Consider the following 230,686-nt stretch of genomic DNA (forward strand, 5'->3'; position numbering starts at 1 on the left):
CAAAACTTGCTAACTTAATTGAATTACATTTTTTCATAAGGCTTTCTCTCCTCCATTAATATCGGATTGATTCAAGCTATACTTTCATCCTATATGATAAATCTCTCTTTTTTCTTATCCATTCCTTACGAAATACTTACGTTTAAATTTAAATACGGTAAACTGAGGAAGAGTTATGCATGCAAATAAAAAGAGAACATGTTTTCATTTTTTATGTAAACATGTTCTCTTAAACATTTAAAATTCTATATCAACTTTTCATCCTATTCTTTACACAACTAATTTATATTCCTTTTTACCAGCCCGCACTAGCATTCATACCATTTCCAATAATAGAAAGTAATAGCGGCCATAATACTGGTCCTAGTGTAAGAAATATATTTAGAAGTATGAGCATTCTATATCCAACGGTGAAATTGTGATTTTTACGATTAACAAATACTAAACTGATTAATGATATTATAGTTGTTAAAAATAATACTAACATTAGCAACCAATACCACACCATTAAACTAAGACTCCACGGTGTTAATAGCTCATGTATGATACAAAATGAGATTCCTAATACAGCAAAACTAAAACTAGTCACCGATGTTTTTATAAGCCATTTATTTATTTTTTTATCGTATGTATTTTTACAATATAAATCTATTAAAGTATATAAAGATAAATACGCCATTAATACACCTATCCAAGACAATAACCAGTCTCCGTCTCCTTTGAATAATACGTACAGTAACCAACACATACCTACTGCTGAAAAAACAAAGGAAATAAGTATGCTTTTTAATACCGATTTCATTACATTTTCACACCCTTAAAAAATCAAAAATTAATTATAATTTATAAAAATTAAGTATAGGTTAACATGTAATGAAGTATAAGTAAATAAAGTTAATTTTGTTTACCTATTTGAAGACGATTTCATATAAGAAAATAATTCATGTTAATCAAATTTCCGTATAAAAATAGAAAAGGTGGATATTTATGTATCCACCTTCCCGTCTCCCTCTACCCACTTCATTATTTCTTCCACATCTAAATCCGTATACGTCTTTTCACCATAACGAACAGACTCATATAACGAGATAATATCTCTTGTTCTACAAATTCTTTTTAACCATTGTTGTATCGTTTCATAGGACCTTCTCTGTTCATGAAATGGTAATGTTCTTTCCCATTCAACTAACGTTTTTCTTATCTTATCTGTCGGTAACGGCCGTTCTAACTGATGAATGACTTTTTCATTCTTTATGCTTCTTACCGCAGTTTGCTTTGTGATCGATTCTTTCTCCTGTACTATTTCTGTTCTCATCAATTTGTTCCTAATATACTTGTAGATGGCATATATAATTAATATTGCGATTATCACATAAAAAACTATAGTAATCCATACATTTGAAAGAACAGAAAGCACGTCACTCCATAGACTTTCTCTTTCGAAAGGTTGAAATTTTTTACCCGTTTTCGTTCTTATACCCGTATCTTTTACTTCTTCATATTCATCTTCATCTATTTTGGAATCATCAAAATTTTCACCTATACTAGTAAAGTCATAATTTCTTTCCGATATTGTCTTAGTCTTACTGAAAAAACGCTCTTTTACTATGTCTTGTACATACACAATACCTTGTGATAACGTTATCGCACTAATCGCAAAGAAAAGTATGATTAAAGTTCTCACACTCCATAACTTCACTTTCATATGTCGCTTTTTATTCACCATGACATAAGCCCCTTCTTATTCTTTCATTACAATCCATTTATTCGTTCTACTGTATTTCTTTGGTGAAGTACCAATAATTAAAGGAACCGCATCCAGTTCCTTTCGACGAAAGCCTGCTGTGTAAAAGTAAGAAGAAGATATAGGCGTATCTTGGTCTGATATCGAGGCAAGTACCCTTAATACATTTTGCAAATGTTTCCGATTATCCCCATTTTTTATATGTAGCAAACCGTTATCTTTTACACTATTGATCCATACTTCAAACGAACAGTTTTGCATAAGAAGTTGTTTGCATATACCTGCTGTTAATTCAATTAGTTCCTCTATATCATTTCGCAAAGAAACACCACTTTTATTTTGCAAGTTGAGATAAATCGCGTATTTATCACATTGTGTTCGCTCATACTTTTTCGCAATTATCGTCCCTGTTTTCGCTGTTGCACTCCAGTGGATGGAACGAAAATCTTCATTTTCATAAGACTTTACTCCCATTACTTTCGTTTCATCATATAAGGGTGAAGACATCGCTTTTCGAAATCCTCGTGACCATTCTTGTAATTCAGGAACTTGTATTTTCGGAACAGCTGGTAAGACTAAATAAGAGGGCGTATCAACTTGTTTATATGTTATATGGTTCGTTATAAATCCAAAGAGATCAGTAATAACAATTTCAACTTCTTCCCATTTCGCGATGCCTCTTTTTAACGCTACAGCTTGCAAATCAAATGAAACTGACTCCCTTCCTTTTAAATTAAAATTCATATAATAATTTGAACCTGTACTATGATTTTTGTTTATTTCATCATGATTCCAAGTTAGCTTATTTTCACATTTAAATCGAAATACGATATTAAGAATAGGAAATATCGACTTGTTTGAAATTTTCATTTTGCACATATTCGTTTCACCTATAAAAACATTCGAATTCCCTTGACTGTATTCCCATTCAACACGAGATACTTTACGTATATATACATGCATAGCACCTATTAAAATTACATATAAAAATACGAGAGATAAAAACAGTAGATTACTTGAAAATACACTTAAAATAACGGCTACAACTGACATAACCCCCATTACGAAAGGCTCCGCTAAAGGTGTATACACAAGCTGTTGATTCATCGTACATTCTCCACTGGCACACTAATCGTATGAAGAATTTCTTTCATAATTTGTTCTTTCGTCGTTTTCATCTCTCCCTCAATCGTTAACGTTAAACGATGAGCACAAACTGATGCAGTGAGCGTCTTAATATCATCTGGCGTACAGTAATCTCTTTCATTTAATATTGCCCGTGCTTGAATCGCTCTCATAAATGCCAACGTTCCCCGAGGGCTTACACCAATTTCAATTAACTCATGGTTACGAGTTGCTTCAATAATTTCAAGAAGATAATCTTGCACATCATTCCCTACTAACACTTCTCTTGCACGCTTTTGCATCGTAATAATTTCTTCACTTGAAATAATAGAGTGTAATGTTTCTAACGGATCATTCATTTGAAACCGATTCATCATTTCCTTTTCAGCTTCTCTCGTAGGATAACCTTGGCGAATCGTAAGTAAAAATCGGTCTAATTGAGCATCTGGTAAAGGAAATGTGCCCGCTGATTCGAGTGGATTTTGCGTTGCTATAACTAAAAAAGGTTCTGGTAATGAATGTGTCTGTTTCGCAATTGTAACCGTACGCTCTTCCATAACCTCAAGTAACGAAGATTGTGTTCTCGGTACAGCTCGATTAATTTCATCCACTAATACGATATTTGCAAAAATGGGTCCTAACCTTGTTTTAAAATCCGATTCCTTCACATCAAAGTATTCAAGGCCAATAACATCTCCAGGCAAAGTATCCGCTGTAAATTGTATTCTTTGAAATTTGGCGTCCACACTTTTAGCCAAACTTTTCGCTAATGTTGTTTTTCCTGTCCCAGGTACATCCTCTAATAAAATGTGTCCTCTTGCTATAAGAGCTATAGCTGCCAGTTCAATCGATTCGTCTTTTCCTATAATAACCTTCGAAATATTATTAGTAATTTTCTTTAATGTACTCATATATTATCTACCACCTTTTAATTATCTAAAAATTAAGAATATATTTTTTCCAAATTATAACATGTAATTCGAAGATGAAATAGAGTGAAAATGAATCTTTTATTTTTTCTTCATTGCACGCAAAAAAGCACCTATTGTCGTATATTGACAATGAGGTGCTTAACTCAATCCAACAGCCTTCTTTCCCTCTAATTTTTAGTAACAATACATCCTTTTTACTCCCACGCATACATTGTTTTCAATTAACTAGTAAAATGCATTCTAATATTACATATAATAAAAACCATTTCGATTTGTTCGTTATAGAACTTCCTGTACATCGACACTCTCAATCTTCACTTCATACATATTTGGGATGCTTGCTTCTTTTGGTACCCATGCATAATAATTTTGATCATTTTCTAATATAAATTGAACTAACTTTGTTTCTGAAACATTCCAGAAATTTTTAAGATTATCAATGTAGTCTTCTAAATCGTCTTTATAGTCCAGTTGTAATATATAATCTCTTACCGTCAGGGCAAACACAATTAAACTTCCTAATAGATTTTTTTGCTCATTTTCTTCTTCATACTCTTGTGGTAAGAACCACACTTGACCTATTCCTATCGTTTTTTTGTATTTTTCATAAAAACTACTATCATCCATATTCTCATAATCATGTATTAATTCATTGACCAATGAATGCCATTTTGGCGGAATAATATTTTCCAATGCAGGATTATGTTCAATTCCTTCTACTATATCCTCGATTTCTTCTGTCTCATCTTCATAGTGATATTCACTTAGGTCTATATGCTTGAATTTCATTTCATTTTTATAATGTGCCAAATCATATGGATAATGATTATTATCTTTTAAACTTGTATCATCAAGTCCGAGTATCTTTACTATTGCAGCTGTCTCAAAGCTCCAATACCCCACATATCCAGGTTCTTTATGTGCATTTTTCCATTCATAATCATAATGGCCTTTAAACCATTCTTTCTCCATGTACGTTTGCAATCTTTTAGACGCTTCTTTTTTATCTGTTTGTGCAAGTTCTATAATCTCTCTTGTTTTTGCATATGGATTTTCTTTATAATATCTGTTCGTCATGTTTGTGTATCCAATATCACTAGCGCATAAGAGGAAATCAATTACTGCGTCATTCATATTTTTTGTATCAACTATCTTTTTTAATCTTTCTATATTCTTTTTATCCGTTTCTAACAAAATTCCTAAGGAAATCATCCAAATCAGACTTAAATATCCAATTTCCCTACTTCCTGTATTCTCTAAATCATAAATTGCATTATGAAAATCTTTTTCTATTACACTAACATCTTCCCCTAAAGAATACTTTGCCCTAATATCCTCCATCTCATATCTAAAATTGGCTAGATATGTCCCTTCTATAATACTCTTATTATCTTTAGAATATCTTTGAATTCCATTTTTAGTATCTTCTTCTAAACTTTTAATATCTTCTCTATTTTCCTCTATAAACTCTTTATGATATTCAATTCCTTCTCTACACTTTTCTTCTATACATAAATAATCTCTCATACCATTCAATTCCTCCTCGCTTCTAAATTATGGCCATTCTCCAACAATGTTACCCTTTGCATCTATTCTAAATGTTTTCACATTTCCACTACTATCAACCTTTGATAACACTCTCTCAACTTCCTGATCTTGTAATGCTTTCGTAATCTTTGATGCTAATTTTGCATCTCCATCAACTGCCTTCAATATTCTACTTTTTCGGGTCTTCGCACCATTCAACCAATCATTTGACATTTGTCTTCCATCTTTAGTTTTACTTAGTTTAGCACCACCACATAATCAATTTGAACAGACGAAAGGTGAGCCCACATTTCTCGCAAGCCCACCCTGTCTATTTCTGATGCTTCTTCATTCATTTTTGCGCAATTAATTTCTTTATCTCTAAAAATATACATCGAGTACAATCCTTGTTCTTCACAGTATACTTTAATTTCATCTTTTTAATATCTGAAGCTACATCCACCATTAACTTGCCCTAGTGTTGAAACTGGTTTATCCCTAGAAATTTTTAACTTTCATCTTCCTATTACATAAATTGTAATTTTCGTAACGCTTTTTAACAAATATTCGGACATTTACCCTATGGAGTACACTCATAAAAGTTTTCTAAAGAGGGTCACTCTTTTTAATGAGACTACATTTTCGAACTGTACTCACTTCTTAACAACTACTAATCTACCTCTATTATTTGTATCCCTTCTTTGGTTTCTGGACAATCATTAATGCTTCTTTTTAATACTCATCTTCAAATAAACAATTATATATAGTAACACCTGTTTCCTTTAACTCTAACGAAACATCCTCCACTTCAATACTTAACGTTTCTTTATCAAGATTCTTTATTCCGTTACTATCTAATAATTTTAAAATACTACTTCCTATTTTCTTAGATTCATCATTGTATGGCGAGGACTCTTCAACTAGCTCGATTGTACCATTAGTGTATCTATATCTTAAATATTTAACCACTGCATATGGCGCGATTGCCGAAATCATTAGCATTACACAATTAATTTCTGATTGCTTCCGAACATACTCACTGAATTCTACACTACCAAAACGAAATTTCACATCTAGTGGTAGAAGAATGTAAGAAAAACATGATGAATAACTAAAATCAGTAATATTATCAACGTTTATATTTGATATTTTATTAATTTCTCCATCCCAGAAATGTTTATCAACAAATTTCCCCAAAACATATTGGAAATCACCTTGTTTATATAATTTATTAACAACTTTTAGTATCTCATCACTCATAATTATTCTCCTTTATTGTACAGGGTATCCATGTATATTTCCTTTACCATCCATATGAACCTTTACCCTCGTTTCTCCATTTGGACCTATTGGCTTTCCAAAATCATGCACTCTAACACTTCCGTCTGGCTTTACTGGTGTTCCTTTCACCCATGCTTCTTGTGTCTCTACTACTCCATTTTTCCCTGCTCCCCACTGCGATTTGGTTGAGACATTATTCCCATGACCAGGAACATGTTTACCCTGTTTTCCTGCATCAACTTTTGGAGCACCTGAAACGCCAGCATCAACATGCCCTTGACTTGCTAGTTTATCATTTTTTCCAATGTTCCCTGCTACACTGGCTCCCTGACCATCAACACCTGTACCCTTACCCCACCAGAAGACTGGATTTTTTGAAGAGTATCCTTAGCATTTTGAATCGATTTATTCCAAACAAATCCACCATGCGCAAAAAGACTAGCCCCAGCAGCTGTTGCTGCTATATCTAATGGAATAACAATTGGTGATGCTAACCCGCCAGTTCCTACTTCTGCCACGATAGTTAAGAAATTAGATCCGCCTATGAGCGAGATACCTTCAAACATTTCTAGAATGGACCCGGCTATTTAATAATTTTGCCCTGTTTTTTTTAATGTTTTTTGACATTGAAAAACATACTATATAGCATCAATTGAAGCCTATGTGCCTGTGAAATGCAAGGTACGAAAGTGCATTCGCTCAAATAATAATTTTCAATTTAAATCAACAAAAGAGACCTCAAATGTGAAGTCTCTCTTGTTGATTATTTTCCATAAGTAACTCGCCATTTATTTGTTTATTTTAAGACAGATAACATGGTTCATTCAAATATATATCCTAAAGAAAAAATTTTTCCTGCCGTCATAATCTAGTAGAATAGATTCAATTAATTCTTATTAATTGCGATAAACTCACTAGGAATCTCATCTGCTAACCAAACTTTTTCATTTCCTAAATAAAATTTAACGCCTTCTTCTCTAGCTTTTTTCAGTATTAACTTCTAAAATAATAGGATGCTTATCTTTTCTTTGTTCAAAGCCTTCAGAAGCAAAATCATGAATAAGTTGAACTTTACTTCCTTTGCCGATTTCAAAACATGCAGTATCATCATTATCAACTCTTTTAGCAAAAGGAATCAGCTTACGATTAGGATATCTTTTCTTCATACCAGAGTATATGTTAGTAGCCTGTTCTGATTCCTTTAAAAACCATATATCAAAATTAACTAGATCTAATTTGACTAATAAGGTAACAGTTTAAATGCCACCTATTATTTACACATTTTTCTTTCCCATACTCTTTTTCCGTCAGTTAAAAACACTGCACTTGGCGGATCATCATAGAGAGAAATTTCAACCAATGAACTTTTTTCTTGTTTTAACCAATTATATACAGTACCTTCGTTTGTATTAGGTCGAGATAAAATATTATTTACTCTAAATACAGCTGCATCATATTCTGTATAATTTATATCATCCTCATCTAGTCCATTGTCTGTTTCAAAAACTGTATCTAGTTCTCCAATAATCCTCAATCCACTTTTCCATTCTAGTATCATGTCACTATGTTCATAATTTATTAATGTTCCAATTAAAGAATCGTACCCCATTTGCATCCTCTTTTCTTATGATTTTTATGGTCTTGATGGTACTATATGAGCGCCATCTTTTCCATAATGGATCAACCCTTTAGTAGTCTCATAGTATTCACCAGTATTGCGGTCATAATATTTTCCTATTGGCTCACCAAAGTCTACTCTTTCTCTACCGTTTTTTAATAGTTCACCTTTCCCGGCGAACTTATCAAGCAATTCTTGCGCTATTTTATTATCGCCATAGAAAATGCTCTTATTTTTTCCATTTGCTAATTCTTGTTTATAGTTCGGTGTATCAGGAATATGCTTTTCTTGAGCTCCTGCTTTCACTTTTATTGGATAACCATTTACTTCACGGTATGGGCCTTTAGGTACAGAATCTTTTCCATAAGAAGGTATTCGATTACTCGCACCCTTACCTCCACCAGAAGACTGGATTTTTTGAAGAGTATCCTTAGTATTTTGAATCGATTTATTCCAAACAAATCCACCATGTACAAAAAGACTTGCCCCAGTAGCTGTTGCTGCTATATCTAATGGAATAACAATTGGTGATGCTACCCCACCAGTTCCTACTTCTGCCACGATAGTTAAGAAATTAGATTCGCCTATGAGCGAGATACCTTCAAACATTTCTACAATGGACCCGGCTATTTAATAATTTTGCCCTGTTTTTATTAATGTTTTTTGACATTGAAAAACAAACTATATACCTGCAATTGAAGCCTATGTGCATATTCTGTTAGCTTTAATTCATAAAAATAATTTCGATAAATTTATAGCTTACCTTTCAATTAAAAAAGCACTTATTGTCTCAAATAGACAACCAAGTGCTTTAAGTTCATATATTTTTAAGTAGCATAAATTTGTAAATTTTTCCCATTCCAAGTCTTTAATATTCGTCGTACAGTAAAATGTCATCTCGCCTAAGCTCGTACCTCGTTTTCTATTTTCTATCATTGCACATAACACTCTATGATGGTACAACCATCATGATCTATGAATTTCAAGAAAGTATCATTATATCCCATGGTTCTATACTTAAGCACACCAACTATTCCTTTAATTTAAGGATTTTCTATATAACTTTCTGCAATATCAATATCATTTGTCATTTCTAATTCTGGAAATTTTCCATCTAATTTTCTTAAGCAATTAATTAGTTCTTTACTTTGTATAATTTCTACTATATCTTCCAAAACTTCACTTATCCAATATAACTCTTCTTTACTACAGTTCTCTAAATATCTTATAGTATTTCCCTCATTTTCTGAGAGAACTTCTATTATTTCATTCCAACTTTTTTGTATCCCATAGTCATCATTCAAATTTAATTTTTTTCTTTCATTTAATATAACTTCCATTTTATTTGCTATATCCATATTAATCCTCCAAACTCTATCTACGGTTGTTTAGTCGCATCTGGAAAAATAGTCCCTATCTCTCCATTTGTTTTTATAACTCCAACCCTAACCCCATTATACTCTCCAAAAATAGCCACACCATTTTCTGTATTCGCAAATCCGGGCAATTCAGCAATCTTAGCACCTGCTGCTGTAATATCAGACTCTGTCCAGCTTTCTGGAAACCATGATTGATTGGAACCTGTTCTTTTTGCTTTCACCTTGTGTCCAGGCACATTACCTACCCTAACACCGTTTTCGTATACTTTATTTATATTATAATCTACATTATTTTTTTCCAAAAATTCAATATTACTTTGTCCATGTCCTCCACCCTTCATTTTTGAAATATCTCCTGTTTTAGGATGTGTTGTAAAGTCACCTACATTTGAATGTTTAATGCTACTTTCGGGTATATTAACCTTGTTAGCCCGACTAGTTCCATTACTGAATCCACCCGTACCCTTACCACCATCTTTAGACTTCGCAAACTTATAATAAGCTTCTATCAATTCACCTTGTGGTATTTTGGTTATGATAGTTCCACCAACACTAGAGAATGCATAGGAAGCCTCTCTCTTAAATGATTGTAACATTTCAAGCGTAGGCTTCAATTCTTTTGCTAGTTTTACTGCATTAGCAAATGTACTTACTCCACTTGATGCTTTTGCTCCTTTTGTGATATGGCCTACTTTATTTAGTGCCCTATCGCCTAATATTGTGGTAGCTATTTGTGTTAATCCATAGGTAGTCAATTCTGTACGACTCTCTGCATCTCCCTCTATCATATCTCGTTTTATTTTATTTGAAAATGCATGCCACATATTTTTTGCAGTTTCATCCAAATGGAAAAGTGCATAGGTTACATTAATAAAAGTTCCTATGTCCATATTACTTAAAGCTATTGCGGACTCGATTTCATCACCAATAGCTTTCCCCGAGCCTCTTTGAATAGCTTCCCACATCTTTTTCGCTGTTTCAAACGTGCCAACTATACCGTCTGCCACATCGTCCCAAGCATTTCTAACCGGAGATTTCTCCTCAATTATGTTATTTGTTTCTATATCTTTAATTGACTGATCATTTTTTCGAGCTGTTTCTTCTATAATCCCCTGAATCGAACTCACCCAATCCATATTCAATCCTTGTATACTAAACGTCCCACTCACAGGGCTAAATCCTTTCCCACTTTGCACTTCAGCGAGTCCGGCTGTGATGCTAGCTGCTAATTGGAGAGCGGTGCTGTAGTTGTTGCTGGATGAATGATTGAATTCATATAAATGCTCTAGTTTTTCTTCCAGTTTTTTTCTCATTGCACCTAATACCGTTACAATTGCACCTACTCCGGGCATTGGTGTAAGTACTTCTATTGCTTCTATACTTGTAATCGATTGATTAATTCCCCTTATTTGTTCTCTTATTTCTTGTTCAATCACATCTGTCGAAGCAACTTTCGCTTGGAACTCATTTGGAAATGCTTCGTTTTGGCGAATTAACTCTTCACATAAGCATATAATTCCTTGCGCTAATGGCCGAAATGTTTGGACAAGGTAGGATTTTGCACTACTGTATGTTTGTCCTTGTAATACTGTGTCTATCGCAAAGGCATCAATAGATTGAATGACTTGTTCCATACTTTGAATCGTAGCATTACATATAGCGTTCATACTTTGAGTTTGACTTTGTACTTCTCCCAAATACATGTTTAAACTCATGTATTGGCCTCCCTTTGTAGTTGCTGCTGTTCATAGGAAAGGTCGTTTTCTTTCTCACTGAGATGCCGTTTTTCTTTAAGCAACGTCTCTTTTTCATTTTCTAATTCGAATGTAAGTTTTCTTTCATACTGTCCGATTTCTTGCCGCATATTCGTAAAAAGGTGAAACACTTCTTTGTCGCCGTGCCAAGTTTCTAGTATTCGGTTAAATAAACGATTACTTCTATTTTTCCATTCATGAAAACTAGCCTCAGCTCGTTCTTGATTTTGCAGCGCGATTCGGTTTTCATTTTGTTCTTCAAATATAATTCGTAATTTTTGATTACATTGATTGATTCTCGTTTCAATTCCTTGACTCATCTTTTCCCCCTACCTTTTCCCCTTTACGTAGGTTGTTACATTATTGAAAAGTCTTTTGAAGTCCTGTATCCATTTTCTCAAATTCATTTGCTACGGAATGGATATTATCAATTGTTTGTTGAAAAGCAGTACAAAATTGTTTCGTGATCTGTAAATTTTGTTGATTTGCTTCTTGTGCCTTGAAGTTCGCAGATAGTGTAGTACGCGTTGCCTTATTTATAGAGCGACTAGTAGCACTTTGCATTCTATCTGAAGCATTTCTCATTTTCGTTGCAAGTTGCGTTGCCGTATGCAAATTACTTTGAAATTCTCCCATTACTTACTCCCCTCTACCTTTTATTTACAAGAAAATTATACCACGGAAAAATATCCCAATAAACCGAATGTTCGAATTTAACATACAATTCAGCACTGTTACTGAGGATGCGAGCAACGCTTATCTATCAACATAACTGAGTCCAAAATGGATTCTACTTATACAAAAAAGATGACTTCAGCCATATGCTAAAGTCATCTTTTTCTACCTTATTATTTTACTAATTCTCCATTATAAGCTTTTATATTAAGCGGAGCAGTTAAAAATTGTGCTGCTTTACTAACGAAAGATGTGAAGTGTTCACTCGTATTATGGCTCGCAACTGCTGCTTCATCTTTCCATACTTCTACCATCGTATAAACACTTTCTTTTTCTGTATCTTTATATAAGTCATAAGATACATTGCCACTTTCTTCTCTTGAACCATGAATGAGTGGCTGAATTTCTTCTAAAAATGCTTGTTGTTTTGCTGGGTCTACTTGAAATATTGCGTGAATAATAATCATGGTGCTTCCCCTCTCATCTTTCACTTATTGAAGTTCTTTTATAAAATTATTTCCACTCTGCAACTTTTTCAATTGGAAGACGTACTGATTGGTAACCACTGTCTGCAGCTTTCCCGATTGAAATTAACATAACTGGTACGTAGCTTTCTTTATCTAGTCCAAATGCTTCTGCGATTTGATCTTTCTCAAATCCACCAATTGGACAAGTGTCATAACCGTGCGCACGAGCTGCTAGCATAAATTGCATTGCTACAAGACCACCGTCAATTAATACCGTATCTTTCATTACTTCTGGTGTAACCATAGAGAAGTAAGCTGAAAGTTTTTTCATTTGATCTCCTTTTACTTCTGCTGGCATAAGTCCACGCTCTACTGCTGTACCGTAAATTTCTTCTGCGTTATCAAAGTTGTTTAAATCACCAAATAAAGCAATCATTGCTGAAGACGTTTCTACTTGAGATTGATTGAATTTCGCAAGTGGCGCAAGTGTTGCTTTCGCTTCGTCACTTTCAATCACTACGAATCTCCATGGTTGCATGTTTACTGAAGATGGTGCAAGTGTTGCTTCTGTAAGAATTTCTGTCATTTCTTCTTTGCTAATTTTCACTGAAGGGTCGTACTTACGAATTGAACGACGTCCTGTTAAAATTTCGTTAAAATCATTTGTTTTTACTGAGTTAGTCATAGTTGTATTCTCCCTTTTTTATAATTCTTTTATATTTTCTTGAATGTGATTTAACATATTTAAAAGATTATCGCGTTCTTCCTCACTTAATCCTTTAAATGCAGATGCGGCAAAACGTTCTTTTTCCTCTTGAAACGCCTGAATTTTATTTCGTCCCTCTTCAGTAAGAGAAACTAACGTAATTCTGTTATCATCTGGATTTTTACGTCTTACAATCATTTCATTGGCCTCAAGCTGCTTTAAATGCCTTGTTATCGCAGCATTATCAATATTCACTTCTTGCTGAAGTGCTTTTTGACTAATTTCACCTACTTCAAATAATTGAAGTATAAGCTCTAATCGAGACTGGCTCATACCCGTACACCCTTCAAATTTCGAACTTACTTCTTTATTTAGAAAGTGTAATTTATATAAAATAATCGCTTCTTTTGAGCATGAACTTGTCAAATTAACCCTCCTTTACAATCAAAATAAAAACATTTGATGTATCAATAGTTGATATGTCAATTAATATAATCTATATCGATTTAGAATGCAAGCATTTTGTTTTCATTTTATTTTTTCCAAATTAAGGCGCTTTGTAGCGTTACAAATAATGTTAATTGCACTATAATAATACTAATTTAAAGAACTGGAGAGTGATTGATAATGCGGCAATATACAAATAGAAATGAGGAATTGAAAATGGAAAATGAAATGAGGATATTCACAAATGACAACAATAAATATAGGGATTGTCGCGCACGTAGACGCTGGCAAGACGAGTTTGACTGAGCGTATTCTTTATGAAACGAATGTGATTAAAGAAATTGGCCGAGTTGATAGTGGTAATACACAAACTGACTCAATGGAATTAGAAAGACAACGCGGAATTACGATTAAAGCATCTGTCGTTTCTTTCTTTATTGATGATGTAAAAGTAAATGTCATTGATACACCTGGACACGCTGATTTTATCGCTGAAGTGGAGCGATCATTCCGCGTTCTAGACGGTGCGATTTTAGTTATCTCTGCCGTTGAAGGTGTGCAAGCACAAACAAAAATTTTAATGCGAACATTACAGAAACTAAACATACCGACTATTTTATTCGTTAATAAAATTGATCGTAGTGGAGCAAACACTGAAAAAGTTATGAAACAAATAAAAGAGGTTCTTTCAAATGAAGCATTCCCCTTCTATTCTGTTCTAAACGAAGGAACGAAAGAAGCCCGGATCATTGAATACAAATCATATGACGGTTGTATGGAACTGTTAGCATCATTTAATGAATCATTACTTGAATCATATGTAAATAACGAAATAATACCGGACGCACTATTAAGAGAAAAACTAGAACAGCAAATACAGCAAGCAAATGTGTATCCAATCTTTTTCGGTTCAGCAATGACAGGTATAGGAGTAACTGAAATACTTGAAAAACTTCCGGCCCTAATGCCAGCTCTTACATCGGCACAAGAGGAACCATTATCCGGTGTTGTTTTTAAAATTGAACGTGAACCTTCTGGAGAAAAGGTTGCGTATATAAGAGTTTTTTCAGGTAGCTTACATGTTAGAAAATATGTTGATATACAGCGCGATGAGTCTCTACCACATAAAGAAAAGATTAAAAAAATGTGTATGTTTCATAGAGGAAATGCTGTTCAATCTACTATCGTTCCTAGCGGAGAATTTTGCAAAGTGTGGGGACTGAATGATATAAAAATTGGTGATATTATCGGTGAACGTACGGATTATATAAAAGATATTCACTTTGCCGAACCACAAATGGAAGCAGCGATTGATGCGGTACCTAAAGAGCGAATTCATGATTTATACGCTGCACTTATGGAACTCTGTGAAGAAGATCCACTTATTAAAGTGTGGAAAGATGATGTTCATAATGAACTTTATATTCGCCTTTTCGGTGAAGTACAAAAAGAGGTTATCGAAACAACACTTTATGAGAAATATAACTTACAGGTTACTTTCTCAAATACGCGAGTTGTATGTATTGAAAAGCCAATTGGCATTGGGAATTCCGTTGAAGTCATGGGTGAAAAAGCGAATCCATTTTACGCAACAATTGGTTTTAAAATTGAACGTGGTGAACTTAACTCTGGCATAACGTATAAATTAGGTGTTGAGCTTGGTTCATTGCCTTTAGCATTTCATAAAGCAATTAAAGATACAGTATTTCAAACGTTAAAACAAGGTTTATATGGTTGGGAAGTTACAGATGTTATGGTCACGTTAACACATACTGGTTATGCTAGTCCTGTTACAACAGCGAGTGACTTTAGAAATTTGACACCGATCGTATTAATGGATGCTTTAAAGCAAGCTGAAACATATGTATATGAACCAGTAAATGAGTTTGAATTAACTGTACCGGAGCAGGCAATTAGTACCGCAATATATAAGCTCGCTGCCATTCCAGCAACTTTTAGAGAGCCTATATTAAGTAATAACTCTTACCAGTTAACAGGATCATTACCTGTTGCGAAAACAGAGAATTTTAAACGCATGCTTCATTCATTTACAGAAGGAGAAGGCATATTTACAACGAAGCCAGCTGGTTTCACAAAGCTTATGGCTCCCTTCCCTACTCGAAAACGTGTTGATTATAATCCGCTGAATCGTAAGGATTATTTACTTCATGTTTTGAAGGCTTATTAAAGTAAAAGAGGTGCAATTCGCACCTCTTTTGCATGTATTAATAGGTTAGTTTGTCCTAACAACTTCTTTAAGTTTTCCTATTATTTTCGCTATAGCCTCAATTGAATTTTCCGTTTCATATCCCCCAACATTTACAGAATGATTTACATTTTTGACAACTTCAATCTGTAAATTCGTTTTATATAACTGATCAATTTGACCTGCATTGTATTGGTGATCTTTATCCCCAATAACTAAAAACCCTTCGTGTCGACTATGTAAGATAGAATCAAAAATTGTATCAAACGTCAGTAAAGGTGTAAATAGTATCATTTTTGACTGCGCGAATTCTTCTCTCCTCATTAAATCATTTGCAATCGGAATTGTTCCGAGTGACTTCCCTAAAAACATAGTCTCGTTGTATTGCTCATCTTTTAATACTTCATTTATTACCGGATTAATATCATCCATCATTACTTTCGTTACTTCTTCCATTAGTTTATTCATTAATTGTCCATCATAAGAATAATGAATATGTACAACATCTATTTTATGTTCAAGCATTAACATCGTCGCGTAATAAAATAACGGCTTATCATAATTGTATCCTGAACCTGAAAACATAAAGCAAACGGTACTAGAACCTTTTTCGATATGTGTGTAATAAATTACTTTGTCATTTATATGTACCTCTTTTTTAGTTCCCTTCACCATTTTCCCCTCCGAATACATTTACTTTTGTAATACGATATGTTCTGTGTGAACTGATACATCCTTTACTTTCTCTTTTATAAATGCAGGCTGTAAGTTATATGTATGCAGTTCTTCTACTGGCACCCATCTAAACAAATACGTTCTACCCTCTTCTTCCAAAATATATTGATCCGCTCCACTCGCAGGTAACTCATGTAGCTCTACTTCATAATAAAAACTAATTTCATGAAACTTTCGCTCAGAAAGTGTAAAGAAATTTTCTACTGACCATATTAACCTTTTCCTTTTAATAGGAACACCTATCTCTTCCGCAAGCTCTCGTTTTAATGCATCTTCACTATTCTCTAGCATTTTTACTCTACCGCCGGGTACATACCAAAAATCTTCACCGTCACCTTGCAGAATGAGTATTTTATTATCATGTTTACAAATTGCTCCAACGCGGTAATTAAAACATGTTTCCTCAACTTTAAACGTAAGATCCATCCGTAACGCCCCCTTATATAAATATCGAATTATTACAAAACAATTATGTAATTACTGTACAAATAAGGTTACTAAATTCATCCACTCCATTCAATGGTTTTTGAATTTTCTAAACTATTATTTTTCATCATTACAAGTGTATATACATATGTTACAATCATATTGCACACTAGAAAACATTATGGGGGTACGGATGGAAACGTTATTAATCCAGCAAACTGAGAAATCAAATAAGTTTTGGAAAATCGTTGTGAAAGAAAAAGACTATGTTGTGTTTTACGGAAAAATTGGCACAGCTGGCAGTGTGAAAGCGAAAGAGTTTGAAACAGAAGAAGAATGTATGAAAGAAGCTAATAAACTAGTTGCTTCCAAACGTAAAAAAGGATATACAGACCCGTTGCCTGGGGAAGATTACATAAAAGAAAAAACGATAACCGAAGAAGAATTTTGGGAGCTACTTCATCGTGCAAAAACGAAAGGTGAGGACCAAGAAGAACAAATAGAATGGCTTACTTCTCACCTTGCTAAACGTACAGTACATGAAATTGTAGCTTTTGATACGCATATGCATCGCCTTTTGAAAGACTCCTATACCTCCCGTTTATGGGCAGCAGCCTATATTATTATGGGTGGCTGTTCAGATGATACTTTCGATTACTTCCGCGGATGGTTATTATATCAAGGAAAAGAGACATACGAAGCTTGTATTGAAGATCCAGAACGATTAATTCCTGTATTAGAAAATTTGAGTGAGTATGACGTCCCAGAGATTGAAGAACTTACTCTATATTTCGGGCAAGAAGTTTACATGGAGAAGACTGGGGATGAAGATGATACATACTTTACACTATACCATGTCTTAACAAATGAAGAGTTTGAGGAAGTTGATATCGAGTTAGATTGGGATGAAGACGATGAAGAAGGTTTAAAAAAGATGTTTCCTAAGCTATGGGAGATGTACGGGGAAGAACCGATTGAGTGGTAGATTAATTATTCGTGAAAAAATGCCTTGTTTCTTTAGTAACAAGGCACTTTTTTTGATACTATATTTAAATTATCATCTTTCCCTCTCCCACCACTCCATAAAAGTCTTTAAAGAAGGAGCAACCCACGTTCTACTATCATTTTCATGGTTCCATACATATATGTCATCTCTTTGTACTTTTCCATTCAAAATGGAATAGCCAAACAAATCACCATTTCCCCCATCAGCAAAAAATAATAAACAGTCAAAAGGCATGTATAAATCCTTAAAATCAACTATATTTCTCATACTCATATTTTCAGTTTTAATTTTTGAAGCAGACCATATAAAGTCACCTTTTCCCCCTTATGTGCAATCAAGCATATTCAAAGAACTCCGCTAAATTTATTGATACCATCTTTCTAACAATTCCTTCTCCCTCTCGCCTGAAATACCTGCTTTTAATTCCCATTCTTCCGTACTCTCCATCCACTCATACACATCTGTAACTGTCTCTTCTATTCTTCTAAAAGTAAGCCCTTCATTAACCGCACTTTCGATACAAATAGAAAACCCGCCTCTCCACGGCTTCGTCTCACCATCTAATGGGAAAGTTTCTGGAATCCACAAAGGCATTTCTGTCCAAGGCTGCACATTATGTTCACTCATAAACGCTTCGTCTACCCAAACAAATTCAGCATCGCTATTCGTAACCTTTTTACACGTATTTAATAGCTCTTCCATCGTCAATTCATCATTCGGACCTGTTATATTAAATGTTCCTGCTTTATGATGTTCTGCCATATTTAGCCCCCATCTCGCGACATCTTTTATATCAACTAATTGCACGGGACGAATTTTTCTTCCTGGTACTAATACTTTCCCACCCTTTGCTACACGCTGAATCCAGTATGGAAGTCGATCTGTATAATCAAACATTCCTGAAAGAAGACCTGCTCTTACATGTAACACACGCCCCGGCCAATACTTCTCTGTTTCTTTTTCACATAATACTTTCAGTGCACCATAATACTCATAAGGTGAAACTTCACCATTCTCTATAGCCTTTATTTGATCATCCGTCGGTTCGGGCTGTAATATATAATCTTCTTTTATGTCATGCGGAATCCAATCTTTATATACGGAAAGGCTTGAGATGAATACATAGTGTTCAATATTATCTTTGAGCACTTCTCCAACATTCCTAATATGATGTGGAGAAAATCCACACGTGTCTATGACAACATCCCACTTTCGATTTTTTAGACTTGATACATCGTTATTTCTATCACCGATTAACTGCTCCAATTCAGGAAAAACTTCTTTGTTTGTTCCGCGGTTAAATAACGTAACTTCATGCCCTCTCTGTAAAGCCTCATCTACAAATGCTCTTCCTAAAAATCGTGTACCGCCTAGAATTAATATCTTCATAGTTCTCCCCCATTCGTGATTAATAACCCTTCCTAATGTTTAACGATTTTTTATTGAGGAAAGTTACGGGGAGCGTTTAAATTTTTCTACAAGCTCACCATTACTCTGTTAAAAGTATATACTCTTTGATTAATCTCCATCTATCCTTTGCTTCTGGCACAACTTCAGAAGCCATCACCACCACCAATTCCTTCTCTGGAATACAACAAATCATATTCCCCCCATCACCCATTGCACAGTATGAAAAGATTCCATCTTCTTCTCGTAACCACCATAAGTAACCATATTGATTTGGGTTCATTTCTGTCGATTCTTTTATCCATGATTTTGATAGTATTTGTTTTCCATTATGAATACCTTCATTCAAATACATCTGTGCAAACTTCGCCATATCTCTAACCGTTAACGTTAGTCCCCAGCCACCCGTCGAAATACCATTTGGATCGTGAACCCATCCTTTCACATCTTTTCCGAATAAGTCATCAAATCCAAATGCTTTCATATTGTAGTTTGGAATTTCTCTCATGCCGAGTGGCTGAAATAAGTATTCATTCGCAAATTCACGCGCATTTTTTCCTGTTGCGTTCGTTATGATCGCTGATAGTATATGAGCTCCTGCAGATGAATATTTAAAAGCCCCAATTTCTCCGCCTTGTCCTATCCTATTTAACGTATACTGTACCCAATCTCGTTGCATACATAGTTCTTCTAACGGCTCCTGCCAGTCTACGAAAGGATGTGGAGCTGTCATTGTCAACAGATGTCGTACTGTTATTTCAGATGAATTAACGTTATATTCCGGGAAAAATTCTATTACTCTTTGATCAACGCTTTTTATATAGCCCTTATCTATACATATCCCAATTAGCGCAGAGATTATCGTTTTTGTGACTGACGCTATGTGAAATGCATCATCTGGACCGTAACCGTTATAATATTTTCCAAAAATAACATTACCTTTCTGCACTACTAACATACCATTCATATTTTCATATTCTTCTTTTATAATCTGATCTAACTTTTCAGCAGTTTTCATTAGTCCTTCCCCTTTAACCTATAATTAAAAAGGTTCGATAGGTACATATATATCAACTATATGTTTATGCTTTGGATGCTGCTTTGGGTCATTTCTATATACTTCAAAAGGATACGAATCTCTCGGTTTATATCCGCTATTTGGAAGCCACTCACCGTATATAAAGTCCCATGCTCCTTTATATTCATCTTGGCATATTTCAAAATGTCCTACTGCATACTTTCCAGAAGGTATTACCATTATTCCAACGTCGTTCGTTTCTACTGTGGATTCATCTGAAATTGTTACACATAAACTTGTTCTTAAATGATAGTCCTCAGTAAATTCATGATGATCGTGGTAAATGGTTAATACTTTCGTATCCTCAAATACATGATAGTTTTGCTTAGCTGCGTAATGAAATAATTTCTCTATCATTTTCGGAAAAGCTATAGTTAACTCTTCATATGTACCGATATGTCTTATGTATGCGACGTTTATATTGTCTGCTGTTACAATTTCAATATTTCCTCGAACCTTCTTACATTCATTGTATTGAGGAATTCCCCTTACGTCTTTGCAATTCTTGCTATTGTCGTTTCGATATTGAGATGGACTTACGCCGTAATAATTTTTAAATGTTCGGGAGAAAACTGCTGAATCTGTGAATCCGAAGTGATACGCAATATCTGTAATCGTCATATCTGTCCGATATGTAAGTAGATGTGTTGCCCTTTCTAACTTCAATCGGTTTACATACCGTGATAATGACTCGTTTACTATCCCCTTAAAAATCCGATGAAAATGAAACTTTGAAAATCCTGCTACATCCGCTAACTCTTCAATTGAAAGTGAATCACTTATGTTTGATTCTATATAATCTTGCACTTTATAAATGCGTCGTAAGTATTCATTTCTACTTTGTTTACTCTCCATACTTTTAGCTCCTCACAACAAAAAGAACCATCCTAGAATACTTTTAGGACGGCTTTCTATTCGTAATAGATTCTTCCATATTTTATTGTTAAATCGATATAATTTCACTATATTTTTTAAGCTGATGGTAATGTGGCGTTATCCTAATTTAATTTAAAGAAATAACTATTTTTTTATAGCCCTACGCAAGTTAATAATATTATTGGGATTTAGCTCCCATTGTCTCATAAGTTCTCTTTGTCTTGTTTTTAAGTCTTCAAATGGTTCTTCCACCATGTCGATTTTATTAAATTTCCCTTCGAAAACTAAAGCATTTTTTATCTTTTTATATCCACCAAAACCTAAGTCATCATTTAGTAACCAGACTACTCTCTGTATTTTTGCAAATAAAATACCACCTGTACACATTGGGCACGGTTCCAACGTGCTATAAATAGTAAACCTCTCATTTTTTATTTTTGCATCAAACATTGCTTCCCCTGCATTGCGAATAGCGTCTAACTCTGCGTGAGCTGTTATGTCTTTTTCTGGATGCACTCTATTCCTTCCTCTTGCAATGACATTATTATTTCCATCAACAATAACTGCTCCTACTGGATATGTGTTTTCTTTTAATGCCTTTTCTGCTTCTTCCAATGCCATCTGTAAAAAATATCTATCCCTCTCAAAATTCATATAGATCCCTCTTTTTTAGATGAAATTATGTTATGGAAATTCCTTTCGACTATCATACTAGCTTCTATCAAGCTAACAAAGTCAGCTATTCTTTATGCAACGGATAACATTTTCATATACATTTAACTCAGTGGGTTTTGGTAAAGCTTATTTTTCTACACATTTTTCAAAAATAAAACTCTACTACCGCCATTCCCATCATAATTTGTATGTACCGATACACCCTCTATCTCATCATCCCCAGCCTCAATTTGAAAGCCAATCTCCCTATGAAACTGTATCGATTTTTTATTAACTGGTGACGTAATTGCTTTTACAACTTTACAATTATTTGCACGTGCGACATCAAAGAAATACGAATACAATGTCGATGCAATTCCTCTTCTTCTATACTTCGGATTTACCCCGATAAAATGAACGTACGCTTCCTCTTTATGCGTTTGCGAAAAGAATCCGCATAAGAAACCTAACGTTTCGCCATCTTCTTCAATGATAAAACTCGTTTCTTGAAAGTGAACGAAAAACAATTTTGGCAACATGGCAGCCATGTCTCTCCCGCCCCACCAATCATTTAAAACAGAATGAATCTTTACATAATCTTCCCCTTGGATGTTTCTTACTCGCATATGTTTCTCCCTCTCACTCACTTCATTTTTTCATAAATTTTAATGACTGTTTCTACTAAAAGGATGAATACCCATATCCCGCAAAATACAAGAACAGACTGGAATAAAGAACCTAGCATAACAATACTTATTAAACCTAATTCTGGGCCTGAAATGGACATTTCATCAAATCCTATATTATGTATAAATGGACCGGTTGAAAAAGCCATTAAAATAGATGCTATTAAATAAATCACACTCATTATTTTTAATATTTTTATAGAAAGATACGAAGTTTGTTCTTGCTCCACTTGTGATAATTCGATTTCACCGCTCGCAATTCCTTTTTGTAAACAGTCCTCACATAGAAATTCTTCCTTAATTTTTTTACCACCGTGCAATGTACCTGTAATTTCTTTACAGCGCGAACACTTTCGATTTATCATTTTGTTATCACTCCAATCTCGTAAGATTATACTTATACAATTCTATTTTTACCTTATTATTCCTTTTGTGTATTTTATAGAGAGGTGACGTGTCTTATGATATCTAAACTTATTTTTGGTTATAAAAAGCCTACTGAGCAATATGTATTACGGCCTAGTTGTTATGCAATTATTTTTAACTCAACTTCTTCAAACATTGCTATTATCCAAAAAGGAGACCGTTATTTTTTACCTGGTGGCGGTATGGAAGGTACCGAAACAAAAGATGAATGCTTACATCGTGAACTACTAGAGGAATTAGGATGGGCAATTGAAATTAATCAATATATCGGTAATGCAATGCGATATTTTTATGCAGAAAAAGAAGATACATATTATTTAAACGATGGATTTTTTTATATTGCGAACATGGTGCAGACACAAACTGAAAACTGTGAGGAAGATCATGTTTTGCGGTGGATGTCTCCTTTACTTGCTGTAGAGCTTCTCATTCATGATCATCAAAAATGGGCTGTTGAACAAGCGCTTTTATTACAAAAACCAAAAGGATCTCCTTCTATATGAAAGAGATCCTTTTTATTGTTAACTTACTTTTTTCAAATTGAGAGCTGGCTTTTTGATTCCACCTTTTTTTACAACATATAGACCCACAAAGATAATAAGTCCGCCAACCAGTTGCATCATATTGATTTGCTCCCCTATTGTTACTGCCGCAAAAATAACTGCGAACAATGGTACAAGATACATATAAACCATTACTTTCGTTGAGCCTATTTGACTAATACCGACATACCACATTGCAAGTCCGAAGATTGTCGCGAAGACGATTGAATATGCTAGAGACCCCCAGCTTGGCATGTCTACTGGCCACGTTAATGTATTTACGTTGAATAAACAATATACAACGAGAGGTACAATTCCAATTAAAGTTGACCAAGATGTGACTCTCATTGCGGAATATTTTGTTATAAGAGGTTGCGCTAATATTGGATACCATCCCCACGCAATCGCTGCGACTAATCCAATTATGTTTCCGAGCCACGCATATTCGTAAGTAGTTCCTCCTGTATGTCCTGTTAATAAAACGAATGCTGCACCAATAAACGCTACTATTGAACCAATTTGTACTTTCATCGAAAAACGTTCTTGTTTGTGCAATACTGCTAATATCCCTGTAAAAATAGGTGACATCGCAATTAATAATGAGGCGTTCGTTGCTGAAGTATATTTCACAGATAGCATAAACATCGTTTGATACATTGCCGTACCAACGATACCGACTGCTACTAATCGTAACCAATCTTTTTTTTCAATACGTAATGAGCGTTCCATCATAAAAGTGATAAGTAATAATACCGGTGATGCTACTAAAAATCGTAAACTATTAAATTGAATGGATGACATATATGCCACTCCATACTTTCCTATTGTATAATTTGCTCCCCATACTAATGCAACTGATACTAGGAGCCATTCCATTTGCCATCGTTTCATCCGAATCTCCCCTTCCCTATTTAGCATAGTAAAATTGGCTGGATATAACACCGTCCAATTGGCTGTTTTTTTACCCAGCCAATTTGCTATACTTGATGTATATAAGAGATACGGAGGCGTTTTTTATGGAATGGAAACTAGATAGTGACAGTAAAATCCCTATTTATCAGCAAGTTGTTGACTTTATTGAAAAACGTATTACATATGGAGAACTTCCTCCCGGAAGCTTCCTCCCTTCAGAACGGAAATTAGCTACGCAGTTAAATGTAAACAGAAGTACAGTAACGACTGCTTATAATGAACTACGTGCTATGGGAATTGTAGAGAGTACGACTGGTAAAGGAACACGCGTGAGTACACATATGTGGGGTGTTTCTCCAACATTAACGCCGAACTGGAGAAATTTCGTAGAAGGTGGTACTTTTTTACCAAACTTACCACTACTTCGCCATATTCGGGCAGAAGTACAACAAAATGAAAATATTATTGATTTTGCAAACGGAGAGCTCGGTTGTAATCTTTATCCCCACAATCAACTACAAGCGATTTTACGTGAACAACCGTTAACGCATTCATTAAGTTACGATCATCCGCAAGGCTATCTCCCGCTAAGACAAGCGGTCGTAAAATATATGAAGGAATATTTAAAAGTTGAGGCGACTGAACAATCCATTATGATTACATCTGGCGCACAGCAAGCACTTCACCTTATCGTGCAATGTTTATTAAATCCAGGTGATGCTGTTGCTTTCGAAAGTCCTTCACACTGTTATTCCCTGCCTCTATTCCAATCAGCAGGTATTCGTATTTTCCCATTACCTGTTGATGAACACGGCATTAACCCAGATGATGTACAGGAGTTATATAGAAAGCACCGCATTAAAATGATTTTTTTAAATCCAAATTTCCAAAACCCTACGGGGACGATGCTTCATCCAAACCGTAGAAAAAAACTATTATCACTTTGTGCAGACTTACGAATTGCGATTGTGGAAGATGATCCGTCTAGTTTACTTACGCTAGAAAAGAAACAACCTTGCCCTACTTTGAAATCAATTGATGAAAATGGAACTGTCATTTATGTACATTCTTTATCAAAAATGATTGCACCAGGCTTACGAGTTGGTTGGCTCGTTGCCCCGCAGTCTGTAGTAGAAAGGTTATCCGACGCAAGGCACCAAATGGAATTAGGTATGAGCATTTTCCCACAGTGGCTTATGCAACAATTTTTTGAAACTGTACCATTTCAGTCGCATATCGTACCGTTACGAAAACAACTAGCAGAAAAAAGAGACGTTATCGTCCACGCTCTAAACGAGCAACTTCATGATAAAATCTCTTTTTCAAATCCGACCGGTGGAATATACATATGGGGAAAATTAAAAGAACCGATAAACGAAAAACAACTTATTATGCAAAGTTTAAAACAAGAAATTGCTTTTATGCCAGGTAGTATTTTCGGCGCAAAAGATGGTTATATACGTTTATCTTATGGAAAAGTGAATATTAGTCAAATTGAGGAAGGTATTTCTCGTTTGCGGGAGGCTATTTTGGTTTGTGGGAAATAAAATAACTTTTTAATACATTTAAAACTTCTTTATTCATTAACTCCAGATAATAAGTAAGCAAAAAATAATGAAAAGAAGCTTCATTCCAAAATTAAATTATAAGAAAGCTCCTGATGATTGATACAGGGGCTTTCTTTTCGAAATTTTTCGTTTTTCTTTATCTTTCTTCCCTACTTCTAAGAATGATTCTTATAAATTGTAACTCATTATGATTAATTCACCTTTCCGCCCCATCCTTCTAACCCCATTATCACAAAAACCACATTTTTCATATAAAGATTGTGCAGCTACATTTTTAACGTTTACTGCTAAAATAATTTCATTTATACCTAAGAAGTTATTTCGGACAAAGTCAGGTAATATCTTTAAAGCTTGTTTTGCATATCCTTTCCCTTGATGGTGAAAATCTGTTGAAAATGCTCTTATTAAAATAGATTTTTCATTATTTGTATATGGTTTAACCCCGTCATTTTTATGTAAAACAAAAAACGTTACAAGCTCATTATCTTTCATAGCTAAAATTGAATGCCGATCTGAATCCTCACTCGATAGTTTTACAAGCTTTTTGGGTAAACCTGTATAACAAAGCTGCTCTTCTGACAATGTATATTGATTTATTATATTTCTGAAGTTTTCATTATAAAAATATAACTGCATATAAATATCGCTCTCCTCAATAAATGGTCATTTCTATTTCGTTGTCTACAAGTTAAATAATAAAACTCATCCCCTATTTTCTGTAAAATATTCCTCTTTAATATTCTTAACTACATATCTATTATAAATACAGAAAAGCAACTCTCCATTCTCACAATCTAGCTGTATACTTAATAAATACTATGGGATTTGAAGTTTTTATCTCCACATTCTCACCCTCAAATATATACATTTGTTTATTTTCGATATCAATAAACACCATAAGTCCATTCTCATTATATGCTTCTGAATATTCACCATCTATTTTTATTCTTTCAAAAGAAGAAAAAGGGGAATGTACTACTTGATATTCGGAAAGCTTCATTATTCGCTTTTCTTCCGGTACGTGCACAATTTTTGAATCATCATCAGGTAAATATTCTAGCCCAATTTTATTCGGCGCAACGAAAATTAATAGATGCAAGGGTTCTGTTTCATTATTTTTATAGCCATGTATATGGTTCTTCCACCCAAACACAATCTCTCCTTTTGATGCACGAATCATTATTTTATTTGAAATATAATAATCCAAATGACCTGACAACACAACTGCACAATCTTCTCCAAATGGATGGCTATGAGGTGGTATGCCTTCATGCGATTGAAAAATCACTTCATACACCCAATACTTATTATCATTCGTTTTATAAATAAGATCATTTTTTGATATATTAATAGTTGTTTGTGATAAATCGAAACTCCTCATTCGGCCCTCCTGATTAATTTCAGACTTACTTATCTTTTGAAACCATTGCATAGAGCAGTAACATGAAATGATCCTCTAATTTAAAATACATTTTATTTATATATATTCTATTGCTATTTTATCCAAATAAACACTATTAAAAATCAATCCGCAGAATGAAATTCAAATAAAACTTCCTAATACTTTCGTATTAAGAAATTTTCACATCACTACATATAACCACTTATTAAAATCTATAGTACATTCGTTATTTAGTTCGAAATATCCGTTTATTTTATAAAAATACATACGTATTAAATTGAGGAAGATATTACTCATTTGACAAAACCTAAATCTACCATTATTATCAACACGAACCTATTTATAGGAGTGATAAAAATGAAAATTTACGTTGATGCAGATGCTTGTCCTGTAAAAGATGTAATTATTTTTGAAGCTACGAATGCGGAAATTCCTGTTACACTCGTTACTAGTTTTTCTCATTATTCTAATGCAGAGCAGCCGAAAGGTGTGGAAACAATATATGTTGATTCCGGAGCAGATGCTGCTGATTACCGAATTATGCAGTTAGCAAAAAAAGAAGATTTAATCGTAACACAAGATTACGGTCTTGCTTCGCTCGCTTTAGCAAAAGGCTGTATCGTACTACACCATAAAGGCTATAAGTATACGAATGATAACATTGAACAATTGTTACAAACACGATATTTAAGTGCAATGGTTCGAAAAAGTGGTAAGCGTACAAAAGGACCGAAACCATTTACAGCAGAAGATAAAGAGAAATTTAGAGCGCTCTTTAAAAGTATGATCGCACTTTAAAAATGAATCGTCTATTTGCTAGGAAAACTTCGCAAAACAAAGAAGAGAATATCGTAATGAACATTCTCTTCTTGAGGTTTACCCGTTTAAAATGAAGGTAAATTATCTAAGTTATTTTCTTTTATTCCATCCGGTTCACTACGTATAATATCTCTGCCATACTTATGAAATACGTCCACATGAGCTAACTTCCCTGATTTCGCTTCATTAAGAGCAGTCATATAATCTAACTCTCTCCCGCTACTTGTTTTAAACGCTATTAAATCTCCATCATCATTTTTACGAACAGCAACAATTTGTTCTGCTCCTGTATTGACTTCATGGCCTACTTCAAATTGAGCTTGCTCTTCTCCTTGATGTAAATAATCATTATACACCTTTTCAAAGTCTTTTTTGTCCATAAAACTCACCTCCAACACATTTTATTAGTATGGTTGGGAGGTAGTGGTTTTATGTACTTTTCTCTTAGAAAAACGTATTTTTAATACCTACGCAACCCTTTCAAAGTCTCCAATATATCATCTGTAAAGGCTGTGCTACCCTCTGTCTCTAAAACTCTGAAATATAAACTTCTTAAGAACGATCTAATATTTTGTACTAAAATAGCATGCTGCGGATGTCGGATGTCCTCAACAGTTGCTATACTATGTAACCAGTTGCTCCACTCTTCTTCAGTTAAAAGATTTTGGTTACGTAACGACATAATTGGTGCTACTAATCTCTCATCCTCAAAGTGAATGTAAACGTAGTCATGTAAGCGTACCTTCTGACGAACGGCAGCTAGTATTGCATATGAGAACTCACGATTTTGTATTGTACGTGCTAAAGCATCAAGTGCATCTGCTGCATGTGCAGTAGAGTGTGCCCAGCCTTTTCCTTCTACATAGCCCCTTACATCTTCTTCTAAATATACATATTCCAACACTTGTTCTGCCACACTGTACAATTGTTCTTCCGATAACAACGGTTCTCTTTCATGAACAGATAAAATAAGTGGTGGAATTAATACAGAGAATGCACGTTTAAAAACAGAGTCTGTTCCCTTTTCACCGATTTTATAAAATAAATAATCAGGGCTAATTGCTTGTAGCATTAACCCTCGTAATTCTTTTTGTCTAAACACATCATTTGTAATCCATGTATGAAGCGTACTATAAATTAAATCATCACGTAATTCAGCATCTGGTGATCCGATATAATCTAGCATCCACTGCGCATATGGATATGCATCTACGTCTTCTGGTACAGCATAATTATTATTTTTAATTTGTAGTAGTTCTTCTTTTAGTTCTAGTACTTCTGTCATTTTTTTATCCCCTTTAAATTTCTCTTTCTAAATTATTCCCTATTAGTATCATAAAATTAAACCCATTCTTAACGCAATATAAAATGGAATCATTAATTATCTTCACTATGTAACAGTTCTTCCAATGTTACTTTAACTTCTTCTTCTAATTCATTAATCGTTCCGCTATAAAGTGTTCCTATGCTACTACTTTTTCGATATCCTTGGTGATAGTACCAAAGCGAAATAGTACAGACTTCCCATGATTTTGAAGCATCATATTCAAAATTAATTTCTGATCTATATTCATAGTCTAAACAATTGTTAGATGTTAGTCCTTCTAATTCATCACCGTCTATATCTCTTTTAATTGACAGCTTCAAATTTAATTTACCATTTTGCGCAAAACGTTCTTCATATATTTTTTGATACTTACTGCAAATGTCTTCACTTATACTCTCTAGTTCCATTATTTTTTGTTTTAACTGTTCATTTATCTGTTCATTTTTGATTTCTAAATATTGTCCATCCTTCTCTTCATTCACTTTATTATTTTTTTGAAACCATCTAAACAAATGTTCATTCCTCCTATATAAACTGTATTAATGTCTTTTAAATAGAACTACTGGATCATCAAATTTACTATTTTCAAATAAAACATCTGCAAGTTCTTTCGGATTATGCTCATCTATATACAACTTACAGGCCGCATGATATCTGTTCAAAAACATCTTCTCTGCTTCTTCATAACTTCCAAAAGCTTCAGTTTCCCGCTTAGCACCACGTTTTCTCGCAATCTCAAAATTTGTATCTACAAAGATTTTGTAATCAAATAAATACGCAACGTCTTTTTTCAATAGAAACGTTCCATCTACTATTAATATCATATTTTGCGTGGCCAATAGCGGCTCATTATGTACAGACATATCCGTTATTAAGTTATGAGAAATCGTTTCATACTGTAAATTCCCGTTAGGTCCTAAAGGCATTAATAATCTTTCTTTGAAAGCTGTATAATCGTGTGCATCTTCATAATACCCTCTTGCAGATTCTTTTCCTTTTGCATAGCGAATCACTCTTGGATTATGAAAATCATCAATGCTGGCGCGTGTTACTGGTAATCCTCGTTTTTTTATTTCTTCCGCTAATTCGTTTGCAAATGTTGTTTTTCCTGATGCTGTAATACCACTTACTCCAACTCTTGTTGGATAGGTTAAGTTTAGCTTTACAATATGATCTGCAATTTCTTTGATTCGTTGTTTTCGGTTCATGATATCTCCCTTTATAATTAGTTTACATAATATAATTATAAGTAACAATTCATGTCACTATTTGTCGGTAAATCGATATCCTTTGTCGAATCGTTGATATATCGAAAAAATCGTTGATATATTTTAAGTTATGATAGATATATTTGAAAAATCGTTGATATATTATTAGCTTACTTCCCCTTAAACCCCCGATATAAGGCCGTCCGTAACTCTTGCTTATACTCTTCAATTTCTGGCATTTCGAGTTCTTCTGCTAATCTGATAGCTAATTCAATATCATACGGTACTCGTACAAGTTGAATAGAAAAGCTCGCCGCTTCTTTTTCATTATATGTTCCTTCAAATATTAAATAGGAAGCTTGCGTTATTTCAAGTGGGTTTCCTACGCTACCGGCATTACATAACGTTTTCCCTCTGAAATTTTGAACGAACGCTTGGTGAACATCGCCGTAACAAACGACATCTGGTTTTCTTTCTCCTTCTATATTTTCTGTCAGATCACTATTTTCGAACATACTAATACGTTCTTCTCTTGAAGCGTGTGGTTGAATTCTTTCATATAAACTTCTCGGTGAAGCGTGAAACATACGAATGAGTTTTCCACTCATAAAAAATTCGATTGAAAATGGTAAACTTCTTAAATAATCATTTTGTTCTTCCGATAATTGTTTTTGATGCCATTTTAATGCTTCAAATTCAGTCGGCTTTGTAATAAAATCATCCCAGTTTCCCATTACGACTACTTCACATTCTTTACGAATGATTTCAATTGCTTCACTGGAATGAGGTCCTTTTCCTACTAAATCTCCAAGGCAAATAATGCGCTCGATTCCTCTTAATTTAATATCATTCAACACGGATTCTAATGCTTGAATATTACCGTGAATATCTGAAATTACTGCTATTTTATCCATATAAATTACTCCTTTATTTATTAAATTCGCTTGATTGATACCATTTTGGAATATAGGATGAAAAATCATTATGATCTTCTAAAATTCCATTTAATCTTTCCTTCATATCATCTAATAAATATGGTGTGCTTCGGTTTGTCCATACGATATCAGCCGGGAATATCATTGCTGCATATAATGAGTACAGTTTCCAAAAATGTAGATCAGGTTCTCCTCCGCAATAACCGTGAACTTGTCCAACCGCAAATGGTTTGCTTATATTCGTTGTAAATAGTGCTACTTTATAAAAATCATGAATAGGATCACCAATATCGAATCTAGCAAAATCAATGACAGCCCGAAACTCATTTTGGTCAATCATTATATTAGCCGGATGAAAATCGTCATGTAAAAATACGATGGGACGATTTTTTAATAAATCTTTATGATTTCCTACAAAATCTATCACTGTATTTAAACGAAAAAAGTCTACTTCATATTCTTTCAACGCTTCTAAGTATCTCTCATATTTACTCCATATAGACATTTCCCATGAATTACTTTTATCTTCTTTTTCAACTAAATGAATCTTTTTTAGTACTTCTCCAGCCTTTTTTCCAGCCCTATACTGCTCTTCTGTAGACAACGTTCTTAATATATCTTCACCATCTAATCCATCAATCCATTCAAAAACTTGTACACATTTATTGAATTTAGTAAGACTAATAAAATGAATTAATTTTGGCATAGGAATATGTAAAGAATCTAGCTGCTGCATATATTCATATTCTTCCTGCTTCCGTTCAAAATATGATGAATCGCATACTTTAATAAAATACGAGGCCCCACTCTCTAATTCAATTTTATATTTCTCATCGAATGAAAAGCCTTTTGAAATAACAGTCGCTTTTAACATACGAGGCCATTCTAGTATTCTCTCTATCTCCCTAAGCATTTCTTTCACAACGTTCACCTCTATTAATATATGTACAAACTACCTAGCACTTCATGCTCTCGTTTATCTCCACCTTTAAACTCTACTGCAAATGGATATTCGCCATTCTTATTCAAATGTTCTAGTACTAGCCCTTCTCCAATCGGTTCACAAAACTGCACATGAATATTTCCAAACACTACACTTTGACTCTCAGCATTCCATTTTTCATTTTTCACAACTGAGCTTGTAGATAGTCCCATTACTTTTTTCCATTTCCTTACTGTTTCTCGAACGTTTTTTACTGCGTAATGAATCGTTTCAATTTGTTGCACTTTGTTTTTATGTTCAGTGATCATCCCACTGTTACGTAAATCGTTTCTTCTTTCTTCGTCCGTTTCATTCCACTGTATAAAGAAAGGTAATTTCGGTCCGTTCTCTTCTTGCTTAACAAATAATATTTTCCATTCTAAAAGCCGGCCATCTTTTCTCATGCGTTTCCCTTCAAATGGCCCTATCGTATGTAAGCCGTACTTATTAAAGTTAACTGCTAGCTCCTCAATTGCATCTGTTCGGATCGCGATTTGTAGCATTCCTTCTCCATTTTGTAGTTTCACCACTGTTTCTTGTACTAATGGATTTTCTGCTTCTTTCGCTTTTTCTTCATGCTGAACTGCTAAAAATTCTATGTATGATAAGTCAAAATAACTTAAACTATTCCAAGTACCCCAAGTAGTATGCTCTCCGCCTAATACAGTATGAAATCCAAGCTCCTGCATTTGTTTTGCCGCTTCCTCCGGTGTATATTGCACTGCGTGAACGAGATGATCAAATGCTAACATATTCTTTCTCCCCTTTCTCTCCATCCTTTTATTGTATATTTTATTTTTCTTTCATTCAATTCAAAAACTTTAAAACCTAGTTGATTTATACGATTAATATGTATTATAATGAAACAAATTTAATTATTGCTGATTGGAAAAACCAAAGGCACTTTTCTCATACGGGAAAAGTGTCTTTTTCATTTATTATTACAGGGGGATTATTTATGCAGAAATTAATTGTCTTTGCTATTATTGGATTTTTCGCTCAACTGATCGATGGAGCACTCGGAATGGCGTATGGGGTAACGTCTACTTCACTATTATTAATGTTTGGTATTGCACCGGCTGTAGCTTCCGCATCGGTTCATTTAGCTGAAGTCGTTACAACTGCAGCTTCTGGCGCATCTCATATCAAATTTGGAAACGTTGATAAATATACAGTTTCCAGGCTTACATTACCTGGGGCAATCGGCGCATTTGTTGGGGCATGTTTTTTAAGCAATTTACCTGGTGATGTAATTAAACCGTACATTTCCGTATTTTTATTTACTTTAGGGGTTTATATTTTATTACGATTCATCATTCAAAAACAAATTGTCACTTCAAATAAGCGTATGTCTGCAAAACAACTTGTGCCGCTTGGTTTATTCGCTGGATTCGTTGATTCAACTGGTGGCGGTGGTTGGGGGCCGATTACGACACCTGTTCTTCTAGCAAGAGGAAATGAAGCTAGAAAAGTTATTGGATCTGTAGATACGAGTGAATTTCCTGTTTCACTCGCTGCAACAATCGGCTTCTTCATCTCACTTGGCTGGGAACAAGTAAGCTGGATTTGGGTATTTTCTCTCATGCTCGGTGGTATCGTAGCGGCACCAATCGCGGCATGGCTAGTTCGCATCGTTCCTTCTCATTTACTTGGCGTATTAGTTGGTGGTCTTATTATCTTTACAAACATTCGTACACTGCTTACTACATTTAAAGTGGATCCAACTATTATTTCACTTTCTTACGTTGCAGTTGGTCTTGTCGTTATTATTTCTATTTTCATTGCTGTTCGTAATCATTCCAATCGTCCTAATACGTCAACGGCTGAGTATCCGAATGATCAGAAGCAAATGCTACCATAACTATAAAAAATACCGCTCAATTTAGAGCGGTATTTTTTATTTTTCTATTTTCCAATTAATCATCATTTCTGTAGCATTTACTCTCTTCATATGTAACTTTTCTAAAACACGCATCGAACTATAATTATCTAGAAGTGTCTCTGCAATTATTGTTTCTACCTCACCTGTTTTGAAAGCCCAATCGATTAGTTCTTTTACAGCTTCTGTTGCATAGCCCTGATTCCAATATTTCTCAATGAATCCATAGCCAATTTCTACTGTTTGATCCTCATTTGGTTTCCCTTTAAACCCAATATCACCTAAAACGCTATCATCTTCTTTTCGAAGAACATACCACGCCCCCCATGGTAATAAAGTTGCATCTTGTTTTACATTCTTTACATGCCCTACAATATGCGGGCCGCTATTGTATCCTTGCTCGTTAGCGACTTGAATCCTCTCTTCTGTACACGGCACTATATAGAGCCTTTCTGTTTCTAATTTCATTTTGATTTCCCCTTTTTGCTTAAACGTTACTCTAATTATAACAAATAATATGACTTTATTATGAATGTCGAATTATATTTTTCTGAATTTTCTTTTAATTTAGAGGGTTTTTCAATATTTTTTGCGAAACATTTGTATAACAATTTTTTCTTTGCTTATTGCTACATAATAGTAGGTTCGGGTGGAGTTTTGCAAGCGTTTCCTATACAATAACCGATATTTTTTGACTTTTCCTAACAAAATATCTTGCAATATATTCAGAAAGTCATTACAATTGCCATATATTAAAAATCTTAGCAATATATCAAATCCTCATCAATCCGATGAGGTAGAGGTTGCGACTTTTAAGAGTACGACGGACGAGACACAGAGAATGTCACCGACTCCGTTTGAAAGGAAAAGTTGCCGAAGTTTATATTTCTTCTCTGGAAATATGAGCTGGGGCTGTCTCCGAAAGGAACAGAACTGTCACGTTTACAAAATTACCGTGTAAACGTGGGGTGCTATCTTAACGGAAGGGTATGATGGGGTGGTTATTTGTGAAACGTTCCGCCAAATTCCTTTGGCGGTTTTTTGTATTTTTCTCCCCCGCTCCTTCCTAACCTACAAGAAAAGGAGTGTTGAACATGAATAGCGCAACAAATCAATCTACCTCTAAAACGCAAACTACACAAGGACAAGGTGAATTAAAACGCGGATTAAAATCTCGTCACCTTACGATGATTTCTCTCGGCGGTACAATTGGTACCGGACTATTTCTTGCCAGCGGTGGTGTCATCCATTCAGCTGGACCTGGTGGTGCATTAATTGCATACGCCGCAATTGGAATTATGGTTTACTTTTTAATGACAAGCTTAGCTGAACTCGCAGCTTACATGCCTGTTACTGGATCTTTTAGTACGTACGCAACAAAATTTGTTGATCCATCACTTGGCTTTGCACTTGGATGGAACTATTGGTATAACTGGGCAATTACGATTGCTGCTGAACTAGCTGCTGTAACATTAATTATGAAATTTTGGTTCCCAGATACCCCTTCTCTTATTTGGAGCGGATTATGTTTAGCTATTATTTTCCTTTTAAACTACTTATCTGTTAAAGGGTTTGGTGAATCTGAATATTGGTTCGCACTTATTAAAGTAGTTACGATTATTATCTTTTTAATTGTTGGTTTCATGATGATTTTTGGAATTATGGGCGGCGAAACGGTTGGCTTCAAAAACTTCACTGTTGCAGATGCACCATTTAACGGCGGTATCATGGCAATTATCGGTGTGTTTATGGCAGCTGGTTTCTCATTCCAAGGTACTGAACTATTAGGAGTAGCTGCTGGTGAAACATCTGATCCAGAACGTAATATCCCAAAAGCAATTCGTTCAATCTTTTGGCGTATTCTTTTATTCTATATCCTTGCGATTCTCGTTATCGGTTTATTAATTCCTTATACAACTGAAAGTCTTGCTGCAAGTGATGTAACAGTAAGTCCATTTACACTTATTTTCGAAAAAGCGGGCGTTGCCTTTGCTGCTTCTGTTATGAACGCTGTTATTTTAACGGCAGTACTATCTGCTGGTAACTCTGGTATGTATGCATCAACTCGTATGCTTTGGGATTTAGCTCGCCAAGGGAAGGCACCAAAGTTTCTTGGTAAATTAGATAGCCGCGGTGTACCTGTTAACGCATTAATCGTAACATCGATTGTCGGTAGTATTGCTTTCATTGCTTCTTTATTCGGTGACGGTGTTGTATACATTTGGTTATTAAATGCATCAGGAATGTCTGGCTTTATCGCTTGGGTCGGCATTGCAATTAGTCATTACCGTTTCCGTAAAGCGTATATCGCACAAGGAAAAGATTTAAATGACTTACCATATAGAGCAAAATGGTTCCCCTTCGGTCCAATCTTTGCATTTACACTTTGTATCATCGTAATTTTAGGACAAAACTACGGGGCATTTATGGGTGAGTCAATCGACTGGAACGGTGTACTCGTTTCTTACATCGGTTTACCACTCTTCTTAGTACTATGGTTAGGTTATAAATTTACGAAAAAAACAAAATTGATTCCACTTGATAAATGTGAACTAAAATAAAGTGAAACGAGCAAACAAATTTGTTTGCTCGTTTTTTGTTGCAAACCTCTTTACTTCCCTATTGCTCCTGTTTTTGCAATAATAAAGGAAATATAAATAAAGGTTGGGATACAATGAACATTCGCATTACTGATGAAGCAAAAGCAGCTATACATAGATTAGAACTTGAAGATAAAAAGATCGTTCGCATTAGAGGAACAATGACGAACTCTTGTAGTATTTTCGTTGATGTCGATTTAATTTGGGATACATATAACGCAGATGATGTTGTATATGAAGATGCAGAGCTTATCGTACAAATGGATTCATTCACGAAAGACTACACTGGTGATACGGTGAAACTTGATTATAAGACGACAGGTTTTAGTATTACGACTCCGAGTGAGACTTTGGTTTATGGATTGTCGATTAAAAAATAAAAATTGTTTTCATTTGACCACCGAGGTGAAAAAATGGGTAAATATGTTCCGTTAAAATTTTTATTTAATGAAGAATTAGCAGAAAAAATAGCTGATTCTATTTGTAAACACGATTCTTATTTCTCTAAAAACATCTTTGTAGATTCTGTAGCTTGTAAAGTTGAAAATTTAGAGTTAAAACAGCGTATTGAAGTAATTGCAGATGAATTACACAATGCTTTACAAAAAGATTTTAATGCCGCAATACATATATTACTGAAGACATTAGGACCAGAAAATACAACAGAAGTAGGCACATTTACAAATGGATATATGTATATGCCTCTTGCAAAATACGTTGAAAAATATGGGCTTAACGATTTTAAAATCTCGTTCAATGCAATGTATGAAATAACGAAAAGGAATACTGCTGAATATGCCATTCGGCCTTTTCTTGAAACATATCATGAAGATACACTAGACATATTGCAACAGTGGATTCATGACGAAAACAGCCACATTAGAAGATTAGTTTCTGAAGGTACAAGACCAAGGCTTCCTTGGGCTAAAAAAATAGGAGCTCTAAAAGGTGATTTTAAGTACAATTTACAACTTCTTGAACCATTAATGAATGACCCTTCTAAATATGTTCAAAAATCTGTAGCCAATCATATTAACGATATTACGAAAGAAGATAAAGAACTCGTTTTTCAATGGTTACAGCAATTACGTGATAAACAGCATCCTATTAATCCTTGGATTATAAAACATGGACTAAGAACAGTAATAAAAAGTGGTACTTTACCAAAAAATTTTTCTTTTTAAGTATTTTAAACAAAACCGCTTATGCTTCAAAAATGAAGCATAAGCGGTTTTCCTTTTGAATACAGAAATAACAAACATAAAAAGTACTTTAAATTTCTTCTTTATATCATTATTTTACTAACTCTTCTATGTTATTACTTTCCTTAATTTTTTCGGATGATAGCCAGAGTGAATAACTTGTTCCATCCTTGTTCCTTAAATATATGTTAAATTCCTTATTATATAGTTCTTCTTTAAGAATAGTGACTACCTTTCTCAAATCATCTATTACATATGGATCATTTCTATATTTTATCTCACTGTCATTGAAAACTAATGTCAATTCATACTCTAGACAATTGCCGTCTTTCGGGTGTGGACAAGTAATATCCTCAATTTCAAAACGATCATTTTGAATTTCATTTAACCTTACGCCTACTTTTGTTTCAGTTTGAACCAAATATGTCCAATAACCGCTTACTGTGTTTTTCATTGTTAAAAGCAGTTCTTCTTTCGTTATAGCTTTTTGCACATTTTGAAAAGGCAAGCCTATAGATTCACCATTATAATCCTCAATTTCAAGTGTTGTTATCTTTCTATTACTCTTCTGAATGAATTGGATTAGAGCATATAAACGATCTAATTCTTTTGATTCAAATTGACTGTAATCAATCTTGTCACTCGTTTTTAAAGTTAATAATAACGTATCCGTTGGTTTCTCCTCTATATCATCATCCACTATATATTGAAAAACATTTTTATTTTCAGGTTCCACGTAACCTAATTTTTTAATTTCTTCTAGCATTGGTTTAAATTTCTTATATTCCTCATATGTTTTTTTTCCGTATTGATATTCATCACCTTTTATTCTTGAATATAAGAAGCCATCTACCTCTACTCTAAATTGAATATTTTTGTTATTTTTTGCTTGAACAGTATGATATGTATGCCCCATATTCCCTTCGTTTATAGCACCCCAATGTGTTACAATCACATCAATTCCGTGCTTTTTTTCACATATTTTTTCACCTGATCGTCATCTTTATAATTACACCCACTTAAACATAAGAAATATAAGAAACATAACAATACTAACATTACATTTTTCATTCTTTTCATATAGCACCTTGCCCTCTTTTCGCATAAACAAAATATTCCATATATAAAGAATACTAAATCGCTGAATGTTTTCAAAGAATTAAAATATTTTTACACTCGGTTTATATATCTATTTCTTTTATTAATGGCTCTAATAAGTTTTAATATTGATAATCGAATATAATAAAAAGAAACCTAAATTTAAGGTTTCCCATTTTTACCAACAATTTAAATTTTAATAGATATTTTTTAGCCAAGTAATAATTCGTAGTACCTGAAACGACTCAAACCAAGTAATGAAAAACAGGAGAACAAAGAAAGAGATAAGTGATATGAATTTTAATCTTCCATCTTCACGTCTAGCAATCGCTATAATACTCAGAACCACTCCAATTAAAAAAGAAATATACCCTAATAGGATAATAGGCTCAGAATAGCTATCTATTATTCTATTTAATCCAAATAATAACATTCCAAAAGTCATCAATGTTATTGAAAATACACTGAATTTTTCCATAATTCAACCTCCAATATAATTTTACTATTTTATGGAGAGAATAATTTTTTTATGCGTATGGATGAACAATTACACTATAAAATTAGATAACTCAATTTATTTTTTCATTAAACAACTGCCTTCTTTTATACCCTCAAAGGATTCCCACTCGATTATCCCGAATATATAAATTACTATTCTCACAAGGAGCAAATTTATATGAATCTATTCGAACACGAAACGTAAAACCGCTTCTCTTTCATGAGAGGTCCTCCCGTTCTCCGTTCTCCTTTCTCATCATATCATTCATTGAAAAATAGGAGGACATAATTATGAAACGTGATCCATTATTTTTAACTTTATTAGAAAGTGCAAATACACATTTTAGCGGTTGGGATTTTTCTTTCATTTCAGAAACAGGCCGAATGAAGAGCGAGCCTTTATCATGGTCGTACGGCAGTACTGCTTTCCAGCTTATGCAACGCGCTAAATCAATGCTAGATATGGGAACTGGCGGCGGAGAGTTTTTATCTATGTTACAACCGTTCCCGTCAACTATTTATGCTACTGAGGGCTACGCTCCAAACGTGCCAATTGCTCGAAAGAAATTAGAGCCTTTAGGGGTTACTGTTGTAGAGGTGAACGATGATACTGCATTGCCATTTCAAGATGGTCAGTTTAATCTAATCCTAAACCAACATGAATCATATGCTGCTTCTGAAGTAAAAAGAATCCTTTCTCAAAATGGGATTTTCCTTACACAACAAGTTGGTGGTCTCGATTGTGTGGAACTTAATGAGCAATTTAACGCACCGCTAAATAACGAATTTGCAAGTTGGTCACTTGAAGCAGCATGTAGTGAGTTAGAGGAAACTGGATTTACTATTTTAGAAGCAAAGGAAGAATTCCCTTTCCAACGCTTTTATGATATTGGCGCTATCGTCTACTATTTAAAAGCGATTCCGTGGCAAATTCCTGATTTTACTGTCGAAAGGTATTATGAGGAGTTATATCGTATACATGAAATTATCTTACAAAAAGGATATTTTGATGTGAAGCAACATCGATTTATGATTAAGGCGATTCACAGCTAACAAAAAGGAGGCGGCAAAGCCACCTCTTTTTTGTTCCGTTTACGTATGTTCTCTACGCTTTCACCATAAGAAAAGTTATATCATACATATTACAATTCTGACCAATAAATTGTATTTCTGAAACATATAATCACTTCGTATATATAATGAGAACAAAACGTGATTTTTCACTATCCTCTTCTATTGAGAAATGAGTTGTTTTTCATATCGCTTGTTCGCATCATCTTCTGTCAAACATGCAGTTGTGTAATTAATAATATTCCGGTTATCGTACGTGAATATATGTTTTAACTTATTTTCTTCTGTTATTACTGTCGGTAAGTATTTTGGTAAGTTGCTAACTACACCTCTATTATCACCATCTAATATCCAATCAATTTCTTTCCATTCTAATAATCCTTCAGCCGTACGTAATGGTGTATTCATTTGCATTCCATCTGGAAAATCAGCAACGAACACATACATTCCTTCACTAGCCTGGGGCTCATCTTTACCTTTAAAAACAACAGTCCCTTTATACGTTACACTTGAAAGTTCTATACCCGTTTCCTCAAACGTTTCTCTAATTATTCCTTCGTATGGCGTTTCATTCTCTTCTATTTTTCCTCCAACACCATTCCACATCCCCATATTCGGCTTTTTATTTCTATTTAATAGCAGTATTTTATCGCTTTTTCTAATAAAACAAATTGTGTATTTGTACATACGATCATTTCCTTTCATTTTCCACATGAGTTATTTGGCTTATTTTCAAGTAAAAACACTCGCCTTACAATTCCTTACTACATAATATATAGTACAACTTTCATGCGTAAACACTTTACGTCAAACGAGAGAATCCTTTTTAGAAAGGAGAATTTAAAATCGATAATATAAGCAATGAATTTCTAAACCAATATTACAACAGCCTCGTGTGGTTAAACGATACACACTGGTTCGGGGTTCCAATCTGTAAACTTCCCTCTGATCTCTTTTTGTATCAAGAAATTATTTATGAATTAAAGCCCGATTTAATTATTGAATGCGGGACTTTTCACGGTGGTAGTGCACTGTATTTAGCTTCTATGTTAGATTTAATTGGAAAAGGTCACGTACTTACTATCGATATAACTCCGCAGCCAAATCGGCCATCACATAATCGGATTACGTATTTAACAGCATCTTCTGTTTCTGTGCAGGCCATCCAAACAATTGTAAGCATGCGCAAACCTGATGATGTGGTTTTAGTTATTTTAGATTCTGATCATAGTAAAGAACATGTCTCCAAAGAACTATTACTATATAAATCTATCGTCACTACTGGCAGTTATATGATTGTAGAAGATACCTCCATTAATGGAAATCCGCTTCTTCCCGATTGGGGTCCTGGCCCGATGGAAGCTGTAGATGAGTTTTTAACTAAAAATAATAACTTCATAATCGACGAGTCTAAACATAAATTTTTCATATCATTTAATCCAAAAGGTTTTTTAAAGAAAATAAAGTGAAACTTTAATAAGTGGGGTTTTGCTCATCCCCCACTTATTCTATCATTTTCATTTTTGAAAAAGGATAATATACAAATTCCACCTTGCCTATTATGTTATCTTCTTCAATATATCCTAAGCCATTTCGACTATCTCTACTTACTTCGCGGTTATCTCCCATTACAAATAACTTATTTGGCGGAATTTTTGTCTTTTGAAAATTATAAAATACTTGTGTGTTGTTAAATAAATCTTTGTTTGTATATGGTTCTTCTTGCTTTTTATCGTTCACATATACCTTTCCGTTCGTTATGTTAATTACATCACCAGGAAGCCCTATTACACGTTTCACATAATATTTCGATTCATCCTCTTCTTTTATAATGACAATTTCTCCGTGTTGTAAATTAGAAAGACGTACTACCGCTTTATTTACAAATACGTAGTCTTCTTCATATAAAGTCGGCTGCATCGATTCCCCTTCCACCTTACATAAAGTAAAAGAATGGTAGCCTATGACTATCACCAATATAAATAGTATGTACTTTCCCCAGCCTCTCTTAATCTCCTTTTTCATATCCATTCCCACCTTATAAAGCGCTTTTTAACTCAAAAAATATATCACTGCACAATATGTTTCCATGCAGTGATACTATTTTTACTGTGCCTTGTTCGGTTGTTCTACTGGAATTGAATTTGCATTTGATCTATTTGTTTTTAATTCAAAATACGCATCCAAAATCTCTTTACCAATCGCAGAATTAATTCCTGATTTATCATCATTCACCCATGGTACAACAACTGAAAAAGCTACTTCCGGATCCGCATCATATGGTGCATAACCGGCAAGAGTTAAATTATAACATTTTTTTCGGTTGTTGTTCTCATCTCTTCCAATATCACTTTCTCCACCATATACTGTCTCAGCTGTTCCTGTTTTTCCCGCTGGTTTATATGGTAGACCTTTAAACGTTCCGGTACCTGTTCCGTCAGCTTCTTGAAAAACTCTTCTAAATCCTTCTTTTACATGATTAATGTACGAAGTGTCCATATCCACTCTATTTAATACAACTGGTTCAATCGACCGAACGACTTTTCCTACATCCTCTGGTCTATTCGGTTGCTCTCTAACTTCTTGTACAATTTGTGGTTTCATTCGGTAACCGCCATTTGCAATGGTTGAAATATATTGTGCAAGCTGAAGCGGCGTATATGTATCATACTGTCCAATCGCGTAATCAAGTAAAAATCCGGGTATGTTATCAGTTCTACCTATTTGACCGATCGATTCATTTGGCAGGTCAATACCAGTCGACACACCTAGGCCAAATTGTCTAAAATAGTAGCGCATTTTATTAAATGTTTCTTGTTTAATATCTAATGGATTGTTTGGAACATAATTAATGCCTGCCATTTTTAAAGCTGTATTAAACATATAAACGTTCGATGACACTTGCAAAGCTCTTAAATCATCAATATCCCCAAATTCTTTCCACGATTTCTTCGGCTTAGAACTTCCTTTAAAATACATTGGCGCATCAAAGAAGTGTGTATACGGCTTAATCGCTTCTGTTTGATATCCAGTTAATAAAGTAGCCCCTTTTACAGTTGACCCTAACTCATAAGAACTTGTCATCGTTCCTAATGCATAATCTTCTATTTGCATACCGCCATCTTTATTTACAATTTTCTTTCCTGCCATTGATAAAATTTGACCGTTTTTAGGATTCATCATTACTACGAACGCACGATCCATCATCGGCTCTGCAGCATGAAAGGCTCGTAAATTCTTTTCAAGGCTGCCCTCTACTCTTTTCTGTAAATCCATATCGACTGTTAACATCAAGTTATTTCCACTTTTTCCTTCAGTCACTTTTTCTGTTCGAACAATCTTCCCTGCTTTATCCATAATATTTTTAGACTGTTCCTTCGTTCCATGTAGTGCATCTTCATATTGTTTTTCAATGTAACTTTTACCAATACGATCGTTTCGATTATAATCACGAACTAAATAATAATCTAATTGTTCTCTTGGCAATCCTTCATTTTCATTAGAAACGCTACCTAGTATAGAGCGCAGTATTTTATCATTTGGGTATTCACGTTCCCAATCTACTGTCGTATCTACCCCTGGTAAGCTTGCCAACCTTTCACTAACGACAGCATATTCATTTTGACTTACATCTTTTTTAACGATTTGCGGCGTCATTTTATATCCCGCATTCATTTTGCTTTTAATTACTAATACCTCTATATCTTCCTTTGAAAGCTCATTTAGTTCTTCTTGTGTAATTCTTTCCCGGCGCAGTTCTTCTACTTTTTTATCTAACTCTTTTCCTTCTATTTCTTGCTTTCTAAATTTACTCTCATCTTCTTTTGTTACTTTCGCCGCTGCCCGCTTTTCATTTAACTGCATCCAAAAATCTTTCTTATCTGTCTCTGTTAACTTATCCATGTCCTCTTGCGACATTTCAATTAGTTTGGCTAAATCTCTTGCTACTTGTAAAACTTCTTTCGAGTCTACTCCTCTCATTTTCGTATATGTAACGGTTCGCAATGGTTTATTATTTACAATAACGTGACCTTGCCGATCAAACATTTTCCCTCTAGGAACGGGAGTGCTTACCGTTACATCTTCCTTTTTATTTACTTCATTTCTATACGTTTCTCCATCAATGATTTGTACTTTACCTAATTGAATTATAATAGCTGAAAATAAAAGAAAGACAATAAAAAATAGTACATTTAACCGAAATGGAATATGAGTCTTTTTCTTTTTCGATTGTTTTTTCTGCTCCTTTTTCTGTCTCATTTCGCTCCCTCGCTTCATTCTATTAACATTTCTACGCAAAATCATTATGTATCAAATTTATTTATATGATATATATAGAATTTTATATTAATTATAAAAGAAATAAAAGATTTAATTTTCAGTTTTTTGTTTTTACATCCTATTTATTACCATTCCCTTAATGCACAATAACATGAATATTATTCTAAAAGAAAAATGGGCAAATTGATTTTTATAAATTATAGAGATGTTGTTACTACATTATCAAAATGTTTTCATATGGCTTAAAACAGTGATTACTCAAATAAAAAACTGAGGCAGATACCTCAGTTTTTTCGATAACTTATTTCATTGAAGATAACCCTTCAACAAACTCACCAATCTTATTTTGAAAAACAAAATCAAAGTTATATTCCTGTCCTGTTAACTCTTCATTTACTAAAATAGTTGTTGCTCCTACTTCCCTCTTTGCGATTTCCGGGAATGAAGCGACAGGTTGTACTTTTAATGACGTTCCCATAACGAGAAGTACACCTGTTTCATATAAACGTTTCATCGCATTTTGATATTGCGGCAGTGTATCTCCGTATAAAACAACATCTGGATTTAAAATAAAATTACATTTCTCACAACGCGGTACTTCATGATCAATCATATACTGTAAATCATAGCCTGATTTACATTTTGGACAATGTGCTGTTTGAAGTGTTCCATGTAAATCAATGACATGCTTACTGCCACCTAATTGATGTAAACCGTCAATATTTTGCGTTAAAATCGTAATATCTTTCCCTTGTTCTTCTAGCTCAGCTAAAAAGCGATGGCCACGATTTGGTTTATATTGATGGAACGTATTAATTTGAAAGATTTCTTTATAATGCTTCCAAAATTCTTTCGGACTTCGGTTATAGTACCCTCTTGATAAGTACATCTCCACATTCGCATCAGCATACAATCCATTTGCTGAACGAAAATCTGGAATACCACTTTCCGTACTTGCACCAGCGCCTGTTAATACTGTAATTTTCTTCGCTTTTTCTAAAATTGAACGTACTTCTTCAAATTGTTGCACAAAAATCACCTCTATGTATTTTCCTATTCTTATTATACCAGTTGTTTACAGGAGGTGTTGTACAATTCATTTTACTTAATGCGTTGCGCCCCCAACCTCTACAATATCTACTTTAACTGTCGTCGTTACTTCGATTGCCAATTCTATCCCCTTACGAATAGTAGAAAGTGACATACTCGGTTGCCCTGGATAATTACTCGCTTGTTCTGGTAAAAACGGAATATGAATGAATCCGCCTTTTATTTTCTTATCATGTTTCTCTAGTTCATGCATAAGTCCATAGAATAAGTGATTACAAACGAATGTGCCTGCCGTCTGTGAAACAGATGACGGTATACCCTCTTCGCGAAGTTTTTTTACGATTGCTTTCATCGGAAGTGTAGACCAATACGCAATGGCTCCTTCTTCTACAACCGGTACATCTACCGGCTGATTCCCTTCATTGTCAGCGATTCTTGCATCATCAATATTAATTGCGATACGTTCTATCGTAATATCTGGTCTGCCCCCAGCTTGTCCAATGCATATAATAATTTCCGGCGCTAGTTCTTCTATATACTCTTTTAATACGCTTATTGATTTATGAAATACAGTTGGTACTTGTTTGCTTATTATCTTGTATTCTCCAATTGTTTTTTCATGCAAACCTTTTGCTACTTCCCAAGCTGGATTGATATTTTCTCCGCCGAACGGATCAAACCCTGTTAATAATACTGTTTTCATAGTTTTATCCTGGTTTAAAATTCTTATAAAAATCTATAAATTGTTGGCGAACCAAGTCAAATGCCAACTACCGAAAAGGAATTTCACCTTTTTCCTGTCCGTAAGGGTTGTGACCTTTTCATCCACCTATTGTGAAAGAATGACGGCAGGTTCCTGTTAGGAACGATCTGTTCTTGCATACTACCATTCATCCAAGTCAGTAGTATGCAAGAGGTTATAAGAAATAAACCAGTACCCCCCCTTCTCATTTAAATTTTAAATATGAATTGTTGATTGCTCATATAAACAGTTTTGTGAAGAATGCTCCACAATTTCCAATTGTGATATTCTTTCCACGTTTGAATTGTTTGTAACCATTTTTTATATACTTTTTTCGTATTCTTTTTACTTTCTTCCATGGAAGCAACAAGAATACGCAGTTTTGTTGTAATTTGGTTTTTTAATAATAATATAATCTCTTGTGGTAATTGTTCTTGCAATTCCAATCCACGTCTTGCAATCGTGAATGCGGCTGCTTCATGAACACTAATACCGAAATTTTTACTGTATTTTAATTTTCCAATCACACTTGTATAAGCGGGGTTTACTGTTTTAACAGAAAATCCGTTACGAAGAGACATACGAATTAAACTGTTCAACATCTTTTTATACGTAAATTGATGGAAATTACGATTACTGTATTTATCAGTATCATGAGATTGTTGAAACTTTAAATCTTCTAAAACAATTCCACCTACATTGTTTTCCAATAACCATGTTTTAATTTGTTGTACGATTTGTCCAATTATCGTTGCGCGTTTATTTGTTAAAAACGCATTCAGATTGTGTAGATAAAAATTTTTTGAACCTTTAAAATTACCTTGTTTTGTACATAAACTAACTGCAATACGGTCCGGATTTACATCAATTCCTGCAATTACATCTGATTGTGGTGTTTCCTTCAAATCTAGTACACGACCTATTTGTGTTTCATCAAACGTAATATTTACATAAAATTCATTTTGTTTACGAATGATTTCTACACTATATTTTTGATGCTCTATAATCGGTTTTCCTTTTGGATTTACACCGATTCGCTTTCCCATAACGACATTTGTGATTTGATGATAAAAATGATATGGAATGATAATCGGAACTTTGATTCGTGGGCTTTTTGTTTTTCCATTTGTTCGTCCTAATGGATTTGCAATTTCTAACCATCCTTGCCCACAGTCATCAACTGTAATGCGCATGTTCAAATTCCCTTTTTTGCTTTTATCTCCACGAGAATATAATTGTCGTGTCCGCAAATCTTTCCATTCTTGATTGGATATCTTGTTTTTCATTCTTTCATAGAAATTTTTCCGCCCACCAAAAATAATAGGAGGTAATGTTTTATTTTTAATATGTTTTGCATACGTTTCAATTCTTTGTTCTAATTTTTGTTTTCGTTTTCTTAAGCCAATTAAACAAGTTTCTAATGCAACTTGTTTAGGTCTTTTTTTGCCGCGTTCATAATCATCTATTTTTTGTAACGTCTTTTCTAACTTTTTTTGATTGTTTTCTAGGTAAACAGGAAGAAGTTCTTTTTGAGAGAAAAGGATCGATTGCGCTTGTAAAATCGCATCTTCACAAAAACGTTTATTTAACAAATATTTAGGTTGTAGTTTTTTTATCAATTCTTTCTCGTTTTCGCCCTCAATCAAACGATTAAAACTATATCGTTTTGCACTTTCGAACGTACGGATTAAAGTAATTAAATCTTCCGTTTGTTCTTTTGTAATAGAATTGATTTTACAAGTACGTGTTGTTTTCATCCTTTCCCCCCTTTTCATCACCTGAAAATATTATAGGTTGAATTCTGTAAAATATAAAACCTGTAATTGTAAATTTTTATAGTTTTTTATAGATTCTCATTTACTGTTATTACCTCCTAATTAGAAACGATATACTAGGCCGTACATAATAAACATATTTATGATAAAAATTGAAAGAGCAATTGGTACTTGTGCTTTAATAACCGCATTTTTATCCTTTAGCTCTAAAAGCATCGCAGGTACGATATTAAAGTTTGCTGCCATTGGTGTAAGCAGCGTTCCGCAATATCCAGCAAACATACCGAGCGCTGCCATAATTGCTGGGTTTCCGCCGTGCATTTGAACTATTAAAGGTAAGCCAATTCCGCCAGTAATAACAGCAAACGCTGCGAATGCATTTCCCATTACGACTGTAAATAGCATCATGCCTAAACAGTACGCCATAACGGCAACGAACGGATACTCTGTCGGTAGCACTTGTCCGACTAAGTCTGAAACAACTTGTCCAACGCCAGACTTCGCGAATATACCGCCAAGTGCTGCTAACATTTGTGGTAAAATTACAGCCCAGCCAACAGCTTGTAATAGCCTGCTTCCTTCTTGTACAGGTGTTGTTATTTTTGATTTTGTAATACGCATCGCCGCAACAAATGCGAGTAATGCACCAAACGCTAGTGCAACTAATGTTACTTTATCTGGATCAACAAGAGAGACATTTCCCCATTTAATTTTCCCTAAGGTCAACGTACCGATAATTGTAAAAATAGGAATTAATAGTGCAGGCATAAAAATTTTATTTTTTAATTTCTCAGCATGTTTCACACGTTCTTGTACTAGAACTTCTTTTTCCTCTGATTTTGTTACTTTATTTAGTGAGGCTAAAACGACCATAGCGAGTACAATACAGCCAACGTAAAACGAAGGGATTACATTCCCGAATAAAAATGTAACGGCAAACAATGCCCAAAATAGACTAGAACCAAATCGATTTGGATGCTCACGATCAAACGCGATACGAACAGCGATAAAGGCAACAATTATACCTAATACGTAATAGATTGTATCCATTGTGATGATGTTCATTTTATATTGCCTCCTTCTCTTCTTTTCCTTCTGCCTTCATTGTTTTCTCTATATATTTATCAAACCTTCTAAATCTAATCCAGCTTACAATAAGTGCAGATATTGCTGTCGGAATGCCCCAAAGTGCCATATCCCATACTCCGACATGCATACCTACTGAATCGAAGAATCCTTTCATTAATAAAATAGCTCCAGTTGCGATGAAAATATCTTCTCCGAAAAACCAAGCTGTATTTTCAGCAGCTGCTGCGTTTGCTTTAATCTTTTCTCTTAATTTTTCAGGAAGTTTACCGTATTTACCTTGCGCGGCCCCTTCTGCCATCGGTGCAACGAGCGGCCTTACTGTTTGCGCATGCCCACCAATATTAAGCCCTAGTGCTGCTGATGATTCTCTTATCGTAAAATATGACATTAATACTCTTCCAGTTGTTGCTCCTTTTGATTTCGTTATAAGTGCTTCTGCTCTTTCTTTTAAACCGTAACGCTCTAAAATTCCGATTACCGGTAAAGTTAATATAATTGGCATAGACATATATCTATTTTCTATGAAAAATTTACCGAACATGCTGATCACATCATAAAAACTTAATCCTGAAACCATACCAGTAACAATACCTGCAACCATAACTACTAAAAGTGTATTTAATCTAAATAAAAAGCCCACTGCAACAAGTAGTATTCCGATTAATTTAATCATCCCAGCACTTCCCCCTATTTTTTATTTCGGTGCACAAATAGAAATTTCATTAAGTTTGAATGTTCTGTATATTCTTTTTGCAAATTGCACTGCTTTTTCCCCATCACCGTGTAAACAAATTGTTTGCGCCTGAACTGCTACTTTCTCTCCATTGACCGCATTTACATGGCCTTCTTTCACCATTTGAAGTACTTGCTTTATCGCTTCGTCTTCATCTTTTATAAGCGCATTTTCTTCTGTACGGCTCGTTAATGTACCATCTTGCTTATATGTACGATCCGCAAAAGCCTCTTGTACAAGAGTTACTTTGTATTTTTCTGCAGCCTGTATAAACGCCTCGCTATTTGCTAATCCATAAAGTAATAGACTTGGATTTATATGATAAATTGCCTTTGCAATTGCATCTGCAATTTCCGGATTAGACGCCGCCATATTATATAAGGCACCGTGCGGCTTTACATGCTGCATTTTCCCGCCTGCCGCTTTCACAAATGCGTCTAATGCGCCTGTTTGATATAGAACATAATCGTATACTTCACTTGCTGAAACATTCATGTTTCTTCTACCAAATCCAATTAAATCAGGAAATCCAGGATGCGCCCCTATTGCTACGTTATGCTCCAAAGCTTTTTCAACAGTTTGACGCATAATAGACGGATCACCCGCATGAAAACCGCAAGCAACGTTTATAGAGGAAACGAACGGAAGAATCTCATCATCATTCCCCATTTTATAAGCGCCAAAACTTTCTCCTAAATCACAGTTTAAATCGATTGTAGTCATAATGTATTCCTCCTAATTTCAGCTTCGTAAAGCGATGAATTTCTTTAATAAATTCATATTTACTTCTTGTTCTATGTACAATTGTTCCGCTTCTTCAAGCGTAATTTTCTCAAAAGAAACATAGTCCCCCGGCTTTAGCTGGGCAAGAAGAGGTAAATCTACTGAAATGATATTTCCCATTCTCGGATAGCCACCTGTCGTTTGCCTATCTGCCATTAATATAATCGGCTGTCCACCATTAGGAACTTGAATGGTTCCAAATGTAACAGGACTCGATAAAATCTCTTTTTCTTCATTCCTATTTAAAACCTCTCCCTCAACCCTATAGCCCATACGGTCAGCATAATTAGATACCTTATACTCTTTCGTAAAAAATGCCTTTCTACTTTCTTCTGTAAATTGATCGTATTCAAAGTCAGTTATGACACGAAGCTTTGGATGTTTCTTATACTTTGGTAGTACGCTGTTGCTAATTGCCCATTTCGTTTTTATTCTCGCATCTTTTTGTAAGTCTAGAATGAAACGACTCGCCATTTCTGGTTGTGCACCAATTTGGAAGTAGTCACCCTTTTTCAGCATTCTTCCTTCTATACCACCAATCGCAGCACGTATGTACGTACTTTTACTTCCCATTGTACGCTCAATATGTATTCCACCCGCAAAGGTCACATACGCTCTGCAACCACTTTTCACTTTTCCAAAACAAAGCATACTACCTTCTTCCGCTAAAATTGGACGCCATAAGGGGATACGTTCTCCATTCAATAACGGTTCCATATCTGCTCCGCCAATCGCAAGTAAAGTCGTTTTCTTTATTAACAATTTAGGTCCCATAATCGTCATTTCGAGTCCCGCTTCATTCTCTTCATTACCAACTAACATATTGATCATCCGAAGTGCACTTTGATCCATCCCCCCGCCAACTGGCACACCGTATTGTTGATAATGAGATCGCCCTAAATCTTGGACTGTTGTAAACATTCCCGCATGCAAAACCTCTACATCCATTTTTTAGCCCCCTCAAGCGATACGTACTCTTCCTTCGTTATTGGAATAAATCGTAAATACATACCACTTTGAATATATGTTGGTATTTCTTCTTCCGGATTAAATAATGAAATAGGAGTTCGGCCGATAATATTCCATCCTCCTGGTGTTTCAAGCGGATATATACCTGTTTGATTTCCGCCAATACCTACCGAACCAGGAGAGATTTGTAACCGTGGTGTTTCTTTTCTAGGTGTTTCTAATTCTTTTGAAAGTCCTCCTAAATACGGGAACCCTGGTGTAAAACCTAGCATATATACAAAATATGTAGTTTCACTATGTATTCGAATCACATCTTCTACTTGTAAACCGTGATAATGCGCGACTTCTTCTAAATCTGGTCCATATTCTCCCCCGTAACAAACGGGTATAGAGATATGTTTCACATCCTGTTTTACTTCTTCTTTATAAGAATCACACAGCTCCTTTATATACTGGCGAACGTAATCATGTGACCTTTCACTTCTCTCATTTCGCTTCCATACTTCGTATACATTGTAGTAAACAGCTAATGAAGTAAACGACGGAACGCACTCTATCATTCCTGCAAACGGATGTTGCTGCAGTGCTTGAAATAACCGCTGTACTTTCTCATATATATCCCTCTTAATTTCTTCACCAAATGTAACAATAATTGCTTGATCCCCTAACGCAGAAAATTTCATCCTACTCCCTCTTTCTATGCCAAAAAGCCGAGTTCTTTCGAAATGCGATGCGCTGTTTCTTTCACCTTCGCAATAAAATATGAAATGTTACTTTCGTTGTACTCAATTGCTAATCCCGAAATACTAATGCCTGCTACAACCGTTCCATCGCTCGCGAAAATGGGTGCTGCTATCGCGGCTGTATGATTTTCTAACTCAGAATAACTAATGGTGTAGCCTTCCTTTTTTGCCATTTGCAACACTTCTAACAATTGTTTCTTATCCACGATTGTTCCATCTGCAAACTGTTTTAAATCCACTTCCTCTATGTATCTCCGTTTCTCTTCCTCAGAGAAATACGATAGTAAAATTCTTGGACATGCGCCAGCATAAAGCGGTGCTCTTCTTCCAACCGCCGTATACACGCGTACCGGCTGAACACCTTCCATTTTTTCAACATAAATTGCGTCATCTCCATCCTGAATTATTAAATTAACTGCCTGTCCTAAACTATCACTAAGTTCTTTCATATAAGGAATTGCTATATTTCTTACTGATAATCGGTTTGAAACAAGTTGACCGAACCGTAAAAATACGACCCCTAAACGATATTTCCCCTTTTCGTTTTTTTGTAAAAACTCCATCTCTTCCAACGAACCAATTAAACGATAAACAGATGTTTTCGGCATATTTGTAAGCTGAACCATCTCAGTTAAACTTAGCTCTTCATGCTCATAAAACAACTCTAAAATATCCATTGTCTTAACTGCCGTTTTATTTATACTCATTCTATCTCCCTTTCGTTCCGAATTACGGAACTTAAATTCCGTTTTTCGAAACAAACATATAATTTAAAATTATAAAATATTCTTTCAATTCAATCAATAGATTTTAAGCAAATAAAAAAGTATGGAAGAATATCTCTCCCATACTTCACCACACTTTATAACGCTCTTACTTGTTCCAACGGCCAGAAAACAGCTTGTCCTTTTCCGACAATTTCATCTTCTGAAATAAAGCCAAACATGCGACCATCCTTAGAAACTTCACGATTATCCCCTAAAACAAATACTTGGCCTTCTGGCACTTTCGTTTTCCCAGTGATTTGTTCTAACGTAAAGTCTGGAGTTAATACACGGCCTACTGCTTTTTCTTTAAACTGTTTTAAATATGGTTCTTCCATCGCTTTTCCGTTTACATATAAAACATCATTTTTATACTCAACTGTATCGCCTGGCAAACCAATTACTCGTTTTACTAAATCGTATCCTTCTTTCCCGTGGAAGACGATAATATCAAAGCGATCTAATCCACTTATACTATAACCAATCTTATTCACGAGAACTCTTTCGTTATTTTTTAAAGTGGGCATCATTGATTCACCTTGTACTAAAGAAGGTGTAAATAAAACACCGCGAATAATAGCAATTAATACAAGGGTAAAACCTATCGTTTTAGCCCAAGAGAATAATTCTTTCTTCGTATTTTCCTTCATCGTTTCTCCTCTTTCTTAAGCACTTATTTTATTATTTCAACTAATTCTTGTACTAAATTAGGATCTATTTCAGAAAAACATGATTTTCCTTCTCTTACCGCTGTACCGACATGCGCCTGCGTGATTCCAGTTTCATCTAGCAATCGCTTTATATTTTCTTTCGTCACGCCAGCTCCAGCTACAAGCTGAATTTGACCATCACTTACCTTTTGCATTTCTGTAAGCACCGGAATATTCTCTACTATATTTCCTTGTCCACCTGAAGTTAAAACGTGAGTCACTTTATGAAACTTCTTTAAAGTGCTCATCGCTTCTACTGGATTTTTTATATCATCTATCGCACGGTGGTACGTTACATTTATTCCATCTACAACAGATAGTAAATCCGCTAATTTCTCTTCATCCACTTCATTTCGTTCGTTTAATACGCCTAATACTACCCCAGCTGCTCCTAACTTCTGTGCAACTATAATATCTTCTTTCATCATTTCAATTTCTTCTTCCGTATATGTAAAAGACTTCGCATGCGGACGAATCATAACATGAATTGGTATACTTACCACTTCTACCGCTTTTTTTATAAAAGCATAACTCGGTGTTAAACCACCTTCTGTATAAGATGAAATTAATTCAATCCGCTTCCCGCCAGCACTTTCAATTCGTTTTACATCTTCTAAACATGTTGCAATAACCTCTAGCATGAGATGACCTCTTTTCGTGCTTTTTTCTTATTATAACATTAGTAAAAATAAGAAGCCTAGCTTTCTCCTTTAAAACTTAAAAAAGAAGAATGAAAAGAAAGATTTTTTTATTGGCAATAATTATTTGGGACATCCTATTATTCATGTACACTCCTACCATAATGAAAAAAACCGTCATTTTGACGGACTTTTCTAATTTCAAACTTTTCTTTCCTCAGTTTTCATATCAATGCCTAATTGATCTTCCAATAACTTTACACCTTTCTTTGTAAGATGGACAGCTCGGTTCTTATCCGTTTTCGTAATCCATCCCTGTTCAAAAAACAGTTTTGCAATTGCAGACCCTAACCAACCAGAAATATGGTAACACCGTTCACTCCAATCAAGGCAAGGTTTTGCAAATACCCTCCTTTTTGTATCTGCCTCATCAACATTTATTCCAAAATTCAGAAACCATTTCTTACCTTGTTCCGTTACAATGTATTCTCCACCCTCTAAAATTATAAATTGCCTATCTAGTAATTTTTCAGTTATCTCTACACCGAGTTTGCCTGCAAGATGATCATAACAAGTTCGAGCATAACGAATTTGTTTTAGTTGGCTTGATTGTTTTAAAGAGCGAACTTGAACTGTTGGTGCAATTGTCCCTAACTTTTCAAGCACTTCTGCAACTTCTTGATTAGCAAGTCGATAGTAACGATGTCTACCATGTTGTTCAACTGTAAGTAAATTCCCTTCTACTAATTTAGAAAGATGCGAACTAATTGTTGGATGTGACACTTTTGCCATATAAGCCAATTCACTAGCAGGTAGTGCCTGATTATTCATTAGACAATCTAAGATGATTGCTCTTGTAGGTTCAGCAATTAGTTTAGCTATATATGAGATATTCGGATATACATTCATATTTCGATGATACCCTAACTATTAAATTGATACAATTATTTTAAGTTTAATAGTAAAGGAGAATGTATTATGAATGCAATTGATCTTAGTATATTAAATTTAAAAGAAACGAGAAGGCGCTCAGAAAAATTATGGAATTCTCTTCCCGATAATTTTCTTAATTGGAAGCCTGATCCTGAGGCTATGTCCTTTGGTGAAATGATTCGTCACGTATGGAGCTCAACTTTTTACTATCATATGATTATAAAAAACAACGGTTCAATAAACGACATACGTACCCCGTATGATGACGAGCCAATTACTTGTGTAAAAAAAGAAATTGAATTGGCACAATCACACTTTACTGACTTCATAGAATATGTTCAATCAATAAGCATAGCCGAGCTAGATTCAAGACTTATTGATCGAAGCGATGTTGGCTATCAACGATATTTAGGTGATATGCTATTACGAATTGCCTATCATGATGCGGTCCATGCGGGTCAATTTTTACAATATTTGCGAATGGTTAACTTGGAAAGACCTTTAATTTGGGATTAAATACGAAAAATGTTTATACAGCCTCCAAACTGGCATTACAATAAGAATTTTTCAACAAGAAACAATCACAACACCATGATAATCATTTATATTAAAAACCTACATCTCAACCAAGTGCTTCATACATATAAAAAGCATGGGTTTGATTAGTAATCAAACCCATGCTTTAAAAACTATGACCGAAACGCCGCATCCGCAAGCATAGATAGTGTTGCATCATCCATCGGCGGATTATGCAGTCCTGCTCTGACATTTAAATAGTAACGATGGAGCGGATTTTTTTCTGATAGACTTTTTGCTCCTACGATGCGCATTGATTTATCCACTATGGATATCGCCGCATTTGTTACGGCGTATTTCACTGCCGCTAATTCTGCTTGCAGTGACAGTTTATCTTCTGCCTCATCGTATTTTTTCGCAATTTGATATAAAAAGACGCGAGCTTGCATAAGCTCGAGTTCTAATTCTCCAACTAATCTTCTAACATTCGGTAATAAACTAATAGAATGGTTTAAACTATTTGGTTTGTATGATCCCGCAAACTGAACTGCATAATTTCTTGCTGATTGTGCAATTCCTAAATAACATGCTGGTATATGTAGCAACCAGCCAATACCCTTTTGTTTCACTTTCCCGCCTTTTACATCCGTAAAAAAGCGGTTGTCTATCTCTACATTTTGTAAGACAAGGTCGTGGCTAGCAGTCCCTCGCATTGCAACGCTATCCCACGTTTCTTCAATAGATACACCGAGTGTATTTCTCGGAATAACAAACTCACCAACTTCTTCACGGCCTTCCATACTTGCTGAAATAATAAAATAATCAAGTACTGGCGCCATCGTTGTAAAAGTTTTTCTTCCATTTATAACCCACTTCTCGCCTTGTTGAACCGCTATTGTTTCTGGTTTGCCGCCACGCGTCGGACTCCCTGTTTTCGGTTCTGTTGCTGCCCTGTTAAAGAGCGCACCATTACGTACTTCTTCGCAAAACCATTTGAACATCTCATCATTCCAAGAGCGATTTTCCGCTAGCTCCTTCACAATGCCAAGATGCCAGCCAATCGATAATGCAGTAGCTCCACAGCCTTCCGCGATTTTCTCTTGAAATAAAACGAAGTCATATAAAGAAATAGCACTACCACCAAATTCCTTCGGTAACGTTAATTTCGTATATCCGATATCTTTCAAATCATTTATATTTTCATACGGAAATGATCCTAATTCACTTAGCTGATGCTCCCTTTCCATGAACTTCGGAATCAATTTATTTATTTTCTCAATAATTAAAGACTGTTCTTCTGTTTCAACAAATGAGAGTGCCATACTATAATCTCCTTTATGCTCGATTCATAAACCGTTCATTTTATCATTATGATTATATGAAGCTACCTCTCTATTGTTTCACTATTCCGATAAAAATACAATGTTTTTGACTAATAAGAAAAGTTCCTATTTAAAGATAGGTTCTTTTCTTATTAGTCCCCCTTCAATGCTTTTAACGGCAAAGAGGTTACATATCCAATATACGAGAATAATTCTTTAAAGAAGAATGGTATTTCTGTATCTAACGTTTTATATGCTGATGTCGGCGTTGGTGAAGCATACGCTTCAATATTAATATGTTTTGCGATTCTCATTGCGCGTTTCATATGAAGTGGATCACTTACAATCGTGTATGTTTGTATGCCGTTCTCTATTCCAACTTGCTTCGCATTTTTTAAATTTTCTTCAGTGAAAAGGGATTTAGTTTCAATTAAAATATCTTCCTCTTTTACACCTTGTTTCATTGCATATACTCTTGCAGTACGTGCTTCCTCAAGTTCTGCCTCGAACTTTGTACCACCTGTAAAAATAATCTTTTTAATATTTCCGTTCTTATATAAAGAAATCGCATGATTAATTCTTTCTTTAAATACAGGAGATGGTTTTCCGTTCCATGAAGCTGCTCCTAGTACGATACCAGCATCCGTTTTCACGTCATCATTTGCTTTAAAACGATAACTCCAAATATCGTAAGCTGCATAACTTACATATAAAATAGCAGAACAAATCATTAGTAAAAATACTTGAAAGATTCGTCTTTTCTTACTCTTCTTATTTTCTTTCATTTGTAATTGCCTCCGTACATCATCCATACTTCTATAAAAAACATTTATATCAAATCGTTTTGTTTGAGTTTATTTAAAAGAAGGAACTTTACTTGTTATTTATGTATAAAAGGGTTTTCATTTAAAATTGAGGATTATCAATTCATTTTCATTTGCGGTTTTCATTACATTTTTTAAATTCATAAGTTTATTACCATACAACTACATTGTAACGAATTTTTTCTCAGAAGGGAACGATGAAACAAAAGGAATTAAAATAAAGTAGCATTTTGTAAGAAAAAAGGTATATTTTTCATATCTCACGAACAATATACCTTTCAAAACACGAATTATAACTTTTCTTTATACAACTCTAATTTTTCTAACAATTTTTCTTTTACGCTTGGCCATTCACTCGAGATAATACTGTACACCACCGCATCTCTCACATAACCATTCGGTAATTTTCTTTCATTTCGAAGCACACCCTCTTTTACTGCGCCTAACCTTTCAATTGCTCGTTGTGCTTTTTCATTTCTTGCATCCGTCTTAATTTGCACTCTCAGCATATGCAATTTTTCAAAAGCATACTGAAGAAGCATATACTTACACTCTGTATTTATACTCGTACGTTGCACACTCGGATGATACCACGTTTGCCCTAACTCAACTGTCTTATCTTCTACTGAAATATTATATAAACGTGTACTTCCTACAATCTTATTCGACTGTTGATCTACGACTATGAAAGGTATTTGAGTACCTCTTCCGTAACCCTTTATCGCTTTTTGAACGTATTGTTGCATATCTTGCACACTATCCATTTTAGAGATTAAATACGCCCAAATATCCCGATTTCCTTCTACAATCGAAAACAAAGTTTCGACATCAGTATTATCCATTAACCGCAACTTTGCTCTTTCGTGAATAATTTCCATTTTTAAGCCCCCTTTGTTGTTACTATATCATAAGAATCAAAAACGTATTATAAGAATAAAAAAATATAAAGAAAAGAATTCTTTTCAAATATATTCTTCTCGTATAAGGTAGGAAGACTCATCAGTAACCATTAAAAAAAGAATTTTTTGATAATTTCCAATAAATTCTATATAATGATAAACGGGAGGGGATAAACAATGCTAGATCAAATTACTTGGGGAACGCCAGGCAGCTTATTATGCTTAGGATTCTTTTTTGCGGGACTAGGAATCTTCTTAAGAAGCGTTACGTCATATACGAAAAATAAATAAGAATATCCCGCTTTTAAACAAAAGAAGCCCTCTTTTTACAGACGGCTTCTTTTGTTTAACTTTATCTTATTAAAACTTCAAAGCAACAAATAAGCAATCGGCGTAATAATAAGCAACGTTAAAATCGTTCTCTGCACATATAAAATAATGAGTTCAGATACTTTTAACGGAATATCTGTTGATAATATACAAGGAATGGAAGCGGAGAAAAACAAAATAGATGATACGGAAACAACTGCAATAACAAACTTTGTCACGAGTGGTGCACTTACTACTAATAATGACGGTAAAAACATTTCTGCAATGCCAACTGATGCGGCTTTAGCAGCTAAGTCTGCTTCTGGTAATTGTAATAGCCATGTAAACGGATAGAAAATATAACTGATCCAATCAAATATTGGCGTGAACTTCGCTAAGACGATACCAATTAATCCTACTGACATAATGGATGGTAAAATTCCCATTGTCATAATAAATCCGTCTTTTAAATTCATTGCAATATTTTTCATAATGCTCGGTGCAGACTTTGATACTTCTAACGCATCTTCCCAAGCACGTTCTAACATTTTCTCTTTATAAACAGGCTCTGGGAACCCTTCTTCTGTTACATATGTATCTGGTTTTCTACTGAGGGGTGGGATTCTTACGGTGATAGCAGTCACGATGAATGTTACAACAAGTGTAGTCCAAAAATAAACATTCCATAAATGCATAATATCTAATGTTTTTGCGATGATGATCATAAATGTAGCGGATACTGTAGAAAATCCTGTAGCGATAATCGCCGCTTCTTTTGTCGTATACTTTCCTTCTTTATACACGCGGTTCGTAATAAGAAGGGCAAGCGAATAACTTCCAACGAAGGACGCAACTGCATCAATCGCCGATCTCCCCGGCGTATTCCATAATGGCCTCATAATCGGACGACAAAATGTACCGATAAATTCAAGCAATCCATATCCGACTAATAACGCTAAAAACGCCGAGCCAATTGGAACGAGCAAACTTACTGATATGACTAGCTTCTCATACAAAAACGGCCCAATATCTGGCGCAAAGAACCAAGCTGGTCCTACTTTTAAACAATATAATATGCCAAAAACAACGCCAACTACTTTTAAAATAGAAAAACAAATGTCTACAATAGATGCATTCCATTTCTTCGTATAAAATGGATAAATCGCACCAATCGCCATAACAAATAATGCATAATAAGGTACTACGCCAGGAACCGAAGCCCTAATCCACGATACGATATGATCAATCATAATAGACGATGCACCGTTTATCGTAACAGGAACGAAAAACATAAACACTCCAACGAGACTAGCAAGTATAAACCGAAGAATACTCCCCTTCTCTCGCCCTGTCTTAATTACATTACTCTTTAATTCAATTTCACTCAAAATTCGACACCTCCCATTATCTAAATATTCCGTACAATTATATTATATTCCTTCTTTCCATTTCTACTATTTAATCATATGAAAAAGCCTATTTTAAAATAGGCTTTTCTATTACCTCTCATAATCATCCACAATCACTTGAATGAAACGATACGACTCTTCTGCTACTTTTTCATTACTCTCCCTATTCGCATCATATGTAATTAACGCCTTCCAAAGTGCCCATCCTCTCGCTCTATTCCACGTTTCTTCATCCATGCGTAATACTTCTTTAAATACATTTCTACTATTTTCATCAAAAAACGTCCACGCCATCGCTGCATCACAAGCAGGATCTCCTACACCTAAAATACCAAAATCAATTACAGCACAAAGCTTTCCATCTTTAACGAGTAAATTCCCTGGCGCTACATCTCCATGAACCCAAACTGGCTTACGATCCCATGTTGAACTAAGTGCTACATTCCAAAGGTGTTTTAATAATGCCTCGTCAAAAACATCCTTATTATTTTCAATAGCAACTCTCGCCTCTTCATCATATACAGATATAAGTCCGCCTCGGTAAAAATTATGTGTTCCAGCTAAAGGTCCGTTACTCGCATTAATAGATTGCAATTCTACTAAAAAAGATCCTAAGTCCGCCGCAAATTCATTTAAATCCCGAACGTTTTGTTTCGTAACTGTTTCTCCCTCTATCCACTTATTAATAGACCAAGGCAATGGATACGCTTCAGACGGATTTCCTTTCGCAAGTGGGGTAGAAATCGGTAAAGAAAGCCCCTTATTTAATATAGGAAGCCAACTATTTTCTTTCTCTACTTGCGGTGCATATGCCACATCACTTGGCAATCTTACACTCATCTCATCCCCTAAGTGAAACGTCCTATTATCATACCCACTAAACTTTACAGGTTTCACTTCTAAATGGGCCCATTCAGGAAACTGTTCCTGTATTAACTTTTCAACTAAACTTACGTTAATTGGATGCATTCACATTCTCCTTTTCTTTTGAAACTTACTAAGCCCATCCGTACTTCCAACATATTCAAAACTATTTTTCTTATAAAAATCATTCAACGTACGATTATGCCCCACGCAATCTAACTTCAAATACTCTTTATCACATTGCACATTCTCTTCTACCCACCGTAAAATCCATTCTCCTATTCCATTTCCCTTATACTTCCGTTTCACCGCAAATCTATGAATATATAATGAATTAGAAACTTCCTCTTTACCAAAAATATGTTCATCCCATTCATTTTGTTTAGGAGAAACTGTAACCGTACCAACTATTTCAGCTTCTTTCAGAACAACATATGTATATTTCTCTCTTATACATTCTAGTATTTCAGCCGTAGCTTCCTCTCCTAAAAGATACTGCCACTGATCCACTTCTTTATATTGTAGCCATTGTGCTACCTCTTTTAATAAAAGGATAATACTATCACTTTCATTTTCAGTAGCAATTCGAATTGCATATTCTTTACTTATATTTCTCTCCATATTGCCTTTCCCCTTTCAAATTGCTACCATACTGACAAACGAGTCCTTCCATCATTTTCATCTGTAATATATTCTACATAAAATCCTTGATTCACTGCGTTTTCATACATTAATTCAATCGATTTTTGATCTTTCGCATAAATTTGTATGTATTGAGCATCCACCGCTAATACAACTACCTCACACTTGCTTTCCTTAAACTCTTCGTATGTTTCAATATCTATCGCTATTTCTCCTTTAGGATATGCTTTTAAATCTGCAAAAATAAGATAATATATGTTGTCTTTAACTAACTTTTTCAACGCTAACCCTTCCACTACACTTGGTTCTTCTGGAAATAATGCCTCATCCAATTCACCACGTGCTATTAAGTAGGACTCCTCATCCCTCACTCGCCAATCAAATACAGTAATATCAATTGGCTTTAATACTTTCCAAAGTAAATTATCATATCCATCTAGAATATCTACTGTAATCCCTCTTTTCATATGCTTGCTCCTAACTTATTCATTTTCGTTTCATACATTATATATGAAATGTAATTACTATATTTTGTCGATACATAAGTACATCATAAAAAAACCGCTCCACGACTAGCGAAACGGTTTCCTTCTGCTTACATTTAAATATTTCATTTAATTGTTGCACTACGTTTTAAAATATTTTTTAATATATGCACCACATCAGTCGTTCATTCTTAATGCTCACTTCGACTTTACAAAGTAATATAAAAACCATACTGCATGATTTTGTTCATCCGCAGCTATTCTCCGTAACAACTCTTTCAAATGTACATCCGATGTCTCATCTGAAATTTCCAAATAAAAATCTACTGTTTTTTGTTCATCTTGTATAGCGAACTCTAATCCTTGTAAATACGTATTTGGGCAGTCTTCAGTAATTTGTGGTTTTGGCTGCCTACCAGTTAAGTTCATATAAATTTGTACAAAGTTGTGGAAATGCTTTATTTCATCATTACGAATTTCAAGAATTTGTTTTTGTTCTACTTGATTTGGAGCCATATTCGCTAATTTTGCATAGCAGCTTATAGCGCTATACTCTCCATTTATAGCTTTTTCAATATCACTAATTAACTTATCATTCTGCCTATACCAATCATAATAATTTGAATTATACATCATATCCCCCCATACTTTCGCTTAACATTTTATGCATTTAGAAATAGTAGGAGCCTGTGTATATAACGGGACGGCTTTAGATTGAAAGAAAAGTTTGAGAAAAGGGTCTATTTTGTAAAGGAATTGCTTATTCATAAAGTGAAACTATAATCAGTGGGGATTTTACTACACGGCAAATAGCGGATAAAATATCACTATTTTTTTGTACGCTGTTGCTATAAATTCGCGAATGAATCAGGTTTCCAACCAGATGTGGTGTTGAGATGCGAAGCTATTATGAATCCAGTCATATAACTAGGAGGTACCACTATGCCATCTTTATTTAAAACTATGGCCTTCCAGCTGAAAACCGAAAGACTTGAGCTTAGTATGTGGGAGGAATCCGATTCCGTTTGGCTGAGCAAATTAATTGGCGAACGTGGCGTGGACATTCCAGCCGTTGATTCCGTTCGTAACCGGCTTATTGAGATGCGCAAGAAGGCAGACGAAAATGGTATTTCCCTTCTCACTATTCGAAGGAGAGACGAAGGCGATTTCATTGGGTACTGTGGCTTAATTATCGGTCGTTCCACACTTGAAGAGCCGGAGATTGCATACGAGTTGTTCCGCAGCGCTCATGGTAAAGGTTATGCGACTGAGGCCGCATCTGTTGTACTGGACGCGGCGATTGCTACTGGGCGCCAAAGACTTTGGTCGACTGTAGGTGCTTGGAATATCGCTTCCCTCCGGGTACTAGAAAAGATAGGATTTAAGCGACATCACAGTACGTGGGATGATGAACGTGGTGAGATTGTTTGGAACGTACGCGATCTTTAAAGATTTCGCCTTAATTCTAAACACTACACTTTTCAACAATCAGGCATTTACATTGAGAAAAAATCACAAACAAGCCGTTTCACTAATTAGTGAAACGGCTTGTTTTTAAGCGTTCAATTCTGTTTTATGCCCTTTTACTACACTACGTTTGAGTGCAGTTGCTAATATAGTAACCATACTTACTATACCAATCCAAACGAGTACAGTAACAGGTGTATTCCAGCTTAACCCTTTTCCGAAGAAGAAGATTTCTCTTAGGCCTTCAATCATAAATTTCATTGGTAACCATGAGTAAACCCAGTCTTGATAAAACGGAGACAACATCTCAGGTGCTAATGATAATAACGGTGCCCCGAAGAATAGTAATAAAGCGAATAAACCGATTCCTTTTAGCCCAACTAATGATAGTACTGCAGATATCATTAAGAAGAAACTAAAAGAAGTAATGGATAAGAATAGAGCTGTATCCGTGAAGTTCGAAATATTTAACCCTACCATCCCATCTGCAATCCATGTAAGACCAAACCCAATTACAAGTGTCGCAATAGCTCCTGTTACGATTTGTTTTACTTTTAACAGAAAGTTTTCTTTTCTTGAGCTTACTGGCATTTTACTAATCGCAATAAAAATAATCGCTGCACTAGCTAAACTTGCAATCCATAACGGCTGGAATAATGATATTGGTGAGTTACCGTTCGCACTATTTTTGCCGACCTCATTCACATTTTTCACGTTCTTTACAATAGGTGTTACTAATTTCTCAGCTTGATTTGTTGTTACAGTAGCTCCTTTTGCTTTCAACCCTTCTAATATTTGTGTACGAACAGTATTGTTCATATTATCAACAATCGCCTGTAATATTTGCCCTGCCATAGTTGATGCAGCCGTATTCATTCCTTGATTAATATATATTTCTATCTCAGGTGAAGATGGCTGTGGTGTTCGTAACGACGCTTGTTTTGCGCTAAATTCTTTCGGGATGACTAATGCCGCGTAATACTCTTTATTGTTTAATCCCTTTTGAACGGCTTCTTTATTTTTTACTTCTACCCACTTCACTGTGGGTTCTTCCTCTGATTTCGCTGTTTTTTTCATGTTATCAACGATCGTTTGCCCCATATTCATTTTCGGTTGATTTGGAATTTCTACACCTTGATCCTCATTTACAATTGCAATTGGCAAGTTTTTCGGCTGCGGTTGAACAGTTGGAAATAGCGTTAATGAAAAAATAAAAACAACAAGTAGTGCAATAACTGGTGATAAAAATAAAAGTTTATTTTTAAACATTTTCTTTTCTCCTCCCTTAATTTGATCTATAATAACCAACAACGTGTTGTTTATTTATATTTTGAATTATATGTTCGAGTTGAACCTTATACAATAATCAAAAATCGTGAATGTGTTGGTTATAAGACACATTTTCCAAATGTGTTGAGTAAAATTAAGGAGGGATATGCTTTGCGCGATAATAATTTAGATTTGCGTGTTGTTCGTACGAAAACTGCCATACGAAATGCATTGGTGGAGCTAATTGAAGAAAAAGGTTTTGACGCCATTACAGTGAAAGATATTACAACGAAAGCAAACATTAATCGCGGTACTTTCTATGCGCACTATCAAGATAAATTTGATTTAATGACAAAATGCCAAGAAGACATTATGTACGAGTTTTCTAGCATTGCTAAACAGAAATTCCCGGAAGTTATTGCTGACCTTGGATCAAATCCTTCTCCAACAATGCCATTTATACTTATCACTTCTATTCTTGAATTTCTAAATGAAAATAGTGATTTTATGAGAGCTGTACTAAGTCCGAAAGGAGATTTATCTTTCCAAACAAAACTGAAAGACTTTATGTGGAAAACATTATTTGAAGATACGAATGGTCCTCTCATTAATAAGGAGAATTTACTTGTTCCAAGCGAATATTTAACTTCTTATATGGCATCTGCACATATAGGTGTCATCCAACAATGGTTAAATAATGGACAAAAAGAAACACCTGAGGAGATTGCTCGCTTTTTATCAACAATCGCAGTTCATGGACCTTTTTATGCTGCTGGCTTAAAGAAATAAGCCCGCTTGCTTAGTAATTTCTATTATTTTATTAATAACTTGAAATTTATGTTTCTGTAAAAAAAGCTGTTGAAAGGACTCCCCTTCAACAGCTTCTACATTATTAACGATATAAACGAACTGCACCTGCAGAATTATCATCTGCTTGTCCAACTACTTCAAATTTCAATCCAAATTTCGGTAATTTACGTCCTGCATCTGGGATTAAATCATTTATATACAATTTAGAGTCATCAAACTTCGTTACACCTGGTAATCCTTTGTAATCATATGTTCCGCGTGTTGGAGATACCACTTTCCATGCTGGCGTTTGGTTAAGGGAGAACGCAGCATCTGCGATTTGGAATCGTGTACTATTTTTAACAGTTGGTTTGCCGTTTAGTGTTCCAACAATTGCCTCTGGGTGAGAGTCAACAACTCCTAAGAAACCTTCACCTGGATGTAAACCAACCCAATTATCTGTAAAGCTAGAGTCTGCATACCATACTAGCAGACCTGTATTATATGGTACACCACTGCTATATTTTAACGCTTGATCAGCACCAGCATAGTTTCTCCACTCTAAATAGTAGTTATGCTTCTTCTTATCAAAACCGTCTGCTACAACAAAACCATTTAATTTAAATTTCGTTTCGCCTTCTGCATCATCAGAGAACACAACATTTCCATCTACAGTTAATGTAGCATTATCAAAAGTAAAACCGGTCGGCGCTAAACCACCATCTGTAATGTATTCGAATACTAATTTTACTTTTTGACCTTTGAATTTGCTTAAGTCATAAGACTTATCTACCCATTTACCATCTGTTGTGTCTAGACCATTTTTTACATTTTTTTCACCAATTCGATCCACTAACGTTTTCGTACCATCTTCTTTCACTGCATGTACTTCAAGGAAGTCATAATCCGTTTCAATTTCATACATTGATTTATAATCAAACCTCGCATTTGTTGCATTTGTTAAATCAAACACTGGCGTTTCTAATGTTGTATGAAGGTTATCACCTTTTGTACTATAGTAGTACTTCTTACCGAATGCAGGCTGAATACCTTTCACCTCTTTATCTGGTAAGTTAACACGAATCAGACCAGGACGATTTGATTTCGTTACACTTTGATCTAAATACGTCGCATAGCCAATACCACGATTTAATTTATTATAGTCAACCTCTACAATATTGGCCCAGTTTCCACCTATGTTCTTTTGAAAGAACTCTTTGTTTTGCGGAGAGAAACTCGGTGGCGTTGTTCCTGCAATTTTACCAGCCCAGCTACCGCCACTCATAACAGACCAGGAGTTAATTGGCTCACCTGCTCCTGTGTACTTCGTATCATACTCATCTGGAAGACCTAAATCATGACCAAATTCATGTGCGAATACACCAACCGCTCCGTCTTCTGGCTCAATTGTGTAGTCGTATGCTGCCATCTTACCGCCCCAGTTATCAACTTTTGCTTTTGTTCCTTCAATTGGATATGGTGTTCCAAGGTGCCAACGATGTGACCAAATTGCATCATCACCTAGTCTACCACCGCCCCCATCTTGCCCAACTCCAGCGTGAATGACCATTAAGTGATCAATCAGACCATCTGGTTCATTTTTATTGCCATCACCATTATTGTCATATTGATCGTATTCGTCAAATTCAGATAAATCAATACCACTTTCTACAGCCGCATTTAATGCCTCTTTTACAAAATCACGAGGTCCTTTTGGTCCCATATTATCATGACCGCCATCTCCTGCATCTGCGCCATAATCTGCCGCATTACCAGGAACTGTCAACCACTTTGTTACTGTGCCATCTACTGTATAACTACCGCCAGATTGCTCTTCATAATATTGTTTAAATGTTGGTACTTTTGAACCATCAAAGAGTGTAAATGGCTCATTACCAAATAACATTTTTTGATAATGTTCTGGATTAAAATCATTTGAATACATATAACCTGGTACTTGATCAATATTGTTATGCTTAAAGTCCGCAAACTCTACTAGCAATACGAGAACTTTATCTTTACGAACATCACCGTTATATTGTTTTTGCTTCGCTGAAGTAGTTGGTACTTGGCCGTTTAATCCCCCTTTAACCGGCTCTTGTCCCGCTACTGGACCACTAGCAGGTTGATCTGCTTTTTCTTTCTCATCTGCTTTTGCATCTTTAACTTTTTTCAAAAAGTCAGCCGCTTCTCTCGTAACACTATCCCCCGCTGCTGGTTCTTTTCCCGCATTTTCTCCTTTTTTCTTCTCTACGTATTTTTCAACAGCTTTTAATGTGTCTTCTTTCGACGTAGATTCATTAATTACACCGCGTTTCTTGAGCGCATCTGCTAAACGCTCCTCTTGAATTAAATTTTCATCAATGGGACTTAAAGTTCCTCCATTAGACGGCGTTGCCGCATAAACAGATTGACCCCCATACCCAAATGTGCAACTAAGCACAGCTGCCGCCGCAAGCGTAGACAGCACTTTAAAAGGTTTTTTCTTCATCCCTATTCCTCCCCAATATTAAATAAGATACAACGTTTATATATTACGGAAAATTCAGAAAATTATCAATGCATTGTCTGAATTTGTAATATTTTTGAAAAAATCCTTTGTTTTAGATGAACATACATTCTGATTCATCAATATTTCAGAAAATATTGATGAAAGTTGATAAAACTATTAAAATCATAAAGAAATCGTCCACTATATTTAGTGGACGATTTCTTTATTTATCTAAAATACAACTACAACACTTCAATATATCCTTCTGTTCCATGTACCCGAATTCGTTGCCCGCCTTTTATTAGTTTCGTAGCGTTCTCTACTCCAACAACTGCTGGCAGGCCATACTCACGTGCAATCACTGCTCCGTGCGTCATAAGCCCGCCGACTTCAGTGACTAACCCTTTTATAGAAACAAACAAAGGTGTCCACCCAGGATCGGTAAATGCCGTAACTAATATATCTCCATCTTCCAAATTCGCGTCTTCCATGTTTAAAATAACGCGTGCTCTCCCCTCAACCACTCCAGAAGAAACAGGCAAACCTACAATTGCTTCAGCCGGGAGATTTTCGCGTTTGTACTTACCTGTAATGATTTCTCCATCAGACGTGATAACACGCGGAGGTGTTAGTTTTTCATATAATTTGTACGCATTTTTTTGTTTATGAATAATCTTGTAATCTAGTTTATTTGTGCGGACGACTTCGTGAAGTTCTTCAAAAGTTAGATAGTATATATCTTCCATTTCATCCAGAACATTATTTTGCACAAGTTTCTCTGCTTCTTTCAGTAATGCCTGCTTATATATGAAATAACGATGAATCATGCCGTATTTCGGATATTCACGATAACCGATGAAATTGCGGAGGTTACAAATCATTCTCTTCGTCTCTTCTACTTTTTGTTCCCCATCCGGCAAGTGCTGCAATCGCTCTAACAGCTCTGCTTCTTTTTTCAAAGCTTCCTGCAGCCCTTCTTCAAACTTCCGCTTACTAGCACCATATTCAAAGTCTCTTATATGATTTAAAATCATCGGTATAATTGTAGCTGGCTGTTCACTCCAGCGCGTTTTCGTAATGTCAATTTCTCCGCTGCATCTCATTCCATATTTATTTAGAAAGGCATCGATTGCATCCCGAACTTTTTCCCCGCCTTTAAACTGAATTAATTCATCTAAAAATCTGTCATCTTCTACATGCTGTAAATACGCAATGACTTCCGGATACGGCCGGATCACATCTGCCACATCCAATAACGCTAGCCCCATTTCTGACGTAATATTATGTTGTACAGATTGTGAAAGTACATCTGCTGCATTCTTTTCCCCTAGCCATTGTTCTATTTTTTCATTGATCCATGATAAAGCATTCATACCTGCCATAATTACAGCCATACTTTGCGGATCAAATAATATTTTCTTTAATTGCTGGATATCTTCTAAAATAAAACTAAGTACATCTGATCCTGATTTCATTTGAATGTTTTGTTTTAACTCTTCGATCGATGCTTCACTATTCTTTATTAAATCCGTAACGATTGCTGGATCATTTTCGATTTGTGGTTGTGAGCCTGCAGGCGGCATTCTCTTACTATTTTCTTTTTCATCATCCGGTAACAATTTGATAAAATTATCTCGCTCTATTACAGTCATTAATGCATCTTTAATAAGCGGCTCCGACTCACCTATTGTATTTAATAAAAACTCCCTACTTGCAGGTGAAGCCAATCTTTGTGCAACATCAACAAACAACCTTCCCCCAGCTTGAAACCTTGGTCCGAAAGATGTTAACTGAAATAAAGACATTCCTAATGGCTTCAAAGGATCAGTCATCATTTGCTGGTGACCGACCGATACATATACGTGATTTTCCCCATCATTTACTTCTGGAATTGGATATAAAGTCGTAATCGGTCTGCTTTGGACTATATAAATTGTATCATCAACTAAGCACCATTCAATATCTTGCGGACAACCAAAATAAGCTTCGATTTGTCTTCCGATGCGTGCTAGTTGTAAAATCTGTTGTTCAGTAAGTGTTTGAAATTTTTGCTGATTAGGAGCAATTTTCTTTCTCTCTGTTCCGCCTTCTTTTCGTCCATAGATGGCTAATTTTTTCGTTGCGATGACCTTTTCGACGATTTCGTCTTCTTTTACCTTATAATTATCGGCAGAAACCAATCCAGATACTAGCGCCTCGCCAAGTCCAAAGCTGGCATCGATTGACAACACCTTCCTATTCGAAGTAATCGGATCCGCAGTAAATAAAATCCCTGAAGCCTCAGGGAAAACCATTTTTTGAATGACAACACATATAGAAACTTGATTATGATCAAAACCGTTTTGCATTCGGTATATAACCGCCCGATCTGTAAACAAAGAAGCCCAGCATTTTTTAATATGCTGCAAAATGTTTTCTTTTCCAATAACATTTAAATACGTATCTTGTTGACCAGCAAACGAGGCATACGGTAAATCTTCAGCAGTAGCACTCGAACGCACTGCATATGCATGTTCATCGCCAAAGTGCGAGAGATAATGAGCTACTGATTCCACTACATCAACTGGAATTTCCACCGCCATAATGACTTCTCTAATCTGCTTACTAATTTCACCAATTCGATCTCGTTCCTCAATTTTTAGCATTGCTAATTGATTCAATAAAGTTTGAAACGCTCCATTTTTTCCGATGGCCTGTTCATACCCTACCGTTGTAACACAAAACCCTTCTGGCACTTGTATCCCTTGAATATTGGATAACTCCCCTAAATTCAATCCTTTTCCACCAACGAGAAAAAGCTGCGTTTTTTCTATTTCCTGAAAATCGAGAACGAAAGAACTCATTTGGCACCTCTCCTTACTATTCATGTGTTCTTGATTGTAACAGTAGTAAATGAGAAGAAACAGTCTATTTCGAACGTAAATTACATGATATAATTAAGTTAGGAAGAGATCATCACTTCTATTTCCCCTCTAATTCACTTCAATTACATCACCAAACTTAAACATTCTTTTATTATGAAAAGCAATCATTAGACATAATGGATTTCTATCGAACTTTGTTATGTCTTTTTTATATAAATCCATATTGTAATATCTTTATAAATCTTTTATTAAGCCATAAATTCGCCTCAAGAATAGTAGAATCTGTGACTTTAAAAGCAATATTTTTTGTTTGCACTTTATATAAATTGATATGAATCCCTCTTAATTCTAGGACTAAATTATTGTTTTTTAATCCCGCATTAATTCTTTTCTCAAATTCGCCAAAATGAATTTTCAAGATTAGGGAACTATAATGTCGTATTAAAATATATTAAGGGGGAGAAAAATTGGACAATGAAATGAATTATGGAAGTGATTACAAGTTTATTCCAGCAACTTCAATTGAAAGTGGTCACGGCATCGAAGTATTGCCTGATTTATTTTGTTACACGATTCAAATCGTCAATATATGCTTTGTTGGAAATCCTAAGACCAATGATTTTGTTTTAGTTGATGCTGGAATGCCTAAATGTGCAAATGAAATTATCTCTATCGCTGAGGATCGATTTGGTACCAATAGTCGCCCAAAAGTAATTATTTTAACTCACGGCCATTTTGATCATGTTGGGGGAATAATTGAACTCATCAAGTATTGGGATGTTCCCGTCTATGCACATCAAATGGAGCTACCGTTCCTGACTGGACAACAAAGCTATCCAGAACCAGACCCTACAGTTGAAGGTGGTATGGTAGCGAAAATGTCTCCTCTGTTCCCAAACGAACCAATTGACTTAGGAAATAACATAAAAGCGCTACCTATTGATGGAACTGTTCCCCATATGCCAGAGTTTAGATGGATTCATACACCAGGACATACTCCAGGGCAGATTTCATTATTCCGAGAAAAAGACCGAACTTTAATTGCTGGGGACGCTTTTGTTACAGTGAAACAGGAGTATCTGTATAAAGTAATAACTCAAGAACAGGAAATAAGCGGTCCGCCTCGTTATTTAACAACAGACTGGAAAGCCGCTAAAGAGTCAGTTCTTAAGCTAGAAAAGTTAAAGCCTCTAACCGCTGTTACTGGACACGGGATACCTATGTCGGGTGAATTGCTATCAACAAGCCTCAAAACACTCGTTCAAGAATTTGATAAAATTGCTGTGCCTGATTACGGAAAATATATAGATAAAAAGATGCATTAAACGCGAAAATACTTTGTTTATTTTTATATTAACGAATCAGAATATGATACAAAATCAAAACACCAAAAATATTAAGTTTAATATGAAAAAAACTGTACTTAGGCAACCTCTCTATTATAAGAATGGAACTACCCTTTATGAATAAAGCTCGATATTCCGCAAATACTATCCATAGTATAAGCCTGCTTCTTACCCAGGTTGTACTTCTTACCATTAAAGGGTGATTAAAACGGGTTACGCTATATAAAAGCATAATCCGTTTTTAATGAAATATTTTATTCCATATACGTTTAAACAATGGAGGAAAATGATGAAACATATTGTTGCTTTATTAATTAAGTACACAGCGATAACTGCAGTATTGCTAATCATGCTCAGTATCTTTCAAGGCATTTCAATTCCTAGAGTATTACTAATTTCTCTTTTTCTTACGGGAACTGCCTATTTAATCGGAGATCTCTTCATTTTACCTAAATACGGAAATGCGATTGCTACAATGGCAGATTTCGGTTTAAGCTTCTTTGGAATTTGGTTATTAACATCCTTGTTTACTAATTTAGATGCTACTCGTAATATTGGATTTTCTTCATTTTTAGCTGCTTTAATTATTGGCGGAATAGAAGTTTTCTTCCACATTTATATGCAGAAGTTAGTACTGCGTAATGACAATGAATTAAGAGAACATAATCATATTCCCCATGATAAATACGCTATGGAGATATCAGATGAATATATGGATTCTTCCACAATAAATAAGTCCAAGCTTGAGGATACACCTAAAAAATAAAAAAGTGGCCAACGCCACTTTTTTATTTTTGTTTATTACGCTTGGTCAGAATTTCTTACATGTAATGGAGGTGGAACTACCCATCCCTTTTTCTTACTTAAACGTAGCAGAGTTACACCTGCCTGCGCTTTTTTCATATGAAATTGTCCGAATAGCATACCTACATCTTCTCGAAGGCATTTTCCCATTACTTGACTACATGTCACAAGTCCAGCTGCTAATCCTGTAGAAACAGCTGCAGCAATTTCAACATCATTAATACGTGCTCCAGGAGGAATGTCTTCGATAGATGCAACTGGTCGTTCTGGAGGAGCAGGCGGTAAAGCGACCCCATTAATCTTTAAAAGAGCTTTTAATTCTTCTATTTCCGAATTCATATCATTTTCAATTAAGCCTTCTAAAAACTTCTTCAAATCTTCATCACCTGTGTGATTCATAAACACTTGATGGCTTGCAATTGCACCCTGTGCAGCAAGAAGATAACTCCAAATGTCAAATACTTCTCCGTAATGTAAAGGTTCATTTTGAGGATTTCCACTTAATATACCCATTTTTAAATTCCTACCTTTCGAAAATATCATAATAAATATTGATTTCAATATTGAAATCAAATTTTTAAGTATGCTTTTTCCTGCAAAAGATTTTCTACTATGCATGGAAAACACCTTTCCAACACTGCGTGTTTATTGTTTAGGAAAGTAGTTTACAAATTAAATACTCAAAGATTATGAAAGAAGATTATCAATAATCTTTGAGTGAGAATCTGTTTAATATAAGGTTTTTTATTTTTATGAATACACAAAAGAAATTGATTTACATATTTGCTATATTTTAAGCCAATTTACTTAGCGGTTAGCTCTACCACCAAGTTGTTGTTCTGCCATTGCTACTAAACGTTTTGTAATTTCACCACCAACAGATCCGTTTGAACGAGCTGTTGTATCTGCACCAAGTTGTACACCAAACTCTTGTGCAATTTCATATTTCATTTGATCAAGAGCTTGTTCAGCGCCTCGAACTAATACTTCATTACGACTTCCACTATTATTTTTTCCCATATTGTTTCACCTCCGATGTTTTTAATATGCTACAAATTATGAAAAAATAATTATCCTTTTTATGGAAATTAGATTATGAATAAAAATTGATTTTTTTCTTAAAGTAGGGCAAAACATATAAGAAAGAATAACTGATATAACATACTTTCATAACAACACTATGTATACTTTCTAATTCCCTTCAGTAAACAAAAGAAAGATTTCTATTTCACCAAGAGATTAAATAAAATTATGTTTTGAGACATAATCCAAAAGGAGATATGAGATGAAGGCTGTAACCTATCAAGGACCAAACCAAGTACAGGTTAAACAAGTGGATGATGCAAAATTAGAGAAAAAAGATGATATTATTGTAAAAATTACTTCAACCGCTATTTGCGGTTCTGATTTACATTTATATCAAGGCAACATGCCCTTACCTCAAGGATACATTATCGGCCATGAACCAATGGGAATCGTTGAAGAAGTCGGGCCAGATGTCACTAAAGTGAAAAAAGGCGATCGTGTTGTCATCCCATTCAACGTTTCTTGTGGACATTGTTTCTATTGCCAACATGAAATGGAAAGTCAATGTGATAACTCAAACCCTCATTACGATTCTGGTGGATACTTTGGTTATACAGAGAAATTTGGTAATCATCCGGGCGGACAAGCAGAATATTTAAAAGTTCCTTTTGGAAATTTCACTCCATTTGTTATACCGGAATCATGCGAACTTGAAGATGAATCCCTACTATTTCTATCAGATGTTTTACCAACAGCCTATTGGAGTGTAATAAACGCAGGCGTTAAGCCAGGTGATACTGTTATCGTCCTTGGTTGTGGACCTGTTGGATTAATGACACAAAAATTCGCTTGGATGCAAGGTGCTAAACGTGTAATTGCAGTGGATTACTTAGATTATCGGATGAATTATGCAAAAAAGATTAACAATGTTGAGGTATTTGAGTTTACAAAATTCCCCGATATGGGAGAACATTTAAAGGAAATTACACGTGGCGGTGCTGATGTAGTTATTGATTGTGTGGGGATGGATGGAAAAAAATCGCCTCTAGAATTTCTGGAACAAAAATTAAAATTACAAGGTGGAACTCTCGGTCCTATTCAAATCGCTACGAAAGCCGTAAGAAAATATGGAACGGTTCAAATGACCGGCGTTTATGGTGGCAATTATAACGCCTTTCCACTCGGTGCATTTTGGGTTAGAAATATTAATCTTAAAATGGGACAAGCACCTGTCATTCATTTTATGCCAGAACTATTTGAAAAAATAACAAATAAAGAATTTGATCCAAAAGAGATTATTACACACAAAATTCCCCTTGAAGAAGCGAGTTATGGTTATCAGATTTTTAATAATCGTGAAGACGACTGTATAAAAGTCATTCTGAAGCCTTAAAGCTACAATTCATTATTCTTAATGAAAAGATAAGATTACATTTCGTAATCTTATCTTTTTTTATTAAATGCTAAGTATCTATCCCCTATTTTCATCTCACATCTAAAATAGTTATTTTCAAAAACTTTGCATTTTGAGGTAATAAATAATTGGTAAAAACATGAATTAAAGTATTAAGTAACCAAATAGCGGACACGATAACAATGTTAACTAACTTAAAAGTGATGTTGATTATATTGCTGCTCCTCTTAATTTTGTTTCTATGAACTATTAAATGCCACTGTTACTTACTTATAATCTCCCTACCTCTATTCACATATAAAATCCCTATATTGTAAACAAAGAGGAGGGACTTGTCCCCCCTCTTCTTTTAATTTTTCTTTAAAAGAGTTGCTCCTGCAATCCCTGGGTGTGTCATTTCGAATGGATCTAGAATTAACTCTAAGTCCTCTTGTGACAATACACCATTTTTCACACAAAGTTCTCGAACAGATTGCCCTGTCGCGATTGCTTCTTTCGCAACGCGAGCTGCTGCTTCATAACCGATATGAGGGTTCACGGCTGTAATAATTCCTACACTTTTCTCAACATACTCTTTTAAGCGATCTTCATTCGCTTCAATTCCTTTTAAGCAATTATCTGTAAAGGCACGGAAACCGTTATTCATAATGCTAATCGATTGCAGTAAATTGAAAACAAGTACTGGTTCCATCACGTTTAATTCTAATTGTCCTGCTTCTGAAGCAAGGCAAATTGTATGATCATTACCTATTACTTGGAACGCAATTTGATTAATAACTTCTGGCATAACAGGATTTACTTTCCCTGGCATAATAGATGAACCTGGTTGACGAGCTGGTAACATAATTTCTGCTAAACCAACACGTGGACCTGATGCCATTAAGCGAAGGTCATTTGCAATTTTAGACATATTCATCATACATACTTTCAGTGCTGCAGATACTTCAGTATACGCATCCGTATTTTGCGTCGCATCTACTAAATCTTCTGCACCAACTAGTGGTAGTTCACTAATTGCAGCTAAATGTTTTACAACTGCTTCAATGTATTCTGGATCTGCATTTAAGCCTGTACCAACTGCAGTTGCCCCCATGTTCACTTCATATAAATGTTGACGCGATTGTTGAATTCGTTTCATATCACGTTCAAGTACGCGAGAGTATGCTTTAAATTCTTGTCCAAGACGGATTGGCACAGCATCTTGTAAATGTGTACGACCCATTTTAATAACATGGTCAAACTGTTCTGCTTTTAATTCAAATACATCATGCATATAACCCATCGTTTGTAATAAGCCTTCTAATGCATTTAACGTTGCGATATGAATCGCCGTTGGGAATGCATCGTTTGTTGATTGCGCCATGTTTACATGACTATTTGGACTAATATAATGATAGTCTCCCTTTTCCATCCCTAATAATTCAAGCGCACGATTGGCAATGACTTCATTTGCATTCATGTTCATTGAAGTACCCGCTCCGCCTTGGATTGGATCTACGATGAAATGATCATGCCATTTTCCATCAAGAATTTCTTGAGCAGCTTCTGCGATCGCGCCGCCCTTGTTCAATTCCAATCTTCCTACATCTGTATTCGCAAGCGCTGCTGCTTTTTTTACAATTGCGAACGCTCTAATTAAACTTTCATGAATTTTATACCCTGTAATCGGGAAATTTTCAACAGCGCGTAAAGTCTGAATTCCGTAATATGCCTCAATAGGTAATTCCTTTCCTCCCAAAAAATCATTCTCCACTCGCACGTTCTTGTTTGTCATTGCCATTTTAATTTCTCCCCCATATTAAATGTAAAACCTAAATAAATCATATGAAGTCATTACCAATCCTTATCAGATTTTATTGTTAAATCGTAGGCTAAAGGCTCTTCAATAATTTTTTTAATCTCTTCTAATTTATTAGTTTTCCCAAGCGCCCACATCAATTTTGCTATGATGGCTTCCGTATTCATATCTCCAGACAATATTACTTGATGTTGCGCCACTTTCCGTCCTACTTCATAGAGAAGTATGTCTTCTCCTTCTTCCAGGCATTGAGTAGTAATCACTACAGCAATCCCCATTTCAGTCAACTCTTGAATTTTCGAAAGCAAGTTCCTTCCTTCAAAAGGTAATCCACCGTTTCCAAAACTTTCAATAATAATCCCTTTATACAAATCTTTTAAACAATCAAATACCTCAGGCTTTGTACCTGGATACAATTTCATAAGAAAAACATCCGTACATAAATTAGTATTTATTGAAAGTTCACTATGTGAGGAAGTCGGCTTCCAATGATATTTCACTTCATCTTCATTTACCTCAGCAACATATGGATAATTCACACTTTCAAATGCATCATAACTTTTTGTTCGCATTTTAACTGCTCTCGTCCCAATAATCACCCTACTATCAAAAACAATAAACACACCGCCAACATCCTCACAGGCAAACCTAAGAGCATCAGCTACATTTTTCTTTGCGTCTGTCTTTTTAAAACTAATAGGTACTTGTGAACCTGTTAAAACAACTGGTTTTCTTAAACCTTGCAGCATATAAGATAACGCAGAAGATGTATAAGCTAACGTATCCGTTCCATGTGTAATCACAAACCCGTCATAGTCATCATAGTGATTAAAAACAGCATTAGCTATTTCTTTCCAGTGCTCAGGTTGCATATTGGTACTATCAATATTCATTAAGATTTTGCAATCTATTTCTAAGTTTCGAGAAGACTTCGAAAAATAATTCAATAATTCCTCAGCGGACAATCCTGGAACAAGCCCCTCATTCCCCTCCACAGATGCAATTGTCCCACCAGTTGCAAGTAATAAAATTTTCTTCATACACAACCCCTCCATAAAATAAACAACGATATAGCGTTCGCGTAATGCGTATTTATATTTATCATTATAGAACTTAATTTGAATTAATCAAGATTTTGTATTCAATACGCGTACTTTTTTTCTATTCTTGATTCTTTTTCTATGTTATAATTAATTTAATAAAATTAGATGGGGTATGAGACGAATGCTGGAACGTTTATCTAAATTAAGAAAAAATCAAAAATGGTCCTTACAAGAGACAGCAGATCGACTTGGGATTGCGAAAAGCACCTATGCCGGGTATGAAAATGGTTATAGATTACCTTCATTACAATCTTTATCAAAAATAGCCGATTTATTTGATACATCTGTAGATTATATATTAGGCCGAATTGAACATTCACATCAAAACAAAGATGTAATTGATATTACAAGACTCCTAAACGATCCAGATCCAACACTTTTAATAGATGGAGAAGCACTGTCAACAGAAGAGATAATAGATTTTATTGCTTTTGTGAGAAGTAAACGAGAACTAAGTTCCAAGAGAATAGAAAATATTGAACCAACATGTAAAAGTTGATTCAATAAAAAACGAAGACACTGTACTCTTTAAACTTAGAAATACTTAGACAATTAATTTGCAAACGGTTTATATAATGAATTCTTAGCAGCTGGCCTCATTCGGGGACTTATACTTGGAAACAATCCCATTGGTTATATGATTCAATTATTTTTCATCATTTGTATAGTGGTAGCAGCTATTTTCGGAGGTTTCACATCCAATAAATCAATTATCATGAAACAAGGATTTCTCGCTATTTTAGCGTTGCTTGCCCTTTTATCTGTCATATAGAACTAAAACTTTTCAATAAAGGAACTCACTTTTGAAGAATACGCCATTCTTTCTGTAGATTTATAAGAAAGAATGGCGTTTTTGTATGTCTATTTCTGTATCGAAAGAATTTGAAAGTATAACAGAATTTAAACAAGAATTAGCAAAGTATATAAAGTACTATAATCATGAAAGAATCAAGGAAAAATAAAAGGAAATGAATCCAGTATTGTACTAGGCTCATTCCCTAGAGGCTATTTAATAAACTGATCTTTCTAACTTTCGGGGACACAGTCTAATTGAAGTGCTACAAGCAACGAATGTACTATTTTAAAGTTAAGTGTTTAACCTTTAAGTACTTAAATTCTTTTTTCCAGATAAAGCATACATTATATCTTGATGTTTTATTGTCCTCTTATAATTATGTGGTATCGGGAATTTATTTCGGTGTTCTTTTATTATAATTATGATTACTATAAGTGATAAAGCTACAGGTATAAAAACGATTAACAAAGCATCTTAATGTTTATGAAATTCTTTGTTAATCGTTTCTCTTCTCCCTAATCTCCTGCGAGACTATATTTTTTTATTAAAATTTTCCATATCTTATTTGATTTATTCTGTAACACCAGATTGGGTTACTTTTACATCAGCTGTTACACGAAAACGTAAATGTTTATAGGATTCTTCCCATTCTTGACTGTTCCATTTTCTTACGTGAGTTCTACCAAGCTTTCTAAGTCCTATAGGATCTGTGTCTTTTTTAATAAATCTTTTTATCAATGTAGTTGCTTTTTTTTCTATTTCTTTTTCCATAATTTTTTCTAATTTTTTTATTTCTTTAGGATTATCTAGATTTTTTGTTTTTGTAAATTCTTGAATTTCAGCTTTAACTTGAATATGAGCATTTACGAATGGATGCTTACTATTCCCCTCCATCTTATATTTTGTTCTAGCTTTTATATTCTCTATCGTGGCGTAAGTATTTGAGGAACCAGGTAGTTTGAATTGGTATGTACCTTGTTTAAAATTATCTGTCAACAATTTAAATACAAATAAATCTTTAGGGTTTACTTTATCAACCATTTTACATCTTTTAAAAAGTGCTATTCCATCTAACTCCAACACATTACCTTTTTTAGATATTATCGGTAAATATGAATCTCTCGCATCATCATTAAGTTGGTTTAAAAACATAAAAAAATTTGTTTTTGGCTGCGTTCCATTATCCATATTTTGCTCCAGTAAAGAGGATAGATAGGAAGCAATTTCTTTTTCTTCAGAATAATTCCCCTTTAATAGTGATTCCCCTTTTACATTTGTAATTGCTAAATAAATTGCATTTCCTACACTAGGATTTCGGTTCAAAGTCTCTAAAATTTCCTGCATTCCCTTATCAATTATTTTTTCATTAAATATAATAACACGCAATTGCCCCAACTCTAGAGGTCCAGAAGATTTTTCGGATGCTCTTGCAAGAACTTCTCTACCAGTCTGGCCTGATGCTGAATAGATTTTCGTTTCACCTTCCCCGCCTCCTTTATAAGCTGAAATCGCAAAGGTTCCTTTTAGCTTACCTTTTGCTTCGGTATCATATGCCGCAACTTGAACTAAGTCAATGTCATCCACAATTTTCGTTTTAGCACAACCTATTAAGAAGACACTTACTATAAGGAAAAGTATCCATCGCTTCATGTTTATCTCCTTAACTTTATTTTGGCGGTTTGAATTAGCCATAATATAGGTAGGTATACATATATATATACAAAGCCAATTTGACCTGTCCAAGTATTTAATAAGTTAATTTTATTACGGTTATTCAAGAAAAATGATAAAACAAAGATGAACAGGATGATAACTGGCAAAACATATTTTTGCTTTATTCCCAGTGCCTCTTTTATACCACGACTTACTCCCCATAATGTAAAGGAAACATTGGGTAATATAAAAAAAGCCCAAACAGAAACAATAATGTATTCAAACCGCTCTATAAAGGGAAATTGTATAATTTTAATCATGCTTAAATATGCCCATATCGCGCTCGCTAGTTGTTTTTCACTAAAAAACGCAAGAGTTAAAATCATAAGGTATGTGTAGACAATAGTCGTTACTAAATTTGCATAGTGCGCATATTTTTGAGACGTTCTTGCCTTTTTAATAAATGGGTAGTATAACAATAACATTTCAAATCCAAAAAAACTAAACATATTTCCTTTCATTCCTTTCATAATTTCTAGGAATGAATGCTGTGCAATTGGAAATAAATTTTGGAAATCTGCATACTGCAAAGGATAAAAAAATGTGAAGATTAGAATGCTTGGGATAACGATTCCAAAGAAGCCGATTCCAGCAACTACACGAAATCCTCCAGTCACAATGTAATAACATAGACCCAAAAAAGCCCCTGCTATAATCCAAGATGAAATGGAAGGAAACATCCAAACATGTACTACTTCGATATAGGTATGTAGTGTTGTTGCACCTAACAATACAATATAAGATAAAAAAATGAAGTTGAACAATCCACCAATCCATTTTCCAAGTACGTCTTGATTGATTGCAATGATATCTCCATTACCCTGATTTAAAATCTGATATATAATCCAAATCATAAGATTAACAGATATTCCAAAAAGCAGCGTGCTAATCCACGCATCATTTCCAACTAATTTTGCACTAATCCTTTCAAAACCAAGCATACCAACCCCCATCTGTATAGTAATAATTAAAAAAAACACCATATATGGAGAGACTTGATACTCAATTGGGATCTGTTTCATAATGCTCCTCCCTGTTAATTTCAATCATCAAAATCATTTCGTGATTTGATTTTATTTTTCTCTACCTCTTCTGGATTAAAACGAAAACGCTGTTTAGATCTTGAAAAAATAGGACGTCGAAACATCGCTGAGATCGGCAAACGGATAATGCTGTCTTTCCAATCTGTAGGGCGTGTAGGATAAAAAGGAAACAAATAAGGACGTCTTAATGATTCTGTACGTAATAAACGTGCTAAAAGCAAAGAGCTTGTTAAAACAATTCCTAATAAACCCAACAGGTGTGCAGATATTATAAAAGGAAAACGAATTACTCGAATTGTATTACCAATTCGATATATTGGTGCTGTAAATGAGCTAAGCGCTGAAAGTGCAACAATAATAATAAGTACATTACTTGTAAGACTTGCCTCTACAGATGCCTGTCCAATTACAATACCACCTACTATACCGACAGTTAGACCCACTTTAGTTGGTAAACGTGCCCCCGCTTCTCTCAGTAATTCAATCGTTATTTCTAAAAAAAGCGCTTCAATTAATGGAGGAAAAGGTACTTTACTTCTCGATATGATTAACGTTTCAAGAAGTTCTTTTGGAATAAGCTCGTAATGATATGTTAAGATTGCAACATATAATGGAGTCGTTAAGACAGAAAACATAAAAGCAAAAAGCCTTAATAGACGAAAAAAAGAGGCAATAATCCAAGGCATGGTGTAATCTTCTGTCGTAGAAAAAAAGTCAATTAATGTTGTTGGAAGAGTGATTGCATAAGGTGAGCCATCTACAAAAAGTGCAATTTTCCCTTCTGCCAATACAGCTGCTACACGGTCTGGTCGTTCTGTATTCAAAAATTGAGGAAATATAGAATTCGGGTTGTCTGCAATTAACTGCATCAAATACGTGCTATCCAAAACGTGGTCTGTTTTTATTAGACTCACCCTTTTTATAATTTCTTGTAGATTTTGATCATTTACAATTCCCTCAATATATACAATCGCAACGGTTGTGTTAGATAGAGAGCCTACTTTCAATTCCTTCATTTGTAAATAAGGTGTTGGAAGCTTTCTACGTACTAAATTTAAGTTTACATCTAAATCTTCAACAAACGCGATTTGTGGACCCACGATATTGTATTCAATTTCAGCTTTTGTAATATCTCTTTTTTCTTTCTTTGCCACATTGATTAACAAGCCATTTAATTTATCTGTATCGAACTGAATAAGTATATAGCCGTTTAAAATACTATCCTGAATATCTTCCATTTGATTTGTTATTTTTGAATTTTCAAAGGGTAAGACAGACCGAATATCTTGTAATGAATCGAAGCTCTTCTCTTTTATATAAGTTAAAACCTCTTCATGAAATATATTTACATCGATTAAGGTTCTAAAATATGAAATGACTATAGAGGATTTGTTTGAAGCGATCTCCAACGTTATAAAATCTTTAGATTTTTTTAGTAATTGCATTAATTCCTGCAAAGATTTTATAGAGTGAACAGGTACTTTTTCATGTGGTTTCAATTGATAATACCCTTCCTTTCAAAAAGAACCTATATATAGTTTTTAGAAATTTCTATTTTAAAAATGAGGGATATTTATATGTCAATATGCTCCTTAAAAATAATGCCTTTTTAACTAACTTAACCAAAATTAGTTAAAAAATGTATTACAAGTAAAAATTCGAAATGTATCCAAGAAAAATTACAATATTAAAAACATCCTTTCTTTTGGTTCTAAAGAAAGGATGTTTTTATAACAGGCTTTTTCAAGTGTCTATTCTATAGGGTACATTTACCGGTGTTCTTCTCTTTATTATTTCATTAAGTAACATTGGCATTACATTCTGTATGGTTTCTTAAAAAATTTCAGTAAGAGAATATCTTAATTTTGAAGTGTACAAATAGGGAGAGTGACTTCAACTGTAGTCCCCTTATTCATTTCACTCTTAATAAATATCTTTCCCTGATGTGTTTCAATGATTTTATAACAGATCATTAATCCTAAGCCAATCCCCTCTTCTTTAATACTATAAAAAGGTTCTCCGAGGTATGGTATACGTTCTTTTGGAATCCCACACCCTTGATCGATAAAACGAATGCTTACTTGATTATTATCAAGTATATTTATTTGAATCAGAATTTCCCCTCCCATCGGCATAGATTCAATTGCATTTTTTAATATATTAACAAATACTTGTTTTAATTGATTTCCTTCACATGAAATCAATGGAATACCAGGGTTAAGATCGATTCTAAATTTTATATTATGCATCATTGCTTGAGGTTGTAGTAGCATTAAAACTTGATCCATTAGCACACTAATGTTATTAGGTTGCATTTTTACTACCTGTGGTTTGGCTACCGCCATAAATTCAGTTGTTATGCTCTCTATACGCTCAATCTCTGATGATACTATATTAATATAACCCTGATTATTCTCATTTTCCGTTGATTTTAGTAATTGCATGAACCCTTTCATTGCAGTTAATGGATTATTAATCTCATGAGCCATTACAGTCGCTAATTGTCCTACAACAGCAAGTTTTTCAGATTTTCGTAATAATTCTTCTGTTTTTAGCCGTTCAGTGATATCACGAGAAATACTTAGAAAAACTTTTTTACCATTTAAGTTAAAAACACGAACACTAAACTCAGTTGTTATTACTTTTCCTGTTGGGAAAACATATTCATCTTGCAAAGTGAAGGAAGTTTGTCCTTTTTTAATTTTTTCTAATAACCTTACGATTATTTGAGAATCTTGTGGTACTATATTTGAAAATGATAATGAGAGCAACTCTTCTCTACTATATCCAAATCTTCTACACCCAACAGGGTTTACCTCAATAAATCGACTTGGAGCATTATCTTCATTCAGCTCTACTACATATACCGCATCAGTTGCTTGTTCGATTAGTGCACGGTACTTCATTTCACTATCTCTTAATTGCTGGTGTAATCGATGCCGTTCTCTTTCTGCTTGTTTTCTTTCAGAGATGTCTCTACATATTGCTGATAAAGCTATCACATTTCCTCTTACATCTAGTATAGGAGAAACTGTCAGACTGATATCAAGAAGACTCCCATCACTCCGTTGTCTAACAGTTTCTAATCTAGTAACCACCGATTTTCCTGTTAGAATTTTCTGAATATTTTCGAGCGATTCTTCCATTAAAAAATCCGGTACACAAGGTAATCTCTTACCTATGATTTCTTGTGATGACCACCCAAATATCTTTTCATAAGCTTTATTGGCTTGTAAAATATGCCCTTCTCGATCAGAAATGGTAATAGCATCTAGATTATGCTTTATAAATGATTCTAATAATTCTTTGGTAGCGCTTAATTCTGATTCTACCTTTTTCCTTTCGGTTATATCAACTGTAGAACCAACAACTTCAATAACTTGTCCATTTCGTTTAATTGGCCTAAGCGCAATAAGAATAATAGTTTTATCATTTGGCCAAGGTAATTCAAATATAATTTCTTTTCCTTCCCATGCCTGGAGATAGTACTTCATCAATTGTGGAACTAAATGTGGAGGAATAATAGAAGCATCAATAGTACGTAAGCTTTTTCCTACCACCTGTTCAGAATAAAATCCGTTTTGATAATAAAACTGTCCATCACATAAAGTGTGTATAAAGTGCTTATCCACTTTTTTAAATTTAAAAATTCCTCCTTGAAGCTCATGTACGGTATCTGTAAGTTCTTGCTTCGATTTTTTTAATTCTCGATTCATTTTAGATAAGTCCTGTGTTAAATAATACAATCTCTGGTAGGCTTCCATAAGAAATAGCCCAATTAAAAGTCCTAACGCTATATATAATAGGCCTCCTGTGTAAAGTAATGTAGTATTAAATAATACGCCAACTAACCACTTTATTCCAATAAAAACAGAAAAATATAACGATGCACTTTTAAAAGGATGTAGTTTTTTAAAATAAGTTTTAAAAGTAGAAAATAGAATCCCCATACATAAATAAGCAATCACAGGAGGTTCCCAATACTCTCCAATGTAAAAAATACGCATTAATATTATGCTAATTAGCGTAATCCAACCAGCAATACGACCAAAGTAAATAAAAGATAGAATAAGAGGAACAACTCGAAGATCGTAGGAAAATCCCATGTATGGAAAAGAAAAGAACATTAACGTAACTGCAATAATCCCTCCATAGAGCTTTTCGAAATATCGACTAGAATTAATTGTAAACACTTGAATAAATATTGCTGCGCTAACTAATAAAGAAAAAATAGAAAGGTTGATGAAATAATCTTTAATAATCATGTAATGTCCCTCCTTGCATTAAGTGTATTCGACAAAAAAGCTAAAAATCCTACAAATTGTACAAACAGTTCAAATGCATAAATTTTAAACTAGGATAAAATCTGGAAAAGTAAATAAGGAACACAGCAGATGGGATATTTTAATGAAAAATAGTTCAAAAAAGATAATAGTAACCGTTGACTACTATTATCTTTTTTCTTTAAGTTATCGTAATACGTATGAAACTCTAAGGGACGTGGTATGTCATTTCATCAAACAATGATTATATACTGAGTCATGAATATAGAAATTTCAGCAGTAATTTTTGAAAAATAACATAAAAAACAAAACTATCTTTGAAAATGGAAAAAATCTATATGAATGTCAACTAATCTATGTACAAAAACGTTCACTTAATTTTGCATAAAATCACTCCACTTAGGAAGCTAAGTAGTTCTTCAAGGTCGATAAGAACACCTGTAGATGCTTCAGGATAACTACATAATTGTATGGGTAATGTACTTGAAACCTTTCGGTAAAACCATACACATAATGCAAGTAACGCCTTGGTTCAATATTTACTTTTTCTTGAGCTAAGTATTCTAGGACATAAGGAGAAATATACCATTACAATTTTTCAATTAACTTGTTGTCTAGTTTATTGTCCAGCTCCAATTACTTCGTTACTTTCAGATTCAGTTCATTATATTTTGTACTTTGTCTTTATACACAACATATTCTTTACCATCCACTACTGCTACTACCGCAAATTCATCATTTGGATTGAATGAAAGCCAATCAGCCCACATGTTAGTATTAGCCCCTCCACTCCACATATTATGAACAGTGTTTTTAGTTAAATTCATAACTTTATAAGACGCATTTGGCGCATTTGTTCCAGTCTTTATTTCAAAAGTGTATGCGTTATGAATCTTTTTATAAAAGTAGAAAACGTTTGATGGACGAAGCTGATTCAAAAAATCCTGTTCTTTTTTCTCTGCAATTTTTATCCCTTCTTGCAAAGTGACAACATCTGTTTTTAATGTTTTCCAACTGTTTTTCGCTGCATTCAAGCTAGGGGTTAAGAATTTATATTTATTTTGATCAGCTTTTTGATCAGCTTTATCAATATGTCCCAGTACACCCGAATATTGAGAATCTAAATCCTCCCATTGCGTAGACATATAGGTAAGAGCAGTGATAGCACTATCAAGCATACTATGCATATCACTAATATTATGAAATGCAACTCCAACTACACGATTCAATGTTATTTTATAATCTACAGTCTGACGCAATTTTGCTAATTCAGGTTCTAGCCAACCTAACTTACCTCTTGCATCACCTATCATTATGCCACCAGCAATCAAGGTTGGAATAAAGGGGATTTTCACCATGTCTAACCCCTTAGATTCTATATCTTTCTGATATTTTACTTGTCCTAAAAGGTCCTCTAGACGCTTTTGGTCAGCCTCCACATCGGCACCTTGGTTTTTTAAAATCGATTGCAATGTCTCTTTATGACTTCCAAATGTTCTAACATCTTCTCCAATAGCATTTTTTAATTGCATTAATTCTTCTATTAATGCTTTTGCAGACTTTTGATTTTGTTGAATTCCTCCCTGTAAATCTGTAATCCCTTTTTTTAAAGTATCTCCATTTCCAGTATTGATCGCCTCTACTAATGTTTCATAATAATTTTCAAATTTTGTATCGTATTCTATAATGCCTGTCAATGTATCTAAAAGCTGTTTTTTTACTTGTGTATTCCATGTAACAGCATGTGCTCTTGCATTCTTTTGATCTTGTACAATTTTACTAGGTAAATCTGCATTTCCATTAATAGTTATTCCTTCAAAACTCACATCTGGATTATTAATTAGCAAATAAGAGTATTCATTCATAGCTTTTGCAAATAAACCAGCATCTTGCAAAGCTTTTTTCATCTGTTCTTCATTTGCTGAAAGAGATATATTTTCAATGTTCGTTTGTTCAATTTCAATTGCAAAAGTTTCTATTGGTATGACTGCATAAGTAGTTGTTATAGTTATAAACGCTGATACAGCGAGTAGTTTATTAGGGATTTTTTTCATCATTTCGTATTCCTCCTATATAAGGTATGGTTTCAAGTTCTAATCTTATTAAAAAGCGATGTCTTTCAAAATGAGTTCTACATCTTTTATCAGTATCGTTTGAACTTTCTTTAGCAGCCTTCAAATCATTAAGTATTAAAGAAAATGTATATAATCTACTTCAAATTAACCGATTCTGTTGCAAATTTTAAAAAAGCAATTAAACTACAAGGTTATTTTTTATTCGAATCATACTTATATATAATTGAAAGGCGAAGTCTTTAATGAGACTCCGCCTTTCTGTTATATAAGGATTTATCAATTATTACTTTTCTGTTTAACAGTGTAATCATAGACTTTCTATGTTTTAGTTCACTTTACAACAGAATTAATATTTCCCTATTTTTGTGGAGTAACAGTTTCCACTTTTAATTCCTTTATTCCTTCTTTTAATGTAACAGCATCTGTTCGTAATGTTTTCCAACTGTCTTTCGCTGCATTTAAATTAGGCTTTAAGAATTTAAATTTATTTTGATCGGCTTTTTGAGCTGCATTCTCAATATGCCCTAGAACGCCCGAATATTGAGAATCTAAATCATGCCACTGCGTGGACATATAAGTAAGAGCGTTAATAGCATCATCAAGCGCCTTGTGCATTTCATTAATATTACTGTAAGCAACTCCAACTACACGATTTAAGGTTACTTTATAATCCACGGTCTGACGTAATTCTGCTAATAAAGGCTCTAACTTACCTAAATTATCCCTTGCTACTCCGACTATAATACCGCCAATTATTGGTAGACCCAAAATAGCACCCTTCATTACATTAAACCCATCAGATTCTAATTGTTTATAATAGTTTACTGATCCTAATACTTCTTCTAGACGCTTTTGATCGGCATCAACATCTGCACCTTGATTTTTTAAAATTGACTGCAAGAGCTCTTTATTACTTCCAAAAGCTCTAACATCATGTCCAATAGAGTCTCTTAATTTAGTTAATTCTTCTATTAGTTGTTGTGCATACTTTTGATTTTGTTGAATTTCACCTCGCAAATCTGTAATCCCTTCTTTTAAAGTTTCTCCATCCCCTGTATTAATCGCTTCTACCATTGTTTCATAATAATTGTCAAATGTTGTATCGTATTCAACAATACCATTCAATGTATCTAAAAGCTGTTTTTTTACTTTCGTATCCCAAGTAACGGCATGTGCCCTTGCATTCTTTTGATCTTGTACGATTCTACCAGGTAAATCTACATATCCATTAATGGTAATTCCCTCAAAATTCACATCAGGATTCTTAATTAACATATAAGAATAGGCATTCATAGATTTTGCAAATAATCCAGCCTTTTGCAAGGTCTCTTTCATTCTCGCTTCATTTGCAGAAAGAGCCGTATCTCCATTGTTCGTTTGTTCAATTTCACTTGCAAAAGTTGTTACTGGTGAAACTACATTAGCAGTTGTAATAGTTAATAGCGTCGATACAGCGAGTAATTTATAAGGGATTTTTTTTATCATTTCATTTTCCTCCAATTTAGGTTTTATATTTCAGTTCTACTCCTGTTTAAAAGCAATATCTTTTGAAATGAATTCTGCATCTTTATGAATATCATTCCAACTTTCTTTAGCGGCTTTTAAATCATCTGGTATTAAAGAGAATTTGTGGTCTTGCATAGAATCGATATTATCCAGTAAATCTGTATAATTTGCGCCCATTGTATTCCATTGCTTTTGAATATTTGTTAGAGACAATATCGCTTGATCTACAGTCTGATATAAATATGCCAATGTTTCTTTCGCGTTAGTAAGCGAAAGAACTGCTTGATTAGCACGATCTGCTTTCATACTTAATTCTCCGATTTTGTTAGAAATTTCATTATAGGAGTCCATATGCTTAGATGCTGTGACACCAGCCGCAGTTCCTAGACCGATACCAGCTGCACCAAGAGCCGAGAGTCCACCAACAACAGCCGGTGTTGCTGTACCGCCAGTTACAACAATAACGACCGCTCCTCCAATAGCTGCAATAACTAAAATAGCTGCTCCCAATCCACCACCAATTGACCATGCTAATACATCATCAAAATGTTTTTTCTGAGTAGAACGAAGTTGCTCAATTTCAGCTTGAAGTTGTGGAATCGTTGCCTGTTGACCTGCTAATATTGCAGTTAATCCACCTTTCCCATCTGGACCACCAACATTATTTTTAAAATCTGTAGAATTTTGATATAGTTTCCCTTTGAAGTCTTGTAGCATCTTAATCACATCTGTAACTTCTTTTGAATTTGTATTGATTGTAGTAATTAAATCATTTATACCCTCTTTTAGACCTGCCTTATCTTTCTTTTGTACAGTTTCTACTAATGTGTCGTAATAATTTTGAAATTGTTCATCGTAATTTACAATATTACGAGCAGTTTTTTGAATCTGTGGCTTCGCTGTATCTAACCAGTAATTCGCATTGATTCGTGACAGCTCTTGATTAAGGTGAATATTTTTGAGCAACTCTCCCCCCTCTGAGCCTAAATCGATATTAGATAAATTTACATTTGGTTGCTTAATCATTGTTTTTGCGTATAAATCCATTACTAGAATATGAGACCCTGTTTCAGCTAATGCTTTCTTCAGTCCTTCGGGGCCTAATGCATAATTGCCTACTTTTTGTTCTTGAGCGGTCGTTTCTTGTGCAAATGCATGAATAGTGTTACCGGTAGTAGCAGTTATAACAGTTGCTAATGTAGCTAAAGTTAGTACTTTGAATGGAAATTTTTTCATGACTATTCTCCTTCTTTCGCTAAATGCTTATAATCTTTATGAATTCCTAAAAAACGCAATATTAAAATTTATATACTTGTTCTTCAAGGTAACTTATTACATTTTTTAATTGTCTTAATGTATCTTTTTGAGACTGCTCGCTAGTTGTATCAACATTAGTAGATAATTTTGTAATGCTATTTTTTATTAGATTTAAATCTTCTTTATAGCGCTTTAGTAGATCAAGTTCTACATCTATTTGATTTGCAAACGTATGCAAATCATTTTGTGTAAGAAGAAGCATTGATTTTTGTAAATCAGCTATTGATAATTTCGTTGTTAAATCATATATTTTTTGATTTTGTTTCTCTAAATCATCTAAATATGCTCGCTGTTCTGCTGTTAATTTATTTACTTCAGCAAAAACGCCAAATGTTTTCTTAATCTTTTCGGTATCAATGACCTTCATCAGGTCATACTCTTGTGTTTTTGCTGCGGCTGCGGCTGCTATTTCACCTTGTTTGCTTTTCTCAATTGCTTCACGAGCTGCTTTTTTTGCTGATTCAATCTCTAGAGCCGTTTTACCTTGCTCTGTTGCTTCTTGCACTGCTTTTTTCTCAGCTTCTAGAATAGAGTTGTTAATTTCTTTTCCTTTGTTATATGCTGCCACCCCTGCTTGCGCAGCTGGTTCAATAATTTCTTTTGAAAGACTATAAACTTCTTTGAATATAGCAAATCCCTGTTCATTTAAAGCCCCTGGTATTAATGCAATTTGCTGTAAATCATTTTGAATTGCTTTTTTTGTATTTAATATTTCATTTTTTAACTGATCTATTTTTCCTGTTCCATCTGTACTTAGTATGCCTTGCGCAGTTGCCACATTGGTATCAAAATCTTTTAATTTTTTATCAAGCTGTAATTTAAGATCTGTTAATTCATTGATTTGCCGTTGCGTATTTTCTTGATTCGTCATAGCCATTTCTTGAAGTACTTCAAGTCTATCCGAAAACCCTTCTCTATCTTCTTTATTGTCTACAAACGATTTTAATGTCGGGTAATAGCTATTAAATTTTGTTACAAATCCTTTGCTTTTTGAATTTAATAGAATTAACTGTGGATAGAGTTCCGATGACCATTCCTTCATATCTTGTTTGATTAGGAATTGATTTGTATTTAAAGCTGTGACTTCCTCTAACTGTACATTAGGACTCATTAAAGATTGATCAATATACGTTTGGATTAATTTAGATTGCGCACCTAATTTTCGTAATGAAGAGGAAATATCCATGCCTTCCTGTTGAGTTTCTGCTTGAACGATTGGTGTTGCGAGAGTATTGATAGGAATATTTCCTCCAGTTACAATGGATGTGACTAATAATCCTGTAATTATTTTAGTTTTCATTCCGTACACTCCTTTACCATTGTTTTTATAACTTAATTCATATAACTTGTATGACCTCTCTCTTTGTAAACTGATTAAGAAGGAGAAATCTTTCAGATAGGATAATATCGTTATTTTTTACTTCTAATAGAATGTAAGGATTTTACTTACCTCTCACTTCGATACTCTATTTTTTCAAATATAAATAACAAAAATTTATTAACTATATTTGAATCAAGCACCCTATGAATAGTAAATGTGTAATTCTTCCCTAGAATTGCGGTTTAACTTACAGAACCGCGAGAATCAATAAACCAATGCTTACAGTTAATCTTGCCATAACATTGTTTAATTTAAATTTAATAATATTACTCTTAGTTTTATCAGCAAACTCCTTACTAGACTAAAAAAGGTAAAATTATACTGTACATCGCTTATACTTTTATTGCGGAATAACTTCACTTTTGTTATGCAGAAACTTAGAACACGTTTATTACAAACTTGATTCTTGACCTCTTGTAAATAAATAGACTATTCGAAAAATATTTTCAACATAATGTTACTTACAACTTCACTATAATTCCTATTAGCGTAACCTTATCCTTTCTGTCTGGTCATACCAGTTATGTTGTTCATTAAAACATTAAATTTTTAATGCGTAAATAGAAAAATTTTGTCGATTACGATCGATAATTTACTGTTAAATAAAAATATGAACCGAAAAAATTATACAAATATAGTTATCCGTAAATTTCATTTCTGTAATTGTAATGATTACAAATTAATGTGTATACGGTTAAAAATAACTATTTTAGCTCAACCGAGAAATTTTATTTTAGAAAAAATACTTATAGAATAATATAATAGGTCTTTTTATACTTTTTTACCTTTATTTAGTTATGTATAATTGCATAAAATGTAGATATATTTAGTAATATATGTTATATTGTTGATTTTTTCACAAAACATCCTAATATCATTATTAACAAATATTCAGTATGAAGATATTAGTCTATAAACTTATCATCGTTATAAACATAGGTTTTAAATTACAAAAAAGCTGCAAAGCTTCCTTGGAACACTTTGCAGCCTTCTGTCTTTTTGTTTTCTTTAACAAAATAATGGTTAGTGTATTTTCATTTTTTGGGATACTTATACCCATGTTTAAGTCTTTACATTGAAGACAGCGGATAACAAGCTTATATTACTGTATATTTTTCACGGTACTGCCTAGGAGTCATACTAGTGATTTTTTTGAAAACTCTTATAAAATAACTTTGGTCATTAAAGTTAAGCCACGCACAGATATCTGATAACGAATAAGTAGTGAGTGTTAATAATTTTTTTGCTTCTTCCACTCTTTCCCTTTGAATATATTCGCTTAAAGTAATTCCCATTTCTTTTTTAAATAGTTTAGACAGATAAGTAGGCGTAATTTCTAAATGATTAGCAAGTTCATTCAGAGATATTCCATCGTAAACATTTTTATTAATATGTTTTATACATGTAGTAACCGCGTAAGAATACTTTTTTGCATTGTATTCTTTCACACGATCTGCAAAGGTACGTAAAGCGTCCCCTGATAATCGCTTTACAGATTCTACATTATCTAATTGTTCTAGGGTTTGTATATATAAAATACTATGGGCAAAAGCAATATCTGGTGGCAGGTTTCCTTCTATTGCATATCGAGTGGCTAAGGTAATCGCAATAATTCCAAGGTTTTTTTGATTCCTGAGCGGATCCTCTATTAGCATAAGTTCAACATCTTCTTGCGAAACCGCATACATATACTGTATTAACTTTTTTTTATTTCCTTCTTTAATAGTCGAAAAGAAATCATTTACTAATGCCATATTGTGCGTTTTAGGTTTGTTTTGTCGGCGTTTTAAAATATATAAATCCGGTTTCACAATTTTATTAGGAACTTCCTCTAGTACTTTATTTTTTTCCAAGACAATATCTACATCTAACTTTTCATTGAAAATCATGTAATGTAATAAAATTCCCATATCAATTAATGTAGTTTTTTTAATCTCAGATAAACACTGATAATAGGCAAGTCTTTCTTGAATGTTATCATTTGATTTAAATTCTTTCTGAAATTTTATGATCATATCATCTGAATCTTTTGAATGTATAGTAGGACCGATTATAATAGTCCCTTTAATATCATCATGATTTTCTATATGAATTAGAACAAAATTTTCAAGATAGTTGTTACTTCGGAAAAGTGGCAAGTTAAAGGGATCGTTTTCTTGATAAATATCAGTAAGATGTTCTTCTTTTGAAGAATAAAAAGGACTACAAACATTATCAGATGTAGAATGATATAAAATTTTTCTGTCTGCAGATAAAATATGTACAGGGGCATTAAATGCTTTATGTGCAAGATCACACAAGTGTTGTATATCGATAGAAGTATTCATTACATTCTCCTTTATAGATCCATAAAATATATTCTGTTATATATAATTCACGACAAATAATACTATAAAATATCAAATTAGTACAATTCACAACAAAATATTACTATATCTTTTTTATAAAAATCATATATTATTTAATTGTAGTTAGCATCTAAATATCAGAGTAGATAAGATAAGTAAAGGAAATAAGCTAAGTTCTTTTCTTAATTCTACAAAATATAATTATTGAACTTGAGAAAATAGTGAAGTACTACAAAATACAGTGGTAGTCAATGCGAGGACCACGCTGGAAAAAGATTTAAAATAAAGCGAAAGTAACAGGAGATACTGTACCACCGCAAGAAATAACAGTCAAAGTTCCAATTCAATCCTTTCTACAAATTGAATTCAAGAAATAAATACTGCTAATTTACATGTGAAACTGAAAAACTATTTTGCTCCAAATTTTAGAAAAAGATAATAAAGAAGTTGTGAAATTGGAAACAGATGAAAGCGATACGGCTATTTTTGAAGCACTATGCTTTGAAAAATACAAGGTAGAGGAAATTCAAGGATTCAATTAAACATTTAATTGAGAGAAAGGTCTTTTCATCAACTAAAAATAAAAAACGAATGGAATATTCAAAAAATGACACTATATTACTGGTCGTAACATTAGTTTTACTTTCCACAAAAGAGGAAAAAATATATAGACTTTACAAATACTAAAAATAGCAAACTAGCTAGTTTTATTACCGCATCACATAAAGTGAAACTTTAATCAGTGGGGGTTTTGTTCATCCCCCACTGATTATTAGCCCATACCAATCGGGCTTTTACGGGCAGCCCGCCCCCCACCTAACTTCTTTGCTTCCGCTGAATTTTGAGGTGGAGGTCTTACTGCCCGGCAAATAGCGGGATAAACTTATTATTAATTTCCAAATACAATAGTTTTTAATCAACAAAAAAACTTCACTAATTAAGGTGCACAGTAAATTGACCTCAAAACAGTAATTACTACAATATCAGTTTTTACTTATTCTATAAAAAAGAAATATCATTTAATAATTATTACTTTATATCAATTTAGACATAAAACATTTTATTATATCGGCTTAAGTATTATGAAATTAAAATTGCAAATAACACCAAAACTCTTTTAAAGGCTCATACATCGTTCGTATCGGGTTGATTATCTTTTGATACCTATGTCATTAACACAAATAAAAAAGTTTATTACAAAGGAATCTGAGAGGTTTTTTCAATTTCGAAATTTATTTTTTTGTAAATTAAAGGAAAAATAATCCATATATATACGGATTATTTTCTTAGTGTAGTCTGTATTGACCTGTTAACTGTTTTTCAGCCATTCAAACTAAGCGTTTTGTAATCTCTCCACCGATCCGAACCATTTGCAGATGATGTGATGTATCAGGTCCCAGTGTGACCCCTAGTTCAAAAGCACTTTCATACTTCATTTGCTCAATAGTACTTGTAGTAGCAGAAATAAGAATTTCATTTGTATTACTTTCGTATCTTTGAATATTTATAAATAACATGTACCTAATTATGCTATTTACGCATGAATAACCTAATTTATTCCAGTATTTTTATAGGAACCCTTTCCCTCCCCTTATTTCACCAATTAAATTTGAAACACAAATGTACATTGCATTTCAATATAACAATAAAAGCTACAAAAGCAACGAATTTACTATTTTAAAGTTAAGTGTTTAACCTTTAAGTACTTAAATTCTTTTTTCCAGATAAAGCATACATTATATCTTGATGTTTTATTGTCCTCTTATAATTATGTGGTATCGGGAATTTATTTCGGTGTTCTTTTATTATAATTAAAGTTTGAAGTTCTATGCTCAATACTTTTGCGAGGACATGATAGTTATATCCATTATTTAACAGAGAAATTATGTCATAAAACATAGTTTTTCCACCCACTAATTTTACTAATTTATTCTTTAACTCATCCCTTTTTTCTTTAGCTTCATCAATTTCTAACAACATAGATTTTTTATTTGTCTGCTTAATGTATTGAGTATACAACTCTGGGAATTCTTTTTGTACTTCTTTGTTTAATACTGGTTTATATTTAATCATGTAAGTAACTTGTAACAATGAGCGTTTTAACAAACTATCTTCAATGAGATACGCTACTTTATTAAATAAATGTACATATTCCTCAATATTGGAATAACTATTAAAATGAGCTAATACTCTACTTTTTATACTAAAAGCCTTGCCTACATAAATAATATTGTCATTATAATCTTTAATGAAATAAATACCACTGTCAGATTTTTTTAATTTATTATCCAATTCTTCTATACTCATAAAATGCAATTCACTCATACTTCTCTCTCCTTAGCAGTGTTAAATCGTAAAAAACAAGCAAGGTTTCTAAAAAAGTACTTAGCTGCCCTAGCATCTCTTATTTTATCTCTTGCTAAATGTCAAAAAACTGTTTCTATGTTACTCAACTATCAATATGATTATTAATAAAATTTTCGATCGTTATTATCTCGCAATTTTATCATGTAATTTCGAGATCGTTTCCTCATTTAAATTACTGTGTTTTATCGAATAAAGGAAATATACTACTACCCCAATAGTAATCCAAATACTAAAGTACACCCATGTCCTTAACGGTAAATTTAGCATTAAAAACACACAGCATACAATTGCAACGCATGGTAATACAGGTACAAAAGGTACCATAAATCCACGTTTTAAATTTGGGTGTGATTTACGAAGGATAATAACTGATAGACAAACTAACGCAAACGTCACCAAACTACCGATATTAACTAAATTAACTAATTCTTTCAAATCAATAAACCCAGCTATTATAGAGCTCCCTATTCCTGCCAATCCAGTTATAAAAGTCGGTGCTCCAGTTTTCTTATTAACTTTCGCAAATGATTTCGGTAACAATCCATCACGACTCATTGCAAAGAATACTCGTGTTGCCGCATACATATTGGAAAAAATAACAGCCATAAGGCCAATTACAGCACCTGCAGCAATTGCACCAGCGACTTTTCCTTGTCCTACAACTTCCATTACATAAGCCATCGCCTCAGGAACATTTAATTCTTTATAGGAAACCATTCCTGTCATAACAAGGCATACCATAACATAAATAATTGTACATATGATTAATGATGCAATAATACCGATCGGAAGATTACGTTTCGGATCTTTTACTTCTTCTGCTGAAGTTGCTAATATATCAAAACCCGTAAAAGCGAATAAAATAGCTGCTCCACCCGTAAAAACTCCACTTAAACCGTATGGTGCAATTGGTATCCAGTTCATTGGTTTTACATAGAATATACCAACCGTAATAAACAACAAAATCATTCCAATTTTAATCAATACCATTATATTATTGATTCGTTTACTTTCCCTCGTACCACGAGATAACATCCATGCCAATATCAATGTAATAATTACTGCTGGTAGATTCACAATACCACCATGCGAAGGAATCGTTACTAGAGCTTTAGGTATCTCTAATCCAAATCCCTTTATTAAATTGTGGAAATAGCCTGTCCATCCAGCAGCGACAGCTGCTGTTGCCACGATATATATTAACAGCAATGACCAACCTACTAGATGAGCAACAAACTCACCAATTGTTGCATATGAGTACGTATATACACTACCAGACGCCGGGAGTGTAGAAGCAATTTCCGCGTAACATAATGCTATAAATCCACATATAATTGCTGCAAGTATAAATGAAAAAACAACTGCTGGACCAGCATTTGTTGCTGCTACTAATCCAGTTAACACAAGAACACCCGTTCCAACTATCGAGCCTACCCCTAACATAATTAAATCAAATGCTCCTAATGTTTTCGTTAAAGTCTTGCTTTGATTATGCTCTAACAATTGTGTAACGGATTTCTTTTTTAGTAAATTACTCATATTTTCTGTATCCCCTTTAAAATAAGGTTTGTTCTTCTCGTTAGTGTTGTATATAAATTTACTTAGTTATTAACTAGCCTCATAATATTTCTTTTACATTAAATAGATTTGAAATATTATATAAATTCGCTTCTCACTTACTAGTTAAACTAGACATTTCCATAGATTTTTGCGTACAACGTTTCATAGCTGAAATGATAGCTGTTCTTAAACCTTTTTCTTCTAGCGTTACTACAGCTTCTATCGTCGTTCCACTTGGAGAACAAACCATATCCTTCAATTCACCTGGATGTATTCCTGTTTCCAATACCATTTTTGCAGAACCTAATACAGCCTGAGCCGCAAATTTATAAGCTTGTTTTCTCGGCATACCGCCAAGTACAGCAGCATCTGCCATGGCTTCTATAAACATATACACATATGCTGGAGAAGAACCACTAATAGATGTAACAACATCCATTAGTTTTTCATTTATGACCTCCGTCTGGCCGAAAATATTAAATATGTTCAGTACCTCTTTTATATCTTTTTCTGTAACCATTTCATTAAAACATAACGCAGACATTCCTTCTCCAACAAGTGCCGGTGTATTAGGCATTACTCTAACAACCTTTAACTTTCTACCAAATTCATTCTCAGTGCTCTTAATACTTTTTCCTGCAGCAATAGTTACAACGATTACATCATTTTTTATTTGATCTTTTATTTGGTTAATTACCGATGAGTATAAATCTGGTTTGATTGATAAAATTAAAATGTCAGCACTGTTAGCGACTTCATTGTTGTTAGTAGTTATAGTTATGCCATATTCATTACTAGCATTTTTTAAATTAATGACGTTTAAATCTGAACAAATTATTTGATCTGGAGAAACTATATTTTTTTTTATCATCCCACCTATCATAGCAATACCCATGTTTCCACATCCGATGAATCCTATTTGTTTATTCATAATAATTTGCTCTTGCTCCTTCTACTCTAAATTTTATTGATTTTGAAATTATTATTCTAAATAAGGGCTATTACAATTACTTGGTTTATCAATAGAATTTCAAAATTCTCCTTCCTATATAGAGCTTACATATACCTCTAATAACTTCTTTGCTTTCGCTGAATTTTGAGGTGGGGGTCTTGCTGCCCGGCAAATAGCGGGATAAAATCATTTCTTTAATCTATAATAAGAAGGACATAAAAAAACAAAAAGTTACAAAAATTTTTAAATTAAAATTTTTGTAACTTTTTGTTTTGATGCAAATATAATTTCAATTAAGGTATCTCACCGTTTTAAACTTGACGCTCCATAATCTTGTATAGTTACATTTATATGATATTTAATCGGTACCTTACTAAATGTTTGATCCCAATTTTTTTTGACTTTCTCCCATGTTCTCGGGTGTTTAATTCTTAATTGGTTGCCAAAACCCGCAATATCGACTTGGTATTCTTTTTGTATTTTTTTTGTAACATGATGTACTAAGTGCTTTACTTCTTTTTCAATAGCTTTTTCTTCCCTTTTTAAAAATTCATTTTCAAAATCTTTTCCTGATTGTATCCAATTTTCAGACAAACGCCCTTCTGATTCAATGTTTACATCAAAGGAAATATTATTTCCGTTAACATGTGGTATGATTTTGCTTTTTATTGACTTTATTTCGTATATAATGAGTTTCTTTGATTCTTTATCAAAAGTTTTTACCACACCACCATTCCTTTTTCCGTTTATCCATACTACTCCTTCCAATTCCTGTTCATTTAAAAAGCCCATCAACTTTTTTGTCTTTCCTTTAATTACAGCAGCTCCTGCAAATTTTGTTTCTCCTTTTATCGAGATTACATTTTGCAAAAGAAAACTGGACCCTGACCGCATCTTTCCTTCCAATTTAGCGAGCGATACAGGAGGTAAAATCCTTGTTGTTCTATTTCTATTATCTGCAATTCCAGACAAACGAAATGCTGGGATTTCTCCTTTTTTGTTTGATTCCAGTACCTCCTTCGCTAGACCCTTGCTAATTAAGAGCATACAGCTAAGCCGAACTTCATTGTCACGGAGATACTGTTCAAGTAATTGTTCTAAACTGTATGTACGTACAAGACTATCACTAATAACAATGTTTTTTAAATGTGGGCTGAACATTGTGCTCTCTCTTTTCAATGAAAACTCACGAACAATTTGATGAATGGAATCACCGGTCTCAGAAACATTTATATAACGTTTTTGTTGTCCATTTCCTTTACTTTGTGCTTGCGAACTAACAATTTGATAAGTAGCTGTTATAAGATTTCTTTTAGGATAACCTCCTTCCTCATCCTCTTTCTCAATTGTTGAATCCTTCCCTTTATCTAGTGCTATACCTGCAGTTAAACTCAACTCTTCTACTTCTTTACTGCTCCAACACCCTGTTAAAAATAGAAGCAAAAGCGTCCATAACAAAGCCAAATAGAACCGCATATAATTAAATTTATGTTTCACACTACTCCTCCTTTTAATCGCGTAATAATAAGAAGAAGCAGTGGTAGTAAACCAAATAAAAATAATGCAACATTACCGAGCATATCCCCCAATTTAAGCAAGTCATTTATATTTTTCGAAGTCATAGCAATGATGTAAATGATTGGAATCAAAGCAAAAATAAACGGATGAATACTCTTTTTAAAGAGTTGCGCTAATCCTAATGCAGCTGCATAATAACTAATCGTATAGGTAGCAAATATTTGCATAATCCATATTACAAGCAGTAAAGATTCAAAACGTTCAAATATCAAACCAGAAATTTCAAAACTGCGCATAAGGTCAATTGTCGGCCATGTTCTTGTTACAACCCCATCAACTGATAATGCACCAATGACCATTACAACAGTTATTACATAAAAGATTAACGGAATAGAAATTCCAACTAAAATAGCTTTTACTGCTTTCTTTCGTTGTTCCATAAATACCAAAAGAATTAACATAATTTCAGGACCTGTATATGCGAGAGACGTTGTTTTTATCCCATCTAACACTGGTTTAATTCCCAAACCTAATACGGGACGGAGATTATCTATCTCGAATATTCCGATACTCATAAAGGAAATGATTAAAAAAATAAAAACAGTAATAGGAAATATTATTTCAAACATCCGTGCAATTGAATTAATACCACCCATAATCAAATAGAGACCTATCCACATAAAAGGCATAACAATAGCCCATGTGGGGGTTCCTTCTAGTAAAAAAAAGCTTATTACTTCTGCCATTGAACGAATTTGAAATGCTGAAGTTGTAAGAAAATACCCTATAATAAGAAAACTAAGCAATCTCCCTATCCATTTCCCTACAATATCTTGACTGTATTGGTAAAATGTTTTTTCTGGAAACTGCTGACTTAATTTGACCATAATTACTCCTGAAACCATTGCCAGTATCCCACCTAATATCACACTTAACCATACATCTGGTGTTTTCACTTTTTCCACAGATGCTCTGGGCAAAGTAAGAATTCCTGTCCCAAGTATGTAATTTACAATAATAACAACTGCTTGTGAAGTTGTTATTCGGTCTTTAGGTATAGTAATCACTGAAGGCCACTTCCTTTCGTCATCAGCTACCTTTTGCGGATAGTTTTTTTGGTATGCATTATTTTCGGTCGACGTCTCATTATTTTTAATGGCATGCGAACCATAAAATCTTTCCAATCACTGAATCGATATGGAACAGCAGGGCTGGTATAAGGAACGCCAAAACTTTTCAGTTTCACTAAATGACTGCAAAGTAAAAGAAAGAAGAGAATAACTCCATACAAGCCAAATATCGCAGCACAAAACATAGCTATAAAACGAAGAATGCGTAACGTAATTCCCACACTATATTGCGGAATAGTAAAAGAAGAAATAGCTGTTACCGCAACAACGATAACCATTATTGGACTAACAATTCCTGCTTCTACGGCAGCCTGACCAATTATTAAACCGCCCACAATTCCCATTGCAGGTCCAATCGGTTTAGGCAGACGTAAACCTGCTTCTCGCAAAACTTCGATAGCTACTTCCATAATTAACGCTTCTATTAAAGCGGGAAAAGGAACTCCTTCTCGCGATCCGATAATAGAAATAGCGAGCTTAGTGGGAATTAATCCTGGATGAAATGAAATAAAAGAAATATACAGTGCTGGAGCAAATAATGAAACAAAAGCTGTCATGAAGCGTAATAAGCGGAGAAGCGTACCAGGAAGCCACCTTTCATAATAATCTTCTGGTGATTGCAGCAGCATACTAAATGTAACTGGAGCAATTAAAACAAATGGTGTTCCATCTAACAAAATAGCTACTCGACCTTCCATCAAAGCACTAATAACACGATCAGGTCGTTCTGTATTTTGAATCTGCGGAAAAGGACTGAGATAATTATCTTCAATAAGTTGCTCTATATAACCAGATTCGAGTACACTGTCTATGTCAATTTTCTGAATTCTGTTTTTTATTTCATCCACCAATTCTGTACTAGCAAGATCTTTAATAAATGCGACGACTAACTCTTTCTTTGCACGTTCTCCTACTGGTAGCTTTACTAATGATAAGCTCTCATCCGCACAGTGTCGTCGCAAAAGTGAGGTATTATCACTTAATACTTCAGTAAAACCGACCCGTGGCCCTCTGACTAATGCCTCCGATACTGGTTCTTCAATGTTTCGTTTATTTGCTTTTGTTGTACCAAGAATAAACACATCTGCTAAACCATCAATTAAAAGAGCTGTTGAACCTATCAATACTTTGGGTATTAAATCTTTTATGTAATGGACTTCTGCTACTTCACTAATTGTAAGAACTTTATTTTTAATATATTCTTTTGAAACAGTCCCCTCCACATAAGAAGATTCATTTTTATATTCATCAGAAAAATCATCCATTAGTAATTTCATAATATGTTTGTCAATTATCTCTTTATCTGATAGACCATCAACAAAAACGATCCCAGCCTGAATATCTGTGCGTCCAATATTAAACTTCCGAAATCGAACATCAGAATTATGTCCGATTTGTTGCTTTATAAGTTCTAAGTTAGAGGCAAAATCATTTGTGAAATGAACGTTTGTATTTTGAGATGGTTTATGCTCTTGTTTCGTTTTACTTTGAATATTATTTTTTTTCACTTGTTTGTCTCTTGACTTCCACCAACTCATTCTTCCCACTCTTTCTCTGACATACGAACCCAATGAAAAAATCTTGAGATAGTATACGGAATTAAAAACAAGATAAAAGCTTGTACAAAGACTTTCCAATCTGGAAGATAAGAAGTAATTATGTTCCACATTTTTATCACCCAATTTATATACTCTGCTAGGATTGAGATTTCTAAAAAACGATATGTACTTAATAAAAAATAACGATAAGATTAAAGAGCAGAAAAGCGAGACATTATGCTTATTTAGTACCAATAACCTAATTAGTATAAAAACATTTCTGACCTAAAATACCATTTCCAATTATAATTTGTTAAATATTATCTCCTTTTCCCTTATTTATATGCCCGCATTTGAATTTCAAATAATATAAGGATCAATGATATTTCCTCTTAAAGAAAAAAAGATGCCAGAAGATAGCATCTTTTTTTCAATTCAACTTACTATGTATTTATATTTTATTGTGAAAATACTCGTTTTTTTTAATGAATATTAATGTGTAAAAAATACATATTCTTTTGTTTTAAGTTCATACACTTCTACCGAATCGATACGGAATTTTCTGATTTTAAAGCCAATATGAAATAAAGGAAAATCCTCTCTTAGAAAAACTATATAAAACCAATAACATGAAAACAATTATCAATCTATCAATTGAAAATAATACTTAGCAAGAGTTTATTATCTTAACTCCAGGTGTATTCGTTTTGCTTCAAAATAAAGAACTTGAATAAATTTTTTCGTATCAATACGAGCAGGTAATGTTGGTTCATTATTCAATTCTGTCATCTTTCTCCTTACGGTAGTAAAATCAAAAAATCTAGAAGCATAATTTTCGAACTTCGGGTTTAAAAAATCAGTAAGTCCAAGGGATGCTAAATGGTTTAATGATTGATAAATTGCTCTCCGAATCCGTTGTTTGGAAGCTTCTATGAACCTTTTTAATTCGGCATCTTCAGCTGAATCCCCAAGTTTTTTTTGAGCCAAATTCATAAAAATCTCTTTTAGTGAGGGAAAGCCTTGTTCCAACGTGTTATCTTGTTCATATTTATATAAATAATCTAGCATATCCATTAAATCTTTACTTCCACTTTCACTGGCTATTCCTAATTCAGACAAAAGAAAATGAATGGAATTTTGAAAATGATTGAAAGTATTTAAATGTTTTTCACTACGGTATTTTTCTTGCGTACTTAAATTACTATCCAATTTTAGTACCATATTAAGCGATTCTTGAATGTTTTTTATTGATTTTTCCAAACGAATTCGTTCAATGACTTTCCGAACAACTGTTAATACTTCAATCCGGTTAATTGGCTTAATAATATAGTATTCAACACCAAGCGAATAAGCTTCAGCAATTAATTCTTTTGATTCTACTTGAGAGACCATGATGATTTTCCCTTTAAACGAAGGTTTTATTTGACGAATTGTTTTTATTCCATCTTGATTCGGCATTAACAAATCGATAAATAAAATGTCTATATTTTTAAGGATTACCATTTGTTGCTCTAAAGATAAACCATCCTCAGCTTCTCCTATAACCTCCCCAAGATCTTCATCCTCGATAATTTGAGCCAACATTGAGCGAACCGCTTTTTCATCATCTACTATATAAAAATACATAGAATCACCCTTTCGAAATTATATGATCAATCCCTAATCTAATTATAAAAATTGATCCTTTTCCTTCGGTTCTGTCCTCAAGCGTAACATCACCTTCAAGTTGTTCGACCATTTCTTTAACATACGATAATCCGATACCTGTCGATGGGTTGCCTAAATCATCATATTTAGAAGTAAACCCAGGCTCAAAAATTGAATCTTTATATTTTGAAGAAATACCAGGACCATTATCGCCTATTTGAAATTCAACAAAATGGTGGTCTTTATTAATGTCAATTGTGATGGTTCCCATACCTTGGATAGCTTCTACAGCGTTTGTAACGATATTATTTATAATAGATAAGATTGTGTAAATATGATAATGAGGATGCACACCATCAATTTTATACACAAATTGGATGTCTTTCTCTAGCAACCGTGCATATTTCGTATTTGCCCGTATAATGATATTTACTAGTTCATGCACAGACATATAATCTGTAAAACTTTCATCAGAAATTAATTTTGAAAGTCCCGCAAAAATACGTTGGTTATCCTTTTTAACATCATGGACCTCACCAGCAATTTGTAATGCCTGTTGCCTTAAATCCTCAAACTGAAAATCCATCTGTTTGTGCTCAAAAGAGTCTAAGGTTTTATATAAATCATAGGATTTTTTTGTTATATTCTCAGCATCTTGTAATGTTTTCTTTAAATGAACAGCATCTTCATATAAATTAGAGATGAGCATGAGCATGTGTTCATTTTGCTTCTTTATATGTCTCTCCCTTGATTGTGCTTCATACAATTTCATCATATTGAAAAAGCTTAGAACTATAAAACTATGGGAACATGCGATAACAATGATCTCATTTATTGCCTCGGATGTGATCGATGTTTTTAATACGAAATATTGAATCATTAATTCCACACAGTCTGACAGTATTTCAATCATGCAACCAATAAAACCAATCATTAGTGGTTGATGATAAAAACGTTTGATTTTTGCTAAATGAAAGAGATACGAATAAGTAAAATAAAAGAAAAAACTAGGATAGTGAGTATGAAAAGCGGCTAGCCAATCCATATTTCCCTTTATAATGACATCCATTGAGATACGAAATACTACCACGACTATCGCTGTTAAAAAACCCGGTAAAAATGCTGGAATTCGTCGAAATAATAACAAAAAAAAGAAAAATGTTGGTGCGCCAAAGCTCATTCTAAATGTTTCATTTAAAGGAAATGACTTTATTTCACCTACTAAGGGTACTGTAAGTATCATTAAAACGAGAATATAGATGTCTTTTTTTACTAAATTACTAAGATTCAAAATAATCACTTCTCACTTTCGCCTAACAGTCAGTATACAAACCTATTTGCATTAATACAATACTTACTCTATTTTTTTCAAAAACTGATAAATAAGATATAAACGAAAGCATTATAGATTGTGAGTATTCATTACACCCTTCTACTTTAGAAAGATACTTTATAACTCAAAAATGTTCAGACACAATATAAGGTCTGAACACTTTTGGACTCGCTCTAACACCAAAATATCTGTGCTCCTTTTTAAAATATACTTAAATCCCATTCTTTTGCAATATGTTCTAACAACATAATTCCTGGTAAACTATTCCCATACTCATCAATGGCTGGTCCGTAAATACCAATACCACATCCATCTTGAAACGATAAATCCTTCCTAGATTTTGAGGGAACAAGTGTCATAATTCCGCCCGATACCCCACTCTTAGCTGGTAATCCAATGAAAGCAGCAAATTTTCCGGAAGCATTGTACATTCCACAAGTAAGCATTAAAGCTTTTGTTAACCTAGCTACTTCTTTAGGGAGCACTTGTTCTTTGCGAATAGGATGATATCCATCATGTGCTAGTATAAGCCCTATTAAGGCAATATCTTCTGTATTTATTTCAATCGAACATTGTTTTAGGTAAACCTCTAGTGTCTCCTCCACATCTGATTCTAGAAAACCATTCTCCTTTAAATAGTATGCTAATGCTCTATTACGATGAGCCGTTTCCCATTCTGATTGAAATACTATTTCATTAATAGCGGGACGCTTCTCTATCATTTTTTCAATTAATACGTATAGAGATTCTAATTTTTCTTGCACCGATGTCCCTGGCAAAAGTGAAGCTATCGTAATTGCTCCAGCATTGATCATAGGATTAAAAGGTTTTCCTGGTTTATGTATCTCTAAACGAATAATTGAATTAAAGGCATCTCCAGTTGGCTCTACGTCAACTCGTTCTAATACATAAGAAATACCGCGACTTAAACAAGCGGCTATAAAACCGATTACTTTTGATATACTTTGTAATGTGAAAGGTATCTCCCAATCTCCTGATTTTATCATTGTTCCATCTGGCTTTACTATACAAATACCTAACTGCGATACATTTATTTCCCCCAGAGCGGGAATATAACTGGCGCTTCGTCCCTTAGCTGCATACGCTCGATAATGAGCTACCCATTGATCTAAGCAAACTTTTTCTTGACCCTCAACTTGAACGCTAGAATCCTTTATCATTTAATCATATTCCCCCGTACTATTAACTTTATATAGAATGATTTTTTCTTTACTATAATCAATAATATTTGCACTAGAACCAAGAAAAATATTCAGACATATTGCAGTCTGAATATCCTTCTTATTACACACTTTTCTTTTTTGAAGTTTTCTCATAACTATCCCAACATTCAATATTTTCAAGTCCTTTAATGTTTTCTTTATAAAAAATAGGATCTTTACCAGCTTTTTTCTGGTTTATATAATCTTGTAACGCCGCAAATGCTACTTTTGAAAGTAAGGTAATAGCAATTAAATTAATAATAACCATAAAGCCCATAAATAAGTCCGCTAAATCCCATACAATTTGAATCTTTGCAACAGAACCAAATACAATCATAGCCAACACACTTATTCTGTATATCATTAACCACACTTTACTTGTATGTAAGAAGCGAATATTTGTTTCACCATAATAATAGTTGCCAATTAACGCACCAAATCCAAATAAAAAAACAAAGATAGCAAGACAACCCGATGCCCAAGGACCTATGTGTTCACTTAATGCTGCTTGTGTAAGTGCAATACCATTTAATCCCGGTTGTTTATATGCATCAGACAGCAAAATAATAAAGGCAGTGCTAGTACAAATGATCAGTGTATCCGTTAATACACCAAATGCTTGAATCAGTCCTTGTTTCACCGGATGACTTGTTGTTGCTGTTGCGGCAACGTTTGGTGCACTTCCCATACCAGCTTCATTTGAAAATAAACCACGTTTAACTCCATTCATAAGTGCTGCACCAATTGAACCGCCTGCTATTTGTTTAAAACCAAATGCGTTTTGAACAATAAGAGAAAGAACTTCCGGCATTTTTGATATGTTGGTAACTACAACAAATAATGCAACTCCAATGTATAATACCGCTAAAAATACTACCTTGTATTCAGCCATTTTTGCAATACGTTGTACACCACCAAAAATAATCGCAGCGAAAGCAATGGCCATGATTATCCCAACTGTTAGACGATCTGTACCAAATGAGTTTTGAAAAGCAATTGTAACTGTATTTGATTGTACTGAATTGAATACAAGTCCAAAAGTAATTGTGATTAAAATAGAGAATAATACTCCCATCCAACGTTTATTCAACCCTTTTTCCATATAATAGGATGGACCACCGCGGAAACCAGTTTTATCTTTTACTTTATATATCTGTGCTAATGTGCTTTCGACAAAACTAGATGCCGAGCTGATAATAGAAATAATCCACATCCAAAATACAGCTCCAGGACCACCTAATGCAATTGCAATCGCAATTCCTGTAATATTCCCTGTTCCAACGCGGGCTGCCATACCAATACAAAACGCTTGAAAAGGAGAGACTTGATCTTTAGCACCGCTTTTTCCCTCCATTAATACACGGACCATCTCTTTTAACATTCGAAACTGTACAAAATTCAATTTAAATGTAAAATAAATTCCGCAAATAACAAGCATAATAATTAACAATTTAGACCATAAAAAATCATTTGTTGATCCGACTAAATCTACAAAAAACCTTTCCATATCATCACTCCATACCAAAATTTATCTATCATAATCTATATAAAATCACCTATATTTCCTGGTATAAATACCTCTTTCATATTCAAATACAACAAGGATAAAAATTTTCTATATGAATCGGATTGGCCTGCTTAAGCAAACATCACAACATGTAACCGTAAAACTGAAATTTTGAAGTACTTAACGATTATACAAACGGATGCTCTACCCCTTTCTGCAAAACTAATATTTTTATCCACTAACATTGTTGTACTACTATGTTTGTTTCGTTTACCGGTGATTTAAATCATAATAATCAATAGTGATTAAGTGGTTTTTTGTTAATCTTCTCAAGAACATGGAAATATCTCCTTTCTCACTACTAATCTCAAAAATAGGCTAGGTAAAAAATTCGCGAAAACTCTATAAAGCGCTTTCACTATTCAACTAAGAAAATCTTGTCTTTAATTTATAATTAAAAGTACAGAATGTTACGAAAAAGTACAGATTTTTATAAAAACAAAAAATATTTTAAGTTTTTTCCATCTAAAAAACACTGAGATTTTGTAAATTTTATACAGTATCCAAACGTCGCAGATTCTGTTCTACCTAACCTTTGACAAGCCTCTATTTTCTTCATAAAAAACATGCATACTTTTTCTCTTTTAGAACTTCTTATAAAGTATTTGAAATCAAGAATCAATAGAATATTATAAGAATATTAAAAAAATAAAGCATTTAATTTATTTATGGTATCATACAAAAAACATTTGTTTTCTCAATTAATCCCCCTAGCTGGATTCGTCTATATTGCACATATTTACCACATGAAAGACACTAAGCAAAAAAGGATTTTATTGAAGGGATGAAACATTACAAAACTTTTATTTAGGAACTTATGACATCCTCTTTTCTAGCAATATCGAGTTATCCCAAAAAACGTATATTTACTAACATAGATTACAGGTGGTGTATTGTGAAAGAAATAGTATTCGTTCAAAATAAAAAAAGACTCCTTATGAAATTCGGATTTTTAAAAAAAGATTTAGTACTTACCATTTCACTAATACTAGCAATTGTAAGCTGCTTAATACATTCGCCAAAGATCGAATATATTAACTTTGAAGTGTTAATTAGCTTATTTAATCTAATGGTGGCCATTAAGGCCTTGGAACAGCTAAAGATATTAGACAAACTTGCCGTTGCCATTTTAAATAAATGCAATAACAGCAGGTCAATATCTATTATTCTAATTTTGTTATGCTTTATTTGCTCCATGTTTGTAACAAATGATGTCGCTCTCCTCACTTTTGTACCAATAACACTTGTCATTAGTAAAAAAACACAAATGAACATGATGGATACAATCATCCTGCAAACAATTGCGGCAAACATCGGTAGTAGCTTGATGCCTATGGGAAACCCACAAAATTTATACTTATACTCTTACTATGGAATTAAGCTCATCCCATTTTTAGGTTCAATCCTGCTTTTAGCTGTACTTGGAATTAGTTTGTTATTTATATGTACTCAAAAACTTCAAAAAACAGATTTGAAAATAGAACTACCTGTTATTACCGTAAAAAATCGAAAAAAAGCTACCGTCTGGATTTTAATACTTCTCACTATCATTGCATCTATTTTTGGTGTCATTAATTATTACATTGCGCTAATAGTTACATTAGTGGCAGCATTTACATTAGATAGAAACTTACTATTTAAGATCGATTACTTTCTTCTAATAACCTTTGTCTGTTTTTTTATTTTCATCGGAAACATTTCACATTCGGATGCACTGGAGACATTTGCTCGCGCTAATTTAAGAGGAGATACTTCAGTCTTCTTTAGTTCCATATTTTTGAGTCAATTGATTAGCAATTTTCCTACTTCAATTCTTCTATCAAACTTTACTTCTGATTGGAAAGCTTTATTACTAGGAGTAAATATTGGAGGGCTTGGAACAATTATCGCATCTTTAGCCAGTGTAATCTCCTATAAACTATTCATTCAGGCCAATGTTAAAGAGAGTAAGGCGTATTTAATTAAATTTAGCATTTACAACTTTTCATTTTTAATCATACTTACATGTATACAATACTTTATGTTTAAATTTCTAAAAATTTTTTAAAAAATTAATTCCTTTAGAAAAACCCAAATTCTCAATTTAATGCTGAGATATTTGGGTTTTAATATAGGTATGTTTAAAGAGCTACAACAAAGTTACCATCAATTTAATATTTTGAGATGTTCTCACAGCGAAAATCTTTTAGCTTTTACGTTGTTTATTAGATTTCAGTTCATTTTTGAAGTCTTCTTCACAAAATCCTTAATGTCCCTCAATTTTTTCCTGCTAATATTATCTTTAATGGTTGAATCTATTTCAATTTTTAATTTTGCAAATGCTACTCCTACACAATTATAGATACTTAATCCAAAAGCAAGATGTCTTGCAGTACCACTAAATGCCTTTTTAATATCAATGTCAGGACGATAAACGTTGAATTTATCAGGCCTTTCAAATACGTTAGAGTCACAATTTGTTGCACCAATCATACAGTAGTATCCACATAACTAGTTACATTCTCCTTTTTTCTATTGTTAATAGCTTCGTAATAAAAGCTGTTAAACAGCAAAAGTGCGAAGTCTTAAATTAGACTTCGCACCTTATACAAATTTACAATCCGTGAAGATACCAATACAAATGCAATACTAGATACATACTAATCACTCATTATATCTGTTGCTCTTTTAATTGGCCAATGTATAAACAAATCCTTTTACTTAGCCATTCTTCATGATTGGCTTGATTGTTTCTAGATACTTAATCCCTCTATACTCTTTCAAGCGGTAATCCATTCCGATGGAAATTACAAATGACAAAATTTATCCGTTTTTCCTACTTTCTAAATTCAGCAAGTAAAATGTTCTTAAAAACTTCCGGGTTATTAAGGTTTAAACTGTTCGAATTGATAGCGAGTGTATGTTTACCTCCAAGTGTTCCACCAGCAAAAGTGGAAAACCCTGGAACGGCACCCCTGTGTCCCCATACCGAGACACCGTTCGGAAGCTTAATTTCAAGTATTCCAAGACCATATCCGGTTCCCTCTCTATTTGTAGGAACTGTAGTAAGCATTTGTTTTAACTGCTGTTCCTTCAGTAATTTGCCACCTAGTAAGCAAGAGAAGAATTTGTTTAAGTCGTCAGCAGTAGAAATCATATCTCCATCCGAGCTACCTGGGTTAATATAAGTAACATCTTTTAGCTCACTCGCTCCGTCTAGTTGCAAATAGCCACGGGCATGCTTGGTGCCTGGAATCACGCTTGAATTACCAGGTAGAAATGTATTTGACAAATCAAGCGGTTCAATAATCCGATTTTCAACCTCTTCCGCATAGCTGTTTCCTGTTACTTTTTCAATAAGGATTCCTAGTATTACATATCCTGTATTTGAATAAGACCAACCCTTTCCTGGGGCAAAGTCTGGGGGAAGTGAAATCCCCATCTTTACAAATTCTTCAGCCGTATACGATTTTTTTATATCCGTAATATCAAAGTCTTTTGAATTTATATAGTCAGCAATACCACTTGTATGATTCAATATTTGCCGGATCGTAATCTGGTTACCATCATATCCGTTTCCTTGAATAACACCAGGTAACCATTTTTCAATGGAGTCGTCTAGATTCAAACGGTTCTCTCCAGATAATTGAAGTAGAACTGTTGCAATGAACGTTTTCGTCACACTGCCAATGCGAAAGCGAAAATCTGCTTTCATTGGTTTCTTAGTTTTCAGATCCGCTACCCCAGCTGTATAACTCCAAGTTTTCCCCCCCTTAGAAATTTTAGCGAGTATTCCCGGGTATCCAAGTTGCAGTTCATCTCGCATTGCTTTCTTAACGGAAGTACGATCGCTTTGCGTACTTGTTTGTAACGAACTAGATACATTTTGCGTAGGTTCTGCTTTTACAACTGATGTTGGTGTTATGTATAACAGGGAACTTCCAGCTATTAAAAGTGCTAGACTTGCACATGTAATTTTACTGCGTGTTTTCATAAAGAATTCCTCTCTTCTATTTAAATTGTATTGATGGCTAATAGCTGTCTCATATACGAACCACACAGCTATCAACTCTCCCAATGATAAAAGTCAACACTGAATTTGCAATCAACGTACTAATCATTATTTTCACAAACACCATTGTGTTCTAACAATCTCTAAATCACTCTTTTTCCACATACATATTAACCATAGAAATTACTTCTTTTCCTTAAAACACTCTTGTTACTGATTATTTGTTTTATATGTAGGCCGTACTTGTTCCCCCCTTCATGCCTCCTTATATTTTTATCCTACACAATGAAAATCTCTTTTTTCTTACCTATTCCTTACAAATTCCTTACATACAAAATCACTTCTACAATAGGATTGAAGTAGCATCTGTGCCCGAAAGCGCAAAAAACACCGATGCTTTTCGCTTCAGTGTTTTTGCGCTTTACATATTGTAAGATTCGTTTTACTCTTAACAGGTTAAACTGCTGATTTTTTCTAATGCGATTATTCTTCTTGCTATATAAAACAAATTTCATTGTGTTATATGAAACACTATGAAATTTGTCATTAAGGCACATGATTCTAAATTTATTGATGTACTTGAGATGGACTCACTTTTTGAATTTGAACAAGTATATCAAACGCTTTACCTAATGATATATCAACAGTTTTTGGTATATCAGGCCCTTCGGTAGTTATTCCAGCGAAAATTGGATGTTGTTCGTTTAACCAAGTTTTTGTCACGCCGTTCGCCTTACGTAAATCAATAAAAAATTGATCTTTTTTAACTTGTCCAAAGATGTAGTTATAACTGTTTGGATCATCCGATTTTAATGTTCCATAGGGGCCAAATTCACCATTGCTATTCTTCACATTGTATTGTCCTTCATAAACTGACGTTCCAATAGATACGTACCGTTTTCCGTAATATTCTGCTAAATGCTGCCCTGCTACTTTAGGGTATATAAAAGAAAGCATATTTGTTTTCGAAACGTGTCCATTATGTCCCCATACAATGGTTTTTCCTAAATGTTCTTCAGTCCACTTCGCATTTTCATACATTGCAATATCATGTTTCAAATAAAAATCCGCTGGTTTATCAGGAGGTGTCGCTAACATTGTAGTAAACTGTTCAATAATACGAGCATTTTGCTTTATCCATACGAACTCTTTAGATTTCCCATTTAAATGACTTTTATTTTCCTCTAATAAAGCACTAATTTGTTTAGCATCTAAAACATACTTTTCTTTTTCTTCTTTCGTAAGGCTTTCAAAAGTATTCATATCCTTTGTTACAGGAATAAGCCCTTTTATCTTCTCTTCTACTCTAGGCAACAGTTTTGAATTATTCGCTTTAATATATTCTATTATATTATTATAAACATTTTCGTTTACTGATTGAACGTCCATCCCGATGACACGTACTTTCGATTTATGTTTTGGATTAGCATTATATTGCCGAATCCAATCAAGTAAATCTAGCATTTCTTTCGTCTTAAATACAGGTGTTAGATGTTGGCTTGGGTTTCCCTTACCAGTAAGAACATATCGATCAAGTTCCAAGGCCCTGTCCCATCCCTCTTCTAAAACTAGATTGGTAAAGCCCTTTTCAGATACTAAATACTTAACAATGCGGTGTTTCATCGTAAAAACTTCATGAGCCCCATGCGTAGCTTCACCTAAACCTACAATTGAAGCTGAACCTACCATATCCTTAAGTGGTTTCAAATCATTAAGAGATGCAGTTGGATTAGTTGTTTTTAAAGGCTTTGCATGTGCTTCTAACCATTTCGCTATTTGATTTGTATTATAGGGAGCTGTAACAGAAACCTCTGTTTTCGAATCTGCATAAGTATTTCCTACAAAATGAGTCATTGTTATAGCAGAAACAACAATTGCAATAATCATTTTCTTTTTCATAAAAAACCTCCTGAAATATTTACTTATAGCTTTTTGACATACTCTGCCAACTTCCGTTTAAAACATTCATTTTCTTATTACTGTTAAGATACATTTATTCTAGTTCCTAAAACTCACTTATTTCTTAATAGGTTCTTAAGAAATTCTTAATTCACTTATACGAATATAAAACTAAATAAGCTTCAATTCATTGTATTGTAAATTCCTCATTGCATAACATTATAATGTGCAGATATTCGTTATAAATGATGTTATCTAAAGTATTCAATTTCAGTATGTATTATTAACGTAGTTAATATATGGTTAATATGAAGTTCCAAATTTTGATTGTTTGTAGTCTCTTTATCATAGAGTTAATTGAGGGGTTATTTTTTGTTCACTTCATTTTTTTCGGCACTCTGCATCTAGACGGTATACCCATTGGCCACAGTTAGACTATTTCAAATCAAAAAAATAGATTACCTGCACACTAAAGAGTATAGCGCACAGGTAATCTAGTTGTTTTTGAGATTAATAAAAAACTAATTTATCTTTTGAATTCTTCCATCAATAATAGACTGAATTGGTTCTTTTGATTTTTTTATATAATCTACTAATGCTTCAAAATCAGTTGGTCCTGTTTCAGCATCTTTACCGTTTTTAAAGGATACAAATCCATCTCCACCTGAAGCTAGAAATGCGTTCGCAACGACGCTGTAAGTTTTAGAAGGAATAATTTCTTCTCCATTTGTTAAGCGAATACTTGTTACTTTTTCTCCATTAGGCTTGTTCGCATCCCAAGTGTATTGGATACCTGAAATTTGAAGCATTCTTGTTATGTCTTTTTGCCATTGTTGATTTAAAATATCACGAATGTCTTGACCTGTTAAATTTACTTTTATTAATTGATTTCCGAATGGTTGAATACCATATATCTCTCCCCATGTAATATCACCAGCATCTAAGTCATTACGAATACCACCAGGATTCATAAGTGCAATTTGGGATTGCATTGTTGTACGCTGAGCATCAGCAACTAAATTTCCAAGAGTAGATTCACCAGCCATATTTTGTTTGCGATCTAGTGGAGCGATAGACTTACCTACAACTACATTAACAAGAGGTGCGATTTTTGCTTGATATTTCTCCATCTTCTTCTTTATTTTTTTATCAGGCTCTATGCCTTCATGATAAGTTGTAACAATTTCTGCTTTTTTCTCAACAATATCTTGTGTCTTACGATCAATCTTTACATCAACATCAGCAAAAGCCATACCATAAGAATTTGCTTGTACGACAAGTTTATTATTAACAGTTCCATTTACATAGGTGTGGCTATGGCCACCAAAAATAACATCGACTTCTGGATCAGTCTCATTTGCTAATCGGACGATATCACCATTTGTTACGCCGTTCCCATCTGTTATACCTCCGTTATGTGCAAGAACAACGATAGATTTAACGCCTAGTTTTTTTAATTGCTTTACGGATTTGTTAATAGCTTCAACTTCATCTGTAATTTCTACATTCTTTAGCATAGTAGGCATAACAAGGTTAGGAACATCCGTTGTTACGACTCCAATAAAGCCAACAGGAACTCCTTGTACCTTTTTTATAGTGAATGGTGGTAAAAATAAACGACCGGTGGATTTATTATAGAAATTTGCAGCAACATATGGGAATTTTGCTCCTTTAAAATTTCCTGTTTTCTCATGGTATCCACCATAAATAAGGCGGTTCATTTCTTCAACACCTTCATCAAATTCATGATTTCCTATCGTTCCAACATCGAATTTCAAATCATTTAGAAATTCAATTGTAGGTTCGTCTTGTAATAATGCTGAAACAGGAGTACTTGCTCCAACAACATCTCCAGCATGTACCTTTAATGTATTTGGATTTTGTTTTTCACGATCACGTAAATAAGCCCCTAAGTACTCAATTCCCCCTGCATCTTTATTGTTAATTTTTTTTACAGTGTCTAGTTGCCCATGAAAATCGTTAATACCGAGCATTTGTACATCTATGTAGCGATTTTGTTCTGTACTTGCTTGGATTGAAGGCGCAACAAATACACTAGTAAAAGTAACTGTACTTAATGCTAAAGCAACTGGAATAATTTTTTTCAACATAAAATTTCTCTCCCCTAATTAAAATCTGACATAATACGATGTTATTTTAATATATTAAGAGAATTATTTCCATAAAAATTCTACCAATTATAAAAATTAATAAGATTTTATTGTTTTCTGACAAGATATTTCTTCCTCAAAAAATGTACATTTCTTTGTTTTGAGGATTATTCAAAATATTATCTTGATAGTAATATAGCAATACATCTAAAAGACCTAAAAAACTCTAAACAATAAATTTTTGCTGTTAAGAAGAATATTCAATTCGAAACTAATGAAGATTTATCAACCTAACATATCAATACCACCATTTAAAAAGATGCTCCTGGATTTATCCAAGAGCATCTTTTATAAAGCTTTATTTTTTACTTATTTATAATTTATCAACTAACAATTATATAGTTGTAATCAGTCCTTTAAAAATAATAGGAGTGCTTCATTAAATTCTTTAGCATGCGTTGCATTTAGCCCATGTGGACCACCCTTTATTAAGGCTACTTTAGAATTAGGAATTGCTTCATGTGTTAATTTCCCACTATATTCATATGGTACAGTTGCATCAGAATCACCGTGAATAATAAGAGTAGGTATATTAAACTTCTCCAAGTCTTTTCTAAAATCTGTCTTACTAAAGGCGGTAATACAATCAAGTGTTCCTTTAGGTGATGCACTGGCTGCAATATCCCAATTATATAAACGGAATGGCTCACTAACTAAATCTGTTCGATTACCAGCCGCGAAAAATCCCTTAGTAAATTCATCAAGAAATGCAAGGCGGTCATTTATCACACCACTTTTGAATGCTTCAATTGTTGCATCATCTAAGGCCCCTTCAGGATGATCCTCTGATTTGTATAAATACGGAGGAACTGCCCCAGCAAAAACAGCCTTTTCAATACGATCTGTTCCATACGTACTAATATACCGGGCTACTTCGCCTCCACCCATAGAAAAACCAACAAGTGTGACATTTTGAAGCTCTAAATGTTCTAATAGTTGATGTAAATCAGAAGTAAAGGTATCATATTCATACCCTTCCCACGGCTGAGATGATTGTCCAAATCCTCGACGATCATATGTTATAACTCTGTATCCAGCCTCAACAAGAGCGGGAACTTGGTATTCCCAAGATCGACCACTTAACGGCCAACCATGAATGAGTACAACTGGTTTTCCTGTGCCATGATCCTCATAATACATCTCAATTGGTTCTTGCTTTTCGGTTCCTACAGTAATTTTAGCCATGCTTCTACCTCCTAAAAATATTCCAATATGTATCCTTTTCTTCAATAATCTGGATGAACGTCATAACCTATTCATGCACGTTTATGTTGTGAATTCTAAGTATGAAACTCTATTGTTCCAATGCATTCATTTTCTCCTTTTGGAACAATCCCCCCTCTAATACCTTTTGCATCATAAAATAATTACTGAACATTACTCCTATTCAATTGTAATAACAAAAATAGGTGACTATCAATATCGTTCTATCTATAGGATGTATAGGTAAAACCAATCTATTTTATAGTGAAAACAACTATAGTTACGACCTATACAAATTATAGATAATTTAGAATTGATTAACGAATCAGTTTTCAAATACTATAAATTTGTATAGCACTTCATGTTCTGTGAATGCTGCTATAACCAATATTATTGGTCAGCTTAGTTATAAACGAAGAAACTTATGATAGTATCCGACTATTTAAACTTTCTTCGATTACTTAATTTTTAGGAGGAATACATAATGACTGATCTCTATTCTCGTATTAACAAAGATGATGCTGTTGTGCTTTTAGTAGATCATCAAACTGGTCTTATGTCCGGACTAGTACGTGACTATGGTGTTGATGAATTCAAGAACAATGTTTTAGCTCTTGCTCATACTGCTAAGTTTTTTAATTTACCAGTTATTTTAACAACAAGTTTTGAAAACGGGCCTAATGGACCTTTAATGCAAGAATTGGTTAATCTCTTTCCTCATGCACCAAAAATAGCTCGACCTGGACAAATTAACGCATGGGATAATGATGATTTTGTAAAAGCAATCGAAGAAACTGGAAAAAAACAACTTATCATCGCAGGTGTAGTTACGGACGTTTGTGTTGCTTTCCCGGCACTTTCCGCTATAAAAGCTGGATATGAAGTATTTGCTGTTACTGATGCTTCAGGAACTTTCAGTAAACAAGTTGCAGATGCTGCCAATACACGTATGGCACATAGTGGCGTGCAACTTATGAACTGGTTTAGCGTAGCTTGCGAATTACAACGCGATTGGCGCAACGATGTCGAAGGTTTTGGCAATTTGCTTGCTAGCAATCTTCCAGGCTATCAAAATATAATTGGAAGCTATAGAGGAGCTCAGCGAGATCTTAGTAAACAAAATGCATAAATGTATCTCAAGGAAATAGCTTTAAATCACCTTTTTTAAAGTAGATAGTATAAATTTAGTGCTGATTAAATCAGCACTAAATTTAAATTAAAAAGTATAGTAGAGCTTCAATTGACAGAAGATACATTACTTTCAATAAACAATTGAAAAAGGAGCGTTTTATTATGAGTAATTTAGAATTGTTAAATCCGGAGAACAGTGCCTTAATTTTAATTGATTTTCAACCTCAAATGACTTTTGGAGTTGCAAGTATTGATAGACAAACATTGATTAATAACGTTATGCTACTTGCTAAATCAGCAAAAACTTTTAACGTACCTACTATTCTTACTACAGTTGAAACACGCAGCTTTTCTGGTTATTTTTGGCCACAAATTCTTGATATATTCCCAAACCATGAAATTATAGAACGTAGTTCAATGAACTCTTGGGAAGATCCGAAATTTGTTGAGGCAGTTAAAGCAACCGGTAGAAAGAAATTAATATTTGCAGCACTTTGGACTGAAGTTTGCCTTGCATTCCCTGTGCTTGAAGCAATTAAAGCTGGCTATGAGGTATATGCAGTTGATGATGCTTCAGGTGGTACTAGTTTGACAGCACATAACGCTGCTATGCGTCGTGTAGAACAAGCTGGTGCAATTCCAGTGACAGCAATTCAAGTTTTACTTGAATACCAACGTGACTGGGCACACAAAGACACTTATGATGCTGTAATGGAGATTGTAAAGGAACACACTGGTGCTTATGGTCAAGGTGTAGAATACGCATATACTATGGTGCATGGCGCGCTTCCAAGCAGGAAAATATGAAACAAGAAGGAGTAGCTGTCGAAGAGACTTATACAGGGAACACGATGGATGCCGGCAATCCAGTAACAACGATTGTTACATGGGAAATTCAAGAAGGTAGAGAAAAACAGTTTGAAACATGGAGACATGAAATTGAGGCTGCGGCTACTAAATTCCCAGGACATTTAGGTGTAAATCTAATAGTCCCAAGTAACGAATCCAGAGAGTATACTGTTATTTTTCGCTTTGATACGTATGAGCATCTACGTACTTGGCAAGAATCAGATGTTCGCCGGGATTTGTTAAAAACGGCGGAGCAATTTCAAGCCACTAATCCAACTTACAAAACTGAAAGCAGTTTGGCTTATTGGTTTGTTACTCCGAAAACGCCAGTTCCACCGCCAAAATGGAAAATGTCTATCGTTACCCTTCTGGGTGTATGGCCTCTTAGCATGTTAGTTCCTAAAGTGATAGGACCTATTATAAAACATATGAATCCTATTATGTCAGCTTTTTTTGTTTCTGTATGTATAGTGTCCTTGCTATCATGGGTAGTCATGCCGATTTTCGGTAAATTATTTCATCCATGGTTACAAAATAATAGAAAGTAAACGAGGTGTGAACATGAATTTACCGGATATGATCTTATATAACGGAAAAATTACTACCCTTGACCCTTCTCAGCCTGAGGTATCTGCTATCGCCATAACTGATGGTTTAGTCACTGCAGTAGGTGGAGATGAGCTTCTTAATAGTGCCACGGAAAAAACAAAAAAAATAGACCTTAAAAGAAAGAGAGCTATTCCAGGCCTGAATGACTCCCATATACACGTGATTCGTGGTGGTCTGCATTATAATATGGAATTACGTTGGGAAGGCGTGCCATCACTTTTTATTGCTCTAGAAATGCTCAAAGAACAGGCAAGGCGTACACCTGCTCCTCAGTGGGTAAGAGTAGTTGGAGGTTGGTCTGAATTTCAATTTAAAGAGAGACGGATGCCAACATTAGAAGAGATTAATGCTGTTTCTGAAGACACGCCTGTCTTTGTGCTACATCTTTACGATAGAGCACTTGTAAATCGTGCAGGGCTACGTGCACTGGGATACACGAAAGATACCCCAGACCCTCCAGGCTGTTTAATTCAGCGGGATAAAAGAGGTAATCCAACGGGCCTTTTAATTGCTAACCCTAACGCTTCTATTCTTTATTCAAGTTTGGGTAAAGCTCCAGTACTTAATCTTGACGACCAGATTAACTCAACTCGCCATTTTATGCGTGAATTAAATAGATTAGGTATTACAAGTGCCATCGACGCAGGTGGTGGTTTCCAAAATTACCCTGATGACTACAAAGTTGTTGAACATTTAGCCGAGAAGGAACAATTAACTTTGCGTATTGCTTATAATCTATTTACGCAAAATCCTAATCATGAATATGAAGACTTTGCTTCATGGGCAAAAATTGTTTCTCCCGGTCAAGGAAATGATAAGTATAAAATGAATGGTGCCGGAGAAATGTTAGTATTCTCGGCAGCCGATTTTGAAAAATTTCAAATGCCACGGCCCGAACTAGCTACAGTAATGGAAGCCGACTTAAAGAAAGTAATTTCTCTATTGGTGGAAAACCGTTGGCCATTCCGTTTACATGCAACTTATGACGAGTCAATCACACGTTTCTTAAATGTATTTGAGGAAGTTAACAGAGAAATTCCTTTTAATGGGCTACGCTGGTGGTTTGATCATGCAGAAACAATCTCAGATCGTAGTATGGAACGTGTTAAGGCTTTAAATGGCGGTATTGCCATCCAAGACCGCATGGCTTTTCAAGGTGAATACTTTGTTGACTTATACGGAAAGGAAGCTGCAAAGCATACTCCTCCGATTTATCGTATGTTAGACCTTGGTATACCTGTTGGCGCCGGTAGTGATGCAACCAGGGTTTCCAGCTATAACCCTTGGGTTGCTCTTTACTGGATGGTTGCTGGAAAAACCATTGGTGGGCTTTCCATATACGATGAAAAAAATAAACTTGATAGAAAAGTAGCCCTGGAATTATATTCAAAAGGAAGTGCGTGGTTCTCTGGCGATGAAGGTAAAAAAGGAACCCTGGCAGTAGGTCAGTTTGCTGATATTGCTGTATTGTCTGCTGACTACTTTACTGTGCCGGAAGAAGAAATCAAAGACCTTGAATCATTGCTCACCATTATGGGTGGGCAGGTTGTTTATGGAAATAATGAATTTAAAAACTTATCACCTGAATTGCCGCCAGCATCACCTGATTGGTCACCGACGGGCGTTTATGGTTATGGTGGTGCTAACCTAGCCAACACTATACTTTCTCACGATTCCCATGATAACAAGTTACATAGTTGTAGTAACCCTCTCCATCAACACACTCATACCGTAATAGGAAAAGATGGAACTAAATGGGGTATTGGTTGTACTTGCTTTGCTTTCTAAATCAAAACCACCGGTATAATGCCGGTGGTTTTCTTTCTACAATAAGGATATATAAATTCAAAATAGCAGTGTATATCCCTACATGGAATCTGTTACTATGCGATAAGACCGAAGAATTGATTGATTAACTTAACTTGTTTTTGATAGCCTTCTCTCCTTGCAAAGTCTGTCCTTTTTTCCTTAATTAAAAGTCAATGGTATCCCCCTTTTTGATCGACTACACCACACATATAAATCCACTGTCCTTCGACTTTAATATAGATTTTAATTTTTTCAATTGTTACACTAGGATCATTATTATTTCTATTACACTGATACTTTTTGAGAATCATTTAACTTCTGCATAAAGATGCGTGCTGCAAAACTTAAAAATTTATCATCAAAGTGTATAAGATTAATATCTTGACTTGGTGTTGGATCAGTAATACGAACTATGCTCAAAGTATCATTATTAACAAAGTTAACCAGTGAAAGAGGTATTATAGCAACACCATGTCCATTGTATACAAGGCTCAATAGAGAAATAGAAGATTTTGTTTCTATATTTGCTTCAGATAAAGATAACCCTAAACTCTCACAATATATCTTAATAGATTCACGACAACTACATGAAACCATTACTCTACTGAGCCCTACTAATTCTCGAAAAGAAACAAATGATTTTTCATTCAAAGGATGATTTTTGGGAATTACAAGGACGAGCTCTTCACTATACAAAAGGGTGTTTGTTAATGTGTCTGGAATTTGAGCACTACGTGTAATCCCGAAATCAATATTTTTGTCAACGATTTGATTTACAGCAACTTCGGATTCTATAATCTTTACTACAATGTTGGGATAATGTTGTTGAAACTTCATAATATAAGGTGTTAAATAAGTGAGATCCTCTAATAAACCTCCTATAGTAATCACACCTCTTTTTACACCCTTTAATTCAAAAATTTCATTATAAACGTCATCAAATTGTTGCATGATAAATTTTCCTTTATCAAATAGCAGCTTACCCGCTTCTGTCATTTTGATACCTCTTCCAACTCGATGAAACAAGGGTGTATCAAGTTCACCTTCTAAAACTCGTATTTGTTGACTTAAAGTCGGCTGTGAAATACCTAGAACTTCCGCAGCTTTAGTAAAACTATTATTATTACAAACTTGAATAAAATACTCTAAATGACGTAATTCCATTCTTGATACCCACTCTCCGCTTTATGAAAGATTTATAATTTAAAGGACGATATGTATACATTAACATAACAACTTTATTTCATATTATACCGATTGAAATTACACGCTTTATTCATTTTGTATTATAATAAATTTACTACCATTTATTAATTTTTCCTCCTATTTATTTAAATTATATTTAATTAGGACATTACTAATTCGAGATATATTTCTAAAGATTTATAGTTCGAGTGCATAATACCCTAATTTTTTCAACTTTTCGATTATCATTTTTTTCTCAGTATAGTCCAAACCACCAAATATTTGCTGAATCGCCTCTTTATGCTGTGGAAAAATAATATCCATTAGTTCAATACCTTCTGAAGTAATTGACGCATACGTGACACGGCGGTCTTTAGGACATGGTTTTCGTATTAAGAACCTCTTCTTTTCCAACTTATCCACTACATACGTGATACTACTACTTGCAAGTAATATTTTGTCTCCAATTTTTTGTATAGGCTGATCGCCTTTACTATACAGTAGCTCAAGCACTGCAAATTCAGTTGGATTAAGTCCATAACTTTTTATATCCTCTTCAATACGCTTAGTAATTGACTGTATTGCCCTTGATAATATAACAAATAACTTTAAAGATAAGCTCTCATCGTTAATCACGCTCATAATTACCAATCCTTTACAAGTTATCTTGAATTCGAGATTCATTATATTATCGTCAAAATATTATGTCAATCATTCATTTTAGCTTTATCAATCCATTTATAATTTATTTCTCAACATATGACATATGGAATTAGAAGAAAACAATTGTTACTATATAAGTATCTCAATTACGTTATTTCTTTTAAAGAGAGCTTGTTTTTAATCGCAAGTTCTCTTTTGCCATATTCTAAATTGAATCCGGACAAATTTCAGAGTATATGATATAGTTTTTAAATAAAGATTAGAGCTCTCCTACAGGAAGGAGAGCTCTAATCTTTCATATAAATATTCACCATTTTTATCATTGTGAGGACATCAAAACTTTAACTTGATGGGGATATGGTGCTATCTCAATTAATAAATATTACAAACCATATATCTATCATATTTTTTATAAACAGGATTAATTAGATTTAAAAAAAGATTTCTTTTTCTTTACTCGTAATAAGTCACCTGTCCATCCTTTGAATCGCATATACATATACATACCCGCTGTTGTGAAAATAATAAATAAGAGAGCGATTAAATAGCTATATTTCCATTCTAGTTCAGGCATGTATTTAAAATTCATACCCCATAATGCTCCTAAGGCTGTCAAAGGCGTACTCACAGCAGTTAATACAGTAAGAGCTTTCATAATTTCATTCCCACGATGAGAAGAAACAACTTCTTGTAAATGAATCATCGTGTCTAATTCTTCTTGGTACTCTTTAACAAGTTGTAATCCACGCTCTAATTTTACGTATGTTTGTTTATAACAAAGGGTGTTTGTTAGTTTTTCTAACCAAGCTTCTTTTAGGCCTTGTAACACTTCTTGTATTAAGCGAAACACATGTGTGTTCATAAATAATTCATGACGAATATGATAAATCCTTTCTAAAACTGCTATGTTATTATGATGATAAAAATCCCATAATACATTTCTGAAATTGTTTTCAAAGTAGTCAACCTTTCGCAAATAATGAGATATAAACATTGATAAGATAGCACATAATCCTTCAGCGGAACTATTACAATTTTTTGTACCCATAGGGAAATTATGTATTATTTTTTGGAAATCCTCTTCCTCTTTTTCCTGAACTGTTATCAGTATTCCATCAGCTACGAAATAATGAAGAAATTTTTGAATTTTGGCGTCCTTTTTATCTTGATCATATAAAAACGAACCATATACACAAGTTTGACTTGGTGATAACGTATAAACATATAATCCATTTTCACAAGGAGAACTTATTTTCTTTACAAATTGAGCGAAATAAGATGTTACATCACGAGGGATTATAGAAGAAAGTTTTTCAAGCTCACTAGTTTTCACATGATACCAACTCCATTTCGTCATTTTTATGCATTCCATATTATTCTTCCTTTCTAAATAGTTTTATGTTTGATTGAATCATATCCGTAATACGAAATTTGTATGTAGGTATTCATGTCTTGGAGGAAGAGTTTTTAGATCATCTAAATTACAAAATAAATAACATAGGAGGTCTTATTCTTTTAAAAGGAAGACCCCCTATATATTAGTTATTTTTATTTTCAATTTTAAACATTTCCTCTATACAAGCACTTTTTATCTTTTCTTATAAAAAATTTATTATATGTGGAAAAGAAGCTACATAATTTGGCACGTCTATTCAACGAACTCCATTTCATTCGTTATTATAATTTGGATTCATATGCAGATTGATTGGTAATGTCCTCAAATACTTGACTCCCAATAATGTAGTATCCATGGAGTGCAGCCTCTTTCGAAGCGTCTACCATACGGAAAGAAGAAATTTCACTTTGCATTTTTTCAATTCGTTTTTTGTGGAGATCTACTATTCCTCCTGTCCAAATAATAGTGTTATACTGTTCTAACTTAAATTGTTCTTGTAATACACGCATGACGTCTTGGAAGTGTGCATCCAACTCTTTTTGAATCAAAGTATGAACCTGACTTGTCTCATGATTTTCTTCTCGACATTCATATCCTTTTTCTAATATGTTTGGCATGTCGTTAATATGCAATTGATTACTTTCACCCTCATGATTCTGCACGATATTCTTAATATTTTTCAAAGGCTTGCTACATCCTAGTTCCGCCTCATAATGATTTAAAATGACATTCTGTTTCATATCTGTCATTTCTACTGTACGAAATCCGCCATCAATAATTAAGATGCGATCTCGTTCCTGAATGATTCCCTCTTTTAAGAAATAGGCATGTAAAGCGACCGGTTGCTGAAGAATCAAAGCATTTTCCACCTTAATATGAATAAATTTCCCATCAATTTGTACGGAAGTCTCTTTTTTTAGTGCACGTTGTAATTGCTCATGCTGACTACCAAAACAAGTAACGGGGAGCCCAGTAACAACTAGAGGTAACACGACATTTTCTTTATAATCCTTTGCAATGCAACCAAATATTTGTTGTTTAAATCGTTCGCTTTCATAATAATTTTCTATTTCTTCGTCAAATGGAGGAAGAAACGAAGCGTCAGATTGATGTGCTTCATTTCCCATGTAGTATGCAAAATCTAAGTCTATAAAACTTACCTTTGTTAAATCTTCACTTTCAGCATGATTAGGTACAGGGGCTAGTGTGGAAGCTTCACTCTTGATTGTCATCTCAGAATCTACATCCTGTCGATATGCCCTTTTGGTAAAGCCAATTCCTACATCAATTGCATACAGAGATTTCATACTTTTTTCCTCACTTTCTATTTTTAGAATTAAATCTAGGCACTCTCTTCTTTCCCTTCTTTCACATATTTCTTTTCATTTTTCGTTTTTTCCCCGTCTAAGTTCTTACTATTTTCATTTATTTCGTAATCCTTTTCACCTGTTTTCTTTTTATTATTTTCGTTTTCTGTTAAGTCTTTAATGGTAGAAATGACAACTGGTGTGGCTGTAAGCAGTTGTGGTAATGTTTGTTTTGCAACATTAGCTGCAGTTACAGAAAATTGTTTACTTGTCTCAGTTACCTTCTCCAATGTTTCCTTTATGTTTCCTTCTTGTAGTTTTTCTTTTACGCTTTTTCCTTTTGTTTGTATAGCTTTCCGATTTTCTTTTTTTAATAGGGAGACTATGACTCCGGTCGTAATTCCAATCACAGCATATTTAAATATTGTATGTTTCATTTTTCTCATCCTTTTCTATTTTTATTTTCTTCCATGCTACAAACTAAAATAATTCCCTTACCTATTTATCAGATGTTGCAATCTATTACAGAGAATGATAGTTTTGCGGCTGCCTAGCATTCGCCATTGGTACTTCAGCTGTTACTAGGAGTAAAATCTTCCCTTGATCTAGTTTTTCTTCATATAAGTTAGCTTCCTCCTTCGACAACCCCATTTCTTCCATTTGATTTCGAAGTTCGTCCCCTTTTTTGGAGAAAAAGTTGATAATACTTGTTCCCAATCCTTGTTCTTTTACTCCAATCGTATTTGTGTTTGTATCATCCGCAATCCTTTTTGTTATATGTTTTTCATGTGCTAAAACATAAATGTCATCGTGGCGAACCCCTTGCAATTCTAGCTCTTTTACTTTCATAACTACTTCCTGTTCATTTTGATATTCATAAACTACCGTTTTTCTTTCATTCGTATGCATCGTATCTTTCCTCCTTTAGATTTTTTATTTTTTTATTTAGTTGTTATGTAATATGTAATACACCTATTTTAAAGATGTTAAACCTAAATTTTCAAAAAATTTTACACAATAGGTTATTCATGTTTTTAATATCAAAGAAATGTCACAAGCACTTTGCTTTGATAAAAGCGCTCCAAATAACGATTTGTTTGGAAGGTAAGCCCATTGTTTTATAGAAATCATAGCAAAATAAAAAAGCACTCCTTTTCAAAGAGTGCTTTAAAAAAACATACAACCTAATCAAAATATTTCTATTTTGATTACGGAAAGAAAGTCCTTATTAAAACATATGGTTGCTAATTTAATTGCGATCTGCCTTGCACCCAAGCAGCAATATCATTTATAACATACTCAGGGATATTAGCAGGACTATAATATTCATCTGGCTTACTTATTTCCCCATCACCCTCTGTAAAGAAATGATTTAACTTTGGATATAGTCGATAATCTACGTTATCTCGTTCTTTTAATTGTTCTTTCCAAAGAGGAATTTCAATTTTTGATTGAACTTGATAGTCTCTTTCTCCTTGAATAATAAGAAGCGGTGTCTTTTGTTCTTTTGACATTTCTGCCGCTTTAATTTTCCGTATAGAATCCCAAAATACTGCTGACCCTAAGTAAAAATCTTTTGGGGGATTCTGACCAGAGAAATTGGGATCATTTAATAATTCAAATTGCGATTTGTAGAATTTATATTGATCCAGGTTCATTGCTCCAATAGAGAAAAGGTACTCAAATTGATCTAAAACAACGTCTTGGATCGTACGAGCTGGCCCTCCCATTACAATTGCTCCAGCAATATTTTTATTTTGGTCTTTTTCAATCATTTTCGGAAGCATCATTCCACCTTGACTATGACCAAGAATATATATTTGATTCTTATTTATTAGAGGCTCATTTTTAAGAAATTGAGTTACAAGAAGAGCATCATCTGTTGTCTCTTTATCAACTGTATAAAAGGGACTGAATTGTGTTTTCAACCCATGTTCATACGTTCTTTTATTATAGCGAAGGACAGCAATTCCCTTCGATGCAAGACCTTCAGCTAAATCGCGAAATGGTTTTAAAGCAAACGCTGTTTCATCCTGATCAGTTGCTCCTGATCCTTGAACAAGAATAACCGCTGGAAAAGGCCCCTTTCCTTTTGGAACCGACAATGTTCCTGGTAATGGAAATGCACCACTTCCAACTACTACTTCTTTATCAACAAATGACTCAGGCTTACTATATGATGGACGCTCTGCAACAGGACTAAACGACATGCTGAGTTGAAAATCGTCTATTTTTCCAGATGGATCTAGTTTAATTAGTAAAGGTACAGTCATTTTTTCAAAAACTAATTGAATCTCCACATTTGTATGAACAGGATTTGTCTCTTTTTGTGTAACCTCTCCAATTTCTATAAAAGAACCTGCTTGTAATTGCACTGGGAGTCCCTCCCAATAGCTTTTCAGCCATTCTTCGGATATTATTTTCTGTAATGACCTTGAGGTTAAATCAAATGCAGATTTATAATCTTCACTATTCATATGGCGAATAAATGAAAGAGTAGTAGATATAATAGGATTTTCATCATCACTATTGTCTACTTTTTTTATAGTTGTGTTTGCTTCCTTTAATTTCGAACTAAATTGGTAGTTAAACGGATAGTTATATGTATCAGGATATAAGCTTGTTTTCAATACTTCCGTATTCCGTCCCTCATACAAACTTGAAGAACTCGTAAAATTTTCAGGTGAAATTACTTCCTCCGCATATGTGACTGAAGGAATTGCTATTGTAAAAATTGCACTGACAAGTAATAACTTATTACTTATTCTTCTTTTCTTACCCATAATTATTGATTCTCCTTCCAAAATTTAAAATTTCTAATAGAACATGCCAACTATAAGGAAAATAAAAATTATTAAAGAGATTAATAATCTATTTTACGATCCCCCCTAACTAGTTAAAAATCTATCATTAACAAACTTCAATAAAAAATGCCTTCCCCCTCTTTTTTTATCATTGGATTTTTCAGTGACATAGAAGCGCAGCGCTGCATTACATGTAACTGACCCATGGGGTTCTCTATTCTAAAAGAAAGCAGCACCCCACAAGATACTTTCTTTAATTGTTCTCACTCTAATTTATTTAGATAATTCTCTTATTACTGTAAGATACATTTATTCTAAATCCTAAAACTCACTTATTTCTTGATAGGTTCTTAAGAAATATCAAAAAATAAAGAAAAAAGTTATTTGGTTATTCATTCCGCAAGCTTAATGCTCAAGTTAGTTTTTTTCACATGGTGAAACTTTATTAAGAAAACTTTAAGGAATTTCCCTCTATATTTATAAGAATTTTTTTCTATACTGAAGCATGTAAATGAACAAGAGGAGAAACGATAATGAGAAAATTTGTAATTTGCATATTAGGAATAGGCCTTCCTATATACTTACTACCTTTCATATTACGCGGGGATTTAGACAGATTTAATCCGATTGCTGAAGAAAAAAATGTATATGCCGTTGCGAAAGGATATGGTGTTCCGGATTATCATCAAAAAGGAAAAGCTATGTACTCACTAAAAGCTGTTGATGAATTAAGCAATGAAAAAGAATATAATGTTGGAACGAACACGCCTAATGATTTTATAAGAAAAACTTACTTAAAAATTCATGTGAAAGGAAAGTATGTGTATTCTTACGATATTATTTCTAAAGAGGATATTCCGGAGAAAATAAGGGGACAATTGGAGATAGCAAATAAATAAAAGAGCCAATTCATACGATTTGGCTCTTTATTCTCTCTCCCATCTACCGTTTGGATAATTCTTTCGGTAGATTTATTAAATTCGTTATCATTGTTTCAATAACCATTCTTCAATTACTTTCACTGTTTCATCTCGTTGTGCTTTTGCCGTAATTAAACTCGCATTATCACCTTTTTGCTCACCATACATGCCAAAATGAGCATGATTGCCCCCTTTTATCATGTGCATAGTTGTATTCTTTGACATGAACTTTTTATTGTTCTCTATTTTTTCTACAGTTGCTAAAGCATCTACTTCCCCGTAAATTGATAACATCGGAATCGACTTAGTAGAGAAGTCATCTGCAGGATACGAACCTAAGAAAATAATCCCGTCTACCTTTTCTTCATGTTGAAAGGCATACCTAGAAATCATAGCTCCTCCCATTGAATGCCCTGCAACATACCATTTTTGAACTTCCGGATACTGTTCAATTACACTGTCTACCTCATTTATTCCAAATATCGCTAAATTTAATGGTAACTTAGGCATTACTACAAAATGCCCATCTTTTGCAAGTGCTTCTCCTAAGTAACTATAAGCCTCCGCTTCTACTTTAGCTCCTTGATAAAAAATAACTCCTATTTTTGCATCTTTCTCTCCAAAAACTATATAATTTTCATCTTTTTTATCATCTACTAAAGACAAAGCCTCTTTCGTTGGTTTGTAAGTAAACTGAGACCACGTTAAAAAAGTAACACTTCCCATAATTAAAATACCTAGTAAAGAGTACAGAGTAATTTTTATCCATTTCTTCACACATATGCCCTCCCTAAGATGTGTATATTCTATACTTTAGATTACCATTAATAAACGTAAAAACTCGAGCATTTTCATTGTGCTCAAGTTTTCATTTACGTCTTTAATTTATACTATAAATTGTCCAAGATAAATATGTAGCAAATGTAGCCCATAAAAAATATGGGATTAGCAACCATGCCGATACTTTAGATAAATTGGAAGAAAACATAATGAGAAGTAACGTAGTAATAGCGACTAGTAAACAATCTACTGTTGCTAAAAACAAATTCTTTTGGCTAAATTGAAAGTAGCTGAACGCTTGATTACATATATAATTTAAAAGGAATAAAAACCAAAATGTTTTTGGCTTGAATCCATAGTTGTTGTAAATAATTGCAACTGATAATGCAATAAGTCCAAATAATACAGCCCATATCATTCCGATTGTCATACCAGATGGTGTCCAAGACGGCTTTTCTAACGCATCATACCAAGTACGATCAATAGGGAATAAAACACTAGAAACATAAAACAAACCATATGTTAGTAAAAATACTATAATACTAGATTTTTTCATAAACATTCTCCTTTTTACTAGAAGACTATAGAAACTTTATATGATTAGTATGTCCTTGTAATGGATAAAATTCTAATATTAAAATTCAAAATACATATTGTTTAACCTATTTCATACAAATTCTTTCATACTTTTATATGCACAAAGGGCTCTCTCCCGTGCTGCCTTATGATCAACAATCGGAAAAGGATATGTATCCCCAAGTTTTATATTGGATTTTTGTAAAATATGCTCAGGTGCTTCCCAAGGCTTATATATATATTTGTTTGGGATATCTTTTAATTCTGGTACCCATCTTCTTATATACTCTCCATTTTTATCAAACTTTTCTCCTTGTGTGATGGGGTTAAAAATACGAAAGTACGGTGATGCATCTGCTCCACTTCCAGCAACCCATTGCCATCCCATTGTATTATTTGCAATATCAGCATCTAGTAGTGTATCCATAAACCATTTTGCTCCTTCTTGCCACGGAATTAACAAATGCTTTACAAGAAAAGAGGCTACAGCCATTCTTGCCCGGTTATGCATAAAACCTGTTTGCCATAGTTCTCGCATTCCCGCATCAATAAACGGATAACCCGTTTTCCCCTTTTGCCATACTCTTAATAACTCCTCTTCCTTATTCCACGGAAAATGTTCAAAGCTCTTATTAAGAGGTTTATATACTGTAAATGGATAATGATATAGTAAATAATAAGAAAACTCTCGCCAAATTAATTGACGTATAAAGCTATTAACTTGTTTTTCAAAAAGACTACATTGTCTTTCGGTACTTTTATTTATTAAGTAATGAAACATTAGCTTTACTGATATTTGACCAAATGAAAGATACGGTGCCAACATCGAATGGACATTTTGACCTGGAAAATCTCTTCCTTCACTATAAGAGACTAGTTTACTAGAGAAAAATTTCTTGAATGTTTTATATGCCCCTTCTTCTGTCGGATCCCATATTACTTCCATATGAGATGTCCACGGTATAGTCGGCAACAATTGTAATTCTGAAACAGATAAGCTTGCTGGTAAAGAGTTTCCCCACTTTATACTCTGCACTCTGCTAAAAGGTTTAGGTATTACCTGCTTTTGAAATGCATTGTAAAAAGGCGTAAACACCTTATATTCAGTGTTATCTTTCTTTTTAATAATCCACGGTTCTAATAATAAATGCGAATTAAATTCTTTACAGATAATACCTTTATCCTCTAACATCATTTTCATTTTTTGATTAGATTGTAATCTGTCCGGATCATAACAAATATTCCAATATACAGCCGTTATATCTAATTGCTCTATGAGAGAAAGTATTTCTTCCTCCGTACGTCCTTTACGAATTATTAAAGTAGAGCCCAATGCCTCAAGTTGCTTCTTTACATCTATTACAGCATGGTGCAACCACCACTTTGACGCACTTCCTATTGAAAAAGTTTCCTCTTGTATATATACAGGAAGAACCTCACCAGACTGAACAGCCTCAAATAGAGCTGGGTTATCATATAAACGAAAATCTTTTTGAAACATAACAATAATTTTATTTTGCATGGCTATCCTTTCCCATTCTTAAAGCAAAATTCATTCTTTATTAGAACAAATACTTCTGTTATTTTTAAATGATTATAAGAATCATTTTTTGTAATTGCAAACAAACTCTTCTATTCTTTAATGGATTTTTCCAACTCTTAATAAAGATAAAAATATAATGCACTTTGTACTTATCTTAAACTCTTATAAAATAAAAAAGAAAATGGAGAGAAAGATGAAAAAACAATTTTATAAACAATCAAACTTAAATACATCTATAGATTCAACAATCCTATGGACTTTTCAAAACCAAAATGCCATAAATACACTTTTGAATGAAGGTAAGCTTATAGCCGATCCTATTTTTGTTAGTAAAGAAGATTGCACAGCATATAAATACATTGTAAGACACATGAAACAGAAAGGTATTGACTTTATTATAGATTTACCCATTTGGGCATGGCATTCATGCAATGGTTACCAAAAGAAGCCTACTTATGAGACTGCAAGAGAATTACTATCAGATATTCAATTAGAGAAAGAAATATACCTCATCGAATTCACATGTCCTAATTTTTTATTCATGTTAACAAACTATAGCGGATGGTGCGACATTTATTTTAAACTTACTGGCAATCCTAAAGCAAGTGTAACAAATGATGAAGAAAAATACTTATTTAATCTTTACCCTACCATTGAGGAAGAATGGGAATATCATCATATCCAAGCAACTCTACCCTACCTAAAAAAAGAATGGATTATACAAATAACTGAACTTAGTAAAATGAATGGATTTAACAAATAATATTGTTTATGAATGCTTTATTTAAGCATTCATAAACATAACAAATAGTCACATGAAACTAATACATTTAAAATAGCTTTTTTTATAATGGAATCCTAAATAAGCTCCTTACTACTATGATTTTGTATACATGCAGTTTACTCATTTAGTTTTGGTCTAGTTTGTAAATATAAATTCAAATCTGGACTTGAACCGTTAATAATTATATCTCGAACAATTTTAGAAAGTACCATACTATAAACTAATCCATTATCTCCATACGCATAGATAAAGTGACAATTTGGAAACTCTTCATACATTCCAATTATAGGTAAACCATCATGAGTACCACCATAAAAAGCACTTAAATAAAATTCAGGTTCAACTGTTATATTGGGAAAGAGCTTATTAAATTCATTCACTAATTTCTCTTTTTTATGGATTAATTTTGAATCTCTTTCTTGAGCAATGTTTGTATCTTCATCTAATCCACCTATAATAATCCTATTATCTACAGTAGTTCTCATATAAATATATGGTCTCGCAGTTTCCCAAATGAGAGTGCGTTTATACCAAGAAGATAAATCTTCCACAGGATTAGTAACAATTGCATATGAGCTAATCAGTGTAGCGTTCTTTTCCTTTTTAAATTCCAATCCTTCATATCCTGCAGCCACAATTACTTTATTGGCAGTAATAGAATTGCCCTCCTTTGTATAAAAGATAGCACATTCTTTCTCTAACTTTTTGCCAACAATCTCTGTATCTTCATAAATGTGAACTCCTTTATTAGAGGCTTGTTCTAATAAACTATGTGTAAATTTATAAGGATTTATTTCACCATCATTATACGTATAAATAGCTGCACGTTTTTTAAATGGATATCTCTGTCCAATTTGTTTTTCTGATAACCAAACCGCTTTAAAATCATGCTTATGTAAATAATACAGTTCCTTTTCTAATTTCTTTATATCCTCTTCATAACTTGCATAATATAAGCTGTCACGTCGTTTAAAGTCAGAGCAATAAGGCAAGTTTTGATCAGCATATTCAATATCATTAATAGCTTGTTCACATAATTTCATATGCTTAACTGCATACTCTTCCCCAAATGTATTTACAAGTTCATAAAACATCTTATCACCTAAATATTGAATAAGTGCTGTATTTGTAAGGTTACTTCCATGTCCTACCTTTCTTTTATCAACGATAACAATATTTAAATCTGATTCACTCAAATAGTATGCTGATTGAGCACCCGAACTTCCTGCTCCTATTATTAGTACGTCACATTTTATATCTTCGTCCAAACGAGGATAAGAAGGTGTATTAGAAAAAGTCGTGTTCCAATATAATTTCCCTTTCTGTAAATCCATTTTAATTGCACCGTCCTAAATAAAATAGTTATATCCCCATCGGTATCTCCAAATCATTCTTACTATATACTTCTTATCAAAATTATCTTGCTATCATGAATAAAGGTTTTCATAAACCTAAAAGCCTTGTCTTAAAAATTTTTTCGAAAAAACGTCAAATAATTTTTTATTTTTATTATAAAAAGAGCAAAAGATCTCCATTTATAGAAGATTTCTTTTACTCTTTTTAAAGGAAATAACTCCAAATATTTAACATATTATAGTATCTACCAAATAAAAGTTGCTTATCTATCGATAACTTACACATAAGAATACATTTGTTTCACTACTTTATTAACAGAAACTTTAACAACCGTTTCTTTTTCCCCTGTTCTATCAATCTTGAAACCATGAACTTTAACATCAGACGGTACTAGTGGATGATGACAAATCATATCTATACTCTTCTCAATATTTTCACTAACATTTTCTTTTCCACTTAGCCATTCATCAAGGCTACCACTTGAAAATTCAGGCATGCAATTTTCAAAGAGATAGTCTAGTTCCCTTTTATTTTTTATGGAATCACGTTGAATTTGTATATTAACTACCTCAGTTTCTTTATCCTCTATTCCTACAACAAAAATTTCTTCAACATTTTCTTGATAAATAGCAATAATAATAGATCTCATTATATCTCCATAAGGATGTACAATTACAGAATCGTAGCTGTGTATAGTCAACATGTTTTCTTGTTGAATGTTAGTTACTTGTTGGATAATAGGCTCTATTTCATGTTTAATGTCTGTTAACAATAAAACTTTTTTATTCTTTGAATTCATATGGAGCACTCCTTCTTCATTATTGTATTTATGCAACTTTTAAGTTAGTAATAATAGTTGATAATTCATTACATGATTGTTACCAGTTTTTCCAGTGTCCCTCTGGATCAACACTTGCAAGTCTAACCCATCCATTTTGAACTTTTTCTCGAAATGTGAAATCATTATTTAGCAAACGTTCTATATATTGACTAGGCGCTTGAATTACAATTAGTAAACGAAGTGGTGAATGATACGTCTCACTATCTGACTGCATAACGGATTGCCAAGGTAAGCCTGGCAACAAATCACTTGCATTTCCCTGCATAACACCTAGACCCGCGGTTACGGTTTGGGTTGTTTTGTTTCCACTACCATAATAATGAGGAGCTACAGTTGAAGCGTAATATTGTAGATTTATCCACTGAGCTACTGTTCCTGGTCCTGCAATAATGTTAGCTAATATATCGCCACTTTCATCCTGTTTCCAATCATAATTATGAAGGAAAGCCCTACCGTCTAAGTCACAATCCTGAGTTAATTCTCGTTGCCCGATAATAAAAGATGCATTACGAGCTAATCCCCATTCTGGACGTATTTCACTCCAATCTTCTGCAAATCGATGTGCCTCTTTACTCGCATTTTTTATTTTCGTTTTAAAATTTGGTAATTGCGTTAAACGCTCTCTATTTGCATGTTGGCTCACATTTGGCATAATCGATTCGATACAATCAAATGCTTCTTGCGCAGTTTCCGAAAGTTCTGGGACGTAAATCCATTCCAATTCGTCCACTGTTGTTTTATGTTCAGCTGCTGCAAAAATGGTATCCTCAGGAATTTTAATACCTTCCACAAACAACGCCTCTCTCACTTCTGGGAGATTACATAAAGTAGCAAAAACTCTTGCATTGAATCCTCCTGCTGCTCCGCCACAAGCACCACACTCAAGTGCTGCAGCATAAGGATTGTTCGTACTTTGACTACTATGTCCGCACATTACAACTAAAGGAGCAAATTTTTCTGTCAGTCCCACCATTTTTAAAGCTTGACGCACATAGTTCACTTTTTCTTCTTTCGTAAAACCGATAGGTATCTCCCCCTTTGTGTCATGAACATGATTAAGCGAGAATGTTGTATCAGGTTTTTGTAACATAGTTTTACGAAGGTTACGAATGAAACCACCAACTCCTCTTGGGACAAAGCTTCTTGTCACCATCTGTAGACCAAGTAAAGGACCACTTAACTCAGGTAGCGCCATACTTGTCAGTACGTTCTGTTTCATCGTTTTAAAAGTATAACGTACCGAACTGCCTACCCTCTTACGTTGCTCATAAGATTTAAGTTCATTTTCATTTGTGAGCTCTTTTATTTGATGTTTCGGTTTGAGTATAACTGGCAAAGAAGGATGGTTGTTATTACTACCTAGTTCACTAGTTGCAATTGGTAACCCAAAGAAACCAGCTATTCCAAATGTTTCAAACGGACCTAATTTTTCAAGGTGGCGACGAAACGGTTCTGAACGTACATCAATACAGAATGCTAATTGAGCTAATACACGCTTTTTATCATTGGTTGCACGTTGTGTAGAAGCAATCTTCTCCCTTAATTGCTCTGCATGCGTTTGTTCCCAAGCTTCCAGCCAAAGTTTCTTGCGAATATTTTCATCAAAACGATAAGCGAATACTAATAATTCACTTTGTTCAGTAGCAGGCATTTGTAACCATTCCCGTGTTGAAATATTCCCCCAATAGATCCAAGAAGCTATAAGTGGGACGATCGAAACTTTTTTCTCAACCTTTTGATTTTTTAAAGGTAAATAAGGTTTTACAATAGCCAGCTCCATAGAAATTCGAACTGCTAAATATTCTATGAGAAGTTCCTGTTCCTGAATTGATTGTTGTGAGCGCCATCGTATCATTCCTGCCCACCCAGGCAAAGAAAGTAAGTGCCCTTCAAGGTAAGATTGTATGTTAGATTCAGAAATTCCTAGTTCAGATAATGCTCTCGCTAAAGCTACTTCGGCATCTTGTGGCCAATTTTTTAAAACTTTACGCTCATTTTTACTGAGCGCTGGATCAAATTTAATAAGGTGTTGCCATGCACGATAAAAACCTTTCTCTCGATTTGGCATCGTCCAATTTGATCCGGATTCATCAAGATATAATTTACACCATTTAATGATATGATAATTAAGAACATCAGATAGGTTTTCACTATTTTGACTCTCTATAAGCGAACTTATTGGCTGCATAACAGAGGCTTGCATACTTGCTGTATTTATATAATTCATTTCTTCTGCCAATTTATTTACTTCTGGCGATGATAATAGACTAGAAGGTAATTTTTCTAACTTTAAAGCTGCTTGGCAAAATCGCTCTGCTTTCTCTCGCGGAATATGAAAAGATTGTGAATCCAGCCAACGAGACAAACTCATTTGTAAAAATGATTCCTCAATCTCACCTTTCGCTTTTGCCGAATGAATCATGGAGGCACTAGGATAAATATCCACATTACGAGCTTCTTTTAACCAATTTGCGACTTGTTCAAATGATTGCTTTTCAAGTCCCATCCAAGGGTGGTGAGCTGCAAACGTAGAGATAGGCCAAAGTGGCGCAATAACTCGGCTAGCAGATGCAACTAAATCATTTATATTATTTTCTTGCATATCAATGTTTGTATCTTTCTTTAATATTGACGGTATGCTCATCACGAATTACCTCCCTTTGATACATAATGTTTCAGATAGCTTGGGTGACTTTCTACTGACTTTCGTCTCGCCTCACCTACTCGAACTAACCAAAGATAAAGTACAGCGAATAAAGTAGAAGATTGATGACGAGTAACGAAAGTACTAATAACACTACTAAATAGTAAAATACATATAACAAAGATAACGGCTGGAGCTGAAGGTTGAACACTTTGATAAATATCAGTATGCAACCATTTATAAAGAGAATTATGAACGGTAAAGTAAATGAGAGAAAATCCAATCAAAACAATTACGCCAGCAATTCGTCCCATTCTTCCCTCTCCAAAAACAACAAGCTGTTTCCATGAAAAGTATAGTGACCAGCCTAAGATTAACGCACTAACTAGTTGATACCCCTCTCCAGAAGTCATAAACCAGAAAGTAATTGCTATAAATAATCCTAAAACACGCCCAACTATAATCCATAAATTGGACATCTTTTCATTAGACTGATTCACTACCCCAAAACGTTGCACGGAAGAACCAGCTTGTAAAAATAGTGTAGCTTTAAACAAACCATGTAAAATTAAATGAATAATAGCCGCTAAATAGGCGCCTAATGCACATTGAATAAGCATAAATCCCATTTGTGCAATAGTTGAACCTACTAGCTGACGTTTATAATCAACTTGGACTAAACTAATTCCTGTACCTATTAAGATAGAAATACTAGAGAAAATTAGTAAAATTATTTGTGCAATATCATCATGAAAAAGAGGTGAAAATCTAGTTAACATGATACCGCCAGCATTTACTAAACCCGCATGCATAATAGCAGAAACAGGAGTTGGAGCAACAGCAGACTCAATTAACCATCTTTGAAAAGGCCATTGTGCTGCTGGAATCATCACCGCTAATATAATTAATAAGTTAATTCCTGTTCTCTCCAATGTTCCATGTAGCACTACATTTTCATTCGTTAAAACTGATGTTAACTGCCACTGTCCTGTTACTTGAAAAAGCCAAATGATAGCTGATAGTAAGGCAATCCAACTTATTGTAAATAGGTAGCTAGAGATTTTAGTTGCTTCACTAACTACTTTCCACCCTTTATTTAGCCCTATAAGTAGAACCAATCCTATAAGCGTTACTCCCCAACAAATGAGCATTAAGCGAAGATCATCACTTAACCATGCAACCGAAGATATACCTGTAGTAAATGTAAAAAGTGCAAAGTATTTTCGATATGAACGATCTCCCATTAAATAACGTACAGAGAAACGCTGAATGATTAAACCAATTGTAAGAACAAAGAAAGCCATTAACCAAGCTAAAGTATCTAGATGCCAAGGCCCCACAACTCTATCTCCATTGTTATTAACAAGTGCGAGTAAAGAAACCAATGAAGGTAAAGCAGCGATACCAATATGGATATGAACAAAACGTAAAGGTATCCTTGCATGTAAAAATAATAATCCACTTAGCCAAGAAGCACTAAGCGCCATAAAAAATAAAGTTAACAGTGTTGATGAACTCAGCGAAATTAACATGTTAAATACTCCCTTCTAAGCGAAAATAGCCTATAAAAATTCCTTTTCATTACGATAGTTTTTTAAATTTCAATTTTCATTCACTCTTTTTAGTACATCGTTTTTTCCCATAAAAAAAACCGACAACTTCCATAATTCAATGATTTTATATCATCATTGAATTATGGAGATTGTCGGTTTCACTTCAACTAACTTCAATAAAGTTTTTTGAAGAGCTCCCATTTTATAGAGGATAGTAATGTATGTATTACTCCTATTAAAAATAACAGTATATCTCTGATCTCCTAGATTATGCAATCAATATATCAATTTATGTTATGCGCTATCTTTCAATTAAGAAACTTTTTCATTTAGTCAATATTACATATTAAAAAAATGCTAAAGCCTTAATTATAGCAAACAGTTAAAATAAGCATCTATTAATTTTTTAAAACAATTATAAGATAAACTATATTAAGCAGTTTGTCAATTTATTTATCAGTTTTTTTGAGCGTTATTCCAATTAAAATTCAGTATACGTAAATAATTTCAAGTTATTAATTATTATCATGTTAATAAATTTAAATAAAGCGCAAAACTTTTAGGTTTCTTAATTATCTCCCACTAACCCTACGATGGTTTTAATTTTTAAAATTTTTCCTCAAGATTATGAAACAATTTAAAAATCATTACTCGTTCACCAGTACGGGAGCTTATATCCGTATGAAAACTTTTCACTTTTTCTCCAGTTAATTCTAGTATAATCTCTTTCAAATCTTCAATTCCAGATTCAACTAGCTCCGAACGATTTTTCTTTATCGTTAGCATACCGTCTTTTGTTTCGCAAACCGTATATTCAGCTGGCGTTAAAATACCTTGTAAATTTACGATAATCATATCCCGTAATATATCTGTCTTAACGGATATAGACCCGCGTCCTAGGTAGTCCTTTTCCCAGTGAGTAATTGCTTTGCTTATCTCTGATTCAATAGAGCCTTTTGAGTTTTTCATCTTTGTATCCTCCTTCAATAAAATGTAATTACATTTATAATTACAATAACAATATAATAATCTGGATTGATTTTATTTTCAATTATTGAGAAGAATTTATAGGAATCGTTGTCATGTATTCTTTAGTATTAAGGTGAATTTTTATATTGTAATATGCATTTTTTGATTATCCCCCGACAAAATACTCTTACTATAAAGACTCTGTTGCATAGATTTCAAAAAGGACATTCCGGAGAAAATAAGAAAACTCTTGTAACGTAATATACAAACAAAAAATCCTACACTTATGAATAGGATTTTTCTCTTTTTATATTAGTCAAAAAACTAAAAGTATACCTGCCCTCCAAACATATTACCGATTGAGTTTATGCATATTTCCTTCGAATTTTGCCAACCACCAATAACAGTAAAGGAATCCCTAGCTCATAAACGGGAAATGCAATTGGAATTACGAAAAATATGTAGTAATAATGGGTAAATGTTTGGATATTTTTAACTGACACAGCTATGATGAACGAAATAGGAGCAAGAACTAACGCTACTTTTCGCCAATCCTTCAAATGAAATATTTGTGCTGTTCCATAACAAGCGATAAACATGTATAACGCCAATTTCACAAAAATACTAAAAAACCAAATAATAACTATCAAAATATCCACATTTTGAATGAACTCCATGACAGATATGTATCGGCTCAAATCGTAAACCGGATACAAAAAACTTGAAGATAAATTCGGACCGAATGTTAAAATGACCGCTAATGTTCCAATCGTTACCATGAAAACGGCTAATCCTACCCCCAACATCGCCCTTGATGACGCTTGCTCTGGTTTATCCATAAAGAAAACGAACATCATCATCATAACAGCCTCTCAAAAAAATGCGGCTACAGGAGTATAGGAACCTTTAAGGATTGGAAGCCAGCCAGAATCGTGATAAATAGGCCGCATATAATCCCAATTCATATTGCCAACATTCAAAATGATTACAAACGTTATCATTAAAAGTACAATTGGCCCTATGATTTCACTTAAACGTCCAATTCCTTCCACCCCTCCTTGGTAAATGATAAAAATGAGCAATAACATCGCAGTAAAGACAATGACCCACAAAGGTGTATTATGAAACAAAGCGATAATAATGAATTCACCAAATTCACGGACGGTTATCCAAATTATCATGTACCACCCAAAGAAGTAAGGAATCATCAGTAGCTTTCCTAGCCATTTACCAAGAATAGTTTGACTAAATTCAATGAGAGTTTGTTTCGGATAAAGCGAACCAAGTGTAGTTGCCAAAAAAGTAAGAGCAACCCCTATCACTCCTGCAATCAAAATCGAGATCCACGCATCTTGTTTGACAGTACGAATCGTCGCTGGAATAACTAGAAGGAGTGATTGTCCCACTTCAAATGTGAACATCATCCAAAAGATTTGCCTGCCAGAGATTTTCATCGAATTTCTCACACTCTATATTCCTCCTTATTTTTTCATTTCATTTTTCTTCAACTGCAACGGTGGTCCAGTCAGTCCTACTCGCCGAATAGTGAGCTGTGTATGAACAGAAACCTCCACTTTTCGAAATTGTTTACTCCAATTCTTTTTTAACCCTTTCCATTCGGATGGATATTTTTGATGAATGGCTTCTCCAAATCCAAAGATATCGGTTCCGTATTGTTTTTGAACCTTTTTAATAGTTTGGAGAGCTTCCTTTTCGGACTGTTTTTCCAATACACGTTCTAAAAGAGTAAGATTTTTTGGCTGCGAAAGATCTAAATTCGTATTGTTCTCCTGAATTGTTCCTTCACCAGAAAAAACAATGTCACACTTAATTGTGTCCCCTTGTATAGTAGGTATGATTTTTCTATTGATCTTTGTCATATATAAACTTGCACTACCATTTCCTTTAGAGGCCGTTGCTGTAACTGTCTGTTTACTTAAACGATTCACTATCCAAAGAGTAGTTAACCATTCCTGCATGTTCAAGTATCCTACCAATTTGAAATCGTTGTTAAATATAGCACCGCCTACAATTTGAAACCCTTTGACCTCAGTTTTTCCTTTTTTATGAGACATATTTAGTTTAATAACGGGTAAAATCGGAGTGATTCCATCACTCGTACCAGCAATAAGAAAATTTAATAAAGACATATCTCCCGCTGCCTCTATTTGCATATGCTCTTTAAGTGCCCCAAGTGCCGGGATAGACTCTAAAGGGATGGATGCTTTCAGAAAATCTTTTGCAGTATTCCCTTTTATGACAAACACACCTGCTCGTAATCGAATATCAGGATCGCGGCTATATGCATCTAAAACTGGAGCAAGACCACTTTTAGCCATTTTTTCTCCAATCAATATTACACGCTGGTGCCCTCGAAAAATTTCTCTCGACATTTTTGTTTGCATCATTTGTATAGCTTCATGTGTATCCCTTCCCGTTCCCGATTCTGTAAAAAACGCTTTTCCTGCATTACTTCTTCCGCTCTGTCCCATCCCCATTTTTGATGGAATAATAAACTGAGCACTAATTTCAATCTTATTATTCTTCGCTTGATCAAGTCCCCATCCTAATTCTATTGCCAAATCATTTAATTCTGTCCGATCCCAACATCCCGTCAAGAAGCATAAAGAAATGACCAGTATCATACAGAGTGCCTTGTGCAGGCTCATTCTGTTTCCCCTCCCCGTTTCTCATCTGGCTTTTGTCCACCTGGAAAACGGACTTTCTCTTCACCAGATACCATTATTGGGCGGTGGGTCATATTCCAACGAGGTGTTCGGAGAAAAACATCCTTTAAATCACGAGGAGTCTGTGGTGCAACTGGACTTAAATACGGAATGCCAAAAGAACGAATGTTAGTTAAATGAATCAAAATCGCAAGGGTACTTATTGCAACACCGTATAGCCCGAGCATCCCTGCCAATAACAGCATCGGAAAGCGTAACATCCGGTAAGCTGTTCCTAAGTTGTAGCGCGGGAACGCAAATGACGCAATACCGGTCGTCGCCACAACAATGACCAAAGGTGCGGAAATAATACCTGCTTGCACAGCAGCTTGCCCGATAACAAGTGCTCCGACAATACTAACTGCTGATCCAACAGGTTTTGGTAACCGAACCCCCGCTTCCCTCAAGCCTTCAAATAAAAACTCCATCATTAGCGCTTCTATGACAGCCGGGAACGGAATGCCTTCTCGCGCAGCTGCAATACTAATAAGCAAATTTGTCGGTATTAATTTAGGATGAAAGGTTGTAATAGCAACATAGAGAGAAGGAAGAAATAATGAAATATTAATTAATATTAAACGTATCCATCGAACAAAAGTTGTGTAGATGGAGCGTTCATAATAATCCTCCGCTGCTTGTAGACCAGTCCAAAATGTCATAGGAACAATCAAAACGAAAGGTGTGTTATCTACTAAAATGGCGACTTTCCCCTCTAATAAACTTGCACAAACCGCATCTGGCCGCTCAGTATTTTGAATTTGTGGAAAGGGTGAAAAGGGTTGGTCCTCAATAAACTCTTCAATGAAAGCTGACTCCAATACTCCATCAATTTGAATTCGCTTTACCCTTTGGCGAACTTCATCCAAAACCGAATCAGGTGCAATTCCCTCAATATAAGCAATTACCACATCTGTCTGTGACAATTCCCCAATCGAATAAGGTTCCATTTTTAGTTTTTGGCTTCGAATTCTTCGGCGAATCAGGCTCGTATTGACCCTTATCGTTTCCGTAAACCCGTCCCGAGGGCCACGAACAGAGATCTCGGCAGCCGGCTCTTCAATACCTCGTTTTTCAAAACCTTTTAAATCAGCGACTAGAGCTTGACTTTCTCCTTCTGTTAAAATGACAACATTCGCTTTCAATACTGCTTCTATAACCTCACGAACTTTAGAGATTGTCTTTACTTGAGAAACCGCAATTAGCTGATTTTGTATAATTTCTCCTACCGAATCCACACTCTTTACTCCACTAGGCAGACCTTCGAACATCATTGGTTTCAAAACAACTTGTTCCACAACTTTAGTGTCAATTAATCCATCTATATAAATAAAAAGAATTTTATTTTGACTATCTATGATTATTGGACGAAAAACAATATCGGAACAATTTTCAAAAACTTGTCTCAAAACTTCTTCATTCGCAGATACACTCTGCTTGAGTTCGCACTCTTGATCATTTTGGAGCAGCATACTTGCACTCTCAAGTTCCTGAATATCTTTTCTCAAACGCTTTCTACTAAGTTTTTTCATCATACTACCCCATTTATCGAGTGGTTTATGTTTTGAACCCAATTGTTAGTAATTTCTTGACAGAATAGCTTTAAAAAACCGTTCCACTAAATGTTTTTTTGTAAGTAATCATTTATCTAGAAAACAAAAGGAAAATATCCCCTCTATATCCTTCTTAAAATTTCCTTACACATGAAAATTATTCAATTTTTTCTATAAGTTAGTTATTCTAAAATGAGGTATCCATAAAGTAACTTGTAAATTCTGCTTTGTTAAATTGGTAGTAATAAGCTTATAGAAGCGAGCAAAAAAAGCATGTTCTGAAGAAAGATAAATCAGAACATGCTCTTAATTTATTTATTTGATACTATAGACGTTGATCTTTCTGGAAGTTTAGTTGAAAATGATCCGCTTCATTGTATACCCCGAATTCATATCCTTTTTCCTTATAAAATTTAATAATTTCCGGAAGCGCTTGTAATGTCTGTAGTTTTTCATGCATTAGAACTACTTCCACATCTTCTGTTGTTGTACGCTTTACATTTTCTATAATTTGCTGTGGGTTACCTTTTAATTTCCAATCATTTGAATCTATCGTCCAATCCCAAACTTTTATTCCTGCTTCTACAATTTTGTTACGAATGTCCTGCCCCTTTAATCCTGGTGCAGATCCGTATGGGGGACGGACTAGTTTAGGGGTTGTACCTGTAATATTATGAATAAGAGCTAACGTTTCTTTCATCTCCGTTACAAATTGTCCTTTTTTGTATAGCTTATCACTATTATGTGTCATACTATGTGCACCAATATAATGTCCTTCTTTTACTGCTCGTTTTACATTTTCCTGAAAACCGGTATTCTGTAAATTGCTACCTTGCATAAAAAATGTCGAAGCAACATGTTGCTCTTTTAGTACATCTAAAAATTTGCCAGTTAATTCGCTAGGACCGTCATCAAATGTTAAATAAACAACCTTTCCTACTGGTTTTCCATCAGCTCTTTTCTGTTTTGCCAGCGATGTGTCTTCTTTCTTTCCTTGTTGTTGCGTATTAGCTAGCCTAATATTTTCATTAGCTACCCCTTTCGCTGGGATAGAGTTCCATTTCCCTATTAAAAAGAACGTGAAAAAGGTCGTTGCTAAAACAACTCCTAGAGATAGTATTGCCTTAGTTACTACACTTGTTTTTTTCTTATTTTGTGATTCTTTCATTATGTTTCGATCCTTTCCCTACTCATTTTCATATTCATTATTTATGCAGCTAAACATTAACTTCAGCTGATATTTACAATAAATAGATTAATAGAGGAAGGTGAAGATAAAATGCAGATAATGTCGAAATTAGTTAAAGAATAGCCTATTACATCCACTCTTTAAAAAAATATTTGTTTCTCTACTACAGTTAAATTTGAAAACTGGATATACATCCAAAATAAAAAATACTACTCTTTCTAAATAACATTTTCACCTCAAGATAATAGCATACCGGTATAAAGATAAAATACAGAGATGGCCGTACTATTGAAATTCTATTATAATTTTGTAATTGGAATTCATTTGAACCAAATGAAGAACTAGAAGAAATATTATTATGTGGAGGTACTCCGATGAACCTTGTAATTAGAGAGTTAGAAACAAATGATTTAGATAATCTCCCGGAGATTGATGACAGTTTTATAGTGAATGCTCGGTTAATTCTTTCTCTTTCCAAAGGAAATAGACGCATAGAATATACAGTAGAAGACGTTCCAAGTTATGAAAAAAGTTATTTACAAAATCAAGATGATAATGAAGAACTGGCTTACAATGAATATATGAATAAACCTAATCAAGTCATTTACATAGCTCTGTTACATAACCAAATCATTGGATTAATGGTATTAAAAAAGAATTGGAACCACTATGCTTACATAGAGGATATAACGGTAGATAAAAAATATCGTACAATCGGAGTTGGCAAAAAATTAGTTGATCAAGCAAAGCAGTGGGCAAAAAAAGGAAATATGCCAGGTATCATGCTTGAAACGCAAAATAATAATGTCGCAGCATGTAAATTTTATGAAAAATGTGGATTTGTAATTGGTGGATTTGATTTTCTTGTTTATAAAGGTTTGGATAAGACAAGTGATGAAGTTGCAATTTATTGGTATATACATTTCAAATGATAATAGTTTATAACGTAAAAAACTCAAAATAAAACCCCAATTTCTCTATATTAAAATCGAGAAATTGGGGTTAAGTTATTTAAAACAAATAACTAATTAATAATCCTGCTGACAACAAGAAGCCGAAAATCGTATTTGTCATCGCTGTTGATTTCATTGCGATGCGCATATATCCAGGATCCTTTGCCCCTTTTTGGAAACTTTGAATCGCAGAAATTGGCTTTCTCAAGCCTAAGAACATAACTAATGCCCAAGGGCTTATATAACCCATTAATACAATTACGGCAATCCATAAATACGCAATGAAAAAAGCTACCGCTAGTGTTACCACAGCTTTTTCTCTCCCAAGGAGGATTACTAATGTCTTTCTTCCACCTTTAATATCTTCTTCGATATCTCGGATGTTATTTGACATATTGATTGCACCTACTAAAATTCCAATTGGAATGGAAATCAATACACTTTCAATCGTTACAGTATTCGTTTGAATAAAGAAAGCAATGAGCACAAAACATGTCCCCATTAACAACCCAGAAACTAATTCTCCAAACGGGGTGTACGCAATTGGTAATGGACCGCCTGTATATAAATAGCCAACTGCCATCCCAATTAAACCAATAACCACTAACCACCAACTACTATTCATACAAATATAAATGCCAATAAAAGCTGCTACGACATATAATAAAAGCGCAACTGTTAACACATTTTTTGGCTTCAATCCATGACGGACAATTCCGCCACCGATGCCAACGGATTCAGCGGTATCTAATCCGCGTTTGAAATCATAGTACTCATTAAATAAGTTCGTTGCTATTTGCAGCGCTAAACATGCAAGCATCATCGCAATAAATAAAAGCCAATCAATTTTGGCAACATAAAGTGATGCCACTGTCCCTAAAATTACAGGAGAAAACGTCGCCGTTAATGTATGCGGGCGCGTCATCTTCCATATTAATTTAGCGGAACTAATTTCCTTTTCATTCCCCATAACTCTGTTCAATCTCCCTACATTTTAAGTATAAATTACTAGCAGTATCTTTCTATCTATTTCCTGCCACGCATCCATTCATTATAGCAATAAATGATTATCCTTTCTAACAAATCAACTTTTAATAAAGTAAAATTTATAAAATGAAACTTTAATCAGTAGGAGTTTTGTCATCCCCACTGATTATTAGTACATATCCATTGTTTTTTTACGGGCAGCCCTCCCATTCGCTGAATTTTGTGGTGGGAGTCTTACTGCCCGTTAATGCGGGATAAAAAAGAAGTCAAATTACTTCCAAACAACACCTCGCCTCTCATATTCCATTCTGTATTCAACAGCAGCCGCAATTTTAGGACTTGCGAATCTTTCCGTGATCCAAAGTCCCAAATCAACTCCTGAAGTGACCCCTCTTGCAGTGATAATATCCCCTTGATCCGCAATTCTGTAATGAAGAAGCTCTGCCCCGTATTCACTCATTTCATCCTGTGCAAAACAGTGCATCGTTGCCTTTCGACCGTTCAATATACCAGAGGCAGCTAATAGCATCCCCCCTGTACACACACCAGCAACGATTGTTCCTGCATTGTGCATCTCGCTAATCATTTTAGTCAAAGTTCCAAGCTCTGCTTGTTTTCGTGCCCCATGCTCTGCTTTATGATTCCAGCCACCACCAGGTACAATTAACAAATCTGGACGATTCTCCTTCGTAAAAAATCATGTAGTTTAACTGTAACTCCAAACGAGGTAGTAACTTCCTTCTTTTGTTCACTCGAAACGAATTCAACTATAAATTGAGCCCCTTCTTCTATCGCTCTTTTCAGTACCTCAAACGGTGCGAAAGAGACAAGTTCTCCGAAACCATCAAACCATACTATTTGTATTTTCATTTTCGCACACCTCATATGCTTTCTTTTTTAAATTGTAGATATATATAATAATTGGACAATCTCAAAGTGTAAATTGTAAAGTATACCTAGATTATTCAAATAAAAAATAATATCCCACATAGTTAAATACATTTGTAAACCCTACATTTTCTACAACTGCAACAGAAGGCTTGTTCAATTCCATACAGTCCCAATATGGAATAATATCATTCTCCAAACAATCTTTCACAAAACTATGCGCTATCTTTTGAGCTAATTTTCTCCCTTGGTGACCTTCTATCGTTTCAATATCTATACAGTGTATATTTTCAAAGACGAATCCTGAAAAACAAACACTCACAATTACATCATCATAAACAATGCAATAGCCAATCCCCTCATTGAAAAAAGAATCCGGTGAAGACCAAAACTCTAAAATTTTTGATTGTAAAAAATCAATGTTCTTAAATGTATTATTATTATTTTCATAGAGAGCTTTACTCATTTTCAGTACAGTATATCTCTGTTCAAATTTAGGCTCATGATGATTTTCATAATCCTCTTTTCCTAGCATATACACTCTTTGATTCCAACTCTTTAATTTACGATGCTGAAATATTCTTTCGATTGTTTTATTCCACTTCGAATGATTCCCGATTCCTTCAAAGCAATCTAATCCTCCTTTCCTCGCCTCAGGTACTATTACATGATTAATAAAACGATTCACTTCTTTATTAAACTCTTCATTTTCAGCATCTCCAATAAAGAAGAAGCCATCATTATTACCTAACCAAATGAGTCCCGAATTAGGAGAAGTCACGTTATCTACAAATATACGACCAGGATTCACTCCTGCAATTACAGCACGTACCTCTAATTGACCTTGTTCATTCACTAAACGATTACACCTATAAAAATCATCCTTGCTTAGTTCACAGATCATACGTTACACCCCTTTTTTAAACTGTTCTATTCTAACTTTACCATTTTTACATAATATTCTGTATTTTTACTAAGAGTAGTTTTAAAGCGATGCGATAAGTAAATGAAATACATAATAAAAAAGAGCCAATCTCCAACACAATAGAAGATTGACTCTTTCCTTTATTTACTCACCTGTTTCAGAAAATCGTTTTATACGTTCACCAATTTCATCGCGAACACGTTGAAATTCAGACCATTCTTTTCCTGCCGGGTCATCAAATCCCCAGTGAACACGATTTACGTGCGAAGGTGTCGAAGGACAAACAGAATCCGCATGACTACAAAGTGTAACGACTAAATCAGCATTATTTAAAATGTTTGTATCAATCATATCTGATGTTTGATTTGTTATATCGATATTCACTTCATTCATTGCTTTAATCGCATTGGGATTCACTCCATGTGCTTCGATTCCTGCAGAATATACATTCCACTTACCTCCTAAATATTGTTTACCCCACGCTTCTGCCATTTGGCTTCGGCATGAATTTCCTGTACATAAGAAATAGATTGTTTTTTTGTTTTCCATGTTGTTTTCCACCTTTGTTTTTAAGTTGATTGATCATTAAAATATTTACGTTTAAACCAAAAAGCGACATTTACAAGTGCAATCATGACAGGTACTTCGACTAACGGTCCAATGACAGCTGCGAATGCTGCGCCCGAATGAATACCAAACACACCAACTGCTACAGCAATTGCTAACTCAAAGTTATTACTACCTGCTGTAAATGCTAACGTTGTCGTCACCGGATAGTTTGCACCAATGTTTCTTCCCATAAAGAAAGAAACAAAAAACATTACAATAAAATAGATTAATAACGGAATCGCTATTCTTACCACATCTAGTGGCACGCTAACAATCATCTCTCCTTTTAAAGAGAACATAACGATGATTGTAAATAGCAATGCAAGTAATGTAAGTGGACTAATTTTAGGTATAAACACTTTTTCATACCACTGTCTTCCTTTTAACTTAACTAGTACAAAGCGTGTCAACATACCTGCTATAAAAGGAATTCCTAAATAGATACATACTGATTTTGCTACTTCTATCATTGTAATATCGACAATAGCACCTTCAATCCCTAACCATTCTGGAATTACAGTTACAAATACGTATGCATAAACTGAGAAAAAGAGCATTTGGAATACCGAATTAAAAGCAACTAAACCTGCCGCATACTCTTTATCCCCATCAGCAAGATCGTTCCAAACAATTACCATTGCAATACAACGTGCTAACCCAATCATAATGAGACCAACCATGTATTCTGGTTTATCAGGAAGAAAAATAATTGCTAACACAAACATAAGTATCGGACCAATAATCCAATTTTGTACTAAAGATAGCACTAACACTTTTACATCTTTAAATACTCGGCCCATTTCCTCATAGCGAACTTTCGCTAACGGTGGATACATCATTACAATTAAACCAACAGCAAGCGGAATAGACGTCGTTCCAACCTGTAATGTATTCAGTCCGTCTACTACACTAGGGAACACAAACCCTAAACCAATCCCAACAGCCATCGCTAGAAAAATCCATAGTGTTAAATATCGGTCTAGAAAAGATAAACGTTTCATTTTATTTTCCATCTCCTATTAACAACAAGAATTTTTAGCTACCTCATTTGAAGTCGCGCAACAAGATGACTCTTCAATTTTGTGAACATTACTATCTGCTTTCGTATAAAAGAATTCCCACTCATTCCCATCTGGATCTGTTACCCAAAACTTATCTTGCACTGCATAGCAACAAGTCGTATCCATCTCATCACGCGCGAAGAAACCTTCTTTTTCTAATCGTTCTTTATGCAATGTAATTTCTTCAGCTGTATCCACTTGGAAACCAAAATGATTTACCTGATTTCCCTTCACTTCATCTCGCACGTTCAGCGTAAAATTAAGTCCTGGCGTCTCTAATAAAAATTTTGCATAATCTGTTTTCACTTTAACTGGTGAAACACCAAATACCTTTTCATAAAATTCAATAGACTTCTCTAAATTCGTAACGTTTATACCGACGTGAACATATCTCATACCTTATTCCTCCTTTTTATATATCATTAATCAATTTTTTTTGATTAATAACTCAAAATTTTAACAGCAACTACCTTTCCCTGTTTTTCTAAAGATACAGCACAATTCTTCTGATAATAAATTATTCACTTCCGCATCATTTAAATCATAATAACTCCACGTACCTTTTGTTTCTTTTACAATCAAACCTGCATCTAATAAAATTTTTAAATGATATGATAATTTAGATTGCGTCATTTCAAAAACTTCTGTTAAATCACATACACACGTCTGTCCTCGCTGGCAAAGTTCATACATGATTTCTAAACGTTTCTGATCCGCCAACGCTTTAAACTTTTTCTCATAGAGCTGAAAATTTTGTGCCACTGTAGTTCACTTCCCTTCATCAACTTTTTTTGATGTTTATAGTATATACGTAGATGAGTTCTATATGCAACTTATTAATCAAGTTTTTTTGATTTATCTAAAAAACTTCCTCGCATCATATCTTTGTTACAATTAAAAAAGACCATAACCTTTTCAAAAATGAAAAACTATGGTTCTTTTTACAACTTAATAGTTACAATATTTCCGAGAAATGGAGTCTCTATAACTATTTTAAATTTTAATTTGATCATTATAGAGTAGTGCCCCATCACCCTCAATCTAAGAAAAACAAATACCCCAAAATGAGAAAAATCGATATGCTCTTGTTTTTGGTGCATATTCATAAAAATAGTCTAAATCCTTAAGTTGATGGTTGTGGGGCGGGCCCCCCATAAGAACGGTATCTAAAAGATTGTATGATAGGTGTTAGTTCCATTCCAATGGCCTCAGCCGGCGATTAACTCAAATACCGATTTCGGATGACCGCCATGTGATGAAGTTCGTGTCCTGCGACGCCGTATGCGAGGGCGCGCGCCGTAATGCTTAGGTTGTTGGCTGTGCCCTTGCGGGTCCACGCCTCCGCTGGTAGCCCGCGCAACAATGTAAGCGTTGATTGCCGTACGGCCCGGTAGTCTTCGGCCAATTGCGCGGTTGTCCAGCTTCCGAAAGGAGGTATGAATAATTCCTGATCGAAACCGGTCAGAGGCGTCTGGTCCCCTCTTGCGAACCGGAGCAGGCGGTAGGTCATGACGCGTTCCGCGTCTGTAATGTGGCCCACGACTTCTTTCAGCGTCCATTTTCCTTCCGCATACCGATATGTGGCCTGGCTTTCGGTCAACGATGCCAGGAGCTCGGTCATTTGCTTTTCCTGGGCGAGCAGAATATCGATGATGTTACCGTCCGGCACCAAACGGATATATTCGCCGGAGCTCCCGGCATATTCTACTTCTGACGGTCTTTGATTCATGCGTAGTCACCTCTTTATGTAGATATAGAAAATTATAGCACTCGTCTATGTCTAATAAATTCGCGAAATAATAGAACTTCCCTTCTAATAATTGAGGATAAGCAACTATTTAGTCAGTCGCCACACTATCCTGATTCGTTAGCACAATAAGCAACGCTAATCAATAATGCATAAAAATTAGAAGTTATACAATATTTCAAAGTTATTAATATATATTAGATTATTCCGAAACATATATAAATACATTTTGTCGAAACTATTAAAAAGGGAGAATTTCTCTAGCTGGAGAATTAATAATTGTGTTACCAATATGTAAAAATCTCAATTTAAAATTAAAGGAGAACAAAATGGGACAAATAATTGTATCGATGTACCTCTCACTAGATGGTGTCATGGAGGAACCAGCTTGGACTGCTCCATACTTCAATGAAGAAGTAGCAAAGTTTCAATCCGATTTACTGTTTGAAAGTGAAGCGCTTCTACTAGGGCGAGTAACCTATCAAGGTTTTGCAGCTGCCTGGCCTTCTATGACTGATGAAGAGGGTTTTGCTGATAAGATGAACAGCATACCTAAATTTGTTGCTTCAACAACTTTGGAAAAAACCGAATGGAATGCAAATCTTATCAAGGGTAATATTGTAGAAGAAATATCGAAACTGAAGGAACAGCCCGGTCAGAACCTTTTAATTTATGGTAGTGGTGAGCTTATACAGACATTGATGCAACACGACCTCATTGATGAATATCATTTTATGGTCAATCCTGTTATCGTGGGAAGCGGAAAGCATCTCTTTAAAACCGGAAACGATACAAAGGCTTTAAAACTGATCGAAACAAGAACGACCAGTTCAGGTGTCGTTATTCTTTCCTATCAGCCGGAGAAAAAAGAATAATTATTGATACATTATATAAACAAAAAAAGATTGACTCTTTCAGATCAGGAAAAGTTAAAAATAACTTCCAATAACAAGAATAATGTAAATAAGCTGTCCATGTGGACAGCTTATTGTTTTTTTGCTTAGCGTGCAAAATTCGCGTCTTGTTCGCGTGACCCCAAACAGTACGATTTTATTTCAAAGACACAACGATCTTACTACACACTTTTTATTTATCCCACACTCTCATCTACTAATATTACTATTTTTTATTACTAATGTTGCCGTTTCACTCGGATGGCTAAGAGGAAAATGATGGCCATATGGAACAAAATCAACCTTACCAAGATGCGATGGAGCAGAATAGCCTCTGTCATACTCCCCCCAAATAATGTGAAGATTATACTTTGTTACTTCATTGAAATCACCTTGATCATTTTTTAGTAGTAAACTGTTAAGCTGAAACGTAGTATTTAAAATTCTAGGAGAAGTAAAACTGTTTCTTATTTTTTCAATATAATATTCAGGGATGCTCTCCATACTTTCAAACAAACCATTACTTAATAAATATCGCCCTATCAAATTAGTAGTTGCCAGTTTTAATTTCCATTTGTTCATAAATTGAGGAACTTTTAGCGATTTAGCATTTTTTTTAACAACAGGCGGCTGAAGTAAAGTGATTGAATACTTCTTATCTATGTACTCTTGTACCAATGCTTCCAGAAGAATAAACGCACCGAATGAATGGCCAATTAGATGTGCACCATTAGTAGCTTTCTCCAATAATTTTTTCACTACATTCAAATAGATATCTAGAAGATTTTTCTCTCGTTTAAAAGGAGAACGTCCCAAACCTGGAAGATCCAAAATCCATACAGGTTGACCAGTTTTTTCATGAAGCTCTTGTGCTAAAGGAAATAAATCCTCTCCATCACTCAATAAACCATGTAATAAAATAAACGGTTTACCCTTTCCTTGTAATTGGTAAAGGGTAGTGTTATCGCATAATGTTCGTTTAAATAAATGATTATGCCGGCCATTTTGATACATCATTCGATAATCCAGATCAGCTACTACGGCAGGGAAAAATTTCATTACACTCGTCTTCTTAAACCAATCTCCTCCCATAATTTTTTTCGCTGAAACATTTAAAAATTTTTGTCTTGTAATAAAATTCAGTCCATCAGAAGGAATTTTTGTTATTTTACTTCCTCCACTATTCATAATTGCTTTCATAAATGGCATTGGAACAGAGATTTTTGGTGCCCTCATATTCATACTTTCCGACATAATACTTAATAATTCAGCAATGTTCTGATCGTGCTGTTTGTCTTCAACAAGTGTATATGTTTGAATAGTCGGTTGCTCCAATCTGAAAACCTGCACAATAAACTTCGCAAGCTCATCGTTTGAAATAAGTGGTAACCTATATCCCTTACCTCCAGGAATCACTGGCATGAGCCCTCTTCGCATACTCATCACAAGCAAACCTAACCCTGCTATCTGCTCTGTACTCCCTGTTTTACTACTACCGACTACAGTTGGCGGATTAATTACAGAAAGCGGATAACCTACTGCTGATGCCTGCTGACGGATATAAAGATCTGCTAAAAATTTTGTTCTCTCATATGGATTTTTTATTTTCAAATAATTGTTTCCTTCTTTAAACACATCAATTGCAATCTTGCTATTTTTATCATCAAAAGGACTCATATAGCCTACAACATGAATAAATTGTTGCAAACCCTTCAATTGATGAATACTTTTAGCTAATTCACTAATATGTTTGGCACCATTTAAAAATACGGAAGCTGCCTCTTTACTTGTCGCTTGAATATCCATGGGGCCTCCTGCATGAATAATCACATCCGTTTTCAATACCCTCTCCTTATCTTCAGCACTTAGACCTAAATCTATTTTCGTCAAATCACCTTCAATAAAGTGCATAACTTCCTTTTTTAAGATGCCTCTTTCTTGAAAAAGGCGTGTTGCTTTATTTTTCGACCTCACTAAAAGAAGAATTTTAACATCCTCTTTGGCTAATTCTTTTACTAATTGTTTTCCAATAAAGCCTGTTCCACCAGTTAAAAATACTGTTCTCATATAAAATCCCCCTTTTAGTACTACTTAGTACTAATTTGATGTAAAAAAAATGCTTCTTTTATCGAAGCAATTTTAAAAAATGATCTGCTGTTTTCGTGATTACAGTTGCATCCTTCAATGTTTCTGAAATAAATAACGCTCCTTCAAGATTTGTAATAAAAAGTGATGCAACCTCATCAATATTAATCGTATTTCTGAATTCTCCATTCTCTACCCCTTGTTTAAGTAATAGAGAAACTTTCTTTTGTAATCCTGTAAAAAAAAGACCTATTTTTTCTTTTATTTGCGTGGCCTGTTTAGGACTTTGAATATAAAGAGTAATAAATGGACAGCTCCCCTTATACTCCCTCGACTGAACTCCTTGTGATAATTGCTTTAAAAACAGTTGGATACGATCTTCAACTAAAAATTGGTTCTGAGAAAGTATGTCATCAATTGCAGATTGATACATTTCAATCCAATAATCAACGACCCCTTCTAATAATACTTCCTTATTAGAAAAGTGATAATACACATTAGACTTTGAAACTTTGCTTACACGTACTAATTCATCCATACTTGTATAAGCAAACCCTTTTTCTAAAAATAATGTTGCAGCTACTTCAATCACACGTTTTTGATTCATTAATTTTATCTTTGTCATAACTAGAACTATATAGTACTAATTTAAATATTGCAAGTATTTATGTTAATTTTTAAAAAAGTTCCACTAACATTGATTTTACTGCAAAAAAATCTTATTTTGAATAAAGTTGAACTGAACCCCGAAATTGTTAATTTACTATCGTCTAATAGAGGTCACCATACATGCCCATCAACTTAAGAAAAAGAAATGCCCCCAAAACGAAAAAATGAGCGGCTTCTCAGAATAGCTATCTGTAGAGAAAGAAAATTTTAATTTAGGGGGATATGGAAGTATTAGCTTGATGGTGATGCGGCGGTACCCCATATAAAGAAATTTTAAACATCTTAATCTGCCTTGCTTTTATGTAAATATGGGAATAACGAAATTACCCCAAGGATAGCTAAACAAGCTCCAATCCATAGCGGAGATACAAAACCATATCCTTTACTGATCCCAATACCACCTAGTGACGAACCAATAACAATACCTAGCGTAATAAAAGAACTATGAACGGTATTTATCATTATTCCATTACTAGCTGTTTTCATCACCCTCGCAACCATAGCTGGATTCAATGCTACACCAGTTAAACCAATAAAAATCGTAGAAATCACTGCAATGTATTTATTCTCTGCACTTAAAGCAAATAAAGACAACGCTATGATTAATATAATTAATCCACCCATAAGTATTTTCATTGTAAATTTATCAGCGAACTTGCCAATTATTATATTCCCAATTACGGTCGCACTACCATAGAGAGCAAGTAAATATGGAATACTTGCACTTGAAAAGCCTGTGACATTTGTAAAGATTGGAGTGAAATAACTAAATGCTGCAAACGTACCACCAATAATGAACATACTTGTTACGTACGCTGCCCAAAGATGAATATTCTTAAATCGCAGAAGTTCGTCTTTCCAATTTAATTGCTCTTTATTTGAAGATGATGGTAACAACCGTTGAATCATAATCCCTGATACTAGCACAAGAACAGAAACAGCCCCAAAACTAATACGCCAGCCAAAATATTGCGAAATAACGGTTGTTATAGGTAAACCTAATACAGTTGCGAACATTAAACCTGCAAGTACAATTGATGCAGCTTTTCCCCTTGAATCAGAGTGAACCAATGTCGCAGAAAAGGAAATCGCAACTCCAAAAGCTGAAGCTGAAGCAATACCAGTTATAATACGTGAAATCATCATAATATCATAGTTCCAAGCAATAGCTCCGAGCGATTGACCAATTAAAAATATGAACATTAAAAACAATAATGCTTGTTTGCTGTGCATTCGTAAGAGGATTGCAGTTAAAATGGGGCCTCCTATTACCATTGCTCCTGCATAAGCTGAAATTAAATACCCAATAGATGATACAGGAACCTGAAATGCAAGAGCAAGTTCATTCATCATACCTGCAACCATAAATTCTGATGTAGTCATACAAAAGATTGCTAAAGCTAATAAATAAATAATCGATGGCATAAAAACACTCCTTATTCATTATTGTAATGATCGGTACAAAAATAGTCCGAAAAAAGAGCGCACTAAGCGCCACAAATAGACTCTATTGTTCCTTTGATAACTTGTTCAGACAACATCCGATTTTGCATCGATACATTAAGAACACGGAATCCGTAATAACTGCTTAAAAGCAGACTAGCTAATTCCTCAGCTGATTGCTTCTTTAAAATTTCACCTGTTTGCAATCCTTCCTCCATCACTGTTTCAATAGCTTGTTTAAGAAGTTCAACATGCTTCGAGAAAATTTCTTGTACCATTAAATCGTTTTTAGCACGTTCTATACTGGCATTAATCAATAAACATCCTTTTTGATCCATATTCTCAAAGTCTTCTTTCAATGCCCATTCAAAAAAATTACTTAATCGTTCTTTAACTGGAATTGGAGTATGTAACAATTTCCTTTGTTCCCTAATCCCAATTTCATGGTAGCGTTCTAATACTTGTTTATACAGTTCATGTTTACTACCGAAAGTATTGTATAAACTTCCTTTTCCAAGTCCTGTATCACTGCATAAATCTTGTGTAGAACACCCTTCATATCCTCTTAACCAAAATGTTTTCATTGCAACATCTACAATTGAGGAATAATCAAACTCTCGAGGTCTGCCGCGTTTATTCAATCGTATCCTCCTCTCATTTTAAAGATAACATGAATAGAATACCTTTTTTGTACCATACGGTCAATAATTTTGTTTTATTGTTACTGTAAAATAAAATTTGATTATTTTAGATTACGAATAATGAAAAATAGCCCCTTTATTCAAATTTCCTAGTGAAAAAATCGCGTTTTAATAGACTTCTTTATCATCCCTACCTTTCTATAGATTACTAGTTATGAAACGAGGATCGTTTCATAACTAGTAATTTACTTAATTAGCTTGCTGGTTATGGAGTAGTGACCCTATAAACAAAACCCACCAGAAACATCTAAAATCTGCCCCGTTACCCAGCGGCTATCAGAAGAAGCAAGGAATGCTACTGCATCTGCAATATCTTCAACTTGCCCTATTCGTCCGAACACAGATGAGTTGGTAGCAAAATTTCGTATTTCCGGATCATCTAGCAATTTTGCATTGATATCTGTCTTCGTATATCCAGGCATAATTGTATTCACTGTTATACCTCTTTCTCCAAGATGTTTAGCTAGAGGCAGTGTCATCGTATTAAGCGCACCTTTACTTAAGCCGTATGCAATTGAGCCTGTAAAACCAAGCCTTACTTCAGCTGATGAAATGTTAATAATGCGACCCTCTGCTCGTATTAATGGTAATGTTTGCTGGATTAAAAAGAATGGTGCTTTCATATTTACAGACATGATTTCATCAAAAACTTCTTCTGTCGTATTTTCAATCGTTCCTTGTGTACCTATCCCTGCATTGTTTACTAAAATATCAATCTCTGATGTACCAACTTTTATTTGTAATTCATGCTTTAACTGTTCTACTAGCTTTTTGACACCATCAATTGAATTGAGTTCAGCTTCAATTAAGAACGCTTTTCCTCCATTAGATTCAATCTCACTAATCGTTTCATCTGCAGCTGTTTTATTTCGACCGTAGTGAATCGCAACTAATGCTCCATCTTTCGCCAATCTCATCGCAATCGCACGGCCAATTCCGCGACTCGCTCCTGTTACTAATGCTACTTTTCCATTAAGATTCTTCATTTCTTCCATCCTTCCTAAATTTCCGTTTGATGAATGCCATACTTATATTTTCATGCAAAAACCAATCATTTTAAATATAGATTTATAGGTAATTTAGTTCGTTCACTTATGATATTATAGTTATAATTTATGATTCACTTTAGAAAACAAAATAAGGAGGCTACACAATGCAAAACACAGTAAAACTGGATGAAATCGATCATAAAATTATGAACTTGTTGTATGAAAATGCGAGAATTTCCGTTTCAGAAATAGGACGAATTATATCCATGACGCAACCTGCTGTAAAAGAGCGTATTAATAAACTTGAAGATCAAGGAGTTATAGCGGCTTATCGAACGAAATTTGAGCCTGCAAAAATTAATAAAAACATTCAAGCATTCATCATGTTTAAAACGAGCCAATGCTCTGATTTTATTCAATTTTGTAATGCCGCTCCTGAAGTAACAGATTTATTTCGAATTAGTGGGGAATTTAATTATATGATGAAGGTCATGAGCGATTCGATGGATTCTCTCGCTACATTTTTAGACTCTTTAATGCAATTTGGCTTGTCATCTCCTTTAATTGTTTTAAAGAGTGAGTTTGAGGAGAAATTGTCGTTCTAATAAAGGGATACGTATTATCCTCCGCTAACAGTACAAGCTTTTCCTTTATGAGAAAATCCAACAGAATCAATGATTAGTAACAAAAAAAAGAACATTGATTTTCAATGTTCTTTTTTATATCTCTACTTATTAATTAGATTGCTATTCGAAAAAAGCACCTTAATCCCCTTACCCTTGATTCCTCTGCGCCTCTCTAAACTCCTCCTTCACCTTCTCTAACAACCCTTCTTCCGTAATTAATCGATACGCCGTATTTGCTAATGCTTTTGCCGATGTAATTAATGCTTTATCTCCAAGTTCTGAACGTGCTGCTTCTCTAAATTCATTCGTATGTGCAATTAAATCATCTGGTCCGATTTTAATGTACGGATGAATTGTCGGTACGACTTGACTTACGTTTCCTGCGTCGGTTGAACCGATTCCTACTCTTTCTTTACGATTTACATCTTCACCTAATAGTTCTAGTTCTTCCGCTACAATATCGTTATATGTTTTTGTTACGAGTAATTCATCGATTTCATTTTGGAATTGATGGATTTTTACTTTCGCACCTGTTGCTAACGCTGCTCCCTCAGCAATGTTTCTTACTTTTTCTGTTACTTCCGCGCATCTTTTTCGCGTTGCTGCACGGATGAAGAACCTAGCCGCGGCATAGTCTGGAATAATGTTAGGTGCTTTTCCTCCTTCTGTAATGACGCCATGAATTCTCACGTCTGACGGAAGTTGTTGGCGAAGTGCATTAATACCGTTATAGAGCTGAATAACCGCATCTAATGCGTTAATCCCTTCTTCTGGCGAAGCTGCAGCGTGAGCTGTTTTTCCGTAAAAATGAAAATCAAGTGGATCGACTGCTAGTGAAGGACTCGTTGTCGCTGTTTTTCCGCTCGGATGAATCATAAGCGCCGCATCAATGTCTTTAAATAAACCTGCCTTTACATAACTTGATTTCGCGCTACCATTTGGCCCGCCTTCTTCTGCTGGCGTACCAAACACGACAACTTCTCCACCAATTTCTTCAAGTGTTTCTGATAATGCAATTGCTGCTGCAACACTAATTGTGCCGATTAAATTGTGACCACACGCATGACCGAGTCCTGGTAAAGCGTCGTACTCCGCTAAAAATGCAATTGCCGGTCCTTGTTTTCCAGAGCTTTTTCGCGCGATAAATCCCGTTTCATGTCCAGCTATATTGTGCTGCAACTGAAACCCTGCACTACCTAGTAATAAACTTAACGTTCTTGATGCGTAAAACTCTTGGTTTCCAATCTCCGGATTCGCATGAATATCATGACTTGTTTCTATGTACTTTTCCTTATTTCTTTCGATACTCTCTTCAATTGTTTTTCTTTGTGACGCTACTCCTGTCGCTCCCATTTTTCTTCCTCCTTTTATTTTCACGTAAAAAAGCCTCTTTCTAAAAGATAGAAAGAGGCTTCTGTATATACAGTCAAAATGAGCTTCTTTCTTATCTTTCAAGTTACCTTGCTGGAATTGGCACAGTATTCATAACGAATCCGCTGCCGAGGTATCATAGGGCCAGTCCCTCCACCTCTCGTGATAAGAATTTTCATAAAATTATATTAAATTATTTTTTATTCTAAGTTCATTCCAAGTAAAAGTCAAGGAATTCCTATCCGAATTTACCGAATATCTAAAAATCCTTTTAATACACCAATTGTCTCAGGTGCTTGCAGTCTTGCACATACGTACGGAAATTCCGTACTACCTTCAAACATCATTTGAGATGTAAGCGGTGCGCCTGCCCAGAAGATTTCATCATCGATTACTAGGAACGGGAATGCTTTATTTTGTCTTTGTAACTTTACATTTTTCAGTGGAACTGGTCCGTCACTATACACTGTTATTTGCGCATTTGTACGCATTAACGCTTGCCATACTCGCTTATCCACTTGTTTTGTACTTGGAAGTGAAATAATAATTTTTCGTTTTGCTGCTAAAATATCTTTTAATAGCCCTTTCGTTTCCTCAAGATTCATTTCCATAAACCAGCGTAAACGTTTCGATATTTTTCGTTCCCACAATTGTCTTGATGTCGTGCGATCATACACATCTCCGTGACGTTCTATATGAGCTGTTAATTGTGATAACGCTTGTTTTCTCGAAAGGTTTTTACGCATATAATGGCAATCTGATAATTGAATGAACTTCCCTCTCGCCCTTGTCACTGCTACATTGACGAGGCGATGGTTTTTGTGATCAAAGAATAATACGCCAGGTCGTTCTTGCGGATAACTGTCCACTGTATCAAAAATCATCATATCTCTTTCAGAACCTTGAAACTTATGAACTGTCGCCGCTAAAACTGGTATGTTTTGATATTTCGTTCTCTGCAACATTTCTCTAATACACGTCGATAAAAAGCGTGACTGCGCCCTGTAAGGTGTCACAATACCAATTGATTGAACACCGTCTAACAATCCGATTAACATCATTTGCATTGCTACTAAACCAGACATAATGTTAAAACGTGAACCAGAAGCAGCATCTTTTAACGAAAAAGCTCCCATTTGGCTCGTATCAAATAAAACACTCGCTTCATTTGCAAACGGCTGCAATTGCGCAAGTTCTTTACGCTCTGAAACAGACGGATGATCGTATACTCTATTTTTATAAATAAACGAATTCGTAAACTTCGATATATCCGCATGCATACGTCTTTGTTCCTGCAACATAAATAGGTTTGGGTGTGCTTCTGATTTATTAACAGACTCAACAATCCCAGCATGGTAAAACATATCTTCCCCAAGCCATTTGCGAACGAGTTCATGATTTGCCATCGCAATTGGAGGTAACTGTAAAAAGTCACCGCAAACGACGATACGTTTTCCAAGTGAAGCAGCTAATGCAATTTGCGGAACGAACGCCATACTCACCTCATCTACGACAACTAAATCAAATGTACGCTCATAAATTAGCGCATCAATGGCACATTTCGATAAAGTTGCGCCGATTACTTTCGCATTTTCAATATATTCTTTTTCTACTTCTTTAATTTTAGCCTTTTGCTTTCGAAGATCACTTTCAATCTCCTGCATACGCTTCTTATCAGAGGACGTTGCCTTATACGATAAGATTTTTTCACGAAGCTCTTGGCGTGTCTCTTCCAAGTAGAGTCTTTCCTCACCCCATGATCCGTTCGTCGTTTCAACTAACTTAGATGCAAGTAACGTTTCATGATTTCGTATATGTTCATGTTGACTATAACCGTAACGAACAATTTCGCCAGGCGTCCATTTCTTTTTCTTCTCAATTTGCTTCGTTACTTCACTCATTAATACGTCTACTGCCGCATTACTATGAGCTAACACAAGTACCGATTTTCCTTTTTGATAATGGGCCGAAATAATACGTGATAAATTGTAAGACTTCCCTGTTCCCGGCGGTCCCCATACGTACGTTGTCGGATTATAAAACGCGCGATATGCCAGTTCATTTTTTGGATTTTTCATCTTCTCAATATGTTTCGGGCTGCTCGTCCCATCAACAAGACGCTTTATACGATTACGTTTCAGCTTATCTTTACGTGCTTCTTTCAATCGCTCTTGCAGTTGCTCTAAAAGTTGCCACGGTTCACTGTATAAAACCGCCTCTCTTATTTCACCTTGTATATAATCATTTAATTTCAGTTCTATTTCTAATCCATGTACAGATAATACTTCTCCTGTCGCTTCCTCACCATCGAACTCAATTCGAATCGGTGAACCTTCAGGTAAGCTTACTTCCGAAATAAGCTGAAATACGTATACTGTACTTTCATAATCTGTATATAAAAAACGACCATTCATGATAGAAATTTTACTACCACCTATCGTTTTCCAATGTTTAATTTCATATGCTAATGCATAATGCCACTCTTTCATCGTTTCCGATAATGAAGGAGTTTGAGTAGTTGTATTCATCGTATAATCTCCTTCCTTCTCCCCAAACATACTTTCTCACTATACCATATAACACGCTAAAATTTGTAAGGTTTTTATCTTGCTTATTTTCTTAATTTTCAATAATATATTGTATATAATTTTCAGAAAGAAGGAATCTACATGCCAGTTAGAAGAATAGAACACGTTGGACTTATGGTTGCAAACTTAGAAGCATCTATCTCATTTTATGAAGAAGTAGTCGGCTTACAGCTCCTTAAACGTATGGGGCACCCGAACCCAGACTTAAAACTCGCTTTTTTAGGTGTGGAAGAATCGAAGGAAACGATACTCGAACTCATTGAAGGTTATAACTCTTCTCTTCCGGCAGAAGGAAAAGTACATCACATTTGCTTTAAGGTAGATTCATTAGAGGATGAAATTGAAAGAATACAAAAACACGGCGTAACCTTTTTACTAGGAGAAGAAATCGAAACATTACCAGATGGAACACGTTACTTATTCTTCGCTGGTCCTGATGGGGAGTGGATTGAGTTTTTTGAGACGGAGAGATAAAGTGAAACTTTAGTCAGCCCACAATAAACGGGATAATAACTTTATGATTCACATAAGGAGTAGAAACTGATGAATACAGTTTTTATTATCGTTTTTTGGGTACTTATACTATTTCCACTTCTTAATATAATTCTGATAAAGAAGTGGAATATAAGTCCCATTGATCTCATGGGGGTATTTGGCAATTTAAAAATGCTGTTTACTTATAGCACTTTTACGAATGCAAAAATAGCCAAAATACGCAAGCAGTTTCGCATAAAAACTTGCATATTTTAGGCTGTTTAATTGTACTCCTTATTTTGTTAAAGTTACCCGTCGGTTCAATTCCAAAGATCTCAGCTGACGATTAACCCAAGTACCGATTTCGGATGACCCTCATGTGATGAAGTTCGTGTTCTGTATCCGTTACACTATCTGTAGCAACAGTTGCTATCTCATTTTCTTCAACACTTGACAAGGTAACACCTTCTTTTTCAAATTCAAAGAAAAGTTTTTATTTTTCAGCATAAAGCATTATAACTCAACTGTTTTCATACAAAATTTTATGCAAAAAAAGAAAAGCGAGGCTCCCTCATATCCCCGCTACATCAATGATGTATAAAATCCTATATAAGAGATACATAGACCAAAAAACAAGACCCCCTGTACATACAAGGATTCTATGAAATTATTTACTACCGATAATGGGGCGTTGTGTTAACTATATACGAATATCATATTCATCCAAAATTGCCCTTATTGATGGTACAATTAAAGTCTTGGAGGGGGATTATGGGAATTATTTTATATTTTGCATTTTATTTTGGAGTACTGTTTCTTATAATTGGTACTGCATTAGTTTTATTTATTATGGCTGCATTACCAAAAATCTGGAGTAAAAATCTATCATTCGTAATGATCGGTTTAGGGATAAATATACTTACTATTCCGTTGTCTTTTTTTATAGGTGGGATGGCAACAGATTCTCCTGATAGTACTAGGTTAGATTTTTGGAAAGGATTTTTCTTTATTCAAAAAATACCGCTCTTTTTACTGAGTTTTTTATTATTTTTAACTGTGGTGTTGTGGTTTATTCGTAAGAACAAGAAAAAAGTAAACATATAGAATTTCAAAACGACTTCCAATAACAAGAATTATGTAAATAAGCTGTCCATGTGGACAGCTTATTATTTTTTTGCTTAGCGTGCAAAATTCGCGTCTTGTTGGCGGTACCCCATCGCTATCAAGCTAAGTTCATACAACATCAAAGTCATTACAGCTCCATGAGTGCCTAATACTACTGTCCTTTTAAACATATAATTACATTTCTATTATTTATTTTACCACTTGTACAGATGCTGGTTTCCACCCTTGATTCTCTACCCAATCAATATTAACCTTATATTTTTTATTACTTTGTTTATCTCGTACATTACCGTAGGCTTTATTATTACCATTATTTCCAATAAAATCGAAAATCAATTGGCTCTCTGGAACATCAACAGCATAAGAGATTGCTTTTTTCATCTCACTCCAATCTACTGTTCCTTCTTTAAATTTCATATCAGGTTTTGCTCCTTGCTCTGTACCAATTGGCTTCCATGAAGGATTAGTTTGAGGATCCTTTTCTTGAGATACCGTTTTTTCTTCCTCTTTATTTTCAGTTCCGTTCGTTTTTACCGATTTTTCTACTTTTTGTTTCCCTTCTAACTGTGCTGCTTCTTTATCTTCGCTTTTCTTTTCTTCTATCTTTGCTATTTCTTTATCTTTAGTTTTCTTCTCTTCTAACTTTGTTGCTTCTTTATCTTCAGTTTTCTTCTCTTCTATCTTTGCTGTTTCTTTATCTTCAGTTTTCTTCTCTTCTATCTTTGCTGTTTCTTTATCTTCAGTTTTCTTCTCTTCTATCTTTGCTGTTTCTTTATCTTCAGTTTTCTTCTCTTCTATCTTTGTTACTTTCTTTTCTTGAGCAATTGCTTTCGTTGATGTATTAGAAGGGGTAAACAATTGGTATGTCACTATACCAACTGTCACTAATACCAAAGTAAATGCAATATTAAAAATTGCCTTTTGACGACGATTCTGTTGTTTTTCTTGAAATCTGCTTACTTGTCCCATTCTTCAAACCTCCGTGTTTACTTTCTCCTCTACTCTTTATGTATTATCCCTAAAATTCTTAATATTTTTATTAAACAATAGAAATAAACTACACTTTCCATACAGGATTTCATATCATAATAAAATTTGTGTTTTTTCAAGTATCTGACATATGTTATTCAAAATAGTTTAATACATTAAAAATTGATAAGCTTCTGCACTTAAGAAACCTTCAATTTTATTCAAAGGTGATTCCAATTACGTCCACATTAGATCTCCTGTAGAAAGCTTTTTAACAATTAAACCTCTTCTTCCCTTATTAATAATTTTAAAATTAAATTTCCCTCTATAGTATAATAAAGATGTTTCGTTTTCTAATGGGGTATGTCGTAAAATCAAAAGAGATTTTATCTCTTTTACCTTCTTTTCAGAGTAAAGTTCACCACTAGGAAATTCTATTATTCCTAATGTAATCTTTAATTCGCTCTCATCAAAAGCCCACTCTTTATTAAGTTCTCTTATCTTTTGTATAAAGCTTCTTTTAGTTTGTCCTATATAGAGCAATGTTACATTCTTAGCATATACTCTAGAGATTGCAAATATCCCCTTCTTAGAAGCTTCTTCCCTATTATAAAAGTCATTTATACTATACATGCCATACCACTTAATATGTACTGTTTCTATGAATCTCACCTCGTTTTTAGACAATATTATAATTTCTGAATGTTCAAATTATTATGGGTACATATGCTTGATTACTTGAATTATAAATTGTGCTTTTCAATAATACATTTTATTATTACTAATTTCAATAATGAAGAAAAAATACAATATTATAGTTTAATTACAAAGCTGTATAAAAACAAAGTCATGTCGTGCCACATATTTTCTTTTTTTACAATTTCAAACTATCGTGAACAAAATTTTAAAATTTATGGAATAAAAATATAATGTGTATGTACATACACATTATATTAATTGAAGAAAAAGAGTAGAAATTTAATCTCTCTACGCTGTTAAAATTATTCAACTCCAAAAAAACTGTACATCTTCTAGAGATACTAATTTTCTAGTTTTGATGTTTTTATAGTGCTTGAGCGTGATATTATTCAAGCTTTTTCATTGAGAATGCATAAATACAAACAAAACCAGTAATACATCTTTTCTGTACCGTACTGGTTTTGTTTAAGATCATCTTAAATTATAGCTAGTTCACCGAGATTGCAAATTCCGATTTCGGTGCCCCAGCGAATACGATTGTTCCGTTCTTCGGAAGTTCCACCTTGTTATTGCCACTCACAATGGTGAAGTTGACGCAAACTCCCTTCTCATCATACACCGCAAATGAACCATTTGATGGCAGCGTCACGGTCATCCTTTTGTCTGTTGCCGCTTGTGGAATTGTAAACCATTTCGCATGTCCATTTGCTCCCAGCGTAACTTTGGATGATTGGCCTACATCAATTGGTTTTACATTAGATTCACTTACGTATAACAATCCAGCCATCTCCATATATTCATTGCCGCCTTCTGTATAGAAGTGTGTTTCCGTCGTATCACGACCATTCATCACGGGTACTTGGATCTGATGCACCGCGGTGTTCGGACCTGTAATTTTTCTGCCATCCCAATAGCCTGCTGGGCCTTCCTTGCGAGTAATTTGAGTACTAAGATGTTTCGACTGAACAAGATATTGAATAGAACTAAATTTCTCGTTTACACGATAAAACTTGACACCTTCCCTCTTTGCCCATGCAGCAGCGGTTTTCTTCGAAAGCACGTTGTCTTCTAGTTTCTCAGCTAAATAGTGGGTCATTACACTTTGCCCTAAACCTGGATAAGATTTATATGCGCTCTCCTTCAAATAAGTTCTTCCATTCTTCTCGGTTACGAAGTTGAGCTTGGAAGTACCCCCCTCATTAATAAAGCTTCCATCAGCAGTATATACATATTTTTCTTCTGGATTAGATGGTAAGAATAGTTCACCGTTCTTCGTAATTTCAATTTTAAAATGAGTTTCGCTATTGCCATAAAATCCTGCTTTCTTTGCTACGCCTTGAGGCATTTTGACTTTGACCGGCTTACCAAAGGATTTGTTCGGCTTGATTTCTTTAATAGTACCTTTTTCTTTAAGCGTAGCGAGCAGCAATTCAGTTGCCATTAGCTGATTTGTAGAGCTCCGTCCACCAGATGTCAATACAGCCGCTGCTATTTTCTGTTCCGGAAGCACGACTAATATAGCATGTTGCAATGCCGTATCGCCGCCCTTAGCCAAAGCTTTGATCCCATATTCACTGAATGGGTATAGTTCCACACTATCCCAGCCAAGACCATAGTTAAAAATATTCTCGCCAGCCCCCGGCCACATTCCTTTTTTATATTCCTCTTGCTCCATTGCCTTAACTACCTTATCAGAGAGGATTCCTTTTCCCTGTCCCATAAATAGTTGTGAGAATCGCACCATATCTTCTGCCGTGGAAGATATGCCTCCCGTACCAATAACATTCACCGATTCAATTGGAAGTTGCCCTTGGTACGCCGAGTAATATAGTCCAGCCCGATTTTCATCCCTCCATTTGTCCTGTGGCGTTTTCGTATGATTCATTTTTAAAGGCCCTGTAAAGTTTTGATGTAGAAATTCAGTAAAGCTCATACCACTAACTCTTTCCACCAAAATTTCGGCCAGCGTAAAACCATCGTTACAGTATACTGAGAAAGCACCAGGGTCCGCCTTCAAGTTTTGATTTGACAATTGCTGTAACAAGGTATCATGGGCATAGGTATCATTATCGTTAAATAAAAATGCATTACCTAACGTAGAACCTTGCAATCCAGAGGAGTGATTCAATAACATACGCGGTGTAATACGTTTGTATCGACCGTCCTTCATCTTAAAATCAGGAACATAGCGGACAACAGGAGCATCCAAATCGACTTTTCCTTCATCGACCAATTTCATTACAGCCGCTGTTGCATACATTTTACTAACTGAACCAATCCCGTATAAAGTATCTTTGGTTAGCGGCTTTTCCCCTTCCATATCGTTCTTGCCAGCCTGACCCGACAAAATAAGTTTTCCATTATCAATTAGTGCATACTGCACGCTAGCTGCCCCATGGGACTTCGTAAGTAGCTCCGCCTTCTCTGCTGCAATCTTCTTCAGTTCCTGACTAGCTACTTCTTCACCAATTACAACAGTAGTCTTACTTTCAGAAAATGCTTTCGCTCCGGTTGGTAGAATCATAGTTACCGCTAATGCAGTGGCTAACACACCAGTTAGCTTATTTTTCATCACGGAATTACCTCCTTAAATAATTGATCGTTTTCATCATTCATTTGTGTAACTATGAAACTATGATAAATTTTACCCGTTTTTACTTTTAGACTACTTGCTAAATTCAGCAAGTAAAATATTTTTAAAAGGATCAGGAGTATCAGCTTTAAGGCTGTTCAAATTGACTGCCAATGTATGCTTGCCTCCAAGTGTGCCTCCAGCAAAAGTTAAAAAGCCAGGAATGGTTCCTCCATGCCCCCATATCGATTCACCGTTTGAAAGCTTCATTTTGAAAATTCCAAGCCCGGAATCACCAAGCTCATCTACTCCTGTAGGGACTGTTGTAAGCATTTGCTTTAGTTGCTGTTCTTTCAATAACTTGCCCCCAAGTAAACAAGAAAAGAATTTGTTTAAATCATCAGCTGTAGAAATCATATCTCCGGCTGAGCTCCCCATACTTGGGTTATAATAAGTAACATCTTTTGGCTCACTTGCTCCGTCTAATTGGATATATCCACGGGCATGCTTGGTTCCTGGAATGACGCTTGAATTTCCAGGTAAGAATGTATTCGCTAATTCAAGTGGTTCAATAATTCGATTTTCAATCTCTTCCGCATAGCTGTTCCCAGTTACTTTTTCAATAAGAATTCCTAGTAATACATATCCTGTATTTGAATACGACCAGCTCTTTCCTGGAGCAAAATCTGGAGGCATGGATATTCCCATCTTTACTAATCCTTCAGCAGTATAAGATTTTTTTGTATCCATCATATTAAAATCCTTTGACCTTGTGTAATTAGCGATACCACTTGTGTGATTCAATAATTGCCGGATAGTAATCTGTTTATCATCATATCCATTTCCTTGAATGACACCAGGTATCCATTTTTCAATAGAATCGTCTAGATTTAAGCGGTTTTCTCCTGCTAATTGAAGTATAACTGTTGCAGTGAACGTCTTTGTCACGCTGCCAATTCGAAAACGAAAATCTGTTTTCATTGGTTTCTTAGTACTCAGATCAGCTACACCAGCCGCATAACTCCATGTTTTTCCACTCTCAGAAGTTTTAGCAAGTATCCCTGGATATCCTAGTTTCAATGTATCCCGCATTGCCTCTTTGACGGAATTATGATCTCTTTGGGTGCTTGTTTGTAACGAACTAGATACATTTTGAATGGACTCCGCTTTTACACTTGAGGTTGGAGTTGTATAAAACAGGGAACCTCCAGTTATTAAAAGGGCTAAACCTGTACATGTAATTTGGCGATGCTTTTTCATCAAAATAATCCTCTCCCCTATTCATATTGTATAAATGGTTATTTGCTGTTTGGAACTAATCACACAGCTTTCTTCTTACCCCACTGCAAAAGGACGACATTGAATCTGTAATGTCTCTTTTCCTCCAAACAAGTCTTATTAATTGATTTGTTTTTTATAGAAATATATAGTATTTTTCTCCTCTCACTCTTCTTTACATTTTCATCTTACACAAGGAAAATCTCTTTTTTCTTACCTCTTCCTTACAAATTCCTTACGTTCAAAATTACTTTTATAATTGATTATTTTTTATGCGAGTCCCCTCACCATCAATTTAAGAATTAAAAAAAGAGGGGATTATCCCCCTCCTTTTTACGCTTGCTCCGACTGTCGGAATTATTTAATAAAACCACGATTCAACTTAGTTAACTTTTCATTGATGTTAAAAATTCTTACTCTAATATCTTTTACACCAGCTGCTTCAAGTCTGCTCTTGTGCATTTCCGCGTATTTTTCAGCATCTTGTTTTTCTTCAAATACATAAATGCCTCCAGCTTCTTTTGTTTCTTCATTCTCAGTCCATATTTTCCAATGGAATCCTTCTTCTTCGTTAATACTTTTTGCTAAATCCCAAAATCCTTTTTCCATTTCTTCACCAAAAGGACCTTCAAACGGAAAATCGACTTGTAATAAATATGCCATTTTCACTCACTCCTATTTTTAATATAAAATTCATCGGGAATTCCTTTGTATAAAAATTCTTCCCATTCTTTTACTGATCATGATTCGAATGAAAGTAATGTCTAAATCCATATTGCTATTATTATTCAAGCACTAATTGGAGAATCCCCCTATTTGTAACATAATCACAAAACGATAGTAACTTGAACGCATAAAGTGAAAGTTTAATAGTTTTCAGTTATGTTTAAAAAATGTGATACAAACTTATCCCTAAACTAAGGACAAACAAAACAAGTGCAGGTATTGCTTTCTTAAAGGGATCTCTCGCTAATACAATTAGAGTTAATGCGGCTGCAAGCATCGTACCGCCTAATAACAATCCTGCTAATAAAGCTATTGTTGGAATCCAAATTCCTATCAACATTCCAATCGCTCCTACAATCTCAAAAGCTCCAGTTAAGAAATTAAAAAACGAAGGTAAACCAAATCGTTTGAATTCATCTGCCATTTTCCCCGATATAATTTTCGTTCCTGTCATTAAAAAGAACAGAAACAACACTACTTTTACAATATTGATGAAAATTAAAATAGTAATCACACCTTTCTTATTATTTGATAAAAACTCAGTATTGTTCAGGTAGTAGTCACTACCTTTACCCTATTTCCTGAGATTACCCGTATGGAAGTCGCTTCAATTTACATTACCCTTTTCAATATTAAAGGGCTGAAAATTATATGCTATAGCATATATAATACAAAAATTTGACTGGTACTAGGCAAAAAAGTGAACCTGAATCAGATATGATACAAAATAAAGTTATCTTTCCATTCGTCCAAACAAACAAAAATTATATGCTATAGCACATATAATACCTAAAACAAAGTTTGTTCCTTATGAATAGCATAGCATCAATAAGGAACAAATATTAATAGCGTGTATCATACAATTTGTTTAATAACGATTGTAATACTTTAATTTCTTCCTCGCTCAAATTACTCGTAACGAAATGGTGAGCGTCTTTCACTACAGGCAAGATTGTTTTCTTTAACTCGTCACCTTTTTCAGTTAAAAAAAGGTTATGTGAACGCCTATCTTGGTCATTCAAAGCCTTCCTTACAATCCCTTTTCTCTCCATTGACTGTATCATTCTAACAACAGTAGTTTGATCTTTATCAATAGCTTCCGCCAACTCTTTTTGAGTAGTGCTCCTTTGGCTACAAAGAACACTAATAATCCCCCACTGCTCTGGCGTAACTCCATAAGGCTTTAATTTCTTCGTAAAATAATTGGTCATTTTCACATCAGTACGATGAACAAGATAGCCTATTAAATCATGTAAGTTCATATATCACCTCTATAAATTAAGATATAAAAGGATATAGCATACCAGTCAATCATTCACAATGAATGTATTTGTTTCACCATATATATGCTATGGCACATATATTAAAGTAGATTATTTTAATTGTCAAATGATTTACCTATTATTTTTCGAAAACAAAATCGCCCCCCTTAGATTATAGAAGGAATGACTAATTTGACGTATTTCTCTGGCGATTTCTCCTCTGTCGTTTTATGATATGCTAATAACATTTGATAAAATATGGTATCTACAAATAGTCAAATACCTTTAAAGATACCTCGTCCAGTTCTTGCTGTTGCAAGATAAACAGCATATAATCCGTTAACCACCCACATTAGCAACGAAAACATAAAGAAAAGGCATTCCAAATATGAAACACCTTCTTTCGTTTTATAAAACCATCCACTTAAATCTATTTTACAAATATAACATTCAACACGCTGAAATCTTCTATTTAACGTAATCACTCATTTAACTAAAAAACTTAGTTAATTGCACAATGCTCTTCTCACTTTTCTTGCAAAATTTAGTGGATCATCAACGTCTTCGATATTAACGTAAATCAAATTTGGATCATCACATAACCACTCATTGTGTATAGACGAAACAATTATTCCTTGTTTAATAATTGTCGCCACAAATTCAGTGACTTCTTTTTGTAAGAGTGCTACTCGGCCTAGGCATAATGCTCGTCCAGTTTTATTGTCTCGTGATTCGAATGAAAAGGAAGTTGTTACTCTAAAACGTTTTCCCAAGATTGTTGCTCGTATTTCATCCCTGTTTATTGTTGCCACGCATTTCCCACCGGCGAATCCTTCTTGCCCGCCGATAATTCTTGCAAACTGTTGACAAATTAATTCATCATTAAACGCCATACCTTTAATCATCCCCCCTTTTACTGTTAGGTTATGAATGAATACATAGGTCTGAAACGGTAATGAATCTAATCTATAAAAAAAATGATGGCAATCTACCGAGAGCTATTAGCTCAATTATTCTTGATCGTATGAATTGTTATCAGAGTTTAAATGGTGCAGAATTTTCATTTTATGTTTAATGGGCATTGGAGACTGAAAGCAAAACTCAGCTATTATATGGTAAGACATTTTTAAAAAGCATAAAAAAGACACCCTAAGGTGCTATCCTCCGACTTGAGAATCGTATCTATGTATGGAGAAATTTTGAAAAGACAAATACAAAAGAGAAGATTCTAACTATAATTTATAGAACTCTTATGCCATGAATTACTTACATATTTCCTTATTTACCAGAAGAAGAATCTCAGTTACATTATTTTCTGAACAGTCTCGTTAAAGCCATCCCAAGAAATCCAATGCCCATTCCTATTAGCCATCCAGTTTGGGCATTACCTAACATAGATCCCACTCCTCCACCAAGAAACATACAGCCAACGAATACTAATCCTCCAATTCCCCAATTCGGCCGTTCCATAATTCAATCACATCCTTTCAATAAAACATATGCGATTAGCTCCCTCAACTTTCTTCCATAGGATAGTTCATTATTTTGCTTAGGTTTAGCGCTATCAGGAAATTCGAAAATTTCTCTTTTTTATATAGACCATTTATTTGCCACATTTCTGTTTACTTATATTTTTTAAAAGAAGGTTTCCATTCTGTTAAATCCTGATAAACAAACGTTATATTGTTACATATTTCCTCTACAACTTCGTACATACGTTTCATATCACTAGTCGTAAATAATATAGATCCTTTGCGTTGAGTGCTATCTACAATAGGTGGTATGATGTCTCCCTCTTTTAGTAATAGATCAATTAATACGACCTCGGATATGTTACTTAACTCCTTATACTTGATTTCTTTTAAGCAACCTGGTTTTGGAATCAAGCTTAAAGACATAGCATGACATTTTGAAGATACACATCTAAATTCATCTATAGTCTCAGTAGCTAACGCATCATAATAGTATCCAAATTGGGATATGCCGGTTGTTAGTTCCACCATATTCCAGATATTACCACCACCTATTCTAACCTGAGATTCTATAATTATCGGCTTATTTTTTTTGTCTATCTTTACTTCTGTATGAGTAATGCCGTTTTCCATTTGCATGTCGTCCAAAAATAGCATTACTTTTTCCATAATTAATTGTTTTTGAGATTCATCTATAGGTGCTGGCATAATAGTATAGTTTATTATAAACGTACCTTCTTTAAATACTTCAGCTGATATCGCTAGTATAGAATGTTTTTTGTTATAAGAAACGGCTTCGACCGTATAAACTACATCACCTTCAATGTACTCTTCCACTAAAACAGGTAGTTGAATACCATTTTCTTCAAAAAATACCTCTACGTCATCTCCCGTGTCTAGCTTAGATACACCTTTACCACCTGCGCCAATCGGGGGCTTTATTATAATACTATCTTTTTTGTTCAAAAATTCATTAATATCTTTAATGTTATTGCAAACTGTCGAATCTATCGAAAAGTCTTTACCTGCTAGCATTTCACGCATCATGTCTTTATTGCGGGTTATCATATTAGCATTGTAAGAAGGCCCTTTAACATTAAAAATCTTTGCAATTATGCAAGCCGTATCTAATGCTGTTTCGTTGAAAGATACAACCACATCAAATGGTTTCTCTTTGAATAATTCTTCAGCATAGTATATAGACAAGGGTATATTTGTCGTGTCTAATTCTTTTTTATAGAAACATTTTTCTAAGATAGTCCCATCAAAATATATGTGTTTAGCGTACGATCCTATGTACGAAACAATATAGCCACTGTCTAATGCATCTTGTATAGGCTTTGTCCATCCCCCTATAAATAAAATGTGGGGTTTATTTTCTATGTCAGTTCCTTTTAATACCTTATGCATCACAATCATCTCCTCTAAAATGAACTCGTATATTCAATATCATTTCCTTTTGATACGCCACGTCTTAACAACGCCACTAAACACAATGTTGTTCCGAATCCCCCTATGAATAACGTAGTTTGAAGCCCAAATATAGAAACTAAAAATGCACTAGCAAAACTTCCTAATGCCCAAGCCCCCCAATTCAGCGTACGTTGTACAGCATTTACTCGGCCTAGCATGTGACTTGGTGAGGCAAGTTGTCGTATGGTTGCAGCGTAAGGGCCAAATACACCTTCTCCCATACCATGTATGATACTTGCAGCTACTATACCGATAATGGTTCCCATATATCCCATTATCGGTATAAAGGCCAAACCAGTAACTGATACAGTAGCGCTATAAATAAGCATTTTTGTATTATTAATTTGTTGACTTTTTTTCATGAGTATCGTGTTACCTATTAAAAATCCCACCGCTGCTGAGCCTACAACAAACCCTATTTCAAGTTCAGATAGACCCATTACCTTATACAGGAATATTACTAAAATACTATTTAGTATGTATTTAAAAAAACCGTAAACAGCGCCACAGGTTACAATTGGTTCTAATACAGGGTGTTTTTTAAAATATACCAAGCCTTCATATATGTTTTGGTATATGGATTTTATATTTACGTCTTTTAAAGAGCCCTCTGTATGCGGTTTAAACTTGGAAATAAATAATACAAATGCAAAACAAACAAAATACGTTACTGCGTCAATAGTAAAAGAGCCTGTTAATCCAAATAGAGTAATGATGATTCCTGCTAGCATAGGACCAATTACTACAGAAAGAGACTCCGAAAGTGCTAGTTGAGCATTTCCTTTTTTTAACTTGTCTTTATCTGTTACTATTTCCGGTAAGAAAGAAGGAACAGCAATGTTATAAAATGTAGTAAATATTCCATTTAAAAACATGATAAACACTAATAAAGGGAACGTTAAAATATTTGTTACAGTCAGTATGAATACTGATAAAAATAATACTCCTTGACATATACTACAAATTAGCAAAACATTTTTCCTATGAAAGATGTCTATCAAAGCACCGGCTACTAACCCGAAAATTAGGTAGGGTACAAATATAATCCCACGAAGCATGGCAGCATTTGCCTCGCTTGTTTGTAGCACCTCTAATGCAAAAAGAGGCAAAGCTACCATTGTAAGCTGGGTACCTAACAAACTTATAGACTGTCCTAGCCAAAGCTTGTGAAAATTAAAACGTTTGCTATCTTTCATAATATCCCCCCACTAAATTCATATTTATAAATTATCAAGTTAACGATATAAATAAGAACAGGAAAAGCCTATCTTTCAACTAATGTCTGTACCACATAAAAATTCGAAGCCTAATATAAAAGCGATTTTAGTTTCAAAATGAAGACTTGATCTTTAAAGCTCTCTTGACTATTAAAAAGCTCATTTTCCGATTTTATGTCACTTTGAATCACCTCCAGCATCAGTATAACCTTGAAGGCACGCTGTTGTATGCATTTTGGAATGTAACAGCAAGATATCAAAGTTACGATGACAAGTTTTTATGTAATTATACGTAATCAAATCTGCACGATTTGAGGAAAAGAACAATCTGTGAATCTAAGGTATCAAGTTTGAATTCAACTCGTCACAAATATACACTTGGATTGGAACGATACTTTTATAGCGGTGATATATCAAGTTACCCTTTCCTAGGATTCTTCAGAAAGAACAGCGTATTTTTTCATATTAGGTGTTATTTTGTTTTGTTAGTTTAATAGCGATGTAGCACTCCCCTTTCAAAATAGTAAAGTATAAACATGAAAAAACTCCAAACAAATTTTGTTCGGAGTTTTTTCAAATACGCGATATTTATTTAATCTTCATTATCAATTTCTATTGTACCTGTCCTTGCACTAACTTTTAAAATATTTAACAGATTATCAGGTGTCTTGATTTCCACTTCATATTCAAATTTTGATTGTGCTAAGTTGTCATCTTCTAATTCGAATTCTTTTTTCACATTAATAATTTCTCCATTTGTATGAGCTAAAGAAATTTCACGAACTTGTTTCTCTGTGTAGTTTTCATTCTTTTTTGCATAATTGTAACCCATGCCATAATATCCACTAATAATAGCAATACCACTTACTAAAATAGCAATTACACTTATCATTATTTTCTTTTTATGTTTTAACATTTCCATCCACTCCTTAATGATTAATCCTCTATTCCAAATCTTGCTTCAAGTGCATTTTCTGCTTGTTCTAATTGATCTTCCAGTATATCGTGTTCTTTTTCTTGCGTTTGATATTGCTCAACAGTTATCGTTCCAGCGCGATAATCTGCTTCTAGCTGATTATCAGATAGATCTATCTTGTCATCCAGTTGGTCAATTTCTTTTTTTACTGCTAAGTACGTATTTAGGTTTTCTTCTTTTGCTCCAACTGGTTTCGTGTTATTTGCCTTTTCTACAATAGATGTGACTTCGTTTTTGAAATCTTGTGTTTGCTTCGTATCATTCGTAGCAGGCCCTATTTTGCTTGGTTCTTGTTGTAATTGAGCGACTTCTTTTTGTAATTTATCATTTTCCACTTTCAGTTGTTGTACTTCTGTATTGTTATCAGCTTGAGTAGAACAAGCTGTTAAGAATAAACAGGACATTGCTCCAATCAGCATCCATTTTCCCATTCTGTTTTCCTCCCTTTACATGTGCACCTTATCCTTGCCTTTATGTTACTGAACAAACATTAAAGGAAGATTAATGTACAAAAAAATAAAGTGAAGGCTTTTACAGGCAGTTAATCCCTACCTCGCATTCGCCGAATTTTGAGGGAGGAGTCTTACTACCCGTTAATACGGGATAAAATGATATAATTAACTAGTTTCTAATCTTTCTTTAATGTTTCGGAATTATAGTGATACATATTAATAAGAAGAAAAGGAGAATGTTAATGCGAGTTCTTATTGTCGAAGATGAACAAGACTTACAAAATATATTGGTAAAACGATTAAATGCAGAACATTATAGTGTCGATGCATGTGGGAATGGAGAAGATGCCCTGGATTATATAAACATGGCTACCTACGATTTGATTGTACTTGACATTATGATTCCAGGAATAGATGGTTTACAAGTATTACAAAGATTACGCGCGGACAATAATACAACTCCTGTCTTGCTTCTTACAGCTAAAGATACAATTGATGATCGTGTAACAGGACTCGACTTAGGTGCGGATGATTATTTAGTAAAGCCGTTTGCTTTTGACGAACTGTTAGCAAGAATTCGAGTGTTAATGCGAAGAAAAACAGGAAATACATCGAATGTGTTTGAAATCGCTGATCTAGTGGTAGATTGCAATATGCATAAAGTAACACGAGGAGACCAAGTCATCACTCTTTCCAGTAAAGAATTTGCTATTTTAGAATATATGATTCGTAATAAAGAAGTTGTGCTGACACGAGATAAAATTGAGCAACATGTGTGGAATTACGACTATGAAGGCGGCTCGAATATTATTGATGTTTACGTCCGCTATCTTCGTAAAAAAATTGATAGCCAGTTTGAAACGAAGTTAATTCATACAGTGCGCGGAACTGGTTACGTATTGCGAGTAGAACCATGAAAAGACTATCAATAAAAATGAGAGTGACCCTGTGGTATACGGGGCTAATTGTAATTATTATGGCACTCGTGTTAGCTTTTATTTTAACTTCTTCAGATAAAGTTTTACTTTTTAATATGAAAGATCAATTGAAGAGCACAGTAAAAGAAAGCATGGAAGATATCGAATATAAGCATGGGCAGTTAAAGATTGACGATGATTTTGAAACCTTAGAAGATGGAGTAAATATAAGCATTTATAGTAAACAAGGTGAGCTGTTGGTAGGACATAGTCCAACAAGCTTTAATAAAAAGATATCCCTTAAATCCGATGAAATACAAACCATTAAAGACGGTAATAAAGAATGGATAGTATATGATTTTCTCCATAATGCAGGCGGCGATGAGCAAGTCTGGGTTCGTGGAATAATGACTATGAACCAATTATCCTCAACGATGAATACGCTTATCGTGGTAACAATCATTTCATTCCCATTACTTATTCTTATTGCGGCATTCGGAGGATATTTTATTACGCAAAGGGCATTTCGACCTGTGCAACAAATGAGTGATTCAGCCAGTAAAATTGGTGATGGTAAAGACCTTTCGAAGAGAATTAATTTACAAGGTTCACCGAAAGACGAAATGTATCATTTAGCACAAACCTTTGACAAAATGTTTGAGCGATTGGAGACATCATTCGAAAGTGAAAAACAATTTACATCTGACGCATCTCATGAATTAAGAACACCAACATCTGTTATTATTTCGCAATGCGAATACGCTTTATCGCAGAGAAATAATCCGAAAGAAATGGAAGAATCGTTAGAAGTAATTTTAAAGCAATCACGTAAAATGTCCGCTCTAATCTCACAACTCTTATTATTAGCACGAGCTGACCAAGGAAACCATAATACTTTCCAATTTGAATGTATCAATATGAGTGAATTAACGGAAATCGTTGTAGAAGAGCTTTCATTAATGCTTCAAGAAGCTTCGATTGATATAACAACTAATATAGAGGAAGACCTATTTATTAAAGCAGATCAAACATTGATGATGCGTTTATTAATGAATTTACTAACGAATGCGATTGCTTATAGTAAAGCGAGCGGAACTGTGAATATGCAACTATTCCGTGATGAAACCAACATAATAGGTAAAGTCTCCGATAATGGCATAGGCATCAGCGAGCAACATATTACTAAAATATGGGACAGATTTTATCGAGTTGACGCAGCACGAACATCTTCAAACATCGGAAACACAGGTTTAGGATTGTCGATGGTAAAATGGATTGTCGAACTACACGGAGGAGAAATTACAGTTGAAAGTGAATTAGGAGAAGGCAGTACTTTTACATTTAAACTACCAATTGAAAAACAAGCATAATTTATGCACGTCTGTCGCTTCAGAATAAAGATTGATTCAAAAGCTCTCTTCAACCCTTATATAAAAGTAATTGACGCATTTTAAACATCATCGATTTTATCGTTTTGGACAACCTGTTCCGTTAAGTTGATGTACATGTGGAAAAAACGATCGAAATAAAACCCCAGAAATCCAACGGTCTCTGGGGCTTCATTATATATTTAGCTCTTTTTGCTTTTTGTTTTGTTTATGTCTATACAGCAATTTACGACTTATTAGAGAAATCACTAATAAGGTCAGAATTAATAAGATAAGTTGCATAAATGATAAATCAAAATATTTAGCACCTGTAACGATTAAAAGTGTAGAAATCGTGCCTTTTACAACGAAAAAAATAATAACCCATAATCCGCCTTTTTTCCAGTTCATTTTATATTACCCTTTCCTACGTTTAAATTCTTAAAATATTTAATGATAGTTCGTAAATATGACAACTTAATAGAAATCTATTATATTAACAAAAAATTCATGTCTAATTAAATGCGACGATTCTATATTAAGTGAAAATGATATTCATTGTCAATTTTATTGATTATTTGAATACTTATTCTTAATCTCTTTCTACTTTGTTTCTTATAAGCAATACACTCTTGTATTCAAACAAAAACACCTCCATTGCATTTGCACACTTAGTATGCGAATGCAAGAGGTGTTTTTTTCATATACCATCAGATAAGATTTCCTGCTTTGTTTATTTCTTGATACGTAGCTATTTTCTAGTACACGATAACTGGATCATACGTGTTCAAACTATCATATACAGTTTTTGCAACATTAGGAAGAAGGTTCACACACCCACCTGATCCACCTGTTAAATAAGCATTATTTGCCCAGTCTTTTCGCCAGCCGGCATCGTGGAATCCTTGACCGCTATTTGTGAATGGAACCCAGTAATCTACTTTAACCGCATAATCAGCTTTCCCTACTGCGCTACCTCTTAGCGTGTATGGTGTTCGTTTGTATAGAACGTACCAAACACCTGGTGATGTATCTTCACCCGTGCTATGTTTACCCGTTACTACATTTGTTGTAACGACTAATTTCCCATCTTTATAAATCCAAATTTGTTGCTCTGCAATTGAAACTTCCGCATACGTGTCTCCGATGCCATTATTCGCTGTTGTTTTATAACCGATACCTTCCTTCTCCCAACCATTTCCGTGAATGTTAGAAGCAGAAAGCGACTTTTCGCCTTTCTCAAAGGCTTGTTGAACTTGTTTAGTTTCTTTTTCAACATCTAGTGCCCAGCCGTAGCCTTGCCCTTTTACTGATATGACTGAACCAGAATGCGTTTTAAATGAGAAATCTTTATTTAATGTTGATTTGGCATTATTAATTTCAGTAATTTTATTCTTAATGTCGCTCGCGTCAATTGTAACTTTCATATCCTTTGACATAGAAGCATTTTGAATTAAATCTTTCGCTTTTAAAGGATAAACTTCATTCTGCACTTTATACTCAACAGACTGCCCAAGAAGATTCTGTAGTGCTTTCTCCTCTTTTTTGACAATCGGATCGTCTTCTTTAATAGGTTTTATGTATGCAGACTTCAGATGAATTTCGCTTTTATATTTTTGCTTATCGTAATCTTTCAGTAGACTAGTAACGTCATACTGTTTTCCTTCAACACTTTTCGAAATAACAATTTTTCCTTGTTCTAGCTTCGCCATAGCATCTTGAGGCGCTTTTAATTTCTCATTCATAGAGATGAGCTTTTCTTCTACAAGTTTTTTCATCGTTTCACTACGATACTGATCTGCCTTCTCTGGTAGCAATGAATAATTTTCTCCCTTTGAGGAAGGGAAAAATGTCCACTGACTTTTTAATAGTTTCTTAACTTGAGGCAAATCTTTTTCCGTAAGTTCCGTTTTTGTATCTTTTTCATCTAAAATTTGTTGTTGATCAACATAGACTTTGTTTGCTAGTCCAGATGTCTTTAATTTCTGTATTGCCTGATCAGCGCTCAGACCACCAACTTTTGTGTCATTAATTGTAACATTCGAATTGAAGTGAGTTGCCTGATAATAACTCATTCCCCCAATAAGAAGTGCAATTACACCAATACCCGCTGCGATAAACTTCCAATTTGTATAACGTTTGTTTGATCTTACTCGTTTTTGATCAATTTCTTCAACTGATTCATTTGTTGTATTGTTGTTCATCAATCTTTCCCCCGTATGCATTAACGTCAAACGATTTTCAACTAAAATCATAGACTAGTGTACCTTATTTTTCCTAAAATTTCATTATTTCCGACCACATTTTATCGCAATTTAATGATTAAATTTAGATTTTTTAATAGTACGATGCATTGAACAGCCCTTTACAAGTCATAAAGTGAAACTTAAATTAACCGTCACACCAAGATATTTAGCTTAATATTCTAGGGAGAAATTTTTCTCTTTACGTAAAATACGAATTATATTATCCATTTTTATGAACATCAATCCCTAATTTTGTCAAAAAAATAAACGATAGTCCTTCTACATTTTTGATAAAAGGACTATCGTTTTTTCAGTTAGAGTATTTGTATAATCGTTTAACTTTTTATTTCCTGAAGGTCTAATGTGATGAAGATGATGAAATTTCATCTCATAGCCTTTAAATGAAAAACATTATTTTTTTATGACAATCAAGTTTATTTTTATAAATTAAACCCTTAGCTTGATGCCTTCCATATATCCAGCAGCCTAAGATTAAGTAAGAGTCCGTTCAACTAGATTTTTTCTAATATTTTTAGGAGCATCTTATTTCAGCCTCGTCATATTACACTAATTGAATTTAAAACAAATCCGTATGCTATTTAGTAAAATTTACGATTCGAGACATAATTATTGCAGTAGCCAAGATAATAATAGCGGTTATCAAACCAGATTCTCCAATCCAAATCTCAGTTTGATCTCCTGTACTTGCACGTGCGAAAGGTCCTTGAATAATGGCATTCCAAGTAGTATGAATGATAACCGAAGGCCAAACGCTACCTGTGATAAGTCGTAAATAAGCTGTAATATAACTGAATGGCACAATACAAAAATAGATGCCAAGTACTGAAAGTAGGGCCGATGTTCCCTCTACATATAGACCAGCAATAACAATTGGAACATGCCACGTTGCCCAAATCAATCCGCTAATAAGGATTGGGCGTGAAAACTCTGCATCGATTAGTCTTGTAAGCATATAACCTCGCCAACCCATTTCTTCTCCCATAACTGGAATTAAGTTAAGCAAGCTACCTAATACTTCGCTCAATACTACTATAAAAATGAAACTTAATGGTATCGGTAGATACTGAAATCCAAGTATATTGTAAATAGGTTCTAGCATACCACCTTGCGGGGGCTGAAACTTCGCAATTCCGCTCAACCAGGCGATAGAATAAGTAATTCCACAAATAATCATAGGTATTAGCAGAGCAAAACCAATCCCCTTCCATATCTTTAAGTTACCGAGACTAAAAGATACATCTTTAAACCCTTCTTTCAATATTATGCGAGTCAAAATAGAAGAAAATGCCGGGGTAAACATATATACCACAATAAGCGGCATACTTTTAGTAATCATTACTAGTACATTTAGGATAATAGAAGTAATAGTTAAGATACTTAGAAAAAGTTGAAGTCCTATTTTAGCACGATGGATTTTATCTTTATTGTGGAACGATTTTGCGTGTAATAACATTGTAATCCGCCCTTCCCCTTTATTCATTTGTTTATCAAATTTACTTCCTGTCATTTCAACAGCTACAACTTAGAATAAAAATATTTTGACATACAGATCATTAAATTCATAATCTAGTCTTACTTGCGATTCAACAATTTAATTATTATTTATAAACTGTCATAGCCGATAGTACAAAAGTGTAATGATTAACCTATGACTTGTGTCAATTAATCTTATGACAATATGTAACTAGAAAATATGATATGGAATAAATAACAATTAAATTAAGGCAATTGATTCGTGCAAGTACATGAATCAATCTTGTTTATAAAAATAATTCAATTGAGGTGGGCAAAAATGAATAAGAAAAGAATGATTGCAATGGTTAGTACAGCTTTATTAGTCACAGGATGCGCGGAAGTAGGAAACGCTCAAACTGTAGCAGTCGAAAATTCAGGTCAATCAGTCCAAAAAAATATAGTTAAATCAATACAATCACAGGCTAACCCATTAAAAACGATAGAGCCGTCAAAACCATTTGAAGATTTAAAACCACTTAAGAAAATGATTGGGAACGCGCAATATGTAGGATTAGGAGAGAATACTCATGGAAGCTCTGAAATTTTTACTATGAAGTTTCGCCTTGTGAAATATTTGGTTACTGAAATGGGTTTTACGAATTTTGCAATGGAAGAAGATTGGGGAAACGGCTTAAAACTAAATGAATATATCCAAACAGGAAAAGGAAACCCTAGGGAATTTTTAAAATTGTTATATCCTACTGATGAAATTATAGCCATGATTGAGTGGATGAAAGATTATAATGCTGATCCATCCAATAAAAAAAAGATCCAATTTATTGGGCTCGACTTAAAGACATTGGACCAAGGTAGCTTTAATAAAGTAATTGATTATGTAAGGCTCCATCGACCAGATTTGCTGGCAGAAGTAGAAGAAAATTATAAAGAATTGTCTTCTTTTACTGGAAGTATACAGGAATATATGAAACTTGCTCCTGAAAGAAAAGAGAAGTTTAAAGCAAACGCTGAGAGAGTAGCCCGATTACTAAAAGATGAGAATGAGCAAGCCAACACAGAAATAATTCCATCCGAGTACATCTGGGCGAAAGCAACGGCAAGTGCAATAGAGAAATTTACCACAATGCTACTCCCTAACGACTATCCAAGTATAATAAAACTACATGAACAATACTTGGCCGATCATGCAATGTGGGCACAAGAGACATTTGGTGGTAAAACGATGGTATGGGCACACAATATTCATATAGCTAAAGGAATTATCGATGAGAAATTATACCCTTATGTTGCGGGGCAGTTTTTGAAGGAACGTTTAGACAATAATTATGTCACAATTGGTAGTACAACTACGGAGGGGAATTTTACCTTATACAGCGAATATGATCCTTCCACTGGAGGTAAGATTACAACCGACACTATTCCACAAGATGTAAAAAGTTTCAATTATACTCTCGGAAAAGTGCCATATAAAATGTTTTTATTGGATAACCGTCACCTTAAAGGACAAGCAGAAAAATGGGTTAAAGCAAAAAGACCATTACTAAGTATAGGGGGACAAATCCTCCCGAACAGTTCGGTGTATTTTGATACTTCATTGTTTGAGCAATTTGATATTATTTTTCATATTCGAAAAACAAGTCCATCTCATATTAAATAAAAGTACAAAGCAATCCCGTTCTTGCAGATGTAAGAACGGGATTGCTTTGTGGAGGAGTAATAAAGTGAAACTTTAATCAGCAGGTTTTTGTTCATCCCCCACTGATTATTAGCCTTCACCAATCGTGCGTTTACCGGCAGCCCGCCCCCCACCTAACGCTGAATTTTGAGGTGGGAGTCTTACTGCCCAGTAAATAGCGGGATAAAAGCATCTTTTTTAACCAGAAGTAAGCTGCTCTCCCCTTTTTAACATCATTTAGAACTGTCATATGACACTTTTACACTAGTGAGAATGACAAAAAAAGCAGTATGATTCGGTTATTACACAGATAGGAGCGATGAACTTTATGAAATCAAGATTCATCCAGAATGGTTATTTTTTATTGCTAACTTTCGGTACAGGATTGTTTTATTTTTGTTTTTACCTAATAGCTCTGCTATTTAGTTTAACCCTTTCATTTACTGTTGTTGGGATTCCATTAATTATGCGCGTACTACAGACTACCACACCCTTTATCCAATTCGAGCGCATACAGACGAAAATTTATACAGATATTTCAACAGACTCTTACGATAGAAGTATAACAATGGATACATCGAACTGGTCTCAGGTGAAATTAGTGCTAACAGATCGTCGCACTTGGTGTGCTGTCTATTGGCTAATGCAGAAATTTACGATTGGCATTTTCAGTCTCATTAGTGCAATCATTTTTTACGTAATGCCACTTATGTTCCTGTTGGCACCACTACTGTATCGATACATCGATATGAATATTATATTTATACAAATAGATACTTTTGCCAAGTCACTCTTTGTAATGTTTATGGGTATAGTATTTACCGCCATAAGTATTAGAATAGTCGATGGTTTGACAAAGAAAATTGGGGGCTATACACGTAGTATGATTCGGCAACTAAATCAATAGAAGTTTGCAGTCTGTGAGTAGTATCGTAGTTTTAAATTAAAAAGTATAATAAGGCAGGAAGGATTAAATTATTATATAGGAAGTAAAATGGTAGGCTATTTAGGGGGTAAAGGACTTGTTAGATATGGTTAAGTATTGGTTTTGGTATGATTGGATTATGTTAGGGGTACGCCTACTTGCTAGTGTGTCTATCATTCTAGCTACATTAAATTTTCAGGATGGTTTAACATTACCACTTTGGATTATTATTCTTTGGGAAATTATTGCCTTCTCTGTTCCATGGGTAGCCTTACTATTCAATTATAAATATTATTTGTTCACAGAAATACTGCTATATGGTGGACTATGTATATATTTAACCTTATTATTTCCAGAAGCTTACAACACATTTCTTATATCGGTGTTTCTAATTGCTGCGAATAGTAAGCATTTGTCCTATTATTGGACAGCTCCAATAACGGTTTTTATAACAACTGGAATTTTCTATGCGGTCTCGCCAAGTAATAGCTATTGGATTATGGTCACCTATTATGGATTCGCATATGTAATGGGCTTCGCTTTTCATTTATTAATCGTCAATCATAAACAAAATGAATCAATTCGTAAACAAAACGCAGTACTTGAGCAATATATGTCTCAGATTGAACGCATTACACTGGCGGAAGAACGAAACAGACTGTCGAGTGAGCTTCATGATACAGTTGGTCACGCTTATACTTCTATTATTATGGGGATGGAAACGTTGCGCACCGAACTTGCTACTGAAATGGGTATACAGAGGCTAGATTCTCTGCTTGAAATGGGACGTAAAAGCATCGAGGACGTGAGAGGTTACCTACATCAAATGGAGTCTCCTTGTCAATCGCCTTCCTTAATTCAATCTCTCCAAAATCTTGGAGCCGAATTTCAGGAGCACGCTCAGGTTAATGTAAGTTTTCGGGCATACGGAGAGGAATATGAATTGTCTCGGCAAGCGAAGATAGCGTTCATTCGTTGCTTACAAGAGTCCCTTACGAATGCAGTACGTCATGGTCAGGGAACTGAAATTATAGTTTCATTGCAGTTTGAACAACAATATACGAGATTAGAAGTTCAAGATAATGGAAAAGGAAATGTAGAATGGCAGGAAGGCTTCGGTCTGAATGCAATGAAAGAACGAGCAATGAATTTGCAAGGTCAATTGTCTGTATATACAAAGCCAGATGAAGGAATGCTTGTTACATGTACCATACCGCGACAAACTGAAATAAAAGATGGACTTATTCGTTTGTTAATTGTAGACGACCAGCCGTTTGTTCGGGAAAGTTTGAGGACACTACTCGATAGATATGAAGATTTAAATGTAGTCGGTTTGGCCGAGGATGGCAATGAAGCCATCGATTTGTGTGGGCGCCTTCAGCCTCATGTTATACTTATGGATTTAGATATGCAACACATGGATGGAGTCGAAGCAACCAAAAAGATTAAGCAACAATGGCCACATATCCGCATATTGATTTTTACCACTTTTCAGGATACCGAACAGGCGTTGGAATCGCTTCGCAACGGTGCGGATGGTTTTTTACTCAAATCTATTGAAACATTGGAGCTAGCTAATACGATCCGACTTATTCACAAAGGTGGGACACTGATTGATCAAGGAATGTCTCACAAAATATTTGAGAAATTTGATGAGCAAAAAGAGACACCACAATCAAAAGCAACCGCTTATGAGCTAACAGCTAGGGAGATAGAAATATTGCAGCTAGTAGCAAAGGGACTTCGATACACTACCATAGCATCAAGGTTATATTTATCGAATGGTACGGTCAGAAATTATGCTTCCACAGCTTATACAAAGCTGGGAGTCCGTAACAAAGAAGAAGCTGTTCAAAAGGCTCTAGAAATTGGAATTATTGAATAAGAAAAATGTTTTTTTGTTTCTCTACAGCAAGGTAAAATGTAGTTACAAGGTACAGTAGAAGATAAAGTGAAACTTTAATCAGTGGGGTTTGTTCATCCCCCACTGATTATGAGCCCTCACCAATCGTGCTGCCCGTTAATGCGGGATAAACAACATCATTACATTAATCTTTTTTAGGGAGTACAATTCCTTTAAATAATTGAACAGTAATCCAGTAATACATCGAGTAAATTACTACAAAAATAACAAGTGGTAACCAAATGCGAGAGTACGGATCGATTACAAGAGGGCTAAACATGTTCATACCAACTAATATATGAGTAATCCCTACAATTGCTGGGAATAAGAATATGAAGAATAACTCTTTATAAATCGATTTTGTTAATAACTCTCGGCGAACACCAATTTTATGAAGCATTTGATAACGTGTTACATCTTTTGATGCTCCCGACAGAACTTTAAACATTAAGCAGCTTGCCATCATTGCTAAAAATGCAATTCCAACGAAGAAACCCATAAACATTAGTCCGCTGGCAAAATCATGACTCATAATATATGTTTGATACTTACTACCCAATTCTTCCGCTTTCACATTTTTATATTTTGCTATCTGTAATTCATCAAGTTTTTTCCATTCTTTTATGTATGATCCAAAATCATCTGTTTTCCCCATAAACACAATACTTTCTTTCCCCTTCAATCCATTGTATATGTTATAATCTACAATTTTTATTTCATAATCAGGATATAAATAATTGGGCTGGATCGTTCTGAAAACCTGAATCCATTGTTTTGTGTCTGTCTCTCCTTCAGCCCGTTTTATTGAAAATGCACCAATTGGTATTTCCTCTGAAGCTTTCTCTATTTTCATACCTTGCAAGAAAGGGCGATTTTTCTCTACATCTTCTTTAAGATAATAAACATATCTATCATCAACTTTGTAATGATATTCAAGTTTTTCTTGAAATAAGATACTACCCAAAATTGTCTTTTCTTCCACTGTTGGATTATGAATGACTGAATCGTAAATTTGTATTTGATCTGTAATTTTTAGGATGTTGTTTTTAAATGCCATACCACAAGCAATTCCACCAGCACCAAGAGCCACTAAAATTGCTACCGTTGCAAGCACATTTGTTAGACTATTAATGCGGAAATTTAATTGTGCAAAAGTAAAAGCATTGAGGCCTTTTTCACTACGTTTTTTATTACTCTTTAGCTTGTTAATCATAACTGGAAGAAGTGATCCAAATATAAGGTAAGTACCAACAGTTGCTGAGATTAATCCAACAGCCATTAATCCCAAAACAATTAGCGAATTTGCATATGATATATAAATAAGTGATGCATAACCAATACCCAATAAAAGAATACCAAGGAATGCAACTACAACTGTCATTTTTCCTTTTATGGCAACACGTTCTGTTTGTTCATCAGCATGTACAAGTTGCAGTACAGAAATACGAGATAATTTAATACTATTCATAATTGCAGATAATACAAAGAGTGCAAAGAAGAAGATGCAAGTAATAGCTATAGATGGCAGATAAAATGCTTTATAACCTTCGCCAGCAAACTCGAGTTGTTTCATTAATAGCTGACCGATACCTTCTGCAAGTCCTACACCAATTGTAATTCCAATCAAAAGAGAGGTGGCACCTAATATGATTGTTTCAATGAACATAAGTAAGGTAACTTTATGCTTTTTTGCTCCTAACATCATATACATACCAAATTCTTTTTGACGAAGAGCTGATAAGAAAGAGTTTGCATATAAAATATAGAAAAATGTGATAATCGCTAACAAAACGGAACCAATTTTAAAGACAGCCACAATATCCCTAATAGAAGAGTTAGATTCAAGGAACGTTTTATTGGATGCTAGCGTTTGAAACATATAAAAAGTTGAAATAGAGACAATAAGACCAACAAGTAAAACAATGTAATCTTGCAACTTACTTTTTAGGCCTGACATAGAAAGCTTAAATAACATGATTGAACTTCCTTCCTTACGCTTTTTGTGTGCCTAAGTTTGCAAGCACATCTAAAATTTCTTTATAGAATTCTTCACGGGTACTACCGCGATGAATTTCTTTATATAACTCACCATCTTGAATGAATAAAATACGTTGACAGTAACTTGCGCTGTAAGGATCATGCGTAACCATCATAATGGATACACCTTGCTCTTTATTTAAGCTTGTCATGGCATTAAGTAAACTCGTTGCATTTTTAGAATCTAGAGCTCCAGTCGGCTCATCTCCCAAAATAATTGCTGGTTCATGAACTAACGCACGTGCTGCTGCGGAACGTTGCTTTTGTCCACCAGATACTTCAGAAGGATATTTTTGAAGTATCGCTGTAATGCCTAACATATCAGCTACTTTTTCTACTTTCTTTCCAATATTACGAGATGAAACACCTTGAAGTGAAAGTGGGAGTGCGATATTTTCATAGATAGATAAATTCTCCAATAAGTTAAAGTCTTGGAAAATGAATCCTAACTTTTGTGAACGAAAATCAGAAAGTTCCCCCTGCTTCATCCTCGTAATATCCGTTCCTGCAATTTCAACAACGCCGCCTGTCGCTTTATCTAACGTTGAAATTACATTTAATAATGTTGTTTTACCAGAACCAGAAGGCCCCATAATACCAACAAACTCTCCTTCTTGAATTGAGAATGATACACCTTTTAATGCGTGTGATTGATTCTCACCTTTTTTACCGTACAATTTTTGAATGTTTTTTACATCTACAACTGGCTTTATCATTTATATCCTCCTACATTTTTTTATTTCATTACAATAAGCTACTAAATTTGTTTACTACTAACAAAATAGACATGTTACCTCCACACTTAAGCTACAATGAAATCTTTCCTTTTATCTTCTTTGCTCACCTCATCACTTTGAATACACCCATGATAAACTATGAAAATTAGGAAACACCCCGTAAAATCCTTAAGATTTCTTAAGTTTTAAAAAAAGCTTATGGAACCTGTAGTTCCATAAGCTTTCTATCTAATTGAATGTTCAACAATAAAAGACATCCAACCATCTTTATATTCTGCATGTATATTACCATGATGAAGTTCAACAATTCTTTTTGAAATAGCAAGTCCCAGTCCATTTCCCTGGTCATCTTTTCTTGCCTTGTCCCCCCTGAAAAACCTTTCAAACAATTTATTTGGATCGCTAACAGGCGGTTTCTCGACTTTATTTGATACTTTCAACATTGCCTTGTTACCTATTAGTTCAAGACATATAGATAATTCGGATGGTTTCATGCTGTACTTTATCGCATTCATAAAAAGATTTTCATAAACACGTACCATTTTTTCTACATCTATGAAGATAGGTATTGTTTCTTGCGTAATTGATTTTTGAACGATTAAACTTTCCTTTTCAAATATAGGTATGTATTCTCCAACTATTTGTTCCAACAAACCTGATAAATCAACTTCATTAAGGTTTAACTTAGCATCTATACCTGATAAACGAGTATACTCAAACAGCTCATCAATTAAATATTTCAGTCTCTGTGACTTTGAATACGTGGTTTCAAGGTATTCCTGTAATTGTATGTTACTGTTGTATTGCCCTCTTTTTAATAAATCTATATAGCCAATAATAGATGTTAAAGGTGTGCGTAAATCATGAGATACATTGGTGATAAGTTCATTTTTTGTACGTTCTAATTGTCTTTCTTGTTCAAATGTATTCTCCAATTCCTTGGACATATAGTTGATATTTTGAGCAAGTTGGGTCAATTCGTCCTTCCCCTTAATCCCAATTGTTATACCCAGTTTTCCATTTGCAATATCATTCACATTTTCCGAAATGAGCTTCAAATATACTATTTTCTTTCGAACCAATAGCAAAAAGATTACTATAAAGTTTAAGATTGCGAACGTAAATAAGAACAACATTGCGAGTCTCACTTCAAACATGCCAAAATCTTCGTGTTTTATAAAAAATGGATCTATGACGTATTGCACAATGAGGATTGTTAAACCAAATGAAATAAAAAAACTAATTGCAACAGCACCAAGAAGTTTTATAATAATCTTATTTCTGAAACTAACATTCTTCATATTTTATACCCAATTCCCCAAACAGTTTTAATATAAATGGGATGTTTAGAATCTTCTTCAATTTTGTCTCTTATTTTTGTAATATGCACCATGACGGTATTATCTGATTTATAAAAAACCTCTTTCCAAACTGCTTCATATATTTTTGCTACACTCAGGACAATCCCTTTGTTACGGGCGAGTAGTTCGAGAATAGCAAACTCTTTTGGAGTTAACCTTGTTTCTTTTCCCCTTACCCATACTTGACGAGTATCTGTATTCACGGTTAAGTCACCAATTTCTAGAATACTTTTATTATGTTCTATGGACGTATTGTATTTTTTAAACCTTCTTAATTGGGATTTTACCCTAGCAATTAATTCTAGTGGGTTAAACGGTTTTGATAAATAATCGTCTGCACCAGAGGCTAGGCCCTGAATTTTGTCTATATCCTCAGATTTTGCAGATAGCATAATGATAGGCATATTGCGATCTTCCCTAATTTTCATACATGCTTCAATGCCATCCATATTCGGCATCATAATATCTAAAATAATCAAATCAAATTCCTTTTCTTCTAACAGTTGTAAAGCTTGTATAGCATCTTCTACCTTTTGAGTTTTTAGGCCTTCATTTTCCAGATATACAGAGATAAGATTTCTAATCTCTTTATCATCATCAACAATAAGAATTTTTGACTCCATATTATTCCTCCACATTAAATGCAATAAGTATCCAATAAAGCATATATTTGTTGTTACTTAGTTAATAAACTTAATAGAGATGGTTTCTATCTTCTTTCTTTACTTAAGACGATCTTTTGTAAAATACACAAAAAGACCGTCACAGTATTGTGACTAAAAAACAAGAAAATTTCAATAACTAATACTATTATTATTTATTTTTAGCTTTTAAGACACCCAGCGCTATTTTGGTTGCTTCTGCAATAAGCTTATCATCGTATTTAGCATCCTCTTTATCATGATTAGAAAGTATCGCAAGAACAATTGGCTTTTTATTTGGTGGCCAAATAATTGCGATATCATTTCTGGTTCCATAAGATCCTGATCCAGTCTTATCAGCTACTTCCCATCCTCCTGGAACTCCAGCACGAATTAAGTTGTCTCCCGTAGTATTCCTTTTCATCCAATCTATTAATAAATCCCGTTTCTCAGTTGAAAGTACATCTCCTAGCGCAAAAGCCTGAAGACTAGTAGCTAATGCCTTTGGGGTACTAGTATCATGTACGTCTCCTGGATGCACTTCGTTTAACTCTGGTTCAAAACGTTCAGGATTTGTAACGGTATCTCCTATTTCTCTCAGTGATTTTTTGAATTCACTAGGTCCACCTAATTGTTTAAGAATAAGATTTTGGGCAGTATTATCACTATATCGAAGGGAAGCATCTGCAAGCTCTTTCAGAGTCATACCCCTATCAACATACTTTTCTGTAATTGGATTGTAATTAACAAGATCTTCACGAGTATACAAAACTCTTTGATTTAGATCTTCTATTGATTTCTTTTGTAAAAGTACTCCCACAGCTAAAGCTTTGTGGGTAGATGCGTATGCAAACCGTTTATCTGATTGATACGTAACGGTTTGATTCGTATCAGTGTCCAATGCATAAATACCGAGTTTAGCATCAAATTCTTTTTCAAGTTTAGCAAAAGAATCATTACCAGTAGTTTCTTGTTTGGTTTGATTTGTTTGTTTTGTTTGTTTAGGTAATTCAGACTGAGTATTGCCATCGGAACAGCCTATAAGCGTTGCACATGAAAGAAATACTACAGGTACCATCTTTTTGTAATGTAAAATGTTAAAAAACTTGTTTAAGACTATCATACATTTTCAACCTCTTTCAAGAATATATAGTTTTTCTAGGTGTTATACATATCGATACAATTAAAGAGTGTATCGGATATCACTCTTCTTGCATCTCACTTTTCATCAAATGATTGAACTATCATGAACACCTGTTTTATACGTATACTTAATAGACAACCTAAGTAACAAGTTTGTTCCATTTTTATCAGTAGTCGTATCTAGAAACCTAAAAAAGTCCATTTAGAAGATCTAAATGGACTTTTTCACTCATATAATCCTATCTATAGTTAAACGAATAAGATTAAATACATTTAAATTTTCTTGTTTTATCTACTAAACTGTTTAGGCATTTCTTTAACGTGCTCATCATCATCACGCCAATCATAGGTTTCTTTCTGTGAAATATCTAAAGTTTGATCTCCAATTCTAACAATATTCTTATTTACCCATTCAATATATGGATCGGTATCTGGATAATTCCAATATATATTTTTCTCTGAATCTGTATCAAGGTTAACTAATTCACCCCTAACAGCATCCGCACTTAATGATCCTGCATTATGAAAATAAGTCTTGATGAGATATTTTCCATCTGGAGATTCCACTGTTCGAATTAATTCCCCTTTTGGAACACCTTGCAAACTAAAAAGTTTCCAATATCCAAATCCAATTATAATTACTAACATAGTAAGTATAGTTAGTAATACTTTTCTTTTCGTTTTTTTAATTTCACCTTTTGTATTTATAATACTCATTCAACTCCATTCCACAGAACCAATACCATATTATACCACCAAATAAATGGTATAATATATCAAAAATAAAAATCCTCCCGTAATTGTATTATAAAAAGGGCATGTGATGATCTCCCTATTTATAAAGTGAAACTTTAATCCCCCTCACCAATCGGGCTACCCGTCAATGCGGGATAAACATGAAAATTCCCCTTTAAGAAAAATATAAAAAATCAGACAGTATACTTGAATTGCTCTTCGCATGAGAATATACTAATAGAGCAGGCTATGACGTTCCTTCCTTCTAACTTCTTTGGCGAAATAGGGATGTTACTTTCCTGCTAAACACATAGGCTATGACAATTCTTCCTTCTTTGTAGAAATTTCAAATTGTTTTAGAATTGTCAATTCCCTATGAAAAATAATTAGACTATAAAACCTCTTTCTTCTTTGGGATTGAATAAACTTTAGTTTATCAACCATTGATGTAGAGGTTTTCTTTTCTTAATTAACAAATTACCACTTAACAACTAAATGTTATACCCCTAATTTTTCACTAAAAAATAGCTTTATACCCTCAGTGCATTTCTCTACAATTAGTGTGTTTATGCATGTAAAAATAAAAATCTACCACTGAAAGGAGGACAGTCAGACTATTCCCCTCTTTTATAAGGAGTGAATAGCTGGCGTTCTCATGAAAAATTCTATTTACATAAGAAGAAGTTTGAAAGTAATTATAAAAAGAGAAGAAAATAAACTACCGAACATGTATTTAGCCACTGTTTTAAAAAACTTGGAAAGTTTAGGATTTACTTTTTCTGAGCCTTTAATAGAAGAGTTGCAAACACTTTCGGTTGGTGCATTCACATCGTTTTACAAAGAGTTGGTAAAACATTTAAAAGAAATGGTTGGTGCACATATTCAGTTTACTCCTATGTATCCAAACTTTCCGCAACAAATGATGGATTTAAGTGACGCTGATTTATACATCAATGCCGTTATTCATTATGTGACGTTGCGCCTACCTGTATCAAAAGTAGAAGAACGACTTCCTCTTTTAGATAGCGTTGATTTGAAAGTGATTGACTTAGGAAGTGAAGAAGATTTCAATCAAATGATTTCTCAATTGATTCGTGCAAACAGCTCTATTTCCTCAACTGATAAGACAGATGTAGAATGGGCTATTACACACACTGAAGATGTTTCCTGTTTTCTACCTAATGTAATTCCTCATAAGGAAAATATGTCTTTTATAATTGGGGTTTTATTAATAAACAGAAAAATATCAGCCGATGCTGCTGCAAAGTATTTTAAAACAGCAACTGATGTTCTTCGCCTTGCAGTTGCTTTATCTGAAGGCGATGTGAGTTTAGCATCCTCCGTTCGATTCAAGAAGTTTAACCGAGCAGAAAGACGCTTCCTTTTAGGATTGTTAGAGCAATGCGGAAACATTACCGAAGATATGCTTCGATACAAAAAACGTTGGATTCGTTTAGGTGAAATTCTTCATCCAGCAGAATATCATACTCGTTTCCCAAAAACCCACCGAGCATTTGAGATTCTTCGCAACAACATTAAAGTTGAAACATTTAATGGAAAAATAGAAGCAGCTTTGTTGAATCGTGATATCATGACAGCGAAAAATCTTTTAAAAACTCGCCCGGGGGAATTTGCCAGACGCTTGGATCATTTAATCCGTTTATGTAGTGATACGTCAACAGATGTTTTCAATATTCTCGAAGAGTTTCTAAGTATAATAGGAGACGTTTCTACTCCTGTATTACTTCAACTCACGGCTCATTTTAAGCATCGAAATGATAAAAATGAATTTCGCACCTTTTTTCCAAAGGGAAATGTAGCAAAAGCTATAGGTATTGAAAATACACTTCCATTTATCTCAGAGGATATTTGTTTAATGATTGTAAAAATGTGTGAAGATACTTTAAAAAATCGCTTCGCAGAACTTCCAAGTCTCGGAAAAGTATTTTTGGATGAACAGTTAAAAAATCACTTAGTTCCCTTCTCTCAACGTTCAGCCAGCAAAGCGCTTCGCACATTATCTCGAGGAAGTAAAGTAGATTTGCCAGAAGGAGATACGATTCGTTTTTTCCTATGGTGGAAAGAAGGCTATGTGAATGGACAACATACAGGACGTGTTGACATTGATTTGTCTGCTGCAATGTACGACGAAGATTGGCAATACAAAGAACATGTATCCTTCACGAACTTACGTTCAAAAAATTTCAAAGCCTACCATAGCGGAGATATTACTTCTGCACCAAAGGGAGCATCTGAATTCATTGATTTCGATATTCCGTCTGTGCTGAAATATGGTGGACGCTATGTAGTTATGACTTTGCTTTCTTACACAGACCAACCATATAAAGATTTACCAGAATGCTTTACTGGTTGGATGGTTCGTCAATATCCTGGTTCAGGTGAAATATTTGAACCTTCTACTGTTCAAGATAAAGTGGATATTACTGCCGACACCCAAATCTCTATTCCAGTTATTTTAGACTTAAAGGAACGAAAATTGATTTGGACAGATTTGTCTCTTACAAGAGATCTAACTTATGATAATACCATCGAGGCTAATCAAAAAGGTATGATACTTGTTGGAAAGGCTTTAACTAATTTAGTTAAACCGAATTTATATGACTTGTTCCGATTACATATTGAAGCTAGAGGTGAACTCGTTCAAGACATCGAAGAAGCAGAAAGCATTTTTTCTTTGGATAAAGGGATTACTCCTTTCGATATTGAAAAAATAATATCTGATTTTATTGCTGACCCACAAGACTAACTACATTACAAACATTGATAATGTGTGGAAAATATCCATATATAATGTCTATGTGAAACAGGACCTGATAGATGAATATCAGGTCCTGTTTTTTATTTAGTAGATACTAAATAGTCCGGTTAATCACTATTCATCTAAATACACTATACTAATAAAGTGAAATTTATTCGAAAGAAATTCATTAGTTAATACGTAACTAATTAAGAAACATTCATATACCAGCCCAAACATCTTTTCCATATCGCCCTTCATCTTGCACACGATCCAACCAATTTCTTGCTTCTTGTTCACTGACTTCATGAATTTCTTGATATGCTTGACAAAGGGTATCTTCTACATCCGGAGCCATTTTACTTCCATCACCACATATATAAAGATGAGCTCCATTATCTAATAACGAAATTAAATTGATTCTATCTTGTTTTATTAAATGCTGTACATATGTTTTTGGATGTCCCTCTAGACGAGAAAAAGCTGTGTGTAAAGAGATTAATCCATCTCTTTCATCATTTTCTAATTCTGTACGATAGAGATAATCTTTTTCAGGATGACGACAACCAAAATATAGATGCGCTTGTCCTAAGTTAATACCTTTTTGCTTTTGAACACGACGCGCTTGCAAGAATCCACGGAATGGTGCAATTCCAGTACCTGGCCCAACCATAATAATTGGTGTTTCTGGATCTTTAGGTAATTCAAAGTTTGATTGTGGCGTTCGAATGAAACAGATAATCTCATCTTTATTATGACGCTGAGCTAAGTAATTAGAAGCGACTCCTTCATATGTCCCTTCCCCACTCCATGCAGGCGCATTAACAACACCGACCGTAATGCTCAGACGATTGTGTGCAACGAGTGGAGAGCTTGAAATAGAATAGTAACGCGGTTTGAGCGCAGGAAGAAGTTCTAAAAAGCGTTCAAACCGGATTTCACAAGCCTCATACCTTTCAAGAAGGTCCAACATTGAAATCCGTTTCTTTAATATTTGTTCATGATAAACTCCTTCTTCTAATAATGCTTCCAATTCTTTTTTATGAGGAGGACATGCTGTGAATGTTACCATTTCTCGTATTTGTGCTCGAGTGGCTGCTTCTTGAACTTCAACACTATAACTAAGAAGGTCCAATAAACTAACAGGACTGTCTAAAGGTATGTGATTTATACTTCGTCCACTTGCACTCAGTATAACTTGATCCTTCCCATTTAATCCAAAACGTTTTAAAATTCGGTTGATATTTTTCTCGCTATTAACTGGCAACACTCCAAGGTGGTCTCCTTCTTTATATGTAGCGCCTTCTGGCAAAGATACCTCGATATGTCGTGTACTTCTATCACTGCTGGATGATTGGAGTTCACGATTTTCTAGTATAGATGCATAAACTGCTTCATATATTCGTGCAAGAGGAGATCCTCCAAGACGACTAACAAATTGCAGACTCAAAGTACTGCGCTCTTTTTCCATATTTTTGTTGAGCTCCAATCCAAACGCCTTCATCGCATCAGACCACATGTTTTGTTTCCATTGCTCAAGCTGTTCCTCGAAATCACCACTTGCATCTGCTTCTCCGCGTTTAGAAAATCTTGTTGCTCCTTTTTGAGCCATCTGCTCATCAATGTATCTTGGAATCCGTTGGTAGGTACTAGCCCAATTATGATCTCCACAACCAAAAACTGCGTATTGAACCCCTTTTAGCTCATCTGGTTTTAGTTCCTCCAACCATTGCACAAACTGCCCTGCATTACTTGGCGGTTTTCCATTATAAGAAGAAGTCACAATAAGTACCGCTCCTTCTTTTGGCAAACTTCCAATTCGATCGTTAAGAGCTACCACTTCCGTTTGAACTCCTTCTAAACTAGCTGTATCTGCTAATTCTCTTGCAATACCTTCTGCTACACCTGTATCCGAGCCATACAGAACAAGAAGTGAAAGATTATCGGCCCCAATAATAGAAGGTGTCTTCTGGACGTGCTGCTTAATTTCATCGTTTTTCAGCTTGTCCTCTGTAGATGCAAGAACAGTAGGATGACTAATAGTTTGTTTTCGGGGTAGAATCCTAATCTTAAAATCACCGGGCTTTAGCGTTAATGTTTGTTTTACGTCCAGCTGATAGTTTTGATAATCAATTAATTCAAAATGTTGAAGAAGCATTCCCATTACAAGAGTGGCTTCATGAAGTGCAAATTGCATACCGATACATGCTCTCTGGCCATTTCCAAATGGCTTATAAGCATGATGAGGAACCTTATCTAGCTCTTCAAATCGTTCAGGTTGGAATTCTTCCACATTGTCTCCCCATGCATCTTTATCCCTATGTAGCTGTGGAATAAGAACAGAAATACGATCTTCTCCTTTCTTAATTGGGTATTTCCCGCCAATCACTGTATCTTCTTTTGCATAGAGACTGAATGCTGGAGCGGTAGGCCATAGACGTAGCGATTCATTTAAAATCATCCGTATATACTTCAGTTTCATAACTTGTTGGTATGTTGGAGTAGAATCTGTCAAAACACGGTCTACTTCTTCATAGGCTTTTTTCAATTTATCCGGATTCTTTAATAAGAAGTAAATTGCAAAAGATAACAATCCACTTGTTGTCTCATGTCCAGCTATTAAAAAAGTAATAATTTGGAAACGAATGTTTTCATCATCTAATTTTTCACCAGTTTCCGGATCTGGCACATTTAGCATACGGGAAAGTAAATCATTTTCTTCCTGATCTCCACTACTTTTACGTTCAGCAATAATATTATCTACTAAAGAAAACATAGATTGAATATCATGCTGAAATTGACGTTTCGTTCTCCACATAAGTTTGTCTTCTATATCCAGCCGCTGCAATTGGTGCATCGCCTCATCTAGAGCACGGGTCATGCTAGTAATAAAAGGATGAGGGGTCTCACGATAAAAGCTATTGAATCGGTAATTAAAACCACATAGACCAATTGTATCTAACGTAAGACGAGTCATATCCTCCGGAACATCTACGTTTTCATTCGGATTAAGCCGTGCCCATTTTTGAACGAGTTGTACAGCAATATCGACCATCATGGCATGGTAATCTTTCATTGCCCGTTGGCTGAATGTAGGCATCAAAATATTATGAGCTTTTTTCCAGTTAGGCTCGTGAGTCTCGCTAGTAAATAATCCGTCCCCAGCAAAGGCACGAACTTTTGCTAAAGCACCCTCTATACTTTTATCGAACCGCGTTTCGTCACAGACTTCTGCTACCAATTCATGTCCAGAAACGACAATGATGGTATCACTTAAAGTTTGAATTTGAAAAATGGGACCATACTCTTCCGCTATCTTGATAAAGGATAGGGTCGGTTTATCTTTATCGATTAATGGGAGATTACCCAGCGGTCCATATGTTTTCGGCTGAGGAATGGCAGATACTTTTTTTTCCATTTAAAACACCCTTTCAAAAAAGCATGAAATAAAGTGAAACTTTAATCAGTGGGGGTTTTGTTCATCCCCCACTGATTATTAGTTGAACCAATCGGGCTTTTACGGGCAGTTGGTCCCCCACCTAACTTCTTTGCTTCCGCTAAATTTTGAGGTGGGGGTCTTACTGCCCGTTAATGCGGGATAACATATCCCATTTAATAAAGAGGAAATAGCAACTAATCGCCTGGGATAAAGATATGTAATTGATTACCTTATTTTATCTTTTCCCTAACTATTCATGATTATGATATTGCGTATAAGCTTGGCAATTAGATTTATAACTTGTAGAAAAATACTAAATTAAAATGAAGCGAATAAATATAGTTGGAGCCTTTTAATGTTGGTATTAAAAGATAATCTAAACTTGTAATGTTTATGAGAAATTGCAAACGGATCTCATCTCTTGTATTTGTTTATAAAAACGATTATTTTGATTTATTTTCTTCTAAAACACCCCAAAATAGAGAAGTTGACGAGCTTAAGATTGTAGTATTTGAAAAATCAGTGGTTTAGTTAAACCAATACAATAAGCAATATACCGTGTTACTAATGAAAGAGGACCTGATATGAACATCAGGTCCTCTTTCACTATATAATTATGTCACTGCTTCTTTCAGTTCTTTTCCCATTTTAAATACCGGCGCCTTAGTAGCAAAAATTTGTATTTCTTTATAGTTTATCTAATCAGCAAACAACTTGTAGGAATCATTATCTAACGTTTTATTCTTCTCTACCGATTTAACTTCTCGACAGCTTCCGCACTTGTATCTACACGTTTAACGAAAAAAACTAATAGTAGTGCAACAACATTCATGCCAAGCGCTACATAAAATGAATATTGAATTCCAGATAATAAAGCCTTCTGAGTTACTATTGCCTTCGTAGTTTCTGTAAAGGTTGTTGGATCTATATGAGACATTAAACTTTCAGCTTTTGTTTTTGTTACAGAGTTCATAATCGTAACAAGAATAGCAGTACCAATCGAACCGGACACTTGTTGAGCCGTATTATTAACAGCTGTACCGTGCGGATTTAAGCGAGTTGGCAATTGATTAAGACCATTTGTCATAAGTGGCATCATAACCATCGCCATCCCAAACATCCGCAGTGTGTAGATAAGAATAATATGTGTGTGACTAGAGTCAATTTGCAGACTTGCCAACATATAAGTTGAAACAGCTGTAATGGAAAGCCCCACTATGCCAAGAATCCGAGGACCATATTTATCAAATAGTTTACCTGTAATTGGTGACATAATCCCCATTATAACCGCACCTGGAAGCATCATCAGCCCAGAGCTCAGCGGCGAAATACCACGGACGTTTTGTACATAAGCTGGTGTTAAAATCATACCCGAAAACATGGCCACCGCGTTAACAATTGCAATTACAGACGCAAGTGCAAACATTGGGTACTTGTAAACACGTAAATCCAATAACGGCTCATCCATTTTTAATTGACGAATAATGAAAGCAATTAGGGCAATAGCGCCTATGATTAAGGTTGTTAAGACAAATTTATTTGTCCAACCATCGGAGCTTGCAGAACTGAATCCATATAACAAACCGCCAAAACCGACAGAAGATAATAGTAATGAGAGATAATCAAGTTTTGCATTTTTGTTTTGTTTCATGACATTCTCAGATTTCCAAATCCCTAACAGTAAGCTAATGATTGCTAGCGGTAAAATCATTTCAAACAGCAAACGCCAGTCATAATACTCTACAATATAACCTGATAGTGTCGGTCCAATTGCTGGAGCTGTAATCATAACTAGTCCAAAAATCCCCATTGCTGTTCCCCTTTTTTCTCTCGGAAAGCTTACTAGCATAATATTCATTAACAAAGGCCCCATAACTGAAGAGCCTGCCGCTTGAACCATCCGACCAGTAAGTAATAAACCAAAGTTCGGTGCTACAGCCGCTAAGGCAGTACCAAGAATAAAAATCACCATAGATGTAATAAATAGGCTCCTATTTGAAAAACGCGTTATTAAAAATGCTGATGCCGGAATTAATATACCACTTACAAGCATATACCCTGTAGAAAGCCACTGGATCGTTGAATAATCTTGAATGTTTAAATCTTTCATTATTGATGGCAAGGCTACATTTAAAAGGGAGTTATTTAGAAATGAAACAAATGCCCCAATAAAAAGGATTACAAGCATTAAATATGGTGGTTTTCTTTTATGTAATGTTTCACTCATATATTTAATTGCCCCTTCATTATAAATTTCATTGATTCGTTTAAATCATTTACATATTTGCACAAGAAAACATTACCCTTGCAGTATTTTGCCAAACTCTTCGAATGGATATTCTCTTTTTAGCAATTCCACTTGCTCAACATACCATTTTAAAATCTTTTTGTTGATGAAACCTTTATAAAAACGTTTGTTAACGGAATTTAAATTAGGCTGAAATACACAAAATAAGCAACTGAAAATCCCCTTCTAAAATAAAGTGAAACTTTAAATCAATGGGAATTTTACAGGCAGTGAGAAAAATCAACAAGACCACGCACCCATTCCTTTAAATACAGGCTTGTAGATCTAGTTATGTAACCATCCAAAAAAAGGAATATTACATAGGCTAAGTCTAACATTACATTTTTAAAGTGAGGGGAATTAGCGTATGCACCAATATTGGTATTTGAAGTCACAGGGAAACGGGGAACAATATAATAACAAAATTTCATTATATTCACAGCCCGAAATAACTAAATTTGAGGTAATGAATGATTTGAAGCTTCCTGAGAATTGGAGTTACCGAGTTTATCAAGTTAGTTGGGATTCATCAGCCAATTATACGGGGTTCAATCCCCAACCTCCTCCCTTCTCTTTGGGGCAGCAGCCAATTAATTATGCAGGGATAATACCACAAGGTCACCCTGCTAATTGGACTCCATTACCAGGTCATGCAGGTTTTAATTTTCAAAAACCTCCCTTCCCCTGGGCGCAACCATTCAATCATACAGGGATGTTCGCACAAGGTCATCTTGCAGCTTTACTATCGCCGCCAGCCAAGCCTTTTCATTTCAATACCAATAACTCGGGTGTTTTTGGAAACCCTCCAGGATGGGGTGGTCCGTGGGCCCCAATAGGATGGGGAAATAACGGAGGTAACGGTCAGCTAGGACTGCTTGGAAACTTACTTACAGCAGGAAAAGGCACCATGAGTGGAATAGGAATGATCAGTAGTTTAATCGGGATGGGGAAGTTCTTCTTTTAGTTAATTAGAACAGGAGAATGTGGCTGTAGCTTTAATCAGCCACATTTAAGGACAGTAATCTCCCACCTAACTTCCTAGCATAGCATTCGCGGAAATTTTAGGTGGATATGTATTGTTACAAGTTACTGTTTTACTTTGAGTACTCCTTTACTTTCTTATCAAGTGCCTTACTATAAGCATCTTTGTTTTCCTGTGATAACTCATAAACTGCTTTTTTCCAATGCTCTCCGTCTACACCTGATAAAAATTCAGTACCTTTCATTGCAGCTTCTTGAATCTTCTGTTTATCTTCTTTACCAGCATCCTTAATTAACTTCGTTGCTTTTCTTGCCTCTGTTACCCCTTCTTGTATGGATTTGTGAATGTCTTTGTATGTATCAGGTACTTTTATGTGTTCCATATTATCTAAAATTTTATCTATCTCGTTTGATGTTTTTAAAACAGCTTTTGCTTTTTCTTTATCCTTTAAGGATTCTCCTAAGTTTAGTAATAGTTCATCCTTCTTAAATTGGAACTCTACCACTTGCTCACATATGTAGTACGGATACTGTTGTTCGGAAAGTATTGTTATTGCTTTACTAGTTTGCTCAGTCTTATGAGTAGAATCTTTATCTCCTACCTCGCATCCGACTAACAGCATAAATGGAACTGCTAACGTTACTAGTTTCTTTGCTCTCATTATGTATTCTCCTTGTGGAAAGTATTGTAAGTAATTAACATATCAAACTATAACATACATTACATTATGGTTCACTTCCATTACGCTTTTAAAATGTAAAATAAGAATACACCCCATAAGCCACAAATAAGATTAATAGAATAGAAATGCCGAGTACCGTATATATAATCCATTTTAAATTTGAATTCATATCATCCTCCTACCTCTCAATAATTCCAGTATATAACAAAAAAGCATTGGATACCCAATGCTTTTTACACTTACGCAAATAAAGAAGTATTCGCATATAAAGCTGGTGAACCACCTGAATGTACGAATAAAATATTGTCTTCCTTATTAAAATTACCTTTTCTAATTAAGTCGATTAATCCCGCTACTGCCTTACCTGTATACACTGGATCAAGTAAAATACCTTCTGTTTTCGCAAGTAACTGAACTGCCTCTACCATTTCTGGCGTTGGTAACGCATAGCCTGGTCCTACATATTCATCAAAGCACGTAACAGCGTCGCGCGAGATAAAGTTTGGAATACCAACGTGTGCTGAAGTTTCATCTACAAGTTTTGCTACTTTCTCTTCTTGCTCAGCTTTTCCTCTACTTACGTTAATTCCAATTACAGGAATATGGCTTTGTGTTCCAGAAAAACCAGTAATTAAACCAGCATGCATACCGCCGCTACCACTTACACAAACAACTGAACTGAAATCAATTCCTTGCTCAAATGATTGCGCCATAATTTCTTGCGCACAAGCAACGTATCCCATAGCGCCCGTAGGGTTTGATCCACCAACTGGAATTACATATGGTGTATTCCCTTTTTCACTTACTTCTTTTGCTACTTTATGCATTTCTTCCATCAGGTCTGCTCCGTTCGGTACAACAATGACATTCTCAGCACCTAATAAGTGATATAAGAAATAGTTTCCGTTAAAGTCTCTCTTCTCTTCTGGCTCAAGCCCTTCCTCTAATACAAGAATACATTTCATTTTTTCTTTTACCGCAGCAGCAAGTGTCAGGCGGCAATGATTGGACTGAATACCACCAGCTGTAATTAATGTATCTGCACCCTTTTCCTGTGCATCTGCAACTAGAAATTCTAACTTTCTCGTCTTATTGCCACCGGCTGTTAAACCAAGTAAATCATCTCGTTTAAAATAAATAGTCGGGCCACCAAGTGCTTCAGAAAAATTGTTTAACTTTTCAATTGGTGTATATGATTCTGTATATTTTTTTCTCGGGAATTTAGCTAAATTCATTGTAACGCTCCTTTTGTACTTCTTTCACAATATATGTAACGTTACTATTATTACACGTAAAAATGGTGAAGTCATCTTTCTCGGTTAAAAATGTATTAGAATTTCATTTTGATAAGTAAAACCGTATTAATGATTTTAACTTAATTATGGTACATGAAATTTATATCAACGATTTTTTAAATATATCGTTCATTACTTACAATATATCAACGATTTTTCAAATATATCGATCGTAACTTGCAGTATATCAACGATTTTCTTAATATATCGATCTATCGACAAAAAACGACAGACGGGCAACCCCTTTCTCATCAACAAAAAAGAGCCCACACATTCAAATGCAGACTCCCTCCAATCACTTATTTACCGAAAAACGAAGTAACTGCGTTAATCCCGGCTCTAAATTCATTTCACCTTTGTGGCGTACGTATACGACTTTATCTCCATCAAATTTCGGAGGATTTGCTTTACTATACGTATGCCACTCATTCGTTCCTTCTATAGTGTACTCCATATATTCAGTTGCACCGACAATTATATTTTTACTATCATCTGCCGTTACATTTGGTGCCATCTGCGCAATTTTTGAATCACTAATTAATAACTTCTTTATATCCTTATCACGTTTGTAATCGTAAGCTGTCACAATTACATCGTTACCATATGCTTTCACTTGTAACCCTTGTTTAAATGAATAGCCATCTGGAGCAGTTTTCTCTCCTCCATTTGGTCCTGCTGACATCCAGCCTGTTTCAATCCCGCCCGTATTTACAACAGTGAAACCTTTTTCATCTCCGCCTTTAATTTTCTTTTTACCAGCCCAGTCAGGTAAGTTTAAATCCCAATGCGTATGACTCGTAAAGAAAACAACTTGCGGATAGTCTTTTAATATATCGTACAACTTATCGATGTTTAAATAATCTTGTAAGTACGGTGATTGTCTTGATCCAGATACTGTATCAGGTAAAACGTGATGAGAGAAAATAAAGATTGGCTTATTTTTATCTTTTTGACTATACTCTTCTAAATTTTGTTTTAACCAACCTAATTGCTCATCACTCATATATACTTCGTCCCACATTTTTGAATCGTGGTATTTCATATATTTTTCAGTTCCTAAAAATAGAAGCGGATACCCATCTAATTCTTTTTTATGATATACCTTTTCTTGTCCACTAAATTGTAAGTAGCGACCAAATAGTGTTTCTTCCGTTACACCATTTGGCCATGTACTTTGAGAAAGTTTCCCATCCGCTGTCCATTTACCAGCATAAAACTCATGATTCCCAACAGTAGACCATACATTTTCTGGATGCTTATTTTTATTTAACACACGCTTTACATCATCATATTGTGACTGTTGTCCAGTCGGCGTTATATCCCCATTCATAATAAGCGCTCTAGAAAGTGGCGTCACTTTGTTCATATCTTTTAGCACATGATCAAAATCCCCTAAATCACCTTGAATATCACTAATAACATTAAAAGTTGTAGCTGATTTTCGGGCTTGCTCTTTCCCTTCCGCATGCACTGAAAACGTCGGTAATAATGCCGCCATAACTGCTAACGAAGCAACTGTCTTTTTCATACAAATTCTCCCCCTAATAATAGAATGTACAAACTGACATGTTCTGCTTTCTCTTAGGTGCTTGTCCAATTCACATTATAGGGGGTGATTGTAAAGATTGATGGAGTAAAAATTTAAGTTTTTTTTAAGAGATTTTGTCTTTTTTACACACTCCATAGCGCTACCTTTTCAAGTATCCTATTAATATTAAATGAATGTAAAGTTACACGATAAATCTCTTGGTTTGGTATGTTGTATTTTAATCTATTTTACACTCTCTCAATAAAGCGCTTTACCCCTTCAAATTTTCTTCATTTAATCTGAATAACTCTTGTAAAATAAAATGTCCATTTTTTCTTATCAGTACATCATCAAACCAAATTTCACCACCTCCATACCCTGGTTTTTGAATGTTTACTAAATCCCAATGTATCGATATTCCCGTTGTCTGCATCATATAATAAATCTCGCATATTATTCATGGATGTAGTATATAAGGATTAAAAACTAGAGCATACTCTACAACTAGATAGATTTATTAAATGAAATAATTTTCCTACAGGGCGAAAAAATATTTTACACTGAATTTTCTGTTTATTTACCCCTTTAAGTTATATAATTAAGTAGTAATATACTTCACAAAAAAAGGATGGTGCCATGTATATGCAAAAGGAAGAATGGGTTCAAAGATTAAAAGAGGGTCGATATTATGTAACTTCTTATGAAAGTATCATGAAAAAGATACACAAACGTCCTAGCCGTATACCTGGGATATTAATTGCATTCGTATTATTGATGATCTTACCAGGAGGATTATTTAGTTATAATGATACAAGTAGTATGTTTATTATGTGGGTTTTTTTAATTGTATTTGTTGCTGCGTGGCCATCTATAATACACGTGTTTAGAAAATTTACTGCTTCTAAATATGACCCTCAAATTCAAGAATATGATCAAAAATTTCAAAGTAGTATACCAATCCCAATTAAGTATTTTTCAGTCAAAAAAATTGATGCATGTATAGTAGCGCTAGAAAGCGGAGCAGCAGATGATTTAAAAGAAGCTTTAGCAATCTGGCAAGTTACTGAAACAAGTACAGTGCAGCATACTTTGTTAGAAGAACAAAATACTCTTTTGAAACAGCAAATACGTACAACAAAACAGGCTGCAAATGCGGCAAGGGATGCGGCAGATGCTGTAGATCAACTCCGCCGTTAGTAATAGAAAACATAAAAAAAGATTCATTCTGACAGTAGCACTCTACCATACTTTCTAACTCAGGACTTTTCACGTTGGTTAAAAGTCCTGAATCCGGTTATATCATTAGAAAAAAGACACAGAGATTCCTCTCCATGCCCACAAATCATCTACCTCTTCACCGCATGCACATAATATACCGTCTCGAAAGCTTTCAAATAATCATTTCTTCCGGCAAAATATAATGTATTTATATCCTCTGGTGATAAGTGCTCATAAATGAGTAAACCTGAATTCTCTAACAATGCTTCCATTTCGCGATAAGAATAACATGACTTCATCGGTTCTCCGCCTATTGCAGCCATTTTTACCATATTTTCAACTCGGTTAGACAACCCTTTTTCCGTAAATAAATTTTCATCGGGATAATCGAAAACGATAGAACTCCCTTCTGTAACCATCTCAAACAAGCACTCTATTAAACTAGCAAGTTCCTCTTTCGTTAAATAGTACGTAACACCTAAAAGGCTAAAGAAAGTCTTTTTATGTTCAAATCCTTCATTGCGTAACTGTTCATAGGAAAATCCTTTCGTAAAATCCATTGAAACAAAATGAAGGTTTTTTGGAACTTCAAGTTCTGTTTCTTTTATTCTTTCCTTCTTAAACGCCTGCGTAGAAGGATGATCCACTTCAAATATTTCTATTTTATTTTCTAATTCTTGGTGTCTAAAACTGAACGTATCTAAGCCTGCACCGAGTATGACGTATTGTTTCGCTCCCAGCGTAATCTCGTGTAGTAATACTCTTTCACAATATGCCGCACGTGCTAAAGGTGTTGGTGATAATTGCACTTGTGTAATCCATTTTAATATTTCTTGTGGATTATCTTGAAACTGCTGTGCAATGTCTGTATTGAAGAAATGTATTCCTTGAACCATATTCGTTTCAATATTAATTCGTTCTTTTGGCGAAATGAACTCTTTAGCTACATAATCATCAAAGATTTTCGGATTATCAAATTCACTATGATATGCCCTGCTGAAAGCTGATACTAACGACGTTACACTTGCTTCACCTTGTTTCACGCACATACACTCTCCTTCATTTTCACAACAAAAATAGGGTTCCCCTGGCCAGGAGAACCCTATTATACACCTTATTTTTATATTGGTAAATTATAGCATAAATAAGTTTTTTTGTCAAGTTTCCAGCCTGCTACGCTCCAACAATTTTTGTAATCTCTAGCAGGAAGACTTCGATCTACACCGAATATTCCAGTTTATAACAACACAAATGGAGGGCGTCATGAAAAGATTAGTTATCATTACAGTTGGAAAAACTACATTTGCTAAAGAGTACTCCCCTACCCCAAATAAGAGATTATAAAAATTACATAATCATAGATTATTATGCAAATACTTCCTCTAGGCGGCGCAGATGGTATATAATGATGGAAGAATCTACTTCTATATGCTCAATTTTACACAAAACAGCTCATGCATATGAAAGAAAAGAGGTACAAAAATATGAAAACAAAACAAACAATTGCTGCGTCTACACTAGCTTTAGCAATGATTGCTGGCGCGAACTCTGCTCAGGCGGAAGTAAATGATGCTACTCCTCAGCAAAGTACGGGAGATCGATTAGCTGAAATTAAGCAACATAAACAAGAGTTAGATGCGAAATTACAGCAACACAAAGAAAACGTGGATCAAACATTAAATGAACTTAACAAAGTTAAGGAAAATGTTGATACGAAGGTGAATGAACTACATGAACGTAAACAAGTTGCTGATGAAAAAATTAACGAGATTAAACAACATAAACAAGAGTTAGATGCAAAACTTCAGCAAGACAAACAAATCGCCGAAGATAAAATCGCTGAAATTAAAGAGCATAAAAAACAAGTAGAAGATAAAGTTGCTGAAGTAAAAGAGCATAAACAAAATATCGATAACAAAGTGAATGAGATTAAAGAACATAAACAAACTGTCGATGAAAAAGTGAATGAAATGAAGCAACATAAAGAGAACATTGATCAAAAGGTTAATGAACTTAAGGAAGTTAAAAAACAAGTAGATGAAAAATTAGCTGAGTTAAAGAAAGCGAAACAAACTGCTGAAGACAAACTCGCTGAACTAAAAGAAAACAAGCCGAATACTGGTAACACGTTAGAGGAACTTAAGAAAATTAAAGGCAATTTAGACAGTCTTTCCGCTAACTTAGAACTAGCTAAACAAGATGTAAAAAACAAACTAGCTGAATTACAAAAGGCTAGAGAAGATTTACTAAATAAAATTAACGAAATTAAACAATCGAAACAAACTGTTTCAGACGATTTAACAAAGAAAAAACAAGACTTAGATATTAAAATCAACGACTTTAAGCATACTGAGAAAAAAATTGACGACAAATTAGCTGAGTTACATACAACGAAGCAAAATGTTGATAACAAGATTAATGAAGTATCACAGTCTAAACAAACGCAAGCAGATAATGGTACTAAAAACAATAACGCTAAAGAACTTCCTAACGCTGGTAGCGAGCAATCAAACAATATGGCTCTAGGAATGCTATCTGTATTAGGCGGGATTTTATTACTTACTCGTAATAAAATTAAAACGTTATTCTCTAAATAAATCCATTAAAAAAAGGAAAACCGCACATACATGTACGGTTTTCCTTTTTTTATATTAACTGTCCATCTCGAAGCGTCAATATACGATCACATACATCAAGCATTCTTTCATCATGTGTAATCATAATTGCTGCTTTTTGGCTCTCTTTCACTTCACGTTTCATCATTTCAACAACTTCACGTGCGCGTTTTGAGTCTAAGCTTGCCGTTGGCTCATCCGCTAATATTAAATCTGGGTTGTTCATGAACGCACGAGCAATTGCTACCCTTTGTTTTTCCCCACCAGATAGTTGATTTGGATAATGATTTTTTCTTTCTCCTAATCCAAATGCCGCTAATAAATGATCCGCACGCTTTTCTGATTCTTGTTTACTTTCTTTTTTTAACTTAGCAATGTAAAGTAATTGTTCTTTCACATTTAAATATGGAACAAGATTTGCGAACTGGAAAATGAAGCCGATTTTTTTCAAACGAATGTCTGTCATTTCCTTTTCTGATAGCTTCGTAATATTTTGCTCACGAATGTAAATATCCCCTTTTGACGGTGATAATAGTGCACCCGCGATTGATAATAATGTACTTTTCCCTGATCCAGAAGGACCGACGATTCCGATAAACTCTCCAGCTTTCACATCAAGCGACATCGGATGAAGGGCTGTTACTTCCGTATTCCCTTCTCCGTACACTTTACTTACTTTGTCTAATTTCAATAATGAAGTCATTACATCCCGCCTCCAATTGCTTCTAATGCATCAACTTTTAATACTTGGTATAACGAAATAAGTGTTCCTAAAATACTAATTACGATAAAGATTGCTGCGTATTGTGCAATCATCGGTGTTGTTAATAAGAACGGCATACCCGCTGGTAAAATTTGTTCTAATCCTTGTACAAGAACGATACTAATTACCATCGCAACGACTGATAAGAATAACGCCTGTACGACTAAACTATTTGCTAAATACGAGTTCTTCGTACCAATTGCTTTTAATACACCTAATTGCTGTGTTTTTTGTAGTGTAATAACATAGAAGAATACACCGATTAATAACGCAGCGATCACAAGTAAGAACGCAATGATCATCGTTAAAGTTCCTTGCTCTTCTTTAAATCCTGGAATACTTTGCAGTACTTCTTTTTTATCAATAACGTGAGCATTTTTAATTTCTTTATCTGTGTTAAGTGCAATTGCACTATAATCTTTTTGGTTTGGTTGTGAAATAGATCCCCATACGTCTTCATTTACATAAACGACTGGTGTATGGCTAAACATTTGATCTTTCGTAAATCCGACGATTGTAAATTCTTTCTTTGAAACAGGATCGATAATTGTATCTCCAATATCGATTCCCTTCTCTTTAATCGATTCATCAGCAACCATCTCGTTGTTTGCTGTACCTAATTTCTCCCCTTTTACAATGTTCGGTTCTAAAAATGAGTCTCGTTCGCTTGAGAAAATAGCGATATCAACCTTTTTCGAGCTATCTTTCTTTTCATATGTTGAAACTTTCACACGAAACGGAACTGCCTCTTTCTCGCCTACTTGACTTACTACGTTATCTACATCGTCTTTCTTAATTTGTGAACGAAGTAATTTATTTTCCGCATCATCTGCTAAAACGAACTTATTTGCCTCCATATTTTGAATCGATGAAGCATTATCATATGATAATCCATTTGCTAATCCTGAAATAACAAGGACTAAAAATGATAATAACACCATAATCAATCCGATTAATCCGTATCTTAATTTTGATTGTTTTAATTCACGCAGAGCTAAAAACATTTCGCTCGCTCCTTCCTCTTTCTTTCTATGCACTTATCATAAAAAAGAAATATGAACGGAATATGAACAGAAGATTACAGAGATTAAGATTAAATTTTCAGAAAGTATTGAAAATATTTGAGATCCTTGATACAATTCAGTCAAATAATATTGACCGAGTAATTTAATTTAAGGAGTTGATCATTTTGAAGCCCGTATTAACACTAACTACTTATAGCCAACTAAAAGCATTAAGCGATCCACTACGTGCCGAAATGATGATACGTCTATGCGAACGTCCTTATACTGGACAATTACTATCTGAGAAATTCGGCATTTCAAGGGCGAAAATTCATTATCATTTAAAAGAATTAGAAAAGAATGGTCTTATAGAGATCGTTTATACAGAAGAAAAGAATGGGATTATTCAAAAGTTTTATCAATCTGTCGCGAAAGGCTTCACCCCTGCTGCAGATCTATTACCTCATTTAGAAATATTAAGTAAATCAGGTCGCCAAATCTTTTTACAAATGATAGAAAGAACGAAAAGCCAAATTCTCGCTGCACCAGAAGAAGCTTTTACATTACGAAAAGAAAGCGAAGATCCTGCTGATTGGAATTACGTTTCATCTTGCTGGGAGTTTGATGCTACGCCAGAACAATTTCAAGTGTGGGTAAAAAAGTTTTATGAATTAATGGCTGAATTAAACGAAATCACAAAAGGTGCAGATAAAGATCCGAATAGTAAACCTTATTATATTTCTACTACTGCACTTCAAATCGCTGAGAGAACAATGCAGCAATTTATTAAAAAAGAAGAAAAATCGTAATACGATTTTTTTTACATAAACGGTCAAATTTATTTTACCGAATAAATTTATTATAAAGGAGTAGATAAAGTGGACATATTAAAAAACCGGAATTTCCTCTTATTATTTTTAGGGAGAATTTTTACAAACATAGGAGATAGTTTGTATTATGTAGCCGCGATGTGGCTCGTATACAAATTAAGTGGTAATCCTTTTTATTCTGGATTAGCTGGTTTTCTTACATTATTACCTTCTGCACTTCAATTTCTTACTGGTCCATTCGTTGATAGATGGTCCATTAAACACACCCTCGTCATCACACAAGTTTTGCAATGCATTCTTATTTTAATCATTCCTATTACACACTACTTCGACCTATTAACAGTCCACCTACTACTCATCATCATGCCAATCGTAGCCTTTATTGAACAATTCGCCTATCCCGCACAATCAAAAGCTTTACCACTTCTGCTGCATAAAACACAATTATTAAAAGGAAATTCACTCTTTTCATTTGCGTATCAAGGCATTGACTTAATTTGTACGACGCTTTCTGGAATATTAGTAGCACTATTTGGCGCGATCACTTTATATGTAATTGACTCTTTCACATTCGCGATTACTGCCTTTTTGTTCTTTTCATTGAAAATACCAAAGCAAACCGAAACAGGTACAACACTTTCAACTAAACAATATTTCTCTGATTTAAAAGAAGGTTTTTCAATCGTCTTCCGTTCCTTAATGGGCGTATTCTTAATCGGTTCCGTTGTCGCTAATTTTTCAATTGGTATGACGATGGCCATACTCCCTTCTTTCGCTGATTCTTTAGGGGGCGTGAAATCATATGGCTTCTTCTTAGCTGCTATATCAGCAGGCAGTCTCATCGGTGCATTATTCAGTTCATGGGTTGGTAAACGTAATGTTGGCCGTGTCTCTATTATTGGCTTTGCGACTGGCGCTACCTTTTGGTTTCTCTCTACAATCGTACCGTTTCAATGGCTATCTATTCTCTTATTCGGCCTAGCTTGGATTCCAATTGGTGCAACCAACATATTATTTGCGACAATTAGCCAAATTGTAATTCCAAATCAATATATTGGCCGCATCAATTCAGTCATGCGAAGTATGAGCACAATTGCTATGCCGATCGGTTCTTTAATTGGCGGATACACTGCAAATGTATTTAGTAACCAACTCATTTTCGCGCTCGCTAGCATCGGGATTTTATTTATTTCTCTCGTATGGCTACTTCATCCGAAATTACGAGCATTGCCGAAAGCTGATGAGATTACAGCGGATACTTTTGGGGTGCAGTTTAAGGAGGAGCGCGGGAAAGGTGCTGCTTTATAGCCAGCAAACATAACCCCGTTCTAAATTTGGGACGGGGTTAAAAATATAATAATAAAGTCGTTTGAATATCTAAATTTTATTCAACAAAAGCACCAACCTAAAACGGCAGTTAACGCTTTGATGGCCATGCCCCCTGCATTTTCCTTAATTGAATAATTTGGCCTGTATGATAAGCATCATGAAGCATGATGTCCAGTAATTTACCTTCAAGTGAATTTTGTTCAAGCTCTCTTTCAGAAATTGCACTTAATACCTGTCTTAAATTACGCTGAGCATTTTCAGAGCGTTCAACGACTTCCTTCCATTCCGTATCATTATTAGATTGCTTAGTAAGATAAAAGGTGTCATTACCGTCAAGATTATGTGTCCATTCACGTCCTTCCAAGTTTGCAGCAAGCCTCTCTTTGTAATAAATGAGATGATTAACGTTCTCCCAAATGGTATTCGTTTCCTCCCCAGATGGTTTCCACATAGCCTGTTCGGCTGTAAGTCCTTCTATAGCATGTTTAAACGGTGCATACCAACTCTCTTTATCGAATGTTGAATCTAGTGTGTTTAATAACAAGTCAATTCGTTTCAAAGTAATTTCCTCCCTAAATAGCTAAAGTTTCAATAAAATCCTTATAACTCTGTAGAGATTCTACATTTTCAAATAAACTTCCTCCTAATCTTATTCTACAAACAAGTCCAATTATGGAATAGGATTACTCACATCTTTAAAACAACTCTTTTCACTTTACACATAGACTAACGAACAAAAAGAGGCCGTTCCGAAACAGCCTCTTTCATCTATTTAGGAAGTTCCACCCGAACAGTAGTCCCTTCCCCCTTCGTACTATACACTGAAACGTTTCCGTTATGCAGTTCAACAATCTTCTGCACAATCGACAACCCTAAACCGCTACCTTCTACATTTCTTGCTCTTGCTGTATCCACCTTATAAAAACGATCAAAAATACGATCCATTTCTTCTTGCTCCATACCGATTCCGTTATCGGATATAGAGATTATAACGCTAGCCTCTAACTCTTCGACGAAAAACTCAATGGTCCCACCATCGTTTGAAAATTTAATGCTATTCGTAAAGATATTACTCCATACTTGATGAAGTAAGTTTTCATCACCTTGTATTGTAATGTCCGGCACATCAAACTCAACAGCGATATCTTTTTCACGCCATTTCCATTCCAGCATAAAGATGACGTCTTTAATTTGTTTTTGCAAATTGAATTCTTTTATTTGTAATACTTTCTCTTCTTTATCTAAAGAAGCTAGCGTAAGTAATTGTTTACATAAACTAGACATTCGCTTACTTTCACCTTCAATAATTTGTAAGTAATAATTTCTTTCTTCTTCACTCATCTTTTCTGTTTGCAATGTTTTCGAAAAACCTTGTATAGAAGAAAGCGGCGACTGGAATTCATGTGAAACGTTCGAAACGAATTCTTGTCTCATTTCATCTAACTCTTTTATACTTTTCGTCATCTTTTGGAAACTTGTAGATAATGTGCCTATTTCATCTTTTCGTTTTACGTCTAATTCAATTTCATATTCCCCACTCGCAATTTTTTGCGTAGCCTTCGTAAATTTACGAATGGGACGAACGATATATCCTGCGGCAATTGCTATAAAGATAATGCTTAATAGTACGATAAACCCAAGTAATACCGCTAAGAAAATTCGCATCTCGCCAAATTGGTTCTGAATATCGGGACGAATAAATAAAGCGTACTGTTTATCACCGTGCTTTACCGGTACACCGACACTATTTATTAATTCATTATCGAAAAAACCGGTAATAAATAGGCGAGTCGGATATGTGGAAACACCATTAAACGTTTCGCCATTCAACACTTTACGGACGGTATCATCACTTATTGTCGTCTTACGAAACGCATTACCGATACGCTTTCCATTCTTTTGATCATCGACAATATAAATTTCATATCCTAATTTTGCGATAGAATGTAAATATGCCTCTTGATTTCCTTCACTTTGCTTTTCATATAATGACTTAACTTCTTCCGCATACGTTAAAATCTTCTCACTGTTATACGGTTTTAACTTCACTTGATAATATACGTTCGTTAATAAAAAGCCAATAATACTACTAAGTAGCATAATACCGACCGTCATAAAAACAAATCTAGAGTATAATGATTTCATTTTATTTCAACTCCAACTTATAACCGAGTCCGCGCACTGTTGTAATTTGAAAATCATCCGTTCGTTTGGAGAAACGATCTCGGAGCCTTTTCACATGAACGTCAACCGTTCGTTCATCCCCTTCAAAATCCATTCCCCATACTAACTCAATTAACTCTTCTCTTGAAAATGTTCTCCCAGGATAACTAGCTAATTGTGATAATAATTCAAATTCCTTTAATGGAAGCAAAATCGTCTGCCCGTTACACTTTACTTCAACACCTTTACGATCAATTGTCGTCCCGTGAAGTGTAATTATGTCCGCACTCAGCATTTGATAACGGCGCAATAATGCTTTCATACGGAAAATCACTTCAGCTGGTTCAAATGGTTTTACGATATAATCATCTGTACCAGAAATGAATCCTTTTTCTTTATCCACTAACTGATCTTTCGCCGTTAATAAAATAACAGGAATATCATGATACTTCCGTATTTCTTCACATAACGTATAGCCATCAACAAAAGGCATCATTATGTCTACGATCGCAAGATGAATATTTCCCTTCTCTAATACGTCTTGCGCTACCTTTCCATCTTCTGCCTCAAAAACTTTAAACCCCTCTTTTTGTAAATGGTAATGCAATAATTCTCTTATATGTTTATCGTCATCAGCTAATAAAATATGTATCATCTTCATTAAACCCTCTCTTGTTCATCCTTCTACATCACTACATTAAAAAACAATTGGATTTTTTGCAAGAAAAAGAAAAAGAATCTATTTTGAAAAAAGATTATTCAAAATAGATTCTCACGTTTTAGTATTAAGATTATTTTAATCAAAAACAATTTTTAAGCCTTCGAAATATCAACAAATCCTTCTCCGAACACATCACGAACATCGTGTATAGCGATGAACGCAGCCGGATCTGTAGTTTGAACAATCCTCTTTAGTTTCACTACTTCTTGCTTATTAATAACAACGTAAAGAATGTCCTTCGGCGTTTTCGTGTAATAGCCATGACCTGAATACACGGTAACTCCTCTGCCCATTAAGGTTGTCACCTTCCCGGCAATTTCATCCGGTTTATCCGAAATAATCGTAATGGCCTTTTTCGGATTTAAACCTTCAATTACAAATTCCATTACTTTCGTTCCTACATATAACATAATAATTGTCAGCATCAGTTTTTCTGCACCAATGATGAAATAAGATGAAAACGCAACGATTAAATCAAAGAACAGTAGACCGTAACTAATGCTCCAGCCTAAGTATTTATGTGTCATCCTCGCTAAGATCGTAGTTCCTGCTGTCGTTCCACCAACGCGAATGATAAGACCAATCCCGCACCCGATAAATATTCCACCGAAAATAGCATTTACCAGCATTTCATCTGAAGTAATCGTCCATCCTTCTGTTAAATGAAGAAATAGCGAGTTCGTAACTACAGCGATAATCGTATAAATCGTTGTGATCTTATTTAAAAATTTATAGCCGACTATTAACAAAATCGCATTTAAAATTAAATTGACTAAACCTGGTGACCACTCAAATAAGTAGTACGTAATAATCGTGATACCTGTTACCCCGCCCTCACCAAATTCGTTCGGAATAACAAATAAATTGACACCTAAAGCAAAAAGGAATGCACCAATAATAATAAAAATAATGTCTGTCGTTCTTTTTTTCATATAGTACCTCACTTCTTATGCAAATATTTCTTCAGATATAAACTCTCACCATTATATCGTGGAATATTCAAATCGAACAGTGGTTTGTTTTTATTTTAATATAAGATAAAAAATCAACATTATTTATTATGTACTGCAAATAAAGTTTTGATTTCAACCGTAATTTACTCTTAAAAAGAAATGCTAAACATTGACTTGCACAAATTTCAAATAAAAAAGTACCCATCTAATTGTCATACGCAATGAGATGGGTACTGCATGATACATTTAGTTTTTACATGTATTGTTTGGAGAAAATTGCAAATAACGATTTATACTCGCCTTATTAAGACCAAATCCATACATCATCATTATTTTCAACGTTCGTCTTTGCTTCATGAACTTTTTCAATATGGTCAACTGCGTTCCAGTTAATAGAACTTCCGCCCCAACCTACATACTTCATATCAATTTTCACTTTCTCACCCACATTAAATATTTGTCCCTTTGTTAAGAAAACATCAATAATATCTTTCTTCCCATTTAACGATGGATACTCAACTACAACATATTTAGTAGCACCGTCTCCCTCATCTTCCATCGTTCCTACTTTTGATACTTCTCCAATTACATAATTAGGTGAGCCATCTTCTTTCATGTGCATACCTAACTTGTTTGTTGTATTTTCAACTGCAGTTGCAACCATATATTCTGTAAAATTACGCATCATAGATCCAGTAGCTTTTACTTCATCTCCTACTTTCACATTTGAAAGTGAATCAATATACACACTAACCGGTTCCTCATATTGCTTAGATTTTACAACAATTACACCGTTATCTACTTCTACTACTCGTCCTTCTAACGTCGAGAAATTCGATTCAATAGAAGCTGCACTCACTTTTGTTACTTCTAGTCCTGGTAAATTTGTTCCTGATAATGCTGCGATCCCTAAAGCACCTGCTAAAATTATTTTTTTCATACCCATATGTAACATCTCCATTCGTGATGATTTTATTTTTTTGATTGGTATCGACCAACCTGTAATCATTATAGTTACAGGTTATAAAAATAACAACCGTTTTCCTCATGCAATGATGCATACTGTGATTTTCAAATATAAATTTTAGCAAAAAATATTTGTAGATTATTCCTATATTCAGCACTAATACTAAATTCTCAAATTACAGCAGGTGAACTTATTGAAGGTGGAGAAACTAATGTCATGTACAATGTTCTTCAACTCTACGGTTTGTATAGCCGTAGTTCATTACATTATGTAGGAGCGGGATTCATATGTTAATAAAACCAAAGAGATTACAGCCAGGAGATATCGTAGCGACAGTAAGTCCTTCGTGGGGAGGAGCAGGTGATGCTGAAATAAGATGGCGATATGAGCAAGGAGTAAAAAGATTAGAAGAAGTTTTTAGTCTTACGGTTATCCCAATGCCAAATAGCTTAAAAGGTAGCGAATACCTTTATAACAATCCAGAGGCTCGTGCCGAAGATATAATGACAGCATTTAAAGATACACGCGTGAAAGCAATTATCGCGAATATTGGCGGTGAAGATAGCATCCGGTTACTTCCCTATATAGATTTTAATGTGATACGCGAAAACCCGAAAATTTTTATGGGGTACTCTGACGTTACTATTTCACATTTATTTTGCCATAAAGCAGGTCTTTCCTCTTTTTACGGTCCAGCCATTTTAACGGATTTTGCTGAAAATGTAGAGATGGATCCATATACAATTGAAATGGTAAATCGAACTCTCTTTTCCAATGAAATGATTGGCGAAATTCAACCAGCTCATGAATGGACGAGTGAGCGTTTAGAATGGATAGAGATAAATAAGGATACAAAGCGTACAATGCGGCAAAACAATGGATATGAGTTACTTCAAGGCTCTACCACTGTACAAGGGCACTTAATTGGTGGTTGCATTGAAGTACTGGAATTTGCAAAAGGAACGGAGCTTTGGCCTGAGAGAAAACATTGGGAGGATAGTATTCTCTTCTTTGAAACTTCTGAAGATCATCCAGAACCAAGTTATATAAAGTATTGGTTACGAAATTATGCAGCGCAAGGCATTCTGCAAAAAGCAAAAGGTATTATCTTCGGTAAACCGAAAGATGAACAATATTATGAAGAATATAAACATGAAATACTGCAAGTTATGAAGGAACATCATTTAGAAGATTTACCGATTCTTTATAATTTAAATTTCGGCCATACTGAACCGAAGTTTATTTTACCTTACGGCGCGTTGGCAGAAATTGATTGTGAAAATGTATCTTTTTCTATTTTAGAGAGTGGCGTGGAATGAAGTGTAACTTTAATCAGTGGGGGGTCCATTCACATCGCTATCAAGCTAACATTTTGAAGTACTCCCAAAACAAAAATTTATTCTTTTCATAGGTAACCAAGGACATTTAGTTTATTTTTTCGTTTTAGGGAACAATTAATTTCTTAAGTTGATAGCGATGTGGCGCTATCCCAAAATATAAAAATCTCCTTCAAAAAAGAAAGGCGCCTACGCACCTTTCTTTTTTAACTCACTTGTACTCTCTTCAGCATCCAAAATCCCTTCGGAATCACTTTAATACATCATTGTACGGATCTAATTGCTTTTTAGAAAAGTAATGGATTGTCTCCTTACTTTTCAGTAACATATTTCCTTTTATAATTAAAAAAAATGATATTATAGTTTTTCAATTCTCATATAAAGTCTATTGACTGTATATATCTTTCTCTATATTCTTTAACAACATTTCCAACCTATCCCTAGTAACTTGATTAAAATGTGGATTTAATTCCTTTATTATGAATTCAAGTAACTCATAGCTTATGTATTCACCCAATTCCAGTGAATATTGTTCAGCTAAAAAAGACTTTAATTTTTTAGAGATATCAATCTTATCCTTTTTACTAATTTTTATCTCCATTCGATAACAAACCCCTCTTAGATTAATCTGAAAAGCTAATTAAAATAACTTTTTATTACCTGAGAACTGGTCACTGTTGCATATCTTTTTTTGAAGTATCTCTGTTTTATATATTACACAGCACAATATATAAAACAAAGCCCAAATACAGAATTTTTAACTTTATCAACTTTTTTAGGAATTCCAAATAAAATTAACTTTTTCATATTATTAAATTTTTTCTATAAATTTTTCATACCTTCTACCTTTTTGGCACTTTCGTTACCGTAAGTTGCAATTTTCCTCATTTTTAAAATAATACAACCTAGACTCAATGCAAAAAGTGCAAATATCCCAAAAGTAACAGTTATAGTATTTAATGATAGACTCCAGCTAATTAAGAAAGATACTAGTGCCCCCCCTAAACTGGCCGATGCGATAAATAGACTAGTCACTTGATCAATATTATTTTCCATAATACGGGAATCTATGATTAATGTTATTGGAAAAACACCCGCTATGACTAAACCAATAATGAAGATGACAAACAAATACATACCTGTACCTCGAACAAAGGGAAATAGAGATAAAAGAATCACTAATGTAAAGCAACTAGATGTAATATATGTCCAATAATTAAATTTATGGGCTAGCTTACCTACAAGTATTCTTCCTATAACTATTGCTAGCCAAAAACAAGATATACTTACTGAACTGATTAATTCATTCTCGGTAAGAATCATTATTGTAGATAAAAAATTTGCAAGATTAGTTTCTATGCCTGCATATAAAAATGCAAAAAGTGAAATGAATAATATAACTGTAATCTTTTAAATTTTAGAGTAAATGAGGAAAGGGATGCTCCTCCCTTTCCATTATTTTGAGGAGAAAAATTTAGAAATTTTGTACGTCCAAACATGTACCAAACAAATAGTGTAAAAATAAAGAATAGTAATATCCCATAAAGAATAAAATACCATTCATAAAATTTTATAATATAATTAACTAGTAACGGAAACCCTAGCGTCCCAACCCCAAACCATACTTCGAGAATGCTAAATTTAGCAGCACTATTCCTTTCTGCTGAAATAATAAAGGAACCCACCGTAGTTTCTAACAAACCCCTAATACAAAGCAAATAACAGTTAAATATGCCCATTCTTTAATATATATAAAACCTCCTAGAACGATGGACATTACTAAAACACCTAATGTTATTGTTTTAAAATAATGATACTTTCTTACTAGTATGGGTGAACTTAGAACACCAAATAAAAAAACCGTAAATTGAAAAAATATTAAAACGCCTAATTGATCAGGGGTTCTTCCATAATATTGTATGAATGAAGGAATTAAACTACCTATGCAAACATGTATTATTCCTACAATAAAATAAAACAAGCAACCATATCTAGTCCTTTATCCGGACAAAAAAATCGATCCAGTCAAAACTTTAAAATTGATAGTTTACCTGTAGGTACCAAAGAATTGAAATGGGTTATTGTGCCTTCAGAAAAAGATCATCCTTCTACTATCTCTTTCAATGTAATGATTGATGTTCCCCTAGGTACTGATTCTATTCGTTGGAAAAATATTTCACATGAATCTAGGACTGAAGCTTACACAAATACCAAATATTATATCGCAAGTCCAATTGGTGCCACTAACAAATTCACTGTGCAAATTTATGCTATTACAAATTAGAAAATAAAGAATCCCAATGGAGTACCATTAGGATTCTTTTTCGATTTCATTTCGTAAACAATAGATGGAGATTAAATTTATTTGCAAATCATTTAAACCATTTGAGAATTTATATTTTGAACGGCCGTTTATTTCCAAAGAAAAATCCAAAAATATTAACTACATTTTCCTGCTTATCATTTACTCAAAACTGGCTTCCAAAGCGATAGGGCAAAAATCCAATTTGTGTCACCATTGCCTTGATAACCTTGAACTGCTTTATACACTTTCCCCTCATATACTACTCTATCACCTTTAGTATATGCTTTTCTCGCATCCCATTTTTCATATGTGGAATCCTCTGCCTTTGTTGTTACATCCAATACATCACTTCTACTAGATTCATTTCCAGCTAAATCAACCGCTGTTACTACATATTTATACGATGTATTAGCCTTCAATTCCTTATCCATAAAGTTAGACTCTTTATTTTAATACTAGTAGAATCATTTCGTTCATAGAGACTATCTTCAATTAATATTAAAAGCTACTTTCTGGTTGCTGTTGTCCATCTTCACCTATACAATTAGTTTGTAAGAACCCTCCTCTTAAGGAAGGCCCTATCTTTTATCAGAAGTAGAATTCAATTTAATGCTTAGGGCAAACATTTTATCGCAGACACTATCAAAGGTACATTGCATCATTTAACAAATATTTTAATCCTACCGCTAGACTTACAATAAGTATAGACAAATATCAATTTCCGCACCAATACTATTGATAAAACCAATAGTATGTTGATCAAAACATAAAGAAGGGACTTCATTATTTTCTATTTTTACAACAACAGATAATTTGCATTTTAGATTATGTTTACTTTGCATATTAATTATTTCATTTTTTTTATGTTCCAATATGGAAATTAACTTTTTTACAACCTCTTCTGCATTAAGAGATTCTTCATACCCTGTTTCAATACTCCAGTTTGTTTCTTCCCGAATAAATAACGAATTACCTCTAATAAACTCACCTTTTTTATAAGTCATCGTTGGTTCTAAATTAAATTGTTTAGTTAGCTCTTCTGGATTAAATATTTCTCCGAAAATGGCTAGTTCTACATTTATTAATGTACTCAAATTATTTAACACATCCCTATTAATATTTGAAGTAAAGGATAATAAATTTTATCCTTTACTTCATACTTATAATTCATTATAACTAAAAATCTAAAGTCATTTTTTCACAAATGACTTTAGATTTTTTTATTTTATAAATGAATCAGTTGGTATCGGAGTTCCTTTTCCACCTTTTAGGTAAATCCAAAGTCTTCCTGTTTTCTTATCCACA

Annotated in this window: 206 protein-coding genes, 14 pseudogenes and 2 riboswitches (2 of these 222 only partly in view); of the genes and pseudogenes, 46 read left to right on the top strand and 174 right to left on the bottom strand. The window is 34.4% G+C overall.

The window, feature by feature from the left end:
- The 21 genes and pseudogenes from GD442_RS14185 to GD442_RS14275 form a co-directional block, all read right to left on the bottom strand.
- Positions 1-37: the start of a serine hydrolase domain-containing protein gene (locus GD442_RS14185; RefSeq protein ID WP_000710640.1), read on the bottom strand. Its footprint begins 1,130 nt before the window's first position; only the first 37 of its 1,167 coding nucleotides appear in the window; its start codon is at positions 35-37; the stop codon falls past the left edge of the window.
- Between the two features lie 258 nt (positions 38-295).
- On the bottom strand, positions 296-802 hold the full coding sequence (locus GD442_RS14190; protein WP_000843838.1) for a DUF3902 family protein: 507 nt from the start codon (positions 800-802) through the stop codon (positions 296-298).
- Positions 803-985: 183 nt separating this feature from the next.
- Positions 986-1,726: a hypothetical protein gene (locus tag GD442_RS14195; RefSeq protein ID WP_000247497.1), complete on the bottom strand. Its 741-nt coding sequence runs from the start codon at positions 1,724-1,726 to the stop codon at positions 986-988.
- Between the two features lie 15 nt (positions 1,727-1,741).
- Positions 1,742-2,851 carry a DUF58 domain-containing protein gene (locus GD442_RS14200; RefSeq protein ID WP_001075941.1) on the bottom strand — a complete coding sequence of 370 codons (1,110 nt, stop codon included), beginning with the start codon at positions 2,849-2,851 and terminating at the stop codon, positions 1,742-1,744.
- Positions 2,848-3,780: an AAA family ATPase gene (locus tag GD442_RS14205; RefSeq protein WP_000105663.1), complete on the bottom strand. Its 933-nt coding sequence runs from the start codon at positions 3,778-3,780 to the stop codon at positions 2,848-2,850. The genes GD442_RS14200 and GD442_RS14205 overlap by 4 nt, the downstream gene beginning before the upstream one ends.
- A 300-nt stretch (positions 3,781-4,080) precedes the next feature.
- Positions 4,081-5,328, bottom strand: coding sequence for a PoNi-like cognate immunity protein (locus tag GD442_RS14210; RefSeq protein ID WP_001205863.1), 1,248 nt, complete (start codon positions 5,326-5,328; stop codon positions 4,081-4,083).
- Positions 5,329-5,355: 27 nt separating this feature from the next.
- Positions 5,356-5,562, bottom strand: a complete 207-nt coding sequence (locus GD442_RS14215) for a hypothetical protein (RefSeq protein ID WP_000063994.1) — start codon at positions 5,560-5,562, stop codon at positions 5,356-5,358.
- 498 nt (positions 5,563-6,060) lie between these two features.
- Positions 6,061-6,588, bottom strand: a complete 528-nt coding sequence (locus GD442_RS14220) for a hypothetical protein (protein WP_001278747.1) — start codon at positions 6,586-6,588, stop codon at positions 6,061-6,063.
- Between the two features lie 12 nt (positions 6,589-6,600).
- Positions 6,601-6,738, bottom strand: coding sequence for a hypothetical protein (locus GD442_RS27780; protein ID WP_000679167.1), 138 nt, complete (start codon positions 6,736-6,738; stop codon positions 6,601-6,603).
- Between the two features lie 185 nt (positions 6,739-6,923).
- Positions 6,924-7,175, bottom strand: a complete 252-nt coding sequence (locus GD442_RS14225; RefSeq protein WP_002041383.1) for a hypothetical protein — start codon at positions 7,173-7,175, stop codon at positions 6,924-6,926.
- Positions 7,176-7,495: 320 nt separating this feature from the next.
- A pseudogene (locus GD442_RS28400) lies at positions 7,496-7,640 on the bottom strand (RNA 2'-phosphotransferase); the annotation flags it as partial.
- A pseudogene (locus GD442_RS14230) lies at positions 7,629-7,823 on the bottom strand (hypothetical protein); the annotation flags it as partial. The pseudogenes GD442_RS14230 and GD442_RS28400, both read right to left, overlap by 12 nt.
- A 56-nt stretch (positions 7,824-7,879) precedes the next feature.
- Positions 7,880-8,218 (bottom strand): hypothetical protein, encoded by a 339-nt coding sequence (locus GD442_RS14235; protein ID WP_000540189.1) that lies wholly within the window; start codon positions 8,216-8,218, stop codon positions 7,880-7,882.
- Positions 8,219-8,242: 24 nt separating this feature from the next.
- Positions 8,243-8,857: pseudogene (locus GD442_RS28510) on the bottom strand (polymorphic toxin type 50 domain-containing protein); the annotation flags it as partial.
- A gap of 413 nt (positions 8,858-9,270) precedes the next feature.
- Positions 9,271-9,585 (bottom strand): hypothetical protein, encoded by a 315-nt coding sequence (locus GD442_RS14245; RefSeq protein ID WP_000350221.1) that lies wholly within the window; start codon positions 9,583-9,585, stop codon positions 9,271-9,273.
- Between the two features lie 20 nt (positions 9,586-9,605).
- The gene (locus tag GD442_RS14250) at positions 9,606-11,321 is read right to left on the bottom strand and encodes an EndoU domain-containing protein (protein ID WP_000056122.1); all 1,716 of its coding nucleotides are present in this window, start codon (positions 11,319-11,321) and stop codon (positions 9,606-9,608) included.
- Complete coding sequence (locus GD442_RS14255) at positions 11,318-11,680, bottom strand: DUF3958 family protein (RefSeq protein WP_000077520.1); 363 nt, start codon at positions 11,678-11,680, stop codon at positions 11,318-11,320. The genes GD442_RS14250 and GD442_RS14255 overlap by 4 nt, the downstream gene beginning before the upstream one ends.
- Before the next feature lie 40 nt (positions 11,681-11,720).
- Positions 11,721-11,996 carry a TIGR04197 family type VII secretion effector gene (locus tag GD442_RS14260; protein ID WP_000503636.1) on the bottom strand — a complete coding sequence of 92 codons (276 nt, stop codon included), beginning with the start codon at positions 11,994-11,996 and terminating at the stop codon, positions 11,721-11,723.
- Positions 11,997-12,208: 212 nt separating this feature from the next.
- Complete coding sequence (locus GD442_RS14265; protein WP_000583805.1) at positions 12,209-12,502, bottom strand: putative quinol monooxygenase; 294 nt, start codon at positions 12,500-12,502, stop codon at positions 12,209-12,211.
- A gap of 46 nt (positions 12,503-12,548) precedes the next feature.
- A complete protein-coding gene (locus GD442_RS14270) occupies positions 12,549-13,187 on the bottom strand; it encodes a nitroreductase family protein (RefSeq protein WP_086408053.1) in 639 nt (212 codons plus the stop codon).
- 18 nt (positions 13,188-13,205) lie between these two features.
- Complete coding sequence (locus GD442_RS14275) at positions 13,206-13,634, bottom strand: MarR family winged helix-turn-helix transcriptional regulator (RefSeq protein WP_000204162.1); 429 nt, start codon at positions 13,632-13,634, stop codon at positions 13,206-13,208.
- Between the two features lie 265 nt (positions 13,635-13,899).
- Here GD442_RS14275 and GD442_RS14280 point away from each other — a divergent pair, with 265 nt between their 5' ends.
- Positions 13,900-15,843 carry an elongation factor G gene (locus GD442_RS14280; protein ID WP_000207815.1) on the top strand — a complete coding sequence of 648 codons (1,944 nt, stop codon included), beginning with the start codon at positions 13,900-13,902 and terminating at the stop codon, positions 15,841-15,843.
- Between the two features lie 45 nt (positions 15,844-15,888).
- Here the strand turns inward: GD442_RS14280 and GD442_RS14285 are convergent, their stop codons facing one another.
- Complete coding sequence (locus GD442_RS14285) at positions 15,889-16,554, bottom strand: hypothetical protein (protein WP_002041389.1); 666 nt, start codon at positions 16,552-16,554, stop codon at positions 15,889-15,891.
- Positions 16,555-17,022, bottom strand: a complete 468-nt coding sequence (locus GD442_RS14290) for an NUDIX hydrolase (protein ID WP_000366230.1) — start codon at positions 17,020-17,022, stop codon at positions 16,555-16,557.
- Positions 17,023-17,215: 193 nt separating this feature from the next.
- On the opposite strand from GD442_RS14290, the gene GD442_RS14295 reads away from it, so the two are divergent.
- Complete coding sequence (locus GD442_RS14295; protein WP_000449119.1) at positions 17,216-18,007, top strand: DUF4240 domain-containing protein; 792 nt, start codon at positions 17,216-17,218, stop codon at positions 18,005-18,007.
- A gap of 64 nt (positions 18,008-18,071) precedes the next feature.
- Here the strand turns inward: GD442_RS14295 and GD442_RS14300 are convergent.
- The 7 genes and pseudogenes from GD442_RS14300 to GD442_RS14330 form a co-directional block, all read right to left on the bottom strand.
- Positions 18,072-18,352: pseudogene (locus tag GD442_RS14300) on the bottom strand (SMI1/KNR4 family protein); the annotation flags it as partial.
- A gap of 39 nt (positions 18,353-18,391) precedes the next feature.
- Positions 18,392-19,417 carry an SDR family oxidoreductase gene (locus tag GD442_RS14305; RefSeq protein ID WP_000697698.1) on the bottom strand — a complete coding sequence of 342 codons (1,026 nt, stop codon included), beginning with the start codon at positions 19,415-19,417 and terminating at the stop codon, positions 18,392-18,394.
- A 100-nt stretch (positions 19,418-19,517) separates the two neighbouring features.
- Positions 19,518-20,453: a serine hydrolase domain-containing protein gene (locus GD442_RS14310; protein WP_159365110.1), complete on the bottom strand. Its 936-nt coding sequence runs from the start codon at positions 20,451-20,453 to the stop codon at positions 19,518-19,520.
- A 24-nt stretch (positions 20,454-20,477) separates the two neighbouring features.
- On the bottom strand, positions 20,478-21,368 hold the full coding sequence (locus GD442_RS14315; protein WP_000444288.1) for an AraC family transcriptional regulator: 891 nt from the start codon (positions 21,366-21,368) through the stop codon (positions 20,478-20,480).
- A 165-nt stretch (positions 21,369-21,533) separates the two neighbouring features.
- Positions 21,534-22,043 (bottom strand): nucleoside deaminase, encoded by a 510-nt coding sequence (locus GD442_RS14320; protein ID WP_001008618.1) that lies wholly within the window; start codon positions 22,041-22,043, stop codon positions 21,534-21,536.
- Positions 22,044-22,198: 155 nt separating this feature from the next.
- The gene (locus GD442_RS14325; RefSeq protein ID WP_001266045.1) at positions 22,199-22,669 is read right to left on the bottom strand and encodes a GNAT family N-acetyltransferase; all 471 of its coding nucleotides are present in this window, start codon (positions 22,667-22,669) and stop codon (positions 22,199-22,201) included.
- A 17-nt stretch (positions 22,670-22,686) separates the two neighbouring features.
- Positions 22,687-23,094, bottom strand: a complete 408-nt coding sequence (locus GD442_RS14330; protein WP_000610496.1) for a DUF3980 domain-containing protein — start codon at positions 23,092-23,094, stop codon at positions 22,687-22,689.
- Between the two features lie 96 nt (positions 23,095-23,190).
- On the opposite strand from GD442_RS14330, the gene GD442_RS14335 reads away from it, so the two are divergent.
- Positions 23,191-23,658: an NUDIX hydrolase gene (locus GD442_RS14335; protein WP_000623966.1), complete on the top strand. Its 468-nt coding sequence runs from the start codon at positions 23,191-23,193 to the stop codon at positions 23,656-23,658.
- An 18-nt stretch (positions 23,659-23,676) separates the two neighbouring features.
- Here the strand turns inward: GD442_RS14335 and GD442_RS14340 are convergent, their stop codons facing one another.
- Positions 23,677-24,588, bottom strand: coding sequence for a DMT family transporter (locus GD442_RS14340; protein ID WP_000832977.1), 912 nt, complete (start codon positions 24,586-24,588; stop codon positions 23,677-23,679).
- 125 nt (positions 24,589-24,713) lie between these two features.
- Here GD442_RS14340 and pdxR point away from each other — a divergent pair, with 125 nt between their 5' ends.
- Entirely contained in the window at positions 24,714-26,156 is a 1,443-nt protein-coding gene (gene pdxR / locus GD442_RS14345) for a MocR-like pyridoxine biosynthesis transcription factor PdxR (protein ID WP_000454943.1), read from the top strand.
- 189 nt (positions 26,157-26,345) lie between these two features.
- On the opposite strand, the gene GD442_RS14350 is transcribed toward pdxR, so the two are convergent.
- On the bottom strand, positions 26,346-26,813 hold the full coding sequence (locus tag GD442_RS14350; RefSeq protein ID WP_001177778.1) for a GNAT family N-acetyltransferase: 468 nt from the start codon (positions 26,811-26,813) through the stop codon (positions 26,346-26,348).
- Positions 26,814-26,964: 151 nt separating this feature from the next.
- Positions 26,965-27,558 carry a cupin domain-containing protein gene (locus GD442_RS14355; RefSeq protein ID WP_001255985.1) on the bottom strand — a complete coding sequence of 198 codons (594 nt, stop codon included), beginning with the start codon at positions 27,556-27,558 and terminating at the stop codon, positions 26,965-26,967.
- A gap of 378 nt (positions 27,559-27,936) precedes the next feature.
- Between GD442_RS14355 and GD442_RS14360 the strand changes: the two genes are divergently transcribed.
- Positions 27,937-28,377: a YaiI/YqxD family protein gene (locus GD442_RS14360; protein ID WP_000708761.1), complete on the top strand. Its 441-nt coding sequence runs from the start codon at positions 27,937-27,939 to the stop codon at positions 28,375-28,377.
- A gap of 86 nt (positions 28,378-28,463) precedes the next feature.
- Here the strand turns inward: GD442_RS14360 and GD442_RS14365 are convergent, their stop codons facing one another.
- The 7 genes from GD442_RS14365 to GD442_RS14395 form a co-directional block, all read right to left on the bottom strand.
- Entirely contained in the window at positions 28,464-28,778 is a 315-nt protein-coding gene (locus tag GD442_RS14365) for a DUF3892 domain-containing protein (RefSeq protein ID WP_000358176.1), read from the bottom strand.
- Between the two features lie 80 nt (positions 28,779-28,858).
- Entirely contained in the window at positions 28,859-29,683 is an 825-nt protein-coding gene (locus GD442_RS14370) for a DUF2785 domain-containing protein (protein WP_000141232.1), read from the bottom strand.
- 92 nt (positions 29,684-29,775) lie between these two features.
- Positions 29,776-30,237 carry a hypothetical protein gene (locus GD442_RS14375; RefSeq protein ID WP_000490272.1) on the bottom strand — a complete coding sequence of 154 codons (462 nt, stop codon included), beginning with the start codon at positions 30,235-30,237 and terminating at the stop codon, positions 29,776-29,778.
- 27 nt (positions 30,238-30,264) lie between these two features.
- The gene (locus GD442_RS14380; protein WP_001080563.1) at positions 30,265-30,933 is read right to left on the bottom strand and encodes a nucleoside/nucleotide kinase family protein; all 669 of its coding nucleotides are present in this window, start codon (positions 30,931-30,933) and stop codon (positions 30,265-30,267) included.
- 170 nt (positions 30,934-31,103) lie between these two features.
- The gene (locus tag GD442_RS14385; protein WP_000357656.1) at positions 31,104-31,847 is read right to left on the bottom strand and encodes a metallophosphoesterase family protein; all 744 of its coding nucleotides are present in this window, start codon (positions 31,845-31,847) and stop codon (positions 31,104-31,106) included.
- Between the two features lie 13 nt (positions 31,848-31,860).
- Entirely contained in the window at positions 31,861-32,790 is a 930-nt protein-coding gene (locus GD442_RS14390) for an aminoglycoside phosphotransferase family protein (protein ID WP_000661756.1), read from the bottom strand.
- 14 nt (positions 32,791-32,804) lie between these two features.
- Positions 32,805-33,602, bottom strand: coding sequence for a VOC family protein (locus tag GD442_RS14395; RefSeq protein WP_000879129.1), 798 nt, complete (start codon positions 33,600-33,602; stop codon positions 32,805-32,807).
- A 98-nt stretch (positions 33,603-33,700) separates the two neighbouring features.
- Between GD442_RS14395 and GD442_RS14400 the strand changes: the two genes are divergently transcribed.
- Positions 33,701-34,711, top strand: coding sequence for a sulfite exporter TauE/SafE family protein (locus GD442_RS14400; RefSeq protein ID WP_002041401.1), 1,011 nt, complete (start codon positions 33,701-33,703; stop codon positions 34,709-34,711).
- A 36-nt stretch (positions 34,712-34,747) separates the two neighbouring features.
- On the opposite strand, the gene GD442_RS14405 is transcribed toward GD442_RS14400, so the two are convergent.
- Complete coding sequence (locus tag GD442_RS14405) at positions 34,748-35,197, bottom strand: GNAT family N-acetyltransferase (protein WP_000764607.1); 450 nt, start codon at positions 35,195-35,197, stop codon at positions 34,748-34,750.
- 321 nt (positions 35,198-35,518) lie between these two features.
- A riboswitch (Lysine riboswitch) is annotated at positions 35,519-35,711 on the top strand.
- A 112-nt stretch (positions 35,712-35,823) separates the two neighbouring features.
- Between GD442_RS14405 and GD442_RS14410 the strand changes: the two genes are divergently transcribed.
- The 3 genes from GD442_RS14410 (at position 35,824) to GD442_RS14420 (ending at position 38,513) form a co-directional block, all read left to right on the top strand.
- On the top strand, positions 35,824-37,290 hold the full coding sequence (locus tag GD442_RS14410; protein WP_001083385.1) for an amino acid permease: 1,467 nt from the start codon (positions 35,824-35,826) through the stop codon (positions 37,288-37,290).
- A gap of 113 nt (positions 37,291-37,403) precedes the next feature.
- Entirely contained in the window at positions 37,404-37,709 is a 306-nt protein-coding gene (locus GD442_RS14415) for an iron-sulfur cluster biosynthesis family protein (protein WP_001026167.1), read from the top strand.
- 33 nt (positions 37,710-37,742) lie between these two features.
- Complete coding sequence (locus GD442_RS14420; RefSeq protein WP_159365111.1) at positions 37,743-38,513, top strand: DNA alkylation repair protein; 771 nt, start codon at positions 37,743-37,745, stop codon at positions 38,511-38,513.
- A 109-nt stretch (positions 38,514-38,622) separates the two neighbouring features.
- On the opposite strand, the pseudogene GD442_RS14425 reads toward GD442_RS14420, so the two are convergent.
- Both GD442_RS14425 and GD442_RS14430 read right to left on the bottom strand, forming a co-directional pair.
- Positions 38,623-39,611, bottom strand: a pseudogene (locus tag GD442_RS14425) (hypothetical protein).
- Between the two features lie 214 nt (positions 39,612-39,825).
- Positions 39,826-40,107, bottom strand: coding sequence for a hypothetical protein (locus GD442_RS14430; protein ID WP_000410607.1), 282 nt, complete (start codon positions 40,105-40,107; stop codon positions 39,826-39,828).
- Between the two features lie 311 nt (positions 40,108-40,418).
- On the opposite strand from GD442_RS14430, the gene GD442_RS14435 reads away from it, so the two are divergent.
- Positions 40,419-41,180: a class I SAM-dependent methyltransferase gene (locus tag GD442_RS14435; RefSeq protein WP_000817574.1), complete on the top strand. Its 762-nt coding sequence runs from the start codon at positions 40,419-40,421 to the stop codon at positions 41,178-41,180.
- Positions 41,181-41,360: 180 nt separating this feature from the next.
- Here the strand turns inward: GD442_RS14435 and GD442_RS14440 are convergent, their stop codons facing one another.
- Positions 41,361-41,885, bottom strand: coding sequence for an NUDIX hydrolase (locus GD442_RS14440; RefSeq protein WP_002182860.1), 525 nt, complete (start codon positions 41,883-41,885; stop codon positions 41,361-41,363).
- 158 nt (positions 41,886-42,043) lie between these two features.
- On the opposite strand from GD442_RS14440, the gene GD442_RS14445 reads away from it, so the two are divergent.
- Entirely contained in the window at positions 42,044-42,667 is a 624-nt protein-coding gene (locus tag GD442_RS14445) for a cephalosporin hydroxylase family protein (RefSeq protein ID WP_265736937.1), read from the top strand.
- 34 nt (positions 42,668-42,701) lie between these two features.
- On the opposite strand, the gene lepB (GD442_RS14450) is transcribed toward GD442_RS14445, so the two are convergent.
- The 14 genes from lepB (GD442_RS14450) to GD442_RS14515 all read right to left on the bottom strand — a co-directional run bounded on the left by lepB (GD442_RS14450) (position 42,702) and on the right by GD442_RS14515 (position 56,384).
- The gene (gene lepB, locus GD442_RS14450; RefSeq protein WP_002094069.1) at positions 42,702-43,223 is read right to left on the bottom strand and encodes a signal peptidase I; all 522 of its coding nucleotides are present in this window, start codon (positions 43,221-43,223) and stop codon (positions 42,702-42,704) included.
- Positions 43,224-43,304: 81 nt separating this feature from the next.
- A complete protein-coding gene (locus tag GD442_RS14455; protein WP_001249190.1) occupies positions 43,305-45,458 on the bottom strand; it encodes a peptidoglycan D,D-transpeptidase FtsI family protein in 2,154 nt (717 codons plus the stop codon).
- A 322-nt stretch (positions 45,459-45,780) separates the two neighbouring features.
- Positions 45,781-46,518, bottom strand: a complete 738-nt coding sequence (locus GD442_RS14460) for an NAD-dependent protein deacylase (RefSeq protein WP_074554685.1) — start codon at positions 46,516-46,518, stop codon at positions 45,781-45,783.
- 66 nt (positions 46,519-46,584) lie between these two features.
- Positions 46,585-47,232 carry a pyroglutamyl-peptidase I gene (pcp, locus tag GD442_RS14465; RefSeq protein WP_000859708.1) on the bottom strand — a complete coding sequence of 216 codons (648 nt, stop codon included), beginning with the start codon at positions 47,230-47,232 and terminating at the stop codon, positions 46,585-46,587.
- 248 nt (positions 47,233-47,480) lie between these two features.
- Positions 47,481-49,028, bottom strand: a complete 1,548-nt coding sequence (locus GD442_RS14470) for an IS200/IS605 family accessory protein TnpB-related protein (RefSeq protein ID WP_000859083.1) — start codon at positions 49,026-49,028, stop codon at positions 47,481-47,483.
- 120 nt (positions 49,029-49,148) lie between these two features.
- Positions 49,149-50,111, bottom strand: coding sequence for a DUF979 domain-containing protein (locus GD442_RS14475; protein WP_001021653.1), 963 nt, complete (start codon positions 50,109-50,111; stop codon positions 49,149-49,151).
- A 1-nt stretch (position 50,112) separates the two neighbouring features.
- Complete coding sequence (locus GD442_RS14480; RefSeq protein ID WP_000593392.1) at positions 50,113-50,808, bottom strand: DUF969 domain-containing protein; 696 nt, start codon at positions 50,806-50,808, stop codon at positions 50,113-50,115.
- 21 nt (positions 50,809-50,829) lie between these two features.
- Positions 50,830-51,591, bottom strand: coding sequence for a 5-oxoprolinase subunit PxpA (gene pxpA / locus GD442_RS14485; protein ID WP_000207318.1), 762 nt, complete (start codon positions 51,589-51,591; stop codon positions 50,830-50,832).
- Between the two features lie 18 nt (positions 51,592-51,609).
- Positions 51,610-52,599, bottom strand: coding sequence for a 5-oxoprolinase subunit C family protein (locus tag GD442_RS14490; RefSeq protein ID WP_000382240.1), 990 nt, complete (start codon positions 52,597-52,599; stop codon positions 51,610-51,612).
- A complete protein-coding gene (gene pxpB, locus GD442_RS14495) occupies positions 52,590-53,303 on the bottom strand; it encodes a 5-oxoprolinase subunit PxpB (protein WP_000672284.1) in 714 nt (237 codons plus the stop codon). Before pxpB ends, GD442_RS14490 begins: the two co-directional genes overlap by 10 nt.
- Before the next feature lie 14 nt (positions 53,304-53,317).
- Entirely contained in the window at positions 53,318-54,070 is a 753-nt protein-coding gene (locus GD442_RS14500; protein ID WP_000026364.1) for an IclR family transcriptional regulator, read from the bottom strand.
- Between the two features lie 155 nt (positions 54,071-54,225).
- Entirely contained in the window at positions 54,226-54,777 is a 552-nt protein-coding gene (lepB, locus tag GD442_RS14505; protein ID WP_000662501.1) for a signal peptidase I, read from the bottom strand.
- Positions 54,778-54,800: 23 nt separating this feature from the next.
- Positions 54,801-55,478 (bottom strand): copper homeostasis protein CutC, encoded by a 678-nt coding sequence (locus GD442_RS14510; RefSeq protein WP_000895119.1) that lies wholly within the window; start codon positions 55,476-55,478, stop codon positions 54,801-54,803.
- Between the two features lie 198 nt (positions 55,479-55,676).
- Positions 55,677-56,384, bottom strand: coding sequence for an ArsR/SmtB family transcription factor (locus GD442_RS14515; protein ID WP_016122765.1), 708 nt, complete (start codon positions 56,382-56,384; stop codon positions 55,677-55,679).
- 69 nt (positions 56,385-56,453) lie between these two features.
- Between GD442_RS14515 and GD442_RS14520 the strand changes: the two genes are divergently transcribed.
- The gene (locus GD442_RS14520; RefSeq protein ID WP_000991272.1) at positions 56,454-56,924 is read left to right on the top strand and encodes a DinB family protein; all 471 of its coding nucleotides are present in this window, start codon (positions 56,454-56,456) and stop codon (positions 56,922-56,924) included.
- 173 nt (positions 56,925-57,097) lie between these two features.
- On the opposite strand, the gene GD442_RS14525 is transcribed toward GD442_RS14520, so the two are convergent.
- From GD442_RS14525 to GD442_RS14560, 8 genes are all read right to left on the bottom strand, one after another.
- Positions 57,098-58,246 carry an acyl-CoA dehydrogenase family protein gene (locus GD442_RS14525; protein ID WP_001218366.1) on the bottom strand — a complete coding sequence of 383 codons (1,149 nt, stop codon included), beginning with the start codon at positions 58,244-58,246 and terminating at the stop codon, positions 57,098-57,100.
- A 152-nt stretch (positions 58,247-58,398) separates the two neighbouring features.
- The gene (locus tag GD442_RS14530; protein WP_000662215.1) at positions 58,399-59,031 is read right to left on the bottom strand and encodes a YdcF family protein; all 633 of its coding nucleotides are present in this window, start codon (positions 59,029-59,031) and stop codon (positions 58,399-58,401) included.
- A 329-nt stretch (positions 59,032-59,360) separates the two neighbouring features.
- Entirely contained in the window at positions 59,361-59,948 is a 588-nt protein-coding gene (locus GD442_RS14535) for a GNAT family N-acetyltransferase (protein WP_000402586.1), read from the bottom strand.
- 389 nt (positions 59,949-60,337) lie between these two features.
- Positions 60,338-61,666, bottom strand: coding sequence for a YjiH family protein (locus GD442_RS14540; RefSeq protein WP_001289426.1), 1,329 nt, complete (start codon positions 61,664-61,666; stop codon positions 60,338-60,340).
- Positions 61,667-61,777: 111 nt separating this feature from the next.
- Positions 61,778-62,656 carry an aminoglycoside phosphotransferase family protein gene (locus tag GD442_RS14545; protein WP_000553375.1) on the bottom strand — a complete coding sequence of 293 codons (879 nt, stop codon included), beginning with the start codon at positions 62,654-62,656 and terminating at the stop codon, positions 61,778-61,780.
- A complete protein-coding gene (locus tag GD442_RS14550; protein ID WP_000440749.1) occupies positions 62,657-63,172 on the bottom strand; it encodes a GNAT family N-acetyltransferase in 516 nt (171 codons plus the stop codon). It lies immediately after the preceding gene.
- Positions 63,173-63,195: 23 nt separating this feature from the next.
- Positions 63,196-63,660, bottom strand: coding sequence for a DUF2691 family protein (locus GD442_RS14555; protein WP_000820201.1), 465 nt, complete (start codon positions 63,658-63,660; stop codon positions 63,196-63,198).
- Positions 63,661-63,876: 216 nt separating this feature from the next.
- Positions 63,877-64,311 carry a ferritin-like domain-containing protein gene (locus GD442_RS14560; protein ID WP_000282829.1) on the bottom strand — a complete coding sequence of 145 codons (435 nt, stop codon included), beginning with the start codon at positions 64,309-64,311 and terminating at the stop codon, positions 63,877-63,879.
- A 309-nt stretch (positions 64,312-64,620) separates the two neighbouring features.
- On the opposite strand from GD442_RS14560, the gene GD442_RS14565 reads away from it, so the two are divergent.
- Positions 64,621-65,127, top strand: a complete 507-nt coding sequence (locus tag GD442_RS14565) for a GNAT family N-acetyltransferase (RefSeq protein ID WP_001139523.1) — start codon at positions 64,621-64,623, stop codon at positions 65,125-65,127.
- Between the two features lie 105 nt (positions 65,128-65,232).
- On the opposite strand, the gene GD442_RS14570 is transcribed toward GD442_RS14565, so the two are convergent.
- Positions 65,233-66,414, bottom strand: a complete 1,182-nt coding sequence (locus tag GD442_RS14570) for a YhgE/Pip domain-containing protein (RefSeq protein ID WP_159365112.1) — start codon at positions 66,412-66,414, stop codon at positions 65,233-65,235.
- Positions 66,415-66,585: 171 nt separating this feature from the next.
- Here GD442_RS14570 and GD442_RS14575 point away from each other — a divergent pair, with 171 nt between their 5' ends.
- Positions 66,586-67,203 (top strand): TetR/AcrR family transcriptional regulator, encoded by a 618-nt coding sequence (locus GD442_RS14575; protein ID WP_001205505.1) that lies wholly within the window; start codon positions 66,586-66,588, stop codon positions 67,201-67,203.
- A gap of 103 nt (positions 67,204-67,306) precedes the next feature.
- On the opposite strand, the gene GD442_RS14580 is transcribed toward GD442_RS14575, so the two are convergent.
- Together GD442_RS14580 and ppsA are read right to left on the bottom strand one after the other, a co-directional pair.
- Positions 67,307-69,694 (bottom strand): immune inhibitor A domain-containing protein, encoded by a 2,388-nt coding sequence (locus GD442_RS14580; RefSeq protein WP_000728991.1) that lies wholly within the window; start codon positions 69,692-69,694, stop codon positions 67,307-67,309.
- A 242-nt stretch (positions 69,695-69,936) separates the two neighbouring features.
- Positions 69,937-72,537 carry a phosphoenolpyruvate synthase gene (gene ppsA, locus GD442_RS14585; RefSeq protein WP_000094182.1) on the bottom strand — a complete coding sequence of 867 codons (2,601 nt, stop codon included), beginning with the start codon at positions 72,535-72,537 and terminating at the stop codon, positions 69,937-69,939.
- 488 nt (positions 72,538-73,025) lie between these two features.
- Here ppsA and GD442_RS14590 point away from each other — a divergent pair, with 488 nt between their 5' ends.
- Both GD442_RS14590 and GD442_RS14595 read left to right on the top strand, forming a co-directional pair.
- Complete coding sequence (locus GD442_RS14590) at positions 73,026-73,883, top strand: MBL fold metallo-hydrolase (RefSeq protein ID WP_000368283.1); 858 nt, start codon at positions 73,026-73,028, stop codon at positions 73,881-73,883.
- A gap of 310 nt (positions 73,884-74,193) precedes the next feature.
- A complete protein-coding gene (locus GD442_RS14595; RefSeq protein WP_033695836.1) occupies positions 74,194-74,670 on the top strand; it encodes a YndM family protein in 477 nt (158 codons plus the stop codon).
- A gap of 35 nt (positions 74,671-74,705) precedes the next feature.
- Here the strand turns inward: GD442_RS14595 and GD442_RS14600 are convergent, their stop codons facing one another.
- Both GD442_RS14600 and sasP read right to left on the bottom strand, forming a co-directional pair.
- Positions 74,706-75,221 carry a DUF3231 family protein gene (locus GD442_RS14600; RefSeq protein WP_001986359.1) on the bottom strand — a complete coding sequence of 172 codons (516 nt, stop codon included), beginning with the start codon at positions 75,219-75,221 and terminating at the stop codon, positions 74,706-74,708.
- 294 nt (positions 75,222-75,515) lie between these two features.
- Positions 75,516-75,728, bottom strand: a complete 213-nt coding sequence (sasP, locus tag GD442_RS14605; protein WP_000517671.1) for a small acid-soluble spore protein, SasP family — start codon at positions 75,726-75,728, stop codon at positions 75,516-75,518.
- A gap of 265 nt (positions 75,729-75,993) precedes the next feature.
- On the opposite strand from sasP, the gene GD442_RS14610 reads away from it, so the two are divergent.
- Positions 75,994-77,127, top strand: a complete 1,134-nt coding sequence (locus tag GD442_RS14610; RefSeq protein WP_000649086.1) for a zinc-dependent alcohol dehydrogenase — start codon at positions 75,994-75,996, stop codon at positions 77,125-77,127.
- Positions 77,128-77,497: 370 nt separating this feature from the next.
- Here GD442_RS14610 and aspA read toward each other — a convergent pair whose 3' ends face one another.
- Complete coding sequence (aspA, locus tag GD442_RS14615) at positions 77,498-78,928, bottom strand: aspartate ammonia-lyase (protein WP_001251924.1); 1,431 nt, start codon at positions 78,926-78,928, stop codon at positions 77,498-77,500.
- A gap of 53 nt (positions 78,929-78,981) precedes the next feature.
- Positions 78,982-79,986 carry an asparaginase gene (gene ansA / locus GD442_RS14620; RefSeq protein WP_000722302.1) on the bottom strand — a complete coding sequence of 335 codons (1,005 nt, stop codon included), beginning with the start codon at positions 79,984-79,986 and terminating at the stop codon, positions 78,982-78,984.
- Between the two features lie 184 nt (positions 79,987-80,170).
- On the opposite strand from ansA, the gene ansR reads away from it, so the two are divergent.
- The 3 genes and pseudogenes from ansR to GD442_RS14635 form a co-directional block, all read left to right on the top strand.
- Positions 80,171-80,548, top strand: a complete 378-nt coding sequence (gene ansR, locus GD442_RS14625; protein WP_000893569.1) for an HTH-type transcriptional regulator AnsR — start codon at positions 80,171-80,173, stop codon at positions 80,546-80,548.
- Between the two features lie 57 nt (positions 80,549-80,605).
- Positions 80,606-80,821, top strand: a pseudogene (locus tag GD442_RS14630) (DUF1304 domain-containing protein); the annotation flags it as partial.
- A gap of 103 nt (positions 80,822-80,924) precedes the next feature.
- Positions 80,925-81,011: pseudogene (locus GD442_RS14635) on the top strand (IS3 family transposase); the annotation flags it as partial.
- Between the two features lie 404 nt (positions 81,012-81,415).
- Here GD442_RS14635 and GD442_RS14645 read toward each other — a convergent pair.
- From GD442_RS14645 to GD442_RS14685, 9 genes are all read right to left on the bottom strand, one after another.
- Positions 81,416-82,495: a Ger(x)C family spore germination protein gene (locus GD442_RS14645; protein WP_000832874.1), complete on the bottom strand. Its 1,080-nt coding sequence runs from the start codon at positions 82,493-82,495 to the stop codon at positions 81,416-81,418.
- Between the two features lie 2 nt (positions 82,496-82,497).
- Entirely contained in the window at positions 82,498-83,580 is a 1,083-nt protein-coding gene (locus GD442_RS14650) for a GerAB/ArcD/ProY family transporter (RefSeq protein ID WP_000809697.1), read from the bottom strand.
- A 20-nt stretch (positions 83,581-83,600) separates the two neighbouring features.
- A complete protein-coding gene (locus GD442_RS14655) occupies positions 83,601-85,100 on the bottom strand; it encodes a spore germination protein (RefSeq protein ID WP_000802295.1) in 1,500 nt (499 codons plus the stop codon).
- 360 nt (positions 85,101-85,460) lie between these two features.
- Positions 85,461-87,866, bottom strand: a complete 2,406-nt coding sequence (locus GD442_RS14660; RefSeq protein WP_086407717.1) for a PAS domain S-box protein — start codon at positions 87,864-87,866, stop codon at positions 85,461-85,463.
- A 674-nt stretch (positions 87,867-88,540) separates the two neighbouring features.
- Complete coding sequence (gene hblB / locus GD442_RS14665; protein ID WP_000976155.1) at positions 88,541-89,941, bottom strand: hemolysin BL regulatory component HblB; 1,401 nt, start codon at positions 89,939-89,941, stop codon at positions 88,541-88,543.
- Positions 89,942-90,316: 375 nt separating this feature from the next.
- Positions 90,317-91,444: a hemolysin BL binding component B gene (gene hblA, locus GD442_RS14670; protein WP_000591972.1), complete on the bottom strand. Its 1,128-nt coding sequence runs from the start codon at positions 91,442-91,444 to the stop codon at positions 90,317-90,319.
- A gap of 36 nt (positions 91,445-91,480) precedes the next feature.
- The gene (hblD, locus tag GD442_RS14675) at positions 91,481-92,701 is read right to left on the bottom strand and encodes a hemolytic enterotoxin HBL lytic component L1 (protein WP_000714435.1); all 1,221 of its coding nucleotides are present in this window, start codon (positions 92,699-92,701) and stop codon (positions 91,481-91,483) included.
- Between the two features lie 61 nt (positions 92,702-92,762).
- On the bottom strand, positions 92,763-94,082 hold the full coding sequence (gene hblC / locus GD442_RS14680) for a hemolytic enterotoxin HBL lytic component L2 (protein ID WP_000850151.1): 1,320 nt from the start codon (positions 94,080-94,082) through the stop codon (positions 92,763-92,765).
- A gap of 1,178 nt (positions 94,083-95,260) precedes the next feature.
- Positions 95,261-96,490, bottom strand: a complete 1,230-nt coding sequence (locus GD442_RS14685) for a helix-turn-helix domain-containing protein (protein WP_001097917.1) — start codon at positions 96,488-96,490, stop codon at positions 95,261-95,263.
- Positions 96,491-96,924: 434 nt separating this feature from the next.
- Between GD442_RS14685 and GD442_RS14690 the strand changes: the two genes are divergently transcribed.
- Positions 96,925-97,053, top strand: coding sequence for a hypothetical protein (locus GD442_RS14690; protein ID WP_000939298.1), 129 nt, complete (start codon positions 96,925-96,927; stop codon positions 97,051-97,053).
- A 786-nt stretch (positions 97,054-97,839) separates the two neighbouring features.
- Here GD442_RS14690 and GD442_RS14695 read toward each other — a convergent pair.
- The 11 genes from GD442_RS14695 to GD442_RS14745 form a co-directional block, all read right to left on the bottom strand.
- Positions 97,840-98,028 carry an alpha/beta-type small acid-soluble spore protein gene (locus GD442_RS14695; protein ID WP_000897406.1) on the bottom strand — a complete coding sequence of 63 codons (189 nt, stop codon included), beginning with the start codon at positions 98,026-98,028 and terminating at the stop codon, positions 97,840-97,842.
- 181 nt (positions 98,029-98,209) lie between these two features.
- The gene (locus GD442_RS14700) at positions 98,210-98,836 is read right to left on the bottom strand and encodes a GIY-YIG nuclease family protein (protein WP_001292161.1); all 627 of its coding nucleotides are present in this window, start codon (positions 98,834-98,836) and stop codon (positions 98,210-98,212) included.
- A gap of 165 nt (positions 98,837-99,001) precedes the next feature.
- Positions 99,002-100,417 carry an amino acid permease gene (locus GD442_RS14705; protein WP_000067462.1) on the bottom strand — a complete coding sequence of 472 codons (1,416 nt, stop codon included), beginning with the start codon at positions 100,415-100,417 and terminating at the stop codon, positions 99,002-99,004.
- Positions 100,418-100,550: 133 nt separating this feature from the next.
- Positions 100,551-101,369 carry a pyrroline-5-carboxylate reductase gene (gene proC, locus GD442_RS14710; RefSeq protein ID WP_001041291.1) on the bottom strand — a complete coding sequence of 273 codons (819 nt, stop codon included), beginning with the start codon at positions 101,367-101,369 and terminating at the stop codon, positions 100,551-100,553.
- A 324-nt stretch (positions 101,370-101,693) separates the two neighbouring features.
- A complete protein-coding gene (locus GD442_RS14715; RefSeq protein ID WP_000680795.1) occupies positions 101,694-102,887 on the bottom strand; it encodes a Ger(x)C family spore germination protein in 1,194 nt (397 codons plus the stop codon).
- Positions 102,884-103,975, bottom strand: a complete 1,092-nt coding sequence (locus GD442_RS14720) for a spore germination protein (protein ID WP_000628609.1) — start codon at positions 103,973-103,975, stop codon at positions 102,884-102,886. Before GD442_RS14720 ends, GD442_RS14715 begins: the two co-directional genes overlap by 4 nt.
- Positions 103,976-104,001: 26 nt before the next feature.
- Positions 104,002-105,576 carry a spore germination protein gene (locus GD442_RS14725; protein ID WP_000119232.1) on the bottom strand — a complete coding sequence of 525 codons (1,575 nt, stop codon included), beginning with the start codon at positions 105,574-105,576 and terminating at the stop codon, positions 104,002-104,004.
- Between the two features lie 681 nt (positions 105,577-106,257).
- Positions 106,258-107,202 carry a response regulator gene (locus GD442_RS14730; protein WP_000274085.1) on the bottom strand — a complete coding sequence of 315 codons (945 nt, stop codon included), beginning with the start codon at positions 107,200-107,202 and terminating at the stop codon, positions 106,258-106,260.
- A 4-nt stretch (positions 107,203-107,206) separates the two neighbouring features.
- Positions 107,207-108,523, bottom strand: coding sequence for a sensor histidine kinase (locus tag GD442_RS14735; protein WP_000584790.1), 1,317 nt, complete (start codon positions 108,521-108,523; stop codon positions 107,207-107,209).
- 233 nt (positions 108,524-108,756) lie between these two features.
- Positions 108,757-109,737, bottom strand: a complete 981-nt coding sequence (gene glsA / locus GD442_RS14740; RefSeq protein WP_000588648.1) for a glutaminase GlsA — start codon at positions 109,735-109,737, stop codon at positions 108,757-108,759.
- A gap of 124 nt (positions 109,738-109,861) precedes the next feature.
- Positions 109,862-111,286 carry an alanine/glycine:cation symporter family protein gene (locus tag GD442_RS14745; RefSeq protein WP_000439275.1) on the bottom strand — a complete coding sequence of 475 codons (1,425 nt, stop codon included), beginning with the start codon at positions 111,284-111,286 and terminating at the stop codon, positions 109,862-109,864.
- A 955-nt stretch (positions 111,287-112,241) separates the two neighbouring features.
- Here GD442_RS14745 and GD442_RS14750 point away from each other — a divergent pair.
- Positions 112,242-113,393: an anion transporter gene (locus GD442_RS14750; RefSeq protein WP_000659298.1), complete on the top strand. Its 1,152-nt coding sequence runs from the start codon at positions 112,242-112,244 to the stop codon at positions 113,391-113,393.
- A 164-nt stretch (positions 113,394-113,557) separates the two neighbouring features.
- Here GD442_RS14750 and GD442_RS14755 read toward each other — a convergent pair whose 3' ends face one another.
- The 5 genes from GD442_RS14755 to GD442_RS14775 all read right to left on the bottom strand — a co-directional run bounded on the left by GD442_RS14755 (position 113,558) and on the right by GD442_RS14775 (position 120,592).
- Positions 113,558-113,818: a cytochrome P450 gene (locus tag GD442_RS14755; RefSeq protein WP_002041425.1), complete on the bottom strand. Its 261-nt coding sequence runs from the start codon at positions 113,816-113,818 to the stop codon at positions 113,558-113,560.
- Positions 113,819-114,161: 343 nt separating this feature from the next.
- Entirely contained in the window at positions 114,162-115,319 is a 1,158-nt protein-coding gene (locus tag GD442_RS14760; protein ID WP_000857790.1) for a serine hydrolase domain-containing protein, read from the bottom strand.
- Positions 115,320-115,904: 585 nt separating this feature from the next.
- A complete protein-coding gene (locus tag GD442_RS14765; RefSeq protein ID WP_000728384.1) occupies positions 115,905-117,236 on the bottom strand; it encodes an erythromycin esterase family protein in 1,332 nt (443 codons plus the stop codon).
- Between the two features lie 521 nt (positions 117,237-117,757).
- Positions 117,758-119,347, bottom strand: coding sequence for a bifunctional metallophosphatase/5'-nucleotidase (locus GD442_RS14770; protein ID WP_000913809.1), 1,590 nt, complete (start codon positions 119,345-119,347; stop codon positions 117,758-117,760).
- A 408-nt stretch (positions 119,348-119,755) separates the two neighbouring features.
- Positions 119,756-120,592: a bromoperoxidase gene (locus GD442_RS14775; RefSeq protein WP_001074301.1), complete on the bottom strand. Its 837-nt coding sequence runs from the start codon at positions 120,590-120,592 to the stop codon at positions 119,756-119,758.
- 502 nt (positions 120,593-121,094) lie between these two features.
- Between GD442_RS14775 and ycaC the strand changes: the two genes are divergently transcribed.
- The 4 genes from ycaC to GD442_RS14795 all read left to right on the top strand — a co-directional run bounded on the left by ycaC (position 121,095) and on the right by GD442_RS14795 (position 124,987).
- Positions 121,095-121,739 (top strand): isochorismate family cysteine hydrolase YcaC, encoded by a 645-nt coding sequence (ycaC, locus tag GD442_RS14780; protein ID WP_000131229.1) that lies wholly within the window; start codon positions 121,095-121,097, stop codon positions 121,737-121,739.
- 164 nt (positions 121,740-121,903) lie between these two features.
- A complete protein-coding gene (locus tag GD442_RS14785) occupies positions 121,904-122,548 on the top strand; it encodes a hydrolase (RefSeq protein WP_000067162.1) in 645 nt (214 codons plus the stop codon).
- Positions 122,545-123,138, top strand: coding sequence for an antibiotic biosynthesis monooxygenase (locus tag GD442_RS14790; RefSeq protein ID WP_000806860.1), 594 nt, complete (start codon positions 122,545-122,547; stop codon positions 123,136-123,138). Before GD442_RS14785 ends, GD442_RS14790 begins: the two co-directional genes overlap by 4 nt.
- Before the next feature lie 13 nt (positions 123,139-123,151).
- Complete coding sequence (locus tag GD442_RS14795; RefSeq protein WP_001052854.1) at positions 123,152-124,987, top strand: amidohydrolase; 1,836 nt, start codon at positions 123,152-123,154, stop codon at positions 124,985-124,987.
- A 306-nt stretch (positions 124,988-125,293) separates the two neighbouring features.
- Here the strand turns inward: GD442_RS14795 and GD442_RS14800 are convergent, their stop codons facing one another.
- From GD442_RS14800 to GD442_RS14830, 7 genes are all read right to left on the bottom strand, one after another.
- Positions 125,294-126,172 carry a LysR family transcriptional regulator gene (locus GD442_RS14800; RefSeq protein WP_000423188.1) on the bottom strand — a complete coding sequence of 293 codons (879 nt, stop codon included), beginning with the start codon at positions 126,170-126,172 and terminating at the stop codon, positions 125,294-125,296.
- A 219-nt stretch (positions 126,173-126,391) separates the two neighbouring features.
- Positions 126,392-126,835 carry a MarR family winged helix-turn-helix transcriptional regulator gene (locus GD442_RS14805; RefSeq protein WP_000111421.1) on the bottom strand — a complete coding sequence of 148 codons (444 nt, stop codon included), beginning with the start codon at positions 126,833-126,835 and terminating at the stop codon, positions 126,392-126,394.
- 442 nt (positions 126,836-127,277) lie between these two features.
- Entirely contained in the window at positions 127,278-128,228 is a 951-nt protein-coding gene (locus tag GD442_RS14810; protein ID WP_000388923.1) for a magnesium transporter CorA family protein, read from the bottom strand.
- 305 nt (positions 128,229-128,533) lie between these two features.
- Positions 128,534-129,559 carry a ParM/StbA family protein gene (locus GD442_RS14815; RefSeq protein WP_000839439.1) on the bottom strand — a complete coding sequence of 342 codons (1,026 nt, stop codon included), beginning with the start codon at positions 129,557-129,559 and terminating at the stop codon, positions 128,534-128,536.
- A gap of 35 nt (positions 129,560-129,594) precedes the next feature.
- Complete coding sequence (locus GD442_RS14820; RefSeq protein ID WP_000683216.1) at positions 129,595-129,996, bottom strand: hypothetical protein; 402 nt, start codon at positions 129,994-129,996, stop codon at positions 129,595-129,597.
- An 85-nt stretch (positions 129,997-130,081) separates the two neighbouring features.
- On the bottom strand, positions 130,082-130,468 hold the full coding sequence (locus tag GD442_RS14825; RefSeq protein WP_000557320.1) for a YflT domain-containing protein: 387 nt from the start codon (positions 130,466-130,468) through the stop codon (positions 130,082-130,084).
- Between the two features lie 335 nt (positions 130,469-130,803).
- The gene (locus GD442_RS14830; protein WP_000516862.1) at positions 130,804-132,342 is read right to left on the bottom strand and encodes an alpha/beta hydrolase; all 1,539 of its coding nucleotides are present in this window, start codon (positions 132,340-132,342) and stop codon (positions 130,804-130,806) included.
- Positions 132,343-132,896: 554 nt separating this feature from the next.
- Here GD442_RS14830 and GD442_RS14835 point away from each other — a divergent pair.
- Complete coding sequence (locus GD442_RS14835) at positions 132,897-133,262, top strand: YxeA family protein (protein WP_001225224.1); 366 nt, start codon at positions 132,897-132,899, stop codon at positions 133,260-133,262.
- 87 nt (positions 133,263-133,349) lie between these two features.
- Here the strand turns inward: GD442_RS14835 and GD442_RS14840 are convergent, their stop codons facing one another.
- The 3 genes from GD442_RS14840 to GD442_RS14850 form a co-directional block, all read right to left on the bottom strand.
- Positions 133,350-134,060 carry an alpha/beta hydrolase gene (locus GD442_RS14840; protein ID WP_000758830.1) on the bottom strand — a complete coding sequence of 237 codons (711 nt, stop codon included), beginning with the start codon at positions 134,058-134,060 and terminating at the stop codon, positions 133,350-133,352.
- A 103-nt stretch (positions 134,061-134,163) separates the two neighbouring features.
- A complete protein-coding gene (locus GD442_RS14845; RefSeq protein WP_000749753.1) occupies positions 134,164-134,619 on the bottom strand; it encodes a TspO/MBR family protein in 456 nt (151 codons plus the stop codon).
- A gap of 111 nt (positions 134,620-134,730) precedes the next feature.
- Positions 134,731-136,161 carry a cryptochrome/photolyase family protein gene (locus tag GD442_RS14850; RefSeq protein ID WP_001179972.1) on the bottom strand — a complete coding sequence of 477 codons (1,431 nt, stop codon included), beginning with the start codon at positions 136,159-136,161 and terminating at the stop codon, positions 134,731-134,733.
- A gap of 214 nt (positions 136,162-136,375) precedes the next feature.
- On the opposite strand from GD442_RS14850, the gene GD442_RS14855 reads away from it, so the two are divergent.
- On the top strand, positions 136,376-136,945 hold the full coding sequence (locus GD442_RS14855) for a DUF3841 domain-containing protein (protein ID WP_000743889.1): 570 nt from the start codon (positions 136,376-136,378) through the stop codon (positions 136,943-136,945).
- Positions 136,946-137,082: 137 nt separating this feature from the next.
- Here the strand turns inward: GD442_RS14855 and GD442_RS14860 are convergent, their stop codons facing one another.
- From GD442_RS14860 to GD442_RS14900, 9 genes and pseudogenes are all read right to left on the bottom strand, one after another.
- Complete coding sequence (locus tag GD442_RS14860; protein ID WP_000365636.1) at positions 137,083-138,300, bottom strand: NAD(P)/FAD-dependent oxidoreductase; 1,218 nt, start codon at positions 138,298-138,300, stop codon at positions 137,083-137,085.
- 299 nt (positions 138,301-138,599) lie between these two features.
- Positions 138,600-139,121, bottom strand: a complete 522-nt coding sequence (locus GD442_RS14865) for a carbonic anhydrase (protein ID WP_001086256.1) — start codon at positions 139,119-139,121, stop codon at positions 138,600-138,602.
- Positions 139,122-139,200: 79 nt separating this feature from the next.
- Positions 139,201-141,807 (bottom strand): DUF2309 domain-containing protein, encoded by a 2,607-nt coding sequence (locus GD442_RS14870; RefSeq protein ID WP_000026969.1) that lies wholly within the window; start codon positions 141,805-141,807, stop codon positions 139,201-139,203.
- Positions 141,807-143,339, bottom strand: a complete 1,533-nt coding sequence (locus tag GD442_RS14875; protein WP_000908919.1) for an NADH dehydrogenase subunit 5 — start codon at positions 143,337-143,339, stop codon at positions 141,807-141,809. Before GD442_RS14875 ends, GD442_RS14870 begins: the two co-directional genes overlap by 1 nt.
- 627 nt (positions 143,340-143,966) lie before the next feature.
- Positions 143,967-144,329: a Na-translocating system protein MpsC family protein gene (locus GD442_RS14880; protein ID WP_000798162.1), complete on the bottom strand. Its 363-nt coding sequence runs from the start codon at positions 144,327-144,329 to the stop codon at positions 143,967-143,969.
- A gap of 365 nt (positions 144,330-144,694) precedes the next feature.
- A pseudogene (locus GD442_RS14885) lies at positions 144,695-145,783 on the bottom strand (GerAB/ArcD/ProY family transporter).
- 27 nt (positions 145,784-145,810) lie between these two features.
- A complete protein-coding gene (locus GD442_RS14890; RefSeq protein ID WP_000052110.1) occupies positions 145,811-146,998 on the bottom strand; it encodes a Ger(x)C family spore germination protein in 1,188 nt (395 codons plus the stop codon).
- Positions 146,995-148,587, bottom strand: coding sequence for a spore germination protein (locus tag GD442_RS14895; protein ID WP_025688055.1), 1,593 nt, complete (start codon positions 148,585-148,587; stop codon positions 146,995-146,997). Before GD442_RS14895 ends, GD442_RS14890 begins: the two co-directional genes overlap by 4 nt.
- 343 nt (positions 148,588-148,930) lie before the next feature.
- Positions 148,931-149,773: a polysaccharide deacetylase family protein gene (locus tag GD442_RS14900; RefSeq protein WP_000665165.1), complete on the bottom strand. Its 843-nt coding sequence runs from the start codon at positions 149,771-149,773 to the stop codon at positions 148,931-148,933.
- 395 nt (positions 149,774-150,168) lie between these two features.
- Here GD442_RS14900 and satA point away from each other — a divergent pair, with 395 nt between their 5' ends.
- Complete coding sequence (satA, locus tag GD442_RS14905; RefSeq protein WP_001054999.1) at positions 150,169-150,726, top strand: streptothricin N-acetyltransferase SatA; 558 nt, start codon at positions 150,169-150,171, stop codon at positions 150,724-150,726.
- Between the two features lie 79 nt (positions 150,727-150,805).
- On the opposite strand, the gene menA is transcribed toward satA, so the two are convergent.
- The 8 genes and pseudogenes from menA to GD442_RS14945 form a co-directional block, all read right to left on the bottom strand.
- Entirely contained in the window at positions 150,806-151,717 is a 912-nt protein-coding gene (gene menA, locus GD442_RS14910) for a 1,4-dihydroxy-2-naphthoate polyprenyltransferase (protein ID WP_000526090.1), read from the bottom strand.
- A 288-nt stretch (positions 151,718-152,005) separates the two neighbouring features.
- Positions 152,006-152,604: pseudogene (locus GD442_RS14915) on the bottom strand (DJ-1/PfpI family protein).
- Between the two features lie 91 nt (positions 152,605-152,695).
- The gene (locus GD442_RS14920) at positions 152,696-153,526 is read right to left on the bottom strand and encodes a GNAT family N-acetyltransferase (protein ID WP_086407715.1); all 831 of its coding nucleotides are present in this window, start codon (positions 153,524-153,526) and stop codon (positions 152,696-152,698) included.
- Positions 153,527-153,691: 165 nt separating this feature from the next.
- The gene (gene arsC, locus GD442_RS14925; protein WP_000428364.1) at positions 153,692-154,096 is read right to left on the bottom strand and encodes an arsenate reductase (thioredoxin); all 405 of its coding nucleotides are present in this window, start codon (positions 154,094-154,096) and stop codon (positions 153,692-153,694) included.
- Between the two features lie 20 nt (positions 154,097-154,116).
- The gene (gene arsB, locus GD442_RS14930; protein WP_000826551.1) at positions 154,117-155,157 is read right to left on the bottom strand and encodes an ACR3 family arsenite efflux transporter; all 1,041 of its coding nucleotides are present in this window, start codon (positions 155,155-155,157) and stop codon (positions 154,117-154,119) included.
- 18 nt (positions 155,158-155,175) lie between these two features.
- Positions 155,176-155,613 (bottom strand): ArsI/CadI family heavy metal resistance metalloenzyme, encoded by a 438-nt coding sequence (locus GD442_RS14935; protein WP_001271013.1) that lies wholly within the window; start codon positions 155,611-155,613, stop codon positions 155,176-155,178.
- 60 nt (positions 155,614-155,673) lie between these two features.
- On the bottom strand, positions 155,674-155,979 hold the full coding sequence (gene arsR / locus GD442_RS14940; RefSeq protein WP_002026021.1) for an arsenical resistance operon transcriptional regulator ArsR: 306 nt from the start codon (positions 155,977-155,979) through the stop codon (positions 155,674-155,676).
- Between the two features lie 457 nt (positions 155,980-156,436).
- On the bottom strand, positions 156,437-156,946 hold the full coding sequence (locus tag GD442_RS14945) for a DinB family protein (protein ID WP_001076326.1): 510 nt from the start codon (positions 156,944-156,946) through the stop codon (positions 156,437-156,439).
- Positions 156,947-157,293: 347 nt separating this feature from the next.
- On the opposite strand from GD442_RS14945, the gene GD442_RS14950 reads away from it, so the two are divergent.
- Positions 157,294-157,839, top strand: a complete 546-nt coding sequence (locus GD442_RS14950) for a dihydrofolate reductase family protein (protein WP_000529753.1) — start codon at positions 157,294-157,296, stop codon at positions 157,837-157,839.
- A 228-nt stretch (positions 157,840-158,067) separates the two neighbouring features.
- Here GD442_RS14950 and GD442_RS14955 read toward each other — a convergent pair whose 3' ends face one another.
- The 5 genes from GD442_RS14955 to GD442_RS14975 all read right to left on the bottom strand — a co-directional run bounded on the left by GD442_RS14955 (position 158,068) and on the right by GD442_RS14975 (position 163,741).
- Positions 158,068-159,924, bottom strand: a complete 1,857-nt coding sequence (locus GD442_RS14955; protein ID WP_001261125.1) for an alpha/beta fold hydrolase — start codon at positions 159,922-159,924, stop codon at positions 158,068-158,070.
- A gap of 58 nt (positions 159,925-159,982) precedes the next feature.
- Positions 159,983-160,549, bottom strand: coding sequence for a TetR/AcrR family transcriptional regulator (locus tag GD442_RS14960; RefSeq protein ID WP_001072312.1), 567 nt, complete (start codon positions 160,547-160,549; stop codon positions 159,983-159,985).
- Positions 160,550-160,893: 344 nt separating this feature from the next.
- Positions 160,894-162,036, bottom strand: a complete 1,143-nt coding sequence (locus tag GD442_RS14965; RefSeq protein ID WP_001139226.1) for an MFS transporter — start codon at positions 162,034-162,036, stop codon at positions 160,894-160,896.
- Positions 162,037-162,098: 62 nt separating this feature from the next.
- Positions 162,099-162,695: a TetR/AcrR family transcriptional regulator gene (locus GD442_RS14970; protein ID WP_001042193.1), complete on the bottom strand. Its 597-nt coding sequence runs from the start codon at positions 162,693-162,695 to the stop codon at positions 162,099-162,101.
- A 281-nt stretch (positions 162,696-162,976) separates the two neighbouring features.
- Positions 162,977-163,741, bottom strand: a complete 765-nt coding sequence (locus GD442_RS14975; RefSeq protein WP_000793421.1) for an SDR family oxidoreductase — start codon at positions 163,739-163,741, stop codon at positions 162,977-162,979.
- 167 nt (positions 163,742-163,908) lie between these two features.
- On the opposite strand from GD442_RS14975, the gene GD442_RS14980 reads away from it, so the two are divergent.
- The gene (locus GD442_RS14980; RefSeq protein ID WP_001181718.1) at positions 163,909-164,349 is read left to right on the top strand and encodes an Lrp/AsnC family transcriptional regulator; all 441 of its coding nucleotides are present in this window, start codon (positions 163,909-163,911) and stop codon (positions 164,347-164,349) included.
- Positions 164,350-164,517: 168 nt separating this feature from the next.
- Here the strand turns inward: GD442_RS14980 and GD442_RS14985 are convergent, their stop codons facing one another.
- Together GD442_RS14985 and GD442_RS14990 are read right to left on the bottom strand one after the other, a co-directional pair.
- On the bottom strand, positions 164,518-165,723 hold the full coding sequence (locus GD442_RS14985; RefSeq protein WP_000501344.1) for a M20 family metallopeptidase: 1,206 nt from the start codon (positions 165,721-165,723) through the stop codon (positions 164,518-164,520).
- Positions 165,724-165,811: 88 nt separating this feature from the next.
- A riboswitch (SAM riboswitch) is annotated at positions 165,812-165,913 on the bottom strand.
- Between the two features lie 76 nt (positions 165,914-165,989).
- Positions 165,990-168,299 carry an AAA domain-containing protein gene (locus GD442_RS14990; RefSeq protein WP_002041447.1) on the bottom strand — a complete coding sequence of 770 codons (2,310 nt, stop codon included), beginning with the start codon at positions 168,297-168,299 and terminating at the stop codon, positions 165,990-165,992.
- A 111-nt stretch (positions 168,300-168,410) separates the two neighbouring features.
- On the opposite strand from GD442_RS14990, the gene GD442_RS14995 reads away from it, so the two are divergent.
- On the top strand, positions 168,411-168,803 hold the full coding sequence (locus tag GD442_RS14995; protein WP_159365113.1) for a VOC family protein: 393 nt from the start codon (positions 168,411-168,413) through the stop codon (positions 168,801-168,803).
- Between the two features lie 771 nt (positions 168,804-169,574).
- A complete protein-coding gene (locus tag GD442_RS15005) occupies positions 169,575-169,907 on the top strand; it encodes a hypothetical protein (RefSeq protein WP_000511402.1) in 333 nt (110 codons plus the stop codon).
- A gap of 210 nt (positions 169,908-170,117) precedes the next feature.
- Here GD442_RS15005 and GD442_RS15010 read toward each other — a convergent pair whose 3' ends face one another.
- The 13 genes from GD442_RS15010 to GD442_RS15065 all read right to left on the bottom strand — a co-directional run bounded on the left by GD442_RS15010 (position 170,118) and on the right by GD442_RS15065 (position 183,003).
- Entirely contained in the window at positions 170,118-170,897 is a 780-nt protein-coding gene (locus GD442_RS15010; RefSeq protein WP_078421399.1) for a YrrS family protein, read from the bottom strand.
- Between the two features lie 237 nt (positions 170,898-171,134).
- Positions 171,135-171,569 (bottom strand): hypothetical protein, encoded by a 435-nt coding sequence (locus GD442_RS15015; protein WP_002164503.1) that lies wholly within the window; start codon positions 171,567-171,569, stop codon positions 171,135-171,137.
- A 514-nt stretch (positions 171,570-172,083) separates the two neighbouring features.
- Positions 172,084-174,168 (bottom strand): serine hydrolase domain-containing protein, encoded by a 2,085-nt coding sequence (locus GD442_RS15020; protein WP_000791777.1) that lies wholly within the window; start codon positions 174,166-174,168, stop codon positions 172,084-172,086.
- Positions 174,169-174,261: 93 nt separating this feature from the next.
- Positions 174,262-175,428 (bottom strand): serine hydrolase domain-containing protein, encoded by a 1,167-nt coding sequence (locus GD442_RS15025; RefSeq protein WP_000716614.1) that lies wholly within the window; start codon positions 175,426-175,428, stop codon positions 174,262-174,264.
- 375 nt (positions 175,429-175,803) lie between these two features.
- On the bottom strand, positions 175,804-176,109 hold the full coding sequence (locus GD442_RS15030; RefSeq protein WP_000323758.1) for a monooxygenase: 306 nt from the start codon (positions 176,107-176,109) through the stop codon (positions 175,804-175,806).
- A 223-nt stretch (positions 176,110-176,332) separates the two neighbouring features.
- Positions 176,333-176,683 carry a DoxX family protein gene (locus GD442_RS15035; RefSeq protein ID WP_025686870.1) on the bottom strand — a complete coding sequence of 117 codons (351 nt, stop codon included), beginning with the start codon at positions 176,681-176,683 and terminating at the stop codon, positions 176,333-176,335.
- Between the two features lie 331 nt (positions 176,684-177,014).
- Positions 177,015-177,434: a MarR family winged helix-turn-helix transcriptional regulator gene (locus tag GD442_RS15040; RefSeq protein WP_001048567.1), complete on the bottom strand. Its 420-nt coding sequence runs from the start codon at positions 177,432-177,434 to the stop codon at positions 177,015-177,017.
- Positions 177,435-177,940: 506 nt separating this feature from the next.
- A complete protein-coding gene (locus GD442_RS15045) occupies positions 177,941-178,339 on the bottom strand; it encodes a DUF1259 domain-containing protein (RefSeq protein WP_000589729.1) in 399 nt (132 codons plus the stop codon).
- Between the two features lie 403 nt (positions 178,340-178,742).
- Positions 178,743-178,904 carry a hypothetical protein gene (locus GD442_RS27785; RefSeq protein ID WP_000441009.1) on the bottom strand — a complete coding sequence of 54 codons (162 nt, stop codon included), beginning with the start codon at positions 178,902-178,904 and terminating at the stop codon, positions 178,743-178,745.
- Positions 178,905-179,056: 152 nt separating this feature from the next.
- Entirely contained in the window at positions 179,057-180,316 is a 1,260-nt protein-coding gene (locus GD442_RS15050) for an ATP-grasp domain-containing protein (protein WP_000549725.1), read from the bottom strand.
- Positions 180,317-180,330: 14 nt separating this feature from the next.
- Positions 180,331-181,575 carry an MFS transporter gene (locus GD442_RS15055; protein WP_000655287.1) on the bottom strand — a complete coding sequence of 415 codons (1,245 nt, stop codon included), beginning with the start codon at positions 181,573-181,575 and terminating at the stop codon, positions 180,331-180,333.
- Positions 181,576-182,188: 613 nt separating this feature from the next.
- Positions 182,189-182,512, bottom strand: coding sequence for a PepSY domain-containing protein (locus GD442_RS15060; RefSeq protein ID WP_000912138.1), 324 nt, complete (start codon positions 182,510-182,512; stop codon positions 182,189-182,191).
- A gap of 20 nt (positions 182,513-182,532) precedes the next feature.
- Positions 182,533-183,003, bottom strand: coding sequence for a hypothetical protein (locus GD442_RS15065; protein ID WP_000521300.1), 471 nt, complete (start codon positions 183,001-183,003; stop codon positions 182,533-182,535).
- A 263-nt stretch (positions 183,004-183,266) separates the two neighbouring features.
- Between GD442_RS15065 and GD442_RS15070 the strand changes: the two genes are divergently transcribed.
- Both GD442_RS15070 and GD442_RS15075 read left to right on the top strand, forming a co-directional pair.
- Complete coding sequence (locus GD442_RS15070) at positions 183,267-183,941, top strand: response regulator transcription factor (protein WP_001264525.1); 675 nt, start codon at positions 183,267-183,269, stop codon at positions 183,939-183,941.
- On the top strand, positions 183,938-185,311 hold the full coding sequence (locus GD442_RS15075) for a sensor histidine kinase (protein ID WP_033666291.1): 1,374 nt from the start codon (positions 183,938-183,940) through the stop codon (positions 185,309-185,311). The genes GD442_RS15070 and GD442_RS15075 overlap by 4 nt, the downstream gene beginning before the upstream one ends.
- Before the next feature lie 192 nt (positions 185,312-185,503).
- On the opposite strand, the gene GD442_RS15080 is transcribed toward GD442_RS15075, so the two are convergent.
- From GD442_RS15080 to GD442_RS15090, 3 genes are all read right to left on the bottom strand, one after another.
- A complete protein-coding gene (locus GD442_RS15080) occupies positions 185,504-185,719 on the bottom strand; it encodes a hypothetical protein (protein WP_001104104.1) in 216 nt (71 codons plus the stop codon).
- A 347-nt stretch (positions 185,720-186,066) separates the two neighbouring features.
- Entirely contained in the window at positions 186,067-187,512 is a 1,446-nt protein-coding gene (locus tag GD442_RS15085) for a L,D-transpeptidase family protein (RefSeq protein ID WP_001064080.1), read from the bottom strand.
- A gap of 637 nt (positions 187,513-188,149) precedes the next feature.
- A complete protein-coding gene (locus GD442_RS15090; RefSeq protein ID WP_074555288.1) occupies positions 188,150-189,028 on the bottom strand; it encodes a CPBP family intramembrane glutamic endopeptidase in 879 nt (292 codons plus the stop codon).
- A gap of 339 nt (positions 189,029-189,367) precedes the next feature.
- On the opposite strand from GD442_RS15090, the gene GD442_RS15095 reads away from it, so the two are divergent.
- The 3 genes from GD442_RS15095 (at position 189,368) to GD442_RS15105 (ending at position 193,533) form a co-directional block, all read left to right on the top strand.
- A complete protein-coding gene (locus tag GD442_RS15095; RefSeq protein WP_159365114.1) occupies positions 189,368-190,705 on the top strand; it encodes an erythromycin esterase family protein in 1,338 nt (445 codons plus the stop codon).
- A gap of 346 nt (positions 190,706-191,051) precedes the next feature.
- A complete protein-coding gene (locus tag GD442_RS15100) occupies positions 191,052-191,630 on the top strand; it encodes a sensor domain-containing protein (protein ID WP_000842192.1) in 579 nt (192 codons plus the stop codon).
- 115 nt (positions 191,631-191,745) lie between these two features.
- Entirely contained in the window at positions 191,746-193,533 is a 1,788-nt protein-coding gene (locus GD442_RS15105; protein WP_071740810.1) for a helix-turn-helix transcriptional regulator, read from the top strand.
- Between the two features lie 163 nt (positions 193,534-193,696).
- Here the strand turns inward: GD442_RS15105 and GD442_RS15110 are convergent, their stop codons facing one another.
- From GD442_RS15110 to GD442_RS15135, 6 genes are all read right to left on the bottom strand, one after another.
- The gene (locus GD442_RS15110) at positions 193,697-195,526 is read right to left on the bottom strand and encodes an FtsX-like permease family protein (protein WP_000897821.1); all 1,830 of its coding nucleotides are present in this window, start codon (positions 195,524-195,526) and stop codon (positions 193,697-193,699) included.
- Between the two features lie 16 nt (positions 195,527-195,542).
- Complete coding sequence (locus GD442_RS15115; RefSeq protein ID WP_000595170.1) at positions 195,543-196,304, bottom strand: ABC transporter ATP-binding protein; 762 nt, start codon at positions 196,302-196,304, stop codon at positions 195,543-195,545.
- 245 nt (positions 196,305-196,549) lie between these two features.
- A complete protein-coding gene (locus GD442_RS15120) occupies positions 196,550-197,626 on the bottom strand; it encodes a HAMP domain-containing sensor histidine kinase (protein ID WP_078186541.1) in 1,077 nt (358 codons plus the stop codon).
- Entirely contained in the window at positions 197,623-198,309 is a 687-nt protein-coding gene (locus GD442_RS15125; protein WP_000444089.1) for a response regulator transcription factor, read from the bottom strand. Before GD442_RS15125 ends, GD442_RS15120 begins: the two co-directional genes overlap by 4 nt.
- A gap of 190 nt (positions 198,310-198,499) precedes the next feature.
- Positions 198,500-199,450: a class A beta-lactamase gene (bla, locus tag GD442_RS15130; RefSeq protein WP_016512586.1), complete on the bottom strand. Its 951-nt coding sequence runs from the start codon at positions 199,448-199,450 to the stop codon at positions 198,500-198,502.
- 308 nt (positions 199,451-199,758) lie between these two features.
- The gene (locus tag GD442_RS15135) at positions 199,759-200,187 is read right to left on the bottom strand and encodes a DUF5412 domain-containing protein (protein ID WP_048657193.1); all 429 of its coding nucleotides are present in this window, start codon (positions 200,185-200,187) and stop codon (positions 199,759-199,761) included.
- Between the two features lie 673 nt (positions 200,188-200,860).
- Between GD442_RS15135 and GD442_RS15140 the strand changes: the two genes are divergently transcribed.
- Entirely contained in the window at positions 200,861-202,972 is a 2,112-nt protein-coding gene (locus GD442_RS15140) for a TerD family protein (RefSeq protein ID WP_100655062.1), read from the top strand.
- Between the two features lie 211 nt (positions 202,973-203,183).
- Here GD442_RS15140 and cypD read toward each other — a convergent pair whose 3' ends face one another.
- Together cypD and GD442_RS15150 are read right to left on the bottom strand one after the other, a co-directional pair.
- Entirely contained in the window at positions 203,184-206,381 is a 3,198-nt protein-coding gene (gene cypD, locus GD442_RS15145; RefSeq protein WP_159365115.1) for a bifunctional P-450/NADPH--P450 reductase, read from the bottom strand.
- A 769-nt stretch (positions 206,382-207,150) separates the two neighbouring features.
- Positions 207,151-208,629: a DHA2 family efflux MFS transporter permease subunit gene (locus GD442_RS15150; protein WP_000005108.1), complete on the bottom strand. Its 1,479-nt coding sequence runs from the start codon at positions 208,627-208,629 to the stop codon at positions 207,151-207,153.
- 427 nt (positions 208,630-209,056) lie between these two features.
- Between GD442_RS15150 and GD442_RS15155 the strand changes: the two genes are divergently transcribed.
- Positions 209,057-209,653 (top strand): hypothetical protein, encoded by a 597-nt coding sequence (locus tag GD442_RS15155; RefSeq protein WP_000554419.1) that lies wholly within the window; start codon positions 209,057-209,059, stop codon positions 209,651-209,653.
- Positions 209,654-209,783: 130 nt separating this feature from the next.
- Here GD442_RS15155 and GD442_RS15160 read toward each other — a convergent pair whose 3' ends face one another.
- The 4 genes and pseudogenes from GD442_RS15160 to GD442_RS27790 form a co-directional block, all read right to left on the bottom strand.
- Complete coding sequence (locus GD442_RS15160) at positions 209,784-210,332, bottom strand: hypothetical protein (protein ID WP_001201796.1); 549 nt, start codon at positions 210,330-210,332, stop codon at positions 209,784-209,786.
- A 260-nt stretch (positions 210,333-210,592) separates the two neighbouring features.
- A complete protein-coding gene (gene cuyA, locus GD442_RS15165) occupies positions 210,593-211,588 on the bottom strand; it encodes a D-cysteate sulfo-lyase (RefSeq protein ID WP_044307402.1) in 996 nt (331 codons plus the stop codon).
- A gap of 355 nt (positions 211,589-211,943) precedes the next feature.
- Positions 211,944-213,176 (bottom strand): DUF4073 domain-containing protein, encoded by a 1,233-nt coding sequence (locus tag GD442_RS15170; protein WP_033695807.1) that lies wholly within the window; start codon positions 213,174-213,176, stop codon positions 211,944-211,946.
- A 271-nt stretch (positions 213,177-213,447) separates the two neighbouring features.
- Positions 213,448-213,675, bottom strand: a pseudogene (locus tag GD442_RS27790) (aminopeptidase); the annotation flags it as partial.
- Positions 213,676-213,812: 137 nt separating this feature from the next.
- On the opposite strand from GD442_RS27790, the gene GD442_RS15175 reads away from it, so the two are divergent.
- Positions 213,813-214,373 (top strand): hypothetical protein, encoded by a 561-nt coding sequence (locus GD442_RS15175; RefSeq protein ID WP_049108434.1) that lies wholly within the window; start codon positions 213,813-213,815, stop codon positions 214,371-214,373.
- Positions 214,374-214,522: 149 nt separating this feature from the next.
- Here GD442_RS15175 and GD442_RS15180 read toward each other — a convergent pair whose 3' ends face one another.
- Positions 214,523-215,443 (bottom strand): class I SAM-dependent methyltransferase, encoded by a 921-nt coding sequence (locus GD442_RS15180; protein WP_002204744.1) that lies wholly within the window; start codon positions 215,441-215,443, stop codon positions 214,523-214,525.
- Between the two features lie 435 nt (positions 215,444-215,878).
- On the opposite strand from GD442_RS15180, the gene GD442_RS15185 reads away from it, so the two are divergent.
- Positions 215,879-216,991 (top strand): LPXTG cell wall anchor domain-containing protein, encoded by a 1,113-nt coding sequence (locus GD442_RS15185; RefSeq protein WP_025686849.1) that lies wholly within the window; start codon positions 215,879-215,881, stop codon positions 216,989-216,991.
- 49 nt (positions 216,992-217,040) lie between these two features.
- Here the strand turns inward: GD442_RS15185 and GD442_RS15190 are convergent, their stop codons facing one another.
- Complete coding sequence (locus GD442_RS15190) at positions 217,041-217,712, bottom strand: ABC transporter ATP-binding protein (RefSeq protein WP_000202606.1); 672 nt, start codon at positions 217,710-217,712, stop codon at positions 217,041-217,043.
- Positions 217,712-218,776 carry an ABC transporter permease gene (locus tag GD442_RS15195; protein ID WP_000477773.1) on the bottom strand — a complete coding sequence of 355 codons (1,065 nt, stop codon included), beginning with the start codon at positions 218,774-218,776 and terminating at the stop codon, positions 217,712-217,714. The genes GD442_RS15190 and GD442_RS15195 overlap by 1 nt, the downstream gene beginning before the upstream one ends.
- A gap of 185 nt (positions 218,777-218,961) precedes the next feature.
- On the opposite strand from GD442_RS15195, the gene GD442_RS15200 reads away from it, so the two are divergent.
- Both GD442_RS15200 and GD442_RS15205 read left to right on the top strand, forming a co-directional pair.
- Positions 218,962-219,585: an ArsR/SmtB family transcription factor gene (locus tag GD442_RS15200; protein WP_000805786.1), complete on the top strand. Its 624-nt coding sequence runs from the start codon at positions 218,962-218,964 to the stop codon at positions 219,583-219,585.
- A gap of 69 nt (positions 219,586-219,654) precedes the next feature.
- Positions 219,655-220,914, top strand: coding sequence for an MFS transporter (locus tag GD442_RS15205; RefSeq protein WP_134208297.1), 1,260 nt, complete (start codon positions 219,655-219,657; stop codon positions 220,912-220,914).
- A 109-nt stretch (positions 220,915-221,023) separates the two neighbouring features.
- On the opposite strand, the gene GD442_RS15210 is transcribed toward GD442_RS15205, so the two are convergent.
- The 5 genes from GD442_RS15210 to GD442_RS15230 all read right to left on the bottom strand — a co-directional run bounded on the left by GD442_RS15210 (position 221,024) and on the right by GD442_RS15230 (position 225,718).
- Positions 221,024-221,494: a DinB family protein gene (locus GD442_RS15210; protein ID WP_134208299.1), complete on the bottom strand. Its 471-nt coding sequence runs from the start codon at positions 221,492-221,494 to the stop codon at positions 221,024-221,026.
- A 209-nt stretch (positions 221,495-221,703) separates the two neighbouring features.
- Positions 221,704-223,080, bottom strand: coding sequence for a sensor histidine kinase (locus GD442_RS15215; protein WP_159365116.1), 1,377 nt, complete (start codon positions 223,078-223,080; stop codon positions 221,704-221,706).
- 1 nt (position 223,081) lies between these two features.
- Complete coding sequence (locus tag GD442_RS15220; protein ID WP_100060661.1) at positions 223,082-223,759, bottom strand: response regulator transcription factor; 678 nt, start codon at positions 223,757-223,759, stop codon at positions 223,082-223,084.
- Between the two features lie 152 nt (positions 223,760-223,911).
- Complete coding sequence (locus GD442_RS15225; protein WP_087964589.1) at positions 223,912-224,751, bottom strand: YitT family protein; 840 nt, start codon at positions 224,749-224,751, stop codon at positions 223,912-223,914.
- A 325-nt stretch (positions 224,752-225,076) separates the two neighbouring features.
- Positions 225,077-225,718, bottom strand: a complete 642-nt coding sequence (locus tag GD442_RS15230; protein ID WP_159365117.1) for a hypothetical protein — start codon at positions 225,716-225,718, stop codon at positions 225,077-225,079.
- Positions 225,719-226,026: 308 nt separating this feature from the next.
- On the opposite strand from GD442_RS15230, the gene GD442_RS15235 reads away from it, so the two are divergent.
- Positions 226,027-227,058, top strand: coding sequence for a S66 family peptidase (locus tag GD442_RS15235; protein WP_159365118.1), 1,032 nt, complete (start codon positions 226,027-226,029; stop codon positions 227,056-227,058).
- 268 nt (positions 227,059-227,326) lie between these two features.
- Here GD442_RS15235 and GD442_RS15240 read toward each other — a convergent pair.
- The 3 genes and pseudogenes from GD442_RS15240 to GD442_RS15250 all read right to left on the bottom strand — a co-directional run.
- Positions 227,327-227,437 (bottom strand): annotated as a pseudogene (locus GD442_RS15240) (HXXEE domain-containing protein); the annotation flags it as partial.
- A 24-nt stretch (positions 227,438-227,461) separates the two neighbouring features.
- Complete coding sequence (locus tag GD442_RS15245) at positions 227,462-227,677, bottom strand: DUF2164 family protein (RefSeq protein WP_000403244.1); 216 nt, start codon at positions 227,675-227,677, stop codon at positions 227,462-227,464.
- Positions 227,678-227,898: 221 nt separating this feature from the next.
- Positions 227,899-229,021, bottom strand: a pseudogene (locus GD442_RS15250) (MFS transporter).
- Between the two features lie 36 nt (positions 229,022-229,057).
- On the opposite strand from GD442_RS15250, the pseudogene GD442_RS15255 reads away from it, so the two are divergent.
- Positions 229,058-229,360: pseudogene (locus GD442_RS15255) on the top strand (hypothetical protein); the annotation flags it as partial.
- Positions 229,361-229,536: 176 nt separating this feature from the next.
- On the opposite strand, the pseudogene GD442_RS15260 reads toward GD442_RS15255, so the two are convergent.
- From GD442_RS15260 to GD442_RS15270, 3 genes and pseudogenes are all read right to left on the bottom strand, one after another.
- Positions 229,537-229,821: pseudogene (locus tag GD442_RS15260) on the bottom strand (carbohydrate-binding protein); the annotation flags it as partial.
- 252 nt (positions 229,822-230,073) lie between these two features.
- Positions 230,074-230,475: a DUF4279 domain-containing protein gene (locus tag GD442_RS15265; protein WP_000105603.1), complete on the bottom strand. Its 402-nt coding sequence runs from the start codon at positions 230,473-230,475 to the stop codon at positions 230,074-230,076.
- 126 nt (positions 230,476-230,601) lie between these two features.
- Positions 230,602-230,686 carry the 3' end of an SAR2788 family putative toxin gene (locus GD442_RS15270; RefSeq protein ID WP_000800054.1) on the bottom strand. 662 nt of this gene lie beyond the right edge of the window, so only the last 85 of its 747 coding nucleotides appear in the window; its start codon lies off the right edge, out of view; it ends in the stop codon at positions 230,602-230,604.

Origin of the sequence: Bacillus sp. A260 (assembly GCF_009861435.1) — a bacterium.
In the GTDB taxonomy this organism is placed as follows: domain Bacteria; phylum Bacillota; class Bacilli; order Bacillales; family Bacillaceae_G; genus Bacillus_A; species Bacillus_A cereus.

Bases quoted from the DNA above. Each gene is read 5' to 3' on its own strand.
- GD442_RS14315 (WP_000444288.1), bottom strand. From the start codon at position 21,368: ATGGAGAGTAAACAAAGTAGAAATGAATACTTACGACGCATTTATAAA.
- GD442_RS15185 (WP_025686849.1), top strand. From the start codon at position 215,879: ATGAAAACAAAACAAACAATTGCTGCGTCTACACTAGCTTTAGCAATG.
- GD442_RS14195 (WP_000247497.1), bottom strand. From the start codon at position 1,726: ATGGTGAATAAAAAGCGACATATGAAAGTGAAGTTATGGAGTGTGAGA.
- GD442_RS14900 (WP_000665165.1), bottom strand. From the start codon at position 149,773: ATGAAAGAATCACAAAATAAGAAAAAAACAAGTGTAGTAACTAAGGCA.
- GD442_RS14760 (WP_000857790.1), bottom strand. From the start codon at position 115,319: ATGAAAACACGCAGTAAAATTACATGTGCAAGTCTAGCACTTTTAATA.
- GD442_RS14650 (WP_000809697.1), bottom strand. From the start codon at position 83,580: ATGAAACAGATCCCAATTGAGTATCAAGTCTCTCCATATATGGTGTTT.
- GD442_RS14745 (WP_000439275.1), bottom strand. From the start codon at position 111,286: ATGGAAAGGTTTTTTGTAGATTTAGTCGGATCAACAAATGATTTTTTA.
- GD442_RS14560 (WP_000282829.1), bottom strand. From the start codon at position 64,311: ATGTATAATTCAAATTATTATGATTGGTATAGGCAGAATGATAAGTTA.
- GD442_RS27785 (WP_000441009.1), bottom strand. From the start codon at position 178,904: ATGGAACGGCCGAATTGGGGAATTGGAGGATTAGTATTCGTTGGCTGT.
- cuyA (WP_044307402.1), bottom strand. From the start codon at position 211,588: ATGAATTTAGCTAAATTCCCGAGAAAAAAATATACAGAATCATATACA.
- GD442_RS14545 (WP_000553375.1), bottom strand. From the start codon at position 62,656: ATGCATCCAATTAACGTAAGTTTAGTTGAAAAGTTAATACAGGAACAG.
- GD442_RS14955 (WP_001261125.1), bottom strand. From the start codon at position 159,924: ATGAGAACAGTATTTTTAACTGGTGGAACAGGCTTTATTGGAAAACAA.
- GD442_RS14515 (WP_016122765.1), bottom strand. From the start codon at position 56,384: ATGAATGTATATCCGAATATCTCATATATAGCTAAACTAATTGCTGAA.
- GD442_RS14805 (WP_000111421.1), bottom strand. From the start codon at position 126,835: ATGAGCGTGATTAACGATGAGAGCTTATCTTTAAAGTTATTTGTTATA.
- GD442_RS14870 (WP_000026969.1), bottom strand. From the start codon at position 141,807: ATGAGCATACCGTCAATATTAAAGAAAGATACAAACATTGATATGCAA.
- GD442_RS15100 (WP_000842192.1), top strand. From the start codon at position 191,052: ATGAAATCAAGATTCATCCAGAATGGTTATTTTTTATTGCTAACTTTC.
- GD442_RS14990 (WP_002041447.1), bottom strand. From the start codon at position 168,299: ATGTTTGGGGAGAAGGAAGGAGATTATACGATGAATACAACTACTCAA.
- hblD (WP_000714435.1), bottom strand. From the start codon at position 92,701: ATGAAAAAATTTCCATTCAAAGTACTAACTTTAGCTACATTAGCAACT.
- GD442_RS15110 (WP_000897821.1), bottom strand. From the start codon at position 195,526: ATGTTATTTAAGCTTTCTATGTCAGGCCTAAAAAGTAAGTTGCAAGAT.
- GD442_RS14250 (WP_000056122.1), bottom strand. From the start codon at position 11,321: ATGAGTTTAAACATGTATTTGGGAGAAGTACAAAGTCAAACTCAAAGT.
- GD442_RS15005 (WP_000511402.1), top strand. From the start codon at position 169,575: ATGGGAATTATTTTATATTTTGCATTTTATTTTGGAGTACTGTTTCTT.
- GD442_RS15025 (WP_000716614.1), bottom strand. From the start codon at position 175,428: ATGAAAAAGCATCGCCAAATTACATGTACAGGTTTAGCCCTTTTAATA.
- glsA (WP_000588648.1), bottom strand. From the start codon at position 109,737: ATGATAAAGGATTCTAGCGTTCAAGTTGAGGGTCAAGAAAAAGTTTGC.
- pxpB (WP_000672284.1), bottom strand. From the start codon at position 53,303: ATGAAATTTTCTGCGTTAGGGGATCAAGCAATTATTGTTACATTTGGT.
- sasP (WP_000517671.1), bottom strand. From the start codon at position 75,728: ATGGGAAAAAATAATAGTGGAAGTCGTAATGAAGTATTAGTTCGAGGC.
- GD442_RS15065 (WP_000521300.1), bottom strand. From the start codon at position 183,003: ATGGGAAAATGGATGCTGATTGGAGCAATGTCCTGTTTATTCTTAACA.
- GD442_RS14920 (WP_086407715.1), bottom strand. From the start codon at position 153,526: ATGATCTGTGAACTAAGCAAGGATGATTTTTATAGGTGTAATCGTTTA.
- GD442_RS14660 (WP_086407717.1), bottom strand. From the start codon at position 87,866: ATGATTATTAAAGATTATTTCATCAACCTTTCTATTTTTTCTTTATTA.
- GD442_RS15045 (WP_000589729.1), bottom strand. From the start codon at position 178,339: ATGATTAAAGGTATGGCGTTTAATGATGAATTAATTTGTCAACAGTTT.
- GD442_RS14360 (WP_000708761.1), top strand. From the start codon at position 27,937: ATGAAAATTTACGTTGATGCAGATGCTTGTCCTGTAAAAGATGTAATT.
- GD442_RS15115 (WP_000595170.1), bottom strand. From the start codon at position 196,304: ATGATAAAGCCAGTTGTAGATGTAAAAAACATTCAAAAATTGTACGGT.
- GD442_RS14340 (WP_000832977.1), bottom strand. From the start codon at position 24,588: ATGAAACGATGGCAAATGGAATGGCTCCTAGTATCAGTTGCATTAGTA.
- GD442_RS14965 (WP_001139226.1), bottom strand. From the start codon at position 162,036: ATGCCATCGATTATTTATTTATTAGCTTTAGCAATCTTTTGTATGACT.
- GD442_RS14490 (WP_000382240.1), bottom strand. From the start codon at position 52,599: ATGGATGTAGAGGTTTTGCATGCGGGAATGTTTACAACAGTCCAAGAT.
- GD442_RS15010 (WP_078421399.1), bottom strand. From the start codon at position 170,897: ATGGGACAAGTAAGCAGATTTCAAGAAAAACAACAGAATCGTCGTCAA.
- GD442_RS15150 (WP_000005108.1), bottom strand. From the start codon at position 208,629: ATGAGTGAAACATTACATAAAAGAAAACCACCATATTTAATGCTTGTA.
- GD442_RS14865 (WP_001086256.1), bottom strand. From the start codon at position 139,121: ATGAATTCAAAGAATAAAAAAGTTTTATTGTTAACAGACATTAAACAT.
- arsB (WP_000826551.1), bottom strand. From the start codon at position 155,157: ATGAAACGTTTATCTTTTCTAGACCGATATTTAACACTATGGATTTTT.
- GD442_RS14270 (WP_086408053.1), bottom strand. From the start codon at position 13,187: ATGACTAACTCAGTAAAAACAAATGATTTTAACGAAATTTTAACAGGA.
- GD442_RS14310 (WP_159365110.1), bottom strand. From the start codon at position 20,453: ATGAAAACTGCTGAAAAGTTAGATCAGATTATAAAAGAAGAATATGAA.
- GD442_RS14500 (WP_000026364.1), bottom strand. From the start codon at position 54,070: ATGAGTATAAATAAAACGGCAGTTAAGACAATGGATATTTTAGAGTTG.
- GD442_RS15125 (WP_000444089.1), bottom strand. From the start codon at position 198,309: ATGGAGTCAAAAATTCTTATTGTTGATGATGATAAAGAGATTAGAAAT.
- GD442_RS14875 (WP_000908919.1), bottom strand. From the start codon at position 143,339: ATGTTAATTTCGCTGAGTTCATCAACACTGTTAACTTTATTTTTTATG.
- GD442_RS14405 (WP_000764607.1), bottom strand. From the start codon at position 35,197: ATGAAATTAGAAACAGAAAGGCTCTATATAGTGCCGTGTACAGAAGAG.
- ansA (WP_000722302.1), bottom strand. From the start codon at position 79,986: ATGAAGAAAATTTTATTACTTGCAACTGGTGGGACAATTGCATCTGTG.
- GD442_RS14280 (WP_000207815.1), top strand. From the start codon at position 13,900: ATGACAACAATAAATATAGGGATTGTCGCGCACGTAGACGCTGGCAAG.
- GD442_RS14330 (WP_000610496.1), bottom strand. From the start codon at position 23,094: ATGATAAATCGAAAGTGTTCGCGCTGTAAAGAAATTACAGGTACATTG.
- GD442_RS14765 (WP_000728384.1), bottom strand. From the start codon at position 117,236: ATGAAAAAGAAAATGATTATTGCAATTGTTGTTTCTGCTATAACAATG.
- GD442_RS14945 (WP_001076326.1), bottom strand. From the start codon at position 156,946: ATGAATCAAAGACCGTCAGAAGTAGAATATGCCGGGAGCTCCGGCGAA.
- GD442_RS14730 (WP_000274085.1), bottom strand. From the start codon at position 107,202: ATGTATTTTTATATAGTAGATGATGAAAAAGCGGTTCGCTCAATGTTG.
- GD442_RS14825 (WP_000557320.1), bottom strand. From the start codon at position 130,468: ATGCATACGAATGAAAGAAAAACGGTAGTTTATGAATATCAAAATGAA.
- lepB (WP_002094069.1), bottom strand. From the start codon at position 43,223: ATGAAAAAGGAGATTAAGAGAGGCTGGGGAAAGTACATACTATTTATA.
- GD442_RS14645 (WP_000832874.1), bottom strand. From the start codon at position 82,495: ATGAAGCGATGGATACTTTTCCTTATAGTAAGTGTCTTCTTAATAGGT.
- GD442_RS14855 (WP_000743889.1), top strand. From the start codon at position 136,376: ATGAAAAAACAATTTTATAAACAATCAAACTTAAATACATCTATAGAT.
- GD442_RS14795 (WP_001052854.1), top strand. From the start codon at position 123,152: ATGAATTTACCGGATATGATCTTATATAACGGAAAAATTACTACCCTT.
- GD442_RS15225 (WP_087964589.1), bottom strand. From the start codon at position 224,751: ATGAAAAAAAGAACGACAGACATTATTTTTATTATTATTGGTGCATTC.
- GD442_RS14565 (WP_001139523.1), top strand. From the start codon at position 64,621: ATGCCATCTTTATTTAAAACTATGGCCTTCCAGCTGAAAACCGAAAGA.
- GD442_RS14685 (WP_001097917.1), bottom strand. From the start codon at position 96,490: ATGAATACTTCTATCGATATACAACACTTGTGTGATCTTGCACATAAA.
- GD442_RS14995 (WP_159365113.1), top strand. From the start codon at position 168,411: ATGCCAGTTAGAAGAATAGAACACGTTGGACTTATGGTTGCAAACTTA.
- GD442_RS15140 (WP_100655062.1), top strand. From the start codon at position 200,861: ATGAAAAATTCTATTTACATAAGAAGAAGTTTGAAAGTAATTATAAAA.
- GD442_RS14190 (WP_000843838.1), bottom strand. From the start codon at position 802: ATGAAATCGGTATTAAAAAGCATACTTATTTCCTTTGTTTTTTCAGCA.
- cypD (WP_159365115.1), bottom strand. From the start codon at position 206,381: ATGGAAAAAAAAGTATCTGCCATTCCTCAGCCGAAAACATATGGACCG.
- GD442_RS15020 (WP_000791777.1), bottom strand. From the start codon at position 174,168: ATGAAAAATAAGCTAACTGGTGTGTTAGCCACTGCATTAGCGGTAACT.
- GD442_RS14480 (WP_000593392.1), bottom strand. From the start codon at position 50,808: ATGATTAAATTAATCGGAATACTACTTGTTGCAGTGGGCTTTTTATTT.
- GD442_RS14700 (WP_001292161.1), bottom strand. From the start codon at position 98,836: ATGAGTGAATTGCATTTTATGAGTATAGAAGAATTGGATAATAAATTA.
- GD442_RS14220 (WP_001278747.1), bottom strand. From the start codon at position 6,588: ATGAGTGATGAGATACTAAAAGTTGTTAATAAATTATATAAACAAGGT.
- GD442_RS15170 (WP_033695807.1), bottom strand. From the start codon at position 213,176: ATGAAAAAGACAGTTGCTTCGTTAGCAGTTATGGCGGCATTATTACCG.
- hblA (WP_000591972.1), bottom strand. From the start codon at position 91,444: ATGATAAAAAAAATCCCTTATAAATTACTCGCTGTATCGACGCTATTA.
- GD442_RS14470 (WP_000859083.1), bottom strand. From the start codon at position 49,028: ATGAAAACAACACGTACTTGTAAAATCAATTCTATTACAAAAGAACAA.
- GD442_RS14225 (WP_002041383.1), bottom strand. From the start codon at position 7,175: ATGTTTGAAGGTATCTCGCTCATAGGCGGATCTAATTTCTTAACTATC.
- GD442_RS14385 (WP_000357656.1), bottom strand. From the start codon at position 31,847: ATGGATAAAATAGCAGTAATTTCAGATATTCACGGTAATATTCAAGCA.
- GD442_RS14705 (WP_000067462.1), bottom strand. From the start codon at position 100,417: ATGAGTAATTTACTAAAAAAGAAATCCGTTACACAATTGTTAGAGCAT.
- GD442_RS14790 (WP_000806860.1), top strand. From the start codon at position 122,545: ATGAAACAAGAAGGAGTAGCTGTCGAAGAGACTTATACAGGGAACACG.
- aspA (WP_001251924.1), bottom strand. From the start codon at position 78,928: ATGGCAATGACAAACAAGAACGTGCGAGTGGAGAATGATTTTTTGGGA.
- GD442_RS15180 (WP_002204744.1), bottom strand. From the start codon at position 215,443: ATGTGCGTGAAACAAGGTGAAGCAAGTGTAACGTCGTTAGTATCAGCT.
- GD442_RS14265 (WP_000583805.1), bottom strand. From the start codon at position 12,502: ATGATTATTATTCACGCAATATTTCAAGTAGACCCAGCAAAACAACAA.
- GD442_RS14365 (WP_000358176.1), bottom strand. From the start codon at position 28,778: ATGGACAAAAAAGACTTTGAAAAGGTGTATAATGATTATTTACATCAA.
- GD442_RS14820 (WP_000683216.1), bottom strand. From the start codon at position 129,996: ATGAAACATACAATATTTAAATATGCTGTGATTGGAATTACGACCGGA.
- GD442_RS14775 (WP_001074301.1), bottom strand. From the start codon at position 120,592: ATGGCTAAAATTACTGTAGGAACCGAAAAGCAAGAACCAATTGAGATG.
- GD442_RS14595 (WP_033695836.1), top strand. From the start codon at position 74,194: ATGAAACATATTGTTGCTTTATTAATTAAGTACACAGCGATAACTGCA.
- GD442_RS14235 (WP_000540189.1), bottom strand. From the start codon at position 8,218: ATGGGGTACGATTCTTTAATTGGAACATTAATAAATTATGAACATAGT.
- GD442_RS14380 (WP_001080563.1), bottom strand. From the start codon at position 30,933: ATGAACCGAAAACAACGAATCAAAGAAATTGCAGATCATATTGTAAAG.
- GD442_RS14260 (WP_000503636.1), bottom strand. From the start codon at position 11,996: ATGGGAGAATTTCAAAGTAATTTGCATACGGCAACGCAACTTGCAACG.
- arsC (WP_000428364.1), bottom strand. From the start codon at position 154,096: ATGGAAAACAAAAAAACAATCTATTTCTTATGTACAGGAAATTCATGC.
- GD442_RS14455 (WP_001249190.1), bottom strand. From the start codon at position 45,458: ATGAGACAGAAAAAGGAGCAGAAAAAACAATCGAAAAAGAAAAAGACT.
- GD442_RS14890 (WP_000052110.1), bottom strand. From the start codon at position 146,998: ATGAGCCTGCACAAGGCACTCTGTATGATACTGGTCATTTCTTTATGC.
- satA (WP_001054999.1), top strand. From the start codon at position 150,169: ATGAACCTTGTAATTAGAGAGTTAGAAACAAATGATTTAGATAATCTC.
- GD442_RS14245 (WP_000350221.1), bottom strand. From the start codon at position 9,585: ATGGATATAGCAAATAAAATGGAAGTTATATTAAATGAAAGAAAAAAA.
- GD442_RS14785 (WP_000067162.1), top strand. From the start codon at position 121,904: ATGAGTAATTTAGAATTGTTAAATCCGGAGAACAGTGCCTTAATTTTA.
- pdxR (WP_000454943.1), top strand. From the start codon at position 24,714: ATGGAATGGAAACTAGATAGTGACAGTAAAATCCCTATTTATCAGCAA.
- GD442_RS14420 (WP_159365111.1), top strand. From the start codon at position 37,743: ATGGGTAAATATGTTCCGTTAAAATTTTTATTTAATGAAGAATTAGCA.
- GD442_RS14975 (WP_000793421.1), bottom strand. From the start codon at position 163,741: ATGAAGAATCTTAATGGAAAAGTAGCATTAGTAACAGGAGCGAGTCGC.
- GD442_RS14350 (WP_001177778.1), bottom strand. From the start codon at position 26,813: ATGCAGTTATATTTTTATAATGAAAACTTCAGAAATATAATAAATCAA.
- GD442_RS14770 (WP_000913809.1), bottom strand. From the start codon at position 119,347: ATGTTGAAAAAAATTATTCCAGTTGCTTTAGCATTAAGTACAGTTACT.
- GD442_RS14815 (WP_000839439.1), bottom strand. From the start codon at position 129,559: ATGAAATCTCTGTATGCAATTGATGTAGGAATTGGCTTTACCAAAAGG.
- GD442_RS15090 (WP_074555288.1), bottom strand. From the start codon at position 189,028: ATGTTATTACACGCAAAATCGTTCCACAATAAAGATAAAATCCATCGT.
- GD442_RS14600 (WP_001986359.1), bottom strand. From the start codon at position 75,221: ATGGGTATATTAAGTGGAAATCCTCAAAATGAACCTTTACATTACGGA.
- ycaC (WP_000131229.1), top strand. From the start codon at position 121,095: ATGACTGATCTCTATTCTCGTATTAACAAAGATGATGCTGTTGTGCTT.
- GD442_RS15155 (WP_000554419.1), top strand. From the start codon at position 209,057: ATGCACCAATATTGGTATTTGAAGTCACAGGGAAACGGGGAACAATAT.
- GD442_RS14335 (WP_000623966.1), top strand. From the start codon at position 23,191: ATGATATCTAAACTTATTTTTGGTTATAAAAAGCCTACTGAGCAATAT.
- GD442_RS15085 (WP_001064080.1), bottom strand. From the start codon at position 187,512: ATGAACAACAATACAACAAATGAATCAGTTGAAGAAATTGATCAAAAA.
- GD442_RS15080 (WP_001104104.1), bottom strand. From the start codon at position 185,719: ATGAACTGGAAAAAAGGCGGATTATGGGTTATTATTTTTTTCGTTGTA.
- GD442_RS15135 (WP_048657193.1), bottom strand. From the start codon at position 200,187: ATGAGTATTATAAATACAAAAGGTGAAATTAAAAAAACGAAAAGAAAA.
- GD442_RS15195 (WP_000477773.1), bottom strand. From the start codon at position 218,776: ATGTTTTTAGCTCTGCGTGAATTAAAACAATCAAAATTAAGATACGGA.
- GD442_RS14860 (WP_000365636.1), bottom strand. From the start codon at position 138,300: ATGGATTTACAGAAAGGGAAATTATATTGGAACACGACTTTTTCTAAT.
- GD442_RS14800 (WP_000423188.1), bottom strand. From the start codon at position 126,172: ATGGAATTACGTCATTTAGAGTATTTTATTCAAGTTTGTAATAATAAT.
- proC (WP_001041291.1), bottom strand. From the start codon at position 101,369: ATGAATAAACAAATAGGATTCATCGGATGTGGAAACATGGGTATTGCT.
- GD442_RS14960 (WP_001072312.1), bottom strand. From the start codon at position 160,549: ATGAATCAAAAACGTGTGATTGAAGTAGCTGCAACATTATTTTTAGAA.
- GD442_RS15030 (WP_000323758.1), bottom strand. From the start codon at position 176,109: ATGGCATATTTATTACAAGTCGATTTTCCGTTTGAAGGTCCTTTTGGT.
- GD442_RS14430 (WP_000410607.1), bottom strand. From the start codon at position 40,107: ATGGAAAAATTCAGTGTATTTTCAATAACATTGATGACTTTTGGAATG.
- hblB (WP_000976155.1), bottom strand. From the start codon at position 89,941: ATGATGAAAAAAATCCCTAATAAACTACTCGCTGTATCAGCGTTTATA.
- GD442_RS15245 (WP_000403244.1), bottom strand. From the start codon at position 227,677: ATGGAGATAAAAATTAGTAAAAAGGATAAGATTGATATCTCTAAAAAA.
- GD442_RS14555 (WP_000820201.1), bottom strand. From the start codon at position 63,660: ATGAAAAGAGGGATTACAGTAGATATTCTAGATGGATATGATAATTTA.
- GD442_RS15215 (WP_159365116.1), bottom strand. From the start codon at position 223,080: ATGAAATCATTATACTCTAGATTTGTTTTTATGACGGTCGGTATTATG.
- GD442_RS14400 (WP_002041401.1), top strand. From the start codon at position 33,701: ATGTATTATAATGAAACAAATTTAATTATTGCTGATTGGAAAAACCAA.
- GD442_RS15075 (WP_033666291.1), top strand. From the start codon at position 183,938: ATGAAAAGACTATCAATAAAAATGAGAGTGACCCTGTGGTATACGGGG.
- GD442_RS14200 (WP_001075941.1), bottom strand. From the start codon at position 2,851: ATGAATCAACAGCTTGTGTATACACCTTTAGCGGAGCCTTTCGTAATG.
- GD442_RS14325 (WP_001266045.1), bottom strand. From the start codon at position 22,669: ATGCGAGTAAGAAACATCCAAGGGGAAGATTATGTAAAGATTCATTCT.
- GD442_RS14550 (WP_000440749.1), bottom strand. From the start codon at position 63,172: ATGGAGAGAAATATAAGTAAAGAATATGCAATTCGAATTGCTACTGAA.
- ppsA (WP_000094182.1), bottom strand. From the start codon at position 72,537: ATGAGTTCTTTCGTTCTCGATTTTCAGGAAATAGAAAAAACGCAGCTT.
- GD442_RS14355 (WP_001255985.1), bottom strand. From the start codon at position 27,558: ATGAGGAGTTTCGATTTATCACAAACAACTATTAATATATCAAAAAAT.
- GD442_RS14285 (WP_002041389.1), bottom strand. From the start codon at position 16,554: ATGTATTCGGAGGGGAAAATGGTGAAGGGAACTAAAAAAGAGGTACAT.
- GD442_RS14395 (WP_000879129.1), bottom strand. From the start codon at position 33,602: ATGTTAGCATTTGATCATCTCGTTCACGCAGTGCAATATACACCGGAG.
- GD442_RS15235 (WP_159365118.1), top strand. From the start codon at position 226,027: ATGTTAATAAAACCAAAGAGATTACAGCCAGGAGATATCGTAGCGACA.
- GD442_RS14950 (WP_000529753.1), top strand. From the start codon at position 157,294: ATGGGACAAATAATTGTATCGATGTACCTCTCACTAGATGGTGTCATG.
- GD442_RS14475 (WP_001021653.1), bottom strand. From the start codon at position 50,111: ATGAACATCATCACAATGGATACAATCTATTACGTATTAGGTATAATT.
- GD442_RS14210 (WP_001205863.1), bottom strand. From the start codon at position 5,328: ATGAGAGATTATTTATGTATAGAAGAAAAGTGTAGAGAAGGAATTGAA.
- GD442_RS14290 (WP_000366230.1), bottom strand. From the start codon at position 17,022: ATGGATCTTACGTTTAAAGTTGAGGAAACATGTTTTAATTACCGCGTT.
- GD442_RS14535 (WP_000402586.1), bottom strand. From the start codon at position 59,948: ATGGAAATTATTCACGAAAGAGCAAAGTTGCGGTTAATGGATAATACT.
- menA (WP_000526090.1), bottom strand. From the start codon at position 151,717: ATGGGGAATGAAAAGGAAATTAGTTCCGCTAAATTAATATGGAAGATG.
- GD442_RS14440 (WP_002182860.1), bottom strand. From the start codon at position 41,885: ATGTACAAATACACAATTTGTTTTATTAGAAAAAGCGATAAAATACTG.
- GD442_RS14850 (WP_001179972.1), bottom strand. From the start codon at position 136,161: ATGCAAAATAAAATTATTGTTATGTTTCAAAAAGATTTTCGTTTATAT.
- GD442_RS15050 (WP_000549725.1), bottom strand. From the start codon at position 180,316: ATGCATAAGGTATTAAAAGGAACTGACATAGAAAATAAACCCCACATT.
- GD442_RS14935 (WP_001271013.1), bottom strand. From the start codon at position 155,613: ATGAGATATGTTCACGTCGGTATAAACGTTACGAATTTAGAGAAGTCT.
- GD442_RS15120 (WP_078186541.1), bottom strand. From the start codon at position 197,626: ATGAAGAATGTTAGTTTCAGAAATAAGATTATTATAAAACTTCTTGGT.
- GD442_RS14810 (WP_000388923.1), bottom strand. From the start codon at position 128,228: ATGGAATGCATAAAAATGACGAAATGGAGTTGGTATCATGTGAAAACT.
- pxpA (WP_000207318.1), bottom strand. From the start codon at position 51,591: ATGACTACAATCGATTTAAACTGTGATTTAGGAGAAAGTTTTGGCGCT.
- GD442_RS14580 (WP_000728991.1), bottom strand. From the start codon at position 69,694: ATGAAGAAAAAACCTTTTAAAGTGCTGTCTACGCTTGCGGCGGCAGCT.
- pcp (WP_000859708.1), bottom strand. From the start codon at position 47,232: ATGAAAACAGTATTATTAACAGGGTTTGATCCGTTCGGCGGAGAAAAT.
- lepB (WP_000662501.1), bottom strand. From the start codon at position 54,777: ATGAAGGAAAATACGAAGAAAGAATTATTCTCTTGGGCTAAAACGATA.
- GD442_RS15040 (WP_001048567.1), bottom strand. From the start codon at position 177,434: ATGAACTTACATGATTTAATAGGCTATCTTGTTCATCGTACTGATGTG.
- GD442_RS15070 (WP_001264525.1), top strand. From the start codon at position 183,267: ATGCGAGTTCTTATTGTCGAAGATGAACAAGACTTACAAAATATATTG.
- GD442_RS15230 (WP_159365117.1), bottom strand. From the start codon at position 225,718: ATGGGTATGAAAAAAATAATTTTAGCAGGTGCTTTAGGGATCGCAGCA.
- GD442_RS14880 (WP_000798162.1), bottom strand. From the start codon at position 144,329: ATGAAAAACTCAAAAGGCTCTATTGAATCAGAGATAAGCAAAGCAATT.
- GD442_RS14305 (WP_000697698.1), bottom strand. From the start codon at position 19,417: ATGAAGATATTAATTCTAGGCGGTACACGATTTTTAGGAAGAGCATTT.
- GD442_RS14255 (WP_000077520.1), bottom strand. From the start codon at position 11,680: ATGAGTCAAGGAATTGAAACGAGAATCAATCAATGTAATCAAAAATTA.
- GD442_RS14510 (WP_000895119.1), bottom strand. From the start codon at position 55,478: ATGCTAGAGGTTATTGCAACATGTTTAGAAGATGTAAAACGAATTGAA.
- GD442_RS14530 (WP_000662215.1), bottom strand. From the start codon at position 59,031: ATGAAAGAAAATAAGAAGAGTAAGAAAAGACGAATCTTTCAAGTATTT.
- GD442_RS14205 (WP_000105663.1), bottom strand. From the start codon at position 3,780: ATGAGTACATTAAAGAAAATTACTAATAATATTTCGAAGGTTATTATA.
- GD442_RS15190 (WP_000202606.1), bottom strand. From the start codon at position 217,712: ATGACTTCATTATTGAAATTAGACAAAGTAAGTAAAGTGTACGGAGAA.
- GD442_RS14570 (WP_159365112.1), bottom strand. From the start codon at position 66,414: ATGTTTAAAAATAAACTTTTATTTTTATCACCAGTTATTGCACTACTT.
- GD442_RS14435 (WP_000817574.1), top strand. From the start codon at position 40,419: ATGAAACGTGATCCATTATTTTTAACTTTATTAGAAAGTGCAAATACA.
- GD442_RS14295 (WP_000449119.1), top strand. From the start codon at position 17,216: ATGGAAACGTTATTAATCCAGCAAACTGAGAAATCAAATAAGTTTTGG.
- GD442_RS15095 (WP_159365114.1), top strand. From the start codon at position 189,368: ATGAATAAGAAAAGAATGATTGCAATGGTTAGTACAGCTTTATTAGTC.
- bla (WP_016512586.1), bottom strand. From the start codon at position 199,450: ATGATAGTCTTAAACAAGTTTTTTAACATTTTACATTACAAAAAGATG.
- GD442_RS14985 (WP_000501344.1), bottom strand. From the start codon at position 165,723: ATGGGAGCGACAGGAGTAGCGTCACAAAGAAAAACAATTGAAGAGAGT.
- GD442_RS14370 (WP_000141232.1), bottom strand. From the start codon at position 29,683: ATGACAGAAGTACTAGAACTAAAAGAAGAACTACTACAAATTAAAAAT.
- GD442_RS14415 (WP_001026167.1), top strand. From the start codon at position 37,404: ATGAACATTCGCATTACTGATGAAGCAAAAGCAGCTATACATAGATTA.
- GD442_RS14980 (WP_001181718.1), top strand. From the start codon at position 163,909: ATGCAAAACACAGTAAAACTGGATGAAATCGATCATAAAATTATGAAC.
- GD442_RS14520 (WP_000991272.1), top strand. From the start codon at position 56,454: ATGAATGCAATTGATCTTAGTATATTAAATTTAAAAGAAACGAGAAGG.
- GD442_RS14830 (WP_000516862.1), bottom strand. From the start codon at position 132,342: ATGGGTAAGAAAAGAAGAATAAGTAATAAGTTATTACTTGTCAGTGCA.
- GD442_RS14695 (WP_000897406.1), bottom strand. From the start codon at position 98,028: ATGTTATTTATAAATATTCAAAGATACGAAAGTAATACAAATGAAATT.
- GD442_RS14835 (WP_001225224.1), top strand. From the start codon at position 132,897: ATGAGAAAATTTGTAATTTGCATATTAGGAATAGGCCTTCCTATATAC.
- ansR (WP_000893569.1), top strand. From the start codon at position 80,171: ATGCTGGAACGTTTATCTAAATTAAGAAAAAATCAAAAATGGTCCTTA.
- GD442_RS15220 (WP_100060661.1), bottom strand. From the start codon at position 223,759: ATGAAGATGATACATATTTTATTAGCTGATGACGATAAACATATAAGA.
- GD442_RS14845 (WP_000749753.1), bottom strand. From the start codon at position 134,619: ATGAAAAAATCTAGTATTATAGTATTTTTACTAACATATGGTTTGTTT.
- hblC (WP_000850151.1), bottom strand. From the start codon at position 94,082: ATGAAAACTAAAATAATTACAGGATTATTAGTCACATCCATTGTAACT.
- GD442_RS14755 (WP_002041425.1), bottom strand. From the start codon at position 113,818: ATGATTGGTGCAACAAATTGTGACTCTAACGTATTTGAAAGGCCTGAT.
- GD442_RS14410 (WP_001083385.1), top strand. From the start codon at position 35,824: ATGAATAGCGCAACAAATCAATCTACCTCTAAAACGCAAACTACACAA.
- GD442_RS15160 (WP_001201796.1), bottom strand. From the start codon at position 210,332: ATGAGAGCAAAGAAACTAGTAACGTTAGCAGTTCCATTTATGCTGTTA.
- GD442_RS14320 (WP_001008618.1), bottom strand. From the start codon at position 22,043: ATGAATTTTGAGAGGGATAGATATTTTTTACAGATGGCATTGGAAGAA.
- GD442_RS14610 (WP_000649086.1), top strand. From the start codon at position 75,994: ATGAAGGCTGTAACCTATCAAGGACCAAACCAAGTACAGGTTAAACAA.
- GD442_RS14215 (WP_000063994.1), bottom strand. From the start codon at position 5,562: ATGTCAAATGATTGGTTGAATGGTGCGAAGACCCGAAAAAGTAGAATA.
- GD442_RS15060 (WP_000912138.1), bottom strand. From the start codon at position 182,512: ATGTTAAAACATAAAAAGAAAATAATGATAAGTGTAATTGCTATTTTA.
- GD442_RS14895 (WP_025688055.1), bottom strand. From the start codon at position 148,587: ATGATGAAAAAACTTAGTAGAAAGCGTTTGAGAAAAGATATTCAGGAA.
- GD442_RS15175 (WP_049108434.1), top strand. From the start codon at position 213,813: ATGTATATGCAAAAGGAAGAATGGGTTCAAAGATTAAAAGAGGGTCGA.
- GD442_RS14725 (WP_000119232.1), bottom strand. From the start codon at position 105,576: ATGAGTTGGTGGAAGTCAAGAGACAAACAAGTGAAAAAAAATAATATT.
- GD442_RS14525 (WP_001218366.1), bottom strand. From the start codon at position 58,246: ATGGCACTCTCATTTGTTGAAACAGAAGAACAGTCTTTAATTATTGAG.
- GD442_RS15055 (WP_000655287.1), bottom strand. From the start codon at position 181,575: ATGAAAGATAGCAAACGTTTTAATTTTCACAAGCTTTGGCTAGGACAG.